Here is a 182,680-nt window from a genome sequence, read left to right on the forward strand (position 1 = left end):
GTGCTCCAGTGTTTTTCGTCCACGCCCAGGTAGGCGGTACTGGGCACGGTCTGCGCGCCGTCGGCGGAATAGGCGGCGAGGATGGCCGCGCGCACCAGGGTGACGGCATTGCGCGAGGAGCAGCGCACCGACAGCGCCCCGAAGGAGGTGCTGATCTCCACCGGCTTGGACGGCGGATCGGCGAGCGCCCCGGCGGCCAGGGGTTTCAGGCCGACCAGCGCGAGCTGCCAGTTGACCTCCTCGATGGTGGCCAGGTCACCGGAGGTCTGATACAGGATCTGCTGCTGGGTCAGATATCCCGCGCGCTCGAGCGTGGTGCAGTCCAGTTTGAGCAGCGCGGTGCTGGTCTTACTGGTGAAACCGATGTCCTCGATCCGGATTTCGCGCAGGCGCTGGGTCATGGCCGGGGAGGTGACGGCGGCGTAGGTGTCGCGGTACATCGACAGCGCCTGCTTGCGCTGCCGCCCCACCATGAGCGTGCGCAACAGGGTGTTGAGGCTCGACAGGTAGCGGTTGGCCTGTTCCGGATCGGCGGCGAACAGTGCGGCGCGGATGCGCACGGCATCCTCGCAGGCGGCCACCGCGGAGTTGGGGTCCAGCCGGCACAACCACACGCCGCATTTGGACAGCGCGTCCGCGCACACCGCCGCCGCGTTCGGATACTGCTGCGCCACTTGCCGATACGCGTGACAGGCATTGCGGATGGTGTGGGTGGCCAGCTCGCGATGCCCGATGGTGCGCGCCGCCAGTTCGAACAGCCGCAGCGCCTCCTGCACCTCGTTGGCGAAGACGGCCGTCACATGACCGGCGGTGAGCCAGCGCAACCGGATGAGCGTGGCCTCCTGCGCGGGTTCCAGCGCGGAGGCCGAGCGGTCCCGGGAGCCATCGGTTTTGGTGGCGATGAGCGCCTTGGCGAATTCACACAGCGAGGCGGCCAATCGCAATTCGGCCTCGGCCGAACGATCCCTCGCGGATGCCCGATCCGCTGCCACCTGGTGCTCGATGGCACTGAGATCCATTGCGACCTTCAAACTCCCCGTAGCGTGCGTTTGCGCTGAGTCTGCCACAAATGACCGCGGGATTCACCCCCGTGGCGGTATGCCCGAATTCCCCTGTCCCGGCGACGGACAACGGCGCGGAGCTAGTCCGAAGACCCGGCTCCGGGGCTGCCCACGATCAGATCCGCCAGCGCCGTGATCGCCGCAGCCACCGTGATGCGCCCCCGATTCAGCTCGGCGGCAAGGGCTTCGGCCGCACCGAGCAGACCGACGCAGCGGAGCCGGAGGTCGCGGCCGGTCCGGCCGGAATGTGGTCGCAGGGCGTCGGCCATCAGATCCGTATAGCTGTCGAGCATCTCGAGCTGGGCCGCGTCCATCGCCGGATCGCCCTTCAGCGCAGCGGAGATGGCCGTGAACTCGGGCATATCGGCGGCACAGCCGAAATACGCGGCGCTCATGACCCAGGCGATCTGTGTCGCGTCGGATCCGGCGGTATCCAGCGCCTCCGCGGTCGCGGCCCGATGCCGTTCGTAGAGCCGCCGGTACAGCGCGAGCAGCAGGGCGGGCCGAGTGTCGAAATGCGAGTACACGATCGGCCTGCTCACCCCGGCGGCCTCGGCGAGGGTGGGCAGCGTCAACGCGTCCGCACCCTGGGCGCGCACCATCGCCAGCGCGGTGTCGAGCAGTTGCTCCCGCCTGGCCTGCTTGCTCAGGCGAGTCGATGTCGTGGTCACGGGCCTCCCTTGCGCTCGGCTTCCACTCTAAGCTACAAAGTGTAGGTTACAAAATGTAGCTTAGTACGTGAGAGGAAGCTTCCAATGGAACAGTCGTCATCGGTACTGATCATGGGCGGTTCGGGACAGGCGGGCGCGGGCACGGCCGCCCTGCTGCGACAGTGGTATCCGACGCTGCCGCTCACCCTCGCGGGCCGCGATCTCGAGCGCGCCCGGCGGGTCGCCGACGAGCTCGGCACGGCCGACGCCGTGACCATCGATCTGACCCGCGCGGGCCTCGGACTGCCCGCCGACTACCAGCCCACGGCGGTGGTCGCGGCAGTATGGGACAACCACCTGCACGGACTGCGCTACGCGCTCGACCACGCGGTGCCCTACCTCGGCATTTCCAGCGGCATGGTGGACACCGCACCCGAGGTGGTCGCCTGGTCCCAGCGGCCGGGCACCGCGCCGATGCTGATTGCCAGCCATTATCTGGCGGGGCTCGTCGTGCTCGCGACCATGGACTCGGCCCGCGCGTTCGACCGCGTCGACACCATCCGGGTCAGCTCCGTACTCGATGAGAAGGACGCCGGCGGACCGGCGGCACAGGCGGATCTGCAACGCCTCATGGCAACGACCACCTCCGGATTCGTGCGCCGGGACGGCGTTTTCACCTGGATCGACGCCGCCGCGGCCCAGGCGGAGGTCACCAGTGGCGACGGCGTGACGCTGCCCGGCCAGAGCATCGCCACCCTCGACGTGCCGAGCATCGCCCTCGCCACCGGCGCACCGAACGTCCGATTCGATTTCGCGAACGGCGAATCCGCGGGCCGCCGCCGCGGCGCGCAGGGCGCCGTGGAGGTCCGGATCGAAATGCGGGGAACGGATCCGAACGGCAACTCCCGCAGCACAACCCGCTACTTCACGCATCCGGACGGTCAGCGGCCGCTGACCGCGCTCGGCGTCGCCCTGGGCGTCGAACGACTCCTCGGTCTGCGCGGCGCCCCCGCGACACCCGGCGTCCACCTGCCCGAATCGCTGCTCGACCCCACCCATGTGATCGCGCGCATGCGCGAGGTCGGCACGGTTTTCACCGACACCGAGTGAGACCCGAGCGCCGAACCGCAACGCGGCCCGAGCTCGGCCCCGCGACCGCTGCCCCGGCGCGGGCCGCACAGGCTAGTTCGGCGCGATGTGGCGCAGCTGCTGGGGTTTGTGGTCCTCGTAGTCGTCCCGGCCCGAGAGATGTTGCGGGACACCGACTTCCCACCATGCACCGGATTCGGTCCAGGCGGCCTGCTGGGTGCGGACCACCACCACGGCGGGACGGCGTTCAGCGACGGCGGCCTGACGGGCGTGGGCGTAGGCGTCACGGAACTCCGACAGTTCGGCGGCGGTGAAGACGACGCAGCCCAATGATCGCGCGTGCGCGGCGAAGTCGACGCGGGGCGGGCGGGGATGGTTGGTGCGGCAGTGGGCGTAGAAGTTGTTGTAGGGGACCCCGCCCTGGCCCTCCTGCAGGCGGGCGATGACGGCGTAGCCGTCGTTGTCACAGACCACGGCGACCAGGGGGTGACCGGCGAAGGCGGCGGAGAACAGCTCCGAATTGAGCATCAGGTAGGAGCCGTCGCCGAGCATGGTGGTGACCAGGCCGTGTGTGTGGGCCATCGCCGCGCCCCAGGCCCCGGCGAGCTCGTAACCCATACAGGAGAAGCCGTATTCGACATCCATGGTGGGTGCGCCGCCGGGGGCGCGCCAGCCGCCGATGAGTTCACCGGGCAGGCCGCCGGAGGCCGTCATGACGTAGTCGGCGGGGGTGCTGAGCTCGTTGACCACGCCGACGATCTGGGCGTAGCTGGGTGCGCCGATGGAGGGGGCGCGCAGTTTGTCGATGTGGGCGTCCCATTCGCCGCGCACCGTGGCGGCGTGTTTGGTCCAGTGCGGCTCGGCTGTCCAATCACCCAGTGCGGGAGCCAGTTCGGTGAGGGTCGCGTCCGCGTCGCCGACGACGGCGAGCGCACCGTGCTTGACCGCGTCGAAGCCCGCGGCATTGAGGTGGACGAGTTTGATATCGGGCGGGAAGACCGTCCAGGAGGCGGTGGTGAAGTCCTGCAAGCGGGTGCCGACCGCCAGCACCACATCCGCCTGGGCGGCCATCACATTGGCCGACGCCGAGCCGGTGACGCCGAGCGGGCCGGTGTAGAGCGGATGATCATGTGGGACCAGGGTGCGCCCGGCCGTCGTCTCGGTGACCGGAATGCCATGGCGCACAGCGATATCCAATGCCTGCTCGGCCGCACCCGAATAGCGCACGCCACCGCCGAGGACCATGAGCGGGCGCTGCGACCCGCGCAGCACCTCCGCCGCCTCGGCCACCGCGCGCAGATCGGGACGCAGCCGCGGCACCCGGTGCACGACCGGCTCGAACAGCGTCTCCGGGAAATCGAAGGTCTCGGCCTGCACATCCTGCGGCAGCGCGAGCACCACCGGCCCGCACTGCGCCGGATCGGTCAGCACCCGCGCCACCTGCGGCAACGTCGCGATCAGCTGTTCCGGCCGGGTGATCCGATCGAAATAGCGGCTCACCGGACGGAAGGCGTCGTTCACCGTGACGGTCGGATCACCGAAATGCTCAACCTGCTGCAGGACGGGATCGGGCGCGCGACTGACGAAGGTGTCACCGGGCAGCAGGAGCAGCGGCAGCCGATTCGCATGCGCCACACCGGCCGCCGTGACCATATTGAGCGCGCCGGGGCCGATCGACGAGGTGGCGACGCCGACCTGCCGGCGCTGGGTGGCCTTGGCCAGCCCCACGGCGGCCAGCGCCATCCCCTCCTCGGTGTGCCCGCGCCACACGGGCAGGATGTCGCGGCGCTCCTCCAGGGCGGTGCCGAGACCGAGCACGTTGCCGTGCCCGAAAATGGCGAAAACCGCTGGGAACAGCGGCACTTCACGGCCTTCGAGGGTTTCCGAATGCTGTGCGATGAGCCAGGCCACCAGGGCTTGCGCGGTCGTCAGTTCCATAGCCTTCGTCCTTCGTGCGTGGTGACCGGACAGCGCGGATCCACGGCCTCGCCGGCCCAGCGCGACCGCACCCAGGCGTGCGCGGGATCGTCACAGAAGGCCATGGATCGTTCGGGAGCGGGCCCGGCCAGGACATTCAGGTAGTACATGGGATAGCCGGGCGCGGCGACGCACGGACCGTGGTAACCGTGCGGCACCAGGAAGACGTCACCGTCGCGGACGGCGACGTTCTCGTCCAGCGCGCCGTCGGCGGTATAGGTACGATGCAGACCGAATCCGGTGCGGGACGGGGTGATTCCGTCGCCGCCCGCGATGCGGAAGTAGTAGATTTCCTCGTTGACCACTTCACACTCCCCCGCCTCGTCGTGCTTGTGGGGAGGATACGAGGACCAGTTGCCGTCCGGGGTGATCAACTCGCAGGCATTGAGTTTGTCGGCGTGATCCCAGACGCCGGGGACCCCGAAGTTGGTGACCTGCCGCGACGCCTGGCCAGCGCCCCGCACCTCTACCGGAACCTGTTCCGCCGGACCATATTTCGGATCGAGACGGCGTTCGCACCGCGCCATGGGCAGGGCCAGTTCGATACCGGCCGCGCTGGTGATCTCGACCATGGCGTCGCGGGGGACGTAGGCGAAGTCGGTCACCCGGGTGAAAACCGTGTCGCGACCGGCCAGGTCGAAGACCCGGCCGGCCACGCGCACCCGGCACGATCCGGACAGCGGCAGCACGAACGCCTCGAAATCACCGGTGTTCAGCACCCGGGTCTCCCCCGCCGCCAGGTGCAGCACGCGCAGGCCGGTGTAGGTCCAGCCCGCGTCCTCCGGTGTCAGGGCAATGGGATCCGGGCCATCGCGCAGGGTGCCGTCGGGCCGGTGCAGGTCTTTCATCGGGCCGCCTCCAATACGCGGGCCGCCGCGTCGACCGCGCCCGCCACATCGCCATCGGGTGGATAGAGCAGGCTGCGCCCGACCACGAGACCCCTTGCCACATCATGACGCAACGCCTGGCCCCATGACCGCAGATCGGTCTGCGGATCACCCGACGGCGCGCCGCCCAGCACGAGGACCGGCAGCGTGGTGGCATCCAGCGCCGAAACATCCTCGGGTGCGGGGATTTTCAGCCACGTGTAGGCGGAGGTGACCCCGAGACCCGACGCGACGGTGATCGCGCGCTGCAGCGACGCCGAATCCTTCTGCATCACCAGCGCACCGGAATCGTCGCGGCGATACGGCAGCGGCTCCACCATCGCCAGCAGCCCGTGCTCGGCCAGCTCCGACACCGCACGCGCACACGCCTCCAGCGTGGGCACCGTGCCCGGATCCGAATCCACCAGGCGCAGCAGCATTTTCCCGCCGTCGAGCCGATACTTCACCAGCGACTCCGCGTCGTACCCGGTGAACCGGTCGTCGATCTCCCAGTCCGCCCCCGCCAGCCCGCCCCGGTTCATGGATCCGATGACGATCTTATCGTGCACCGCGTCCAGCAGCAGCAGCTCCTCGACGATATCGGGCGACCCGAGCACACCGTCCACCGCCGGATTGTCCAGCGCGATGAGCAGGCGTTCCAGCAGGGTGCGCCGATCCGCCATGGCGGTGCGGTCCGGGCCGACGCCGAGTGCGCCCCGGGCCGGGTGATCGGCGGCCACCAGGAACAGGGTTCCCCGCTCCGACAGCAGGTTCGGGCGGCGGCGACGGTCGGCGTACGCCTGCCGGACCGCCTCGGGCTCCACCGCCCGCAGCCGGAGCAGTTCGTGCCAGCGCTCGTCGGTCAGATGCACAGCAGCTCCTCGATCTCCGCATTCGTCGGCATGGCGTCGGCGCAGGCCAGCCGGGAGGCGACCAGTGCGCCCGCGGCATTCGCGTAGGCGGCGATGCGGTGCGCGTCCCAGCCCGAGAGCAGTCCGTGCGCGAGCGCGCCGCCGAAACCGTCGCCCGCGCCCAGACCGCACACCACGTCCACGGGGCAGGGCGGCACCGTCCAGCGTTCCGCGTCGGTGGCGATGAGCACGCCCTCGGCGCCGCGTTTGACCACGGCCACCCGCACGCCACGGGCCAGCAGGCGGTCGGCGGCCTCGTCGGGGTCGGCGGTGCCGACGGCCACCTGCACCTCGGTTCTGTTGCCCACCACCACATTCACGTGATCGAGCATCCAGCCGATCTCGGCGCGAGCGGTGTCCATATCGGGCCAGAACATGGGGCGGTAGTCCAGGTCGAGCACGGTGTGACCGCGGCGGGCGCGGCGCTCGAGCACCGCGCGCTGGGTGCCGCGGCCGGGTTCGGCGCTCACCCCCGTACCGGTGACCCACAGCAGCGGCACGGATTCGACGGCAGCCCAGGGGATCTCGTCGGCGGTGAGGGTCAGGTCCGGGGCGATGGGCGCGCGGTAGAACAGCAGGGGCGGATCGGCGGGCGGGTTCAGCTCGCAGAACACCACCGGCGTGGCCAGATCCGGCGCGGTCGAGACGAACTCCGCTCCGACCCCGAACTCCCGCAGTGCTTTTCGTACGAAGTCGCCGAAGCCGTCCGGGCCGACCTTGGTGAGCACCGCCGACCGGCGGCCCAGCCGGGCCGCCGCCACCGCCACATTCGTGGCCGTACCGCCGAGGAATTTGGCGAAGCTCGTCACCTCGGCGAGCGGGACGCCGCTCTGCTGCGGGTAGAGGTCCACCCCCACCCGGCCGACGGTGAGGACTTCGAGATCCGTCACGGCTGCACCACCCGTTCCAATTCATGCTGCAGCGCTTCGAGTTCCGCACCGCCTGCCATCTGCCGGGTGAGCTCGGGCAGGTCGATCTCGGACTTCTCGTAGCTGCCCAGCATCGCGCCACGTTTGAGCAGCAGGAACCGATCGCCCACCGGGTAGGCGTGATGCGGGTTGTGGGTGATGAGCACGACGCCCAGGCCACGATCGCGGGCCTGCACGACATAGCGCAGCACCACCCCCGCCTGTTTGACACCCAGTGCGGCCGTGGGCTCGTCGAGGATCAGCACCTTGGCCCCGTAGTGCACGGCCCGCGCGATGGCGACGCATTGGCGCTGCCCGCCGGACAGCGTGCCCACCGGCTGTTCCAGATCACGGATCTCGATGCCCATGTCCGTCAGCGCTTTCCGGGTGATGTCGCGGGCGGCGGCCCGATCCAGCAGCGGCAGCGGGCCGAGTGTGCGGACCGGTTCGGAGCCGAGCACGAAATTGCGCCACACGCTCATGAGCGGCACCACGGCCAGATCCTGATACACGGTGGCGATGCCCCGGTCCAAAGCCTCACGCGGCGAGGACAATCGGACCGGCTCGCCCTCGATCCGCAATTCCCCGGCATCGTGCTGGTGCACCCCGGCCAGAATCTTGATCAGCGTGGACTTGCCCGCGCCGTTGTCGCCGAGCACGCAGGTGACCTCGCCCGGATTCACCACCGTGGACACGCCCTCCAGGGCCACCACGCCGCCGTAACGCTTTCCGATGTCGACGGTTTCGATGAGTGGGACGTTCATCGCCGTACCCTTTCCGCCCGCTTCTTGAACTCATTGTTGACCAGCACGGCGGCCATCAGCAGGATGCCGAGGAACAGCATGAACCAGTCGCTGTTCCAGCCGGCCGCGACAATGCCCTGCCGTGCCATGCCGAAGATGAGCGCGCCCAGGGCCGCGCCCACCACCGAACCGAACCCGCCGGTGAGCAGACAGCCGCCGATCACCGCGGCGATGATGTACTGGAACTCCAGTCCCACACCCTGATTCGCCTGCACGGTGGCGAAACGCATGAGGTTGCACGCGCCCACCACCCAGCCCGCGAAGGCGGAGGTCATGAACAGCAGGATCTTGGTGCGGGTGGCCGGGACGCCCACCGCCCGCGCACTGGGCAGCGAACCGCCGACGGCGAAGACCCAGTTGCCGAATCTGGTGCGCACCAGCACGATCGCCGCGATGGCGGTGAGCACGATCCACCACACCACCGACGCCTGGATGCGCGCGTCGCCGATATTGGTGGTGGAGGCGAACACCCAGCCCGCCGACTCGTAGCCGTCGGCACCGCGCACGCCCGACACCTGCACCTCGTTCGTGATCAGCCGGGTCACACCGAGATTCAGTCCCTGCAGGGCCAGGAAGGTGCCGAGGGTGACGATGAAGCTGGGCAGGCCGGTGCGCATCACCAGCCAGCCGTTCATCGCACCCACCGCGAGCGCGAAGAGGAGCGAAACCAGCAGTGCGAACCACAGATTCCAGCCCGCCTCGACCGCCAGGATCGCGGTGACCAGTGCGGTGGACGCCGTCATCACACCGGCGGAGAGATCGAACTCCCCGCCGATCATGAGCATGGCGACCGCCACCGCCATGATGCCCAGGGTGGCCGAATCATCCAGCCAGCCAGCGATTCCGGAGGCGGACAGGAAGTTGTCGGCCACCAGGGAGAAGAAGATCAGCACCACCAGCGCGCCCAGCAGCGCGCCGATCTCGGGGCGCTGGATGAGCCGGTTGAGAATCGGAATCCGATCCTCCTGCGGCACTGTCACGTCGGATGTCTTTGTCGCAGTAGTCATTTCATTCACTCCCGACCGCGCTCACCGGGTGCCCTGGCCGACGAGCTCGGCAACGGCATCGACATTGTCCTTGTCCACGAAGGCCGGTCCGGTCTGCACCGGGCGACCGCCGCCGACGGTATTGAGGTTCGTCTTGTACAGCTGCAACATGACCACCGGCAGATAGCCCTGCTCGTACTGCTGCTGATCGACCGCGAACAGCAGCGTGCCCGCCCGGATCGCGTCCACCACATCGGTATTCAGATCGAAGGTGGCGACCGCGGCGCGGGAGCGCGCATCCTGCGCACCACCCACCGCACGGGCGGCCACCTGCGAATTCAACGCCAGCACGGCATCGATCGCGGGATCGGACTCCAGCGCGCCCTTGATGCGGGCCTGGATGTCGACCGGGTTGTTGATGTCGACCTGGATGGTGGTCGCATTGCCGCCGAAACCCTGGGTCGCGCCCGCGCAGCGATCGCTCGCCCCGACATTGCCCGCCTCGTGAATCACACAGAGCAGCTTGCGTTTTCCGGCATCGGCCAGCCGCTTCCCGGCGGCCTCACCGGCCAGCTTCTCGCTCTGCCCGACGTGTCCGATGGCCCCGGCTCCCGCGCTCTGCGACTCACCGGAGTTGATGGTCACCACCGGAATTCCGGCCGCGACGGCCTTGCGAAGGGAGGGCAGCAGCGCATCCGGATTCGCCATGGACACCACCAGTCCGTCCACGCGCTGGCTGACGGCATTGTCGATGAGCCGCGCCTGCTGCCCGGGATCACCGGAGGAGTTGTATTCGATCCGGACGCCCAGATCCTTGCCCGCGGCCTGCGCGCCGTTCTTGACCACATTCCAGAAGGCGTCGCCCGGCGACCCGTGCGTCACCACGGCCACCGACTTCAGCTCGCCGACCTCGGCGGGCGCCTGCGTGGTACCGGCCACGTCCGCGCCCGGTCCGCTGCACGCGGCCAGCACGGCCGCGGCGGCGACCCACGGGGTCAGCCGGCGCCAACGGCGGAATCGATTCGATTCAGACATCTTTGTCACCCCTCCACTACATCCGAGCGGAGGCGATATCGGCCCCAATTTCGGACAGGTGTCGCACACTTCGTTCCGCGTGCCCGGTCGGACCGTCGGCGGTATCGCCCGGGTTCAGGGCGGTGTCCTGCTCGATCACGTACCAGCCGCGATATCCGGCCGCGTCGACCGCGCCGACCAGGGCCGCGATATCGACATCGCCGTCACCGAGCGGCACGTACAGCCCGCGCCGGACGGCCTCGCTGTAGTCGACGCGGCCGCCGCGGACCTCCTCGGCCAGGGACCGCCGGACATCCTTGAGGTGGATGTGGCCGATGCGGTCGGCGTACTTCCGGGCCAGCAGCACGGGGTCGGTACCGCCGATGAGCAGGTGCCCGGTGTCCAGGCACAGCGGAACGTCGGAGTCGGCGAGGAAGCGCTCGACCTCGGCCTCGGCCTCGATATGGGTGCCGACATGCGGGTGCACGGTGACGCGCAGGCCGTACTCCCGGCCGACGCGGTCGAGCGCGGCCACAGTGTCGATCAGCGTGCGCCATTCGTCGTCGCCGAGTTCCGGGCGGGTGTCGTAGCCGTCCAGCCCGGTGGCGGCGGCCAGCACGACCACCTCCGCACCCGCCGCACGGAAGCGCTCGAAGGTCTTGCGCGCCGAATCCACGACGGCGGTCTGGTCGCGATGCAGCGGCAGTGCGAGGAATCCGCCGACGGGTGCGATGCCGTGGGCGGTGAGCAGCGTGCGTAGCTCATCGGCGTCCTCAGGTAGATACCCGGGCGGCCCGAACTCCGTCGCGGCGATCCCGAGTGCGGCCATCGCGGAAAGCACTGTCCCAGAATCGAGGACGTGCCCCCATCCCGGAACTTCGCAAACTCCCCAGGAGATCGGCGCGGCAGCGATACGCAGCTGTGGAAATGATTGAGGCATAAAGCTATTCATTGCATGGCTACCCATCGCTAGCGAGAAGGAGGCGAGTACACCTGCTACAGGCTCACGCTACAAGCAATCACCAGCGCCTTACATGCTAATTGGCTATCATGTGAGCCGTGACTGTGCCTGTGAAGCGGGCGTTCAGGTACCGCTTCTACCCGACACCCGCGCAAACCGCTGAGCTCGAGCGCACATTCGGTTGCGTGCGCAAGGTCTACAACCTCGCGTTGGACGCGCGCTCGCGCGCTTGGCAGCAGGGTCGTCGAGTCAACTACGTCGAGACCTCGGCACTGCTGACCGAATGGAAAAGGTCTGAGGAACTGGCCTACCTGACAGAGGTGTCGTCGGTTCCCCTGCAACAGGCACTTCGACATCTGCAAACGGCATTCGCCAACTTCTGGAACAAACAGGCTCGGTATCCTCGACTCAAGTCGAGGAAGAAGTCCCGCGCATCGGCTGAATACACCCGTTCCGCGTTCCGTTACTGCGACAGCAGGTTGATCCTGGCTAAGATGAGCGAACCACTCGACATCGTATGGTCACGGCCTCTACCAGAAGGCGTTGCGCCATCGACCATTACGGTCACCAGAGACTCTGCCAACCGCTGGTTCGTATCCATTTTGTGCGAAGACGCCCGCGTGCAGCCACTGGCGCAGGCAAACTCGGCAGTCGGCATCGATGCGGGTCTAGACCATCTGGTCACGCTATCCACTGGGGAGAAGGTCGCCAACCCACGTCACGAACGCAAAGACCGCAGGCGCCTGGCGAACGCTCAGCGCAAACTGGCACGGAAGCAAAAAGGTTCAGCCAACCGCCATAAGGCGCGCACGAAAGTGGCGCGCATTCATGCCCGTATCGCCGATCGTCGACTCGATCATCTCCACAAACTCACAACTCGACTCGTGCGTGAGAACCAAACGCTCGTGATCGAAGATCTGTGTGTGCGCAACATGATCAAGAATCCGAGCCTGGCTCGTGCGATCAGCGATGCAGCATGGACAAGGCTACGAAACATGTTGGAATACAAGGCAGCCTGGTACGGACGCGAAGTCATCGCGATCGACAGGTGGTACCCGTCGTCGAAGCTTTGTTCCTCGTGTGGCGCCCTGCAAGAGAGGTTGCCGCTCGAAATGCGCGTTTGGACGTGCTGCTGCGGAGTGGTTCATGACCGCGATGTCAACGCGGCACGCAATATTCTGGCCGCTGGACGAGCGGTGTCCGTCTGTGGAGACGGTGTAAGACCTCAACGGAGCACTCCGGGCGGGCAATCGTCTGCGAAGCAGAAAACCCTGATCGCGATGTCAGGAACCTCCGGCTTGCCCGGAGCAACGTCAACGGCACTTCCCAGACCCAACGCCGAACATGCCGCCCGAATCGGTTGGGCGACAGCATGAACGCGATCCGAGTGGGCCTGGCCGGCACCGGCCGCATCGGCGGCTTCCACGCCGAAACCCTGAAATCCCTGCCCTGGGTGGACGCGGTGGTCGTCACCGACGCCGATGCCGCCCGCGCCCGCGCCACCGCCGACAAACTCGACGTGGAATTCGCCCCGGATCTGGCGGCGCTGTTCGCCGCCGACATCAGCGGGCTGGTGATCACCACGGCCACCGATTCGCATCCCGAACTCATCACCGCCGCCGTGGATCGCGGCATCCCGGTGTTCTGTGAGAAGCCCATCGCGGCCGATATCGCGGGCACCCTGGACGTGGTCCGGCATGTCATGAATTCGACTGTGCCCGTACAGATCGGCTTCCAGCGCCGCTTCGACGCCGGTTACCGCGCCGCACGCCGGGCCGTCGCCTCGGGCGAACTCGGCTGGGTGCACACGCTGCGCGCCACCACCCTCGACCCGGCTCCCCCACCGGCGGAATACATTCCGCGTTCCGGCGGCCTGTTCCGCGATTGCGGCGTGCACGATTTCGACATCATCCGCTGGGTCACCGGCCGCGAGGTCACCGAGGTGTACGCGACCGGGGCCAATCGCGGCGAGCAGTTCTTCGCCGAGGCCGGCGACGTGGACACCGCGGCGGTGATCCTGCGCCTGGATGACGGCGCGCTGGCCACGGTTTCGCTCACCCGCTACAACGGCGCGGGCTACGACGTCCGCCTCGAAGTGCTCGGCTCCCTGGGCAATGCCGTTGTGGGACTGGATGATCGGGCTCCGCTGCACTCCGTGGAGCCCGAGCACCCGGCGTCACCCCTGCCCGCGTACCCGGGCTTCCTCGACCGCTTCCACGGCGCGTATGTCGAAGAACTGGCCACCTTCGTGGGTGTGGCGAGCGGCGGCATGGTGAACCCCTGTCCGCCCGGCGAGGCCCTCGAGGCGTTCTACATCGCCGAAGCCTGCGAACTGTCCCGCCGCGAGGGCCGTCCGGTCAAGGTGTCCGACGTCCGGCGCTGACGGCTTCAGCTCACCAGCAGACCGATGGCGAGAGCGGTCATCACCAGCGCGATGATCGAATCCAGGACGCGCCAGGCCACCGGCCGGGCGAACCACGGAGCCAGCAGGCGCGCGCCGAAACCCAGTGCCACGAACCAGAGAATGCTGCCCACCATGGCCCCCGCGGCCAGGAACCAGCGGTCCGGCGCGGCGTAGGTGCTGGCGAAGGAGCCGAGCAGGACCATGGTGTCGAGGTAGGCGTGCGGGTTGAGCCAGGTGACGGCGAGGCAGGTCGCGATGGCCGCGCCCAGCGCGATCGGGGTGCCGCCGCCCGCGGTCAGCGCCGAGGCGGAGAAGGCGCGTTTCGCGGCGAGGAAGGCGTAGCCGAGGAGGAAGGCGACGCCCGCGTACTTGGCGACCGTCATGACCATGGGGGCCGCCCGCGTGATCGCCCCGAATCCGGCGACGCCGATGGCGATGAGCGCGATATCGGACACCGCGCAGACCGCCACCACCGGCAGGACATGCTCGCGTCGGATGCCCTGCCGTAGGACGAAGGCGTTTTGCGCGCCGATCGCCACGATGAGAGAGAGTCCGAAGCCGAGTCCTGAAATGGCCGCCAGGGCCGCCGATGATGCGTTCACTCCTAGAACGCTAGGTCGGTCGACCAGAACCAGACAAGCTAAACATTTTGACGCACCCTTAACATCTCTAATCATGGACATTCAGCTGGATCAGCTGCGCGCGCTCGACGCCGCCGTCACCGAGGGCACCTTCGAGGCCGCCGCGCGGCGGTTGAACGTCACGCCCTCGGCGGTGAGCCAGCGCATCAAAGCGCTCGAGGACTCGGCCGGGCGGATTCTGGTGCAGCGCACCAAACCGGTGCAGCCGACCGAATCCGGGCTGGCGGTGCTGCGGCTGGCCCGGCAGGTCGCGCTGCTCACCAGCGACACCGCCCGCGAACTCGGCGACGCGCACGATCCCACCGACCAACCGGTGCGCATCCCCATCGCCGTCAACGCCGACTCCCTGCAGACCTGGGTCATGCCCGCGCTGGGCCGGGCCGCCGCGGGCGTGAACTTCGAAATCCATCGCGAGGACGAGGAGCACACCACCCAGCTGCTGCGCGACGGCACCGTCATGGCGGCCATCACCTCGACCGCCGCGCCCGTCCAGGGCTGTTCGGTCCGCCGCCTCGGCGCGATGCGCTATCGCCCCATGGCCGCACCGGAATTCGCGCGCACCTGGTTCCCGGACGGGCCCACGGCCGCGGCGTTCGCGGTCGCCCCGGTCATCCTGTTCGACCGCAAGGACGACCTCCAGTTCCACCTCATGCGGCAGTTCACCCGCAACACCCTCGACCAGCCCCGCCACTACATCCCGTCCTCCTTCGGCTTCGTCGAGGCCATCCGGCTGGGCCTGGGCTGGGGCATGGTGCCCGACCTCCAGCGGCGACCCGACGACACCCTGGTCCCGCTCGACGACAAGACCGTCGTCGACGTGCCCCTCTACTGGCAGCAGTGGAAACTCGACTCCCCCACCCTGAGCCGCGTCGCCGCCACCATCGCCGAAGCCGCCGCCGCGGCCCTGCGCTGAATTCCGGATCGACGGGATTGCCTCGCGACCGGACCGGGTCGGGTGCCATAGTCGAGGGACCGAGAGTCGAGGAAGGAACCACGTTGTCCCAGATTGTGCGCGGCGTCATCGCACGCTCCAAGAACGCTCCCGTCGAGGTCACCGAGATCGTCATCCCGGATCCGGGGCCGGGCGAGGCCGTGGTCGCGGTGCAGGCGTGCGGGGTGTGCCACACCGATCTGCACTACCGCGAGGGCGGCATCAACGACGAGTTCCCGTTCCTGCTCGGCCATGAGGCCGCGGGCATCGTGGAGGCGGTCGGCGAGGGCGTCACCGATGTCGAGCCCGGCGATTTCGTCATCCTGAACTGGCGGGCCGTCTGCGGTTCCTGTCGCGCCTGCCGCAAGGGCAAGCCGTGGTACTGCTTCTCGACTTTCAATGCGTCGCAACCGATGACGCTCACCGACGGCACCCCGCTCACGCCCGCGCTGGGCATCGGAGCGTTCGCGGAGAAGACGCTCGTGCACGCCGGGCAGTGCACCAAGGTGGATCCGACCGCCTCCCCCGCCGCGGCGGGCCTGCTGGGCTGCGGCATCATGGCCGGCCTCGGCGCGGCCGTGAACACCGGCGGCGTGAGCCGGGGTGACAGCGTGGCCGTGATCGGTTGCGGCGGTGTCGGAAACGCGGCCATCGCGGGCGCGAAGCTGGCGGGCGCGACCACCATCATCGCGGTCGACATCGACGAGCGGAAGCTGGAGTGGGCCACCGGATTCGGCGCCACCCACACCGTCAACTCGGCCAAAGACGATGCGGTGGAGCGGATTCAGGATCTCACCGACGGTTTCGGCGCGGACGTGGTGATCGACGCGGTGGGCCGCCCGGAGACCTGGAAGCAGGCCTTCTACGGCCGTGACCTGGCGGGCACCGTGGTGCTGGTCGGCGTCCCGACCCCGGATATGACGCTCGAGATGCCGCTCATCGACTTCTTCTCGCGCGGTGGATCGCTGAAGTCCTCGTGGTACGGCGACTGCCTGCCCTCGCGCGACTTCCCCTACCTCATCGAGCTCTACAAGCAGGGCCGCTTCGACCTGGATGCCTTTGTCACCGAGACCATTTCGCTGACCGACGTGGAGGCCGCCTTCACCAAGATGCATCACGGCGAGGTGCTGCGCTCGGTGGTGGTGCTCTAGTGGCGCGCATCGACCACACGGTCACCTCCGGCACCTTCAGCCTGGACGGGCAGACCTTCGAGGTCGACAACAATGTGTGGGTGGTCGGCGACGAGCGCGAATGCGTGATCATCGACGCCCCGCACGATGTCGAGCGGATTCTCGCGGTGGTCGGCGACCGCCGGGTCCGGGCGATCCTGGCCACCCACGCGCACGACGACCACATTCGCGTCGCGCCGCAATTGGCAAGCGCCACAGGGGCTCCCGTGCTGCTGCATCCCGACGATCTGGTGGTCTGGCGGCTCACGCATCCCGAGGTGGATCCCGACGGCGAGCTCGCCGACAAGCAGATCATCGAGATCGCGGGCACCGCGCTGCGGGTGCTGCACACGCCGGGCCACGCACCGGGCGCGTGCTGCTTCCACGCGCCCGACCTGGACACGGTCTTCACCGGAGACACGCTGTTCCAGGGCGGTCCCGGCGCCACCGGTCGCTCCTACTCCGACTTCGGCACCATCGTCGGCTCGATCGCGGATCGCCTGCTCACACTGCCCGCCGACACCAGAGTGCTCACCGGGCACGGTGATTCGACGACCATCGGGGCCGAGGCCCCGCACCTGGACGAATGGCGTCGGCGCGGCCACTGAGTAACACAGACGCTTGGTTCGGAGACATACCCGCTGGCAAGATCACTCCGAACGATGACGGGGCCATGGGGGCCCGAGGAAATGGAACCGGCTGATCGATGAAGTTCTCTGCAATTCGTAATGTCGCCGCCCTGCGGGGCGCGGCCATTGCGCTCACCACCGTGCTGTCGGTGTCCCTGTTCGGCAGTGCCGCCTCGGCCGCTCCGGAGAAAGCCTCCCAGATCACCGATGTCACCAAAGAGGGCCGCACCTGGCATCTGAAGGTGTACTCGGCGGCGATGCACCAGGAGATCACCGTCGACGTGCAGCGTCCGGTCGACGAGTCGCAGCCCGCGCCGAACCTGTGGATGCTCAACGGCCTCGACGGCGGTCTGGGCACGGCCAGCTGGAAGGTCCAGACCAACGCGCTGGAGTTCCTTTCCACCAAGCAGGTCAATGTCATTCAGCCGGTGGGCGGTTTCGCCTCCTACTACACCGACTGGCAGAAGACCGATCCCAAGCTCGGCGTCAACAAGTGGAAGACCTTCTTCACCGAGGAGCTGCCGCCGCTGCTCGACGAGAAGCTCGGCTCCACCGGGCTCAACGCACTGGCCGGCACCTCCATGGCCGGCACCTCGGTGCTGCAGCTGGCCGAGGCCAAGCCCGGTCTGTGGAAGTCCGTGGCCGCCTACAGCGGCTGCGCGCAGATCGCCGATCCGGCGGGCAAGCAGTTCGTCAAGTTCTCCGTCGAGATGTGGGGCGGCGGCAAGGTCGAGAACATGTACGGCCCCGACAACGACCCGGCCTGGGCCGCGAACGATCCGGTCATCAATGCCGAGAAACTGCGCGGCACCAACCTCTACGTGTTCAGCGGCAGCGGTATCCCGATGATGCAGGACGTGCAGTGGTACCTGAACAACGCGCCCGGCGTCACCGGCGCGTTGAATCTGACCCTCGGCATGCTCATCGAGGCGGCGGTCAACGCCTGCACCGCCAATCTGAAGAACAAGCTCGACACGCTGGGCATCCCCGCAACCTACAACTTCAACCCGGTCGGCACGCACTACTGGCCGTACTGGGAGCAGTCGCTGCAGGAGTCCTGGCCGATCCTGGCCGCGGGTATGGAGATCCCCGCCTGAGGTTCCCCGGCTGAGCGGAACCCCGCCCGCCACGGCCCGACGGCTGTGGCGGGCTCTTTTTTGCCGACACATCGTCAGCGGCAGGTCGACACGGTGGCTTCGGCGAGTTCGCCTACCACATCGGATAATTCGTTCCGGGCGCGAAAAGCGTTGAGCTGTCGGCGCGCTCCGTTGCCGCGAGCGAGCAGCGCGGTGATGGCGTCGGTGACGAAGCCGAAGTCGCCGAGTTCCTCCAGGGCCGGTTCGATGCGATCCACGAGCCGGGAGAGCAGATCGGGGACGGGAATCATGCCGCCGCGCAAGGGATCCACCGCTTCCCCGTCGATGCCCTCGTGGGCGGCCTTCCAATACGCCGCGCGCAGTGTGTCTTCCGCGATGACCGGGATATCGGCGCCGTCGGCGGTGGCCCGGCGGGCGGTCATGACCGCGGCCCGCACCAGGGTGGCGAGCAGCGCGGTCTCCTCGACCGTGGCGGGGACGTCGCTGACCCGGATCTCGACCGTAGGGAACGTAATCGACGGGCGCACATCCCAATACACCATCTTGCGGTCGAGGATGACGCCGTGCGAGAGCATGGATTCGACGCGGGCATCGTACTGCTGCACCGAGTCGAAATGCGGGGGCGGCCCGGCACTGGGCCAGCGCCGCCAGAGGATGTTTCGCCAACTGGCATAACCGGTTTCGTCCCCGCGATAGATGGCGGAGTTGGCGGTCAGCGCCAGCAGCAGCGGCAGCCAGGGGCGCAGGAAATTGCTGACCTGAAGCGCCACTTCACGATCCGGGACGGCGACGTGCACATGGCAGCCGCACAGGCCCTGTTCGTGGGCCAGCCGGCCGAAGCGGTCGGCGATGCGGGCGTAGCGCGGTGTGCCGGTGATCGGCAGTTGGGCATGCGCTGTCGGCGGCACCGCGACGGCCAGCAGCAACGCATCGTTCTTCTCGGCGGAGGCGGCCGCGCCACGGCGGAGTTCCCGCAGTTCGCGCAGCAGATCGGCCGTATTCGTGTGCACACGGGTGCAGGTTTCGACCTGGCACCGCGTGATCTCCAACTGCATGTCCATGCCGAAATCCGCCGCCGTGCGGGCGACGTCGGCATTTCTGCCGACGGGCGCGCCGGTGCGCGGGTCCACGAGGAGGAACTCCTCTTCGACACCTACCGTCGGTGGGGCGTCCACTGTTCCTGTGTACCTCAGATCGGCGCATCCGACACCTGCCGGAATGGTTTGTTTGGCTTGGCAGTGACCGATTTCTGTCGGTGACCGGGCGCACAATGACGGCTATGGCATATGACGAGAAGCTGGCCGAGCGGATCCGGGACGCCCTCGGGCCCGCCGTGGCCGAGGTGGTCGAAAAGAAGATGTTCGGTGGCCTGGCCTTCCTGGTCGGCGGCAATATGGCCGTCGCGGCCAGCGGCAAGGGCGGCCTGCTGGTCCGCACGGATCCGGAGAATCACGCGCACCTGCTGCACCCGCCGGCCGTGGAGACCATGGTCATGGGCGGCCGCGAGGCACGCGGCTGGCTGCGCGTCACCGCCGACGCGGTGGCCGACGACGCGGCGCTGGACGAGTGGGTGGAACGCGGCGTGGCCTACGCCCGCACCCTCCCACCCAAATGAGCCATACCGTTCGGCAAATGCTGCGCACTGCCGTCCGCAGCTGTGCCTGCGCCCACTGAAAGTGCCGGTGCCGCAAGCATTTCGCGTACCAGCTTCACCGACCCGTCTTCCCCGTCGAACTCGCCCTGCACGCCCTCGTCATCCATCCGGAGTGGCCGTACCTGCCGACGGTCGCGGCCCTGACCCTGGTGGACGGTCAGACCAGGGCGCTGGGCCCGGCCGCCCGCCGGCTCGCCGCCCGGCAGGCCTGATACACATGCACAAACGCGCCGCCGAATATTTGTGCCTACACCGGAAATCCGGCCAGGTCCGCCACCTTCCTACGATCGCGTAACCAACCGGTACGGCTGTGGCATGCTTGATCGGGCGCAACAGGTGTGGGTCGCGCCGAAGGGGATGATCGATGAGCATTCGGCGCGCGCGCTGGAAGACCGGTGACACCGGGGGAAATCCTCCTGCCCGCACACTGGTTCGCAATGCCAAACTCGCCGCGCTGCCGGTCGCCTTCGCGGGCCGCCAGATGGCCGGAGCCGGTAAACGCGCCCTGGGCCGTCCGGCCGCCGAGATCGATCGCGAGATCCAACTGCGCACCGCCCAGCACATTTTCGAAGTGCTCGGCGAATTGAAGGGCTGCGCCGCCAAACTCGGGCAGGTACTGGCCGTCTACGAGCTGGCGCTGCCACCGGATCTGGCCGAACCGTATCGAATCGCGTTGAGCCGCTTGCAGAATGCCATGCCGCCCATGCTGCCCGGCACCGTGCACCAGGTGCTCACCGGCGCGTTCGGCACCAACTGGCGTCACCATTTCCGGGAGTTCGACGACCGGCGGCACGCGTCGGCCACCATCGGTCAGGTGCATCGCGCGGTCTGGCACGACGGCCGGCCGGTGGCGGTGAAGGTCATGTACCCGGGCGCGCGGGCGGCGGTGCTCAGTGATCTGGAGCAACTGCGCCGGATCGCGCCGCTGGCTTCGGTTTTCATGCCGTGCTCGGATGCGCGGGCCCTGGTCGACGAGCTGGCGCGGGCGGTGCGCGCCGAACTCGACTACGCGGCCGAGGCGCACAATCAGCACGCCTACGCCATCGCCTACGCCGACGACCCGGACTTCCGGGTGCCGCGGGTACTGGCCCAGCACGGCGATGTGATCGTGAGCGAATGGCTCGACGGCATTCCGCTGACCCGGGTGATCACCTCGGGCGCCGAGATCGAGCGCGACCGGGTGGGCCTGCTGGCGCTGCGGTTCGTCTGGGGCTCGCCCACCCGCACCGGAACCCTCTACGGCGACCCGCATCCCGGCAATTTCCTGGTGCAGCCGGACGGCCGGCTGGGCGTCGTGGACTTCGGCGCGTGCCTGCCCTGGCCGCCGCCGCATTTCGGCCCGATGCTCTACGACGGGGCCGATGCCCTGCTCAACGGCGACCGGGAAGATTTCGACGCCGCGGTGCGCCGCTACGGATTCGTGGGCCGCGACCGGACTTTCGACGTCGATGCCCTCATGGCCGTGATCGACCCGTATCTGGAGATCCTGCGGCACGACATCTATCGGGTGGACAGCGCCTGGCTGCGCCGGATGGTGCTCATGAGCGTGAATCCGAGTCTGAACAATGTCGGCAGGCAGCTCACCATGCCCGACGGCTACGTACCCATCTGGCGCAGTCTGATCGGCCTGGTCGGGATGTGCGCGCAACTGGGCGTGACGGGTCCGATCCGCGATGAAATCCTGCGCTGGTCACCGGAATTGACGGCGGTGATGGCCCGCTACCGGGAGCGCACCGGCGGCCCGGCCGATCTGCACGCCGCACGGCTGCGCCGGGCCGGGCGCATCGGCCGGGATTTCGCGGCGGGTTGATTCATGCGAGCCGAGGGTTTGTCCACCATGATCGATGCCGTGTCCGGTTCCGTCATGGCGCATCCCGCGGTGACGCGTCATCGTGTCCGGACGCGCTGTTCTGCCCGTCTACCTCCGGTGAGGAGTTGAATCACCGTGCGCCCCTGGACCATTCCGGTACTCACCACCAGCTTCGTGCTGAGCTGCACGGCGGTGCTGATCATCATCGCCCCGCACACCTCCTCTTGATTGCTGTCCCAGACAAACCTAGGCTGAGGGTGCTCTCGGAAACCAGCCGGCCGCTTCGCCGCTCGCACGGCTCGATCGATCGCAGGCATCATGTCGCAGCACGCACCGGGCACACCGGTTCGCCCACCGCTCTACCAATCCGGCAAATCGCTGATCTGGCACGGCGCCAATCTGCTCAATGTGGTGACCTTCCCGCTGTTCCATCTGACCCGGGGCAGACTGCGATTCCTGCACATCCACATGCTCGAACTGGTGACCACCGGGCGGCGCACCGGCCTGCGGCGCACGGTGCTGATGCCGTCGCTGCTCAAACGCGGTGACAGCTATGCCATTGTCGGCACGTACGGCGGCGGCACGGCGAATCCGGCCTGGTACCACAATATTCTGGCCGATCCCCGGGTCGAGGTGACGGTGGGCGGGGCCACGGTGCCGATGACGGCCCGGGTCGCCGCCGGTGCGGAACGCGCGAAACTGCTGCGGCAGATCACCTTCCGCTCCGGCGGGGTGTATCCGACGGGCTACCGGTTACTCACCTCGCGCGAGATACCGGTGGTGGTGCTCGACCCGCGCTGAGCGGTCGTCAGCCGGCCGCCTCGGTGCGGTCGCCGAAGCCCGGCAGCCATGTCGCGACCAGATCCAGGAACGGCCCCTCGGCGTCGAGCTGGGCACAGATTCCGACGATGCCGCCGAAAACCCGCCCCAGCATGGCGTATTCGGGCCGATCCTCCGGCGCCCGCATACCGCGCGCGTTGGTGAGCGAGATGTTCGCCGGATCCAGTGCGCGGGCCACATCCTCCTGCAGCAGGGCGCGGCTGAAATGGAAACGGCTGCCGTCGATCTGGGCCACCACGGGGGCGACGCGGCGCTGGATGGGCCCCAGCTCGATGGGTGCGCCGGGTTTCACGAAGCCCTCCTCGCGCAGCACCTGTTCCAGTCGCGGGTAGTCCTCGGCGAGTACCGCGTGCGCCATTCGCCCCACGGCGGTGGGGATTCCGTGCGGCATATCGGTGCACGCGCCGAAATCGATGACGCCCAAACGATTGTCGGGTCGCAGCTGGAAGTTCCCGGGATGCGGGTCGCTGTGCAGGCAGCCCACCCGCGCCGGGGAGGACAGCGCGAATTCGGCGAGCAGCAGTCCGGCGCGATTGCGGTCGGCGCGGCTGCCGGAGGCGATGACCCGCGAAAGCGGTACGCCCTCCATCCATTCGGTGACCATGACCTTGGGCGCGGCGGCCACCACGCGCGGGACGAAGAACCGGGCGTCACCGGCGAGGGCCTTGGCGAAGCGCCGCTGATAGGCGGCCTCGAGGCGATAGTCGAGTTCGTCCTCGGTGCGGGCCAGGAATTCCTCGATGAGCTGGCGGGCATTGGTCCCCGCGAGCAGTGTGTCGAACGCGCCCGAGAACATCTGCAGCATGGTGAGATCCGCGCGCAGGGATTCCTCGGCCTCGGGATACTGCACCTTGACCGCGACCTCGCGCCCGTCGTGCCAGACGGCCTTGTGCACCTGCCCGATGCTCGCGGCCGCGATCGGGTTGTCGTCGAATTGCTGGAAACGCCCGCGCCATTGGGTGCCGAGCTGCCGGTCCAGCATGCGGTGGGTGTCGGCGGCGGGCATGGGCGGGGCTTCCTGCTGCAATCGCACCAGGGCATCGCGGAAGTGGTCGGCGAAGCGCGGCGGCACCGCGGCCTCGGCGACGCTGAGGGCCTGTCCGAGTTTCATGGCGCCGCCCTTGAGTTCGCCGAGGACGGCGAAGACCTGGTCGGCGGCATGGTCGAGCATCTCGTCGGTGATGGTGCCGCGCTCGGCGCCGGAGAGGAGTCCGCGGCCGGTGGCGACCACCCGCTGCGCCATCAGGGTCGCGGGGATACTGGCCACCTTGGCCATGCGGGTGATGCCTTTTCGTCTGAGTCCGGCCACGTTGCCGTTCCTTTCACTGGCGCGCGAATCCGCTGATCTCGCCCGACACCCCCGTCTCAGACAGAATAGGCGAGTTTTCCGGCGGGGTCGATCACGCGCAGGTCAAGGCTGGTTCAGTGGGTCTTGGCGAGCCGATCCTCATCCTCGAGGCTGATCTCGCCGAGTCCGATGCGGCGCTGCACGCGGGTCATCCACCGCGGGGCCCACCAGCACCATTCGCCGAGCAGTTTCATGGTGGCGGGCACCAGCACCATGCGCAGGATGGTGGCGTCGATGATCAGCGCGGCGATCATGCCGTAGGCGATGTACTGCATCATCACCAGGTCGGAGAAGGCGAATGCGCCGGTCACCACCAGCAGGATGAGTGCGGCGGCGGTGATGATGCGCCCGGTCTGCACGGTGCCGACGCGGATGGCCTCCTCGGTGGTCGCGCCGCGCGCCCGCGCTTCGACCATGCGCGACACCAGGAATACCTCGTAGTCGATGGACAATCCGTACACCACGGCGATGATGACCACGAGGATGAGCACCTGCCCCGGCTGCGGGGTGAAGTTCAGCAGGTCGGCGCCGTGGCCCTCGATGAAGATCCAGGTGACGATGCCCATGGTCGACCCCAGCCCCAGCCCGCTCATGAGCGCGGCCTTGATGGGCAGGATCAGCGATCCGAAGGTCAGGAACATGAGCAGCGTGCTCACCAGCAGCACGAACGCGATCATGAACGGCATACGCACCAGCAGTGCGTCGATACTGTCCTTCTGCAGTGCGGGCACCCCGCCGACCAGCACCCTGGTCCCCTCGGGGATCTCCAGTGAGCGCAGGTACTCGATGGTGGCCCCGGCGTCGTTGATGTCCTCGACGGGTGCGGTCATGCGGCGCACATCCGGGTCGACGGATGAGCGCGCCGGCACCCCGAACGCCCCGGCCAGCCCCGGCGCGGCATTGGCCTGCTGCCAGATCGATCCGACGGTCGCCGAATTCTCGGTGATGATCATGACTTCGATCGGGTCGGATTTGCGCAGCGGGAAGTACTCGTCGATCTGCTGCTGGGCCACCCGGGTCGGATTGTCCGGCGGCAGGTACTTCTCGCTGTAGGCGCCGAACACCAGATTCCGGATGGGCAGGATGAGCAGCAGCAGCCCGAGCACCACCGGCACGGCCACGCGCACCGGATTGCGCATGACGAATCGCACTGTGCGGCCCAGGAATCCGTTGTCGAGCTGTTCCGGGGTCTTGGTGCGACGGAAGCGGCGCAGGCCCAGCAGGTCCACGCGCGGGCCGAGAATCGCCAGGACCGCGGGCAGCACGGTGATGGAGGTGAGCGCCGCCATGGTGACGGTGGCGATCCCGCCGTAGGCGATGGACTTCAGGAAGCCCTGCGGAAACAGCAGCAGCCCACCGAGACTCACCGCGATCATGGTGGCGGAGAAGACGACGGTGCGCCCGGCTGTCATCACCGATCGCCGGACCGCCGTGCGGGTGTCGTATCCGGCGGCGAGTTCCTCGCGGAAGCGGCTCACGATGAACAGCCCGTAGTCGATGGCGAGGCCCAGCCCGATCATCGAAACCACCGGCGAGACGAAGGAATTCACCTCGGTGAAGTTGGTGACGAAGCGGACGATGCCGAATGCGCCGAAGATGGTGAGCAGTCCGATGAGCAGCGGCAGCGCCGCGGCGACCACGCCGCCGAAGATGAAGAACAGCAGGATGCCCACCACCGGCACGGCCAGCAGTTCCATCCGGTGCAGGTCGTCGGCGACGGTGTCGTTGAGCGCGCCCGCGACCGGCTGCATCCCGCCGACCTTGACGTCCACGCCCGGAATCGCGAAGGCGTCCTTGACTTCGGTGTAGCTGCGCTGCATGTCGCCATCGCCCTCACCGCGGAGGGCGATGGTCGCGACGGCGCGTTTCTTGTCCTCGGTGGCCGCGAGTTTGACGGGCTGCTGGCCGTCCTCGAGCGGCCAGTAGCTGATATTGATGCCGCGGATGGCATTCGGATGGTCGTCGCGCACGGATTTCAGGCTGTCGACGACCGCGGCGCTGAACGCCGGATCGTCGACGGTCTTGCCCTCGGGTGCGGTGTAGAGCACCACCACGTCGACCTCGTGGCCGCGGCCGAACGCCACGCCGGCGATCTCGCCGACCTCCATGGATTCGGAGTTGGGGTCGAACATGCCGCTGCTGCTCACATGGCTGTTCAGGCCGAGGCCGTAGCCGCCCAGGGCGAGCATGGCCGCGACGACCACGCCGATGACCGCGAATCGCAAGCGGCAGACCAGGTTCCCCCACCAGGCGAACATCTACCGACCTCCCGATCACTCCGCACGAACTTCCCAACCAACGTACCGACGAGTAATGGATTACGCTCCTGCGGCAGCGATCACATCTTTTGTGAAACACACATGATTCTTTTCTCTCAGCGGTCGAATTCCACGGTGGCGGTGACGGCGCGGTGATCGGTGCCGGGCACGCGCAGCACGCCGGCCCGGGTTGCGGTGAGCCCGTGGGTCAGCACGTGGTCGAGGCGGACGATCGGGGCGGCGGCGGGCCAGGTGAAGCCGGGTCCGCTGCCGGACTGCCGCTGGGCGTCGCGATAGCCCGGGGCGAAGGAGAGCCAGTGCCGATCGGTGCTCGCGGTGTTGAAATCGCCTGCCACCACGATGTGTTCGGCGGGATCGGCCGCCAGCGCCTGGGACAGGACCGCCAGGCCGTGCGTGCGGGTGCCGGTGTCCGCGGGGCGGATCGACGGCAGATGCACCACGTAGACGACCAGGTCGCCCGCCGGGGTGGCGACGTGGGTGCGCAGTCCGCGTTTCCACGCCAGCCCGACATCGACGGCGGTGGCGCCCGAGGTGGGATAGCGGCTCCACAGGGCCACGGTGCCGATCTGCTCCCGATAGGGGTAGGTGGCGTCGAGGGCGCGCTGCACCGGTACGCGATCGGCGGCGGCGAACTCCTGGACGGCCACCAGGTCGGCGTCGGCGGCCAGCACCGCTCGGGCGGTGGCGGCCGGGGAGGTGTTGTCCGCGAACAGGTTCTGTGAGACGACGGTGATACCGCCGCCCGATGACGGTGCCCGCGATTCCAGCGCGGGTGCCCACCAGCCCCCGAAGGCGTTGGCCCACACCAGCAGTGGCAGCAGGGTGGTCACCGCGCCCAGCGGGCTGCGGCACAGGACGGCGAGCACGGGGATGAGCAGCCCGAGCCACGGGGCGGCGGTATCGACCGCCACACCGAGTCCGAGAACATCGGGTACCAGGTCGTGACGGAGCAGCAGCAGTGTCAGAACCAGTGCGGCGGCGGCGAATACCCAGGCCGTGCGCGATCGTGCGCGCGGCCTGGTGGCGGAATCGTTCACTGCGCCGGGCACAGTCGCCGCGGTGTGGGTTCGCCCTGCAGCCGGGCGTCGACGCAGCCGCCGGGCAATCCGTCGTAGTCGCGTGTGCCGAAGTTGGCGGTCACGACGAGGGCCCCGTCGCCGAAGACGCTGCGCTGCACCAGATGATCGTCGGTGAGCCGGCGGAAGTCGGTCATGGCCCGAGTGCCGACGGCCTGGTGCAGGGGTGCGAAGAACTGTTGCAGGCGGGCCATTTCGGCGCCGTGGGCGTCCAGGGTCGCGCGATCCAGGACGAAATTCAGCGGGGTGTTGTAGAGGATCGCGGTGAGCGCCCGCATGGTCCGCTGTTGCGGGAGTTTGTAGTACGAGAGTTCCCAGCGGTCCAGATTGATGATCGAGTCGTGCAGCGCGGTCTCGTAGAGCGGCACCCGGTAGGCCGGATCGAACATGGCCGTCACGGCGGCGGCGGGCAGGTCGACGGGCTTGAAGTACACGCCCGGCGCGCGGGCCGGGGCGTAGCCGCCCCAGGTCTCCCGGTCGCGCTGCAGTGTCCAGAGCAGGTCCGAAACCGGTGTCTGCGCACCGTGATCGAAGGCGAGGGCGGGTGCGGCCCAGGCGCCGGCGGATTCCGAACCGAGGACCTGTTTCCGGTCGTCGGCGAGCCAGCGCAGGCGGGCCAGCCGATTCTCGCGGTCCTGTCGCTGATTCATCGGATGGCCGGTGCCGAAGTCGTCGAAGAATTCACCGGCGGCGTCCACGTCGAGGAAGTAGGTGTCGGCGCCGTTGCCGGTCATCCGGGTGTAGCGGTCCCGGTACAGCTGCGGATTCTGTTCCAGCACTTCCGAACTCAGGTAGCAGCCGCGCCCGCCGAAGCCGGTCTCGGGCGTACCGTCGGACCGGCGCACGCAGCCGTCCGGGTACAGGCCCGGCCAGACCGAGGAGGGATTGTCGGCGGTGGCGGGGTCCTGGGCGTTGGCCCACGAATCATAGGGTCCGGCAAGGTATCCCGAGTCCTTGGCGGCCTGCACGGCGGCCGCGGAGAGCGGGTGCTCGTCCGCGTCGTAGCCCAGCCACATCCGGGACAGGCCGAGTTCCAGCATGTGGCGCACGGTGTCGGGGTCGCGGCCGTCACCCCACAGGTAGGCGTGGAAGGCGCCGAGCAGTCTGGTGATGGCGGGGTTCTCGTCGATTTTGTCCTGGAGCGAACGGAATTCGCCGTGCCGCTGCAGCCAGTCGCGGTAGTCCTTCGCGGCGGCGACCGGTGAATCGTCGGTGAGGGCGAAGGTGACGGTGTAGCGGCGGGTATCCGCGCGGGCGTCGAAATCGTGTGCGGCGCTTGCCAGCAGCCTGCCGTTGTCGGAGTGCACGGTGAGGCTGCTGCCGATATCGGTGGGCACCAGGTAACTGACCCCGCGTCCGGCCAGGCGATATCCCCAGAACGGCATGGTGAGTCCGGAGGTCATGGCGATGGGTTCGCCGACCAGGCCGGTGCCGGGGCCGTTCCAGAACGGGTCGCGCACCGGCAGCGACAGCCCTTCGCCGCGTGGCAGCTGGAGTGCTTCGCTGGTCGGGTCGCCGCCGGTGACGGGCCAGGCGAGCTGCTGGTCACGGTCGCTGTGCACGGTCATCCGGAGGCGTCCGTCGCGCGCGGTGGCGGTGACGGTGAGCCCTCGATCCGGGTAGCGCCATTGCGCGGCGTCGTCGTCGACGGTGACGGTTCCGGCGCTGCCGAGGTCGCCCACAGCGGGCGCGGACAGGTCGAGCCGGTGTCCGGCCGCGATCGCGGAAACCGCCAGCGTGGTGGTGTCGATCTCCGCGGTACCGCCGCCGATGTCGATAACCACCTGATTGCCATTGACGCGCGGTGCGCTCTTTCCGCGGTTCTCACCGCAGGCCGTGAGTCCGGTCGCGGTCAGGCTCGCGATGATGATCACAGCGGACAATCGGTACAGTCTCCGGCCTCTCATAGCCGCTACGCTCGCGGCCGCAGATGAGAGTTCGATGAGAAGGTGCTGGTGGCGGCGATACGTATGATCCGTGGGATGCGGGTACTGGTGGTCGATGACGAAGCCGCGGTGCGGGACGCCCTGGTCCGGGCGCTCGACAGCGAGGGCTACGAAACCCGTCCGGCGACGGATGGGGCGACCGCGCTCACCGAGATTGCTGCCTGGCAGCCGGAGGTGGTCGTGCTGGATGTGCTCATGCCGTTCATGGACGGGCTCACCATGTGCCGGACGCTGCGCGGTCGCGGTGATCGCACCCCGATTCTCATGCTCACCGCCCGGGACGCGGTGGCCGATCGCATCGAGGGTCTGGATGCCGGGGCGGACGACTATCTGGTGAAGCCGTTCGATCTCGACGAGTTGCTGGCGCGGGTGCGGGCGCTGGTGCGGCGGACCCAGCCCGACGACGGCGCGGTGCTGTCGTGCGGCGATCTGGTCCTGGACACCACCGCGCACACCGTACGGCGTGCCGGGCGCGAGATCGAGCTCAGCAGAACGGAATTCGCGCTGCTGGAGGTGTTGCTGCGCAATGCCGGGCAGTCACTGCCCCGCGAGACGCTGGTGGACCGGGTGTGGGGGCACCATTCGTCGAATTCGCTGGAGGTCTACATCCGCTATCTGCGCCGCAAGATCGAATCCGACGGGGAGCCCGCGCTCATCCATACGGTGCGCGGGGTGGGCTATCGGCTGGGGGTCTCGTGACCGGCACCGCCGTAGGCATGACCAGCACCGCCGTAGGCATGACCGGCACCGCCGGAGGCGATACAGGCACCGCCGTGGACTCAATCCGCACGGCCCGTCGAGGACTGTCGTGAACCGGCTGGGGCTGCCCGGCCGGATCGCCGTATTCTTCGTGGTCGCAATGACTCTGGCGCTGGCGGGCATGGCGGCCGGGGCCTACGTGGTGGTCGGCCACGAGTTGAAGGCGGCCCAGGATCTCAACCTGCGCCGCCAGGCCACCCGCGTCGCCCGTCAGTTCCCCACCGATCCGGGCGTGGCGGCGATATCCGGCCCCTGTGAATACCTCGCGGCCCCGAGCTGCGTGCAGGTGGTGTCCGCCGACGGCGCGATCGCATCCGAGCGACTGCCCGGCCACACCCTCCCGGTCACCGACGAAACACGCGCCGTCGCAGCGGGTTCCGCCCAACCGTTCTTCAGCGATATCGATCTCGGCGGCTACTCGATGCGCATGTACACCGCGCCGCTGAGCCGGGGCAGCGCCGTTCAGGTGGCGCAGCGCTCCGACACCGTCACCACGAGTCTGCGCCGCGTGGGACTCGCGCTCCTGGTGACCGCGGCGGCGGGGACGCTCGCCGCGGCGGCCATCGGCACGGCGCTGGCCCGTCGTGCGATGGCTCCGGTCGTCACACTCACCCGGGCCGCCGAGCGGGTGGCGCGCACCCGGGATCCGCGCGCGCACATCACCGTCACCGGAACCGACGAGGTGGCGCGCCTGGCGACCAGCGTCAACACCATGCTCTTCGAATTGGATGCCGCGCTCACCGCGGAACGGGATTCCCGTGCGGCACAACAGCGTCTGGTGGCCGACGCGTCGCACGAGCTGCGCACGCCACTCACGGCGCTGCGCACCGATATCGATCTCCTGCGCCGGGCCGACCGGCTCCCGCCCGGCCGGTTGGCCGAGATCGCGGCGGCACTGCGGGTGCAGGCGGAGGAATTACAGGGCCTGGTCACCGATCTCATCGATCTCGCCCGCGCCGACGATCCGGACGCGCCACGCGAGGCGCTGGAGGATCTGCGCCTGGACAGTCTGGTGGCCGCGCAGGTGGAGGTCGCGCGAAGGCATTGGCCCGCAATCGTCTTCGACACGACCCTGGATCCGGTGACGGTCGCGGGCGTACCCGCCCGGCTGGCCCGCGCCGTCACCAACCTGCTCGACAACGCGGCGAAATTCAGCCCGCCCGGTGCGACTGTCCGAGTGCGCGTGAGTGATCGGACCCTGACGGTGTCCGACGCCGGTCCGGGCATCGCCGCCGACGAACTCCCCTTCGTCTTCGACCGGTTCTACCGATCAGCGACCGCACGCACCACCCCCGGCCACGGCCTCGGGCTGGCGATCGTGGCTCAGGTAGCCGAATTGCACAGTGCGCGAACCACTGTCGAATCACAGCCCGGGAAGGGCGCGGTCTTCACGCTGACCTTCTAGTCGCTGAAACGGACCTCGGCGGTGGCGAGCCCGAAGATCTTGCGCCCCGCGGATTTTGCGACGATGACGATGACGGCGGTCCTGGTGTCCGGGTCGATGGATTTGACGCGACCGGTGAACTCGACGGCGCCGGCTGTGGAGGCTTCGATGACCGTGTAGTTCGAGAGGCGGACGCTGTATCGGAGGACCGCGCCGGGATCGCCCAGCCATTCGGTGACGAAGCCCGCGCCGAGGCCCATGGTGAGCATGCCGTGCGCGATCACGTCGGGGAGACCGGCGAGGGCTGCTACGCCCTCGTGCCAGTGGATGGGGTTCGCGTCACCCGAGACTCCGGCGTAGTTCACCAGATCGCCGCGGGTCAGGCGGACGTTTCGGATGGGGAGTTCGGTGCCCGCGGTGAGGTCGGCGAATCGGACGGTGGTGTGCGGGACTCGGGTGCGCGAGACGAGGGAGACGGCTGCGGTGTGCTCCGGGTCCGCCGCGGGTGGGTTGTCGGCCGGGGCCGCGGCGGCCCGCGTGGAGGTGTCGAGTCCGCTCATGATCACGCGGTCGATCGCGTCGCTGACGTCGGCGGTGATGTCCTCGCTGTTGATGCCGACGATGGTGGTGTGCATGACCTGCACGACCTCACCGTGCTGGTCGATGAAGGTGTTGGTCACGGTGAGCAGGTCGCGGCCCGCGATTGTGCGCACCGCGGAGAGTTCGACGTCACTGGTCAGCCGGTCGCCGGAAAGGATCGGCCTGTGCATTTCGAAGACCTGATCCGTCTGCACGACCACGTCGTAGCCGGTCATGACGGTCTCGAAGAGCTTGCGGTTGGCCAGCATCGCGACGGTCGACAGAAATGTGGTCGGCGCGACCAACCCGGTGTAGCCGAGTTCGCGGGCGGCGGCATCGCTCCAGTGCGCGGGCGTGAAATCCTGCACCGCACGGGCGTATTCGCGGATCTTCTCCCGCCCCACCTCGTAGTAGTCGTCCACACGGTAGCGGTAACCCACCATGCCGGCCACATCGAACGCTGAATCCACCAAGCCACGCCTCCATCAGAAACTTCTCCGGCACTCGGAAACGGCATCCACGGAACCGAATTCACGAGTGAAACCCCACCCTCTCACATGGGGTCGGTGCCCCATGCCGAGACCACCGCCGACGTCCCGCCCGGAGTGATGTCAGTAACGAACTGGCTAATCCTGGTGTTGTGCGAGTGCCGATGCAGGAGTCCACGCATAGTGTCTGCCGCAGTCGAGGGAAGGACCGGCATGTTCGAGAAGGTGTTGCAGAAGTCCGTCGAGGTCGTGCTGCGGGGCGGGACGAGCGTGCAGGTGCCGCTCGCGGCCAAATATGTGGGCCGGTTGCGGCGGTTGCATCCGGATCGCACACCTGCCGATATCGCCGGCGGATTGGAGACGCGGTACCTCACCGTGGTGACGGTCAGCGGCGCGCTCGCCGGTCTGAGTGCGGCGGTACCCGGCGTCGGAACCCTGATCGGCCTCGCGGTCAGCGGCGTCGAGTCGGTGTTCTTCCTCGAGGCGTCAGCACTGTACGCGGTCTCCGCGGGCGCGGTGCACGGCATCGAGAACCTGCCACCCAAACAGCGCCGCGCCCTGGTCGTAACCGTCGTACTGGGCGAGAGCGGGGCCGAGATGCTGGGCAAGAACGCCAGTCAGTCCGCCCGCGACTGGGCCAATGTGGTCGCCGACCGCCTGCCGATCATCCGCAATATCGACAACGCGATGGCCCGCAGGTTCATCGTCTCCTTCCTCGCCAAACGCGCGGTACTGCTGTTCGGCAAAACCCTGCCCGCCGGCATCGGCGCGGTAATCGGCGCCGTCGGCAACCGCGCCATGGCCAAAGCCGTTGTCACCAACGCCCGCAACAGCTTCGGCCCCACCCCAGCCCACTGGCCGAACGCCGGCCAACCCGCAGCCACCCTGACAACCGCGACGTCAAGTCAGCAGTAACAACACCACAGTCAGCCGCCCAAACACCGACGACCAGCTACAGCTCCGCGGATCCAGAGTTGGACCGCCCATCGTCCGTCAGATCCTCGGCGAGGGTGAAGGGATCCTGACCAGATTTGTAGACGCACCATTCCTGCCAGACATAGTCCGGGTCGATGTCGCGATAGCCACGTGACCGGGCCAACGCACGCTGGTCCGACAGCGGCATCATCATGCAGAGGGCCTTATTACGTACGTCGAGGACCTCGTCCTCGGTCAAAGCCGCACCCTTGTCGTCTTCCCGCCGAATCAGCAAGGCAATGAGCGCAGGAATCGGAATGGGAACCAAAGGATCATCGTCGTGCGCCGTCCGGCCCGGCTCGGGCTGATTAGTGTTCACGGCAAATCCATTCCCCTACAACAGACATGACAGCACTCGAAAGCACCGCCGAAACTGTACAACAAACCTCGACGCCCGACACGGCCGGCGGAGAGGCTGGCTACACGAATGCCCTGCCCTGCAATCGAACTCGGCCTCGCACATGCCACGAGACGTGCTGCTGGAGGACGCCGAGCATCCCCCTCTGCCTTCCCACCCGGTCAGCCCAGCTTCGCCAACCGAAGCCGAGTGTTCCGAAGAGAACGTCGAGGGCGAGTGCGGCCAGTGCCATGATCGTGCTTCTGTGACGTGTCGGCGGAAGATCAACCGCCGTGCCGAACTGAGCCGTCCCGGACGTCCGCTACTGCCGAGTGCGGGCCGCTGGATCACGCCTCCCGGAAGCGTGAGGGGTCCATCGTGTTCAACCAATTCGATCGCCTCTACACCGAGGACGAGTTCGAGCTCGACTATTTCGACTCCGAACCCGGCCAATGCGTGAGGGTCAAAGATCAGCCGGCCGTTGCCATCCGGGGCCGGTCCGATCGCACCACCATGCCGATGGGTGAATCATCGCGGTCAGTTTGCAGGAAGCCTGGATTGGATCCTCGGTGGTCATGTGGGTGGGGCTCACCCTATCGTGTGGCGATGGATTTCCGCATGCCCATGCAGCTGTACCGGGGACAGGAGCATGTCGGCCTGGTGACCAGCTACAGCTCCGACCAGCCGTGGGCGATGGGGAGAGTCGAAGATTTCGATACTGCCCGGGGAGAGCGTTCGAAGCGGGCCGCGCTTTTCAATCGGTGGCTGAACGAACACGAGGACGATCCGCCCGAGGACGATGCCGTTTACTACGAACTGCTCGAACAGGAAATGGCGCGTCGCGACGTGGATCAGGTCGACCTTGACTGGTGTGAACGCGGCGTTTGGACGATCAGGACCCAGGATGGCATCAACCACCCGGTCTACTCGCTGGATTTCCTCGGCGATCGTTTCATTCAATGGCGATGGTGAGATAGTGCATCCCGTGCACGTTCCACTCCGATCAAGTGGCGATCAGACCGGCCTGCCGACCACGGGAGTTCTCTGTGATCCGGACCCGATCGCAAGGTCGAGAGCAACGCCCACTGCTAGCCGCATATCGGGCTGACCCAATCGGCCAGCGCGATGCTCGCGAAGATCAATCGGGCATGGCGATCTAAGGCCGCGGAACGTCCGACACTGCCGAGTTTCGTACATATTCGATGACGAGGAAGGAAGGCTGCCGCAGAGGTCACCTCACCCCGGTGTACAAAGATCGTTGTGCACTCATCGATCTCGGATGACCTCCAACGGCGATTGACGAGCAACATCCAATCGGCAGTACTGGACACGATGGAAGAGTCCGAGCAATCGGCCGAGGTGGCAATATCGCTCCGGCGCGGAATTGCTGTCAAGTTCAGCACCGACCAGCGGGCCGACGTTGCACCGAACGACGAGCTGCGACGTGCCGCACACCAGTTTGCTGACGCTCACCGCAAGAGTCGGACAGGCCTGGCCGACGCAGAGTTCCACTTCCATCGGAGTGCTGGCTATGTGGCGTCCGATGGTTTCTACACCTACCGCTGGTACCGAACAGCGGGACTTCTGCTGAGAAACGCGGTTCCCTTGACACGGGCGATCATTCGCAGTCAGTTGGCACGCAGGAATGGGCGAGGTTCGCCGACATCCTGAAATGCCGCGACCCGGGCGTTCGGAGTCGGCCGCGGGCTCGGCTGACAGGTGTACACATATTCCGACGACAGAGCATGAAATCTCCTGGCGTGGACCATCTAGGGCTGTAACAATCCGGCCAGTGGGCAACTCTTTCGCGTTTCCAGCGTTCCGGACATTCGAGACCGCCGAAGCGCTGCATGTGGTCGATCAGCTACTGGAATTGGGCCAAGCCCAGCGAGGTCGAGGTCGATCTCGACATCCGGGTCACCTCAGCCGACGCCCTTGGCCGGTTGACGGCAATGCTGCCACAGGCCGACTGGTGGGCTCACCGACCCGATCAGGAACCCTATGCCCCGGTCCCGTCGTCGGATAATGGCGACGATCCATACGAAAGCCTGCCGATACACCTCCGACACTGGTGTGTAGAACCGGAATCGGTCGAAGCTGCACTGGAGGCTGCCGGTGGCGAGATGGTGGCTGCCCGATGGGATTTCAGCTCTTGGCCACCTGTACCCGAACTCGGGCTGGGCAACACGTGCCGGTGCGCCTTCATCACGGTGAGTTTCAACGCACGCAGCATCGATCCGGACGTGCCGAGCGCCGACCACACCCTCTACATCCACACCGAGCAGTTCCATCCCGAACGAGCCACCTGGCTGGCCTCGCAGGTCGGACTGAAGATACTCGGCGAACCACAGATGTCAGCGCTCTGATCCTCTGCCGACTATCCGCTCTTAGCCGCTGATCGCTCGGTTCGGCTGTCGGTTCCCGGTGGAGGAGCTACGGTACTGCGGGTTCTGGTGGGCCGAGGAGGTCCCATCGGTTTCCCGAGATGTCTTCGAAGACCGCGACTCGGCCGTAGGGTTCGTTGCGCGGTTCGGTCATGAACTTCACTCCGGCTTCGTTCATCCGCCGGTGGGCCGCAGCGAAGCCGGCGACTCGCAGAAAGAACCCGACCCGTCCGGCCGCCTGGTCGCCGATGGCGTGGTGCTGCCGTTCTCCGTCTGCTTGTGCGAGCAGGATTCCCGTCATCGCGCCCGGTGGGCGAACGACGACCCAGCGTTTCGGGCGTCCGTCGTCGGTCAGTGAGGGCGAGTCTTCGATGAGGTCGAAACCGAGTGTGCCGACGAAGAATTCGATGGCCGCGTCGTACTCCTCGACGAGGATCGCGATGAGTTCCAGATACATCGAGCGAGCCTATGACTTGGGCACACCGAATATCCGCATATCTATGCCGTTGGTCGGGCTGACCGACCCGGGCGGCGCGACGCGGTGGAATCTCCTCGGTCTGGGCAGAGTTTCGAGGCGGGTCAGTGGGTGAACGTCGGGACTGAGGGCGGGCCGGGGTCAGACGTCGTCACCGTCCCAGATGTCGCCGGGGCCCTTGCGGCCGCTGCCGCCGTCGTCGAGGTGCCAGGGGTCGTCGGTGCCGGTGCCGGTGTTGTTTCCGCCGGGGTCGGAGTGGGGTTGGGGGTGGTCGTCGGGCCAGAAGCCGGGGCCTTCGGGGAGGGGAAGGGCGAAGGGGGACGGGAAGACGCCTTCGAGGGCTAGCGCGCCGGTTTCGGAGGCCGCGGCTACGGCTTTGATGGAGCCGGATTCGCTCATGATGAAGGCGACCAGGGGGAGGGAAATTATTGCCAGTTCGGGGATTTCGACGACTACGTCGCGGAGGGAGCTGCTGATCGCGTCGGCGGCCGTGGTGAACATTTCCACGGCGAGGGGGCTGAGGTGGACTGTGTAGCGCAGGTGCAGGAAGCCGTGGGTGTCGGCTCGGACCAGTTGGTCGTCGTCGGGGTCCTGGGAGGTTTGCAGGGCGCGGCGGGCGGTGGCGTCCAGGTCGAAGACTCGGGGCAGGTCCAGGCCGTCGACGCGGTGGGCGGCGAGGGTGGATTCGAATTCCGAGATCTTTTGCCGGACTTGCTGTTCGGTGGTCATGGTCAGATACCTCGGCCCTTGTTCTTGCGATCCCAGGGGTGCTTGGGGTTTTCTCCCCAGCCGTCGTCACCGGATTGGTCCCGGTATTCCTTCTCGAGTTCGTCGTCCTCGGCCTGCTGCTGGGCGCGGGCGCGCGCGGCCTCGTCCTCCGCGCGACCGCGTTCCACCTCCCAGAAGGTGGGCGTCTCGGCGACGGGGATGGGGAACGGCGAGGGGATCGTTCCGTCGAGCCGGATGGGGCCGCCCTCGGCCTGGGTGGCGATCTCGCCGGAATGGCGGGCGATGAACGACGACAGCGGCTCCACAATGGCCGCGAGATCCGGTATGTCGGCCACGGCGGCCCCCAGCACCGGCCCGAAATCCGTTCCACTGGAACGGGAAACGGCGGTCGGGCTCAGGTGAATCGCGTAGGTGAACTCGCCGGTCAGCTCGGCGATGACCAGCCGGGTCCCGTCGGTGTCCAGCTGGGGTTCGAGGCCGGTTGTCAGCCGCAAGGGCTGCGCCGCCGATCCGGATTCCCTGGCACGGAATGTCATCGAACGAAAAGACCCGCGCGGCCGATACCTACCGGGGACAGGTTCGCCGGTATTCGATAGCGAGGTCCTCATGGACAGCATTTCTCTGACCGCGGCGGAGGCCGCACGGGCTCTGGCCATTCGGTCGGTGCAGATCATGGGCGATGGTGAGCGCGGCGATTTCGACGCCGTGATCCATCCGGAGGCGACCAATCGGGAGAGCAGGACCGAGCCGCCCGACACCCGGGGCCGGGGCCCGGCCGCGTATTGGGCCACCGCGATCTGGCTGCGCACCGCCTATTCGGACCTGCGCCACACCATCGACACCGCGGTCGTGGACGGGGATCTGGTGGTGCTGCACACGACCATGCACGGACGGCACACCGGTCCGTTCGTCGTGTACCGCGAGGATGGGCTGGTGGACCAGGTCTTTCCGCCCACCGGGCGGACTTTCGCCGTGACGCAGACGCATTGGTTGCGGATCGCGGAGGGCAGGGTGATCGAGCACTGGGCCAACCGCGACGATCTCGGGCAGGCGGTTCAGCTGGGCTGGGTGCCGCCGACCCCCGGGTATCTGCTGCGGATGGCGCGCGCGACGCGTAAGGCGCAGCGGGAGAACGGGAACTGAGCCGTTCCCCCGCTGCGGGCGCGCAGGGCCGGTCAGCCCGCGGATCGGGAGGCCGCCTCCGAGTAGGCGGCCACGACGAAACGCAGTTCACTGCGCCGGGCCACGGCGAGCTTGCGGTACACCTTGGTGAGGTGCTGTTCCACCGTGCTGGTGGTGATGGCGAGTTCGGCGGCGATCTCGCGGTTGCGTTTGCCGTGTGCGGCCAGTTCGGCGACCCGGCGTTCGGCGGGGCTGAGCGAGTCCAAACCGTTGGGCACCAGGCGAACTCGTGGTGTCGCGTCGGTGACGGGGGCGGTCCGGTCGACGCGCAGACGGCGCAGCAGCTGTTCGGCGCCACAGGCTTCGGCCAGCCGGGTCGCCTCGCGCAGGAGTGGACGCGCCTTGTCCGCGTCACCGATGGAGCGGTAGGCGCGCCCCAGATCGGTGAGCGCGGTGGCCAATTCGAGGTCGCTGCTGCCCGCGCGGGCGATGGCGGTGGCCCGCCGCAGCAGCATGACGCGACGGTGCGGGTCGCTGGTGGCGGCGAGCAGTCGCAGCGAAACACTGCCGCTGTGATGGCGATCCGCCCCGCCGATGGCATCCAGGTGCATGGTGGCGAACTCTTGGGCCTGCCGCTGCTGTCCGGCCGCGAGGTGGGCCGCGGCGACGTCGTTGCGCCAGGGCACCAGCCAGGCGAAGTCCATGTTCCACTGGCGCATGAGGTTTCCGCACTGCCGGAAGTGCCGCAGGGCCTCCTCGGGGCGGCCGGTGGCCAGGCAGTGTTCGCCGTGCGCGCTCAGATAGGTGAGCGCGAAGCGTGATTCGAACATGGCGCGCGGCACCGGCCGCCGCAGCTGGGCGGCCGCTTCGGTGTGTTTGCCCTGGGCGGTGAGCGCCCGCACCAGGACCGCGATCGGCCGTCCGGCCCACACTCCGAGGTTGTCGGCCGGTATGAGATTCAGTGCGAGCACGGCATTCTCGGCCGCGCCGGTGAGATTTCCCTTGCGCAGCAGCGTTTCCGCCCGCGCCGCCGCGAAAATCGACTGCCAGGTGGGCGCACTGCGCGCTTCGGCTTCCGCGAGCAGTGAAGCGCACCACGCGTCCGCGGTGTCGAGCCGGTCGGTGTGAATGAGACCGTCCACCGCCGCCACCAGGGTTTCGGAGGTGCCGAAGGTCAGCCGGTTGCCCGCCAGAATGCGCTGCGCCACGGCCGCGACACCGGCCTCCGGATGCTGCGTGGTGAGCGCGTCGAGCAGCTCTCCGGCCATGCGGTAGGGCGAATTCCGGTCCGACGGCACGTATTCCGGATCGGGTGCGGCGAACAGTCGCCGATGCCGTTCGGCGTGCGCCGGATGCGTGTAGCGCAGCCAGGCGCACAGGAAGTCGATCCGCGCCCCGGCCGGATGCGGCAGGTCACGCCCGCGATCCAGGCGTCCGAGCGCGTGATCGGCGTGCAGCGCGTACCCGTGCCAGAGCATGTGCAGCGCGGTCGAGGGCAGTTCCGAGTACGGCACCCGCCCGGTCCGCAGCGCCGCCTTCAGCCGCCCGAAGTTCCGGGTTCGCGTGGACGGGTTGATCCGCCATTCCACCGACACCAGCCGGGTGGCGATGGCGGCCCGCTCCCCCACCCGCCGGCTGGCCCGGTAGGCGAGTTCCAGACACTGTGCCGCCCTGTCGAGTTCGTCCTCACCGAGCGCCGATTCCGCGGCCTCGACCAGCACGAGCGACGCCCAGGACCCGCGCACGTCACCCGCCGCGAGCAGCTGATCCGCGACTGTCACACAGGGAAAGCCGGTGCGGTGCAACAGCTCCGCGGCCCGGCCGCGCAGCTCCCGATAGTCCTCGACGGGTAGTTCGCGCAGGATCCGCGCGGCTATCCCCGGATAGGTGAACCGCTGCTGTTCGACCAGGCCCGCGTCCGCCAATGCGGCCACGGAGTCGTGTATTTCGTCGAGTTCCACCTCGAGCAGTCCGGCGGCGAGCTCCACGCTGGCGGCATCCCCCAATACCGCCAGCGCGCGAGCCGTGCGCAGGAGCGTGGCGTCGCCCCCGCGCAACACCTCCACCCGCACATCCGGATCCACCTGTCGCGGGGGCGCCCCACGCAGTGGACGCGCTCCACCCACGATCGTCATATGTTTTCGGTCCCGAGCGACCGGCCGCTGCATTCTCCCAGTCCCTTTCATCGAACGGCGGAGCCCGACTGAAGGGAGGGCACGGAGAACTCGTTGTGCTGGGCGGCATCATTGCAGCGGTGGACGCCCGTCGGCGTCCGGATCAGCCGGGTCACAGGGTCTTCCAGCGGCCGCCGGCGTCCGCCCACACCAGCCGACGGCGACCGTCCGGTTGAATTACCTTACACTCCAATATGTTTGACGCGCAGCGCGGAAGCGGCCGCGGAGCGCTCCAACGCACGCGGGCGATAGACCACGCACGCGGCCGAACCGTCGTCCGCGCCCACGAACACCACGGCCCCGGCCTGCGCCAACTGTCCCTCGGCGGCCGCGTTCACGTACGCGTGCACCGGGGCCGCCGTATAGGGGTCTCCCACCGCGGGATCGACCCCGGCCACCGAGATGGACGGCACGCCGAGCCGGTAGGCGAGCCGCTCCCGGAATCCGGGCACCGGCGCGGGGGCGAGCAGTACGGCCCGGCCGGTGGCGAAATCGGTGCCGTCGATCCTCTCCTCGTCGAGAGCGGACCGCACCACGGTCTCGGCCGCCGCGAGCGGATCCCCCTCGCCGCCGCGCACGGTGAGGGCGTTGCGCCCGTCGGTACCCGCCCCGATGAGGTCCGCCCATCCGGTCGGCCGCGCGGTGTCGGCGGTGCCGAGCGTGTGCAGACCACCGAATCCGCCTGCCTCGGTGTCGGATCGCAGCAGTAGCGCCGCACCGGTCGGCGTGTAGGGGAAGTCCGCACGATCACGCTGAGTGGAGGGATGCGCGTCCCCCGCGAGCACCAGCACGTACTCCAGATCCCGTGCGGCGATGAAGGATTGCGCGACGGTGAGTGCCTGCAGCACGCCCGTCCCACCGTTCAGCAGGTCGAAGGAGAAGGCCGGCACCCGCCCGGTCTCGTATTCCAGCCCCACTTCCAGTCGCTTCTGCAGCAGTGCCGCGACGGCCGGTTCGGCGATATTGCTGTCCCGGTACACCCCGGCGTTGATCACCAGCCCGACCCGTTCGGGCGCGACCTCGGCCTGCTCCAGTGCCGCCCGCCCGGCCCGCGTGGCCAGTTCGAAGTAGCTGCCGGTGTCGGCGTCGGTGGTGACGGCCGCGGAAACGATTGCGGTGCTCATACTTTCAGGCCTCCAATCGGGAAACGGTCGCGGCGAGATGTCCGGAGACGACCCCGGACGCCTCGGGCACCAGCAGCACCTTGGAGCCCTTGGGAATTCGCTGCTGAGCCAGGCTCTCGTGCAGGACCAGGAAGTGCGAGGTGGAGGCGGTGTTGCCGTACTCGTCGTAGGCGTTGAGCTGCTGCGGCATCGGGGTGTTGAAGTGCCGCTCGGTGAGCTGGCTGATGTAGTCGATGGCCGGGCCGCTGAACTGGTGGTGCACCCAGTAGTCGTACTTCTCGCTCTCCCAGCTGCGCCCGTGCTCCGACAGATAGTCGGACATGCGCGAAATCCCCTGCAGGAAGCGCGCTTCGGAGGCCAGCGCCCGGTTGTCGGTGTACATGGCGATGCCGGTGGTCTTCTCACTCGGCATGCCGATGCAGTGTTCCGCGCCGGCGGAGGTGGTCATGAGTTCGATGTAGTGGATCTCGTCGTTGTCGTCGCCCTGATCGTCGACGACGACGGCCACCGCGGCGTCTCCGACGGTGAGCGCGGCGAACTGCGGGTCGTAGGGCTGGCTGATCTCCCGTGCGGCGGTTTCGGCGATGGGCGTGATCTGCTCACCGCTGACCACCAGTCCGCGCCGCACCACTCCGGCCTTGATCAGCCGGTCCAGCACCAGCACACCGGTGATCATTCCGGCGCAGGCGTTGGACAGGTCGAAGTGCAGCGCCTTGTCCGCGCCGAGGGCGTTGCGCAGGGTGAGTGCGAAGGACGGCGCGTAGCTGTACTGCCCGGCGCCGTGGAACCGGGTGATGGACACCGAGATCACCGCGTCCAGATCCTCTGCGCGGTAATCGGAATGCTCCAGGCAGTCGTCGATCGCTTTGCGGGCTAGCTCGAACGACGATTCATAATGATCCGGATCGGAATTGTAGACGCGCCGATTCTTGATTCCGGTGATGCGTTCGAGATCCAATGCTCTCGGCACGGAAAGACTGCCGATCACATCCTCGGTGGAGCGGACTGTGCTGGGTGTGTACGCACCAATCGATTCGAAGCGTGTACGCATGGCCCCCTACTCTCTGGACTTATTGCCGAGTTCGGTCGAATTCTGGTGCGGCGAATGGCAATCGGAGATTTCACGATGCCGGCGCCGTCGTTACCCAGTAGCACCGATGCCGATTCGAACGTTAGCAGTACTCATTGGTAGCCGGAGGCCACACATGCCCCACCATCCACTGTGGTAACACGGACATTTCACAGTTCACCGGACTGAACTCCCAGGTAGACAGTAATATTCGCAGACCGGTTGCGGATTGCATCCTAGGGGTGTCGTTAGGGGTGGCGGCGAAACACGTTGCGGTACCGCGAGACACACCAAACCGATTGCCTGACAACGTATTACCGTCACGCTCTCGCGGTAGCGAACGTGCGAAGCGTGCGGTAACCTCGCCGTACTGCGTATCGAATTCCGCCACAATTCCGTTAATCGCAGTCCGAATTCCCATGCGCTCGAATTCATCGAGGTGATGTCTTGACCACCGCAATCTACTGGCGCGCGCTAGACCGATTCAGCGCCGTCGTCGCCGACCATCCCGATCGGGAGGCGGTGATCTATCCGGCCGGCCGGACCGCCGCGGGCCTGCCGGAGTACCGGCAGCTCAGCTACGCCGAACTCGACGAATGGTCGGACGCCATCGCGGAGAAGGCGCTCGAATCCGGAATCACCCCGGGATTGCGCACGATCGTGCTGGTGCGGCCGGGGCCGGAGCTGTACGCGGTGCTGTACGGGCTGTTCAAGATCGGCGCGGTGCCGGTGGTGATCGATCCCGGCATGGGGTTGTTCAAGATGCTGCGGTGCCTGCAGGCCGCCGACGCCGGCGCGTTCATCGGAGTGCCGGAGGCCCAGGGCGTTCGGATCGTGTTCCGCGCCTACTTCCGCAAGGTCAAGGTGGCGATCACGGTGGGCGGGCCGTCGTTCTGGCCCGGCCCTACCCTGGAGGGCTGGGGCCGCAAACCCGTTGCGCCCCTGCCGGATCGAACCCCCGCGCCGGATACCGATCCGCTGCTCATCGCCTACACCACCGGCAGCACCGGCCCGGCCAAGGCGGTCGTGCTCACACACGGCAATCTGGCCGCCATGATCGATCAGGTGGACGCGGCGCGCGAACACGTCCCGCCGGGCACCTCGCTGATCACCGCCGCGGTGGCCGGGATTCTGGAGCTGCTGCTCGGATCCCGCTGTGTCCTACCGCCGTTGATCCCCTCCAAGGTCGGCGCGACCGATCCCGCGCATGTGGTGGACGCCGTCGCGCGGTTCGGCGTGCGCACCATGTTCGCCTCCCCCGCCGTGCTGATTCCGCTGCTGCGGCACGTGGAAGAGCATGGGGCGCAGCTGGAGACACTGCAGAGCATCTACTCCGGCGGTGCGCCCGTCCCGGATTGGTGCATCGAGCAATTGCGCAAGGTGCTGCCCGAGGATGCCAAGGTGTATTCGGGCTACGGGGCCACCGAGGCGCTGCCCATGGCCACCATCGAATCGCGGGAACTGCTGAGCGGTCTGGTGGCCGAGGCGCATCGCGGGCACGGCGTCTGTGTGGGCAGGCCCGCCAAGGATGTGCGGGCGCGCATTGTCGCCATCACCGAGGACGCCCTGCCCACCTGGGCCGATGCCGAAGCGCGGGCCGCCGAACTGGCGAAGTCGCGCGGTATCGGGGAGCTGGTGGTGGCGGGCCCGAATGTGAGCACCCGCTACTTCTGGCCGGAGCAGGCCAACCGCTCCGGCAAGATCGTGGACGGCGAGACGGTCTGGCATCGCACCGGCGATCTCGCCTGGATAGACGACGAGGGCCGAATCCGCTTCTGCGGCCGCAAGAGTCAGCATGTGGTCACCGCCGACGGCCCGATGTTCACGGTGCAGGTCGAGCAGGTGTTCAATACCGTCCCGGGGGTCGCGCGCACCGCCCTGGTCGGCATCGGCGAACGTGGCGGGCAGCGTCCGGTGCTGTGCGTCGAACTCGAATCCGGCGCCGATCGCGGCGCCGTCGAGACCCGATTGCGGGAGCGCCGTGCGGAATTCGAGGTCAGCGAGCCGGTGACCGGATTCCTGTTCCACCCCGGATTCCCGGTCGACATCCGGCACAACGCCAAGATCGGCCGCGAGAAGCTGGCGGTCTGGGCGGCCAAGCAACTGCAGGAGGCACAGTGAGGGCATTGGTGACGGGGGCCTCCGGCTTCCTGGGCGGCGCGCTGACGCGGCGGCTCGTGCGCGACGGCGAGTACGACGTCTCGATCCTGGTGCGCGGCAGCAGCAATCTGCGTGACCTGCTCCCGGTGATCGACGACATCCAGCTGGTCACCGGCGATCTCGCCGACGGCGCATCCCTGGAGAAGGCCGTCGCGGGCGTGGACGTCGTATTCCACAGTGCCGCACGGGTGGACGAGCGCGGTTCGCGCGAGCAGTTCTGGCAGGAGAACGTGAACGCCACCGCCCGCCTGCTGGCCGCGGCGCGGGCCGGGGGCGCGAGCCGGTTCGTGTTCATCTCCAGCCCGAGCGCGCTCATGGACCGCGACGGCGGCGATCAACTGGATATCGACGAGTCGGTGCCGTATCCGCGCCGCTACCTCAACCACTACTGCGAGACCAAGGCCGCGGCCGAACGCCTTGTGCTCCAGGCGAATGCGATCGGTTTCACCACCACCGCGCTGCGCCCGCGCGCGATCTGGGGCGCGGGTGACCGCTCCGGCCCGATCGTGCGGCTGCTCGACCGCGCCGCGGCGGGCACGCTGCCGGATCTGTCGGCGGGCCGGGACGTGTACGCGTCGCTGTGTCATGTGGAGAACATCGTCGAGGCCTGCGTCAAGGCCGCTGCCTCCGAGAATGTCGGCGGCAGGCCGTATTTCATCGCCGATGCCGAGCGCACGAACGTCTGGCCGTTCCTGTCCCGGGTGGCCGCCGATCTCGGCTATGCGCCGCCGCGCCGCAAGGTCGATCCGCGGTTGGTCGGGTTGCTCGTCGAGATCATCGAAACACTCAGGCGCGCACCGTATATCGCCGCCCGCTGGACGCCGCCGCTGTCGCGCTACTCGGTGGCGGTCATGACACGGTCGGGCACCTACGACACCGCCGCGGCCGCGCGCGACTTCGGTTACGCGCCGGTCGTCGACCGCGACACCGGGATGGCCGAATTGAAGACCTGGCTGAAATCCGGGGCGGTGAGTTCCGGAATAGCCCACTGACCAGCCATCGGGCGCTCCCACCGTAACTTGTGTTACGCCGGGTACCGGCTAGTATGGGTTGCAGTACCGTGCGCAGGGTATGTCGTCATCGACTCCCCTACCACGGAAGATGCAGCGCAGCACCGCTACTCAATGAGGAGAGCGCCCGATGCCGGTGTTCGATTTTCACGGCGTATCAGTCACCTACGACCACGCCGGCTCCGGGGACCCCGTCGTCTTCCTGCACAATATCGGCGGCGACCGCCGCATCTGGCGCAACCAGTTCACCGCTCTCGCGGCCACGAACAGCGTGTATGCCCTGGATCTGTTCGGTTACGGCGACTCCGACACCCCGAATTCCGGCTACACCGTCGACAACTACGTCGGCCTGGTCTCGGAGTTCCTGGAAGCGCACAATCTGACCGATGTCACCCTGGTCGGCAACTGCTTCGGCAGTGCGCTCTCGCTGCTCTACACCCGGCGCAAGGCCCAGCGCGTCCGCGCCCTGGTGCTGTGCAGCCCGCTGACGGCCGCCACCGTGCGCCCCACGCCCACCGGCTGGACCCAGCGCGCCGCCCGTCACCTGCAGGTCGACGGCGTTCTCGGCCGCACCCGCATCCCCCGGCTGGCCGCCGACTGGGTCGTCAACGAACAGCTCGGCCCGCGCGGTCGCGCGCTGTCCCCGGAGACGTTCGACATCTTCCGCACCCGCTGGGCCGAACCCCGCCGCCTGCTCCCCCCGGCCGCCATCGCCCGCGATCTGCACCGCCTCGGCGAACTCGACACCTTCCAGCCCGATCCCGGCTTCCCGCCCGTCACGGTCATCTGGGGCGCGAAGAACCGCATCCTGTCGGCCGCCGCGGGCGCGCGCCTCAACACCACGCTGCGCCCGGCGCGTTCGATCCTGCTGCCCGACTGCGGCCATCTGCTCATGCTGGAGGATCCGGACACCGTCACCTCCGCGATCCGGTCCGCCACGAGAACCGCTCTCGCCAGCTGAGCGCGCAGGTCGGCCCGCCGCGCGGCGAGTTCGGGAACGGTGGCTACACCAGTTCCGGCGTGCGCGCCCGTCTCGAGCGGTATTCCTGTGGCGGACAACCCTTCCAGCGCCGGAAGGCCCGGATGAACGAGGCCGCCTCGGCGTATCCGAGGCGGGACGCCACCTGTTCGGTGGTCATGGCGGTGTGGTCGAGCAGTTCCTCCGACAGCAACTGCCTGACCTCGTCCAGCAGTGCGCGGAAGGAGGTGCCCTCCTCGTGCAGGCGGCGCGACAGCGTGCGCGGACTCATGAACAGCTCCGCCGCCACCGCCGCCTGATCCGGGATCTCGGCCGGATTGCGGACCAGCAGATCTCGCACGGTGCCCGAAACCCCGGTGCGCGCATGGCGTTTCGCGAGCAGATCGCGGCACAGCTGTTCGCAGGTGCTGCGCGCCCATTCGTTGGCCTGCGGCAGCGGGAGGTCGAGGTAGGCGGCGTCGAAGACGATTTCGTTGGCGGGGGCGTCGAATTCGGGTTCCACCCCGAACATGGCGCGGTGCCGGGCGGTGTCGGCGGGACGTGGATGCCGGAATCGGATGTGCAGCACCGGAACCCCCGCGGAGAACAGTTCCCGGCCGATCATCTGGGTGCCGGTCATGACCCGCTCGGCGAGGAAGGCGCGCGCGTCGCGGGGCACCTCGCGATCCTCGTAGCGCAGGCGCGCGTGCCCGCCGGATTCGTCGAAGCTCAGCTGCCCGAACACGAACGCGAGTTCGACGTAGCGCAGCGCCACCCCGACGGCGTCGCGCAGCGTGCGACTGCTGAGCAGCGCCAAACCCAGTGGCCCGTAGAGCGAGACGTGATAGCGGCTGCCCGCCTCCACCCCCAGTCCGGGTTCGGTCCCGAATGCGGCGAGCAGTGTGCGGATGACCGTCAGCTCCTGGCGCGCGGTGGTCTCCGTGCTCGGCGAGATGACGGATTCCGGATGCAGCCCTGTCCCAGCCAGACAGGCCGAAGCACTCATTCCGCGCTCCTCGGCCAACTGCGTCAAGATGTGCACGCTGGAGGTGTTCCTCAGCAGATCCCAGTCGAACATGTACCCATGACCCTTACAAACGCCTGTCCGATGCCCCCGTGGTCTGGCGAAACATATCAACTCCGGGACCGTTTCGGGGCCGAAAATCCCGTCTGGGTCAGATAAGTCGACCGCGCCTCGACACTACCGCGAAACTCCGAGAAAACGCGACACGAATCGTCACGTAACGAAAGCTGTAGCAAGACACGATGGATCACACACCCGTGCCGCCCGGGTCGGGTTCGAGTGATCGAGGATTTCAGCACCATGAGCACACCGGTTGTTCTGCTCGCGATCGTCCTGGCCGCGGCGGCATTCGGTCTAGGGGTGTGGCTCGGCGTGCGGTCGGTCACCGATCAGCCGCCGCTGCCCGGTGAGTATCCGGAGGCGCAGATCACCGAGCGCAAGCGGCAGGGCTCCTGGTGGCATCCGGTGCGCGCCCGCTAGCGTTGGCCGCATGAGCAGCACTTCGACCCGGACCGTGGTGGTCACCGGCGCATCGTCGGGTATCGGCAGGGCCGCCGCGGCGGCGTTCGCGGCACGCGGCCACAAGGTGATCGGCACCAGCCGCAATCCCGAGACGATCCCCGACGCCGACCGGCTGCCCGGTATCGAGTACCGAGCCCTGGACCTCACCGACCGCGAGTCGGTCACCCGCTTCGTGAACGAACTCGGCGCGGTCGACGTGCTCGTCAACAATGCCGGCGAGAGTCAGGCCGGGCCGCTGGCCGAACTGCCGGGCGACGCCATCGAAAGACTGTTCCAGCTCAATGTTTTCGGAGCCGTGGCACTCACGCAGGCGGTGCTGCCGGGTATGCGCGAGCGCGGGTACGGGCGCGTGATCATGATCGGATCCATGCTGGGCAGCTTCCCCATGCCGTACCGGTCCTCCTACGTGGCGACCAAGGCGGCGCTGCGCGAGTTCGCGACCGCTGCCCGATTCGAGGAGTCGCCGTTCGGCGTCTGGCTGACCACGGTCGAACCGGGCCAGATCGACACCGGATTGCGCGAGCGGCGCACCAAGTACCTGGACGAGGGTTCGCCGCACACAACGGATTTCACCAAGTTCATGGAGGTTCTGGACGACAAGCAGGCCAAAGGCATTACGCCGGAACGGGTTGCGGAAACCATCGTGGCGGCCGCGGCGGCGGGTCGCCCCAAGCCGCTGTACGCGGTGGGCAGCAACGCGCCGGTGCTGTTCGCGGTGCGACGGCTGTTGCCGCGCTCGGTGATGGAGCGAATCATCGCCGCCGCGTACGGACTTCGCCGCTAGAACGCCTCGGGGGCGTCGCTCAGCAGGGGCATGATCAGGGCGAGGACACGCTCGGAGTCGTAGCGCTCCGGGTCGTCCAGCACCAGCCGGGCCAGGGTCTGGATCACGCCCTGCAGCAGTTGCACCAGGACATCCGGATCCACCTGCGCGGCATCGGCGGGCCGGTCGGCCAGCCAGTCGGAGAACAGGCGGCGCATGGGGGTACGCAGTTCGTCGCGGGCCCGGCCGACCCGCTCGCGTAGTAGCGGCGGCACCCCGTCGATCGGGAAGTAGACCAGCCGCCAGGTGGCGGGCATGGCGCGCACCTCGGCCAGGAACCGACCCAGCCCGACCGAAACCGCCTGCACCACAGTGGTTTCAGCGGTGATCGCGGCGACCGAGCGGGCGACGGCGGCGTGCATGCGCGTCGTCTCCCGGTCGATCAGCTCACGCAGCACATCGTCGCGACTGCCGAACAGGTCGTAGACCACCGGCCGGGTGACATCGCTGCGTTCGGCGACGGCGGCGATGGACACGGCGGTGAAACCGCTCTCGGCCACGATGCCCAGGGCCGCGTCCAGGAGTTGCTCCCGGCGTTCGACGGGTGAAAGCCGTTTGGCATAGCGCCTTTTGGGGGCGCCGCTGCGCACGATCCTAGGCACCGGCGGGCCCTTCCGCGATGCCGAAATGCGCGGCGGTGCGCCGCACCATCCAGCGCAGCGTGCTCGACACCTGGGCGCGATCCACACTCGGATCGTGCACCAGCAGCCGCGCCGCGGTCTCGCTGACGCTGATCACGCCGTGGCTGAGCAGTTCGGTGTCGATGCGCTGTTCGCCACGCACGGAAAGCATTCCGAGCAGCAGATGGGTCTGCTGCCGGATGCCCTCGCGACCGCGTTCGATGCGCTCGTAGGTGGCCGGTGGCATGCCGTCGCCGCGCATGAACACCAGCCGCCAGGTCTCCGGCGCGGAGGCCACCAGATCGAGGAAGACGTCCACCGCGCGTTCCGCGACGGCCACGGGATCGTCGTCGGGCGTGAGTTCGGGTGTGGCGTCGACCGACATGGCCAGCACCCGCTCCGCCTCGCGCTCGAGCAGGGCCTCGAACAGTTCGTCGCGATCGGCGAATTCGGCGTACAGCGCCGGGCGGGTGATCCCGGCCGCGCGGGCGATGGCGTGCATGCTCGCACCGGCGTACCCGTCGCGCACGATGAGGCCCCGCGCGGCGTCGAGAATCCGCTCCCGTCGCTCGGACACCGCACTCCTTCTCCGATTCCAGCCGGGCCGCCGTCGGCGTCCGGTGCGGCCAGTGTACGCAGTGGCCTACGGCCGGTCGCGGCCCGCTCCGGGAATCGAATTGTGCTATATCCCAATCCGGTTCACCTCCGACCGCGGTCCGCTCGCAGTATTGCGTTCTCATTCTTACCCGTTGAATTCCTGTCGCCCGAACAGATTGCGAAATACGGCAATATGTCTGGGACGGTTCGGATAACCTCGATCATGTGCACCCCGCCCGGCGCATCCAATCCGGCCCACATGGCTCCGTTTCAAATTTACAGCGATGTTTTCACTATCCACCCGGGCCGGCTTCCGGTCCGATGTGCGCCGCGGCCAAGGGGTGAGCAAGGGAGGGAACAGCGATGCCCCAGTCGCCGCCCCCGCGGGGCGACACGGCCCTGCACATAGTCCGGAAGAACTTCTCCGACACCGCCCTGTCGAGCCTGCGCACCTTCGGGCGCACCGTCGAACTGGCGGTCGAATCCCTGCGCGGCACCGTCACCGATATCGCCTCCGGCCGCTTCCCCTGGCGCGAAATGCTGCACCAGGCCTGGTATCTCATCACCGTCACCGCCCTGCCCGCCATTCTCATGGCCGTGCCGTTCGGCGTCGTGGTCTCGGTGCAGGTGGGCAATCTGATCCATCAGATCGGCGCGGACTCGCTCATCGGCGCGGCCGGCGGACTGGGCGTCATCCAGCAGGGCGCGCCCATCGCCACCGGGCTGCTGCTAGGCGGCGCGGGAGCCTCGGCCATCGCCTCGGATCTCGGCGCGCGCACCGTGCGCGACGAGATCGACGCCCTGCGCGTCATGGGCATTTCGCCGGTGCACCGCCTGGTGATACCGCGCGTGGTCGCCATGGTGTTCGTCGCGCCGCTGCTGAATGTGCTCATCATCTTCGTCGGCATTGTCGCCGGATATGTGGTGGCCATCAGCGCGCAGAATGTGACGCCGGGAAGTTACTGGGCGACTTTCGGCGCGTTCACCGTCCTCGCGGATGTGTGGATTTCCCTCGCGAAAGCAATTCTTTTCGGATTCATCGTGGTGATCGTCGCCTGTCAGCGTGGACTGGAGGCGCGCGGCGGCCCGCGCGGCGTGGCCGACGGAGTGAACGCCGCGGTGGTGCTGTCGGTGGCGGCCATCATCGTGGTCAATCTGGTGATCACCCAGGTGGTCACCATGTTCCTGCCGATGCGGGTGGCGTGATGACGGCGACTCCCCACACGCCCCGGGGCCTCGGCTGGGCGGGCAAGCTGTATCGGCGCCGGGAAAAAGCACTCACACCGCTGGAGAACGCCGGATTCATGCTCGGCTTCACGGCGCTCGCACTGGGCGGAATTCCATTGGCGCTGCGCCGGTACCGCAATCAGACCATGCGCACCATCACCGATATGACCTGGGGGCGCGGGTCTTTCATCGTCGGCGGCGGCACCGTGCCCATGCTGGTGGTGCTGGGCGTCTCCATCGGCGCGGGGGTCGGAATCCAGTCCTACGCGGCGCTGGATCTGCTCGGGCTCGGCTCGGTGTCGGGGGTGGTGTCGGCCTTCGCCAACACGCGGGAACTCGCGCCCATCGCCGCGGCCGTCGGCTTCGCCGCGCAGGCCGGCTGCCGGATGACCGCGGAGATCGGCTCCATGCGCATCGCCGAGGAGATCGACGCCATCGAATCCTTCGGGCTGCGGTCGATCCCGTTCGTGGTCAGTACCCGGGTGATCGCCGGGGCCATCGCCATCGTGCCGACCTTCCTCATCGCCCTGATCCTGTCGTACCTGTCCTGCTCGGCGGTGATCGTGCTGCTGCACGGGCAGGCGGGCGGGGTCTACGACCACTACTTCTTCCAATTCACCAGCGGCTATGACGTTTTCGCGGCGGTGGTGAAGATCCTGGTGTTCGGCGTGGCGGTGATCCTGATCCACTGCTACTACGGGTTCTTCGCCTCCGGCGGGCCCGAGGGCGTGGGCATCGCCTCGGGGCGTGCGGTGCGGGCCAGTTTCGTCGCCATCGTCGGATTGGACATGGTGCTGACGCTGCTGCTGTGGGGCGTCAACTCCGCCATCGAGTTCCCGGGGTAGCCGATGCCGAACTATTCGATTCCCGGGGTGAATCTCAGCAGGCGCATCGCACTGGCGCTGGGGGTGGTCGCTGTGGTGCTGGCGGTGGTCGCGACCTGCTCGTGGACGGCGTTCACGGGCCGGGAACCGCCCGACCGCATCGGCATTCAGCTGCACACCGACCAGACCGGCGAGGGCATCGTGGCCGGAACCTCGGTGCGCTACGACGGGGTCGCCGTCGGGAAGATCACCGCGGTGGAGGCTGTCGGACAGGGGCGTCAGCTGCTCACCCTGGACCTCGACCGGTCCCAAACCGCCGGTCTCACCGACACTTTCACCGTCGACTACGCACCGGAGAACCTGTTCGGCATCAGCACCGTGGCGCTGCGCTCGTCCACCGGCGGCATGCCGCTGCGCGACGGGCAGGTGATCGACCTGGCGGGCCGCACCGAGGACGTCACCATGGGCGCGCTGCTGCGCACCCTCACCCAGGCCGCCACCGAGGTGCTCACGCCCAAACTGTCCGAGCTCATCACCCAGATCAATACCGATCTGCGGGCCTTCACGCCCATGCTGCAGGCGGTGATCAGCGTGAGTCGCGCCATCGCCGACACCCAGCGGTACCCGTCGTCGTTCCTGATCGCCGAATACGCCTCGTTCCTGGAGGGATTCGGCGAATTCACCTCCGCCACCTTCAAACTCTCGGCGGCGCTGCTGGATATCGAGATCTTCCAGACCGAACGCGAGCGGTACAACGTCTCGGTCGGCGTGATCCGCAACGGCGTCCTGCTGGGGGCGGCGGATCTGTTCAACATGCTCGACAAGCACCTGCACGGGCTGATTCCCGCACTCACGCCGACCGTGCAGGCCATCACCGGCACCCTGCCCGACCCCGCCCGCTCGCACGCCGAACTCACCGAGCTGCTCCAGCGGCTGGACCGGATCTTCGCCGACACTCCCGACGGACCGACGGTGAATGTCGAAGTGGCACTGCGGGGTATGCCCGGACTGGCGGTGCCGCTGCTCGGGCAGCAGGCGGTCACCGCACTCACCGGGGGGATGCCATGAAACAGGGATCGACCCGCGGCGTGATCGTGCGGCTGGTGCTGTTCACCGCGGCCATGGTGGCGCTGCTGCTCGTGGTGATCAGTGCCATCCTGCGGCCGGTGCGCGGTGAAACACGGGACTACCGGGCGGAATTCAGCGATGTGAGCGGACTGAAGAAGGGCGATGACGTCCGCATGTACGGGGTGCAGGTGGGCAAGGTCACCGGTATCGAACTCGACGGCTCCCGCGCGATCGTGACCTTCAGCCTGCAGCGGGACCGGCCGCTGTACGCCAGCAGCGGGCTGGCCATCCGCTACCAAACCCTCACCGGCCAGCGGTATGTCGATGTGCGCCAACCCGAGGAGCCCGGTGCGCCACTGCAGCCGGGATCAACGATTCCGGCCGAGAAGACCGTGCCGTCGTTCGACATCACGCAGTTGTTCAACGGATTACAGCCCGTGCTGCGGGAATTCTCGCCCGGTGCGCTCAACCAGTTCGCGGAGAGCGTGCTCGCCGTCATCGAGGGCAACGGCAGCGGAATCGGGCCCGCCCTGGACGCTTTCGAGAATCTGAGCCGCTACGTGTCCGACCGGCAGACCGTGCTGTCGGTGATCGTGGCGAACCTGCAGAACATCTCGGCACAGATCGGCGGCAAGTCACCACATCTGATCACGCTGCTGCGCGGGCTCGCCGATGTCTTCACCGCCTTCAGCATCGAACTGGATGGGCTGCTGGAGTTCTCCGATTCCGCGCCGACCGCACTGGGACCGCTCAACAGCCTGCTGAAAACCCTGGGCTTCACCGAGAAGACGAATCCGAATCTGGAAGAGGATCTGCGACTGCTGTTCCCGGATCAGCAGCAGGCGCTGGAGGTGCTGGACCGGCTACCGGGACTGCTGCAGGCGATGGCCAACCTGCTGCCGCCCGCCGATTCCACCAGCAATGCCATCGATCTCAGCTGTTCCAAGGGCGCCGCCGAGGTTCCGACCCCGATCGCTGTGCTCATCGCCGGTCAGAGGGTCTCGATATGCAAGAACTGAACGTATCCGCCCGCCGCGAACTGGGTTTCGGGCTCTTCGGCGCGATCGCGCTGACGGTGGTGCTGGTCGCGGCCGGGCTCATCTATGTGCTGCCGATCGGAAAGTCCACCTACACCGCCGATCTCAGCGAGGCACGGTCGGTGGATGTCGGCGACGAGGTGCGGATCGCGGGCATCGGTGTGGGCACCGTGAAATCGCTGACGCTGCTGCCCGATCGGGTGCGCATGACCTTCACGGTGCGCGACAATGTCACGCTGGGCGATCTCACCACCCTCGAGGTGCGGATGCTCACCGTGGTGGGCGGGCACTACGTCGCCGCCTTCCCGGCCGGAGACCGGCCACTGGGCGAGCAGATCATTCCCGCCGAGCGAGTACGCCTGCCCTACAGCCTGATTCGCACCCTGCAGGACGCCGCCGCGCCGATCGCGGAGGTGGACGGGGATAGGCTGCGCGCCAATTTCGCCGCGCTGCAGGAATCCCTGAGCGGGAGTCCGGACGCCCTGCGGCGCATGGGCAATGCGGTGGAAACGCTGGTCGGCATTCTCGACAGGCAGAACGCCGACATCTCGCGGGCGCTCACCGTCACCAATGAATATCTCACCGCGATCGACACCAATGTGTCGCTGCTCGGCGTCTTCGTGCGGAAGATCGGTGAGCTCGAAACCCGGGGCCTGGCCAAGAAAGCCGAGATCGCGGAGGCGCTGCTGGTGACCGCGCAGCTGCTGTCCCGCATCGCCGCCGTCGAACCGGCTTGGAAGGAGTCCCTCGAACCGCTCGCGGACAAGCTCGCCGAGGCGGTGCCGCAATTGGAGGACCTGGGACGGCGACTCGATCAGAGCCTCACCTGGCTGGGGGAACTGGCGACCCGGCTGCGGGCCGCGGTGACGCCGGAGGGCGGGGTGACCGTCGACCAGTCCGCGGTCACGCTCAGCGCCACGCAGGTATGCATCCCGCTCCCGGGAAGGGCGTGCTGAGATGAAACGCTTTCTGGGATCACAGGGATTCATCACCGCGGCCGGGGTGGCGGTGGTGGCACTGGTCACCGTCGCCGCGTACCTGATCGCCTTCGACCCGATGAAGAAGACGCTCGGCTACTGCGCGGTCATGCCCGATTCCATCGGCCTGTATCCCGGCAACGATGTCACCATGCTCGGACTGCCGGTCGGCACCGTCACAACCGTCACACCCGAGAACGGCAGGGTGCGTGTGGCTTTCGATGTCGACGCCGATCATCCGCTGCGCGGGCGGGTCATCGCCACCACGGTCTCGGACACCATTCTCGCCGACCGTGATCTGGAGGTGCTGGGCGACAACACATCCGACGTGCCGTGGGACCGGAACACCTGTATCACCGAGACATTCACGCCCAAGAGCATCAGCCAGACCCTGGAGGCCTTCTCCACCCTCGCCGACGAGCTCACCGGGCACGGCGATCCCGCCGAACAGGAGCGGCTGCGCACCAGCGTGGTGGTGTTCGACCAGGCCACCGTGGGCACCGGGCAGCGGCTCAACCAGCTCGTCAAGGATCTGGCCGAGGCCCTGAAGCAGCCCGACGCCGCCATCGGGAATCTGGGCTCGCTCATCGACGCGTTCGGTTCGATCGCGCAGAGCGTGGCCTACAACTGGGGCGATATCAAAACCGCGCTGACCCAGGCCCCGGAGGGCTTCGCCTTCGTGAATCAGATGTGGGACAGGGCCATTCAGATCGTGGACGCCCTGCTGGTGATCCTGCCCTGGTTCAACACCCTGTCGCACAAGTACGGCCGGCAGCTCCTCAACGGGCTCGACGCGCTCGTGCCGAAGCTGAAGCTGCTCTCCGCGCACATCGGCACGCTGAAGCAGGTGATCGAGATGATTCCGCCGATCGTCACCGCCTTCGAGGAATTCCTCGATCCGGCGACCGGGCAGGCGCGAATCACCTATGCGGCACCGCGAGTCGCGCTACCGCAGGACATCGCCGACCAGGTGTGCACGGTGGTGAACGCCGCGGCGCCGGGCCGGTGCCGGACCGCGGCGGACGGGCTGGCCACGGTGGACCTGATACCGCTGGTTCTCGGATTGGCAGGTGCGCAATGAGGTTTCGCGACAGCCGCGGGCGCGCGGGCACGGCGGCGGCCCTGGCGGCGGCCGCCCTGCTCCACACCGCGTGCGGATTCGATCCGGCGTCGATTCCGGTCCCGGGCGCGACCGTCGCCGGGCCGACCTACGAGATCCACGTCGAATTCGCCAACGCGCTCAATCTGCCCGCGCAGGCGAAGGTCATCGCCAATGGCGCGAAGGTCGGCAGCCTGAAGTCGGTGCGGGTGGTGGATCCGTCCGCGGCCGGTCCCGGGCGCATCGACGCGGTCCTGGAGATCTCCGACTCGGTGCGCCTGCCCGCCGCCACCACCGCCCAGCTGCGGCAGAACACGCTGCTCGGAGATGTGTTCATCGGGCTCAGCACACCGTCCGGGAATGTCTCCGACACCATCGCGCCCGGTGGGACCATCCCGCTGGCGCAGACCAAACCCGCACTGCAGGTGGAGGATCTGCTGGCCGGACTGTCCACCTTCATCGGAGGCGGTGCGCCACAGCGGATTCAGGACATCATCGACCAGGCCAACGCGGTCCTGCCGGCGCAACCCACCGAGACCGCGCGCATCGTGAACCAGCTCGGCGTGAATGTGGAGGATCTGGCGGCCAACCTCGCCACGGTGGACCGTTTCCTGGACGCCTTCCAGACCGATATGCAGGCCGTGCTGAACAATCCGAACGAGCTCGCGGCCCTGCTGAGTGAGCAGGGGGCACGCGATATTCCGGCCGATGTGCAATCGCTGGTGTACACGCTCGGCATCGTCGGCTCACTCGGGAAGATCGCGCGCTCGGTCGAATGGGCCGCGCCGCTGCTGGCGGCCACCGACGGGGCGGCGAAAGCGTTCGTGCCGTTGCTGTTCGCGCAGAATCCCCTGGACCTGGACGCGCCCTCCAACCTGAATCGGCTCGTCGCGCTGTTGCGGGACAAGATAATTCCGTTCGCGGAGCGCGGCATGAAGGTGAACATCACCGCTGTGACCGTCGGCGAGACCGGGACGGTGTCGCGGGACGAGCAGATCGACGCCGTCGTGCGCGCCCTGCGGATGATCGGAGTGGTCCGGTGAAGCCGAATACCCTGCTGTCACTGGCGAGTATCGTCACCATCCTCGTGGTCGGAAGCGCCTATCTCGCCTTCGGCATCGTGCGGGTGAACTGGTTCCGCGACGAGATCACCGCCACCATGCTGGTGCCGGAATCCGGTGGGCTGCTGCCCCGTTCGAAGGTCCTGCTCTCGGGGGTGGAGGTCGGGCAGATCACCGCGGTCGAGCATGTGCCCGCCGGGGTGCAGGTGCGGTTCCGGGTGCGCGAGGAGTATCCGATCCCCACCGCCAGCGCCGTGCGCATCGAGGGGCTGTCGGGGCTCGGTGAGGCCTATCTGGAATTCGAGCCGCCGTCGGGCGACGGGCCGTACCTGCGCGACGGGCAGGTGGTGCAGGCGGCGAGAATCAGTGCGCCGGTGTCGATTCCGGATATCGCGCGGACCACCACCGAGCTGTTGAAACAGCTCGATCCGGAGGCGCTGGCCTCCATCGTCGACACTTTCAGCACCGCCGTAGCCGGGACCGAGACGATCATTCCGCAGCTGTCGCGATCCACCGATCTGCTCGCCGCCACCCTGCTGGCCCGCACCGACGTGATCCGGCAGATGCTGATCGCATTGCAGGCCAATGCCACCGATATGGCCTGGTCCGGACCGGCGCTGACCGAGGCCTCCGCACCGTGGGCCACCTTCGGGCCGCGCGTCGTCGATGTGGCGGCCTCCATCGCGCGCGTCATTCGCGCGGGCAATGTGCCCGACTCGTTCGTCGAGGACACTCCCGGCGGGGAACTCGGGCTCGCGCCGATGCTGGTGGAGCTCACCCGGCGCGTCGATGCCATGGGACCCGAACTGTCGCCGCTCATCCCGGTGCTGCAACCCCTGCTCGACCTGGTGCCGCCGCTGGTGGGGCGGCTGGATCTGAGCAGCCTCCTCACCCAGGCCCTGCACGCCACCTCACCCGACGGCACGCTGCGGCTGCAGATCAACGTCAAATAGCCACCACGGACGGGAGCCATCATGAAGGTCGACCTCGACAAGACCGACGACGCTGCCGAGAACGACAGCGCGGGAAGCGAATCCGAGCCGAAGACCGAGCACCGCAAGCCCGGCGCCGCCCCGGCGGCCACCCGCACCATCGCGGTGTCGGTGTCCACGCTCGCCTGGTCGGCGGCGCTGGCCGTGGTGACCACACTCGCGATCGTGCTGGGCGTGCTGCTCATCCTGGCGCGCGGCGACCTGTCCGACCGGGACCGGACGGCCGCCGATATCGACCGCGCCGAACAGGTGGCCGGTGACTACGCCGTCGGCGCGGCCACCGTCAACTACGCCGACTTCGCCTCGTGGGTGGGACGTTTGAAGGCCAATACCGCCCCCGCGCTGGCCAACAAGTTCGACTCCACCGCGCCCAGCCTGCAGCAGATCCTGGACCCGCTGAAGTGGACCTCCACCGCCAGCCCCATCTCGGCCAAGGTCGAATCGGAGACCAACGGCGTTTACCAGGTGAATGTGTTCGTCAATGTCACCTCCACCAATGCGCAGAATCCGGAGGGCGGGCAGACCACGGTCACCTACCGTGTGACCGTGGACCGCAATGCCGACTGGAAGATCACCGATGTCGGCGGCATGGACGGTGCGCTGCCGCTCAAATGAGCGGACCGTTCACGTGAGTTTCAGGTCCCTGCCGATGATTTCGCGCATGATCTCCGAGGTGCCGCCGTAAACCCGGGTGACGCGGGCGTCGGCGGCGGCGCGGGCGATCGGGTACTCCCGCATGTAGCCGTTACCGCCGAACAGCTGCTGGCAGCGGTCCAGACAGCGGAATTCCATTTCCGAGGCCCACAGTTTCGCCTTCGCGGCGTCGGCGGCGGTAAGCCGACCGGCATTCAGCTCGAGGACGCACTTGTCGATGAACGCCTCGGCCACCGACACTTCGGTCGCCACATCGGCGAGGGTGAACCTGGTGTTCTGGAAGCCGCCGATGGGCTGGCCGAAAGCCTCACGGCCACCGGCGTATTCGATGGTCCAGCGCAAACCGGCCCGCGCCCGCGCCAGGCACGCCACCGCGATCTGCATCCGCTCCTGCGGCAGGTTCCGCATCAGGTATTCGAAGCCCCGCCCCACCTCACCGAGCACATTGTCCTTGGGCACAACGACATCCGTGAAGCTCAGCTCCGCCGTGTCCTGGGAGTGCAGCCCCAGCTTGTCGAGATTGCGGCCACGGTCGAAGCCGGGCATCCCGCGCTCGATCACCAGCAGGGTGAGCCCCCGATGCCGCTCCGGCGAGGTCCGCACCGCCGTGATGACCAGATCGGCGTTGATGCCGTTGGTGATGAACGTCTTCGCGCCGTTCACCACGAAGTGATCACCCATATCCACTGCGGCCGTGCGCAATCCGGCGACATCGGATCCGGCGCCCGGTTCGGTCATCCCGATCGCCGCGATGGCGGTGCCCGCCACGAACCCCGGCAGCCAGCGCTCGCGCTGCTCCGCGGTGGTCAGCCGCACCAGGTACGGCGTGCAGATATCGTTGTGCAGCGCGAAATTCAGGCCGACCCCCGCGCAGTCCGCCTCCATGAACTCCTCGATGAGCGCCTGGTTGAACCGGAAGTCGGCCGTCCCCAGCCCGCCGTACTGCTGCGGTACCGCGAATCCGAGCAGACCCAGCTCCCCCGCCCGCGCGAACACCTGGCGCGGCACGATCCCCGCGGCCTCCCAGTCGAGGTAGTGCGGGGCGACCTCCTTGCGCACGAACCCGCGCGCGAGCTCCGCGAAAGCCAGGTGATCGTCGTCGTAATGGCTGCGTTCCATGGGTTCATGGTCCGGGACCGGCGTGGCCCGGACCAGAGAACAACGGCCAAGTCAGCGCTCGGGCGGGTTCTTCAGCAGATCCATGGCGACCTCGCGGCCGAGGGTGTACTGATTGTCGAGCGCCAGTTGGAAACCCGCCGTGGAGTGATCGAGATGATCGAGCACGGACTGCCCCGGCCACGGCTGGTCGAAATTGCTGAGGGTGCGCAGCGACAGGTAGCGGTGCAGGTAGCCGTGCGCGTTCAGGGCGGCGGCGGTGGCGTTGTCCTCCATCTGGGTGGAGCAGTAGACGCCCTGGCCCTTGGTGCGCACCTCCATGATGTAGCGGGCGGTGTCCGAGAGGTTCTTGCCGGAGAAGAAGTCGTCGCCGGTCATGGTGTCGCACTTGGCGACTCCCGGGGTGCGGCCCTGCTGGCCCGGGTACATGGCGCGCTCGGCGGCGGCCTCGGGGCTGTCGGCCAGCTTCACCTCGCGGGTGAGGTTGTAGGCGCGGTCCACCAGGCCCTCGTCGAGGTGGTAGGCGGCGGTGTTGTAGTCCTCGACCGGGCGGAAGCCGAAGGGGACGCCGGGGGCTTCGGCGGGGTCGAGGTGATTGCCGAGATCGAAGTCGACCACCCAGCGCGCCCAGGCCGCACCGCCGAGGGTGCCCTGGTCCGGGGGCGTGCCCGCGATGCCCGCGGTGAGGAACCACGAGTGCGAGAAGTCGAGTTTGTCGCTGCCGAGCACGGCCATCATGGTGGTGGCCGCATTGGCTTTGCCCTGCCCGGTTTCGGCCACGCACAACCGGTCGGCATTGCAGTGCACCGGCGCGAACGCGCCCGGGACCTCCACCGTGGTGGTGAACCGCTCGTTCTTCAGCCACACCTCGTGCTCGGGATCGAACATGGTGATGACCAGCACCCCCACCTCGATACGGTCCGCATCGCCCGAGGAATCGGCGCAGCCGGCCAGGGCCAGAGCGGTGACGCCCAGGGCGACAGCTAACTTTCAGCAACGGGTGGTCATGCGGTCACCATATGCGACCACCAGGGTGATTCCGGCGCTATAGGGCGCTCATCAGGGCGCGTCGCAACTCGGCGGCGCTGGTGATCCGGATGCGCGGATTGTCGACCAGGGCCTCGTCGATGACCGCCGCCAGCGCCGCCGGAACGGCCGGCTCGCGATGCCGGACGGGAACGGCGTTGTCGCGCAGGACGATTGTGATCGGGTCGACGCCATGCGGGAACTCGCGCGGCGGGACGCCGGTGAGCATGAAGTACAGCGTGGCGGCCGTCGCCCACACATCCACCTCCGGGCGGACGAACTTGTAGTCGACCAGTTGCACCCGCGACATGAACGCCACCGAACCGGCGACCGAGCCGGTCATGGTCAGGCCGGACAGACCGGCGCGGTCGAAAGCCTTGGCCAGTCCGAAGTCGGCGAGCTTGGCGATCCGGTGCGAATCCGGGCCGGACAGCAGGATATTCGCGGGTTTGACGTCGCGATGCACCACGCCGACGGCGGCGGCGTCACCGGTCTGGGCATCCAGGGTCGCGTGATGCGCGTAGTCGAGGGCGTCCAGGGCCTGCGCGGTCAGGCGTACGGCCTGCTCGGCATCGAGGGGTCCGCGCTCGCGCACCAGCCGCTCCAGACTGCCGCCGGCACAGTATTCGCAGGCGAGATAGAACAGGGCGCCCGCCGCGCCGCCCTCGTGGAAGCCGACGATATTCGGATGCCGCAGGGCGCGCAGGGCATCCATCTCGCGCAGAAAACCCTGCGCCGCACGGGGTTCCACGGCCACCTGGGCGGAGAGCACCTTCAGCGCCGCGAGCTCGCCCGAATCATGGGTGCGCACCAGGTAGACCACGCCCTGCGCGCCGCGGCCGAGCTCACGGATCGGCTCGTAGCGGCTCAGCCAGCCCAGGTCGGCGGCGGGCCGGACGAGGGGATCGGTCGGCTCGGAACCGGATTCGGGTCGCACGCCGACGCGCAGCACCACCTCGCCGAGCCGGACCTCGTCACCGTCCACCAGGTCGCGTTCCCGGAACTCCAGGCGCGCACCCTGTTCCGGCGTCTGGCCGGGAAAGCGGCGGCCGATCTCCACGCCGTTGACGTGAGTGCCGTTGAGGCTGCCGAAATCTCGCACCCGCACGGCGGGCGGGTTGATGTCGAACAGGCAGTGGTGGCGCGACACCCACGGTGTATGCCCGCTCTCCACCAGACGTGGCGAGCAATCCTCGGCCCGGCCGACCACACAGTGCGCCCGTTCGGCGTAGACGTACTCCACACCGGCGGCCGGTCCTGTCGTCACCGTCAGGATCACCGTGCCGGGCATGGTTCACGCCTCGGCGAGCAGTTCCAGGTGCTGTTCGCCGACTATCCCGAACCACAGCGCGCGATTGATCAGAGCCGCGCGCCGATCCTCCAGCCCCTCGTAGCCGCGCAATCCCAAACGGTCGATGAGGTATTCGATGTGGAAGTTCACCGCCGAGGTGGTTTCCAGATCCCGGCCCGCCGCCGTCCGCCGCACCCGCCGCAGCAATTCCGGAATCGTCGGAATGGCGGCGGAGCCGTACACCAGCCGGGGTTCACACAGGGCCACCAGGATCAGGAAGTGCTTGGCGTCCTGCGACAGCGGGCGGATCGGCTCCACCGTCTGGGTGGTCGTCTGCAGTGCGGGCATCGCGGCCACACCGCGCCGCATGGCGAACACCTTGAACTCCAGCACTTTCGAATCCCCGCCCAGCAGCTGCACGCGGGATGCGGTGAACGGCACCGGAAGTCGCTCCCCCGGGCGGATCGTGAAATGCTCACCCCGGCCCTCGTCATTGTGCACCACGTACGAGGAGTTCGGCCGGGTGCTCAAATTGCTGAGCAGCCAATAGAAGTCGACCGCCTCGATCCGGCCCGCCAGCCGCGACACCGCCGGTCGATCCAGCCGGATGTCCACCCGCAGATCCGGCGCGCCGCGTCCGAAGGTGACCGTCTCCCCCGGCCACAGATTCAAACTCGGTTGCCGCGCACCGGAACCGGTGGTGTCGGCCGGCACATGCACGAGAATCGACCACGTATCGTTCGCATTGTTCACGCGGCAACCCCCGCCTGCTCCGAATCCGCCAAACCAGCCCGCAACCGCTGCTTGGCCGAACTCACGTAACCCTTCACGGTCCCCGTCGCCAGCCCCATGGCGGCCGCCGTCTCAGCGTAGGTGAATCCGTGAATGTATTGCAGGCCGATCGCTTCCCGCTCGCGGGCGGGCAGGGTTCCCAGCACCTGCCGCACCGCGACCCGGGCCGCCACCTGCTCGTCGAAACCCGCCGTCCCCGGGTCCGCGATCCGCGCGATCGCCTCGTCGCCGTCCCAGGCGAAGACGGCCAGCTCGCGCGACCTGCGCTTGCCCGCGCTGAGCACGAGATTGCCCGCCGTGCGCCACATGTACCGGCGCAGCGCCTCCGCGTCATCGATATCGGGTCCCGTCGCCAGCACGCGCACGAATACCGTCTGCGCCAGATCCTCCGCGTCGCAGCGGTTTCCGACCCTGTTCCACAGTGACCGCACCAGCGCGGGCCCGATCTCCCCGCACACCCGCCCGAACAGTTCGTGATCGACGCTCATCGCTGTACCGGCCTCCGGCTCCCATCGCAGTGTCCCGACCTACACCACGATCACCCCGCCCCGCCGAATCCGTAACCTGACGACCGTCAGGGTCCGCCGCGACCCGCAGGGGTCAGTCCAGGCAGAACTCGTTGCCCTCGGGGTCGGCCATGACGATGTGGCCGAAGCTCAGGGGCGGCTCGGGATCGGCGCGGTGGACGCGCTTCGCGCCCAGGGCCACCAGGCGGTCGCATTCCGATTCCAGTGCGGCCATGCGCTCCTCGCCCTGCAGGCCGGGGGCCGCGCGGATATCGAGGTGCACGCGGTTCTTGGCGATCTTGTCCTCGGGGACCTGCTGGAAGAACAGGCGGGGGCCGTCACCGTCGGGGTCCTCGATGGCGGAGCGGGTGTTGCGCTGGTCGGGCGGAACGCCGATGCGGGCGAGGAATTCGTCCCAGGCCGCGAGCGGATCGGCTCCGGCGGGAAGCTCCACGCCGGGCGGGCCGGGGTGGACGTAGCCGAGCACCTCACGCCAGAAGGTCGACAGGGCCTTGGGATCGTGGGCATCGAAGGTGATCTGGAGATGGCGGCTCATCGGGTGGCTCCGTTCGCGAGATGGGTGTGCAGGTAGAGGTCGCGCAGCAGGCTGACTGCGGACAGATGGTGGATGAGTTCACGGTGGATGTGCAGCACCAGGACCGCCATCGGCGCGTCGGGATAGGGCTCGGACGGGCCCGCCGGTTCGCGCAGACCGTCCGCGCCGAGGCCGCGGACCCCGGACATCCACGTGGCGAGCTGGGTTTCGAGCTGCTCGAGGGCCTGCTTCGCGGTGCCCGCGTACTCCCAGTCGTCATAGGAGGCCGCGGGAGCGCCGAAATGCGCGGCATTGCGGGCCGCGAGCACACCGACGATGACATGCCCGAGCTGCCAGGCGATCGTGGTGAACGGCGCCGGATCCGGTTGCGGGAAGGCGAAATCGATGGTGAAGTCGCCGCTGCCCGCCTGAATGGGTGCGGTCGAGGCGCCGCGCGGCGACACCGACCAGGCATTCGGCACCGGCGACCAGAAGTACTCGTCGTCGGTGAGGCCCTCGAGTCGTTGCCGGACCTGGTGATTCCAGTGGAACTCCCACTGGTCGCACAGGGCGGCGTTCCAGTTCAGTTCGTCTGCGTCCATGCGGCTACTCTGACAGCAATAGCGGACAGGATCGGTCCGCTATCTCGAAGAAACTCGGCGAGGTGGAGATGGCGGGCGCTGACGACCGGGGCACGACCGAACGGGTCCTCACCCTGCTCGGACTGCTGCAGCAGCGGCAGGTGTGGACCGGACCCGAACTGGCCGACCGGCTCGGGGTCACCGTGCGGACAGTGCGCCGGGATATCGAAAGACTGCGCACGCTGGGGTATCCGGTGCATGCCAGCCAGGGCGTGGGCGGGGGCTATCAGCTCGGTTCGGGGCAGGATCTGCCGCCGCTGCTGCTCGACGACGAGGAGGCCATCGCCACCGCCGTATCGCTGCTCGTCGGCGCGGGCGGCGCGCTCACCGGTGCGGGCGACGCGGCGCTGCGGGCACTGACCAAACTCGACCGGGTGCTGCCCGCCCGGCTGCGGCACGAAGTCCGGGCGCTGACCGAGGCGATCGAATCCTTCGACCGCAGGCACACTCCGGTCGATCCCGATTCACTCATGACACTGGCGCGAGCCTGCCACGACCAGCTCGAGGCGGGATTCGACTATCCCGCCGGGAACGGGGCGGCCCGCCGACGGGTCGAGCCCTACCGGCTGGTGGCCTCGGATCGGCGCTGGTATCTGCTCGCATACGATCTGGACCGGGACGACTGGCGCACCTTCCGGGTCGATCGAATGCGCGAAGTCGCCACCCGCACATGGCATTTCCGGCCCCGGCCCGCACCGGACGCGACGAGTTTCGTCCAGGAGAGCGTCGCCGCCCGCGTCTATCCGCGGCAGGCGCGCTTCCTCGTGCACGCACCCGCCGAGACCGTCCGCGCGCAGGTCCCTCCGGCAGCGGCCGTCGTCCGGCCGCGCGACGCCTCGTGCTGCGAAATCCTCAGTGGCGCGGCCAATCTCGACGGCGTGCTCCTGCACGTCCTACTGCTGGGCCATCCGTTCGAAGTACTCGAGCCACCCGAACTCGCCACCCGCTCCAGAACTTTGGCGCAGCTGCTGCACGCCGCGGGCGCTGACGCGTCTAGCGGGTTCCCGCCGGGCTCGTGAACGCCTCCAGGCCGGGCCCCTCGAGCTCCTCCAGCGCGACCCGGCGACCCGAGACCGCCAGCAGCAGCGCCAGGGCGGGCCCGGTCACCGTCGGCCCGGAACCGATGGTCAGATCGGAATCCGTTGCGACCAGCCGGATCCCGGACGCCAGCTCCCTGGCGCCGCCGAAGGAGGCCGAGGTGCGGGTCTGCAGGCGCAACGCCCTGGCGATGCCCTCCTCCGAATACGCGTGGGTCACGCCCAGCGGCCTGCGGATGTCCTCGCCGTGCACGATCTCCTCGACCAGCCGGGTGTCCAGCGGCGCGGGCGGAGTGGAGGTGCGGGTGGCGACGGCCCGCAGGCGTTCCAGCGTCTCCCGGGGCGTCGCGCCGCGGGACCGCTCGATACCGCGCTCGTTCTGCCGGTCGAAGTCGAACCGCGCCCGGACGAGCCCGGCCACGAAACCCAGCCGGGTCGTCAGCGCGGTATGCACCAGATGGGCCGCCACATCGTGCACCGTCCACCCGCCGCACAGCGAGGGCTGCTCCCACCGGTCGTCGTCGAGGCGGGCGAGATCCTCGATCAGCGCGGCCCGCTCGGCGTGCACCAGCGCCCAGACGTCGTCTTTCACCGTGTCTCCTTTGTTCGGACACAGCTTGGGACGGAGTTCGGCGGGCGAATTAATCGCTACCAGTAGGGGTGGCGCTTCCCGTCGGTGTCGGCGAGGAACAGGACCGCGTCCGCACCGGGCAGATCCCGCGGCCGCAGCGGGATGTGGCCGGGGAGCATGGGCGTCGAGGTTCCGGCCGATGCGGGCAGGGCGGCACACAGGGCCGGTGCGGGGAACAGGGCGCGGCGGCCGGTGGCCTCGGCGAGCAGGCGCTGCAGGGTCTCCGGATCACTCGACGGGCTGGCGTCGGTCGCCACGAACAGATAGCGGTCACCGAGTTCGAGTGCAGCGAATGCTCCTGCGGCGCACCAGTTCACAGCGTCATCGGCAATCGGCATGGTTGACTGCGTGCGCAGCAGATGCACATTGTGCGCGAAGACCAGGCTCGGTCCGCGCGACCGCTCGTGCGCGAGGACCGCGAACAGGTTGTCGGCCATCATCTCGGCGCGCACGCCGAGCAGGTTCGCCATGCGGTCGGGGCCGGGCGTCGCCATGGCCGCGTGATAGCGCAGCAGGCCGAGGGCGGTGCGGGCCTGCGCCAGTGCGTGGTCGTAGCCGATCGGGTCGGCGGGACGCAGGAACGGGGCCGCGCGCCGCAGTGCGCTCGCGAGATCGTCGGCGATGACTCGCAGTGCGCGGGCGCGGGCGGAGTTGCCGAGGGAGGCCGCGGCGTCGTACATGGCCGCCGCGTTCGACCACTCCGACTCCTCGCCCAGCAATGCGTCGAGGTCGCTGCCTGATTCCGGCCGCAGTGGCGCGGGCAGATAGGCGGTGACCTCGGTCATCGCGTGCCGGGGGCTCGGCGCGCCCGCGTACTCGACCGGAGCCTCCATGCCGTAGAACCGAACACGATCCGCCGGCTCGTGCACCGCGTTGTACGCCCGCAGCCATGCGACCAGTTCACGGTTGCCGGGCACGTTGCCGAAGCCATGACTGAAGCCCGCGGCGAGCACGGTATCGAGATCTCCCGCGCCCCCGCTCACGTAGTCGTCGACGATCCGGGCGGCGAAGACATCCATCTCCAGCACGATCGAGCGGAATCCCCGTTCGACGAGATGGGCGAGAATCTCGTTGCGCAGCAACGGGAATGCCGCGATCCCGTGCGTCGGCTCTCCGAGCGCGAACAGGGCGGGCCCGCGCGCCAGTAGCTCGTCGAGGGCGCGGGCGAGACCGTCGGCGTCGTCCAGACCGCGGGCGATTCCGTGCAGTGTGATGGTGGTGGACATGGGTGGGCACCCCTTTCGGAAGGAACTGCCCTCGACGCTATCGTTGAAGAATCGTGTGAAACCTGGGTCGCAACTGCCCTGGTGGCAGTCACGAAACTCTCAAAGGAGGTGCGCTCTGCGCCCGATCGATCTGGCCCGCGAACACGGTCTGTCCGCGCAGGCGATCCGCAATTACGACGAGGCGGGCATCCTCCCGCCCACCGAGCGCACCGCCTCCGGCTACCGCCGCTACACGCCCCTGCACGCGCAGGCCCTGCGCACCTTCCTCACACTGCGCCGCGGTCACGGGCATCAGCATGCCACCGCCATCATGCGCGCGATCAACACCGGCGACACCGAAGCCGCCTACCGCCGCGTCGACGCCACGCACGCCGATCTGCTCACCGAACGCGATACCCGCGGCCAGGTCGCGAAAGCCCTTGCCGCGCTGGCCGATCCGCCGGAGATCCAGGGGCCGCCGCTGACGGTCGGTGAGCTGGCCCGGCGTCTCGACCTGCACCCGGCGACCCTGCGGGCGTGGGAATCCGAGGGCATCCTGCGACCGGAACGCGAACGGGGCACCGGCTACCGGCACTACTCCCCGGCCGGTGTTCGCGACGCAGAGATCGCCCGCCAGCTCCGCCGCGGCGGATACCCGCTGCACCGCATCACCGAATTCCTCGACGCGCTCCGCGAGGCAGGCGGCACAGCGGAATTGAGCGTATTCCTCACCGCCTGGCAGCACCGCCTGACCACGCGCAGCCGCGACCTGCTAGCCGGTGCGGCCTGCCTCGACACCTATCTGAGCCTGCTCGAGCAGGCCGGTCAGCCGATCCCAATGCCGCTGTAGCCCAGCGGAATCGAAGGCATCGGTATCGGACATGGTGAATCCGTGGATGGTTCCCGGATACACCTCCACGGTGTGGTCCACGCCCGCGGCGTCGAAAGCCCGCTCGAGCACCGCGATCTGCTCGACTGTCATATCCGTCTCGGCCAGGCCGAGGTGCACCCGCGCGGTCAGCGTGGGCACCTGCAGATGTGGGCTGTCGGGTGCGTCGCTCACCAGCGTGAACGGATGGAATCCGGCGACGGCGTCCACTCGTTCGGGATAGGCCGCCGCGGTCCGCAGCGCGAGCACGCTGCCGATGCAATACCCCACCACCCCAACGGTTCCGGTGCGAACCTCGGGCTGCTGGGCGAGGAATTCGAGATAGGCCCCGGCATCCCGCAGGATGCGCTCGACGCTGTGCTCCCGGACGAACGGCATCAGCGTGCCGATGAGGGTGCCGCGAATATCCTCGCCGACATGCTCGGGAATCTCGACCACGGGCGCTTCCCCGTGCCGGTAGTAGATATTGGGCACCAGCACGTAGTAGCCGTGCCGGGCCAGTTCGCGGGCCATGGTCTTCAGCACCGGCCGTGGGCCGAAGGCGTCGCTGTACAGCAATACGCCGGGAAAGTGGCCTCCCCCATCGGGATAGGCGACGAAAGCATCGGCGTCACCGCCCGGGGTGGAAATGCGCACCATCTCGGAATTCATGAATTCTCCTGCCGTAGTTGATAATTCAGAGCTGAAATCAATACGACAGCGGCGGGCTCCGCGCTCGAGCGCGGGCCGGTGCGGCGCTCAGGCGAGCACCGGGTCACCAATCCGTGTGTGGCACAGGGCCGTCCCGGTAGACATCACCGCACAGCCTAGCTCATCGGGCGCGCTGGAAGCGAAGACAGGTGATGCGGGAGTTCAACGCGCGAGACTCCACCAGACGGAGGTCGAGCGGTTCGGGGAGCGGCGGGAAGTAGGGGGTGCCCGCGCCGAGGATGATCGGATAGACGAACAGGCGGTATTCGTCGATCAGGTCGTGTGCCATGGCAGTGGCGGACAGGCCCGCGCCGCCGACCTCGATGGGACCCTCGCCCACCTGCTCGCGCAGCCGCGCCAGTTCGGTGGGGAAGTCGTCGGTGGCCAGCCGGGCATTGCCGGTGACGGAGGTCAGGGTCCGGGAGAAGACCACCTTGGGAACGGGGTTCCAGAGTTCGGCGAATTCCAGGGCGTCCTTGTCGTCGGCCATGGTTTGCTCGGCGGTTTCCCACACCAGCATGGTTTCGTACAGGGATCTGCCGATGAGACATCCGGCCAGCTCGCGGGTCTGGTCGATGTGGAAGCGGAAGATCTCCGGCTCGGGGGCGGACCAGCCGATGTCACCGCCCGGGCCGGCGATGTAGCCGTCGGCGGAGACAGCCATCGAGTAGATCAGGGGTTGCATGGGGACTCCTCGGTTGTCCGGTATCGAAAGGTAGACGCCCCGGCGGCGGAAAACTCATCGATTCGACGGCAGTGTGTCGTGTGCGTGTCGGTCGGTATGGGTAGCGTCGGGTCCTGTGGAAACTGGGGAACATATCCAAGAGCTCGCGGATCGTATTGTGGCGCTGCGGGATGCCTACTATCAGGGATCGCCGCTGGTCGCCGATGCCGAGTACGACGCGGTCGAGGACGAGCTGCGGTCGCTGATCGCGACGCATCCCGAGCTCGCGCCCGACCCGAATCCGCTGGAGCAGGTCGGCGCGCCCGCCGTGCTGCACGCCCCGATCCGGCATGCCCGGCCCATGCTGTCGCTGGAGAAGTCGACCACGCCCGAGCAGGTCGCGGCCTTCTTCAACCGGTTTCCGGGCCAGTCCGTGGTGGTGATGCCCAAGCTCGACGGGCTGTCGCTGTCGCTGGTCTTCGAGGACGGGCGGCTGGCACGCGCGGTGACCCGCGGTGACGGCACCACCGGTGACGATGTGACCATGCTGGTCCGCGCGCTGGTCGACGGTGTGCCCGAGCAGATCGACGCGCCGGGCCGGGTGGAGGTGCGCGGTGAGGCGGTCATGCTGCGGTCCACCTTCACCGCCTACAACACGGCACATCCGGACAAGCCGCTGATCAACCCGCGCAATGCCGCCGCGGGCACACTGCGCGCCAAGGATCCGGCCACGGTGGCCGAACGTCGCCTGCAGTTCTTCGGCTTCGATCTGGACGCCGCCGCGGGCGGCACGGCCGTCGACCTCGAAGAGGGCCTGGCGGCCCTGGGCATCGCGGGCGCGCAGATGCGGCACTGCGACGACGCCGAGCAGGCGCAGGCCGCCATCACCGCGATCGAAGCGGGCCGCAACGCACTCGACTACGACCTCGACGGCGCGGTGTTGCGCCTGGCCGATCGAGACGCCTACGCGGCGGCCGGAACCCGCTCGAACTCCCCGCGCGGCGCGCTGGCGTACAAGTTCGCCGCCGAAGAGAAGACCACCCTGCTGCGCGAGGTCATCTGGGATGTCGGCAAGACCGGCAAGATCGTCCCGGTCGCCTGGCTGGAGCCGGTGTTCGTGGGCGGCACCACCGTCACCAAGGCCACCCTGGCCAACCAGGAGGTGATCAAGGCCCGCGATATCAAGGTCGGCGATACGGTGCTGGTGCGCCGCGCCGGCGATGTGATCCCGTTCGTGGCGGGCGTACTCGACGCCTCCCAGCGCACGGGGGCCGAACAGGAGATCGTCCCGCCCACGGTCTGCCCGTCCTGCGGGCAGCCGGTGACCGAGCAGGGCAACAGCCGGGAACTGTTCTGCACCAACGTGTCCTGCCCCGCGCAGACGGTGCGCAGGCTCATCCACTGGGCCTCGCGGGCGGCGGCGGATATCGACGCCATCGGGCAGGTGTGGATCGAACGCCTCGCCGAGGCGGGCATCCTCGAGAACCCGTCCGACTTCTACACGCTGACCAAGGAGCGCCTGCTCGAATTCGATCGCATCGGCGAGATCTCCGCCCAGCGCATGATCGACTCGATCGATGCGAGTCGCGCGGTGGGCCTGCGCCGGGCACTCATCGGCCTGGCGATTCCGATGGCCTCCGACGGCACCGCCGCGCGTCTGGCACGCGCCGGATTCGGCACCCTCGAGGAGGTCGCCGACGCGGGCGAGGAACGTCTCGTCGCGGTGGACGATATCGGCCCGAAGGTGGCGGCCTCGCTGACCGCACACCTGACCCGCCTGCGCCCGGAACTGGAACGCCTGCGCGCCAACGGCGTCTCCCTGGACGTCCGCGACGAGGATCTACCCCCGGTCGTCGCGGCCGGCGCACCCCTGGCCGGTAAGACGGTGGTGATCACCGGCGCGATCAGCGACCCCCGTTCCGGTGAGAAGGTGGCCCGCCCCACCTTCCAGCGCCTGTGCGAAAAGGCGGGCGCCACCGCCGCGTCGTCCGTGTCCGCGACCACCGACATGCTCATCGCCGGTGCGGGCGTCGGCGCGAGCAAGCTCACCAAGGCGGAGAAACTCGGCGTCGAGGTGGTCGACCAGGGCGAGATCTGGAACCTGCTGATCGAGGCCCAGGTCGTCTGAGCGGTCGGACGCCCTGCCCGCGGGTACCGGCGCAGCTCGTCATCCTGGCGCGCGGTATCGCTAGCGCTGGGGCGAGCCGTCCGGGCGGGGCGAATCGGGGTCGGTGCCCTGCACTCCGGCTGAGCCCTCACCGCTGCCGGAGTTGATTCTGCGTGGCCTGGGAGCGCGTCGGGGACCGTTCGCTCGGTTCTGTCGCATGGCCGCGAGATCGACGACGCCGGCGTCGCGCTCGGGCCGGGCCGGTTCGTCGTCCGCGGCGGTGTGCCGTGGCAGTGCGCGGTCGGCGTCCGGTTCGGGAGGGGGATGGTGTGCCCGCCCGCGATCCTCCGGAAACCAGCCGGTCTCCTGTTCCAGTTCCGATCGCAACACCGGCCGGGTCGGTGCGGGATCGTAGGCGGACTGCGCCTCCGGATCCCAGGTTCGGCGCGGGCGCTCGGCTGTTCCCTCCGACATGCGGCGCGGGCGGCGCGGTAGGCGCGTCACATTGGATTTCGGGTCTCCCGGTTCCGGTGTTCCGGCTTCGGCGGCGCGTAAGCCCTCCAGTTTGCGCCGCAACCGTTCCACCACGTCGAATCTGTCTCCGCCGGATCCCGGCCCTTCTCTGTCCGACATAGAACTAGCCGCCGGCAGGCGCCACGGCACCCGCCGGATCCACGATTACCGCCACCCCGGTTCGACCCCCGAACTTCGTACTGCTTGTGTCGCTCACCCCCGCATTCTCCCCCAAAAAAACGCTACCGATCGGTTAGGGGCTATAACGGGGGCGAAGTTTCCCGGACCCGGGTCGGTGCCCGGGTCCGGGAAACGGGGTGGTGTGGCTAGTCGGCCACCGTGAGGACGGTGCCCGCGGCCACGGTGCGACCGCCCTCGCGGACGGCGAAACCGAGGCCCGGCTCGAGCGGGAACGGGCTGCCGAGGGTGACCGTCATCTCGACGGTTTCGCCCGGGACGGCCCGGCCCTGCGGCAGCACCACGTCGCCGACGACGTCACCGGTCCGCAGATAGAACTGCGGCCGGTAGCCGGTGGTGATCGGCGTGCGCCGACCGCCCTGCGCCGCGGACAGCAGATGGACGCGGGCGGTGAAGGCGGTGCGGACCGCGATACTGCCCACGGCCGCGACCACCTGACCGCGCCGCACCTGACCGCGCTGGACGCCGCGCAGCAGCAGCGCCACATTGTCCCCCGCCTCAGCGGATTCCATTGTGCGGCCGAAGGTTTCGACACCGGTCACCACCGATTCGACGGCGTCGCCGAAGCCGAGCACCGTCACCCTGTCGCCCATGCGGACCCGGCCCCGCTCCACCGCGCCGGTGACGACCGTGCCGCGACCGGTGATGGTGAGAACGTTCTCCACCGGCATGAGGAACGGCGCGTCGGTGTAGCGCACGGGCAGCGGGATGTACTCGTCGACCGCGTCCAGCAGTGCCAGCGCCTGTTGCGACCAGTGCGCGTCGCCCTCCAGCGCACGCAGCCCGGAGACCGGTATCACCGGCACCCCGGAGCCGTCGTATCCGTTGGCGGACAACAGCTCTCGCACCTCGAGCTCGACCAGCTCGAGCAGGTCGGCATCGGCGGCGTCGGCCTTGTTCAAGGCGACGACGATGTGCTCGACACCCACCTGCCGGGCCAGCAGCACATGCTCGGAGGTCTGCGGCATGACGCCGTCGAGCGCCGAGATCACCAGGATCGCCCCGTCGAGCTGGGCCGCGCCGGTGATCATGTTCTTCACGAAGTCGGCGTGCCCCGGCATGTCGACGTGCGCGTAATGCCTGGTGGCGGTTTCGTATTCGACGTGCGCGATATTGATGGTGATGCCGCGGGCGATCTCCTCCGGAGCCCGGTCGATGCGATCGAACGGCACGAAGGCGCTCCCGCCGCGCTCGGCCAGCACCTTGGTGATGGCGGCGGTCAGCGTGGTCTTGCCGTGGTCGACATGCCCCATGGTGCCGATGTTGAGGTGCGGCTTGGTGCGGACATAGGCCTGCTTGGCCATGATGAATTCTCCGTCTGGGAGTCGTGATTCGAGGAGACCTCAGCGCCGAGCCGACCTTCCCCGTCTGAGGTCCCGGGACGTCCCGGAGAAGGTCAGCGTCGTGCGCCGTCGAATGCGGAGACCACCAGGGCAGCGGCCATCGCACCCGCGACTGCGGGCTGTGCGGCGATGGGCTGCGAGAACATGGCTGTCATGGTGCACGGTGAAGTGATCACCGCGCCAGTCATTTTCGACAGGTCAGGCGGGCACGCGCGAGGTGGCCGCGGCCGGTTTGAGGGTCAGGCACAGCGGGACCGCCACCAGCAGCACCAGCGCCTCCACCCGGTAGAGCTGGTGCACGGCGTCCAGCAACCGCTGATCGTGCGCGGAGATGATGGCGGCCAGAATCGCGATACCCAGCGCACCGCCCACCTGACGCACGGTGAAGTTCATCCCGAGCCCGGCGGCGAACTTCTCCTCGGGAATGGCCGCGGACGCGCAGATCCCCAGCGACGCGAAGGCCAGTCCGATGCCGAAGCCGATCACCAGGGCGGCGGGCGCCCACACCGTCCAGAGCCGTTCGGTGGCGCTGAGCGCCTCGGTGCCCAGTACCGCCGCGCCGGCCGCGAAAAGCAGTGCGCCGAGCGCGGACAGCCGCCCGGCATTGTCCGGCGTCCCGATCTTCCCGACCACGACCGAGGTGATCATGGCACCCACCGCCGCGATGGTCAGCACCAGCGACGCCTTGATCACCGAGTAGTGCCAGACGCCCGCCAGGAAGATCGGCCCCATGAGCATGTGCGCGAACAGCGCCAGCCCGATGATCGCCGAGGCCAGGCTGGTGCGGGCGAACAATCCGGCCCGCCACAGGTCCAGATCCACCGCCGGACTGCGATGCCCGTGCGCGCGCAGCAGCGACAGCATCAGCAGAATGAATCCGCCCAGCAGCAGCGTCATCGTGAGCGGCGCGGTCCAGCCCCAGTCCTGACCGCGGGTCACGGCGGCCACGATGGCCCCGGTGGCGGCGGCGAAGGTGATGGCCCCCAACGCATCCGGCAGCGGCCCGCGCACCTGCGGCCGGTCCAGCGGAAGCAGCCGGAACGCGAGCGCCACCAGCACGATGCCGATCGGGATGTTGATGGCGAAGATGGCCCGCCACCCGAACTGATCCACCAGCAGTCCGCCCAGGACCGGTCCGAGCACCGCGCCGAGCCCGTTGGTGGCCGTCCAGGTGCCGATGGCTCCCGCGCGTTTGCCCGGTTCCACCACGCCGAGCAGCAGGCCGATCGAGGCGGGCACCACCACGGCCGCGGCGACGCCCTGGAGCAGGCGCGCCCCGATGAGCAGTTCCGCCGTGGGCGCGATCGCGCAGGCCAGGGAAGTCGCTACGAATGCGGCGAGCCCCAGCAGGAAAAGGCGGCCGCGGCCGATAACATCGGCCAGCCGTCCCGCGGGAGCGAGCCCGGCCGCGAATGTGACGCCGTAACCGCTGACGACCCAGGTGAGTACGGATTCGGCTGTGCCCGAAAAGGATTTGGCGATACTCGGAAAAGCGATATTCACGACCGAGACATCGAGGAAAGTAAGAAATGACGCCGCACACACTATGAGCAGTATCGGTCCCGCGCCCCTGCGCGCCCCATCATCGGATGCACGATGAACCATGTCCACTCCCCGGGAATGTTGCGACGGCCCGGGCTCGGGCCGATATTCCACGGTGGAGGGCGCGGATCGGTGGTGAATAGTCGCTGGATCAATACGTCGAGTGCCCCTCTACACTGCCGAACGGGGAGGTCGGTTTGTTGAAGTTCTCGGTACTCGGTGAGGTGCGCGCCTGGCGTGCGGAGGCGCCGCTCGATCTGGGCCCGCCGCAACGACGCGCGGTGCTCGCCGCGCTGCTGCTGCGCGAGGGCAAGGCGGTGACCGCGGCCGAACTCGTCGAGGGCATCTGGGGCGACGACCCGGTGCTGCGCGCCGTCCCCGCCCTGCGCACCCATGTCGCCAAACTGCGCCGCGAACTCGAACCCGAACGCACCATGCGCGGCCCCTCCAGCCTGCTGGTATCGGTGGGCGACGGCTACGCGCTGCGGGTCCCGCAGGGCTGCACCGATATCGACGCGGTGGTCGACCGGGTGGCCCAGGCGGCCCGGCTGCGCGAGGACGATCCGGTCAAAGCCCGCGACACCCTGGTCACGGCACTCGGGCACTGGCAGGGCGCGGCCCTGGGCGGTCTGCCCGGCCCCTACGCCGAACGCCAGCGCGCCCGCCTGGAACAGTGGCGGCTGGCCATTCTGGAGGACCGCCTGGCCCTCGATATCGAAACCGGCCGCACCGCCGAGGCGGTCGCCGAACTCGGACCGCTCATCGAGGAACATCCCCTGCGCGAACGCTTCCGCGCCCTGCTCATGACCGCGCTCTACCACTGCGGACGGCAGGCCGACGCGCTCGAGGAATACGCGCGCGCCCGCAGCGCCCTGGTCGACGGTATCGGCGTGGAACCCGGGCCCGAACTCGCGGCCGTGCACACCCGCATCCTGCGCGCGGATCTGCCGCCGGTGCTGCGGCCCGCTCGCGCGGTGCACACCCCGGCCCAATTGCCGCCCGACATCGCCGATTTCACCGGGCGCACCCAGGTCGTGAACGACCTGGCCGCACAGCTCACCGGGGACGGTTCGACGGTGGTCATCTCCGCGGTCGGCGGGATGGGCGGCATCGGCAAGACCACCCTCGCCCTGCATGTCGCGCACCGGGTGCGCGACCGTTTCCCGGACGGGCAGCTGTATGTGAATCTGCGCGGCGTGGACGCGGAACCGGTCTCCCCCGGCGACGCGCTCGGCGGATTCCTGCGCGGGCTGGGCGTCGCCGAGGGCGATATTCCGGCGGCCGTGCACGATCGGGCGGCGCAGGTGCGAACCCTGGTGTCCGGCAAGCGAATTCTGCTACTGCTCGACAATGCCCGCGACAGCGCGCACATCGGCGAACTGCTGCCCGGCACGCCCGGCACCGCGGTGCTGATCACCAGCCGGTCCACGCTCACCGAACTGCCCGCCGTGCGCCGCACCCGCCTCGACGTCCTCGAAACCGATGAGGCGTTGACCCTGCTCACCCGCATTCTCGGCGCGGAACGGGTACTGGCCGAACGCGATTCGGCGCTCGCGGTGATCACCCAGTGCGCCCGGCTACCGCTCGCCGTGCGCATCGTCGGCGCGCGACTGGCGGTGCGCCCGCAGTGGAGCATCGCCTCGCTGGTGGACCGGCTCGCCGACGAGACCCAGCGCCTGGACGTGCTGCAAACCGGGGAGCTGACCGTCGAGGCCGCCTTCCGGCTCGGCTACGGACATCTGAATCCCGAGCAGGCCAGGGCCTTTCGCACACTGGCGCGCGCGGACGTCCCGGACTTCCCCGCCGATGCGGCCGCCGCCGTGCTGGGTACGACGGCCACGCAGGCGGAGTACCTCTGCGAATCCCTGGTGGATCTGAGCCTGCTGGAAACCACCGCGGCCGGCCGCTACCGCTTCCACGACCTGCTGCGCCTGTTCGCCCGCCGCCTGCCCGGCGAGGACGAATCCGATGTGCTGGTGCGCATGCTCGACTACTACCTGGCCAGCACCAAGAACCTGCTCAGCGCAATAGATTTCAGCAATACCACCCGTCTGCTGATCCCCACCTCGGTGCCCGGCCACCTGTTCTCCGGCGGCGCGGACGGCCAGAGCTGGAACGATATCGAGCGTCCGGTGGTGATCGCCCTGCACCGGCAGGCCGCGCGCCTGGGCGGTCCGGCCATCGCGGTGGCGGCGGATCTGGCCTGGGTGATGGGCGAGCTCACCGACGCGGGTATGCGCGCCCGCGAACTCGCCGATGCGCTGAAAGCGCTGCTGCACACCGCGATTCGAGAGAACGACGCGCCCAGCGTGCGGCGGCTGCGGGTCGCACTCGGGGCCATCCTGCAGGTCGGCCTGGGCGAAGTGGCGGCCAGCCTGGAGTATCTGCGCAGCGTCTCGCAGCCCACCAGCGACGCGGACCGCCGGCTCCAGGTGCTGGCGGAGGTGCTGCTCGGGGTGGCCGATCGCCGGATGGGCAATATCAAGGATTCCCACCGGCACTACGTCAATGCCACGGCGCTGGCGCGGGCGCTCGGGGATCAGTCCATGGAGGCCTGGATTCTGGCCCTGGCCACCCGAACCCTGTGCGAGTCGGGGCAGTACGCGGAGGCCGAGGCGGTGGCGGATCGGGCCATCGCGCTGGCGCACGAGGCGTCCAATCCGGTCGCGCTGGGCTGGGCCACACACGAACTGGCCGCGACCTGTTCGCTACTCGGTGATCATGCCCGCGCCCGGACGCTGGGCGAGGAGGCGGTGCGGATCGCACAGCGCAACGGGGTGCGGCTGTGGGAGGGCTGGGCGCGCACCCGGCTGGCGCAAATCCATCTGCGCGCGGATCGGAGCTGCGAGGCCGAAGCCGAAGCGGCGCAGGCCCTGCACCTGCTCGCCAAGGCGGCCGACCCGCTGGATCGCGCCCGCGCGATCGTGCTGCACGCCTCGGCCCGCGCGGCACGCGGCGACACCGCCACCGCGGATCGCGAGTTCCGGGAATCCGCCGAGATCTTCCGCCGCGCCGGGCTGCCGCCGCCTACACTCGGCACCCTGTTCAGCCCCTCGCCGGAATCCCCGTAGCGGGCGCTGTCCCGGGCGCGCACGAACCCACCTGAAAGCGAACGACAATTCGCTTTTTATTCGGGCGTGGCACGGTGTGTCGGTCAACGCAGCACCCGCGAAAGGGAGGTCAACGGTGCCCGCGATCGACCAGGTCATGTCCGCGTTCGTCCGAGGGGTGCGTGCGCGGTACATGCACGCCCGCATCCACTCGGGCCAGGTCACCGAGACCGCCGCCGAGCAGGTGGCCGCCGTCTCCGACCACTTCATCCTGCTCCGTGCGCGCACCGCCTGGTGGGCCCGGCTGGCCGCCGACGAAGTGACGCGCCCGCGCGCGGCTCCGATCGCCGCGGCGGCCGAGTATCGGCGTCCGGCCGCCGATCAGCGACCGGCCCCGGGTACGCACCCGGCCGAGTCTCGGCCTCAGGTCGAGCCCCACCGCGTCGGCCCGCCACACCGGATCGCCGAGTACCGGATCCCGCTGCGCGCGGGCTGAACCGGCCCGGATCGGCACGCCGCCACCGTCGTTCGCCACACGGCGGGACCGTGGCGGCAACCCCGTTCGCCGCCCGGCCGTCGGCACCTGGCTAGGATGTCCCGCAGTTTCGCCGTGAGTTTGCTGTTCACCTAATGCTTTTCCGTTATCGGCGGTGGAGGCGGGTCTGTGAGCTTTGTGCGGGAACACAAGATGCTGTTGTCGAATCTCAGCCTTGTGGCGTTGATGGCGGTGGGTTCCGCCTATTTGCTGATCGATATCGCGCGGGTGAAGTTGCCGGGCTCGACGTATACCGTGACGGTGCAGTACGACCGCTCCGGTGGGCTGCAGGCGGGCAATGACGTGACCTGGCGCGGCTATCGAGTCGGGTCGGTCGAATCCGTCGAAATCATCGACGGCGGTTCGGGAATCGCCGCGGTGACCGAGATCGAGGAGAAGTACCGGATTCCCTCGGATACCGAGATCAAGATCGCGGCGCTGTCCGGCGCGGGCGAGCAGTACATCGATTTCCGGCCCAATACCGACAGCGGGCCGTACCTGGCCGACGGCGATGTGATCCGGTTCGATCCGCAGCACATGAGCTCGCCGACGCCCATCTGGGAGGCGCTGGCGAATTCGGATGACCTTTTCGCCCAGATCGATCCGGCCAAGTTCGAGGTGATCCTCAATGAGCTGGATATCGCGCTCAGCGGTGGCCAGGATCAGCTGCGGGCGCTGATCGACGGCGCCAGCCTGGCCATGGCCGGCCTCGACGACCGGCTGCCGCAGACGGTCAATCTCCTCGAGAATCTGCAAGTCATCAGCGATACCACCACGATGGCGCAACCGGATCTGGGGACGCTGACCCGCAATTCGCGAATCCTCATGGATCAGCTGAACGCCGCCAATGCCGAGCTGCGGGAGCTGCTCGACCGCGCGCCCGGACAGCTCGCCCTCGCCGATCAGGTGCTGGAGCGGAATATGGATCCGATCCAATTGCTGCTGAACAACTTCGCCGCCATCGTGAAGGCCGCGCAATTGCGCACGCCCGCCATTCGCGCGCTGTTCCCCTCCCTCGTACCGGGCACCTATGCGATGGGTGTTCCGGCGCACGACAACGAGTTCTACACCGTGGTCGATATCTGGCCGCGCCCGTTCTGCCGGTATTCGACCATGCCGTCGGCCTGGTTCGTGGTGCAGGACGGCACTTTCGGGCGCTGGAACTACTGTACGAATCCCCCGGCGGATCAGCAGATTCGCGGATCCTCGAACGCGCCGCGCCCGAATGTGCCCGACAACGGCGCGCAGATGCCTACCGGCGTCGATCCGAACGAGCGCACATTGCCACCCGTGCGCTGAGTGAGCGGCCCTGCGGCACGCCGACATTCGCAAACCTGTCGGCCTGTCGCGGGTTTATGCCGCAAATCTCCGTATGCACAGGTCACAATGTTCGCTGGTACCTCCAGGTGGTCCCATGCTTTGCCAACGAGATGTCCTTTCGCCCTGACAGGCGGCATTAACAGGGTGGCGGGCTCAGGCTAGAGAGGTCAGAAACTCGATGATGAGCAAGCGTTCACTGGGTTTTGCGGCCCGCTCCGCGGTGTTCGTCGGTGTCGCCACCGCCGGACTCGTGGCGGTCCCGGCCCAGGCCGAACCACTGTGGCCGGGAGGCCCGGATATTCCGGGCGTTCCGGCACTCGTCCCCGGGGCTCCGGCCCCGATCACAGCCCCCTGCGGTGAGTCGGCACGCGCATGCCTGCGCCTGTCGACCAACGAGGGCTGGCTGATGGACGGCGGCAAGGTCGTGTTCGGCCCCACTCCCATCTCCCACGGCATGCCCGGATACGAAACCCCTCCGGGCGTGTTCAAGGTGGCGTTCAAGAAGCCGTTCCATTGGAGCACCATGCACAACGCCCCGATGGAGTACGCCATCTTCTTCAACGGGGATATCGCCTTCCACATCGGTCCGATCGAGAAGCAGTCGCACGGCTGCATCCGGATGACCCCGGACGGCGCACGGGAGTTCTTCAACTACCTCAACCCCGGTGACGTGGTCGAGGTAGTCACGTAATTCGGCAGTGCGCGAACCCCCTCCCGGCCTGTGCGGGAGGGGGTTTTGCGTATCTCAGGCCGGAATGAGCCGGACAGTGGCCTTCACAAGTGCGCCAAGGCTCGTAATTGCTTGGTAACCAGTGGTTTTCATCCCGTTGGCCGGGACTCGGCTTGCGCTGGTGTAATGCGTTCTTGCTCTGCGGCGTGACCGCCACTACAGTGGCCAATCAATAGGAACGCTCGAGTTCCCATAAAACTAACGCTTGTGGAGTCGACAATGATCACACCCGATCCGGAAACGGCCATGGACGACACCACAGCGGCGAACGCCGGTGCGGTGGCGGCGCTCTCCTCACCGCTGCAGGATGTGCGGGCGCTATCGCGGCGGCTGGTCACCCATTTCGCCGAACATGTCGCGCCCTGCGGGACACTGCCCGGCGACGCGCTACGCGGCGACATCACCACCGTCACGCGCACCTGCCTGGAGCTCACCGGTGCGGTGCTCGAGGGCCGCGATGTGAGCGGGAAGATCGAGCGACTACAACGCGCGGGCGAGGATTGGGCGCGCGAGGGCATTCCGATCGGGACCATCCACCGGGCGGTGCACGACGGATTCACCCTCGGACTCGACCTGATCCTCGACTCCGCGACCCCGGAGGATTTCGAGCGACTGGCCGTCACCGCACGGCGACTGCTGGAGGTGCAGGCCGTGGTGAACTCGGCCTTCGCCGTCGCGTACGTGCGCGAGCACCGGGCCGTGGTGGCCGAACACCACACCGCCGTGCACACGGTGGTGTCGGCGCTACTGGCCGGGCATCCCGCCTCCACGATGGCGCGCGCGGGCGGCGTCGAGATCGACGAATCGTATTACGTGCTGCCCGTGAGCATCCCGCCGCATCCGGGCGAGTCCGACGCCAGCACCGACAGCGAGGTGGTGGCCCGTCGCAAGCTGCGGCGGGTGCAGTCGGCGCTCGCGGATTACTGTGGCGGGCACGCGCTTTCACTGCTCGGCGCGAACGGCGGCACCATTCTGCTGCCCGCGAGCAGTATGCCCGCCGATCCCCTCGACGGACTCGTCACCGCATTGGCCGCCGCCGCACAGGTTTCCATCACCGCCACCATCATTCACGCTGAGACGGAACGGATTCCGGAGGCCGCCGACCGCGCGCACGAGCTGCTGGACATGGTGCACCGCCTGCAGTGCGCGCCCGGCCTCTACCGGTTCGACGATCTGGCCATGGAATACCAGCTCACCCGCCCCGGCCCCGGCCGCGAATACCTTGGGGCGCTGCTGGATCCGCTGGACGAGTACCCCGAGCTGCTGGAGACCCTGCGCCGCCACATCGGCAACGACCTGAGCCGGCAGCGGACGGCACGGCTGCTGGGAGTGCACACCAATACCGTCGACTACCGGCTCAAGCGCATCGGTCAGCTCACCGGATTCGATCCCTCGCAATCCTCGGGGCTGTGGTACCTGCGTTCCGCGCTGGTGGCCCGCAGCTACCGCAGTACCGAGCGGGCGCGGATCGGGCGGCCGGACACCATCTTCGCGAGAAGCACCGCGAAGGCCGGATACTCCGACAGCGCCTTCGGCGAGAGGGCCACCGACCACACGGTGCCGACCCCGGCGGGCTCGAGCGCACGGCCGGCGAAACGATCCGCCAGCCAATCGACCATGACCGGGACGCCGATGAACTGCAAGGGCAGGTGAGCGCTGAGGCGGTCGCGGACATAGCGGACGTGGACCCCCTGCGCGCGATAGCGATCCACGTGGGCGTCCACATCCGCGACGGCGATCACCTCGTCGTTCACGCCCTGCAGCACGAACATCGGCATGGCGGGAGCCTTGGCGCCGGGGCGGATCTCGTCCAGCACGGTGCGCATATCGGGATGGGTCAGCAGGGCGCCGATACCGCCGCGAACATGGCGGTGCGCGTTGCGCCCGGCGAAACGCGCCAGCAGCGGCAGGGTCGCGCTGTGCTCGGCGCGCGCCAGCAGCGCCAGGTAGTCGGCGGACACCTTGGCGCGCAACACCTTGTCGATCTTCGGGTAGGCGCGGCCCAGACCCGCGGTGAACACCATGGCGAAACCCGCGAAGGGCGAACCGTTCAATCGCACGAAGGCCATGGCCGGATCACCGACGGGCGAGCCCGCGACCGCGCCGACGATATCGAGTTCGGGGGCGTACTCGGCGGCCTCCTCGGCGGCCCACGCGGTGGCCAGGCCGCCACCGGAGTAGCCCCACAGGCCGATTCGGGTCCGCTCGCTCAACCCGAGCGGCGCGAATCGCAGAGCCGCGCGGACGCCGTCCAGGGCCCGGTAGCCGGGTTCGCGCGCCGCGCCGAAATGCCCGCCCAGGCCCTCGTGGTCGGGTACGGAGACCGCCCATCCGCGTTCCAGCGCGGCGACGATCAGCGGTAGCTCCAGCTGCGGAATGGAGCCGAGCGCTCGGGCGCCGTGCTGTAAAGCGTAGGAGGGGAAGCATTTCGGCGCGACGGCGTCGATCGCGCACTGGAAGGAGACCAGCGGGCGCGACCGCGCCGGGTCGGCGCCCCAGGGCAGCAGGACGGTGGTGACCGCCGCCTCGGGGGCGCCGTGCATATCGCTGGTGCGGTACAGCAACTGCCAGGCATGCACCCGCTGCGGGATCCTCCCGAACAATGCGGTGCGCACCCGGCGCGAGTGCAGGATCGTGCCCGGGGCGACACGGGTGAGATCGATCGACGAGTGATAGAACGGGTCCGCGTCCGGCAGCAGCGGGCATGCGGGCGGTGGACCGAAATCGTGTGCGGGGCCGATAATCTCGAATGCGTCGCCGACGGTCATCGCGATCCTTTCTTGGGGCGAACGGCTAGAGTTTGCCGCCGCCGCCGATCATCCAGGGATTGAAGGTGCATTCCAGATTCGGATTCGCCGCCGGGTCCAGGGCGCGCAGGGCAATGGATGCCGCGCGCGGCGAATACATGATGGTGAGATGGTCGGAGATGTCCTGGTCGCAATCCTGCTGCAGGGTGATATTGGTGACCGTGGCATCGGGGCCCGCGGTCAGGAAGGTCCATTCGTACGGGTTCGAGACTTCGTCGTGACGGGTGCCGACTGCCGTGTATTCGACGCCGGGAACGGTGTCACCGTGTTCGTTCAGCCTGGCGTAGAAGGGTGAACCGACCGCCTGCTGAATATTGGCGATACCGATGATGGGTTCGTAGAATCCGAGAATATTGATTCCGAGATTGGTGATTATCCGGCCGAGGGTCGCCATTCCCATGAGCGAGGTGCCGTGGTTGGTGGCGCCGAAGGAAATGAGCTTTCCGACTTTCCCTTGGCCGCCTTCGAATTTCAGGTACTGGCTCGTCACGGGGCCGCCCTGGGAGTGCGCGACCACGTCGACGGCGGGCGCTCCGGTGGCGGTGAGCACCCGGTCCACGAAGGAGGCCAGCTGTTTCGCCGAATCCTCCATGGCGCCGACGCCGTTGCGGCCGGGCAGGATCGGACCGAATCCGCCGCCCTGCAGGACCCCGAGTTTGCCGTAGTTGAAGGCGAATACGCAGTATCCGGCGCGGGCGATGCGCGGGCCCATATAGGCGAAACTGTCGTAGGTGTTCAGCCAGGTGCCGTGCACCAGCACCACCGGGCGCGGATGCTCCGCGCTGGGTTTGCAATTCCAATTATTGGATCCGGCCGGCGCGGCGTCCGGATGCGTGAGGCCGTAGGCGAATGCGGCCAGATACGCCGACACCTCCGGGCCTTCTCCGAGGGCATCGGAGGCGGTGCTGGTGATTCCCGCCGATCCGGTTCCGCTGCCGGTGTTCACAATGGATTTCGGGGTGCGGCCGTCGGCGGCCGGGACCAATCCCGCGTCGATGAGATTCGCCAATCCTTCGGCGGTCACCGGCTTTTCGGGTTCGGCGCTCGCCGCGCCACTGGAAAGAACCACTGCCATGGCGGTCGCACTCGCAATCGCGGCACCACCGAGCGCCCGAATCATCGGCCTCATGAAAACCTCTCCTACTGCCCGACGCGAACCGAACTCTGCGTCGAATTCGCTTGTGACCGTAGGACTGTGGGCGCGCCGCTGTCACCGCCTCTGTGTCAGATGACAAACACCCCGACCATGGCGAGAACCCGCATTGTGGTGATCGACAGCACATTCACTCCACGGGCAGCGACGCCAGCGCAATCGCCGTCCGTGTGAACAGCGGCCCGAGTTCGGGCAGTGCCGCCGCCCCCTTCTGATGCAGGCAGGCCCGCACCCGATCGTCGATGCCCCCCAGCAGCATGTCGATCAGCTTCCGATCCGGATCCGCGCGCAGATCCCCCTCCCGCACCCCGATGGCGGCCACCGCCATGATGTAGTCGGCGAACCGCTCGTGCACCCGCGCCCGATGCGCCACCAGCGCCTGCCCCGCCGCCATGGTCTCCACATACAGCGCCCGTGCCGCCCCCGGCTGCATGGCGAGGAACCCCAGATAGATCTCGAACGAAATCCGCACCCGGTCCTCGAAATTCACCCCCTCCATCCCGGTCACGGTCTCCTGCAACTGATCCAGCGCACTCCCCACCGCCAGGTCATAGGCCGCCGCGAAGCACTCGTCCTTACTCCCGAACACGGCGTAGAACGTTCTGCGAGCCACCTGCGCCCGAGTGACGATGTCCGCGACGGTCGTCCCCGCGTACCCCAACTCCCCCACGGCCTCCAGCACAGCGGTGCACAGCCGCCGATACTGCGACGTCACCACCTGCTCCCGGCTCAACCCATGCCGTCCCCGCGGCAATGGCCCCGCATCTCCAACACTCACCCGTCCAGACTATTGCCCCGTGTCTGAGCCACTCGCATCGGAGCGCCCTTTGGGCGACGCCCGACTCGGCGGTGCGGCGGGGCCGCGCGGGTGCCACAATCCGCTGATGCGCACCCCCGTGCTCCGCACCGCGTCGGGCAGCGATATCGGCACCCGCTACACCGCGAACTTCGATGTCGCCTATCTCCGCGACGACCCGCTGCTCGCGGTGGTGGCCGACGGGATGGGGTCGGGGCGAGGGAGCGCGGCCGCGGGCCGCACCGCGGTCGACCTGTTCACCCGCCACCTCACGAAATCCGCCGCCATCGGCCCCGGCGAGATCCGGGAGGCGGTGGCCGCGGCGCAATCCGAGGTCGGCCGAATCGGCAGGGAGCTACGCGAATTGGCGGGCTGCACGCTGACCGCACTGCTCGCCACCGAGCAGGGCCACTGGCTCGTCCAGGTCGGGGATTCCCGCGTCTACCGGCTCCGCGACAACCTCCTGGAGCTCCTCACCACCGACCACACCATGGCCTGGCTCGGAGCCGTCCACGGCTGGTTCCCCTTCGATTCCCCGGAAGCCGCCGCGGCCCGCTACCGCCTCACCCGCTACATCGGCCACCCCGCCGCCCCCGAACCCGACATCCTCGCCATCACCCTCCACCCCGGCGACACCTACCTCCTCTGCACCGACGGCGTGGCCGAGCAGGTCCCCTACGACCGCCTCCACGCCCTCCTCGCCCTCCCCGATCCCCGGTCCGCGATCGACGGCCTCCTGGCCGCCTGCGCAGCCGCGGGCGGCAACGACAATGCCACCGCGATCGTCCTGCGGGTGGACTGAACAGGCTGCGGCACAGGGGGTTTGCTCAGAGAGAGCGGATCACCCGGCAGGGGTTGCCGGCGGCGAAGACCTTGTCGGGGAGATCTCGGGTCACGACGGAGCCGGCGCCCACGACGGTGTCGGAGCCGATGGTGACGCCGGGGCAGACGATGACGCCCGCACCGAGCCAGACATTGTCCCCGATGGTGATGGGGGCGGCGGTTTCGTAGCGTCGGCGGCGCAGGTCGTGGTCTTCCATGGGGTGCAGGGCGGTGAGGAGTTGGGTGCGAGGGGCGATGGAGACGTCGTTGCCGATGGTGATGGGGGCGCAGTCCATGAGAATGGTGTCGTAGTTGAGGAAGGTGTTGTGGCCCAGGCGGATCAGGTAGCCGTAGTCGCATTGGAAGCGGGGCATGATCCACGAGTCTTCGCCGATACCGCCGAGGAGGTCTTCGAGGATTCGACGTCGTTCGGCGTCGTCGCCGGAGCGGGTGGCGTTGAAACGGTCGAGCAGTTGCTGGCAGTGGCGGCGTTCGGCGAGGAGTTCGGGGTCGTTGTCGCGGTAGAGCCGGCCGGAGAGCATGAGGTCCTTGTTGCTTGCCATGAAAACGATCTTGCCCGAGGCGCGGGCATCGTCGCGGCGGCCGATATTCGCCGAATTCGAATTTCGCTACCGCGCAGGACTTCTGACGTAAGGTGACCCCAGGAATTCGGGGAACGCGTGGTCGAATCATGAGGTCTGCCAATAAATTCCAACCAGTCGGAATGGCGTCGACACGACGGGGCAACTCCCGTACGATCGCCCTGCGGGGAGTAGGGCCGGTGGAACGGGGGAAGGGCGTGAGAAGTCGGCTACCGGCGGCCATCCACGATGCCACGGTATGGGTGCGGCGATTCGCCCGCACAGCACCGGGAGCAATCGGCGCGATGGGCGTCGCACTCATGGCCCTGTGCCTTGTTTCGGGACTCGTCTGCGCGAATCAGCTCAGCGACAAACTGACTCGCCGCGATACCGTCCTCGCGCACACCGAACCACTCGCCTACGCCGCGCAACGGCTCTACGGGGCGCTCTCGGCGGCCGATGCCGCGGCCACCACCGCATTCCTGTCCGGCGGTATCGAATCCACCGAGGTGCGCACCCGCTACCTGGACTCGCTCACCGAGGCCGCCGCCGCCCTGGCCGAGGCCACCAGCGGCGCGTCCGACACCACGACCCGCGAGTTGCTGGCCGAGATCGCCGCCGAACTGCCCCGCTACACCGGCCTGGTCGAGTCGGCGCGCGCCAACAACCGGCAGAACCTCCCGGTCGGCGCGGCGTACCTGCGGCAGGCCTCGGCGCTCATGCAGGACACCGTGCTGCCCAATGCCCGAGAGCTGCACACGATCCGGATGGATCAGCTGCGCGCCGAACAGCGCGCCATCGAATCCCTGCCCTGGTTCACCGTGATCCTGCTGCTGCTCACCCTGGCGGCCTGCGGCTACGGATCCTATGAACTGCTGCGCCGCACCAACCGCCGGTTCAATCTCGGCATCGGCGTGGCGGCGGGCGCGACGGTGCTCGCGCTGCTGTGGATCGCCGCCGCCACCCTGGCCGCCGCCACCTCGATCGATACCGGTCCCGGCGGCACCACCGCCCGCTTCGACGCGCTCGCGCAGGCCCGGATCCTGGCGCAGCAGGCCCGCACCGAGGAAACGCTGCAGCTGGTCACCCGCAGCAATCTCACCGACAGCGACACCCGATTCGCCGACCACACCGGCAAGCTGAGCGACACACTGGAGAGCGTGGTCGGATCGGATTCGACAGCGGCGCGGGCCTTCTCCAGCTGGACCGATGGCCATCGCAAACAGGTCAGCGCCTATCAGGGCAACGACTACCGCGCGGCCGTGCAGCAGTCGATCGGCACCGGCGCGGGCGCTTCCGCGGCGGCCTTCGACACCCTCGACGACGCCGTCACCGCCGAACTCGAGGACGTGCGCACCCGGCTGCGCGACAGCGTGGACGCCGCGGGCGACGCGCTCACCCTGAGCCCGTTCGGCACGCTGGTACTGCTGTTCGGCGCGGCGGCCGCGACGGGAATCGGGCTGTGGCCGCGGTTGAAGGAGTTCCTGTGAACACACGGCAGAGGGTGCTGCTCACCACGGGCGCGGCCGCGCTGGCCGCCGCGCTGACCGCGTGTGGTTCGGCCCCGGGCACCGATCCGCTGGCCATCCCCTCGGTGAACCGCCTGCCGCCGGGCGCGGAAGTGGTCACCACGAACGAGCGCCAGCGCGATCCGGCCTGCGACGCGACGGCCAGTCTGCGGCCGGGCGCTCAGCCGTCCCCCGGCAATATGCCGGCCGGGTCGACCATGGCGACCATCGTGGCGAGCGGCAAGGTCCGCATCGGCGTGGATCAGAATCTCTACCCGATGGGCTACCGCGATCCGGCCACCGGTCAGATCGCGGGCTTCGACATCGATATCGCCCGCGAGATCGCGCGCGACCTGTTCGGCGATCCGAACAAGATCGAGATGCATCCCATCGAATCCGCGCAGCGGATTCCGGCGCTCACCAGCGGCCAGGTCGACCTGGTCGTGCAGACCCTGTCGGCCACCTGTGAGCGTGCCCGCGAGATCAGCTTCTCGACCACGTATTTCGCCGCGACACAGCGCATTCTGGCGGTCAAGGGCTCGGGGATCGCCTCGTCCGCCGACCTGGCCGGCAAGACGGTGTGCGAACTGCCGCGCACCACCACCCTGGACACCGTCCTGCAGCTGCCCAGCCGCCCCACGATCATCACCATGAACAACTGGCTGGACTGCCTCACCGCCCTGCAGCAGGGTCAGGTCGACGCCGTCAGCACCGACACCCCGATCCTGGCGGGCCTGATCGCGCAGGACCCGAATCTGGAATTGGTCGGCGAAACCCTGGCCGTGGACGACTTCGCCGTCGGAATCCCCAAGCAGGCAACGGATCTGGTGCGTTTCGTGAACGGCGTCCTGGACCGGATCCGCAGCGACGGCACCTGGCAGCGGCTCTACAATGCCCGGCTGAACATTCTCGGCCCCGCCAGTCCCCCGGCACCGAAATATGTCGAGTGAGCCGCCGTGCACGGGAATTCGGGGCATGTTCTCACCGTCGCCGAGATCGATCGCGAACTCGGCGACCGGCAACGCGAAATCGACGCCATCGCAGCGACTCTGGTGGAGGTGGACAAACATCCGGGCCTGCAGCTGTTGCGCCGCTATGCACCCACCGGCGTGACCGCGCAACGCTGGACATCGGTGCAGGAGTCCCTGGACCTGCTGTGGGAGGAGTTCGGCAGGTTGCGCACCATCCTGGATCGGGCCCGCGCGGCCCGCACCCGCTGGCGGCTCGACGCCCTCGACCGTGAGGAACTCACCGCGCTGCTGCGCGGACGGCCACTCGAGGTGTCGCGCACCACGATTCCGCTCGCACAGCGCAGTCTCACCGGCCCGCGCGAGCAGGTGGTGCACGTCGGCCTGGCCGATACGGTGGAGCGGATGAAGGCGGTCTTCCCGGGCGTCACCGAGCTGCTCGACGCGGTGGAGGCGGTGAACAGCCGGGTCATGTCGGCCCTGGCTCCGCTGCAGACCGAGATCGAGCGCGCGGGCCCCACCCACCCCGAATTGCGTCCTCTCGCAGAGGATATCGCCGCACTCACCACGCAGGCCGCGATCGACCCGCTGTCGCTGACCCCCGCGGAGATCGACCGGCGGGCGGGCGAATTGTCCACGCGCATGGCCGCGGCCGCGACACTGCTCGCGGAACTGGCCGCGATGGCCGCGGATTGGGGCGGCGCCACCGCCCAGCTGCGCCAGCGGGTGGAGACCCTGCGCAAGACCTATGAGCGCGCCCTGCACGCCCGCACCGAGGTGGAGCGCACCATCCTGGCCGGCGCACTCCCCGACCGCCCCGACGACAGCGCCGTCTTCAGTGCCGAAGTGACCGCGCTGGAGGCGAATCCGCCCGCGCCCGCCGCGCTGTGGGAACTGCGCCGCCGGCTCGACGCCGCCCAGTCGGCCGCCGCGCGCTCCGAGGAGCTGGCCCAGGGCCTGCTGGATCGGCGTGGCGAACTGAGCGGCCGGCTGTCCGCCTATCGCGCCAAGGCCGCGCGGCTGGGCGTCGCCGAGGATCGAGATGTGCTGGCGGCCGGTCGAATCGCCGCCGGACTGCTCGCCCGCAAGCCCTGCGATCTCGCCGCCGTCACCCGGGCTGTCACGGACTACCGCCAGCTCATCGCGCAGAAATCGGGAAGGCGACCATGAAATGCACCGCGACCCCGGACTGCCCGGGCACCATCGACGCCGACGGCTACTGCGACATCTGCGGTTTCCCACCGCGCCCCGCCACCCCCGAACCGACCGTCTGCCCGCAGCCCGGCTGCACCGGCGCGCTCATCGACGGCCGGTGCACCCGCTGCGGCGCCACGGTCGGCCCGCAACCCGCTGCCACCCCGGCGACGGGTTCCGTTGTCTCGCAGGGCAGTGCGGCCTCCCGCGGCTCGGCGCGCTCGGTGCGCACCGGCAGCAGCACCTCGGGCTCCACCCGGGGCCGGTTGGGCGCGGGCATGGTGAACGTGCCGCGCGTCCCGCGCATCGACCCCTCGGAGGCGGTGCTGCAGGATCCCAAAGTCCCCGAGCACCAGCGTTTCTGCGGTAACGGCCGATGCGGCCGCCCGGTGGGACGCGGCCGGGACGGCCAGCCGGGACGCGCGGAGGGTTTCTGCACGCACTGCGGCGCGAAGTACTCCTTCACGCCCAAACTGCGGGCGGGCGATCTGCTGGGCGGCCAGTACGAGGTGCTCGGGCCACTGGCACACGGTGGGCTCGGCTGGCTGTACCTGGCCGTCGACCACCGCCTGGAACGGCGTCCGGTGGTGCTCAAGGGCCTGCTCAACGAGGGCGACGCCAGCGCCATGCAGGCGGCGGTGGCCGAGCGCCGGTTCCTGGCCCTGGTCGACCACCCGAATATCGTCCGGATCCAGAACTTCACCGAACATCCTGGGGCGGACGGTGTTCCGGTCGGCTACATCGTCATGGAATATGTCGGCGGCACCTCGCTCAAACAGCTGCTGCGCCGTCATCGCGATATCGAGGGCAGTTATCTGCCGCCGGATCACGCCATCGCCTACATTCTGGAAATGCTTCCGGCCCTCGGCTATCTGCATTCGCGCGGTCTCGCGTACTGCGATTTCAAGCCGGACAACGTGATGCAGACCGACGAGCAGCTCAAGCTCATCGACATGGGCGCGGTCATCGCCATGGACGATCAGAAGAGCGATGTCTTCGGCACACCCGGCTACCAGGCGCCGGAGATCGCCGAGACCGGGCCGACCGTGGCCTCGGAGGTCTACACGGTGGGCCGCACCCTCGCCGTCCTCATGATGCGGGTGCCCGCCGAGCACGGCCGCCTCGGCCCGCTGCCCGGCGCCGACACCGAACCACTACTGGCCCAGCATGATTCGCTGTACCGGCTGCTGCTGCGCGCGACAGATCCCGATCCGGATGCGCGCTTCTCCTCCATGGAGGAGATGGCCGATCAGCTCACCGGCGTCCTGCGCGAGGTGCTCTCGCTGCAGGAGGGCCGTCCGCATCCGGGCCTGTCGAGCCGATTCGGGCCGCCGCGCAAGACCTTCGGCGTCGGCGACGCCGTCCCCGACGATCCCGGCGCGCTCATCGCGGCCCTGCCGGTGCCGCTGGTCGACCCGTACGACTCCGCCGCCACCCTGCTGGCCAGCACCAGCGCCGTCACCCCGGCCGATCTGGAACGCGAGCTCACCGCGGGCCTGCAGTCGGTGGTGACGGCACGCACCGAATCGGTCGAGCTGCCGCTCCGATTGATCCGCGCCGCACTGGAATTCGGCGACGCCGCCGACGCCCTGCGCCGGCTCGAGGAGGCCGAGCTCAACGATCTGCTCACCGACGACTGGCGGCTCACCTGGTATCGCGGTCAGGCACGACTGCTCGAACGCGACTGGGCTTCCGCGGCAGCCGAATTCGACACCCTCTACACGGCGCTGCCCGGCGAGCCCGCACCCAAGCTCGCACTGGCCGTCACCGCCGAACTCATGGCGCACCACGCCGACGGCTCCGATCCCGCACCGGCCCGCGGGCGCGCGGCCGCCTACTACGACATGGTGTGGCGCACCGACCGCACCTACACCAGCGCCGCCTTCGGCGCGGCCCGGCTGCGCCGCGCGGCCGGTGACCGCAGGGGTGCGGTGGAGGTCCTCGATCAGGTCGATCCGGCGTCGGCGGTCTATACCGAGGCCCGGGTCGCGGCCGTGGACACGCTGCTGGCCGTGGACCGGCAGGGCGAACTCACCGAACCGCTGCTGCGCGACGCGGGAGCCCGCATCTCCGCCCTCGTCATCGATTCGAACCGGCGGCGGGCGCAGGCCCGGCTGCGAGTACTCGACGCCGCCCTGCAATGGCTACGCCTGGGCCGGGTACCCGTGGAGCACGCACCCCTGCTCGACGTACCGCTGGACCAGAACGGGGTGCGCACCGGCCTGGAGCGCTGCTACCGCGACCTGGCCCACGAGACCGACGACCTATGGGAACGGATCGCCCTGGTCGAACAGGCCAACGCCGTGCGACCGAGGACGACCCTGTGACCGCCCGCTGCGTGGGCTGCGGAACCGCCGCCGCCCCGACCGACCGCTTCTGTGAGGCCTGTGGAATGAAACTGATCACCAAGCGCATCGCGCTGCCGCCCAGGAACACCGACGACGCCGAGGACGCCGACCCGCCCCTGGGTACCAGCCGCAACACGACCCTGCGCCCGCCCTACACCGGCACCACGCTCTCCTATGATCCGCAGGCGCCCGCCGCCTGTGAGTCCTGTGCCGGAACGCATTTCGACACCGACGGGTACTGCGTCGGCTGCGGGCAGCTGGGCCGCGAACACGACCGCTTCGACGCCGTACTGGGACCGGTCTGCCTGGTGACCGATCGCGGAATCGCGCACGCCCGCAACGAGGACGCGGTGGCCGCGGCGATTCTGGACGGCGATCGGCCCGGCGCCCCGGCGGCTCTCGTGATCGCGGTATGCGACGGCGTCTCCACCTCCGAGGACCCGCAGGCCGCCTCCGGCGCGGCCGTGCGCGCCGGGGTGGACGCCGCCCTCACCGCACTCGGAGCCGGGGAATCCGCCGAGGATTCGGTGATGGCCGGGCTGGCCGCCGCCGCACAGGCCGTCCGCGATGTCGGCACCCCGGACGGCCGCTCACCCTCCTGCACCTATGTCTCGGCCGTGGTGCGCTACGACGAGTTCGGCGGAGCCCGAATCACCGTCGCGAATGTCGGCGACAGCCGGGCATATTGGCTGCAGCCGGGCCCGGACGATTCCCGTCGGCTCACCCTCGACGACTCCCTCGCCCAAGCCCTGGTCGAGACCGGAGTCATGAACGAGGAGGCCGCCATGGACGCACCGCACGCCCATGTGCTGACCCGCTGGCTGGGCGCGGACGGCGAGAATCCGCCGTGGGGCGCGGACTGTGTGCGCCGCTTCGACGCCACCGAACCCGGCGTGCTGCTGCTGTGCACCGACGGGCTGTGGAACTACCTGCCCGACGCGCCCGGACTGGCCCGCATCGCCACCGGCAACGCACCGCTGTCGGCGGCCCGCGCGCTGGCCGACTACGCGCTGCTGGCCGGCGGCAAGGACAACATCACGGTCGCGCTGGTCCCGGTTCCCGTCGCCGATCCACAAGGAGAATCGCAGTGAGTTCAGTTGCCGATACCGGGATCTCGGTCGCCGTCGATCAGAACGAATACCTCGCCGAGGGGGCGCGCACGGTCGACGCCATCGTGACCGTGGAGATCACCGAGGCGCTCACCGTGGCGGTGCCGCAGCAGGAGCGGGTCGAGATCCTCATCATCGACTGTTCCGGATCCATGGGAAGCGGCGACAAATTCGCCGGTGCGCGCCGTGCCACCCTGGCCGCGCTGGATGTGCTGCCCGACGGCACCCGCTTCGCCATCGTGGAGGGCACCGACAAGGCCAAGGTGGTGTTCCCCGAGAACGGCGCGACCGTCGCGGCCGACGCGCGCTCGCGGGCCGCGGCCCGCCGCACCCTCGACACCCTGCACCCGCACGGCGGCACCGCCATCGGCACCTGGCTGGGTTTGTCGCGCAAGATCGCCGAGCAGTATCCGAACGCGATGGTGCACGCCATCCTGCTCACCGACGGACGCAACGAACACGAGAAGCCCGAACGGCTCGCCCGCGAGATCCGTTCCTCCGAAGGCGTTTTCACCTGTGACTGCCGCGGCGTGGGCGGGGCCGGGAACGATTGGGAGGCCGAGGATCTGCGCTCCATCGCCTCGGCGCTGCACGGCACCGCCGACCTGGTGCGCACCCCCGACCTGCTGGCCGACGACTTCGCCGCCATGATGAAAGTGTCCATGTCCAAGGCGATTCCGGAACTCACCATGCGGGTGTGGACGCCGCAGAGCGACCGGGTCGCCTTCGTCAAGCAGGTCGCGCCCACCATCGAGGATCTCACCGGCCGCCGCACCGAGGTCTCCGCACAGGTCGGTGAATATCCGCTCGGCTCCTGGGGCGCGGAGGACCGCGACTACCACGTGCAGATCCAGGTGCAGCCCGCACCGGCCGGCAGCGAAAAGCTCGCGGCCCGAATCAGTGTCGTGGCGGGCACCGAACTCATCGGGCAGGGCTTGGTCAAAGCCGTCTGGACCACCGACACCGATAAATCCGCCCAGATCAGCCGCCGCGTCGCCCATTACACCGGGCAGGCCGAACTGGCACAGGCCGTCCAGGAGGGCCTGGCGGCGCGCAAACAGGGCGACAATGCCACCGCCACCGCCAAACTCCAGCGCGCCCTGCAACTGGCCAACGAATCCGGCAACCAGGCCACCGCCAAACTGCTCGGCGCGGTCGTCGAAGTGGACGCACGCACCGGTACCGTCCGCCTGCGCGCCAGCATCGATCTCGACGACGAACGCGCCCTGGACCTACGCTCGGGCACCACCGCGCGCGTCCGCAAGGGCGAAGCGACGGCCCGCGTACGCAAGGAGGAGGGTGCCTGATGGCCGCCTGTCCCAAGGGCCATGAGTCGGACGCCACCGACTACTGCGATATCTGCGGGTGGCCCATGGAACAGTCGGCCGCACCCGGCGGCCCGCAAACCGTCGCCTGCCCCGAATGCGGTGTGCCCGTCGACGGTCGCTTCTGCGAGAACTGCGGATACGACATCGTGCTCGGCGGCCCACAACCCCGCCCCGGCACGTCCGCTCCGGCACCGCCCTCGTCCACTCCGGCCCCGTCCTCGGGCACTCCACCTGCTCCCGGATCGGCGATGAGATACCCTGTGCCGCAGCCGGTTTCGGTCGAGTCCGATCCGCACGAGATCGAGGGACGCACCATCGGCCCGCCGCCGCCGGGCCTGACATGGGTCGCGACCATCACCTCCGATCGCGCCCACTTTGACCGCATGCGGGCGCAGAACGGGCCGGATCTGGCGCGGGTGGAGTTTCCGGACTACTACCCGGAACGGCGAATCCTGTTGAACGGCACCGATATCCTGATCGGCAAGAGCAGCGGCTCCCAGGGCCTGCACCCGGAGATCGATCTCTCCATTCCGCCGTCGGATATCGCCGTGTCGCGCTCACACGCGGTGCTACACACCACCGGCGATGCGTTGACCGTCACCGATCTGGGGTCCACCAACGGCACCTGCCTCAATGGCAGCGCCCGGCCGATTCCCGCGAAAACGCCTGTGCCGCTGCGTCATGGCGACCGCATCCACCTGGGCGGCTGGACCACCATCACGGTTACGCTGGAATCGCGCTGAGGTTCATCGCACCGAGCGAATGGGAGCGACCGCGAGCGCGCCCAGCACCACGAGCACCCCACCGACCAGGAACAGCGGGGTGTAGCCGCCCAGGCTCACCACCGCCGAGGCCACGAACGGGCCGAGAATCTGCGGACCCGCATTGGCCACATTGAGAACGCCCATATCGCGGGCGGCGTCCTCGGCGCTGGGCAGCACCATGGTGACCAGTGCGGTGTCCACGGCGCGACGAAGATCTTGCGCCGGTTCAGGCGATCCGACAACACCCCGCCTGCCACGGTGGACACCGCCATGGTGATCGCGCCGATCGGGGTCAGGATGGCCACGGCGTCTTCGGGTTCCAGCCCTTCAGGCAGCCGGATGCGGTCCTGCAGAATGTAGAGCTGGTATCCGGTCACCGCGAAGTATCCGAGCACCAGCAGCGCCCGCCCGATGAACGCCCACCGGAAGTCGTGCTCTCGCAACGCACTCAGAAACGCCGCCGATCGATGCGCTCGATCTGCAACGGCAACAACACCATCGGGACACCCACGTAGACCGCGTACATCGCGGCGTTCCCGGTGAACAGCAGTGGAAGCAGGCCCCGGGTGGATGCGGGTGCGCCGGAGGAATCCTTGCCCGAGACGAGACCGGCTTCAGGATGAGCCACGATGAAATCCAGTGTGTCGCAGGGAGATAGGACCGAAGGAGAATGATCGCACGGAGTTGGGACCCGCCGCTGGTGCCCGTGGGCGGGGTACGAAGCGGCGGGCGTTGCGGCAGGGCCCGGACCGGTCAGGCGAGGTCGGCGGTGAGTGGCAGGGCCGTCACCGAAGTACCGATGTGGAGGGTGAAGACACCCGGTTCGACCACCCAGCCCGCGTCGGTCCAGTGTTCGAACGAACGCTGCGGCAGTTCGATGGTGACAGTGCGGGTTTCGCCCGGATCGACATCGACCGTGGCGAAGGCGGACAGCCAGCGCACCGGCCGGTCGACCGTGCTGTCGTCTCGGGAGAGGTAGGCCTGAACCACCTGGCGGCCCGGCCGGGTGCCGGTATTGGTGACGGCGACGGTGGCGGTACGGCCGGAGACGGTCAGGTCCGCCAGTTCCCAGGTCGTGTAGCCGAGCCCGTGGCCGAACGGATAGGCCGGCGCCACACCGGATTTCAGCCACGCCCGGTAGCCGATGTGAATGCCCTCGGCGTAGGGCAGGGAGTTGTCGGCGGCGGGTTGGGTGTTGTGCACCGGCACCTCGCTCATGAGCTTCGGCCAGGTGGTGGGCAGTCGCCCGCCGGGTTCGGCCGCACCGGTGAGCACATCGGCGAGGGCCGCCCCGAACTCCTGCCCGGGGAACCAGGTGAGCAGAACGGCGGCCACGTCGTCGCGCCACGGCATCTCCACGGGCGCACCGGAATTCACCACCACGACGGTGCGCGGGTTCACCGCGGCCACGGCGGCGACCAGGTCGTCCTGACGGCCTGGCAGGCGCAGCGTCTTGCGGTCGAAGCCCTCGGATTCGATCTGCTCGGTGGTGCCGACCACGACCACCGCCACCTCGCAGGTGCGCGCCAATTCCACTGCGGCGGCGAACTCCTCGTCGTCGGCGCGGCGCGGGCGGCCCACCGCGTAGGTGATGCCGAGGGCGGGCAGACCCGGCGCGGGGATCAGTTCGATGCGCACGTCGAGCTCGTCGCCCGCGGCCAGGGTGCGAGTCACGAAGCGCTGCGGCGGATTCAGCAGCATCTCGACCGGATCGGTGCCCTCGGGCAGCACGGTGTCCGACAGCACCGTCTCACCGTCGACCTCGAGGCGCAGCGTGCCGACGGCGGCGAAGCCGATCCGCCATTCGCCCGCCACATCCGCGCGCAGCGTGCCACGCAGCTCGATGGCCTTGGCGCGCATGGCATTCGGATTCCCGAACAGCATGAGGCTGCCCGCTTCGCGATGCTCGGTGGCGAGGACGTCGTCCCCGTCCAGGTAGCGCAGCGTCAGGCCCGGCGTCCCGGTCTCCGGATCGGTGACCAGACTCATGGGCACCGGAATCATGTGATCGGTGAGGTGCACGCCCGGCGTGTACACCACCGGCAGCACCTCGGACAGCCCTTCCACGGGCGAAGTCGTATGCGCGGGAATCACAGTCGCGCTGCCGCCGCCCATGAATCGCGGCTCCGCGGCCGCCGCGCCGAGCAGCGCCACCCGCGACGGTTCGCGCAGCGGCAGCGTTCCGTCATTGGCCACCAGCACCATGGCCTTGGCGGCGGCCTCGCGCACCAGCCGCGCGGCGGCCTCGTCACCGAAAGCCGGTACCTGCTGCGGCGTTCCGTCCAGCGCCCCGACGCGGAGGGCGAATCGCAGTATGCGCCGGACCTTGTCGTCGATGGCGGATTCGGGCACCTCGCCCTTGCGTACGGCCTCCTCCAGCGCCGCACCCCACAGCTCCCACGGACCCGGCATGGCGATGTCGTTGCCGTGCGCCGCGCCGGTGGTCGACCGCACGGCCGTCCAGTCCGACACCACGACGCCGTCGAATCCCCACTCGCCCTTCAACGGCTCGTCCAGCAGCGGATGCTCGGTCATGGTGGTGCCGTTGACGGAGTTGTAGGCGGCCATGACCATCCACGCCCCGGCTTGCACCGACCGCTCGAACGGGTACAGGTACAGCTCCCGCAGCGTGCGATCGTCGGCGATCACGTCGGCGGTGAAGCGCTCGGTCTCGGAGTCGTTGGCCACGTAGTGCTTCGGGCACGCGCTCACCCCGTGCGCCTGCACCGCCCGCACATAGGCCGCGGCCATCTCGCCGGTCAGCATGGGATCCTCGGAGAAGCATTCGAAATGCCTTCCGCCGAGCGGGGTTCGGTGCAGGTTGATGGTCGGCCCGAGCACCGCGTACACATCCTTGCGCCGGGCCTCGGCGGCGATGAGCCCACCGATCTCGCCGAGCAGTTCGCGATCCCAGGTGGCGGCCAGCGCGGTGCCCGACGGCAGGCTCACCGACGGGTCGCGCTCGTCCCACATCTCGCCGCGGACGCCGGACGGTCCGTCGGAGACCGGCATCTCGGCCAGCCCGATGCTCGGGTCTCCGGCGAAGCGGAAGACGCCGGACCCGGAGATCAGCTTGATCTTGGCCGATAGATCCAGCTTGCCGAGTAGGTCGTCGATGCGGTCGTTCATGCCAGCTCCCTCCAGAACGTGACGAGATCAGCGGATACCTGTTCGGGGACTTCCTCATTGGGCAGGTGGCCACTGCCCGGGTACTCCGCGGTCGCAGCGTGCAGCTGGGCCGCGAATGTCCGGTGCACCTGCGGGGCCCACAGGTCGTTCGTGTCGCCGAAGGCCACCAGAATCGGCACCCCGGCATCGCGCAGCACCGCCGGATCGGCGACCGGCGGAACCTCCATCACCTTCAGGATGCCCAGGATATTCGCCTGCTTCGTGGCCAGGATGCGCTTGTGCAGGAACTCCACCTTCGCGGCGGGCAGCGGGTGCCCGGCGGCCTGCATGGCGGCGCTCATCTGCTGCCAGATCGATTCGGTCCCACCGGCTTCCACCATCTGGGCGACCAGCTGCGGCGGCGGGAAGTTGATGTCCTCCACCGAGGACGGGCCCGACGCCAGCAGGGTCAGGCTGCGGAACCGTTCCGGCTCGGCGATGACCGCGACCCGGGAGACGTAGCCGCCGAAGGAGTGTCCGACGAGGTGGACCGGCCCGCCCGGCGATACCTGATCGACCACGCGCAGCAGGTCACCGCTGAAGCCGTCCATGGTGTAGCCGGATATGTCGTCCGGCCCCTCGGACTGCCACTGCCCGCGCTGGTCGTAGGCGAAGGCGCGGTAACCCGCCGCGGCCAGCAGCGGCAGCAGGGTTTCGAAGTCTTCCTTGGAGCCCGTGAAACCCGGCACCAGCAGGACCGTTCCGAGCACCTCGGCGTCGGCGGGCGGGTTCACCTCCCAGGCGGCGAGTGTTCCGGCGGATCCTCTCAGCGTGATCGGCGTGATCGCGGGAGTGGCCTGGCTCATCGGGGGTCCTTCCTCGTACGGCCCGGTACGGCTGGCACGAGTGTGCCAGCGCATTGCCAGTCTACCGAGCGGTCACTCGGTACTGTTACCATTCTGTTATGCGCGATGATTTCCGCAGGTCGCCTCGGCCGGACTACCGTCACTGCTCATGAGCCCGCACCCCCAGCGCCGCATGCGGGCCGACGCACGCCGCGAGCAGATCATCGACGAGGCCCTGAAGACCTTCGCCGACAACGGGTATCGCAATGCCTCGATCGCCGAGATCGCCGAGCGCTGCGGCCTGTCGCAGCCCGGCCTGCTGCACTACTTCCCCACCAAGGCGGCACTGCTGGCGGCCGTGCTCGAGTACCGGGACCGGCTCGATTACGACCGCCTGAACTTCGGTCAGCAACTTCGCGGCAAAGAAGCGCTGATCCGGCTCGCGCAACTGGTCGAGCACAATACGCATGTTCCGGGCCTGGTCCGGCTGTTCACGGTGGTCACCGGCGAGGCGGTCACGACCGATCATCCGGCGCACGACTGGGCTCGGAACCGCTATCGAATCATGCAGAGCTACCTGCGAAACGGCCTCGACGCGGGCATTGCCGACGGCACCATTCGCGCCGGCATCGACACCGCCGCGGTCGCCGCGCAGATCTTCGCCATGATGGACGGCCTGCAACTGCAGTGGCTGCTCGATCCGGAACGGGTGGACATGGCCGCGCTCTTCCGCGCCTATATCGACGACCTCCTCGCCGATATCTCCTGATCGCCGCGCCGCGGCTTCGAGCACGGACGGCTCGAGGCGGGCATCGCCGATACCCATGTGCTGGTGTGGCGAGCCCTGACCGCACTGCAGGGGGCGATGGGTTAACGACGCCGAGCCGCGTACCAGGCCAGCAACTCCGGTTCGTCCACCGCGGCCGGATCCACCACACCAGCCGGATCCGCGCCCTGAAGCAGCCGTTTGAGCGGAACCTCCAGCTTCTTGCCGGTGCGGGTGTGCGGAATGCCCGGGGCCGCGATGATCTCGTCGGGCACATGCCGTGGCGACAACTCGGTGCGGATGGTCGCGCGGATGCGGGCGACGACCGCGTCGGTGAGGTCCACGCCGGGCGCGGACACCACGAACAGCGGCATCCAGTAACCGCCGTCGGACTCCTCGATCCCGAGCACGAGCGCCTCGGCCACTTCGGGCATGGCCTCGACCACCTGGTAGATGTCGGCGCTTCCCATACGAATACCGTTGCGGTTCAACGTCGAATCGGAGCGGCCGTGCACGATGACGCTGCCGTGCGCGGTGCGGGTGATCCAATCGCCGTGCCGCCAGACGCCGGGGAACATGTCGAAGTAGGCGGCACGATAGCGCGTGCCGTCCGGATCGTTCCAGAACCCCACCGGCATGGACGGCATCGGCCGGGTGATCACCAGTTCACCCACCGCACCGCGCACCGCCCGCCCGTGCCCGTCCCAAGCCTCCAGCGCCACACCGAGATACGGGGCCGACAGCTCACCCGGCCAGACCGGCACCGTCCGCACGCCACCGAGGAAAGCCGAGACCACATCGGTGCCGCCGCTGATGGAGGCGACCGGGATATGCGCACCGACCTTGTCGCGCAACCACAGTGAGGAGGACGGGGGCAGCGCCGACCCGGTGATACCGATCAGGCGCAGCGCGGCCAGATCATGATCCTCGGCCGGTACCGCTCCCACCTTCTCACAACCGAGCACATAGCCGGGACTGGTGCCGAGCACCGTCGCCCGGGTCCGAGAGGCCAACTCCCACAGCCCGTCCGGGCCCGGATGCGCCGGGCTGCCGTCGTAGCAGACGATGGTGGCGCCGACCAGCAGCCCCGCGACCTGGAAGTTCCACATCATCCAGCTCGGGCTGGTGTACCAGAAGAAGGTGTCCTCGGATCCGATATCGGATTGCAGGGCAACAGCTTTCAGATGCTCCAGCAGGACGCCGCCGTGGCCGTGCACGATGCCCTTGGGTTTACCGGTGGTACCGGAGGAGAACAGCACCCACAGGGGATGCTCGAAATCCACCGGCACCGTTACGGGTTCGACCGGATCAACGCTGGTGGTGCACTCGTCCCACGCCCGGACGGGATCGTCCGCGCCGGCGCCCCGCGGCGACGGGGCAGTCGCCGCGGCGGCCCCGAGCACCGGCACCACCACCGTGGCGCGCAGGCCCGGCAAACCCGCGCGCAGCGTGGCGATCTCGTCGCGCCGATCGTGTTCCCTCCCGCCGTAGCGGTATCCGTCGGCGGCGATCAGCACGACCGGGTCGAGCTGTCCGAGCCGATCCAGCGCCGCCTTGGCGGTGTAGTCCTGCCCGCAGGCGCTCCACACCGCGCCGATACTCGCGGTGGCGAGGAAGGCGATGACCGCCTCCGGGATATTCGGCAGATACCCCACCACCCGATCGCCGGGCCGCACCCCGAGGTCGGACAGCGAGCGCGCCAATACGGCGGTGCGGGAAAGCATTTCCCGCCAGGACAGCTCGCGCATCGGCCGGCCCTCGCTGAGGGCGAGGATGGCGGGGCGGTCGGGCTGGGCTTGGCTGATGACGCGGTCGACGTAGTTCAGGCGGACACCGGGGAACCAGCGTGCGCCGGGCATGGTCGCGTCGGTGAGGACCTCGCCGGTGTGGTCGCCCAGGTCGAAGTACTCCCAGACCGACCGCCAGAATCCGGCGATATCCGCGACCGACCATTCCCACAGCTGGTGGTAGCCGTCGGTGTGCACCCCGCGGCTGAGCGCGACGTACCGCGCGAAATCCGTGACCCGGGCTTCGGCGATCTCCTCCGGGGTCGGAATCCACTGGGGCACAGCGATTTCCTCGATGCTCGTGGTGGTCTCGACCGGGCTCACCGGGCGCTCCATCCGCCATCCATGGTGTAGGTCGCGCCGGTCACCATGCGGGCCGAATCCGAGGCCAGCCAGGCCACCAGCGCGGCGACCTCCGCCGGCTCCACCAGATGCTTGATGGCGTTCTCGGTCAACATGATCCGCTCCACCACATCCTGTTCGGCGATGCCGTGTGCGACGGCCTGATCGGCGATCTGCTTGTCCACCAGCGGGGTTCGCACATAGCCGGGACTGACGCAGTTGCTGGTCACGCCGTGCGGGCCGCCCTCCAGGGCCGTCACCTTGGACAGGCCCTCCAGTGCGTGCTTGGCGGTGACGTAGGCGGATTTGTAGGCCGAGGCCCGGATCCCGTGCACCGACGAGATATTGACGATCCGCCCGCGCCCCCGCTCGTACATGTGCGGCAGGGCCGCGCGGGTGAGCAGGAATGGTGCTTCCACCATGAGCGCCAGCATCATCCGGAAGCGGTCGGGCGGGAAGTCGACGATGGGGCTGACATTCTGCACGCCCGCGTTGTTCACCAGGATGTCGACGTCGAGCCGCAGCTCCTCGAGGGCGGCGACGTCGAGAAGGTCCACCTCCCAGGCGTTTCCGCCGATTTCGGTGGCGATCTCCTTGGCGCCCGCGCCGTCGATGTCGGCCACGGTGACCGTCACGCCGTGGGCGGCGAGTTCGCGGGCGCAGGCCGCGCCGATCCCGCTCGCGCCGCCCGTGACCAGCGCGGTGCGTCCTGCCAGGCCGTCCGTCATGCGGTCACCGCTTTCTTCAGTGCGACAGCCGAATCAGCCTGCGCGGCCAGCGCTTCGGCATCGGCGCGGTCGATATCGGCCAGATCCGCGCCCTTGGTCTCCCGGGCGAACCACACCGCGACCACCGTGACCGCGCACGCCGCGGCGAGGTAGATGGCGATCGGCACCGAGGATCCGAAGCTGTCCAGCAGCTTGACCGCGATGATCGGCGCGAGCGACCCGGCCACGATCGAGGTCACCTGATAGCCCAGGGACACACCGGAATACCGCATCCGGGTCGGGAACATCTCGGCCATGATCGCCGGTTGCGCCGAGTACATGAAGGCGTGGAACACCAGCCCGAGAACGATGGCGGACAGGATGACCGCATTGTGCTTGGAATCCATCATGGGGAAGGCGAAGAAACCCCAGGTACCCGCGGTGAGCGCACCCACCAGATAGACGGGCCGCCTGCCGAACCGGTCGCTGAGCAGGCCCGCCAGCGGAATCACCGCGAAGTGCACCGCGTGCGCGGCCAGCAGCCACCACAGGATCACCTTGGTGTTCGCGCCGACATGCACCTTCAGGTACGTGATACTGAACGTGACCACCAGGTAGTAGAAGATGTTCTCGCCCAGCCGCAGGCCCATGGCGGTGAAAACCCCACGCGGATAACGCTTCAGCACCTCCACGGCGCTGAACGACGCCGCCTTCTCCTGCTCGGCCACCTGCTGCGCGGCCACGAAGATGGGCGCGTCGGTGATCTTGGTGCGGACGTAGTAGCCGATCAGCACGACCACCGCCGACAGCCAGAAGGCCACCCGCCAGCCCCAGGACAGGAACGCGGCATCCGACAGCGTGGAGGTCAGCGCCAGCAGCACGACGGTGGCGAGCATATTGCCCACCGGCACCGCCGCCTGCGGCCACGACGCCCAGAACGCGCGACTGCGGCTCGGACTGTGTTCGGCCACCAGCAGCACCGCGCCGCCCCATTCACCGCCGACCGCGAAGCCCTGGATGAAGCGCAGCGCCACCAGCAGCGCCGGAGCCCAATACCCGACCTGCGCGAAGGTCGGCAGACAGCCCATCAGGAAGGTCGCCGCACCCACCAGCAGCAGGCTCAGCTGCAGCAGCTTCTTGCGACCGTACTTGTCGCCGAAGTGGCCGAAGACGAGACCGCCGAGCGGACGGGCCGCGAAACCCACGGCATAGGTGACGAATGCCGCCAGGATGGCATCCAGATCACTGGTCCCCTGGGCGAAGAACACCTTGTTGAACACCAGCGTCGCCGCGGTGCCGTAGAGGAAGAATTCGTACCATTCGACCACGGTCCCGGCCATGGACGCGGCCACCACCCGCCGCAAACCGGCCAGTGACGTCCCCGCCTGGGGTTCCGTCTCGCGCACGCTCATCGCGCCACTCCTTCACGATCAGTCGCGTCACCCCTCATCTGTGACGCGGCCCACAAATCCGATCGCAAACGAGTATTCGTGCACATCGGTTCGCCCACAATGCCCAAAAGCGCAAGTGCAATCTGCAAAGATGCAGAAATGCCCGTGACCTCCGCCACTGCCCGGCCGAACCCGGATGACCTGCTGGTCCTCCTCGCCGTCGGACGCACCGGGCGGTACGTGTCCGCGGCCGAGGAGCTGGGCATCAACCACACCACCATCTCCCGGCGGATCGCGGCGCTGGAACACGCGCTGGGCGGGCGGGTGCTCACCCGAGGGGCAGGCGGATGGGAACTCACCGACCTCGGCCGTGAAGCGCTGGCCGCGGCCGAGGCCATCGAATCCGCCGTGCGCTCCTTGACTTCCACCACCACATCCCTCGAGGGCGTGGTGCGCATGTCGGCCACCGACGGGTTCAGCGCCTACCTGGCCGCGCCCGCGGTGGCGGCGGTGCAGCGCACCCACCCCAAACTCGCCGTCGAGATCATCACCGCCACCCGGCGGGCGTCACTGCAGCGGTCGAGCATGGATCTCGAAGTGGTGGTGGGCAAACCGCAGGTCCGCCGCGCCGAAGCCATTCCGCTCGGCGACTACACCCTGGGCCTGTACGCCTCGCACGAATACGCCGCCGCGCGCGGACTGCCGCACTCCATCGAGGATTTGACCGCCCACCCGCTCGTCTACTTCATCGATTCCATCCTCCAGGTGGACGATCTCGACCTGGCCCCCTCCTTCGCCCCGACCATGCGCGAATCCATCACCTCCACCAATGTTTTCGTCCACGTGGAGGCCACCCGCGCCGCCGCGGGCCTGGGCCTGCTCCCCTGCTTCATGGCCGACCGGCATTCCGACCTGATCCGTGTCCTCCCCGAACTGGTCGCCGTCCGCCTCACCTACTGGCTCGTCTCCCGCGCCGAAACCCTGCGCCGCCCGGAGGTCACCGCGATCGTCGACTCGCTCCGCAGGGAGGTGCGGTCCCGCCGCACCATGCTGCTCGGCACTCCCGCGCCCAACAGCGGGTGAGTGGTGTTGCGGCTCAGCCGGTTCGGCGAATTCCGAGTGCGCCGCCGAGCGCGGCTTCCGCCGCAGCGGCGATCTCACCGACGAGTTCGCCCGCCGGTCGCATTTCGCCGATCAAATCTATTGCCTCGCTGGCCCATACGGGGCTGGGCGGGAGGTCGCCGTTGGCCACGCTCCGGCGGTAGTCGCGTTTGGCGGCGTCATCGCGGGCGAGTTCGTCTTCGCGGTCGCGCCAGCGGTCGATGGTCGGGTGGGTCAGCGTGCGGGCGGTGTACTTGGCGGGCCAGGGAATGTCGCGCACGATGTCGAGAATCGGGCTGCGCTCGGTGTCTTCCCCGCGCCCGTCGAGGATGGCCGCGCTCGTCACCGGATCGACCAGGGCTTCGGGTGTGGCCTGGAATCGGGTGCCGATCAGCGCACCGGCCGCGCCCAGCGCCAAGGCTGCCGCCAGCCCGCGCCCGTCGGCGATGCCGCCCGCCGCGAGCACCGGGGTCGGTCCGGCCAGATCCGCGACGACCGGCACGAAGGTCAGGGTGGAACGCCCGCGCCGAGCGCCGTGGCCGCCGCATTCGGTGCCCTGCGCGATGATCACGTCCGCGCCGACCTCGACAGCCTGCTCGGCCTCCCGCATATCGGTGACCTGGAGGATCAGCGCCGCACCGGCCGCGCGGATCGCGTCGATGTGGGGCCGGGGGTCGCCGAAGGCCAGCATGACCGCGCGCGGCCGCTGTTCCAGGGCGAACCGCAGGGTCTCCGGCGCGGTCGCCCAGGATTGGAACCCGATCCCCCACGGCTTGCCGGTGCGCTCACCGAGGATCGCGCACTCCTTCTCGACCCAGTCGAGGCCGTTGCGCCCGCCGCCCAGCAGACCCAGCCCGCCGGCATCGGACACCGCGGCCGCCAGCTCGCCGCCCGCCGACCCGCCCATCGGAGCCAGCGCTACGGGATGGCGCAGGTCGAACAGTTCGGTGAATGCGGTACGTAATGCCATGCCTGCCATCCGATCCCACACGCCTCGGCGTGTATTCCCTTGCTAAACCTGCCGATCCACCCACTGTTCGATGAATTCGCAGTTGTGCCCGAACCCTTCGGTCACCGCCTTCTCGAGGCCCGCCTCCACGGCTTTCCCGACCATCGGGAGCCGGCACACCACGGTCCCCGTCAACGACAGGACACAGCCGTCGGCGCCGTTCGCCCGCAGCCCGAACACCCCGTCGGTCTGCACCCGCGCGGCCGTGACCCGCCCACGCATCACCCCGCGTGCGGCGTCGCCGACGAGCGCGTGCCACTCCTCCTGGATCTGCACCGTGATGTCGCCGTACTTCGCGGCGGCACGCGGCAGCAGATGCGGTGCGACGACATTGGTGACCTCGACCGTCGTGATGCCGTTCGCCGCGCTGAACCCGGTGAGCGTGGCCCGCTGCTCGCCCAGCTCGGCGACCCGCTGCTCCCAGTGCACCCGACTGCTCAGCGCCCCGTGCACCGCCTCGACCGGATGCCGGAACGTGTACTCCCCGGAAAACGTCCTGCTCATGCGCACCCCTGCCCAATCCTGGTGCCATCGAGCGTATCTCGCCTCCGCACCGGCCGAGGCCCACCCGCGATGCCGCGCACGTCCGGCGAGTCCAGCAAAATAACAGCAATCCTGTGTTGTACTCGACCGGTGACCGGCTCTCAGGCGGACGGCCCCAACCGTCGACGACCCCACCCGGACTCCACCGCGATGCCCGGCGACATAGCCCCCCACGTCATCTTCGTGGCCGCGGCAGCCGCCCTGGGTGGTTTCCTCTTCGGCTACGACTCCGCCGTCATCAACGGCGCGGTCACCGGCATCCGCGACGACTTCGGCGTCTCGACCGGCACCACCGGCTTCATCGTCGCCGCCGCCCTGCCCGGCGCGGCCGTCGGCGCGCTGATCGCCGGCTGGCTCGCCGACCGGCTGGGCCGCGTCCGCGTCATGCAGATCGGCGCCTTCCTCTTCGCCGCCAGCGGCATCGGCAGCATGTTCGCCTTCAGCGACGTCGACCTCACCATCTGGCGTTTCGTCGGTGGCGTGGCCATCGGCATCGCCTCCGTCGTCGCCCCCGCCTACATCGCCGAGATCTCCCCGCCCAGCTACCGCGGCCGCCTGGCCTCCTTCCAACAGCTGGCCATCGTCCTCGGCATCGCCTGCTCAGCCGTCATCAACTACCTCATCGCCCAGGCCGCGGGCGGGTCCAACAGCGCCGAACTGGCCGGCCTCTCCGCCTGGCGCTGGATGCTCGGCGCCGAGGTGGTCCCCGCCCTCGTCTACGGCGCGATGGCCTTCCTCATCCCCGAATCCCCCCGCCACCTCATCGCCACCGGCCGCGAAGCCGAAGCGCGAAAAGTGTTGGCCGAGGTGGAGAACGACCCCGCTCACCTGGACGAGCGCGTAGCCGAAATCCACGCCGCCATGGCGGGCGAAGTCCGTTCCCACGCAAGCGATCTCCTGTCCCACTCCCGCAGCGTCCTGCTTCCCATAGTCTGGATCGGCATAGCCCTCTCCGCCTTCCAGCAACTGGTCGGCATCAACGTGATCTTCTACTACTCCTCTCTCCTCTGGCAGCAGGTAGGCATCGACACCTCCAATTCCCTTCTGGTGTCGATGATCTCCTCGGTCATCAACATCCTCGGCACAGTCATCGCCATGGCCCTGGTGGACCGCATAGGCCGCAAACCCCTGCTCCTGATCGGCTCCACCGGCATGTTCCTCACCCTCGCCCTCTGCGCCTGGATGTTCACCTACGTAGGCGGCACCGACGACTCCCCCACCATGCCCCAACCCCAAGGCACCATCGCCCTCATCTCCGCCAACCTCTACGTCCTCTTCTTCGCCCTCTCCTGGGGCGTAGTCGTCTGGGTCCTCCTCGGCGAAATGTTCCCCTCCCACATCCGAGCCATCGCCCTCTCCGTAGCCGCCAGCGCCCAATGGCTCACCAACTGGCTCATCACAGTCACCTTCCCCTCCCTCTCCTCCTGGAGCCTCGCCGGCGCCTACGCCCTCTACGCCCTGGCCGCCCTCCTCTCCATCCCCTTCGTCAAATACCTCATCCGAGAAACCAAGGGCCGCACCCTCGAATCCATGGGCTGACCCCACCCCCACCGCCCCAAACATGCCCGAAATCCAGCCGATTTGGAGCAACAGGGGGGTCCTGGGGTAATCTCATCGAGCACAAGCGAGAGCGAGTGCAACGGGCTGTGGCGCAGCTTGGTAGCGCACTTGACTGGGGGTCAAGTGGTCGCAGGTTCAAATCCTGTCAGCCCGACAGAAGAAACCCTCTCCGACCTGGTCGGAGAGGGTTTCTTGATTATTTGATCAATCGGAGATGGTGGCCGTTTGGGGTGCCGCCAGGTGTAGCGGCAGCAGGTTCCCGGCTTGTTGGAATGCGGCCGCTCCCGGATGAAGGTAGCGCATGAACCACCCCTGACCGTGCGTTTGAATACGACAGTGCCCCAACCGGACCCATCCGATTGGGGCGCTTCAGCTCATCTCAGCGACGGGTATCCGCTTCGAGGGCCTGCCATCGCTTCAGGGCGAGGATTGTTCCGAGTTCTGTCCTGGCTGATGGGTTCTCGGCGTAGAAGGCGAGAAACTCGCAGAGTACGTTCCGGTCAACAGGGCAGCGAGGGCACTCCACCACGATCCGGCCCGCGACGCGTAGCGGGTCCAGATTCCAGATCCGCACAGGCTTGGCGCCGAGGCGCACGCCCGGTGGGAGGTCGTATGAACTCCAGTGCGTGGTGTCCGGACCAGCTATTTCGATTACCGGCACCCGCTCGAATGCGGGCCGCACCAGGGCAACGTCCTCCCAGCGCATGGATGTGCGCGAACTCCAGCCCTCATAGATGATCTCACCAGGGGTGAGAGCGATCCGGCCTGGGCGCAGCCGTCCGGCAAGCGCCAGTGCCGGTGCGGATGCGGCGAATACCCCCAGACCTATCAGCACCAGCACCAGAACGAAATGTGTTTGCCAGGCGGCGGCCGCGGTCTCGGCCGCCGCGCCGAGAAACAGCAGCGCGAACGACACCCACAAGGCTTGGAAGAGCCCGAAGCGCAGTGTCGAGCCGGGCACGATCGTTGTCGGCGCCTCACCTTCGTGACCGGAGTCAGGTTTTGCACGACGTGCGATCCGCGGATCGGCCGAGACACCGAGTGCCAGCACGATCAACAGCGTGACCCCGAACAGGGCGACGTACTTCGATGCGACCTGCGCAGTGCTATCACCGCTGCGCCACATCGCAGTGGCAAGGACCGCGCACAACACCACCAGCGCGCCGACGAACACTATCGACACGACGAGCTTCCTCGCCTGGCCCGGTGGTTCCGGCCACCGGCGTTGATGCTCGCATTCGTCAGAAGATCGCATTCCACGCCTTCGAAACGCCGCCACCGATCGCGGCACCTGTCCCTTCGACCGCATTCCAGCCTGCTTTGCCTGCAGCACCCAAGTTGAAGCCCTCCGTATACAGGGAATCGACCGCACCCGATGTGAAAATGCCGACCGCGCCACCCACCACCGTTCCGGCGATGGCGCCAGCGACGGTTCCTGCGCCCGGCACGATCGAGCCGACCGCCGCGCCGACACCGGCGCCGGTGGCCATGCCCGCAGCCAGAGACGCACCGAACCCGGCGGCGCCGGAGACGATGGCCTGCTCGGGATCTTTACCGTTGTAGATGTCGTAGGCGATGCCGGCCACTGCCAGTGCCCCACCGACCCTCAGTCCGATTCGCGCGCCTTTAGCCTTGGCGTTCTCCGCAGCTTCGAGTGCCTCGCCGGCTTTGAGCATCTGTGTCCGTTGCCAGTCCACATCCCGGTACAACGTTGCTCGTGGTGTTCCCGCCGGAGCGTTCTTGGCTTCGATCAAGGTCTTCAGTGCGTCACTGGAGAGCAAGGCCGCGTTGGCCAGCAGTAGGGAGGAGTTCTTCAGGATCAACGCGCCGACCGCGCCGTTGACGAAGTCGCCGATGACAATGAACCACTTGTCCTTGACATCGTTTTGCATGTTCGTCCAGGTGTTACCCCAGAAGCTCTCCTGCTGCCGGACCTGATTCGCATCCGTCACAGCCGTGTTGTAGGCGGTGACCTTGTCCTGGTCGGCGTCAGCCGCCGGTGCCTCGATAACCTGTTCCTTGACGACCAGCCCCGCCGTGGTGGCGTTCGTGCGGATGGTCGCCATTTCCGTCTGAGCCTGTTGCACCTGGCCGGCGAGGGCGTCGAGCTGCGTAGCGCACCCCTGGACCTCGATGACGAAATCGTCCACCTTGAGACACGTGTTGCGTGCCATGGTGGTGAACGCATCGCCAGTCTCGCCATCCCAACCCGACTCGGCCAGGTTTCTCACCTTGGCGAGATCGTCTGCAGAGGTTGTCAGCTGGGACCCTAGCGTGTCGCGCAGCCACCCGGCCACCGCACGAATACTGGCGGGATCGCCGTCGATCTTCGTATCGATCGACATGGTTACCCCTGTACCCAGGTCCGGCGTAGGAGGGCATCCGCAGTGGTGTCGTCCTGCTCTTTGTATTTCGCGGCGGCCTCGGTGACAGCAGCAGAGCTTGCCGCCATCCCCACCACAGCCTGTCCGGCGCTGTCGAGCAGCACCGATAAAACAGCCAGCACCGATGGTGTGACGATGCCGGCGTCCACGGTTTCGGGAGTCTTGCTGCTCGTTCCGTCGAGCTCCGTACTGGAGGTGCTGAGCGTCGTCGCGATGGTCGCGAGGGCGTTCTGATCGATATACAACTCAGCCATGTACAGACGCTCCTCCAAGGAACACCGACGCCACGATATCCCCGTAATCCGGTGCTCTGCCCTGCCTGTGGAAATTGCCCCCGAAATCACTCATTTGGCGGACGCTACCAGGTAACCAGCGAAGCCACATCAGCTGGTCAAGCCCTGGACCTGCAGGTCCAGAATTACGGCCATGTTGCCAGGAACAACACTGCAAAGCCCTCACCGGTGTCATCGAAGGGCCGCCCAGGCAGGTGATCGGGCCCTCGGCTGGCCGACCTCATTGAGATGCTCGCCTGGTAGGCATTACGCACAATGGCACAAGGTCCGCAAAGAGAATGGCCTGCGCGAACTCGGCCACATCACAGTCACCTCACCAGGCCGCAGTACTGAAATACCCTTCCTCTCTTGACCATTGGCCGCTTGCGCCGGGCCAAGGGAACTCGACGCCTCGGGCCGCTGGGCCTTCCACCTCGTCAAGGAGCATCCGCGAATTCACCCCCGCGCCTCACCATCACGCCGCGTGATCGGCTGCGGCACCGCAACAGCGCCGATCGGTTTAGGCTCGATCGGTGTTTCACGCCCTGCTGTCATTCGCCGTCGTGGCGGGCCTGCTCACAATCGTCCCGGGCTTGGACACCGCGCTGGTCCTGCGCGCTGCGGTCACCCGAAGTCGTCGGCACGCCTTCGCGACAGCTCTCGGCATCGGATCAGGCACGCTGATCTGGGGTGCGGCCGCGGCGGCCGGGATCTCGGCAGTGCTGACCGCCTCGAACCTGGCCTACATGCTGCTGCGCATCGTCGGCGCGATCTACCTGATCTGGATGGGCGCCAGTATGCTGCGCGCCGCGCTCCGTCGTTCGCCAGCGACGATCCGATCGCCGGAAAACGACTCGGCGCGAACAGTTCTCGGCGCATGGGCCTGCGGCTTGGGAACCAACCTCCTCAACCCGAAGGTCGGCGTCTTCTACATGGCGATGATCCCTCAATTCATCCCACCCGACACGCCACAACTCCCGATGGGCATCGCACTGGCCGCCCTGCACAATCTCGAAGGCATGCTCTGGTTCACTGCCATCATCCTCGCGGCCGGATCCGCCAAGTCCTGGTTTGATCGCGAGGAAGTGCGCCGGATCCTCGACGGTCTCACCGGAACCGTGCTCATCGCCTTCGGAGTGAAGCTCGCGTCCGACCGACGCTGATCATCCCTTCGCGGATGTGGTGCCGGAGCGTCCGCAGGGATTTATGGCGGCACCGGTCAGGCGCACCATCCGAGCCACGCGCCCTACAGTGGCGGGCACGACCTGGATCACAGCGCCACGATCGCGGTACCGAGTCGGTTTCGCCGACCACCGCACCTTCCCGGTGCTGCCCGCGACCGCGCCGTAACCGGCCGACGTGTTCTGCTGGCCGGTTCGAAACCCAGAAGCGACGCTCCCGTGCCTAATGGCCACATCGGTTCACCCGATTTACCGGGTAACTGATGACTCTCTGCCGAAGGCTGGTGCGCGACATGCGTCGCATATTCTCGATCCTGGTCGCCCTCTCCGCACTCGTGCTCACCTTGCTGATACCGGTCGGCCAGGCGAGCGCGACGCCCTATTGCGGGATCGTGTGGGGTTCGCTCGAAAGGTCGAATCCGACCCACGGCACTTCCCCGCTGACGAACATCCGATCCGGCCGCCACGACTGCTTCGACCGCATGGTCCTCGACATCGCGGGCCCGGCTACCGGATACCTCGCCACCTATGTCGATCAGGTCCACATGGACGCGTCCGGAGCGCCGGTTCCCTTGCGCGGCAGCGCTTTCCTCCAGGTGGTCGTGCACGCCCCCGCCTACGACACCAACGGCAACTCCACCTACACCCCCGCCAATTTCAACGAGCTGACCAATGTCACCGGCTACGACACCTTCCGCCAGATCGCCTGGGCAGGTTCCTTCGAGGGCCAGACCACCATCGGCCTCGGTGTCCGCGCCCGCCTTCCCTTCCGGGTCTTCACCCTCGACGGCCCGAACAACGGCTCCCGCGTAGTCGTCGACGTCGCCCACCGCTGGTAGGCAGTCAGAGGCTGGGATGTGCGGCACCACCTTCGACAAGTCCGGTGGACCACCGTGCGTAGGTGACTTCCGGGATCATGGTGATCACGTCGACCTGTTGGACGAGATCACGGGGAACCAATCCGGGCGGTAGGTTGAGGGCATGCACGATAGCGTGACGGTCCGGATGGCGGCTCCTGCCGAGCAGATCTGGGAACTGGTCAGTGACATCACCAATACCGGGAAGTTCAGCCCGGAGACCTTCGCCGCCGAATGGGTCGGGGGTGCGACCGGTCCGGCGGTGGGGGCCAAGTTCCGGGGGCATGTGAATCGGAACGGGTGGGGGCTGAAGTATTGGACGGTGTGCCGGGTCATCGCGTGTGAGCCGGGGCGGGAGTTCGCGTTCACGGTGCTGGGGCCGGGCGGGATCGCGGTGAATACGTGGCGTTATCGCTTCGAGCCGGTCGAGGGCGGGACCGAGGTGACCGAGTCGTTCCAGTTGGCGGCGTTGTTGCGGCCGTACTGGCTGATCGCGGGGCATTGGCGCGGGCGGACCAATCGCGAGGGTATGCGGGAGACGTTGAACCGCATCAAGGCTGTCGTCGAATAGCGCTGCGGGGCGGCCGGATTCGCGTCAGGAGGGACGCGGGTAGGGGGCGATGTCGCGCAGGCGCTGACGGTGGATGCGCTGTAGTTCGCCTGCGCGGTGCAGGAAGCTCGCGATCATTTCGAGGTCGGCGGGGTCGTACCAGGTGTGCATCATCTTGTGGCCCTCGTCGTAGAGGGATGAGGTGAGTTCCTGTACGCGGCGGACAGCGAGGTCGGTGGCGACGACGATGACGCGGCGGCGGTCGGTGGGGTGCAGGGAGCGGGTGATGTAGCCCTGTTTCTCGAGGCGGTTGAGCATGATGGTGGCGCCGGCCGCGGTGAGGCCGAGTCGTTCGGCCAGCACTCCGGGTGTGGCGGATTTTCCGTCGCCGAGCAGGACTATTTCGAGCGCACGTCGATCGGTTTCGTTGACGCCGAGCAATCGGATCACTTCGCGGGTCAGGTCCTCGAGGGTGCCGTGGTAGAACTCCAGGGCCTTTCTGAGCTCGACGGCGATCCAATCGGGTTCGGTTGACATCGGATGCACGGGCTCCCAACCTCGGACACTTGAAACATGAAACCTCGCAACGGATCTCGCCTACCGTGGCTACGATTCGATGGCCGATAGGATAGCGTGCACCACATCCTCCGGGAGGTGGACCGGGCTGCTGTGAACAGCCCGGTCCGGCCGGGTGATCAGACGACGGATGTGGTGGTGAGGGTCGGGGAGGGGTTCGGGTAGCAGGCGGTGGCGACATTGCCGACGATCGCGACCTTGGTCGTCATCGTCATACCGGGGCTGGCGTAGCTGGTGCCCGCGTACTTGCTGGTGATGGGCGTTCCGGCGGCGCCGGCCGTGACGTTGATGGTCACCGCGGGCGGCGTGAAGGTGGTACCGCCCGCGATCGGCCCGGGCACGGTGAGCACGATGTTCCCGCCCGCGGTGCTGACGGTTCCGGCCACGGTGCCGCCGGAGACGGTGGCCGACACCAGCGTCGAGTTCGCCGGTACGGGCCAGGTCATCTTGAGGTTGCTGATGTTGGTCACGGTGAATCCGGAGGCCGAACTCGGCACCGAGGACGCGCCGGGTGTGAGCGTGATGGCCACCGCGGATCCGGAGGCCACCGAACTCGGCGCGGTGCCGTCGACCGAGGTGCTCATGCTCGACGTCTGGCCGATGCCGAAGATCGTGCCCTGGCAACTCCAGTTCATGCTGATTGCGGCCGCATTTGCCGGAGTCGCCGAACAGAAGACCGCGGCGAGTGCCATCGGAGCGACGATGCTGGTGCGCAGCAGCGCGGATGCGATCGATCTCATTACTATCTCCAATTACGTGAAGCATCGGTACGATCCGGAATGTCGAGCCGTACCGCAAGGAACTAAAATGTAACCTGTTCACTTTGTGGGCGGGGCGGAAATCGGAGATAACGTTTCAGCAACGACAACTCCGCCACTAGGCGTTTCGGTAGGTATTTATCCGGCGTTAAATATTCACCCTGGAAAGTTAATTTCACAAAGACTTCGCAGCGATACACCCGACGACGAAATTCACCCGGAGAATCTGTTCCGGCTAATGCGAATGGGAAATCGCCACGACTAGCGCTGCGTCCGGGAGATGTGGGCGCGGTCGGCGGCGGCACGGCCCGCATCCCAGCCGTCGGCGCTGCGGATGGTGATGCCGCGGTTACGGGATTGCGGGAACAGGGTCTCGAACGCGGCGTCGACGGCCAGCTGATGGGAGGCCAGGACCGGTAGCAGGCGTTCCGGGTCGGCGCTGTCGGCGATGGTCGCGGCGGTCGCCGCTTCGAGGCGTTCGCCGATGCGCGTGGCGTAGGCGACCAGGAACGACTTTCGGAAGGTTCGGGTGCGGGCTTCGTCGGCCCCCGCCTGCATGTTGCCCGCCGCGATCATGGCGCGGGTGGCCTGGACCAGCAGGGAGGTGGCGAGCAGTTCCACCGCGTCCAGGTCGGTGTCGTCGCCGACGATGGTGACGAAACCCCAGGCGGAGGCGAAGATTGCTCGGCTGCGGTTGGCTGTGGCGACCACGTCGATCAGCAGGGCCTTGGCGTCGGTGTAGGGGGTGTCGAGCCAGATGCGGCGGGCGCCGGGCAGATCGGGGGCGAGGGTATCGGCTTCCAGTAGCACTCGGTCGAGCGCGTACTTGGTCATGAGTTCCTGGGCTTTGGCCGAAAGTGCTTCCGCCTCTTCGGGGAAGGAGGTGGACTCCGCCTTGGCCAGCAGGCCGCGGACTCGGCCCAGGACCTTCTCGTCGATGGGGTGATGGGCGTCGGAATGCGGGCGGGCGGTGCCGGGCAGGGGTCGGATGAGCTCCAGCTTCGGCAGCAGGAGCAGCAGGGCCAGGGATTCGATGACGGTGGTGAGGGCTTCGGCGGTCGTCAGCATGTGCTCGGCCGCCCACTGAGCGAGGTGCGGGGTCGCGTCCGTCCACCAGGCGGTGGCGGACAGTGCCCGGATCTGCTCGTGCCGGGTCTCGTCGACGGTGGCGGGTGGATACGGATGGATGTACGCGGCCATCGCGTCGGTCAGATACGACTGGGCGAAGGTATCGGCTCGGCGCAGCGATAGCTGGTGGATGTCCTCGGGCAGCCAGCCGTTGCGGAAAGCGGCCTGGATGATGCGCTGGGATGCCGTGTGCGCGGCGTACTGCACATCGTCGAGCGGTAGGTCGCTGCCAGCCAGTTGCGTCGCGAAGCGTTGTGCGACACCGGAATCGCCTCGCGGGGTTTTGGCCCGCGCACCACGCTGGGCGGACTCGAGGGCGGCTGTCGCGATCGCTGCGGCGATATCTTCCTGGCTCGGCTGCGAGGTTGACCCCAGTTTCTCCCAGAAATCCGAGCCGCCCTGCCGAGCCCGCTGTTTGGCCGCTCAATGCTTGCGGTTCGGCTCAGCCATCGAGTTCACCGGGCGTCGAGTCGCCGTTGCCTGCCACTCGTCGACCCTATTTCACCTGGACGGCCCAACCGCGCAGAGGGTACTGCTGGGGGAATTCTCGGGGTTCGTGTAGGACCTGCGGGTGATGCGCGGCGGATGATGGCCGTGTGAATGTGCAGATATGACTTCGATGTTGCGGATTCGGCTGATGGTGGCGGGCGGAACGGCGATCGCATGCGCGCTCACCGCCTGTACCTCGGAAACGGATTCGACCGCGCCCCAGCCTGTTTCCGATGCCGGGCGGAGCGAGGTGCGAACGGCGCTGGACGCGGCGGTGGCGGCCGGTTATGCGGGCGTGCAGGTGGTGGTGAGCGAGCAGGGCGGGCAGTGGGCCGCGTCCGCGGGCAAGGGGAATATCGAAACCGGCGCGGAATTCCCCGCCGACGCCCGGGTTCGGATCGGCAGCAATACCAAGACCTTCGTCGCCACCGTGGTGATGCAGTTGGTCGCCGAGGGCAAGGTGGAATTGGACGCTCCGATCGAGCGGTATCTTCCCGGGGTGGTCCAGGGCGAGGGCGTCGACGGAAACCGCATCACGGTGCGAAACATCCTGCAGCACACCAGCGGTCTCCCCGAGTACCTCGAACTGCCGGAATTGAACAGCGGCGACGAGAGCCTGGTGTATAAGCATTTCGATGCCGCCGACATGGTCCGCAGCGCCCTCACCACCATGTCCGCTCATTTCCCGCCCGGCGCGAAGGCCGAATACAGCAATACCAACTATCTGCTGGTCGGCATGCTGATCGAGAAGGTCACCGGCAACCCCTACGCCGACGAGGTCACCCGCCGCATCACCGAACCGCTGGGCCTGCAAGCCACCTACGTCCCCGCCTGGGACGACTTGGGCATCCGAACACCCCACCCCCAGGGCTACGAGGTGGTCGACGGCCAGCGCATCGACATGACCCAATTCCCCACCTCGGTCGCCGGCGCCGCGGGCGCGATGGTTTCCACCGGCGCCGAGCTGAACCGCTTCTTCACCGCCCTCCTCTCCGGAAAGCTCCTCCCCCCAGCGCAATTGGCGGAGATGCGGCGCGACCCCAAACCCCTCACCAACCGGGCCGCCGGCATCGACTACGCGCTGGGCCTGGCTAAACTCACGGTCCCCTGCGGCAAAGAGGTGTGGGGCCACGGCGGCTCCATCCCCGGCTTCAAGACCTTCGACGGCGTCACCGCCGAAGGCCGCGCCGTAGCCGTCCTCGCCAACGAACGCACCGCCGACGCCACCCCCGCCCAGCACGTCTTCGACACCGCGATCTGCGCAATCCCCTGATCCACTCGAGTATTTCCCCCGTTCCACCACCCCGCCCCATCGCCAACGATTCACCTATGCCCGAGCACACCGTCCCCTGGCGTCGAATCACCCTCTGGACAGCAACCCTCGCCGCCGTCACCGCCTGGACAGCCCTGGCCGCCTACTCCGTAATCCTCGGCACCTTCCTGGCCACCGACACCCGCTGCGGCTCCACAACCCCAGAGGTCGACATGGAAGGCGGCTGGTGGGTGATCGTCACCCTCCTCCTCTGGTCAGCCCCCTTCGCCGCCTACGCAATCCGCCGCCGCACTCCCCTGTCCATCACCGCCGCCACCCTCACCCTCACCGTCTCCACCCTCATCATCCTCCGAACACTCACCACCCCAACCACTTTCTGCTGGTGATTCGCGGCAATTCCGGGTCCGGAAAATCCACCACCGCCTGCGCCGTGCAACAGGGGTTTCCCCGCACCAGTTGCCTTGTGGTCCAGTAGGATACGGTTCGCCGCGAGATGTTGCGCGAGCACGATGTGCCGGAGGGGGCGAATATCGACCTGATCGAGCACATTGCCCGTTTCGGGCTGGAGCGTGGGCTGGTAGTGATCGTGGAGGGCATTCTCCATGCGGTCCACTTCAGCGAAATGCTCGAACGGCTCGGCGGTGTCGCACAGCACGCACTGCGCTACGGCTTCGACGTCGGCTGGTCCTTGGCGGATGCGGTGGAGCGGATCCATCGCGATATTCGCGCGGTGACCGGGAGGACTGTTGACGAGTAGCCAAACGAGCCCCCGGAACCGGTCTGCGTTCGGTTCGGGGGCCCGCTCGGTGTATCGAGCATGCCGACTGCGTCAGCATGTTGACGGCGTTGACTGTATCCGCGAATACCCTCTCCGCGGTGGGGTCAATGATTCACGACACGCGCCCCGTACAGTGACAGGTCGGTGGCGGTGAAGTCGGCTAAAATGCCTCGGCTTGCGCGGCGTCGCCGTCAGAGGGGTGGGGTGTCGGTGGGGTCGCCTGGTGCCGGGTCGGGTTGCTTCGGCGCGGCGGGGACCCAGCCGCGCAGGGGCTGTACGACTGATCCGTAGAAGGCATCGGTGGCTGCGGTGACGCTCGAGATGAAGCTCGCGGCTGTGCCGGCGCGACGGTTGCCCATGGGGAAGGTTTGTTCCAGGGTGAACGACACGATATCGCCGGAACGGCCCTCGGTCAGTGATTTGGGGTTGTCGCGTACGGTCGCCAGGTGCTCGCAGGCCTCGTTGCCGGGGTCGGAGAACACGGCTTCGACCTGGACATCGCCGGGCGCATCCTGGAGTTGTTTGAGCAACCAGGTGAGTCGTCGCCCGGCTGTTCCTTCGTTCGGTGCGTCGAGCGTGGTGCGGCAGCGGATCCTGTTGCTGCGCAGTTCGGCGACGACGAACAGATCGCCTGCCGTGTCGGGGATCCGCAGGACGGCTTCCAAGCAGCCCTCGGCTGCCAGGCGCTCTGCGACGGCCGCGTTTCGGGCGACCGGATCGGTTCGATAGCGGCGCGGCAGGACGTGCTTGACAGCTACGCCGAGGTCGGCGGTGAGGCGCAGTGCCAGATGCCGGGACAGTGACACCCAGGTGTCGGCGACCTGCTGTGATTTCTGGTCGCCGGCACGCGCGGTGCCGGCGATCACCGCGTCTCGAACGGCGACCCAGTGCCGGCCCATATCGACGAAGTCGGTGGCGCCGGATCGCGGGTGAAGCAGGTATCGCAAGAACTCGCTCAGCATCCACGCTTGCAGATCGTCCTCGATACCGCCGTGCGACAGGAGCATTCGTGCTTCGTGGGTGACCTCGGCCCAGGACAGGTGCCGGAGGGCGACCTTGGCGAGCTTGCGGCGATCGACCTCGACGGGGAGCTCCCCCGGCCCGGCCGGGATGTCGTTGGACAGGCTGACCACCACGTCGTACTTCTTCTTACGCGCGACATCGAGGTAGTTTTCGAGTTGCTCGCGTTTGAGTTTGCCGTTTCCGGTCTTGACCTCGAGCAGTCCGGTCCACAGGCGGCTGCCACGGGAAACCCTGAGGACCGCGTCGGGGATGACCTTCGCCTCCCCTCGTTCGTAGGGCACCTCGACGAAACCTTCGAAAGTGCCTGCCGGAGCGCCGATTCTGGCGCACAGCGCCCGCGCGAAAGGACGGACCGCCTGCATGGTGGCGATCAGGGCCGAGGTGGCGCGGCGTTCCTGTTCCTCCCCCGCGCCGACTCCGATAACCGAGAACAGGCGGGCCGGCTGCCAGGTATCGTTCTCGGCCAGCGTGAATTCGAGCGGCTTTGCTCTTTTCGCGACTGTTCTGCTGGTTCGCACACCCCGACTGCGCGCGGTTCGCGGCTTCGCCGTATCACGCTGTGCCGCAGCAGGATCCGCCACCGGAGTAGTTGGTTCCGCTTCGCCGGACGCAACGGGTTCGGGAGCGGCTATGGGCTCCGAACCGTCGGTCGCCTCCTCGGCCTCGTCGTCGATGTGGACACCGAAATCCGTTGCCAGACCGGCCAACCCGGAATCCCAGCCCTGGCCGACAGCGCGCACCTTCCATACACCGGCACGGCGGTAGACCTCTCCGAAGAGGAACGCCGACTCGGTGGTGGCGTCAGCCGTCACGTATTCGGCCAGAGTCTTCCCCGCACCGTCGACGACATGCAGGGCGATCTTGCCGAGCCGGCCGAAGGATCCCGCCCCGATACTGCCGGCCAGCGCAACCGCGTGCACCTCCTCCGGAAGCGCGGTCAGGTCGATGGAGATCCGGGTCTGTGCGCCCTCCTCGGTGGCTCCCGCACCCAGAAATCGCACCGAACCATCGGCTGATTCCGGTTGGTTGTAGAACACGAAATCATTGTCGGAGTGAACTTTCCGGTTCTCCCCCAACAGGAGTGCGGACGCATCGACTTCGAACTCCGACTCCGTCCAGCCGATCACCACGTCGATTCGCTCGACGTCCTCCGGCAATGGCATGTTCTGACCTTTGGACAGTATCGAAGACGTCACACCCTCGCCCCTTCTTTGTTCGGCACCGCACAACTACGGTGCCGCAGACGAATTCGGATGTGACCGGCGACACGTTACAACCCTCCGACACACATCGGACTAATCCGACAATCAGTGCAGGCCTTGCCTTTTGGCTGAAACGAGCGCCAGTCAGACCATGGCTGGTCGGGATTGGGCGTAGGTGTGGATTTCTTCGGCGAGGGTGGGGGGTTCGGGGGTGAGGTCGGTGAGGTGGGTCAGGGCGTTGTCGAGGTCGGGGGTGGGGCCTTGGGCGGCGAGGAGGATGGCTATGGCTTCCCATGTGGCGCGGGTTTTTTCGGGGAGGGCGAGGAGTTCTTCGAGGTGGTGGTCGGGGTTGAGGAGGCGTAGGGAGCGGCGGGCGTAGGTGTGGACTCGGCGGGGTAGGTCGGTGCGGATTCGGTCTATGTCGGAGGGGGCGATGTGGCCGGGGGTGGTGGGGTCGGCGTGCATGGTCCAGAGGGTGGTCATGGGGGCGGGGAGGGCGGAGTCGGTGAGTTGGGCGGGGCCGGTGGCCTTTTCGAGGGGGATGGCGGGGAGGCCGAGGCGGGTGTTGCGCCAGTTGCAGAAGGTCCACCAGGGGGCGGGGGTGGCAGAGAGGGTGAGGCCGAAGCGGAGGACCTGTTCGCCGGCGGTCCAGGTGCGCAGGAGGCGGGTGCGGCCGACCGTGGCTATGCCGGAGTCCTGGATGCGGGTCCAGGTGGGGTCGGCGCCTTCGAAGCCGTAGGGCTCCAGGAGCTTTCCTGTTTCACGCATCAGGCGGCGCAGCGCGGACTCCGGTTTGACCATGCCGGGGAGAGTAGCGGGGTGGGGGGACAGAATCGGGGAGCCGCGCGCACCGTGGAGGGCGTGTTCGGTGGTGGGTTCGGGTCGTGGGCGGTCAGCGGGAGTCGCCGATGGCTCCGACGAAGGAATAGGGGAGCCAGGGGCCGGTGGGGTCCACGTCTATGTGCGGGTTGGTGTCGAATTCGCTGACGGCGGTTTGGAATTGGTCGGCGTGGTCGTCTTCGACCAGGAAGGCGGCGTTGAGGAGCATGGGGGTGCCGCGACCGGCCAGGGAGGAGTCGGTGAGGGGGCGGTGGCGGGTGGCTACCGCGTGCGGGCTGAGGGTTCGGAAGAGCTCGTCGGCGGCTCGGGCGGCGGCGGGCTCGTCGGCGTCGACGTCGGATGCAGCGTGGACGAAGACTTTGACACCCCATTCGGCGCGGCCTTCGACCAGGTCGAGAGCCTCGGCGAATTCGGCGCGGCGGTCGGTGAGCATGGCGCGGACTTCGTCGTCGTCGCGGCACAGCACGGCCAGGCGGACAGGGACGACGGTGCGCCCGGCGGCGACGGATTCGATGACGGCATTGTGCGCCTGCGCGGCGGCGGCCAGCCAGTCCAGGTCGTTCATGTTGTGCTGCAGGGCATCCGGGCCGAAGTCGCGCACCGGTACCGAGCCCACCACGGCGGCCAGACCGGCTGCCTCGACCACGCGCGCGTATTCGCCGCTGACGCCGGCGACGGCACGGTTGTCGCGGATGCCGGTGCGGTTCTCACCGAGGCCGATGGGGCCCGTATCGGCGCCGGCGTGCACGGCGTACACCCAGACGGCGGTCGGTCCCTCCGTGTCGGGAGCACCGGGCCGGTGCGGCGGCAGGTCCCCGGGCGCGGGCCCGGTCTGCATACCCTCGGGTGAGGGCAGCGGGGGCGGTGTCCCGTCCTGCTGGGGTAGCCGCGGCTGGGATCCGTCCGGTTCGGTACGCGGCCCGAGCGTGCCCGGCAGGTGCCGGGGGTCGACGGTGCCCGGCGTACCGGCCGGTGCGGGGGTCGTGGGCGCGAGGCTCGGGTCGGCGGTCTCGCCCTTCCAGGTGTCATCCATCGTTTCGGCCCTCCGGTTCGCTGTCGCGGCGCGGCCTGTGCAGCGCGCTATGGGCGGCCTACCCGGTTCGGGACCGAACATGCGCGCCGCGGAGCAGCGAAGTCGATATCTGAAACGTTAGTGATCACCAGTGTGCCGATGACCATCCGTCGCACGGCGGCGCAGGTGCTGCCCGGCGCGTGCTCATCCGATCCGCAGGTGCGCGCCGTCGACCCGAATCTCGCGGCGCGACAGCGGATCTCGTGCGGGACCGCGTCGCACCGAACCATCCGAGAGCTGGAAACCGCTGCCGTGGCAGGGGCAGACGATCACGTCCGCGCGAATCTCGTTGACCGCACAGCCCTGGTGCGGGCACACGGTGGAGAACGCCTGGAATTCACCGGGATTCGGCTGGGTGATCACGGTCTGCCGGTCGGCGTAGACGATGCCGCCGCCCACCGGGATATCGGCGGCCGGGACGGTGAAGGCGACCGGATCCTCGGCGCGGCTGGAACTGCATCCCGCCGCCGCGGCCACCGCGCAGGCGGCACAGCCGAGGAAGGTGCGGCGACGCAGTTCAGGACGTTGCGACATGAGCGTTCCCGTTCTCAGGCGCTCACCAGCAGCCCGGTGACGTACATGACCAGAATTCCGGCGATCACCCCGCCCAGGACGGTGGCGTCGGCACGATCCCGGCCGTCCGCGCGCAGGGCGGGCGCGATCTGCACGATCACCTGCGCGATGGCCCCGACACCGATGCCGAGCAGCAGCGCCGAGAGTTCGGCATTGTTGACACTCGCCCCGACGACCGCGCCGATGATCGCGGGCGCACCGGCGATCAGCCCCAGCAGCAACAGCGTCGGAATCGATGCCCGCTGCCGGACCAGTGGTGCGACGATGGCCACGCCCTCGGTCGTGTTGTGGACGGCGAAGCCCAGCACCAGGAACGCGCCCAGCGCCAATTCGCCTACCGCGTAGGCGGATCCGATGGCCAGCCCCTCTCCCAGATTGTGCAGGCCGATGCCGATGGCGATCATCAGCGCCAGGCGCGGACCGGTGCCCGGCTCCCCCTGCTCCCGGCGGCCCCGCAGGAACCGGTCGACGGCGGTGAGCGCGAGAAACGCTGCGACAGCACCGAATACGACCAACTGCGCGCCGCCGAACGCGCCGTCTGCCTCCTGCGCCAGCTCCCATCCCTCCATCGTGCCGTCCACGGCCAGGAAGGCCAGCAGGCCGACGGTCAATGCGAGCAGCAGCCGTAGCGCGCCGAATCCGCTGCGCCGCAATACCGGAAGCAGCAGCATGCCCAGCAGCACCGGGATGACGCCGACATAGATCCCCAGCAGCGCCATCAAGCCGTAGAACGACGCCCCGGGCCGCGGCGTGGTCACCGCGACCGGAATCTCGTGCTCGATGACCAGCCCCGTGGAGGTGAGCATGGAGATCAGATACGGCTGCCCGTCCTGCCACGGGTAGTCGAGATCCAGGGTGGCGGAACGCATTCGGCCGATGGCCTCTTCGCCGCCGCGTACGTCCACATACGCGTCGTTGACGAACACCTGCGCGATGGTCACCGGATCCGGCCCGGTATTGCGCACCGTCAGCGCGATCCGCCCTTCGGTGAGCACCGCGTGCTCGACCGCCACCTCCTCGACGGGCGGACCGACCCGATCCGGTAGCGCCCGCCCGCCGAGCAACCCCAATGTGGTGAGCACGATCGCGATGACCGCCACCACCCCGACCCAGGACAGCCAGGCCGGAAGGCGGGAATCCGAGTGTGCTTCAGTGTGTTCGGCCATCATTCCACCACCTCGAAGAAGCCCATCCAGCCCAGTTCGGCGAATTCGGTCTTGTGGGCGTGGAACATGAAGCTGCCGGGGTAGGGGAATCGCAGTTCGCAGATGCCGCGCTGACCTTGGGCCTGCATGATCGTGTCGGTGAATTCGGCGGGCTCGAGCCGGGTTCCGGTCGGGTAGTACTCGAAGAAGTTGCCGTGGATGTGAAAACTGTTGATGGGGTCGTATTCCAGGACGTTGACCAGGTAGATGCGCACCAGCTCATTGCGTTTCACGCGAACCGGCTCGTGCACGTAGTGGAAGGGGATGCCGTTCACGGCGTAGAGCTGGTTGCCCTCGCCGTCGAAGGTGGTGTTGAAACCGTGCATCACCATGACCAATTCGTCCGCCGGCGCACGGGGTGTCGGCGGGTCGATGATGAAGGTGCCGTAGAGCCCGCGCGCGATGTGCTCGGCCAGCGGGCTGACGTGGCAGTGGTAGAGGTGCAGGCCGAACGGGCGGGCGTCGAAGGCGTAGGTGAAGCTCTCGCCCGGATCGATCACGCCGGGGCCCGCGCCGGGTACACCGTCCATATCGGCGGGGTGCAGGCCGTGGAAGTGGATGGTGTGCGGGTGATCGGAGCCGTTGGTGAACTTGAACCGCAGTTCGTCGCCCTCGGTGCAGCGCAGGGTCGGACCGGGGATGCGGCCGTTGAAGGTCCAGGCCGGAAAGCGTACTCCCGGAGCGACTTCCAGCTCCTCGTCGCTGCTGGCGATCTCGTAGGTGCGCAGGGTGCGGCCGTCGGGGAGGGTGGAGACCACGCCGTAGTCGAAATCGCGCAGCACGTCGGTGGGATTGAAGCCGTTGAACCTGTGGTCGACGGTGGCGCCGAGGCGGAAGGTCGGACCCTCTACTCCCCCACCGTGACTCATGCCCGTGGTCTGGCTGTGGCCGGGCCCGTGTCCCTGTCCGGAGGCGACGATCGCCGGAACCGCCGCGGCCCCCGCCGCGCCGAGCAGTGCCCCACCTGCGAGAAATTGCCGCCGCGATGCCGCAACCATTGTACCGCCTAACCAAACTACAAAGTTTGAGTCACCTAACTTTATTTCTCCCGGGTCGGTCGGGGCAAGAGTGCTCAGGGGATGGGGACGGTGCCCTCGACGGCCTCCAGGATCGGCCCGGCGAGCAGGCCGGTCAGCAGGACGCCCGCCGCGGCCAGGTAGGCGAGGGCGCGTGGCAGCACAGAGAACGGCTCGCGGGGCAGGTCGAGTGGCACGCCGCGCAGGGTGGGGAGGATCCACCGCAGGTAGTAGAAGAGGCTCGCGACCGTATTGAGGATCGCGAGCACGACCAGCCAGCCGAGCCGGGCATCGATGGCGGCGGTGAACACAGTCAGTTTGGCGACGAAAATGCCGGTGGGCGGGGTGCCCACCAGACCGAGCAGACAGATGATCAAGGCGACGACCAGCGCCGGGCGGCGGCGGAACAGACCGGCGTAGTCGGTGAGCGCGCGCAGGGCGGGGAGTGCGCAGACCACCGCGAAGGCACCGAGGTTCGTGAGCGCGTACGCGGTGAGATAGAGCAGAACACCGGGCAGCGCGAGGGAGCTGTGACTCACCGCGGCGACCCCGAGCAGCAGGTAGCCGACCTGGCTGATGGTCGAGTAGCCGAGCAGGCGGCGGACATCGGTTTGGAAGAACGCGGCGAAGTTGCCGAGCGTCATGGTGAGGGCGGCGATGACGGCGAGCAGCAGCCGCCAGTCGATATCGGCCGGTTGCACCAGCGGGCTCACCCGGTAGATCGCCACTACCGCACCGAGTTTCGGAATGGTGGTGACCAGCGCGGCCACGTCGGGCCGGGTGCCCTGGACGACGTCGGGCACCCAGAAGTGCAGGGGGACCGCACCGGCTTTGAAGAGCAGACCCGTGAGGACGGCGACGGCGCCGAGGGCGAGTGCGGTGCGCGGGGCGGCGGCGGCCGCATCCTCGAGCATCGGATAGGCAGTGGCGCGGCCCGCACCGAAAAGCAGTGCGGCACCGAACAACATGACCGCTCCGGAGAGTGCGCCGAAGAGGTAGTACTTGAGCGCGGCCTCGGTGCCCGGGGCATCCTTGGCGAAGGCGACCAGGGCGTAGAGCGGGATACTGGCGAGCAGGTACGCGACGATCAGGACCAGGAGGTCGTTCGCGCCCGCGAGCAGAATGGCACCCAGACCGGCCGACACCAGCAGGACGATGTACTCGGATTCTCGTGCGTTCCTGCGAGTTTCGGGTAGCGAGAGGACGAGCAGCAGCAGAATGCCGCAGGCGACGACCACGCGCACCGTATCGGTCGCGGTATCCACGGCATAGCTGCCGTCGAAGAGCGTGGACTCGTCGTTCCAGGCCGGGATGGTGGCGGCCACGGTGGTGATCGCGCCGACGGCCGCGAGCAGTCGCACCACCCACTGGCGGTGACGGGGAAGGAACGATCCGAGGAGGAGGCCGAGTACGGCGACGACTGCGAGTGCGCCCTCCGGGAGCAGAGCCAGGAGGTCCTGGCCCATCATGTCGTCGGTCGTCTCCCCCATGTCAGCGCACCACCAGCAGGCCGAGCGTGCGGGCCGCGGGTTCGATGACATCGAGCAGGAAGCGCGGGAGGATGCCGATCAGGAGGGCGGCCAGCAGCAGCGGAATGATCGAAACCAGCTCGCGCGGTGCGAGATCCGGGAATTCGGTGGTCTGTTGCGGACCCAGGAACATTTTCTGATAGGCGCGCAGGAACAGCCCGGCGGTGAGCAGGATGCCGGGGAACGCCAGCGCCGTCAGCACCGGTGCGGGTGCGAAAGCGCCCAGGAAGATCTGGAATTCGGCGATGAAGCCGGAGAAGCCGGGCAGTCCCAGGGATGCGAAGGCGGCGACCGCCGTCAGTGCGGCGAAGACCGGAGCCTGGCCCGCCAATCCTCCGAAGGCGTTGATGTCGTAGGTGTTCCGGCGTTCGTACAGTACTCCGGCGAGCAGGAACAGTGCGCCGGTGATCAACCCGTGGCTGACCATCTGGGTGACCGCACCGGAGACGGCCAGCGTGCGCGCCTCCTCGGTATTGCGGGACGCCAGTCCGGCCGCGCCGACCGCCAGCACGATGTAGCCCATGTGGTTGACCGAGGTGTAGGCGATCATGCGCTTGAAGTTGTGCTGCGCCAACGCGACCAGCGCACCGTACAGCACGCTGATCACTCCCACGATCACGATGATCAGGGCGTAGCGCCGCCACGCCTCCGGCAGCAGCGGCATGGCGATCCGCACGAAACCATAGGTGCCGAGTTTGAGCAGCACACCGGCGAGGATGGCCGAACCGGCGGCGGGAGCTTCGGTGTGCGCCAACGGCAACCAGGTGTGGAACGGCACCGTCGGCGTCTTGATGGCCAGCCCCACCAGAATGGCGGCCAGCGCGATCGCGCCGCGAATACCATTGCCCGCCAGGGGATCGGCTCGGGTCAGCTCGACCATGTCGAAGGTGTGCGGCTCGGTCGCCAGGTACAGGATGATGAAGCCGAGCAGCAGTGCCAGCGAGCCCAGGAAGGTGTAGAGGAAGAACTGCAGCGCCGCCCGCCGCGCCCGCGCATGGCCCCAGCCGTTGATCACGAAGTACATGCCGACGATCGACAGATCGAAGAAGACGAAGAACAGCACCAGATCCAGTGCGACGAACACGCCCAGGCACATCGACTCCAGGAACAGGAACAGCGCCGCGAACATTCGCACCCGCCGGGTTTCGCGCAGCGAGTACACCGCGCACGCCAGAAACAGCACGGTGGTCAACGCGACCAGCGGCAGGCTGAACCCGTCCAGCCCGACGTGATACCCGGAGCCCAGGCTCGGAATCCAGGTGAGCCGCTGCTCGAACGCGAATTCCCCTGCCGCGGGCGGGCTCTCGCGATATCGCAGCCACAGCAGGACGGTCAGCGCCACTTCGACGGCGCTGACTGTCACCCACACCCAGCGCACCGCGCGATCACCGAGGCGGGCCAGCGCGGGCAGTACGATCGCCGCCACCAGCGGGAGGAACACCAGCACGCCGAGCACGCTCACCTCACCTCTCCTCGGCGCGGATCACCGTGCCGCACAGTCCGTTTCATCGCAACACCAGCAGGACGACGGCCAGCACGACGATGCCGACCACCGCCTGGGCGAAGTACTGGTGCACCAGCCCCGTCTCCGGCCGACGCGCCAACCGGCCCACACCGCCTGCCGCTCGGCCGATTCCACGCACCGCACGGTCGATGCTGTGTTCGGCGTCGCGATCCAGCCCGTCGGCCGCGGCCAGCGCACCGCGCGCGGCAGCGCGCACACCACGATCGAGCACCTGATCATCGAAGCGCGCCAGCCCGCGCGCGAGCGTGAACACCGGCGCGACCACGAGCCGGTCGACCGCTGACTCCAGCCCGAGCCAGCTCGTCAGGAACGGGACGGCGGAAAGCTCGCCGCGGCGACGGATCAGCGTCGCGACCGTGGCCACGGCAAGCACGGCGACGAGGCCGGATATCACTGGTTCCCACCATCCGATCGTCGGCGCGGAATCCCCGAGCACGCGCGCGAATCCGTTGTGCACCACCGGAAGCACGGCAGCTCCGGCGGCTACGGCACACAGCGCCAGCACCGACAGCGGCAGGGCCTGTGCGGTGTTCACCCGCCGCGTGCCGACCTCCTCCTCATCCCAGTGATTCCGTATCTCGTTAGTGGCGGCGGTGACCTCGCCGCGTGCGGTGATCCCATCGGACAGGGCGGGGTCGACGGGTCGCGCGACGGTGGTGCGCCTGCCGACCGTCCACACCAGGGTCAGCGCCCGCCCGGCGTACACCGTGCCGAGCGCGGCTGCCGCCCAGGCCGCGAGGTACAGCGCGGTGGACGATTCCCTGGCGGCGGACAGTATCGCGTCCTTGGTCGGCCACAGCGCCAGCGGCGGAACTCCCGCCAGGCTCAGGGCTCCGATGGTGAAGGTCACGCCCACAACGGGGTATGCGCGGGCGGAGCCGCGCAGGCCGGTGAGGTTCCTGGTGCCGAGGGCGGTGAGCCAGGCGCCCGCGCACAGGAACAGCAGGCTCTTGGTGATGGCGTGGGCGACCAGGTGGCCGGTGCCCGCCACGACGCCGCCCGCACCGGCAGCCATGACCATCAGGCCGACCTGGGCGCAGGTGGAGGCGGCGAGGAGTTGTTTGAGGTCGGATTGGCAGACGGCTACCGCACCCAGCGCCAGGGCGGTCAGGACGCCGATCCAGGCGGTGGCCGGTCCGGCCCAGCCGGTGGAGTGCAGCAGGGGTTCCAGGCGCAGCAGCAGGTAGGCGCCGGCCGCGACCATGGTTGCCGAATGCAGCAGCGCGGAAACGGGACTCGGGCCCGCCATTGCTCGTGAGAGCCAGAAGCTGAAGGGGAGTTGAGCGGATTTGCCCAGGGCTGCCACCAGGATTCCCGCCGCGACGACGTCGCGCCAGGGTTCGGCGAGGGTGGGGAGGGTGTCCAGGGTGAGTGCGAGCGAGCCGCCTGCGACGGCTGCACCGGCGGCGAGGTACATGCCGAGATCGGCTGTGCGCGTGGTCAGGAAGGCCACGGTGCCTGATGCGGCGCGCTGTTCGTCGCGCCAGCGGAAGCCGATCAGCGCGTAGGAGGCCGCGCCCATGAGTTCCCACGCGAACAGGAGGGTGAGCAGGTTCTGTGCGGTGACGGTGACCAGCATGGCGGCAGAGAACATGAGCATGAGGCCGTGAAAGCGGGCCTCGGGCTCATCCGGGCGCAGGTCGCCCGCGGCGAAGATCAGCACCGCTGTGACGATCGCGGTCACGGTGACGATCATGACCGCGGAGAGGCCGTCGACGCCCAGCGACAGCGGGATGCCGGTCAGGAACGGAGCCGAAACTTCCGGCCGATCAAGGGCATTCAGGATCGCCAGCGCGGTGGCCGCGACCGCGACGGTGACGGAGGTCGACGGTGCGACGCGGTCGGCGCGGCGGCCGCAGACCAGCAGCGCCGTACCCGCGATGGCGGGGAGCGCGATCATCCACCACAGCACGGCGTCAGCCCTTCAGATCCGCGGCGGAGTCGACCATGTCGACGTCGCGGGACCGGAAAATGGCTGTGGTGACGGCGAATCCGGCCGCCATCTCCACGGCCATGGCGGTGACGGCCACCAGCACCAGCACCTGGGCGTCGTCGGAGGGGCGGACGAAATACCAGAACGCGGCGGCGGCCACGATCACGCCGTTGATCATGAGCTCCAGGCCCATCATGACCATGACGATGGACTGCTGGGAGAGGACGCCGAACAGGCCGATGCTGAACAGGGCCGCCGCCAAGACGAGGAACTCGGGCAGATTCATTGCCCTGCACCACCTTCCACCGGGTCGTCGGCTCGGGCGCGGTCGAGGCGGTCGCCGTATCGGTCGTAGCGGCCGCGGTGGGTGGCCAGCACCACGGTGGCCACGATGGTGGCGAACAGCACCAGGCCGACGATGATCATCACCAGCATTTTCGAACCCATGAGGGCCGCGCCGAGGGAGGCGGTCGGGTCGGCGGGCGGTTGCACGTCGCGCGCGGGCCAATCCACCAGCAGCGCAACCGAGGACAGCGCCAGGAACACCGCCGTCGAGATGCCGGCGGCAGCTTTCGTGTTGTGCACCATGGTCATCGGCATGAGGCCGGCCGGATTCATCATGTACATGATCATGAACACCGCCATGACCACCATTTCCATGATCATCATGAGCACCACCAGCACGCCGAGATAGGCCAGCTCGACCAGGAATACGGTGCCCGCCGCACACAGGAACGACACCAGCAGCGCGAAGGTGGCGCGCGCCATGGAGTCGACCCGGAACACCGCGATCCCGGACGCGACCGCGCACACCGCGCACACCCAGAACAGCACCTGCGTCACCACGGCACCTCCTCAGCGAATCATCACGATCGAAACCACCAGCGCCTGAACCAGAATCAGCGGCAGCAGCACCACCCAGGCCACCTCCATGTATCGCGACATCCGAATCGCGGGCCATCGCCGCCCCCACCACACCAGCACCGCCAGCACGCCCGCCGTCTTCACCACCGACCACAGCCACCCGGGTAGCCACGGTCCCGCGCCACCGCCCAGGAACAATGGCACCGCCATGGCCGCGGCCGCCACGAACAGTGCGCGCCTGGCGAATTCGAGCACCAGCCGATCCACCCCGGACAACTCGGCGAACACGCCCCCGCTGATCTCCGGCCCCGCCGCCGTCGCGAACGGCGGCAGGAACGACATGGCGGGCACCGACAGCAGATACACCACGAACGCGACCGGCATGATCACCACGAACCACCGATCCTGCTGCGCGGCAACGATATCGGCGACGCTCAGCGACCCGGACCCCACGGCGGCGCAGATCAGCGCGAACATGTGCGGCAACTCGTAGGCCAGCCCCTGCGCCACGAACCGATACCCGCCCACCAGCGAGAACACCGAATTCGCACCCCACCCCGCCAGCCACACCGCCGCCCACGCCACCACCTCGAGCGCATTGAACCAGGCCAGCGTGACACCGCCATCGAGCACCACCGTGCCCGCGACCGGCACCAGCGCGGCCGCGCACACGGCAGCGACCAACAGCACCGATCCCGCTGCCCGCCAGAGCAATACGTCAGCGCCGACAATGCCGCGCCGCTGCTGCACCAGCGCCAGCGCGACGGTCCGCATCGGTGCGGCCACCGCCGCCGACGCCGAAGCGCCCGCCGCCCGCGCCCGCAACACAGCCTCCGCCGCGGACACCGCGTACACCATCAGACCCACCACCAACGGCACCAGCAGCGCCGCCCACCACGGCGCGATGCCGGAAACCCTCTGCCCCGGCATCTCATCCATGGACAGCCTCCGATCGCGCCGGGGCGAAGGTCTCCAGATCCGGATCGAGGCTGGCAACGAGCAGCCGAGCCTCCGCCAACTCGCTGCCCGCAAGCAATCCGGGTAGCGCATCGAGGATCCACCGGGTCCGCCACACCTGCTCGGCCACGAATTCTCCCGGCTCCAAGGCGGATTCACCGGTCCGGTCGATGTCCTCGATCCCCGTGAGCATCGCCACCAGCCGATCGTGCGCATCCCCGGCCAAGCCGCCGGGCGGCAGCGCGACCGGACCGGTCTTTCCCTCCGGAGTCAACCGGGCGTCACCCTCGAGGCGCCGAGCGGATCCTCCGGTCGGCTGAGCGGACACGCCAGGCGGCAGCGTGTCGATGCGGCCCACACCGCGAAGGGACCAGCGCAGCACCCGCGACATCGATACGCGGCGGACGAACCGGCGCAGCCGAATATCGACATCCGACCCCGGCGAATCACTCCGCCGCCGGTGGATGGCCTCGTTCAGCACGTCATCCCGCAGCCGTGCGGCAGCAACCGCCATGACATCCCACCCCGCGACACCCAGCAGGCTCGCGACCGAATCCAGCCGCCGCGCCACCTGCCACGATCCGCCTTCGCCGACCGTGACCGGCTCCCCCGCGGCCGCTCGCAGCCAGGGCCCCAGCCAGAACGACTCCCCACCCGCCCCTTCGATCACCGAAACCGTTGCCGCGGAGACGATGTCACCGTGTAGCTGCGCGGAGACCACCAGCCCGGCAGGCCACCACCTCAGCACCGGCCCCAACGGCACCGTGAGCACATCCAGCCGCAACCCATCTCGATCCTCGGCCCGATCCGCCATGGCCAACCCGCCCGGCAGGTCCATCGACATGGCATGCCCGGCGTGCCCGTGCATGCCATCCCCATGCCCGCCGTGATCGTGCATCCCGTCCCCGCCCAGGTGCGTTTCGTGCTCGTCTCCGGCATGCCCCTGTTCGCCGGTCACAGGGTCGACGTGCGCGTGCAGTGCTGTGGAGGAAGGACCTGACATTCCGTCCGAATGATCGGTGTGGTGGTGCGGGCCGGAGGGCGGATGGGTCGTGTCCGGGGTGTGCTCGAGCGGGTCATCCATTGCCCGGCCCGACCGTAGGTTTTCGGCGGCTTCGGCCAGTGCTGTTGCGGCGGTGGCGGGTTCGGGGAGGTCCAGGCGGGTTCGGGGCAGGGGCATGGAGTCGTGGATGCGGGTGGCGGCGTCGGCGAATGCGCCGTGCGGGGTACCCGCGACGATCAACAGGTTTGCGGCGGCGGGACTTTCGGCGGGCTGCCAGCCCGCTGCGCGGACGGCGGCCTCGACTGCCAGGCGGGTCGCGGTGCCGCCGGGGGCTGTCGCCAGGAACGGGACGATGGCCGTTCGGCGGCGGAGCCAGGGGATCAGGTCCATCGGAGTGCGCCTTCGCGCCAGGCGTAGAGCACGGCGATCATGAGGACTGCCAGGAAGGCGAACATCTCGATGACGGCGGTGCGGCCGATGTCGGCGACGACGACGGCCCAGGGGTACATGAAGGCCATCTCCATGTCGAAGGCCAGGAAGATCATGGTGATCGTGTACCAGCGGACGTGGTAGCGGGAGACCGCGTGCTCGGTGGCCTGCGCGCCGGAGAGGTACGGAAGCATCGGGTCCGCGGGGGCGGGGCGGACGGCTCTGGCGGCGGCGTAGAGCACGGTCAGGGAGGCCGCGAGGGCGGCGAGGATCACGAGCAGGTTGGTCACGGTGGAACACCTCCGGTGCGCGCTGGCCCGAGACTACTAGGGAGGTACGTAGTTCCGGGGTGCGAATCGCCGAAGGTGCTACCGCGTGTCGTGCTCAGCGTGGGGTGATGTGGACCCGGTTGTCGTGGAAGACGGCGCCGCCGGCGTAGTCGGAATCGCGTTCGGCGATGGTGGCGTTGACGGTGGCCCCGCTGTTGTGTTTGGCCCAGCGGCCCTTGGTGGTGGCGGCCACGCCGGGGCGGACGATGTCGGAGACCTCGGCCCTCGCCTCGAAGGAGCCGCGCGAGTTGGCCACCAGAATCGGTGCGCCGTCGGCGATTCCCAGGGCGGCGGCGTCGTCGGGGTGCAGGGTGACGCGGGATTCGCCTGCGCGCCGGAGCAATTCGGGATTCGAACCGAAGGTGCTGTTCAGGAAGTAGTGGGAGGCAGCGGATATCAGGACCAGGCCGTCCCCGGGGTCGCCGGGCGGGGTGTAGCCGGGCAGGGGGCCGTGACCGTCCTGCGCGGCGCGTTCGGAGACGAATTGCAGGGCGCCCGCCGGAACCGGTGGTTTGTCGACCTTCAGGAAGCCGTCGGCGCGCAGCCGTTCCATGTCGTGGTCTTTGAGCAGTTGGCGGGCCAGATCTTCGTCGGAGTCGTACAGCGCGGGTTCGGTCATGCCCATGCGCTGGGCGAGGCGGCGGAAGGTCTCTGTGGTGGACAGGCATTCGCCGGGCGGCTCGACGGCGGGCTCGTTCCAGACCAGGTACAGGTGACCGTATCCGGCGAGCACATCCAGATGTTCGGGCTGCATGGTGGCGGGCAGCACGATATCGGCGTAGTCGACGGTGTCGGTCGAGAAGTGTTCCAGCACAACGGTGAACAGGTCGTCCCGTTTCAGGCCCTCGATCACCCGGCGCTGGTCCGGATTCGAGCCGACCGGGTTGGCGGCGATCACGAACAGCGCTTTCACCGGCGGATCGTCGGTGTCCAGCAGCGCTTCACCCATCCGTGTCATGGACAGGGTGCGCACCGGATGCGGCAGCAGATCCATCCGCAGCAGGTCGTCGGTCCGGAGCCGGAAGTGTCCGCTGGTCGAATAGTGCAGTCCCCCACCGGGAATCGCCCAGTCACCGGTGACGCCGGGCAGGCAGGCCAGCACCCGCAGGGCCATGCCGCCGCCGTCGTGGCGCTGCATCCCCTGCGAGGCGCGGATGGCGGTGGGCCGTGTGGTGGCGATGCGCTCCCCCAGCGCGATGATCCGCTCCACCGGCAGCCCGGTGATCGCGGCCACCCGTTCCGGCGGGTATTCCGCTATGCGCGTGCGGAATTCATCCCAGCCGACGGTGTTGTCGGCGATGTAGCGCTCGTCCTGCGCATCGAGCGACACGATCACGTGCAGCAGCCCCAGCGCCAGCGCGGCATCGGTGCCCGGCAAGGGTGCGAGGTGTTCGTCGCAGCGTTCGGCGGTCTTGGTGCGCACCGGGTCGATGGCGACGGTGTAGGCCCCGCTGTCCTGGATGAACTTCCACAGGTGGTGTCCGGAGCTCATCGGATTGGTGCCCCACAGCAGGATCAGCCGGGACTGCGCGAAATCCTCCGGATCCATGCCGCCGGAGGTGCCGAGCGTGTACTTCAGCCCGGTGGTGCCCGCGATCGAGCAGATGGTCATATCGTGCCGGCTCGCGCCCAGCACATTGAAGAACCGCCGCCCGGCGAATCCCTCCGCGCCCTGGATGTAGCCGAGGCTGCCGGTCCCGTGGAACGGCCAGACGGCCTCGCCGCCGTATTCCTCGACGATGCCGCCGAGGCGTTCGGCGATCTCGCCCAGCGCCTCGTCCCAGCTGATCCGTTCGAAGCGTCCCTGCCCCTTGGCCCCGACGCGCCGCATCGGAAACCGGATCCGTCCGGGCGATCCGACCTGCTCGAGGTACCGGTTCACCTTCACGCAGAGTGCGCCCCGGGTCACCGGATGCGCCTTGTTCCCGCGCAGTCCTACCGCGACGCCGTCCTCGACGGTCACCTCCCACGAGCATGCGTCGGGGCAATCCAGGGGGCATGCACCGAGAACCTTCATACACACGATCGTATGACCGATTCGGCCATATCGATGCGCGGGTGGGTTGCCGCCAGGCACGGCACGGCGGTGCCGTCGAGGGTTCCGGGTCCGAAGGTGACGGCCATATTCGCGCCGCCCTGATTGCGAGCGCGCACGAGCGCGCCCTGGACGGCCGAGATGCCGGTGCGTTCGATGGTGCCGCGCACGGCGGCGGTGTCGCCGATATTGATGATGTTCACACCGTTGGCCGCGGCTCCGCTGATGGTGGTGTCGCGGATGTCGAAGATCAGTTCGGCGGTGGCGGGCCCGGAGCCCGACGGCGTGTAGCCGATCAGGCCGATGCCGTCGGCGCTGCAGTCGCCGAAGGAGGAGTCGGTGACGGTCAGGTCGGTGTGCCCGGTGCGGCCGAAATTCGTTGTCACCAGGCAGGTTCCGAGGTTGGCGGGAATGAGCGGGTTGAGGGCCGCCGCCGGGAAGGTGGAGCGGTGGGCCTGCACCCGGTGCAGGGTGAGCGATTGGCGCGCGCCCTCGCTGCTGAGGTTGTAGTTCTCGATGATGTCGCCGCGCACGGTGTCGAAGGTGCTGTCGGTGACGGTCACACGGCTGTCGGGCGTGCCGTTGGTGGTGACGTACTCCAGGCCGTTGGCGGAGAAATTGCCGTGGCCGTCGCGGAATTCGTTGCGGTCGATGGTGACGTCCATGCGGGCGCGGCCCATGGCGTTGACGAAGATGCCCTCACTGTCGGCGAGGTGGTTGAGCGGTGAGGTGTCCAGGGGCGCGATGTCGAGCTGTGCGTTGCCGGTGAGGGTGGCGTCGAGCTGGGCGGTGTCCCCGGCTTGCAGTCCGACCGCCAGCACGGACAGCTTCGCCAGCCCGAGGTTGATATCGCGGGTGGTATTGCCGGTGAGCTGGGCGGTGACGCGGCTGGCGCCGTGCGCGCGGACGTCGATGCCGTCGCCGCAGGCGGTGTTGTGCACGAGATTGTCGGCGATCAGGACATTTCCGGCAGCCGACGAGAAGTCGGTCATGATGGCCGCCCACCCGTTGTTGAGGGTGATGAAATTGGGCAGCGGCGGCGCGCTCACGCCGAGCGGAATGGTCGGCGGCAGCGTGAACGGCCCGATCATGAAGCCGTCGACGCAGTTCTGATTGGTCCCGGTCACCACATTGCCGGTGATCGCGACATCCGCCGCGTCGGAGCCGTAGATGCCGCCGCGGCGTGCGCCGTCGATCACCAGATTGCGCACCTGCGCACCGGGTGCGAGCCGCACCGCGTCACCGTCGTGCGCGCCACCGGTATTCGTAATCCGGGGCAGGACAGCGCCATTGGCCGCGCCAACCACCGAATCGCCGTCACCGACAAGTTGCTGGCCGGCCTCGAGCGCGATCCCGCCGTCCAGCACGGCGGCCGACGGCAGCACCACGATGGTGTCCCCCGGCCCGGAGGCCGCTTCGACCCGGGCCAGCGAATCGAACGGCGCGGCCGCATCGCCGGATCCACCCGGCGCGGCCCCGGCCCGCACATACCAGGTACGCGAATCCGGTTCCGCCGCAGCGATTCCGGTGGATGCGACACCGGACAGCAGGGCGAGCAGCGAGACCGCCGCGCGGGCGGCGGCGCGACGGGCGGGGGGCCTGGTATTCATGTGACTCCGGGGTGTGGACGCGCCGAGAATGAGAAGCAATCTGCCACTCATTCACCCGGCGCGACCCCGGCAGAATCCCAGGAAATCCCCTGTCCGCCTGATCACTTGCACAAACTCACTCGGCGAAGGCCGCGCGCAACTGCGCCTCCTGCTCGTGCGAGAGGTTGGTCGAGATCAGTTCGGCCTGCTGGCCCGCGAACCGCTCGTGCACCCGATCCATGGTGGCGTCGGAGGTGAGCACGAACAGTGCCGAGGTGCCGGGGGTGATCTTCGCCTTCACCCGCGCGATGAACTTGTCGTCGATGCCCACATCGGTGAGCGATCCGGTCAGCGCGCCCAGGCCCGCGCCCAGTGCCGCGCCGATGAGCGGGATGAAGAACAGGATGCCGAACAGCAGACCCCAGAACGCGCCGGTCAGCGCGCCGGGACCGGCAAGGTTGTTGAGCTGCTTGGTCTTCGGCTTCGGTGCGCCTTCCGGCCAGCTCACCACCGCGCCGTCGTGGATGACGATCAGGTTTTCGGACTGCAGTTCGCGCAGGGTGTCGATCGCGGTGTCCGCGCCGGTGGCGGTCGGGAACTTCCACACGGTCAGCGTGCCTGCCATATGACTCTCCTTGTCGTCTGGACCTGGCGTTCGAGTGCGCCGAGCGCGAAGGTATGGCGGCGCGGCCGGGGCCGCCTCATTCGTTTCGAATGAAATCCATCCGGCGATTCGGGGCCCGATGTGCACGCCTGCGCAAATTTCGGGCATACGCTGCGAATACGGGGCAGAGGCCGTTCCCGTGTGTTGCCGGTTCGATGAAGGTGTGGTTCGTGGAGGTGCTGTGATTCACTCGTCCGCTGTCCCAGCGGTGCCGTCGGCGGCGTTCGTGCGCGATCACGGACCGCGAATGGTGTTCGACGGCAACGGCCGCACGCTCTTCACCCGCCTCACCGAGGTCCGCGATCTGGCCGACGATCCGTTCGTCATGCTGCTGCGCGTGGTCGACGCGATCGACCGGGCCGATGTCTCCCGCACGCGCACCCTGCTGGCACTCGCGCACACCCGGACGCCCACGGCGTCGTCGGTGGTGCCCGCGCGGTGGCTCGAACCCTTCACCGCCGCGGTGGACGTCGATGCCGCACTGGCCTCGGGCGAGCCGCCCGCGACCGTTACGATGACCGAAACAGCCTCGCCGACAGGGCATCTGGATATCGACGCCTATATCGCTCTGCAGGCCGCCGAGCCGTCGCCGGCCACGGGCGAGGGTGAGCCGCATCAGGCCCTGGTACTCGCCGACATCGCCGGACTGGGCAGGCTCGCGGCCCGCTCCGCCACCCGGCTCGCCCCGACCGACCGTTATGCGGCGGCGGAAACCCTGCGCCTGGACATGTATCGCAGGCTCGACGCCGCACCGCCGGATCCGAGCACGGGAATCGCTCTGGCACAGGCGATGTGGCCGCTGGTGCGGGCGCACAATCCGCGGGCCGCACGACGGCTGGCCGACCACGCGGTGTCGGTCCTCGGTCACACGCCGGAGACGACGGTCGCGTCCGCCGTGCTGGCCGAGCACGGTGAACGTTCGGCGACCACCCTGGAGCTGCTCGAGCCGCTGCTGCGGGCGGAGAAGGGGATGTCCGCGGTCACCGCGGTGTACGCGCGGCTGCTGCACGCCTCGGCCTGCCGGCGCCGGCATCGGCCGGGCCAGGCGTACGAATCACTGTGCCGGGCGCTCGAGGACGGCTTCGCCGAACGGATCGTGCGCCCGTTCCTGGAGGTGCCGGGTGCGGTGACGCTGCTCGACCAATTCATCGGAAGATTCGGGCATTTCAATGAATTCGCCGACGAGATCAGAAAACACCCGGCCGCCGACCGGTCGGCGGCGGCGCCGCGGCTGACCGGGAAGGAAATGAGCGTATTGCAGCAGCTGCCTTCGGGTTTGACGGCCGACCGCATTGCCGCCGATATGGGCGTATCGGTGAATACCGTCAAAACCCATCTGCGCGGCATTTATCACAAGCTCGGTGTGGGGGCGCGCGCCGATGCCATCACCCGCGCGCGGACGCACGGCCTGATCTAGGGGTGGGGCGGCTCAGCCGCCGGAGATGGGGCAAAAGGGCTGGCAGTTGCCGGGAGCGCTCGGCGTCACCTGCTGCCCGTCGTCGAAATCGACATTGCTGACCAGGACCATCAGGCCGATGGCGACCGACAGCACGAAGGCGCACGCGAGGGTGATCATCACGCAGTCGATATCGCGGATGATGACGGCGTCGGAGCCGTCGGCATTGACGATCAGAGTTCCCGCGGGAGCGCCGGGCAGCTGATTTTGCACGGAACTGTCCCAGCAATAACCGGAATTGGATGGCACCAGCCTGATCCTTCTGAATTCGGACACTCGAATGGATGACGACCGGAGAACACACTACGCCCGCACCGGCTCGATAGCGAGAGGCTATTTCCGCGAAATATCGCAATAAATAGTGTGTTTCACGCAATTTGGACAAAGCCCCCACGCCGATCGCTGTCGGCGCCATGTTCTAGCGTGGACGACCATGGCGCGCGAACTGGCAGACCTCCCCTACGCCCGGCACCTCGAGCGATCCGAAGCCCTCCCCCGCACCGGCGGCGAGTACGACTGCGCCCACTTCGACGGCCAGCACCTCGACGAGGAGATCGTGCAGCAGGCCCGCTTCACCGAAACGGCCTTCACCTCCCTCACCGTGGACCGGGGCAGCCTGCGCCACAGTCACTTCAACGACGTCTGGCTGCACAACGTCCGCTGGATCGGCACCGACGCGGGCGACACCTCCTGGCGCGACGCGGAATTCGCCGACGGCGCCATGTCCGGACTCGACCTCGGCGGCTCCGATCTGCGCCGGGTCCGGTTCGAGGGCTGCAAACTCGATTCGGTGAACTTCCGCACCGCCACACTGCAGCAGGTCAGCTTCGTCGATTGCGTACTGCGCCATGTGGATTTCGGTGACGCCAAGCTGACCGAGGTCAGCTTCGACGGCAGTACCATCGACCGCCTGATCCTCAATCGGGCCCGGCTCACCAAGGTCGATTTCCGGGGCGCGCTCGAGATCGATATCGCCGAGGGCGTCGAGGGCATGAAGGGGGCGACGGTAAACCCTCGCCAATTGCTCTCGCTGGCACCGACTTTCGCGGCCGCGCTGGGGATCACCGTCAAGAACTGACGGGCGGTCGGGTCCGCGCCCCGCTCAGCCGCCGCTCGATGACCGCCAGCGCCAACTCGGCCCAGCGAATGTTCTCCTGTTCGAAGGCGATTCCACGCAGCAGCGTCAGGTACGGGCCGACGTGCTCGGCCTCGAGCAGGTACGCCTGTTCGGAACGCTCGCCGAGCAGACGTGTCCGAAGTCGTTCGTAGCGGGCGAGTTTCGCCTCCGCCCACCGTCTGCGCTCGGCGATGGCGGCCCGCACGGCCGCGCCGTCGCCGACATCCACCGCCTGCACCTTCACCATGAGCTCGTCCCGGATGGCGGTGGGCTTGGGCTCCGCGGCGGTGAAGGCGCGCAACGCTTCCCAGCCCGCCGGGGTCAGCGAGTGCAGCCGCTTGGTCGGCCGGCGCTGCTGGCGCACCTCCCGGGTTTCGATGAGCCCCTCCTCGGCCATGCGGTCGAGTTCGCGATAGAGCTGCTGCGGGGTCGCCATCCAGAAGTTGGCCACCGAGGCGTCGAAGCCCTTGGCCAGGTCGTAGCCGGAGGCCTCCCCCTCGATGAGTGCGGCCAGGACCGCGTCACGCAACGCCATGCGGGCCACCCTAACATTCAGCGCAGTACTCAACTATTTGATTAGTCAACCCTGGACAGACCCGCCTGCACCTGTCTACCGTTCGATCTGGATAGTCAACAAATTGACCATGAAAGGTGGATGTCCATGCACCCCTTCCGCAAGGCCGTGGAAGCCCGCGACACCGCCGCCGTCGAGGCGCTGCTGGCCGAGAACGTGGTGTTCACCAGCCCCGTCGCCTTCAAGCCGTACCCGGGCAAGGAGCTCACCGCGGCGATCCTGCGCGGCGTGCTGCGGGTGTTCGAGGACTTCCGCTACGTGCGCGAGATCGCCGATCCGGGCGGCCGCGACCACGCGCTGATCTTCGAGGCGACCGTGGCGGGCAAGGCCATCACCGGCTGCGACTTCCTGCACTTCGACGACGCGGGCAAGATCGACGATTTCATGGTGATGGTGCGCCCGCTGTCGGCGGCCACCGCACTGGCCGAGGCCATGGGCGCGCAGTTCGAACGGATCCAGGCCGAGGCGACCGCCGCCCTGGTCGCCAAAAGCGAAGGTGCGTGAGCCTTTTCGAAACCCCCGTGACCGGCGCGGGCACTGCCGGCCCCGCGCGCGGGGCCGGTACAGTGGGCGGCGATGGAACCCGAGCAGGCCACCGGGCGCGCGGCGGCCCGTATCGCGACCGCCCGCAGCGATCCGGCGCAGCGGCTGCAGCTCGCGGCGGAGTTCTATCCGGCGCGGCTCGACGCCTACGGGCGCGCCGAATCCACCTTCCTGCGCTGGGTGATCCACCGCGGCGTCCTGCATCCCGACAGCGGCAGCGCGTGGTGGCGCGCGGTCAACGACCGGCTGCTCCAGGACAAACTGGAGGCCCGGCTGCTGTGGGACGCCGGAATCGCCGACGCGCACGGCCCCGGCACCCGGGCCTGGCTCGACTTCCTGCACCGGCCCGGCGCCGCCACCTGGTACCGGGCGCACAACCGCAGCGTGGTCACCGGCTATCTGGACAACCCCGGGCTGGCCGAATCCGAGTCCGCCCCCGAGCGATTCATGATGAACGTGACGCTGGCCCGGGTTCTGTTCACCCAGGCGCTCATCGAACGGCCGCCCCTGGCGCTGGGCCGGCTGGCCTGGCTGGGGCGGCGCATCGCCGACCCGCGCGGCTACGCCGTCGGCATGTTCCTGGACCTGCGTGATGTGTTCCCGCCGCGATATCCGCTGCGCGACACCCAGATTCGGCAGCTACTCGACGGCGAGGGCCCGGTCGCGCGGATCATCGACTACGGCCTGATCCTGCCGAAACTCGGCGCGCTCTACGACTTCGCCGCCGAACGGCTGGACGAGCCGCGCCTGCCGGACCTGGTGGCCGACGGAACGTTCAACTACGGGAACCCCAGCGTCGGGCGGGACGAACTCACTCCGAATGCGTTGAGCCGCATGGTCGCCGCGCTCACCGCACCCCGACGCTGAGGTTCCCGGGCGGATCAGGCCAGGTTGAAGGTCTCCGGATCCGGGCCGATCCGGCCGGCCGGATTGTCGAGGGCGGCGATCAGCGTCAGATCGTTGTCGCTGAGCTCGAAGTCGAAGACGTCGAAGTTCTCCGCGATACGGGACGGGGTCACCGATTTCGGGATGACGATATTGCCGGTCTGCAGATGCCAGCGCAGCACGACCTGGGCGGGCGACTTGCCGTACTGCTCGGCGATACCGGCCAGCGACGGTTCCGCCAGCAGCGCGCCGCCCTGTCCCAGCGGGCTCCACGCCTCGATGGCGACCTCCAGATCCTTGGCGACCGAACGCATCTCGCGCTGCTGGAAGTACGGGTGCAACTCGATCTGATTGAGCACGGGGACGATATCGGTCTCGTCCACCAGCCGCCGCAGTGTGGCCTCGGTGAAGTTGGAGACGCCGATGGCGCGGGCGCGACCGTCCGCGTTGATCTTCTCCAGCGCCCGCCAGGTGTCGAGGTAGCGGTCGCGGGCCGGGGTCGGCCAGTGGATCAGGTAGAGGTCGACGTAGTCGGTGCCCAGGCGTTCCAGACCGGCGTCGAACGCGCGCAGCGTCTCGTCGTAGCCCTGATCGCTGTTCCACAGTTTCGTGGTGAGGAACACCTCGCCGCGCGGCAGGCCCGAGTCCCGGATGGCACGGCCGACACCGGTCTCGTTCTCGTAGATGCGGGCGGTGTCGATATGCCGGTAGCCGACCTCGAATGCCGTGGTCACAGCGGTGTACGCCTGGTCGTCCTCGACCTGCCACACGCCGAATCCGAGCTGCGGAATCGTGGTGCCGTTGTTGAGGGTGATCTCCTGCAAGGCCATACCTCTCGGGGTAGGGGGTGAGGTTCGGTTTTCCGAATCCTCAGCAGTGCTGCCCTCTACGGTATTCCCGAACCACAGCAAATTCCCAGTAACAATGGTGATGGTCGCCGGTAGCATCGCGAGGAGAGGTAGGCCGCCCGTCCCCGACGTGAAAGGCACACCGTGTCCATCAGCAGCGCGAGGTCGTCCAGCAGCGCGAGCTCAGTGAATCCGGGTGTCTCGGCCCGCGCGGCCGACACCGAGGGTGACAACGAGACCTCCGGCACCGGCGAGACCGTCGCACCTGTCCCCTATCGCCTGACCCGCCGGCCCGGCCCGCTGGAGACGGCCGAACTCGAAGCGCTCGACGCCTGGTGGCGGGCCGCCAACTATCTGTCCGTCGGGCAGATCTACCTCATGCGGAACGAACTCGTGCGCGAACCGCTGCGCCCCGAGCACATCAAACCGCGACTGCTCGGGCACTTCGGCACCGTGCCGGGCCTGAATCTGGTGTGGGTGCACGCCAATCGCGCCATCCGCGCCCGCGATCTCGACGCCGTCTTCGTCGCCGGGCCGGGGCACGGCGGCCCCGGGCCCAATGCCTGCGCCTGGCTGGAGGGCACGTATTCCGAGCTGTACAGCCATATTCCACGCGACGCGGAGGGGATGCGCGAGCTGTTCGCGCAGTTCTCCTACCCGGGCGGGGTGCCCAGCCACTGCGCGCCGAACACTCCCGGCTCCTTCCACGAGGGCGGCGAACTGGGGTATTCGCTACTGCACGCCTACGGTGCGGCACTGGACAATCCGGATCTCACGGTCTTCTGCGTGATCGGTGACGGCGAGGCCGAAACCGGGCCGCTGGCGGGTAGCTGGCATGCCAACAAATTCCTCAATGCCGCACGCGACGGGGCGGTGCTGCCGATCCTCGCGCTCAATGAGTACAAGATCGCCAATCCGACCATCCTGGCGCGGATTCCGGAATCGGAACTGCTGAGCCTGCTACGCGGATACGGATACGACCCGATTCCGGTGACCGGCAACGACCCCGGGGCCGTGCACCAGCAGATGGCTCGGGCCGTCGACGAGTGTCTGGACCGCATCGCCGCGATCCAGCGCGCCGCCCGGGACGACGGTGCCACGGCCCGGCCCGCCTGGCCCATGATCATTCTGCGCACCCCGAAGGGCTGGACCTGCCCGCCCATCGTGGACGGCGATCCGGTGGAGGGCACCTTCCGCGCACACCAGGTGCCGCTGTCCTCGGCGCGCGACGACGACCGGCATCGGGTGGTGCTCGAGCAGTGGCTGCGGTCGTATCGGCCCGAGGAACTCTTCGACGCGAACGGGCAGCCGAAACCCGAACTGCTGGAACTGAATCCGACCGGCGCGCGGCGCATGAGCGCGAACCCGGCGGCCAATGGCGGTGCGCTGCTGCGGGATCTGCGCCTGCCCGACTGGCGCGACTCCGGCGTCGAGGTCAGCGCACCCGGCGCGGTCAAGCACGAGGCGACGCGGGTGCTGGGCGGATGGCTGCGCGAGGTCACCCGGCTCAACCCGGACAACTTCCTCACCTTCGCCCCGGACGAGCTGGCCAGCAACCGGCTCCAGGACATCCTCGAGGTCACCGGACGCGACTGGCAGGCCGAGATCGGCGAGTACGACGTGAAACTCGATCGCAGCGGCCGCGTCATCGAGGTGCTGTCCGAGCATATGTGCCAGGGTCTGCTGGAGGGCTATCTGCTCACCGGGCGGCACGGCGTCTTCACCTGCTACGAGGCGTTCATCCACATTGTCGACGCCATGTTCAACCAGCACGCCAAATGGCTCGACGCCAGCGCGGAGATACCGTGGCGGCAGCCCATCGCCAGCCTCAACTACCTTCTCTCATCCCATGTTTGGCGACAGGACCACAACGGGTTCACGCATCAGGATCCCGGATTCCTGGATGTGGTGCTCAACAAGAGCCCGCGGATCGTGCGGGTGTATCTGCCACCGGACGCCAATACGCTGCTGTCCACCTACGATCACTGCCTGCGATCCCGCCACTACGTGAATGTCGTTGTGGCGGGCAAACAACCGCAGGAGAGCTGGCTGACCGTCGAGCAGGCCGCCGTGCACTGCGCCCGCGGCATCGGCATCTGGACCTGGGCCGGCAACGGGGACGCGGAGGGCGAGTCACCCGATGTCGTGCTCGCCTGCGCGGGTGACGTACCGACCCTGGAAACCCTTGCGGCGGCGGCGATTCTCCGGGAGCGCCTGCCCGATCTGCGGGTGCGCGTGGTGAACGTGATCGACCTCATGCGGCTGCTGCCGCAGGACGAGCATCCGCACGGGCTGCCCGATCGCGAGTTCGACACCCTGTTCACCCGGGATCGGCCGGTCGTGTTCGCCTTCCACGGATATCCGTGGCTGGTGCACCGGCTCACCTACCGGCGCACCAACCACGACGGGCTGCATGTCCGCGGATACAAGGAGAAGGGCACCACCACAACGCCTTTCGACATGGTGATGCTCAACGATCTGGACCGGTACCACCTGGTCATGGATGTCATCGACCGGGTGCCCGCGCTGCGCGAGAAGGCCGCCGGACTGCGTCAGGAAATGGTGGACGCCCGCTGGCAGGCCCGCGCCTGGACCCGTGAACACGGCGAGGACATTCCGGTGGTCGCCGACTGGAAATGGACCTGACCGCGCGCGGTCGGCCCGACCCGCACCGCGAATACCGTTGCGCCGCTATGCGGGAACGCTGGCCGGGCTGCGCGCGATCCGGCCGCCCAGCCGCTCGTTGACCGCGAAACCGTGCCGTCGGCACCATTCGGCCAGGCGCGGCACCGCCGAATCGTCGTCGCGGTAGGTCGGCACCAGCTGGCCGACGATGTAGAGGTGGTGCGCGTCCGCCGAACGGCACAGGTGCTGCAAAACGGCGCTGCCCAAACCTGTCCCGCGCAGTTCGGGATTCACCGTGATGTTGTCGAGTTTGACGGTGTCGGCGTAGATGTCGAAGACGACCTCGACCAGGGTGTCGCCGCGGCGCAGGGTGGTGATGTCGGCGGGGATCGGGCGCAGCGCGCCGGGCAGGTGATCGATCAGCCGCAGGCGCGCGGCCTCGTCGGGGGCGATCCGCAGGGCCGCCGTCACCTGTTCGATGAGGTCGGTGACCACCGCCCGATCGCCCAGGGCGGCCAGCGGGCGGATCTCCTCGGTGTGCAGCGCGATGCGCTGGAGCAGCCGGGCCCAGTGCTGATCCACGGATTCGTACTCCTGCGCCAGGTCGCCGAGCGTCACCTCCAGGCAGACCGAGTGGCCCAGGCTGCGCACCCGCCCGCCGGACAGCACGCCCCACACGCGGTCCTCCGCGCCCACCCCGTACTGCCCGAGCTCCCGGCGCAGGGCGTCACGGCGCGCGGTGGCCTTGTCGATCGAGGCCCCCGGCAGGTGGTGCAGCCAGCGTTTCCAGCCGGTGAGGTTGGCCTGGATCCGGCTGTCGGCGATGCCCGCGCTTGCCTTCAGATAGTTGCTCCAGGCTTGCAGTCGCTGTTCCTCGAGCGGATGCACGGGCTCGGCGGCGCGTGCGTCCGGGAACGGATTGCCCTCACTCATGTAGAACAACGCTAGCGTCCAACCAGCAGACCGCAGGTGAGCGGCGCGCGCGTGGTTCTCACATCCGGGGAGCGACTCCCGGGCCCACTGCTCCCGAGAGTCGCTCCGCGTCCATCATGCGCGATTACAGCAGATTCGCCAGACCCGACAGCGGACCGGGCAATCCGGCCACGTGCTTCTTGATTCCGGTGGCCACCGGATTCGGATCCTCGGCGCGCAGCCGGTCCAGCTCGGCCTGCATGGTCGTCACGGTCTGGTCGTAGAGCGAGTCCACCAGGTCACTGTCGTCCGGATCGCCGACCTGCGTCGACCACTCCAGCGCCGGCAGGAAACTCACGTGCACCGAGGCGGGCAGCGGGATCTGCGGCAGGATCGGGGCCACGCCGAAGGGCAGGCCCACCGTGTACGGAAACACCTTGGCGCGGAACAGCTTGTCCAGCTGCAGCAGGCGCGCGGTGCGCTCGCCGCGGCTGACGATGAAGATGGAGTCGTGGCCGCCGTTGGCGACGGCCGGGATCACCGGCACACCCAGTTTGAGCGCCAACCGGATGAAGCCCTTGCGGCCCGCGAAGTCGATCTTGTCGCGGTCGGTCCAGGGGCGGCAGGCCTCCCAGTCGCCGCCGGGGTACACCATCACCGCGCCGCCGTCCTTCAAGCCCGCGCTCGCCGCCTCCTGCGAGGCCGCGATCACGCCGAACTGGCGCAGACTGTCACCGAGAAGCGGTGCGCGCAAAAGGATTTCGTGCGCGACACCGAAGGTGGGTTCGTCCGGGCGGCGCTCCAGCATGGCCATGAAGGTGATCCACACCTCCGGCGCCCAGTAGATCGACGAGTGATTGCCGATGACCAGTGCGGGCCCCGAAGCCGGAAGATTGTGCAGGCCACTGACTTCCGGAGTGAAGTAGTTCGTGTACGCCCGCGCCAGTGGCAGCAGCGGGTGGTTCGGGTCTGGGGTACGCATCGTTTCAGTCATGAGCCGTCCTGTGTTCATTGCTTTGCCGGTGACGGGCGCGGCAAACACATACAGCTGCCGAATCACGCTCGGCAGAACCGAATAGCCCCAGGCCGAATCCCCATTGATAGCCCCGATAATCGCGTGACACCGCGATCCCTGTAGTGCGTGCGAGCGTTTCTCGATCCTCGACGACCGATGCCCGTCACCGTCCTCCTGCCCTTTCGACGTTAGCAACCCAAGCACTTGCTTGGCAGCGAGTGTGGGCTAGCCAACAATGGCATTGCGGCCCCGGCGAATTCGCCGGGGCCGACCTAGGATGGCTCGCTATTTCACGACATACCGGACAAACATGCCTAGATGCGCATATCGGCGTAGCGCGATGTCAATGGAGGCCGCGACGCCGGTAGAGCTCGCCCGCCACCAGGTAACCCGCCAATCCGATTCCCGCACACCAGGTCAGGGCGATGACGGCATTGTTGCCGATGGGCTGCTCCGTGAGCAGGCCGCGCACACTCTCCGCAATCGGCGTCGAGGGCTGATGCTCGGCGAAACCGCGCAACCAGCCGGGCAGGGTGTGCAGCGGGACGAACGCGCTGCTCACATACGGCAGGAACATGAAGAAGAAGGTGAAACCATTGGCGGCCTCCGGGTTTCGCACCAGCAGACCGATGGCGGCGGCCAGCCAGGACAGCGCCAGGATGAACGCCGAGAGGACGCCGACCACGCCCAGCCAGCGAATCGGGTCGGCCGTCGGGCGGAAGCCCAGGGCGACCGCGATCAGAATGACCAGGCCGGTGGTGAGCAGATTGCGCAGCAGGCTCTCCAGCACATGTCCGGCAAGCACCGAGGTGCGCGAGACCGACATGGTGCGGAAGCGGTCGATGATGCCGTTGTGCATATCCGTCGCCACGCTCACCGCGGCGCCGGCCGAGCCGAATCCCGCGCACAGCAGGATGATTCCGGGCACCACGTAGTCGAGGAAGTCGCCGCCGACATTCATCGCGCCGCCGAAGACGTAGGTGAACATGAGCAGGATCATCACCGGCACCACGATCGACAGGACCATGATGTCCGGGCTGCGCAGACTGTGCCGGAGGCTGCGGCCCACCATGGCGGCCGAATCCTGGGCACCGCGAACCAGAGTGCTCACAGCTGTACACCTTTCGGGGCGTTACCGGTCAGGGCGAAGAAGACGTCGTCGAGATCCGGTGTGTGGATGTCCAATTGGTCGATGGTGATATCCCGGTCGTCGAGGCGGTCCAGGAGTTTGCGGATGTCACCGACACTGCCGTCCGAAGGGACGTGCAGGACAAGCTGTTCGGGGTCGGCATCGGCCACCGTGACGGCCTGCACGGCGGCGGCGAAACCCCGCTGATCGGCGAAACGCAGCTGGATGTGGCCGCCGGGGACCAGACGTTTGAGCTCCTCGGCCGTACCCTCGGCGACGATGCGCCCGCCGTCGAGGACGGCGATGCGGTCGGCGAGCTGATCGGCCTCCTCCAGGTACTGGGTGGTGAGGAAGACGGTGACACCGCCGGCGACCAAAGTCCTGATCACCGCCCACAATTCGCGGCGGCTGCGCGGGTCGAGGCCGGTGGTCGGCTCGTCCAGGAAGACGATGCGCGGATTGCCCATGAGGCTCATGGCCAGGTCCAGGCGGCGGCGCATACCGCCGGAATAGGCGTCGACGCGCTTGCGGGCGGCGTCGACCAGGTCGAACTGTTCGAGCAATTCCGCTGTGCGCCTGTCGGTTTCGGCCTCGCCCAGATGAAGCAGACGGCCTACCAGGCGCAGGTTCTCCGCGCCGGTGAGGATGCCGTCCACGGCGGAATTCTGGCCTGTCACACCGATGACGGCGCGTACGGCGTCCGGTTCACGCACCGGGTCGAGGCCGCCGACGCGGACTTCTCCCCCATCCGGGCGGCCCAGCGTGGACAGGATGCGGACCATGGTGGTCTTGCCCGCGCCGTTCGGGCCCAGCAGCGCGAAGACGGTTCCGGCGGGCACGGTCGCGTCGATGCCGCGCAATACCTGCTGGTCTCCGAAGGATTTGGTCAGCCCGGTCACTTCGATGGCGGGCCGGAGTCGAGTCGTCATGGGAACCCCGATCGAGAAACTGTGTATGAGATACACTTACCGTTTATAGGCTACACAGTTTCAGGGATGGCGCAAGATGTCAGGAGAAACCGACGACAGGAGGCCACATGCACACGCCCGACCGGGCCCCACTCCCCAAAACGGTGGAACTGCTGTGGGACCGCACCGGCACGGGCACCCGCGGTCCCAAACGCGGCCTGTCCCTCGACCAGATCCTCGACGCCGCCACCGCCATCGGCGACACCGAGGGCTACACCGCGCTGTCCATGGCCCGCGTCGCCAAACACCTGGGCTTCACCACCATGTCGCTCTACCGGTACGTCGACAGCAAGGACACCCTCGTGGAACTGCTGCTCGACCGCGTCATCGGCGGACCCCCGGAACTGCCCGCCGACGCCGGATGGCGCACCGCCCTGGAAGCCTGGGCCTGGGGCGAATACCACGCCATCCGCGCCCACGAATGGTGGCTCGACATCCCCATGACCTCACCCCCGCTGGGCCCCAACAATATGGCCTGGCTGGAAACCGGCATGTCCGCCTTCGCCGGCATCCCCATCCCCGAACCGGTGAAACTCCAACTGATCGTGAACGTTTCGCTCTCCGTCATCGGCCGCATGCGTTTCCGCCGCGACACCGCCAAACAATCCGAGGAAGTCGACTACCAGGCCATCCTGCTGCAGGTCGTCGACCCCGAACGCTTCCCCGCCGTGCACAGCGCCATGGCCCACCGCGCCTTCGAGAGCGAGGACATCGACTGGGAGAAGGCCGATTTCGGCTTCTTCCTCGACCGGCTACTGGACGGATACGAAGTCTTCATCGCCCGATTCAGCCGCGAATAGCGGTGTGCCGCTACGGGATACGGTAGATCCAGTAGCGCTGATCGGCGAGTTCGCCGGTGGCCGTCCAGTGGTAGGTGCGAGCCAGGCCGTCACCGGTATAGGACTGCAACTGCGTCACCAGATCGGCCCGCGTGATCGGTCCGGATGCGATGGCGCGCAACACGATGGCGGTCAGGTCGTAGCCTTCGACCGAGTACGCGCCGACCTCGGAGCCGGTGAGCGTTTGATAGTCGGAGCGGAACTGCGCGGGGGCGGGGCCGCACATGCACGATACCGTCACGCCCGACGCCGTGGAGTCGGAGACGAAATCGGTATGGGTGCCGCCCTCGCCGGTGTAGAGCGGCACGCTCACACCGGCGTCGTGCAACTGCCGGAGCAGGGCGGCGGCTTCGGTGTACACGCCGGTGTAGACGATCGCGTCCGGCCGCACCCCGGCCACGGTGGACGCCGCCGCGGTCGCATTCTGCTCGCCGACACCGGACATCGCGCAGTCCTGCAGCACGGCCGCACCCAGGCCGGTGGTGACCTCACCGGCCAGCCGGACGCCGTACTCCGAGGCATCGGATATCACGCACACCCGGGTACGGCCCTCGGCGGTGCCCACGAAACGGCCCAGCGCGACGCCCTGCCCGTCACCGTTCGCCACGCCCTGGAAGTAGGTGCGCCAGCCGCTGCGCGCGAGATCACCGCCCGTCGCGGACGGCGTCAGAAATGGCAGCCCGGCATCGCTGAGCACCTGCCCGACGGCCTGCGTCTCCGCCGTGAACACCGGGCCGATCAGCGCCACCACCGAGGGATCGACCACCAGTGCCGGGATCACCTGTGCGGCCACCGCCGGATCACCCTGGGTGTCGAATTCCCGCACGGTGATCTGACATTCGGGATTGCGTTCGTTGAATTGGCCGACCGCCAGATTCGCGCCATTGAGCACATTGCTGCCCAGCGTCGCGTCCGCACCCGACATCGGCCCCGCCACCGCGATGGTCAGCGGGGCACACGCGGCGCCCGAGGTCATCGGCGGATACACACCGGACGGCCAGGAGTAATTGATCCTCCCCTGCCCATCGATCTGCCGCAGCGCCTGCATGCCCAGCATCGTCAATGCCGCACTGCCGCCCGCGGCACCGGAATCACCGGCCCGATCGGAGGAAGCGGAATCCCTTATCGCCCAGACGATCCCGACAGTCACGGCGAGCACCACCACCAGACCCACGGCGAGCGCGATGAGCCGGCCGCGCCGACGCCCCGCAGCCCCCGGAATCTGCGTGCCTTCGGCGCTGTCGGCCGGGACCGAATTCCGCTGCGGCAGTGGGTTTTCAGCGCTGGTCGGTACCAGATCCCCCAGCGGCGGCGCATTCTCGGCACGCGGTGGTGGTGAGGTCCGCTGTGTCGGGGCATCCTCTGCCGGGGATGGTCCGGGGGTGACCAAGGTGGGGGCGTCTTCGGGCCGGTGCGGCGAAACAGGGTGCGGCGGAGCTGGTTCGGGAGGGGCGAGCGATCCTCGTACGGCATCGACGAACTCCGTGCACGAGGTGAATCTGTCGGCGGGGAGTTTGGCCAGGGCGCGGGCCAGCACCGCGTCCATGGCGTGCGGCAGACCGGGGCGGCGCGCGCTCACCGGCGGGGGTGGGCGGTAGAGGTGGCCGGCGATGACCGCTGCGGCGTCGCCGGATTCGAAGGGGCTGGAACCGCAGAGCAGCCAGAACAGGGTGCAGGCCAGGGAGTACTGGTCGGAGCGGTGGTCCAGCGGAGCTGCCGAGAGTTGCTCCGGGGAGGCGTAGGCCAGGGTGACGGTGAGGGAGCCGGTTCTGGTGAGCTGGTTGGTGTCGCCGCGCATGCGGCCGATGCCGAAGTCCGCCAGCAGGATTCGCTCACCGTAGCCGGGGGCGGGGCGGGCGAGCATGATGTTGGCGGGTTTGACGTCGCGGTGCAGGACGCCCATCGCATGGGCGTAGTCGAGGGCTTTCGCCACCTCGGCGATGACCCATACCGCGCGCTCCGGGGGCAGGGCGGCGCGCGCCAGGGTGGAGGCGTCCGCGCCGTCGATGTACTGCATCGAAATCCACAGGCGGTCGTCGTCGACACCGCGGTCGAAGACCGACACGATATTCGGATGATCCAACCGGGCGACGAGTTCGGCCTCGCGTTCGAAGCGGGCACGGACCTCATTGTCGGCCAGGAAATCGCGGCCCAGCAATTTCACCGCGACCAAGCGGGGCAGGCGGGGATGACGGGCCAGATAGACCTCGCCCATCCCGCCGCCACCGAGTCGCCGTTCGATGACATAACCGGCGAAGACATCACCCGGACGCAGCATCGAGCCCCCTCGGGATTCCGCAACGTCTCGAACGGTACACCGCGCCGTACCCACCGGCAGGGGATCGACGGCCCGAACCGGACCCGGGCGCGACGCGCCGGGTCATCCGACGCGATACAGCCAGATTCGGGGATCGGTGAGCTCACCGGTCTCGGTCCAGGAGTAGGGGCGCGCCAAGCCCTCACCTCGATAGCGCTGGAGATAGGCGAGCAGGTCCGGGCGGGTGGCATGGCCGGACGCGATGCCGCTCAGCACGATGGTGGCCAGGTCGTAGGCCTCGACCGAGTAGACGCCGGGGGGACGGGCGAGCAGGGCTTCGTAGTCGCCGCGGAACGCGGACGGGATCGGGGCGCAGGGGCAGGAGAGGATCGAATCGCGGCCCGCCGCGCCGACGGCGGTGGCGAAGGCCGGGTCGTGCGCGCCGTCACCGGAGAAGAAGGGGGCCGTGACACCCGCTCGGCGCAGGGCCAGCAACAGCGGAGCAGCCTCGGTGTAGGAGCCGCTGTAGTAGACCGCGTCGGGCGCGGAGGCCGAGATGTTCGCTATCGCGGTGGCAGAGTCCGCGCCGAGCGGGATGGTGGCCGAGCAGGAAACGTCTGCGGCCGAGGCCAATCCGGCTGTCACCGCGGAGGCGAGCGAGAGACCGTACTCGGTGTCGTCGGACAGTACGCAGACGCGGTGGTAGCCGACGGTTCCGGTCAGATAGCCGCTCACGGCCGGGGCCTGGGCGTTGTATCCCGCCAGGCCGCGGAAGAATCCCCGCCAACCCGATTGGGACAGCGCCGGATTGCTCGCCGACGGGGTCAGGAACGGCAAGCCCGCCTCGGAGAGATACGCGCCGGCGGACGCCGTCTCCGCCGAGAAGACCGGGCCGATCAGCGCCACGATCGACGTGTCCTGAATGATCTGCGGGACAAGCTGTGCCGCGACCTCCGCCGAACCGGTGGTGTCGAACTCCCGGATCGTCACGGGGCAGGCCGGATTCGCCTTCGCGAAATGTTCTACGGCGAGACGCAGGCCACCGAATACGTTGCGGCCCAGGGCTTCATCCGTGCCGGACAGCGCACCGGCCATGGCGATCGTCGCGGGTGCGCAGGTCGCGCCGGAGACGAGTGGCGGATACGGGCCGGGAGTAGCCCCGGTGATCACATTGCCCTGCCCGTCGAGCTGCGCGAGCGGCTGGAAACCGCCGTATGCCGCCGCCACCTCGGTCGCGGGGGCGGAGGTGGCGCTGTTCGACGGCGCGGTGGACGTGCGCGGGGCCGCCGTATCCGGTGACTCGGAACCCCTTGTCAGCCAGACGATTCCGAGGACAGCGGTGAGTGTCACCACCACCCCGATCACCCCGGCCTTGCGCCGGTCCCACCGCCCCTGCCGTGCCGAGGACCGGGCGGCGCTCCCTCGCGCTCTCGGCTTGCGCGCGGAATTCGACTGCGGCACACCTTTCTTCACGCCGTCGGCTCCCGGACGCGGAGGCGCGGTGAAACCGGCCGACAGCAATGCCCGCGTCGCCGTATCAGCGAATTCCGCACAGGAGGTGAATCTCTCGTCCGGATTCTTGGCCATGGCGCGCGCCAGCACCGCGTCGAGCGCCCGCGGCACTGTCGCCCGCCGCTCATGCGCGGACGGGGGCGGCAGCCGCAGATGCCCGGCGACGATCTCGGCCGCGTTCTCCGACTCGAACGGGGTCGACCCGCACAGCAGCCAGAACAGCGTGCACGCCAGCGAATACTGATCCGACCGCCGATCGGCCCGCCCACTCGACAACTGCTCCGGCGACGCGAACGCCACACTCACCGTGGGCGCACCGGCGCGGGTCAGATCCTCGGTACCGCCGCGCAATCGCCCGATACCGAAGTCGGCCACCATGATTCGCGCCCCGTACCCGGGCGAGGGCCGGGCCAGCATGATGTTGGCCGGCTTCACATCCCAGTGCAGCACCCCCATCGAATGCGCGTAATCGAGCGCCTTCGCCGCCTCACTGACAATATGCACCGCCCCGGCGGGCGGCAGCACCGTGCAATCCACCGTCGACGCATCCACCCCCTCGATGAACTGCGCCGCAATCCACAGCCGATCCCCCTCCACCCCCCGATCCACCACCGGCACGATATTCGGATGATCCAGCGGCGCGACCCGATCGGCCTCCTGCTCGAACCAGGACCGCACCCCCGCATCCGCCCCGAACTCCCGGCTCAGCACCTTCACCGCAACAACCCGCGCCAACCGCGGATGCCGCGCCAGATACACCTCCCCCATCCCCCCACTGCCCAACCACCGCTCGATGACGTACTCAGCGAATACTTCACCAGCGCACAGCATTGCGCCCCCTAGGATCGGCGGATTCCAGAAAACGGTACGCCGATCCCCCCGCCCACAACCGCTATTCGATGGCTATTCGGTGGTCAGCGGGCTCGACGACCGAACGGAACACCGCAAATCTCCCGAGGATCGGTCACCCTCAGATCCCCGAGAAACCCCCGCGCACTCTCGACCACGAAATCGGCGGGCCCGCCCGCCTGAACACCCAGCCCCATCCCGAGCCCGGCCCCCTGCGGCTCGCTGTCATCGACGAAATCGATATACATCGTCTTCCAGTCACTGCCCTTGCGGCGCGTGCGCGTAGGAGCCGATACCGCCGCCCGCATAGTCACTGTGAACCAGGCACAGCAGCACCTTCAGCGCCTGATCGCGAACCTGATCGTCACAATCGGCGGCAGCCAATGCCGCAGCGAGCCTGGTGATCTCGGTAAGACGAAGAGCGAATCCGCTGCGGTGCTCACTGTCGGAAAAGGAATCCGGGTGCTCGAGCGCACTGCGCTCGTCGAATGCACTCACCGGGCGAGGGAAGACTCGATTCTCTTGATCACCCCGCGGGTTCGGGAGCCATTGCAGCGGTCCGGAAGCCAGCGGGCCCGAGCCGACCGTGTCGGCTCGGGCCTTTGTGGTGACCGATTTACTTCTTGCGGTCCCGCTTCTCGCGGACGCGCACGTTGACGCGGACCGGGGAGCCGTCGAAGTTGAACTCCTCGCGCAGCTTTCGCTCGATGAAGCGGCGGTAGCCTGCCTCGAGGAAGCCGGTGGTGAAGAGGACGAACGTCGGCGGGCGGGTGGACGCCTGGGTGGCGAACAGGACTCGGGGGAGGCGGCCGCCGCGCATGGGGGGCGGGGTGGCGGCGATGACCTCTTTGAGCCAGTTGTTCAGGCGGCCGGTGGAGATGCGCTTGTCCCAGGATTCCAGGGCGGTTTCCATTGCGGGGACGAGCTTTTGGACGGCGCGGCCGGTGTGGGCGGAGATGTTGACGCGCTGTGCCCAGCGGACCTGGACCATTTCGCGGTCGATCTCGCGCTCCAGCATTTCGCGGCGGTCCTCGTCGACCAGATCCCACTTGTTGTAGGCGATCACGAGGGCGCGGCCGGTTTCGGCGACCATGCTGATCACGCGCAGGTCCTGCTCGGTGATCGGCTCGGAGGCGTCGATGAGCATGACCGCCACCTCGGCGGCCTCGATGGCCGACTTGGTGCGCAGCGAGGCGTAGAACTCGTGGCCGCTGGCATTGCCGACCTTGCGGCGCAGACCGGCGGTATCGACGAACTTCCAAGGCTTGCCGCCCAATTCGACCAGCGAGTCGACCGGGTCGACAGTCGTGCCCGCCACATTGTGGACGACCGAGCGCTCCTCACCCGACAGCTTGTTGATCAGGCTGGACTTGCCGACATTCGGCTTGCCGACCAGCGCCACCCGGCGCGGGCCGCCGTGCAGGCCCGAATCCTCACGCGGGGTTTCGGGCAGCACCGCGAGCACATCGTCGAGCAGGTCACCGGTACCACGGCCGTGCGCGGCCGACACCAGGCGCGGCTCGCCGAGACCCAGCGACCACAGCTCGGCGGCATCGGCCTCGAGCTTCTGGTTGTCGACCTTGTTGGCGACCAGGATCACCGGAGTCTTGGAGCGGCGCAACACCTTTGCCACCGCTTCATCGGTGGAGGTCGCGCCGACGGTCGCGTCCACGACCACCAGAATGGCGTCCGCGGTGCGCATGGCGACCTCGGCCTGCCGGGCCACCGACTGCTGCAGCCCCTTGGCGTCGGGCTCCCAGCCGCCGGTGTCCTGCACCAGGAAGCGGCGACCGGCCCAGGTGGCCTCATAGGAGATGCGGTCGCGGGTCACGCCCGGGATGTCCTCGACCACCGCTTCGCGGCGGCCCAGAATCCGGTTCACCAGAGTGGATTTGCCGACATTCGGGCGGCCGACGATGGCCAGCGTGGGCATCGCCACATGCTCGGCATCCTGCTCACCCTCGAATTCGGCGATCTCCCAATCGGTTTCGTCGCTCCAGATGCCGTCACCTGCGAAGGTGTCCGTCACTGCCCGCCTCCTGCCGAAATCTGCTGTGCCACAACCCGGTACAGCTCGTCGATGACCTCGTCCTTGTTCAGGTCGCTGGTGTCCACCAGGATCGCGTCCTCGGCGGGACGCAGCGGGGACACCTTGCGCGTGGAATCGAGGTTGTCGCGGCGCTGCACATCGGCCAGCACCGCCTGATAGTCGTCGCCCCGGCCCTCGGCGATGTTCTGGGCATTGCGACGCGCAGCGCGCGCCTCCGCGGACGCGGTCAGGTAGATCTTCACATCGGCGTCGGTCAACACCACCGTGCCGATATCCCGGCCCTCCACCACGATCCGGCCCGAGGTCGCGGCGATATCACGCTGCAGCGCGACCAACTGGTCACGCACCTCCGGCACGGCCGACACCGCGGACACCGCCTTGGTGACCTCGTTGCCGCGGATCTCCGAGGACACATCCTCACCGTCGAGCAGGATGACCTCCCGGCTCGGATCGGTGCCGATGGTCAACGGCAGCTCCTTCACCGCCACCACGATCGCGGCCGCGTCGTCCAGGTCCACGCCGCTGCGCAGCACACGCAGCGTCGCCACCCGGTACATCGCGCCGGTATCGAGATAGCGGGCCTCGAGACGGGTCGCCAACAGGCGCGACACACTCGACTTGCCGGTGCCCGACGGGCCGTCCATGGCGACGACCAGCGACGCACTGCCGGTCAGCGCGCCGGTCGCGTCGATCAGACTTCCCACACCGTTCACAACGACACCGCCTCGTAAAGCTTCCCGATTTCGTCACGGCCCAGCGCACGCAGCGTGCCCGGCCGCTGATCGCCCAGTGCGATCGAGCCGATATGAGTCCGAACCAGCGCGGTCACCGGGTGACCGACACCCGCCAGCAGGCGGCGCACGATGTGCTTGCGGCCCTCGTGCAGGACCACCTTCACCAGCGACTTGCCATTGCCGACCTCGAGCACCACGAACTTGTCGACCTTCGCGGGGCCGTCCTCCAGCTCGATGCCGTCGCGCAGCTGCTTGCCGACGACGCGGTAGTCGACCTCGCCGTTGACGGTGGCCAGGTAGGTCTTGGAGACCTCGTAGGAGGGGTGCATGAGGCGGTGCGCCAGCTCGCCGTCATTGGTGAGCAGCAGCAGGCCCTCGGTGTCGGCGTCCAGACGGCCGACGTGGAACAGACGCTGACCGGCGGTGACCCGTTCCGCGACGATATCGCCCACGCAGGGGCGGCCCATCTCGTCGGACATGGTGGACTGCCAGCCCTTGGGCTTGTTCAGCGCCAGGTAGACCTGCTCGTCGCGGACGACGACACGCACGCCGTCGACGCGGATGACCGCGGTCTCCGGGTCGATGCGCAGGCCCTGCTCACGCACGATCACGCCGTCGACCTCGATGCGGCCGGAATCGATCATCTCCTCGGCCGCGCGGCGCGACGCCACACCGGCCTTGGCGAGCACCTTCTGCAAGCGCTCACCCTCGCCCCAGGGGAGCTTCTTCAGCTCCTTGTTCTCGGGGACCTCGACGTTCTGGCGACGCGCGGGCTTGGCATTGCTCAGCAGCACCGACGCGGGGGCACTGCGATCCGGCTTCGGCTGCTGCTTCTTGGCCTTGGGCGACGTGGTCGCCGCGAACGGACGGCCACCGCCGATCCGGCCGCGATCGGCATTGCGGTCGTGCCCGAAACCGGCGCGATCGGGACCATATCCGGTGCGGCCCTGCGTGTTTCGCGAATCACCGGTACGGCCACCGGCCGCACCGCGACCCTGTCCACGCGAGTCGGAACCACCGCGCGAGCCGCCACGCGAACCGTACGAATCCGAACCACCGCGCGAGCCGAAATCTCCACCGCGCGAACCGAAATCGGAGCCGCCACGCGAGCCGCTGCCACCGCGGGACGGCGCCCCGCCGCGACCGCCCGCGTTGCCACGCGAACCGCCGAAGGAGCCCGACCCGCCGCGCGAACCGCCGAAGGAGCCCGACCCGCCGCGCGAGCCCGCGCCACCGCGCGAACCGCCGTAGGAATCAGAGCCGCCGCGCGAATCCGAGCCGCGCGAACCGCCGTACGATCCCGAGCCGCCCCGGGAGCCGCCCCGGGAGCCGCCGCCGCGCCCGCCGTCACGGGAATCCGAGCCGCGCGAACCGTACGAGCCGGAGTTGCCGCGCGAACCATACGAATCGGAGCCGCCGCGCGAGCTTCCACCGCGCGAGCCGCCGTAATTGTCGGAGCCGCGCGAGCCGCCGTAGGCTCCAGCGCCGCCGCGCGAGCCGTACGAATCGGCGTTGTCGCGCGATCCCCCATACGAGTTGCCGCCGCGGGCTCGATCGGACCTGTCGGTCCGGCCGCGGGCGGGGCGCGAACCGCTGGACGGTTCGCCTCCACGTTGTCTACGTTCCGGTGTGCCATCTCGGCGAGCGGGTGTATTCACGTTGTCCTAGTTTCAATCCTCGGTGCCGAGGTCGATTGTGGCCTCGGCCGGCTTTTTCAGCCTGGTGTACCTGGGGTCCGTGTCCAGGCTCTCGTTGATCTCGTCGATCAGGTCGACGCCCGGGAGCAGCGGCGCCAACGCCGGTAGATCCGACAGTGACGCAAGACCGATCCGTTCCAGGAACAGTTCGGTCGTGGAGTACAAAGTGCCGTTGGTCTCCGGGTCCGTTCCGGCCTCCGCGATCAGCCCCCGCGCCAGCAGGGTTCTGATCACGCCATCCACATTCACTCCGCGCACCGCACTCACACGTGCTCGGGTAACCGGTTGACGATAGGCGATCACCGCCAGGGTTTCCAAAGCGGCGCGAGTGAGCTTCGAACGTGCGCCATCCAAAAGCATACGTTCCACATAGGGCGCGTATTCCGTGCGCGTGTAATACCGCCACCCGTCCCCCACGAACCGCAGATCCATCCCGCTGCGCCGCGCGGTCAACTCCGCCGATATCTCCCGCAGCGCCGTCTCCACCTGGATCGGATGCGAATTCAACGCCGACGCCAGCATCTCCGCCGGCGCGGGGGCGTCCACCACGAGCAGCATCGCCTCGAGCGCCGAGCGGAATTCCTCCTCGCTCAGCTCCTCGAGCTCGTCCTCCTCGGTGAGCGAACTCTCATCGTCGGCGGCGTCACCCGAGCCCGCTGCCTCCGCACCTTCGGTGACCAAGCTCTCATCCCCCGCGACCACATCGGCGAGGGAGTTCTCCGGGAGGGCCGCGACCTCTTCCACCACCACAGCTCCCGCACCGGCGAGGTCGGGGGTGGCAGGGTCGACGGAGGCGGGCGTGGGGTCGGCGGGACCCTGCGCATCGTCGTGCACGTCGTGGTCCGCCTCACTCACCGTAATCCTCCTCGATGGTTATCGGCGCGTCGGCCGGTTGGTCCGCCAGCTCCCCGATCCAGCTCACCGACAGCGGGCCCAGGGGGTCGGGCTGATCGAATTCGATCGTCTTGCCGCGATACAGCTCGAGCAGGGCCAGGAAGCGGGCGACGATCTGAACCGGGGTTTCGCAGTCGGCGATCAGTTCTTTGAAGGTCGTCCAGCCACCGGCGCCGCGACTCTTCAGCATCTCCAGGACCAGGGCGGCCTGTTCGGCCACCGAAATGGCGTGCTGGTGAATGTGATCCAGCCCGACCCGGGGTGTGGGACGGGGCCGGAAGGCAGCGGCGGCGACCTGGGCGAAGCCTGCTGCATCAACTCCCAGCGTAACCTCGGGCAACAGTTCCAGGTAGCGATCTTCCAGGGAAACCGCGCGCGGATAGCGCTGCAGGGCGGCGGCTTCGAGTTCGCCGAGGAGTTCGGCGACCTGTTTGAAGGCGCGATACTGGAGCAGGCGCGCGAACAGCAGGTCGCGGGCCTCGAGGAGTTCCAGATCCTCCTCGTCGGTGACCTCGCCGGAGGGGAGCAGCCGTGCGGCCTTCAAGTCCAGCAGAGTGGCTGCGACGACCAGGAATTCGGTGGTCTGGTCGAGGATCTTGTCGGCGCGCAGGCCCTGTTCGTCGGACAGGCTCGCTGTCAAAGCCTTGGTGTAGGCGATGAATTCGTCGGTCACCTTGTGCAGGGCGATCTCGGTGACATCGAGGCGGCGCGAACTGATCAGCTGCAGCAGCAGGTCGAAAGGACCCTCGAAATTCGCCAGCCGCAAATGAAACTTGCCCGCTTTGTCGGAATCATCCGCCGCCGCAGCCGCACTCGGCGCAGCCCCAGCGGCCACCATGTCCGCCACCACCGAATTCGGCGCGGCGCTGTCCTGCGAATCGGCCGCGTCGCCCAGCGATTCGTCAGCGTCGAGGACCTCGTCGCCATCGATGATGCTCGTCCGGGGAGCCGCGGGGTACGCGGCGCCCGCGATGTCGCCGATGATGCCGCTCCACGGCGGAGGGGTGGCGCGGCCTCCCGGCGCGCCGGAATTCGCGCCCGCCGGGTCGTGCTCGGGCGCCTGCTCGGGGGAATCGCTCAACGGCCCGACCGGTGGATGACTTCCCGCGCCATGGCCCGATAGGCTTCCGCGCCACCGGATTTCGGCGCCCAGGTGGTGATGGGCTCACCCGCGACGGAGGCGTCCGGGAAGCGGACGGTTCGCGCGATGACGGTGTCGTACACGAGGTCGCCGAACACCTCGACCACGCGCGTCATGACCTGACGCGAATGCAGCAGACGGGCATCGAACATGGTGACAACGATGCCGTACAGGGTGAGAGCGGGGTTCAGGCGGTCCCGCACCTTCTCGACGGTGTCGTTGAGCAGGGCCAGGCCGCGCAGTGAAAAGTATTCGCACTCCATGGGAATGATGACACCGTCCGCACAGGCGAGCGCGTTCACGGTGAGCAGGCCCAGCGACGGCTGGCAGTCGATGAGGATGTAGTCGTAGCGGCTGCGTAGGGGCGCTAGCGCACGGCCCAGGGTCTGCTCCCGGCCGACCTCGTTGACCAGCTGGATCTCCGCCGCCGACAGGTCGATATTGCTGGGCAGCAGGTCCATTCCGTCGACCTTGGTGTTGATCAGCACATCGTCGACGCCGACCTTGCCATTGCTGGTGAGCAGGTTGTGCACGGTCATATCGAGATCGTGGTGCGCCACACCGAGACCCGCCGACAGCGCGCCCTGCGGATCCAGATCCACCAGCAGCACCCTGCGCCCGTATTCCGCCAGCGCCGCACCGAGATTGATGGTCGAGGTGGTCTTGCCCACCCCGCCCTTCTGATTGCACATGGCCACGATCAGCGCGTCACCCGTGCGATCGGGCTGCGGCGGCTCCGGAATATCCCGCAGCGGTCGCCCGGTCGGACCGAGTTCCGCGCTGTCGGTCGCCACATCGGGCGCTTCCCACAATGTTTGCGCGGCGGTTTCGATCCGCTGGCCCGCACCACCGGCTGTCGTCACGTCCGCTGCTCCTTCGACGTTCCTGCCCTTGATCGTCCACCGGTGGTGCCGGCGAACGACGCGCCCGGCCGCGCGTGCGGCCCGGTCCCATTAGACGCTACCGTCTGCCAGCGCAAGACCAACGCTCGGACACGCACTGTAAACCTGCACTTCAGACCTAGAAATCGCGCCGCCGACCGGTTGCGTCACTGATCGGAGGCGCTTTCTCCTCGTAGTCCTACGGGATTGCCCCATTCTGCTGCCACGCCCCGCCGTCGGCGGGAATACGCCGGAATCCACCTCGATCCGCCTGGTGAACGCCTCGCCCTGCGATTCGCGGAACTGGCTGTGCGACAACAGATCCTGTTGCCCGCCGACACCTGCGACAGTCGATCACCGGGCGCGCGGATGCGCGGTGGCCCAGACCTCGTGCAGCGTGCCGACCGTCACCAGCGTGTAGATCTGGGTGGTGGTGACCGAGGCGTGGCCCAGCAGTTCCTGGACCACACGGACGTCCGCGCCACCGTCGAGCAGGTGGGTGGCGAAGGAGTGACGCAGGGTGTGCGGGGAGACCTGGGCGGCGATTCCGGCGCGGTCCGCGGCGGATTGCAGGGTCTGCCAGGCGGACTGGCGGGATAGTCGGCCGCCGCGGTGGTTCAGAAACAGGGCGGGGTTGCCTTTGCCGCGCGCGGCCAGGGCGGGCCTGCCCCGGACCAGGTAGGCATCGAGTTCGGCCAGGGCGGGGCGGCCGATGGGGACCATGCGCTGCTTACCGCCCTTGCCGTGCAGGACAACCGCGCGCTCGGCGGTGTCGATATCGTCCACATCGAGCCCGACCAGCTCCGAGATCCGAGCGCCCGTGGAGTACAGCAGCTCCAGCAGCGCCCTGTCCCGCAGGCCCCGGGGGCCGTCCGCGGCATCGCCGCCCGCTGCCTCCAACAGGCGCGAAACCTGCTCGTACGGGAGCGCTTTCGGCAATCGCCGGGCCGGGGTGGGCGGCTTCACCGGGTGCGCCACATCGGCCTCGGCGATACCTTCGGCGGCCGCGAAGCGATGCAGGCCGCGCACGGCGACCAAGGCCCGTGCCGCCGAACTGGCCGCCAGCGCCGGATGATCCGCATCCCCCGCGCGCAGCGCCACCATGAAATCCCCGATATCGGTTTCGGCGACCTTCGCCAGCGTCTCGACGCCCCGCTCCCCCAAGAACTTCCGATACCGCGCCAGATCCCGCCGATAGGCGGCAAGGGTATTGCGCGCGGCGCCGCGCTCGACCGTCAAATGGTCGAGATAGGCGTCGATCTGCCGCTTCAGCACCACGCGTTCCCATGCACGCGTGCCATCATGGCAGCCCCCACCGACAACCCCGCCTCCCGAAACACCGCAGGCCACATCACGATCCCGGTTCTGTCGGTGCCCTCTGGCACCCTGACGTCATGGCAACGTGGCAGGAGTTCACGACCGAGGCACCCGAGTTGGCCGCCCAGGTGCGACAGCGCTTCGAGGCCCACAAAACCCACGTCCTGGCGACACTGCGCCGCGACGGCTCCCCCAGGGTGAGCGGTTCGGAGGTCACCTTCATCGGCGTGGACCTGATGTTCGGTTCCATGCCCGCCGCCCGCAAAGCCCATGACCTACTACGCGACGGCCGCTGCGCGATCCACGCCCACCCGGCTGACGGTGACGCCAAAGTGACAGGTGTCGCGAAGGAGATCACCGGGCCGGAAAAGGCCGAACTGGGTTCACCCGTGGGCGTCCACGACTTCCGCCTCGACCTCACCGGCGCGACCCTCACCACCGTCGACGAAGCCGGCGAACTCCTGATCATCCAGCACTGGCGTCCAGGCTTGGGCATAAAGGTCACCCAACGCCGCTGAGGTGCGGCGGAACGGTCTGCCGCCGACGGTGATTCGAGTGCGCTCGGGGCCCAGCGGCTACCGCCGAGCTGCTTTGCGGTCGAGGAAGGCCGTGGGCATGCCCGGCCAGGGTGCGTCCGCTGGACGGAGCTTCGCCCCGGTGGACCGTGCCGTGCTGAGGGCCAGGATGCCCGCGACGGCGGTGGCGTTGGTGATCTCACCGGCCAGAGCCGCCTGTACCGCGTCGTCGAGCGGCATGCGCACGATTTGGATATCCGCCTCTTCCAATTCGGGGTCGGGGCGGTCGGTTTCGTAGAGATCGGAGGCCAGGTACACGCGCAGGGCCTCGTCGGTGAAGCCCGGGGACAGCGCCACATCGACCAGCACCGCCCATTCGCGGGCCGCGAGACCGGTTTCCTCGGCGAGTTCGCGCTCGGCCGCCTCGAGCGGATCCTCGCCCTGCTGGTCGAGCAGGCCGGCGGGCAGCTCCAGCAGGCGACGCCCGATCGGATGCCGGTACTGGTTGATCAGCACCAGATTGCCGTCCGCGTCCACCGCGACCACCGCGACAGCGGCATGGTGCTCGATCACCTCGCGCTCGGCGACCCGGCCGCCGGGCATGACCACCTGATCCAGCCGCAGGGCCAGAATCGCACCGGAGTAGACCGTGCGGCTGGACACGGTATCGAACACGTGCGTACCGGGCGCTGATTCGTTCACGTCGGAAGATGCCACCGGGAAACCGTAGCGCGCGGGAGTTCGCCGCCTCGGGTACGGGCAAACGAGTTCCGGTTCCGGCGCTCTCGACACACGGAAGGCCCGGACGCTGGGAGCGTCCGGGCCTTCCGGCAGATGCGGTCAGCTCTTGGCTGCCTCGGCGACGGGGATCTCGTTCGGGATCTCCACCGGAAGCTGTTCGGCGGCCTTGTATTTCAGCGACGCGCCGACCAGGGCCGCGAACAGCGGGTGGGGGCGGGTCGGGCGGGACTTCAACTCCGGGTGGGCCTGGGTGGCCACCAGGAAGGGGTGCTTGTCCTGCGGGTACTCCACGAATTCGACCAGGTGGCCGTCCGGGGAGGTGCCGGAGAACTTCAGGCCGCTCTTGGCGATCTTGTCGCGGTAGGTGTTGTTCACCTCGAAGCGGTGGCGGTGCCGTTCGGAGACCTCGGTCTCGCCGTAGGCCTGGGCCACGACGGAACCCTTCTCGAGGACCGCCGGGTACGCGCCCAGGCGCATGGTGCCGCCGAGATCGGCTTCACCGGCCACGGCCTGCTCCTGATCGGCCATGGTGGAGATGACCGGGTACTTGACGTCGGGCTCGAACTCGGTCGAGTTGGCGTCCTTGAGACCGGCCGAGCGGGCCGCCTCGATCACCACGCACTGCAGGCCCAGGCACAGGCCGAGCAGCGGGATGCCGCGCTTGCGGGCGTAGCGAATGGCGCCGACCTTGCCCTCGATACCGCGGATGCCGAAGCCGCCGGGGATCAGGATGCCGTCGACGTCCGAAAGATGCTGCTGCGCACCGGCGTCGGTCTCGCACTCGTCGGACTGCACCCAGCGGATGTTGACCTTGGCGCGGGCCGCGAAACCACCCGCGCGCAGGGCCTCGGTAACCGATAGGTAGGCGTCCGGCAGGTCGACGTACTTGCCGACCAGCGCGATGGTGACCTGCTCGCGCGGGTTGTGCACGCGGTCCAGCAGATCGCCCCACACGGTCCAGTCCACGTCCCGGAAGGGCAGGCCGAGGCGGCGCACGACGTAGGCGTCGAGGCCCTCGCGGTGCAGCACCTTCGGAATGTCGTAGATGGACGGCGCGTCCGGCGTCGAGATGCAGGCGTCCACATCCACGTCGCACATGAGCGCGATCTTGTTCTTGAGCGGCTGCGGCACCTCACGGTCGCAACGCAGGATCAACGCGTCGGGCTGGATGCCGATATTGCGCAGCGCCGCCACCGAGTGCTGGGTCGGCTTGGTCTTGAGCTCGCCCGACGGGCCGAGGAACGGCACCAGCGTGACGTGCAGGAAGAAGCAATTGTCGCGACCCACCTCGTGGCGGATCTGCCGCGCCGCCTCCAGGAACGGCTGCGACTCGATATCGCCCACGGTGCCACCGATTTCGGTGATCACCACGTCGGGGGTCTGCCCGTGCAGATCGGGCGCCGCCATGGCGAGAATCCGGTACTTGATCTCATCGGTGATGTGCGGAATCACCTGCACCGTGTCGCCGAGGTATTCGCCGCGCCGCTCCTTGGCGATCACCTTCGAATACACCTGGCCGGTGGTCACATTCGCGTCGCCCGACAGATCGCGGTCGAGGAAGCGTTCGTAGTGACCCACATCGAGGTCCGTCTCCGCGCCGTCCTCGGTCACGAACACCTCACCGTGCTGGAAAGGATTCATGGTGCCGGGATCGACGTTCAGGTACGGATCCAGCTTCTGCATCGTGACGCGCAACCCGCGCGACGTAAGCAGCTGACCGAGGCTGGAGGCGGTCAGGCCCTTACCGAGTGAAGAGGCGACGCCGCCGCTGACGAAGATGTGTTTCGTGGCCGCGCGCGCCGGAATCCGTGAATTACCCACGGGTCTTCACAGTAACACGGATTTCCGGGGCCTCGGAGTGCCACGCGCACCGGTTGCGGATGAATGGCTGGTTCTGTCAGCGCGGCATGGCCGCGACTGTGAGCGAGGTCGCCCGATCGCCCGTCCCGTATCGCCCGGTGCCGCCGTTCAGCTGCTCGGTGAGCCCGAGCACAGTGGTGATCCGCCCGATCTCGTGATCCACATTGTCGACGGTGGTGACCGTTGCCAGCGGTGCTTCCGAGCGCGCGACCGCGATCGGCCCGTCGCCTTCGGCCGCCCCGTAGCGACCCGCCAGCACCACACCCGCACTGTGCGCCCGCAGCCCGCCGGCGAATCGGGCGATGATGGTGCCGCGGTTGTTCTCGCCGGCGCGGGCACCGTCGCCGGCGACCACGACGGCCAGCTGCGCGGGCTTGACGTCACCGAAGGTGAGGAAGCCGCCGCCGCGCAAGGTCTCCAGCGCCAGACCGCGTTCCTGGTCGCTCCCGCGCTGCTGCCCGCTCACCGGATCGGCCAGCAGCGCCTGCCCGAGCAGATCCCCGGCCAGCGAACCCTGGTCCGCCGCATCGACTTTCAACTGCGCGCCCGCCGGGACGACATTGACCAGCGTGGTCCGCAGCCGGTCCGCCTCGGAGGAATCGGTGAATGCGCCCGTCAGTCCGACCCGCCCGGTCACCGTCGCCCCGGCGGTGGTGAGCGCGGCGCTGACCGCGTCCGCGTCGGCGGTGTCCACCTCGGGCGTGGTGAACACCAGGACGGTGCGATTGGCGAGACTGCCGGTCAGCAGCTTGCCCGCCGCACCGGCCAGGAAGGTGTCGGCAGCCTTGACCTGCTCTGCGAGCCTGGCGTTTTCGGCCGTCAGCGCATCCAGCCGCTGCGTCTCCCCCGCCCCGGCGAAGAGCCCGTCACCGTGCGTGCGCGCACCCAGCACCACGCCGACCGCGAGCGCCAGAAAGACCGCCGCAAGCGAAATGGCGTGCTGGCGAATGGAAATCATGCGTCCCTACCTGTGCTGGTCGAAGAATCCCGAAACCCATGCGGAGAAACGATCCCAGGTGTCGGCCGCCGAGGCCACCAGTTCCCCGCCCATGTGCGTGGCCAGCAGCGCGACGATCAGCGCCACCAGCGCGGCCAGCACCACGAGTGCGATGGCCCACCCGTTGCCGCGGTGCCGGTACAGCGACGCAACGGCTTTCGCGTCCATGAGCTTGGTGCCCATCTTCAACCGGGTGAGGAAGGTGGCCGGATTCGAGTCGCGCCGACCGCGATCGAAGAAATCGTCGAGGGAGGCGGCCGCGCCGACGGTCACGATGAGCGAGGCCCCGTGGTGATCGGCAAGCAGCAGAGCGAGATCCGCGGGCGCGCCCGAGGACGGGAAGGTGGTGGCCCCGATGCCCAGATCCTGGATGCGTTCCAAACCCTTTGCGTGCCCGTCGGTATCGGCGGGCAGGATCACCTCGGCACCGCACTTGAGCGTGGTGGCGGTGATCTCCTCCGGATCGCCGACGATCAGATCGGGGCGATATCCATTGCGCATCAAGGTATCCGCGCCCCGGCCGACGCCGATGAGGACCGGCGCGTACTCCTTGATGAACGGCTTGATCCGCTTCAGATCCTCGGCGTGATCGGGTGCGTCGGCCACGATCACCACATGCCGCTTCTTCATCTCCAGCACGACGTCCGGCACACCGATTCCGTCTATCAGCAGCGAACTTTCGGTGCGGATGAACTCGATGGTGTTGCCCGCGAAGGCTTCCAGATGATCGGCCAGCCCGTTGCGGGCCTCGATCATGCGCTCGGCGATGCCGGCCTCGGTGAGCTCGATGCCCTCGACCAGGGCCTCGGGTTCCTTCTTGGAGAGCTTGTCGGCGTAGACGATGCCCTCGTCCACCCGGACCTTGGCGCCATCCTTGATCTTGGTGAAGACGTCGGAGCTGACCGCGTCCAGCAGCAGGATCCCATTGGCCACCAGAACTTCCGGCCCGAGATTCGGGTATCGCCCGGAGATCGAGGGCGAGGCGTTGACCACGACGGCGACCCCGGCCTCGACGAGCCGGTCGGCGGTGAGCCGGTCCAGGTCCATCTCGTCCAGCACCACCACGTCACCGGGTCCGACGCGCTGCAGCAGACGCCTGGTGTTGCGGTCGACCCGGGCCATCCCGGTGATTCCGGGCAGCGTTTCGGTGGTACGCGACAGCAGGGCCAGCATCTTCATAACGATCGATGATTACCGCAAACTCTCAACCAATGGTGGAGGCGCGCCGCAACATGCTCCCCATTCGTCACAGTGATGCCAGATTTCACCGGGGATGTCCATTTCGGGCCATGAGATAAATCGGCACCGGCTCTATCTCCTTACCGGCCGGTAAGGATATGCTCACGACATGGTCAGCACCACGGTCGATACGGTCCTTCCCGCCCCGCGCGAGGTCGTCTACAAGCTCTTCAGCGAGCGCGACAGCCTCAACGGCAACCTGCCCATCCAGGTCAAGCTGAAGAAGCCCGGTGCGGGCATCCCGTCCGGCGTCGGCGCCCAGTACGTGCTCGGCGTGGCCGGACTCGGCATCACCGAGGAGACCACCGAACTGGTTCCCAACGAGCGCATGGTCTACCGCGTCATCGCGGGCGCGCCGGTCAAGCGGCACGTCGGCACCATCGTGTTCAGCGACGCGCCCGGCGGCACCCGCGTGGTCTACACCATGGAGTCCGAGCCGAGCCTGCCCGTACCGGGCAAGGTGCTCGAGATCGGACTGCAGGGCCTGATCAAGACCCTCATCGGCGGCGTGCGCAAGGCCGCCAAATAGGCTCCCCCGCTACCTGATCCGGGCCGGTCGCGTCTGTCGCGACCGGCCCGGACCCGTGTCGGGGACCTACTTCGGCACCACGGTCCAGTTACCCGGGCCGCCGACGCAGTCGTAGTCGTTCCACTCACCGGCGTCGATACCGCGATTGCCGCGGCTGAGGCATTCGCTCTCCTGCGTGAAAGGGCCGCGATCGCCCTGCTGGGCGAAGGCCGCGCTTCCGGTGTTCGGGACCGCCGCCGCGGTTCCGGCGAAACCGGCGGCAAGGCCACCGGCGAAGACCACGGCAGCCACCAGTCTCGTACGCATCATGTTCAAAGGCTCTCTTTCGGTTACTGTGCGGGGGCGAGCTGCTGCATGATGGCGGCCATATCGAGCCAGACCTGCTCGCGGCTCATGCGGCCGTCTTTCAGATCGCAGACGTGCAGGATCCGGAAGTCGACGGGGCGGTTGCCGCCGGGGATGCCCAGGAACATGCCGGTTGCCCGGCCGTACCAATGGGATTCGTCGACGAAGAAATCCGCACCGTAGTAACGGCGGGTGGTCTCCAGCTTCTCCTCGGTGAGGCCGTCGAAGAGCTCGAGGTAGCGCTGCACGATGGCCTCGCGGTCGGTGAGCACCCCCCGCGGGTCACCGACCACCTCGTGCTCGACGCCCTCGGCGAGGGTATCCATGATGGCTTTCACATCCTTGTCGTGCTCGGCGGCTGCGTGCCGGGCGAACAAGGCGTCTATCTCGTCCCTAGTCATGATGACTTCCTCCTTTTCACGAGACAGTGCTATCTTCGTGAGATGAGTGTCTCACGTCAAGAGAAATTTCTCACGAGTGGTCGTCAGAATCAGAAGCAGAGAACCCGTGAGGCACTCCTGGACGCGGCGGTGAACCTGGCCCGCGACGGGCGCTCCCCCTCCATCGCCGAGGTCGCCGACGCGGCGCGCGTGTCACCGGCCACCGCGTATCGGTACTTCCCCAACACCGGTTCGCTGTGGGCCGATGTGGCCAGCAGGCAGATCACCCACTCCCGCGAATACCCGGACCTGCTCGAATCCCTGTCCGGCACAGCCGAAGAACGCATGGACACCGTCGTCCGGACCACCGCCGACATGCAGCTCGCGGACGAAACCGTCTGGCGCACACTGCTGCGCGCCGCACTCGACCAATGGTTCGATCAGCTGGAGGTTCCCGAAGCCGACCGAGTACCGGTGCGGGGGAACACCCGGCTGGAGATGGCGCGAATCGCCGTCTCCCCCTTGGCCGATCGACTATCCCCCGAACAGCTGGACCGGCTGACCCACGCGCTCACCATGGTGTACGGGATGGAGGCCATCGTCACCGCACGCGATACCTGCGGCCTGGACGCCGAAACCACCACCGAGACCATGAGCTGGGCGGCGCGGGCACTCATTCGCGCGGCACTCGCCGAGGCCGACCAGCTCTGACCACCATTCCCGCCGCCAGCAGGGTATAGGCGGTGATGATCAGGATCCGCACCCAGTTGGTGTCCATATAGCGGACATAGGATTCGTGCGGGCTGCCGTCCGCACGCCACACCGATCCGGCGGCGCGAACCTCCTCGGCCCAGCTGCCCCACAACCAGATTCGCGATACGAACACCGAAAGCTGCAGCAGCAGAGTGGTTCCGATCAGCCACGGCGCAACGCCGCGCGGGCGCAGCCAGAGCAGCAGCATCGAGCCGACGACCCCCAGCACACCGGCGGGGATGACGGTCAGATCCGACAGGCGCTCATAGCCGGAGTCGAAGTCGGCCATCCGCGCGGGATCGACGAAACGCAGTGCGCGATGGTGCATATGCGTCATCCACGCCAGACCCGCGGCGAACGCGCCCGCGGTCGCCGTCAGCACCAGTACGGGAAAAGCCCAGCGGTCCTTCATGGATACCTCACCGAGTCGTCGAGCCACTGCCCGCAACTCTGGCAGCGCCGACCGGATGAGACATCCCGCCGCAGCACGAATCGGGCGTACTCCCGTGGGAGTACGCCCCGATTCGTGCGAGCGGCGGATCAGCTTGCGGCCGAAACCTTCTCGGCGTGCGCGGTGGTGAGCAGCTCCCAGGCGTGCGCGCGACCGGTCTCGGTATCGCCCATACCCGCGAGCATGCGGGCCAGCTCGATGATGCGCTCGTCCTGGGTGAGAGCGCGGACACCGGAGTTGACGCCCTTGCCGTCGTCCACCTTGTCCACCACCAGATGCGTATCGGCGAAGGCGGCCACCTGCGGCAGGTGCGTCACCACGATCACCTGGTGGGTGCGCGCCAAACGGGCCAGGCGGCGGCCGATCTCGACGGCGGCGCGACCGCCGACACCGGCGTCCACCTCGTCGAAGACCATGGTGGTGCCGTGCTCGGAGCTCGCCAGCACGACCTCGAGGGCGAGCATGATGCGGGAGAGCTCACCACCGGAAGCGCTCTTGCTCAACGGCAGCGGCTGCGCGCCGGAATGCGCGGCCAGGCGGAATTCCACATCGTCCACGCCGGTGGACCCCGCGTGCAGTTCCTTGCCGTCGATGGTGAGCGGCGCGGAATCCTGGACGCCCGCGAGCATCGGACCCACCACGACCTCGAGCCGCGCCCGGCCCATGGCCAGACCGCCGAGTTCGGCGCTCACCGCCGCGGCGAGCTTGCCGGCGGCCTTGGTGCGGGCCGCCGTCAGCTTGCGGGCGGTTTCACGGACCTTCTCCGCGCTCGTCTCGACCTCGGCGGACAGCGCGGCCAGCGCCTCCTCGGAGACGTCGAGGGAGGCCAGGCGGGTGCGGGCCTCGTCGGCCCACTTGATGACGCCGTCGATATCGGGTGCGTACTTGCGGGTGAGCGTCTTCAGCTCGGCCTGGCGGGTGAGCATGGACTCCAGCGCGCCCGGATCGGACGGCAGATCCGAAAGGTAGGAGCTGAGCTCGGTGGTCAGGTCGACCACGACCGAGATGGCATCGCCCAGGCGCGGGCCGAGGGCGGTCAGCGCGGGGTCGTCGGAGGCTTCGATGCGGGCGCGGGCGGTGCCGAGCAGATCCAGCGCGCCGGAATTCTCACCCGGGTTGTCCGCGGGGCCGGCCAGTGCGTCATGGGCCGTCGACGCGGCCTCACGCAGCGAATCCAGATCGGACAACCGGCGCACTTCGGCGACGAGGTGTTCGTCCTCACCGGGTTCCGGTGCGACGGCGTCGATCTCGTTGAGCGACTGGGTGAGATGGTCGGCTTCCAGCGCCAGCTCCCGGCTGCGGGCGGTGCGCTCGAGCAGCTGATTGCGGGCATCGAGCCAGGTCTTGCGCGCCTTCTGATATTTGCGCAGCAGCGAATCGACACTGTCCGAAGCGAATTGGTCCAGCGCGTGCAGCTGCTGGTCCGGGCGCTGCAGGCGCAGCTGATCGTTCTGACCGTGCACGGTGAGCAGCGGGGTCGTGAAATCGCCCAGGACCGAGGCGGGCACGCTGCGACCGCCCAGATGCGCGCGGGAACGACCGTCGCTGCCGACGGTGCGCACGGCGATGATGCTGCCGTCGTCATCGGGTTCGCCGCCGGTGGATTCGAGCACCCCTTCGGCCTCGTTGCGGGCGCTGTCGTGCACCTCGGCGGTGGTGAAGCGGCCCTCCACCACCGCACGCTGCGCCCCGAGCCGCACCCGGCCCGGATCGGCGCGGGCGCCACTGAGCAGGTGCAGGCTCGTCACCACCATGGTCTTGCCCGCACCGGTCTCACCGGTCAACACAGTCAAACCTTCATGGAATTGCGCGGTGGCGGTGGAAATTACGCCCAGCCCGTCAATCCTGATCTCTGTCAGCACTCGTGCTCTCCATCCGCCGTCGGCCTCGCCAGCCTGTCACGGGTAACTGGAATTTGCGCACCATCCGATCGGCGAACGGTGCGGAGTCTAGTCGTACCCAGCGCACCGGTTCGGTCCCGCGGACCGCTTCGACCCGGCCGCCCCGCGGCAGTGCGAGGGTGCGTCGGCCGTCGAGGAAAACTATCGCATCGTGGCCCGTGGCAACGGTTTCCACCGCGATCAGCGAATCAGGGCTGGTCACGAGGGGTCGTGCGAACAGGGCATGGGCATTGCTCGGAATCACCAGCAGGGCTTCGAGTTCCGGCCACACCACCGGGCCGCCCGCCGAGAAGGCATAGGCGGTGGAGCCGGTGGGAGTGGCGATCAACACGCCGTCACAGCCGAAGGAGGAGACCGGACGGCCGTCGACCTCCAGCACCACCTCCAGAACGCCCATGCGCGTGGCGTTCTCGATACTGGCCTCGTTGAGCGCCCAGCCGCGTTCCACCACCACATCGTCGACCTGCACGCAGACATCGATGGTCATACGCTCTTCCAGGGTGTAGTCGCGGCGGACCACCTGGGACAGCGCGTCATCGAGATGCTCCACCTCGGCCTCGGTGAGAAAACCGATGCGGCCCAGGTTGATTCCCAGCACCGGCACGGACGCGTCGCGGGCCAGTTCGGCCGCGCGCAGGAAGGTGCCGTCACCGCCGAGGGCGAGGACCATCTCACAGCCCACCGCCGCACCGGGACCGTGCTCCATCACCCGCACCGGGTATCCGTCGGCCTCGCCGGCGTCATCCAGATCGAAACGGGTGCTGTACGCCTCGTCCTCGAGGACGCGCAGCCCGATACCGGCCTCGTCGAAGATCTTGGCCACCCGATGCGCGGTCTCGGTGATCTCCGACCGACCCGGATGCGCGACCAGCAGAATCTCGCGGGCCCGCCGTTCGGCCTGCCCGCCGCCGAGCGCAGTCCACTCGCTCTCAGGCGCGTTCACTGCGGACCCTCCTCCACCGCGCGTTCGATCAGCGCCGCAACCCGCGCTTGTTCATTCGCATCGTAGGCGTACTCGGTGACAGGTTCACCGCCCACCGCCTCGAGCACCACCCCGGCGGGCGACGCGGGCGCGCCACCGTCGGCGGTGTGCGGCTCCGCACCGGCCGCCGGATTCGCGACTTTCCGCAGCCACAGGAAGAATTCGACATTCCCCGACGGACCGGGCAGCGGACTGGCGACCGCGCCGAGCGTGCGCAGCCCCTGCCGGGCCGCGGCCGCCGCGACATCGCGCACCGCCTCGGCCCGCAGCGCCGGATCCCGCACCACGCCACCGGATCCCAGCCGCTCCTTGCCGACCTCGAATTGCGGCTTCACCATCGGCAGCAGATCGGCGCCCGGCAGACAGCAGGACGCGAGCGCGGGCAGCACCAGGCCCAGGCCGATGAAGGACAGGTCCGCGACCACCAATTCGACTGGGCCGTCGATGAGTTCGGGCGTCAGCGCGCGGACGTTCGTCCGATCGAGCACGTGGACGCGCTCATCGTTCTGTAGTCGCCAGATCAACTGCCCGTAGCCGACATCCGCGGCCACGACCTCCTTCGCGCCCCTGGACAGCAGCACATCGGTGAAACCGCCGGTCGACGCGCCCGCATCCAGGCAGCGCCTGCCCGCGACGGTCACCCCCTGCGGCTCGAACGCCTCGAGCGCGCCCAACAGCTTGTGCGCTCCCCGCGAGGCCCACTGCACCTCGTCGGGTTCATCCCGCACCAGCAGCGGCGTACCCGTCTCGACCCCCGTGGCCGGTTTGGTGGCCACAGCTCCATTGATGAGGACACGGCCCGCGGAGATCAGCTCGACCGCATGCTCCCGCGATCGCGCCAACCCGCGGCGAACCAGTTCCGCGTCCACCCGTGCGCGCCTGGCCACCTCAGATCTTGTCCACCGTTGCCAGGCCCTGCACCAGCACATCGTGCGCCTGCTCCAGGATCCGGGCCCGCCGCACGATATCCGTGCCATCGGACACCGAATCCCGCGCGCCCGCCGCCAATTCGGCCAGCAACGCATCGACATCCGCCCTGATCCGCTCCGGATCGGCGAACTCCTGATTCGCACCCGCGAAATGCTGCCCCGGCATCGGAACCCCGGGACGGGGTCCCGGTACAGGTCCCTGTGCGGGCATAGGCGGGCGAGGCGTCGGCATATTCATCGTGGCGACAACGCTACCCGAACTCGCATTCGAACACACGTACCGTCCCGCCCACGAATACGGCCATCGGTCACCCGGTCAGCGCGCCGTGTTGCCGGAAAAGAACTTGCCCCGGTGTGCCAGCATCGAGCAAATGGACCGCAACTTCGAGGACCTGGTGGCCGAAGCGGCCGCGGCAGCAGTGGACGGATGGGATTTCAGCTGGCTGGACGGCCGCGCCAGCGAAGAACGACCCTCCTGGGGCTACCAGCGGCAGCAGGCGCGACGGCTCGCGACGGCACAGGCCGCGCTCGACATCCAGACCGGGGGCGGCGAAGTACTGGCCGAAGCCGAGGTGCTGCCGCCGACCATGGTCGCCACCGAGTCATGGCCGCCGAATATCGCCAAGGCGACGCGACTGCTGCATCCGCGCGGGGCAGTCGTGGTGGCCGATCCGGACGAACCGCCGCTGCCGTTCGGGGACTCAGCCTTCGATCTCGTCACGAGCCGGCATCCCGTCACCATCTGGTGGGACGAGATCGCCCGCGTACTGCGGCCCGGCGGCACCTACTTCGCCCAGCATGTCGGACCCGCCAGCGTTTTCGAGCTCGTCGAATACTTCCTCGGACCGCAACCGGAGGCACGCAGGGGACGCGATCCCGAGGTCGAGGCGGCCGGGGCGCGCGCGGCCGGACTCGAACTCGTGCAGGTGCTGCCCGAACGGCTGCGGATGGAATTCCACGACATCGGCGCGGTCGTGTACTTCCTGCGCAAGGTCATCTGGATGGTGCCCGGCTTCACCGTCGAGGGATACCGGGACCGGCTGTTCGACCTGCACTGTGAGATCGCCCGGAGCGGATCGTTCGTAGCGCATTCCAGCCGTACGCTTTTCGAAGCGCGAAAACCGTAACCTGCCTTCGGCACGACGAGACCACGACCGACGGACTGGCCGCGGCGCTCACCTCGAATCTGTCCGCTGCCTGCGGACATGTTCGCGGCCGGGCTGATCCTGCTGGTTCGATACCAGGCGCGGCACGAGTGTGGGACCGAGCGAACCCGCACCGGCCCAGACGATCTAGTCGTCGGCGGCCGGCGGGGCCGAGACGGGGATCGCGCGGCCGGGATGCTCGCGCAGGCGGGCGGCGATCTCGGCGGCGATGTCCTGTGCGTCCGCGGGGATCGGAGCCGTGTCGGCGACCGGATGATTCAGGGCGTCAAGGGAATCCGAGACATAGGTGGGGAGGCGGTCCGCGGGCTGGGTGCGGAGATCCTCCAGGGTGCTCACGCCGGTGAGAACCATGAGCGACTCCAGGCCCACCGTGTGCGCGCCGTCGATATCGGTGTTCAGGCGATCGCCGACGACCAGGGCGGAACGGGTCTTCGCGCGGGTCAGGGCATCTTCCATCAACGGGGCGAACGGCTTTCCCGCCACAATGGGCTCACGGTCCGACGCGGTGCGCAGGGCGGCCACCATGGAACCGTTGCCGGGCGCGAGACCGCGCTCGTTGGGCAGGGTCGCATCGGTATTGGCCGCCACCCACACCGCGCCCGCACGCAGGGCGTAGGCGGCCTCCGCCAGATCCGCCCAGGCGGTATTCGGGTTGTGGCCCTGGACGACACCCGCCGGGGCGATGCCGTTGAAGCGGCGGATGGCCTGCAGGCCAACGCATTCGATCTCGGCGACGAGGTCGTCGGTGCCGACCACCAGGACCGCCGAGCCCGGCGAGAGCTCGGCCGCGAGCAGGTGCGCGGCAGCCTGTGCGCTGGTCACCACCTCGTCCTCGGTGGCGGCGAAACCGAGATCCCGGAGATGGCCGGCGACGCCGAGCGCCGAACGGCTCGCATTGTTGGTGACGTACACCAGCCGCTGCGCATCCTCGGGAGCACCCGAAAGCGCCTCCGGCGCACCGGGAATCACCTCGTGGCCACGGAACAGGGTGCCATCGAGATCCAGCAGCAGTGCGTCGAACCGACTCCTCAGCCGCATGAGCACGCCCCTCTCACAACTCGTCGAATCCGCCGATGATCTCGCACCGACGAGTCCGAAAGGTGTCGGACCGATACCGGCCCGACACCGATTGACTCCGATTACCCTGCCTCGCAGCCGAATCCACGGCCACTCGCAGTCTTACGCGTCCTTGGCGGAGGTGGTGTCGGCGTCGGTCGCCGGGCTGTCGCCGGCCGCCGCGGCGTCGGCGGTCGCGTCGGAATCGGCGCTCACGTCGGCGTCGGCCGGATTGTCCTCGGCTTCGTCGTCCTCGTCACTGCCGTCGAACCAGTCGTCGGGATCGTCGGAATCCTCTTCGCCGTCATGGCTTTCCGGGGCGCCGCCCTCGGCCAGCTCGGCGGCACGGTCCTCGGCGTCGGTCTCGCCGTCATGGTCGGCGGAGGCCGCGTTCATGAACCAGGTGAGCGCCTCCTCGCCACGATCGGCGGCCAGGAGCGCCTCGGCGTAGGCGTAGAACAGGCGCGCGGAGGCCGAGCCGGTGCGGGACGGATCCAGTTCGGCGGTCTGCAGGGTCACCACGGCCTGGTCGTACTGGCCGAGATCCATGCGCGCGCCCGCCACCACAATGCGCAGTTCGGTGGCCTCGTCACCGGTCAGGGCGCGGGCCTCGTCACTGCGGCCGAGTTCGATGGCGCGCTCCGGACGGCCGAGACCACGCTCGCAGTCGGCCATGACGGCCAGCAGGCCGGAACCGCCGGACATGCGGCGCGCGGTGCGCAGCTCGGACAGCGCCTCGGCCCACTCACCGGCGTGGTAGGCGGCGACACCGGCGGTCTCCCGCACGACGGCGATACGGCCGGCGCGCTGACGGGCCGCGCGGGCATGCGCGAGGGCCGCCTCGGGATCCTCGTCGAGCAGCTGGGCCACCATCACCAGGTGACGGGCGACGGCCTCGGCATTGCTCTTGTCCAGGCTCAGCAGGTCGCGACGGACAGCCGGTTCGAGATCGGAGGCCTGCACGTCGTCCGGCAGGGCCGGCTCGTCCGGACGGCCCGAACGACGCTCGCCGCCACCGGTGCCCCGAGCGCCCTCGCCGCCCCGGCGGCGATCGTCACCGGAGAAGGAACGCTGCGGACGATCCGAGCCGGAACGATCCCGCTCGGGGCGATCGGAACGCTCGGACCGGTCGCGGTCGAAACCGCCCGCATTGTCGCGCTTGTCGCCGAAACCGCTGCGGCCGAAGCTCTTCCGGTCGTCACGGTCGCCACGGTCGCGGTTGAAGTCGCGGCCGCTCTCGCGGTCATCGCGGTTGCGGTTGGAACCACCCCGGTCATCACGACCACCGGAACGATCGAAGCCACCCCGGCCGCCCGCGCGATCATCGCGCGAACGGTAACCACCGCGGTCCTCGCGACCCTCACCGGAACGGTTGAAACCGCCGCGGTTGCTGTCACGGTCGTCGCGGTTGCGGTTGAAACCACCACGATCATCACGACCGCCGGAACGGTTGAAGCCACCACCGCGATTGCCCTCACGGTCATCACGAGAACGGTTGAAGCCACCATGATCGTCGCGGTTGCCGCTGTCACGGTTGAATCCGCCGCGATCCTCGCGGTTGCCGCCGTCACGGTTGAAACCACCACGACCACCGTCGCGGTCATCCCGGTTGCGATTGAAACCACCACGATCATCACGACCACCGGAACGGTTGAAGCCACCACCGCGATTGCCTTCACGGTCATCACGAGAACGGTTGAAGCCACCACGATCGTCGCGGCCTTCGCCGGAGCGGTTGAAACCGCCGCCACGGTTGCCGTCGCGATCGTCACGGGAACGGTTGAAGCCGCCGCGGTTGCCGTCGCGGCCTTCGCCGGAGCGGTTGAAACCGCCACCGCGGTTGCCCTCGCGATCATCACGCGAGCGGTTGAAACCGCCGCCGCGATTGCCCTCGCGGTCATCGCGGGAACGGTTGAAGCCGCCACGATCGTCGCGGTTGCCGCCGTCACGGTTGAATCCGCCGCGGCCGCCTTCGCGGTGGCCGCCGTCGCGGGAGAAACCACCGCGGCCGGCATTGTCGCGGTTGTAGCCGCCGCGATCGCGGCCGCCTTCGCCGCGGTTCCCGTTGTTGTCGCGATCACCGCGTCCGCCTTCGGCGCGCTCGCGATTGCCGAAACCGCCCTGGCCCGATCCGCTGCTACGGCGGAACGGTTTGCGACCGTCGTTGTGCTCCGACACGGTGATCCCTCTCTGTAAGTAGCTCTGCTGCCGTACCCGGCCGCGGCGCTGGCGCGCGTGAGGGTCGACGAGACGTTCCCGTCGACTCAAATTCAATCACGCGCGAACCGTGGAGCGTCCACGCGGTACCAGGTGGTGAAACGCGAAAAGGGGACCCAGATCTGGGTCCCCTTTTGCGAAG

At 68.2% G+C, this 182,680-nt stretch carries 171 protein-coding genes, 1 tRNA gene and 2 pseudogenes (1 of these 174 only partly in view); 67 read left to right on the top strand and 107 right to left on the bottom strand.

Translation table 11 applies throughout. The features are described from left to right. Together JK358_RS07270 and JK358_RS07275 are read right to left on the bottom strand one after the other, a co-directional pair. Positions 1–1,019: the 5' portion of a hypothetical protein gene (locus JK358_RS07270; RefSeq protein WP_201945014.1), read on the bottom strand. It extends 481 nt beyond the left edge of the window; 1,019 of the gene's 1,500 nt are visible here — the first part of the coding sequence; the start codon lies at positions 1,017–1,019; the stop codon falls past the left edge of the window. A 122-nt stretch (positions 1,020–1,141) separates the two neighbouring features. Further along, positions 1,142–1,732, bottom strand: coding sequence for a TetR/AcrR family transcriptional regulator (locus JK358_RS07275; RefSeq protein ID WP_307817356.1), 591 nt, complete (start codon positions 1,730–1,732; stop codon positions 1,142–1,144). 84 nt (positions 1,733–1,816) lie between these two features. Between JK358_RS07275 and JK358_RS07280 the strand changes: the two genes are divergently transcribed. Beyond that, positions 1,817–2,821 (top strand): saccharopine dehydrogenase family protein, encoded by a 1,005-nt coding sequence (locus tag JK358_RS07280; protein ID WP_201945015.1) that lies wholly within the window; start codon positions 1,817–1,819, stop codon positions 2,819–2,821. 72 nt (positions 2,822–2,893) lie between these two features. Here the strand turns inward: JK358_RS07280 and iolD are convergent, their stop codons facing one another. Genes iolD through JK358_RS07320 form a run of 8 tightly spaced genes read right to left on the bottom strand, consistent with a single transcriptional unit; the run spans position 2,894 to position 11,205 of the window. Next, a complete protein-coding gene (iolD, locus tag JK358_RS07285; RefSeq protein WP_201945016.1) occupies positions 2,894–4,738 on the bottom strand; it encodes a 3D-(3,5/4)-trihydroxycyclohexane-1,2-dione acylhydrolase (decyclizing) in 1,845 nt (614 codons plus the stop codon). Continuing rightward, complete coding sequence (gene iolB / locus JK358_RS07290; protein WP_201945017.1) at positions 4,729–5,625, bottom strand: 5-deoxy-glucuronate isomerase; 897 nt, start codon at positions 5,623–5,625, stop codon at positions 4,729–4,731. Before iolB ends, iolD begins: the two co-directional genes overlap by 10 nt. Beyond that, positions 5,622–6,515: a Cgl0159 family (beta/alpha)8-fold protein gene (locus tag JK358_RS07295; RefSeq protein WP_201945018.1), complete on the bottom strand. Its 894-nt coding sequence runs from the start codon at positions 6,513–6,515 to the stop codon at positions 5,622–5,624. The genes iolB and JK358_RS07295 overlap by 4 nt, the downstream gene beginning before the upstream one ends. Next, the gene (iolC, locus tag JK358_RS07300) at positions 6,506–7,444 is read right to left on the bottom strand and encodes a 5-dehydro-2-deoxygluconokinase (RefSeq protein ID WP_201945019.1); all 939 of its coding nucleotides are present in this window, start codon (positions 7,442–7,444) and stop codon (positions 6,506–6,508) included. The genes JK358_RS07295 and iolC overlap by 10 nt, the downstream gene beginning before the upstream one ends. Beyond that, a complete protein-coding gene (locus tag JK358_RS07305) occupies positions 7,441–8,226 on the bottom strand; it encodes an ATP-binding cassette domain-containing protein (protein ID WP_201945020.1) in 786 nt (261 codons plus the stop codon). The genes iolC and JK358_RS07305 overlap by 4 nt, the downstream gene beginning before the upstream one ends. Beyond that, positions 8,223–9,272 carry an ABC transporter permease gene (locus tag JK358_RS07310; protein ID WP_201945021.1) on the bottom strand — a complete coding sequence of 350 codons (1,050 nt, stop codon included), beginning with the start codon at positions 9,270–9,272 and terminating at the stop codon, positions 8,223–8,225. The genes JK358_RS07305 and JK358_RS07310 overlap by 4 nt, the downstream gene beginning before the upstream one ends. Before the next feature lie 21 nt (positions 9,273–9,293). Further along, positions 9,294–10,286: a sugar ABC transporter substrate-binding protein gene (locus JK358_RS07315; RefSeq protein ID WP_201945022.1), complete on the bottom strand. Its 993-nt coding sequence runs from the start codon at positions 10,284–10,286 to the stop codon at positions 9,294–9,296. Between the two features lie 16 nt (positions 10,287–10,302). Continuing rightward, the gene (locus JK358_RS07320) at positions 10,303–11,205 is read right to left on the bottom strand and encodes a TIM barrel protein (protein ID WP_201945023.1); all 903 of its coding nucleotides are present in this window, start codon (positions 11,203–11,205) and stop codon (positions 10,303–10,305) included. Between the two features lie 119 nt (positions 11,206–11,324). On the opposite strand from JK358_RS07320, the gene JK358_RS07325 reads away from it, so the two are divergent. After that, positions 11,325–12,602, top strand: a complete 1,278-nt coding sequence (locus tag JK358_RS07325; protein ID WP_504739703.1) for an RNA-guided endonuclease InsQ/TnpB family protein — start codon at positions 11,325–11,327, stop codon at positions 12,600–12,602. Further along, positions 12,599–13,609: a Gfo/Idh/MocA family protein gene (locus JK358_RS07330; RefSeq protein ID WP_201945024.1), complete on the top strand. Its 1,011-nt coding sequence runs from the start codon at positions 12,599–12,601 to the stop codon at positions 13,607–13,609. Before JK358_RS07325 ends, JK358_RS07330 begins: the two co-directional genes overlap by 4 nt. 5 nt (positions 13,610–13,614) lie before the next feature. On the opposite strand, the gene JK358_RS07335 is transcribed toward JK358_RS07330, so the two are convergent. After that, entirely contained in the window at positions 13,615–14,232 is a 618-nt protein-coding gene (locus JK358_RS07335; RefSeq protein WP_307817358.1) for a LysE/ArgO family amino acid transporter, read from the bottom strand. A gap of 73 nt (positions 14,233–14,305) precedes the next feature. On the opposite strand from JK358_RS07335, the gene JK358_RS07340 reads away from it, so the two are divergent. The 4 genes from JK358_RS07340 to JK358_RS07355 all read left to right on the top strand — a co-directional run bounded on the left by JK358_RS07340 (position 14,306) and on the right by JK358_RS07355 (position 18,097). Then, entirely contained in the window at positions 14,306–15,184 is an 879-nt protein-coding gene (locus JK358_RS07340) for a LysR family transcriptional regulator ArgP (protein WP_201945026.1), read from the top strand. A gap of 83 nt (positions 15,185–15,267) precedes the next feature. Continuing rightward, positions 15,268–16,353 carry an S-(hydroxymethyl)mycothiol dehydrogenase gene (locus tag JK358_RS07345; protein WP_201945027.1) on the top strand — a complete coding sequence of 362 codons (1,086 nt, stop codon included), beginning with the start codon at positions 15,268–15,270 and terminating at the stop codon, positions 16,351–16,353. Continuing rightward, complete coding sequence (locus tag JK358_RS07350) at positions 16,353–16,979, top strand: MBL fold metallo-hydrolase (protein ID WP_201945028.1); 627 nt, start codon at positions 16,353–16,355, stop codon at positions 16,977–16,979. Before JK358_RS07345 ends, JK358_RS07350 begins: the two co-directional genes overlap by 1 nt. Before the next feature lie 98 nt (positions 16,980–17,077). Further along, on the top strand, positions 17,078–18,097 hold the full coding sequence (locus JK358_RS07355) for an alpha/beta hydrolase (protein WP_201945029.1): 1,020 nt from the start codon (positions 17,078–17,080) through the stop codon (positions 18,095–18,097). A gap of 74 nt (positions 18,098–18,171) precedes the next feature. Here JK358_RS07355 and JK358_RS07360 read toward each other — a convergent pair whose 3' ends face one another. Further along, complete coding sequence (locus JK358_RS07360) at positions 18,172–19,272, bottom strand: glutamate--cysteine ligase 2 (RefSeq protein WP_201945030.1); 1,101 nt, start codon at positions 19,270–19,272, stop codon at positions 18,172–18,174. A gap of 104 nt (positions 19,273–19,376) precedes the next feature. Here JK358_RS07360 and JK358_RS07365 point away from each other — a divergent pair, with 104 nt between their 5' ends. The 3 genes from JK358_RS07365 to JK358_RS07375 all read left to right on the top strand — a co-directional run bounded on the left by JK358_RS07365 (position 19,377) and on the right by JK358_RS07375 (position 22,362). Further along, positions 19,377–19,712, top strand: a complete 336-nt coding sequence (locus tag JK358_RS07365; RefSeq protein ID WP_201945031.1) for a TfoX/Sxy family protein — start codon at positions 19,377–19,379, stop codon at positions 19,710–19,712. Positions 19,713–20,115: 403 nt separating this feature from the next. Further along, positions 20,116–21,561: an ABC1 kinase family protein gene (locus JK358_RS07370; protein ID WP_201945032.1), complete on the top strand. Its 1,446-nt coding sequence runs from the start codon at positions 20,116–20,118 to the stop codon at positions 21,559–21,561. A 318-nt stretch (positions 21,562–21,879) separates the two neighbouring features. Next, positions 21,880–22,362 (top strand): nitroreductase/quinone reductase family protein, encoded by a 483-nt coding sequence (locus JK358_RS07375; RefSeq protein WP_201945033.1) that lies wholly within the window; start codon positions 21,880–21,882, stop codon positions 22,360–22,362. Positions 22,363–22,369: 7 nt separating this feature from the next. Here the strand turns inward: JK358_RS07375 and JK358_RS07380 are convergent, their stop codons facing one another. The 4 genes from JK358_RS07380 to JK358_RS07395 all read right to left on the bottom strand — a co-directional run bounded on the left by JK358_RS07380 (position 22,370) and on the right by JK358_RS07395 (position 28,978). Then, entirely contained in the window at positions 22,370–23,710 is a 1,341-nt protein-coding gene (locus JK358_RS07380) for an ABC1 kinase family protein (RefSeq protein ID WP_307817359.1), read from the bottom strand. Between the two features lie 113 nt (positions 23,711–23,823). Beyond that, entirely contained in the window at positions 23,824–26,007 is a 2,184-nt protein-coding gene (locus JK358_RS07385; protein ID WP_201945034.1) for an MMPL family transporter, read from the bottom strand. A 116-nt stretch (positions 26,008–26,123) separates the two neighbouring features. Then, entirely contained in the window at positions 26,124–27,065 is a 942-nt protein-coding gene (locus tag JK358_RS39040) for an endonuclease/exonuclease/phosphatase family protein (RefSeq protein ID WP_201945035.1), read from the bottom strand. Then, positions 27,062–28,978 carry a glycoside hydrolase gene (locus JK358_RS07395; protein ID WP_307817385.1) on the bottom strand — a complete coding sequence of 639 codons (1,917 nt, stop codon included), beginning with the start codon at positions 28,976–28,978 and terminating at the stop codon, positions 27,062–27,064. The genes JK358_RS39040 and JK358_RS07395 overlap by 4 nt, the downstream gene beginning before the upstream one ends. 108 nt (positions 28,979–29,086) lie before the next feature. On the opposite strand from JK358_RS07395, the gene JK358_RS07400 reads away from it, so the two are divergent. Both JK358_RS07400 and JK358_RS07405 read left to right on the top strand, forming a co-directional pair. Next, positions 29,087–29,749 carry a response regulator transcription factor gene (locus JK358_RS07400; protein WP_201945037.1) on the top strand — a complete coding sequence of 221 codons (663 nt, stop codon included), beginning with the start codon at positions 29,087–29,089 and terminating at the stop codon, positions 29,747–29,749. A 109-nt stretch (positions 29,750–29,858) separates the two neighbouring features. Then, complete coding sequence (locus JK358_RS07405; RefSeq protein WP_307817360.1) at positions 29,859–31,214, top strand: HAMP domain-containing sensor histidine kinase; 1,356 nt, start codon at positions 29,859–29,861, stop codon at positions 31,212–31,214. Here JK358_RS07405 and JK358_RS07410 read toward each other — a convergent pair. Beyond that, positions 31,211–32,215, bottom strand: coding sequence for a fused (3R)-hydroxyacyl-ACP dehydratase subunits HadA/HadB (locus JK358_RS07410; RefSeq protein WP_201945235.1), 1,005 nt, complete (start codon positions 32,213–32,215; stop codon positions 31,211–31,213). The genes JK358_RS07405 and JK358_RS07410 overlap by 4 nt on opposite strands. Positions 32,216–32,473: 258 nt before the next feature. Between JK358_RS07410 and JK358_RS07415 the strand changes: the two genes are divergently transcribed. Continuing rightward, positions 32,474–33,175 carry a hypothetical protein gene (locus JK358_RS07415; RefSeq protein ID WP_201945038.1) on the top strand — a complete coding sequence of 234 codons (702 nt, stop codon included), beginning with the start codon at positions 32,474–32,476 and terminating at the stop codon, positions 33,173–33,175. Positions 33,176–33,212: 37 nt separating this feature from the next. Here JK358_RS07415 and JK358_RS07420 read toward each other — a convergent pair whose 3' ends face one another. Next, positions 33,213–33,554 (bottom strand): hypothetical protein, encoded by a 342-nt coding sequence (locus JK358_RS07420; RefSeq protein WP_201945039.1) that lies wholly within the window; start codon positions 33,552–33,554, stop codon positions 33,213–33,215. 624 nt (positions 33,555–34,178) lie between these two features. Here JK358_RS07420 and JK358_RS07425 point away from each other — a divergent pair. Beyond that, positions 34,179–34,544: a hypothetical protein gene (locus JK358_RS07425; RefSeq protein WP_201945040.1), complete on the top strand. Its 366-nt coding sequence runs from the start codon at positions 34,179–34,181 to the stop codon at positions 34,542–34,544. Positions 34,545–35,422: 878 nt separating this feature from the next. Then, complete coding sequence (locus JK358_RS07430) at positions 35,423–35,938, top strand: hypothetical protein (protein WP_201945041.1); 516 nt, start codon at positions 35,423–35,425, stop codon at positions 35,936–35,938. Between the two features lie 67 nt (positions 35,939–36,005). On the opposite strand, the gene JK358_RS07435 is transcribed toward JK358_RS07430, so the two are convergent. From JK358_RS07435 to JK358_RS07445, 3 genes are all read right to left on the bottom strand, one after another. Continuing rightward, positions 36,006–36,413 (bottom strand): VOC family protein, encoded by a 408-nt coding sequence (locus JK358_RS07435; protein WP_201945042.1) that lies wholly within the window; start codon positions 36,411–36,413, stop codon positions 36,006–36,008. A gap of 159 nt (positions 36,414–36,572) precedes the next feature. Next, positions 36,573–37,160 (bottom strand): hypothetical protein, encoded by a 588-nt coding sequence (locus tag JK358_RS07440; RefSeq protein WP_201945043.1) that lies wholly within the window; start codon positions 37,158–37,160, stop codon positions 36,573–36,575. Positions 37,161–37,162: 2 nt separating this feature from the next. Further along, the gene (locus tag JK358_RS07445; RefSeq protein ID WP_201945044.1) at positions 37,163–37,696 is read right to left on the bottom strand and encodes a hypothetical protein; all 534 of its coding nucleotides are present in this window, start codon (positions 37,694–37,696) and stop codon (positions 37,163–37,165) included. A gap of 70 nt (positions 37,697–37,766) precedes the next feature. On the opposite strand from JK358_RS07445, the gene JK358_RS07450 reads away from it, so the two are divergent. Beyond that, positions 37,767–38,303, top strand: a complete 537-nt coding sequence (locus JK358_RS07450; protein WP_201945045.1) for an ester cyclase — start codon at positions 37,767–37,769, stop codon at positions 38,301–38,303. Positions 38,304–38,335: 32 nt separating this feature from the next. Here the strand turns inward: JK358_RS07450 and JK358_RS07455 are convergent, their stop codons facing one another. From JK358_RS07455 to JK358_RS07465, 3 genes are all read right to left on the bottom strand, one after another. Beyond that, complete coding sequence (locus JK358_RS07455) at positions 38,336–40,417, bottom strand: LuxR family transcriptional regulator (RefSeq protein ID WP_201945046.1); 2,082 nt, start codon at positions 40,415–40,417, stop codon at positions 38,336–38,338. Between the two features lie 221 nt (positions 40,418–40,638). Next, positions 40,639–41,580, bottom strand: coding sequence for a beta-ketoacyl-[acyl-carrier-protein] synthase family protein (locus tag JK358_RS07460; RefSeq protein WP_201945047.1), 942 nt, complete (start codon positions 41,578–41,580; stop codon positions 40,639–40,641). 4 nt (positions 41,581–41,584) lie between these two features. After that, entirely contained in the window at positions 41,585–42,631 is a 1,047-nt protein-coding gene (locus tag JK358_RS07465) for a 3-oxoacyl-ACP synthase III family protein (RefSeq protein WP_201945048.1), read from the bottom strand. Between the two features lie 465 nt (positions 42,632–43,096). On the opposite strand from JK358_RS07465, the gene JK358_RS07470 reads away from it, so the two are divergent. The 3 genes from JK358_RS07470 to JK358_RS07480 all read left to right on the top strand — a co-directional run bounded on the left by JK358_RS07470 (position 43,097) and on the right by JK358_RS07480 (position 46,780). Further along, on the top strand, positions 43,097–44,770 hold the full coding sequence (locus JK358_RS07470; RefSeq protein ID WP_201945049.1) for a fatty acid CoA ligase family protein: 1,674 nt from the start codon (positions 43,097–43,099) through the stop codon (positions 44,768–44,770). Further along, complete coding sequence (locus JK358_RS07475; RefSeq protein WP_201945050.1) at positions 44,767–45,801, top strand: NAD-dependent epimerase/dehydratase family protein; 1,035 nt, start codon at positions 44,767–44,769, stop codon at positions 45,799–45,801. The genes JK358_RS07470 and JK358_RS07475 overlap by 4 nt, the downstream gene beginning before the upstream one ends. 148 nt (positions 45,802–45,949) lie before the next feature. Further along, positions 45,950–46,780 carry an alpha/beta fold hydrolase gene (locus tag JK358_RS07480; RefSeq protein ID WP_201945051.1) on the top strand — a complete coding sequence of 277 codons (831 nt, stop codon included), beginning with the start codon at positions 45,950–45,952 and terminating at the stop codon, positions 46,778–46,780. Between the two features lie 43 nt (positions 46,781–46,823). Here the strand turns inward: JK358_RS07480 and JK358_RS07485 are convergent, their stop codons facing one another. Then, complete coding sequence (locus JK358_RS07485) at positions 46,824–47,783, bottom strand: AraC family transcriptional regulator (protein WP_201945052.1); 960 nt, start codon at positions 47,781–47,783, stop codon at positions 46,824–46,826. A gap of 318 nt (positions 47,784–48,101) precedes the next feature. On the opposite strand from JK358_RS07485, the gene JK358_RS07490 reads away from it, so the two are divergent. Both JK358_RS07490 and JK358_RS07495 read left to right on the top strand, forming a co-directional pair. Further along, positions 48,102–48,281 (top strand): hypothetical protein, encoded by a 180-nt coding sequence (locus JK358_RS07490; protein WP_201945053.1) that lies wholly within the window; start codon positions 48,102–48,104, stop codon positions 48,279–48,281. A 10-nt stretch (positions 48,282–48,291) separates the two neighbouring features. After that, positions 48,292–49,107 (top strand): SDR family oxidoreductase, encoded by an 816-nt coding sequence (locus tag JK358_RS07495; protein ID WP_201945054.1) that lies wholly within the window; start codon positions 48,292–48,294, stop codon positions 49,105–49,107. On the opposite strand, the gene JK358_RS07500 is transcribed toward JK358_RS07495, so the two are convergent. Beyond that, positions 49,104–49,748 (bottom strand): TetR/AcrR family transcriptional regulator, encoded by a 645-nt coding sequence (locus JK358_RS07500; protein WP_201945055.1) that lies wholly within the window; start codon positions 49,746–49,748, stop codon positions 49,104–49,106. The genes JK358_RS07495 and JK358_RS07500 overlap by 4 nt on opposite strands. Then, positions 49,741–50,343, bottom strand: coding sequence for a TetR/AcrR family transcriptional regulator (locus JK358_RS07505; protein ID WP_201945056.1), 603 nt, complete (start codon positions 50,341–50,343; stop codon positions 49,741–49,743). Before JK358_RS07505 ends, JK358_RS07500 begins: the two co-directional genes overlap by 8 nt. Positions 50,344–50,726: 383 nt before the next feature. Here JK358_RS07505 and JK358_RS07510 point away from each other — a divergent pair, with 383 nt between their 5' ends. From JK358_RS07510 to JK358_RS07550, 9 genes are read left to right on the top strand one after another with little or no spacing between them, the layout of a single operon-like run. Next, entirely contained in the window at positions 50,727–51,569 is an 843-nt protein-coding gene (locus JK358_RS07510) for an MlaE family ABC transporter permease (RefSeq protein ID WP_201945057.1), read from the top strand. Next, on the top strand, positions 51,569–52,435 hold the full coding sequence (locus tag JK358_RS07515; protein WP_201945058.1) for an ABC transporter permease: 867 nt from the start codon (positions 51,569–51,571) through the stop codon (positions 52,433–52,435). Before JK358_RS07510 ends, JK358_RS07515 begins: the two co-directional genes overlap by 1 nt. A gap of 27 nt (positions 52,436–52,462) precedes the next feature. Beyond that, a complete protein-coding gene (locus JK358_RS07520) occupies positions 52,463–53,482 on the top strand; it encodes an MlaD family protein (protein WP_201945059.1) in 1,020 nt (339 codons plus the stop codon). Next, complete coding sequence (locus JK358_RS07525) at positions 53,479–54,501, top strand: MlaD family protein (RefSeq protein ID WP_201945060.1); 1,023 nt, start codon at positions 53,479–53,481, stop codon at positions 54,499–54,501. Before JK358_RS07520 ends, JK358_RS07525 begins: the two co-directional genes overlap by 4 nt. Continuing rightward, complete coding sequence (locus JK358_RS07530) at positions 54,489–55,475, top strand: MlaD family protein (protein WP_201945061.1); 987 nt, start codon at positions 54,489–54,491, stop codon at positions 55,473–55,475. Before JK358_RS07525 ends, JK358_RS07530 begins: the two co-directional genes overlap by 13 nt. A gap of 1 nt (position 55,476) precedes the next feature. Next, positions 55,477–56,577: an MlaD family protein gene (locus tag JK358_RS07535; RefSeq protein WP_201945062.1), complete on the top strand. Its 1,101-nt coding sequence runs from the start codon at positions 55,477–55,479 to the stop codon at positions 56,575–56,577. After that, positions 56,574–57,638 carry an MlaD family protein gene (locus JK358_RS07540; protein ID WP_201945063.1) on the top strand — a complete coding sequence of 355 codons (1,065 nt, stop codon included), beginning with the start codon at positions 56,574–56,576 and terminating at the stop codon, positions 57,636–57,638. The genes JK358_RS07535 and JK358_RS07540 overlap by 4 nt, the downstream gene beginning before the upstream one ends. Further along, entirely contained in the window at positions 57,635–58,609 is a 975-nt protein-coding gene (locus JK358_RS07545) for an MlaD family protein (protein WP_201945064.1), read from the top strand. The genes JK358_RS07540 and JK358_RS07545 overlap by 4 nt, the downstream gene beginning before the upstream one ends. A 21-nt stretch (positions 58,610–58,630) precedes the next feature. Beyond that, the gene (locus JK358_RS07550) at positions 58,631–59,263 is read left to right on the top strand and encodes a hypothetical protein (RefSeq protein ID WP_201945065.1); all 633 of its coding nucleotides are present in this window, start codon (positions 58,631–58,633) and stop codon (positions 59,261–59,263) included. Positions 59,264–59,272: 9 nt separating this feature from the next. Here JK358_RS07550 and JK358_RS07555 read toward each other — a convergent pair whose 3' ends face one another. From JK358_RS07555 to JK358_RS07585, 7 genes are all read right to left on the bottom strand, one after another. Next, complete coding sequence (locus JK358_RS07555) at positions 59,273–60,421, bottom strand: acyl-CoA dehydrogenase family protein (RefSeq protein ID WP_201945066.1); 1,149 nt, start codon at positions 60,419–60,421, stop codon at positions 59,273–59,275. 51 nt (positions 60,422–60,472) lie between these two features. Further along, positions 60,473–61,327 (bottom strand): purine-nucleoside phosphorylase, encoded by an 855-nt coding sequence (locus JK358_RS07560; RefSeq protein ID WP_307817361.1) that lies wholly within the window; start codon positions 61,325–61,327, stop codon positions 60,473–60,475. A gap of 136 nt (positions 61,328–61,463) precedes the next feature. After that, positions 61,464–62,735, bottom strand: a complete 1,272-nt coding sequence (locus tag JK358_RS07565) for a protein kinase domain-containing protein (RefSeq protein WP_201945067.1) — start codon at positions 62,733–62,735, stop codon at positions 61,464–61,466. 3 nt (positions 62,736–62,738) lie between these two features. After that, entirely contained in the window at positions 62,739–63,488 is a 750-nt protein-coding gene (locus JK358_RS07570; protein ID WP_201945068.1) for an FHA domain-containing protein, read from the bottom strand. Next, positions 63,485–64,015, bottom strand: coding sequence for an RNA polymerase sigma factor (locus JK358_RS07575; RefSeq protein ID WP_201945069.1), 531 nt, complete (start codon positions 64,013–64,015; stop codon positions 63,485–63,487). The genes JK358_RS07570 and JK358_RS07575 overlap by 4 nt, the downstream gene beginning before the upstream one ends. Before the next feature lie 112 nt (positions 64,016–64,127). After that, on the bottom strand, positions 64,128–64,589 hold the full coding sequence (locus JK358_RS07580; protein WP_201945070.1) for a VOC family protein: 462 nt from the start codon (positions 64,587–64,589) through the stop codon (positions 64,128–64,130). Beyond that, the gene (locus tag JK358_RS07585) at positions 64,586–65,170 is read right to left on the bottom strand and encodes a DinB family protein (protein WP_201945071.1); all 585 of its coding nucleotides are present in this window, start codon (positions 65,168–65,170) and stop codon (positions 64,586–64,588) included. Before JK358_RS07585 ends, JK358_RS07580 begins: the two co-directional genes overlap by 4 nt. A gap of 68 nt (positions 65,171–65,238) precedes the next feature. On the opposite strand from JK358_RS07585, the gene JK358_RS07590 reads away from it, so the two are divergent. After that, positions 65,239–66,228, top strand: coding sequence for a helix-turn-helix transcriptional regulator (locus JK358_RS07590; protein WP_201945072.1), 990 nt, complete (start codon positions 65,239–65,241; stop codon positions 66,226–66,228). Here JK358_RS07590 and JK358_RS07595 read toward each other — a convergent pair. Further along, entirely contained in the window at positions 66,203–66,838 is a 636-nt protein-coding gene (locus tag JK358_RS07595; protein WP_201945073.1) for a maleylpyruvate isomerase family mycothiol-dependent enzyme, read from the bottom strand. The genes JK358_RS07590 and JK358_RS07595 overlap by 26 nt on opposite strands. A gap of 56 nt (positions 66,839–66,894) precedes the next feature. Further along, the gene (locus JK358_RS07600) at positions 66,895–68,103 is read right to left on the bottom strand and encodes an erythromycin esterase family protein (protein ID WP_201945074.1); all 1,209 of its coding nucleotides are present in this window, start codon (positions 68,101–68,103) and stop codon (positions 66,895–66,897) included. A 115-nt stretch (positions 68,104–68,218) separates the two neighbouring features. Here JK358_RS07600 and JK358_RS07605 point away from each other — a divergent pair, with 115 nt between their 5' ends. Further along, the gene (locus tag JK358_RS07605) at positions 68,219–68,932 is read left to right on the top strand and encodes a MerR family transcriptional regulator (protein WP_201945237.1); all 714 of its coding nucleotides are present in this window, start codon (positions 68,219–68,221) and stop codon (positions 68,930–68,932) included. On the opposite strand, the gene JK358_RS07610 is transcribed toward JK358_RS07605, so the two are convergent. Further along, positions 68,855–69,622 (bottom strand): dienelactone hydrolase family protein, encoded by a 768-nt coding sequence (locus JK358_RS07610; RefSeq protein WP_201945075.1) that lies wholly within the window; start codon positions 69,620–69,622, stop codon positions 68,855–68,857. The two genes, JK358_RS07605 and JK358_RS07610, sit on opposite strands and share 78 nt — an antisense overlap. A 160-nt stretch (positions 69,623–69,782) precedes the next feature. Further along, a complete protein-coding gene (locus tag JK358_RS07615) occupies positions 69,783–70,346 on the bottom strand; it encodes a dihydrofolate reductase family protein (protein ID WP_201945076.1) in 564 nt (187 codons plus the stop codon). 115 nt (positions 70,347–70,461) lie between these two features. Here JK358_RS07615 and ligA point away from each other — a divergent pair, with 115 nt between their 5' ends. Next, positions 70,462–72,453, top strand: a complete 1,992-nt coding sequence (gene ligA, locus JK358_RS07620; protein ID WP_201945077.1) for an NAD-dependent DNA ligase LigA — start codon at positions 70,462–70,464, stop codon at positions 72,451–72,453. Positions 72,454–72,513: 60 nt separating this feature from the next. Here the strand turns inward: ligA and JK358_RS07625 are convergent, their stop codons facing one another. The 3 genes from JK358_RS07625 to JK358_RS07635 form a co-directional block, all read right to left on the bottom strand. Continuing rightward, positions 72,514–73,065 (bottom strand): hypothetical protein, encoded by a 552-nt coding sequence (locus tag JK358_RS07625; RefSeq protein WP_201945078.1) that lies wholly within the window; start codon positions 73,063–73,065, stop codon positions 72,514–72,516. Positions 73,066–73,271: 206 nt separating this feature from the next. Further along, positions 73,272–74,447: an elongation factor Tu gene (gene tuf, locus JK358_RS07630; protein WP_201945079.1), complete on the bottom strand. Its 1,176-nt coding sequence runs from the start codon at positions 74,445–74,447 to the stop codon at positions 73,272–73,274. Positions 74,448–74,684: 237 nt separating this feature from the next. Continuing rightward, positions 74,685–76,091: an MFS transporter gene (locus tag JK358_RS07635; RefSeq protein ID WP_232850842.1), complete on the bottom strand. Its 1,407-nt coding sequence runs from the start codon at positions 76,089–76,091 to the stop codon at positions 74,685–74,687. 137 nt (positions 76,092–76,228) lie between these two features. Here JK358_RS07635 and JK358_RS07640 point away from each other — a divergent pair, with 137 nt between their 5' ends. From JK358_RS07640 to JK358_RS07660, 5 genes are all read left to right on the top strand, one after another. Continuing rightward, complete coding sequence (locus tag JK358_RS07640) at positions 76,229–79,099, top strand: AfsR/SARP family transcriptional regulator (RefSeq protein WP_201945081.1); 2,871 nt, start codon at positions 76,229–76,231, stop codon at positions 79,097–79,099. A 115-nt stretch (positions 79,100–79,214) separates the two neighbouring features. Continuing rightward, the gene (locus JK358_RS07645; protein WP_201945082.1) at positions 79,215–79,574 is read left to right on the top strand and encodes a hypothetical protein; all 360 of its coding nucleotides are present in this window, start codon (positions 79,215–79,217) and stop codon (positions 79,572–79,574) included. Between the two features lie 168 nt (positions 79,575–79,742). Further along, positions 79,743–80,912: an MlaD family protein gene (locus JK358_RS07650; RefSeq protein ID WP_307817363.1), complete on the top strand. Its 1,170-nt coding sequence runs from the start codon at positions 79,743–79,745 to the stop codon at positions 80,910–80,912. Between the two features lie 202 nt (positions 80,913–81,114). Beyond that, positions 81,115–81,624, top strand: coding sequence for a L,D-transpeptidase (locus tag JK358_RS07655; RefSeq protein WP_232850843.1), 510 nt, complete (start codon positions 81,115–81,117; stop codon positions 81,622–81,624). Between the two features lie 258 nt (positions 81,625–81,882). After that, on the top strand, positions 81,883–83,316 hold the full coding sequence (locus JK358_RS07660) for a PucR family transcriptional regulator (protein WP_232850844.1): 1,434 nt from the start codon (positions 81,883–81,885) through the stop codon (positions 83,314–83,316). On the opposite strand, the pseudogene JK358_RS39045 reads toward JK358_RS07660, so the two are convergent. The 3 genes and pseudogenes from JK358_RS39045 to JK358_RS07670 all read right to left on the bottom strand — a co-directional run. Further along, positions 83,304–84,431, bottom strand: a pseudogene (locus tag JK358_RS39045) (lipase family protein); the annotation flags it as partial. The gene JK358_RS07660 and the pseudogene JK358_RS39045 overlap by 13 nt on opposite strands. Positions 84,432–84,456: 25 nt before the next feature. Then, positions 84,457–85,599, bottom strand: coding sequence for an esterase/lipase family protein (locus JK358_RS07665; RefSeq protein ID WP_232850845.1), 1,143 nt, complete (start codon positions 85,597–85,599; stop codon positions 84,457–84,459). Positions 85,600–85,753: 154 nt separating this feature from the next. Beyond that, the gene (locus tag JK358_RS07670) at positions 85,754–86,338 is read right to left on the bottom strand and encodes a TetR/AcrR family transcriptional regulator (protein ID WP_307817366.1); all 585 of its coding nucleotides are present in this window, start codon (positions 86,336–86,338) and stop codon (positions 85,754–85,756) included. A gap of 169 nt (positions 86,339–86,507) precedes the next feature. Between JK358_RS07670 and JK358_RS07675 the strand changes: the two genes are divergently transcribed. Continuing rightward, positions 86,508–87,221 (top strand): PP2C family protein-serine/threonine phosphatase, encoded by a 714-nt coding sequence (locus JK358_RS07675; RefSeq protein WP_201945085.1) that lies wholly within the window; start codon positions 86,508–86,510, stop codon positions 87,219–87,221. Positions 87,222–87,246: 25 nt separating this feature from the next. Here JK358_RS07675 and JK358_RS07680 read toward each other — a convergent pair whose 3' ends face one another. Next, a complete protein-coding gene (locus tag JK358_RS07680; protein WP_201945086.1) occupies positions 87,247–87,804 on the bottom strand; it encodes a sugar O-acetyltransferase in 558 nt (185 codons plus the stop codon). 236 nt (positions 87,805–88,040) lie between these two features. Here JK358_RS07680 and JK358_RS07685 point away from each other — a divergent pair, with 236 nt between their 5' ends. From JK358_RS07685 to JK358_RS07715, 7 genes are all read left to right on the top strand, one after another. After that, positions 88,041–89,312 carry a GlnX family signal transduction membrane protein gene (locus tag JK358_RS07685; RefSeq protein WP_307817369.1) on the top strand — a complete coding sequence of 424 codons (1,272 nt, stop codon included), beginning with the start codon at positions 88,041–88,043 and terminating at the stop codon, positions 89,310–89,312. Then, positions 89,309–90,280 (top strand): glutamate ABC transporter substrate-binding protein, encoded by a 972-nt coding sequence (locus JK358_RS07690; protein ID WP_201945087.1) that lies wholly within the window; start codon positions 89,309–89,311, stop codon positions 90,278–90,280. The genes JK358_RS07685 and JK358_RS07690 overlap by 4 nt, the downstream gene beginning before the upstream one ends. A 6-nt stretch (positions 90,281–90,286) precedes the next feature. After that, positions 90,287–91,468, top strand: coding sequence for a hypothetical protein (locus JK358_RS07695; protein ID WP_201945088.1), 1,182 nt, complete (start codon positions 90,287–90,289; stop codon positions 91,466–91,468). After that, entirely contained in the window at positions 91,465–93,819 is a 2,355-nt protein-coding gene (locus JK358_RS07700; RefSeq protein WP_201945089.1) for a serine/threonine-protein kinase, read from the top strand. The genes JK358_RS07695 and JK358_RS07700 overlap by 4 nt, the downstream gene beginning before the upstream one ends. 65 nt (positions 93,820–93,884) lie before the next feature. Further along, positions 93,885–94,931 carry a PP2C family protein-serine/threonine phosphatase gene (locus JK358_RS07705; RefSeq protein ID WP_201945090.1) on the top strand — a complete coding sequence of 349 codons (1,047 nt, stop codon included), beginning with the start codon at positions 93,885–93,887 and terminating at the stop codon, positions 94,929–94,931. Beyond that, the gene (locus tag JK358_RS40285; RefSeq protein WP_201945091.1) at positions 94,928–96,256 is read left to right on the top strand and encodes a VWA domain-containing protein; all 1,329 of its coding nucleotides are present in this window, start codon (positions 94,928–94,930) and stop codon (positions 96,254–96,256) included. The genes JK358_RS07705 and JK358_RS40285 overlap by 4 nt, the downstream gene beginning before the upstream one ends. Continuing rightward, entirely contained in the window at positions 96,256–97,020 is a 765-nt protein-coding gene (locus JK358_RS07715) for a double zinc ribbon and FHA domain-containing protein (protein WP_201945092.1), read from the top strand. The genes JK358_RS40285 and JK358_RS07715 overlap by 1 nt, the downstream gene beginning before the upstream one ends. A gap of 3 nt (positions 97,021–97,023) precedes the next feature. Here the strand turns inward: JK358_RS07715 and JK358_RS07720 are convergent, their stop codons facing one another. The 4 genes from JK358_RS07720 to JK358_RS07735 form a co-directional block, all read right to left on the bottom strand. After that, the gene (locus JK358_RS07720) at positions 97,024–97,242 is read right to left on the bottom strand and encodes a hypothetical protein (RefSeq protein ID WP_201945093.1); all 219 of its coding nucleotides are present in this window, start codon (positions 97,240–97,242) and stop codon (positions 97,024–97,026) included. Positions 97,243–97,489: 247 nt separating this feature from the next. Beyond that, positions 97,490–97,669 (bottom strand): hypothetical protein, encoded by a 180-nt coding sequence (locus JK358_RS07725; RefSeq protein WP_201945094.1) that lies wholly within the window; start codon positions 97,667–97,669, stop codon positions 97,490–97,492. Between the two features lie 125 nt (positions 97,670–97,794). Then, positions 97,795–100,170, bottom strand: coding sequence for a beta-glucosidase (locus tag JK358_RS07730; RefSeq protein ID WP_201945095.1), 2,376 nt, complete (start codon positions 100,168–100,170; stop codon positions 97,795–97,797). Beyond that, complete coding sequence (locus JK358_RS07735; protein ID WP_201945096.1) at positions 100,167–101,015, bottom strand: alpha/beta fold hydrolase; 849 nt, start codon at positions 101,013–101,015, stop codon at positions 100,167–100,169. Before JK358_RS07735 ends, JK358_RS07730 begins: the two co-directional genes overlap by 4 nt. 148 nt (positions 101,016–101,163) lie before the next feature. Between JK358_RS07735 and JK358_RS07740 the strand changes: the two genes are divergently transcribed. After that, entirely contained in the window at positions 101,164–101,763 is a 600-nt protein-coding gene (locus JK358_RS07740) for a TetR/AcrR family transcriptional regulator (protein WP_201945097.1), read from the top strand. Between the two features lie 101 nt (positions 101,764–101,864). Here the strand turns inward: JK358_RS07740 and JK358_RS07745 are convergent, their stop codons facing one another. From JK358_RS07745 to JK358_RS07755, 3 genes are read right to left on the bottom strand one after another with little or no spacing between them, the layout of a single operon-like run. After that, entirely contained in the window at positions 101,865–103,883 is a 2,019-nt protein-coding gene (locus JK358_RS07745) for an acetoacetate--CoA ligase (RefSeq protein WP_201945098.1), read from the bottom strand. After that, positions 103,868–104,617, bottom strand: coding sequence for a 3-hydroxybutyrate dehydrogenase (locus tag JK358_RS07750; RefSeq protein ID WP_201945099.1), 750 nt, complete (start codon positions 104,615–104,617; stop codon positions 103,868–103,870). Before JK358_RS07750 ends, JK358_RS07745 begins: the two co-directional genes overlap by 16 nt. Then, on the bottom strand, positions 104,614–106,008 hold the full coding sequence (locus JK358_RS07755) for an MFS transporter (RefSeq protein WP_201945100.1): 1,395 nt from the start codon (positions 106,006–106,008) through the stop codon (positions 104,614–104,616). The genes JK358_RS07750 and JK358_RS07755 overlap by 4 nt, the downstream gene beginning before the upstream one ends. Positions 106,009–106,146: 138 nt before the next feature. Here JK358_RS07755 and JK358_RS07760 point away from each other — a divergent pair, with 138 nt between their 5' ends. Then, on the top strand, positions 106,147–107,070 hold the full coding sequence (locus JK358_RS07760; protein ID WP_232850846.1) for a LysR family transcriptional regulator: 924 nt from the start codon (positions 106,147–106,149) through the stop codon (positions 107,068–107,070). A gap of 13 nt (positions 107,071–107,083) precedes the next feature. Here the strand turns inward: JK358_RS07760 and JK358_RS07765 are convergent, their stop codons facing one another. Together JK358_RS07765 and JK358_RS07770 are read right to left on the bottom strand one after the other, a co-directional pair. After that, on the bottom strand, positions 107,084–108,058 hold the full coding sequence (locus tag JK358_RS07765; protein ID WP_201945102.1) for an NAD(P)H-dependent flavin oxidoreductase: 975 nt from the start codon (positions 108,056–108,058) through the stop codon (positions 107,084–107,086). 42 nt (positions 108,059–108,100) lie between these two features. Continuing rightward, a complete protein-coding gene (locus JK358_RS07770) occupies positions 108,101–108,601 on the bottom strand; it encodes a DUF2505 domain-containing protein (protein ID WP_201945103.1) in 501 nt (166 codons plus the stop codon). 129 nt (positions 108,602–108,730) lie between these two features. Here JK358_RS07770 and JK358_RS07775 point away from each other — a divergent pair, with 129 nt between their 5' ends. Next, positions 108,731–110,179: a sugar porter family MFS transporter gene (locus tag JK358_RS07775; RefSeq protein ID WP_307817370.1), complete on the top strand. Its 1,449-nt coding sequence runs from the start codon at positions 108,731–108,733 to the stop codon at positions 110,177–110,179. Between the two features lie 101 nt (positions 110,180–110,280). Then, positions 110,281–110,354, top strand: a tRNA-Pro gene (locus JK358_RS07780). A 225-nt stretch (positions 110,355–110,579) separates the two neighbouring features. Here JK358_RS07780 and JK358_RS07785 read toward each other — a convergent pair. The 3 genes from JK358_RS07785 to JK358_RS07795 are packed head-to-tail and all read right to left on the bottom strand — an operon-like array spanning position 110,580 to position 112,838. Further along, positions 110,580–111,383, bottom strand: a complete 804-nt coding sequence (locus tag JK358_RS07785) for a hypothetical protein (RefSeq protein ID WP_201945104.1) — start codon at positions 111,381–111,383, stop codon at positions 110,580–110,582. Between the two features lie 58 nt (positions 111,384–111,441). Beyond that, a complete protein-coding gene (locus tag JK358_RS07790; RefSeq protein WP_201945105.1) occupies positions 111,442–112,545 on the bottom strand; it encodes a hypothetical protein in 1,104 nt (367 codons plus the stop codon). A gap of 2 nt (positions 112,546–112,547) precedes the next feature. After that, positions 112,548–112,838: a hypothetical protein gene (locus JK358_RS07795; protein WP_201945106.1), complete on the bottom strand. Its 291-nt coding sequence runs from the start codon at positions 112,836–112,838 to the stop codon at positions 112,548–112,550. A gap of 551 nt (positions 112,839–113,389) precedes the next feature. On the opposite strand from JK358_RS07795, the gene JK358_RS07800 reads away from it, so the two are divergent. The 3 genes from JK358_RS07800 to JK358_RS07810 all read left to right on the top strand — a co-directional run bounded on the left by JK358_RS07800 (position 113,390) and on the right by JK358_RS07810 (position 115,465). Then, entirely contained in the window at positions 113,390–114,019 is a 630-nt protein-coding gene (locus tag JK358_RS07800) for a LysE family translocator (RefSeq protein WP_201945107.1), read from the top strand. Positions 114,020–114,330: 311 nt separating this feature from the next. Next, positions 114,331–114,876, top strand: a complete 546-nt coding sequence (locus JK358_RS07805; protein WP_232850847.1) for an AMIN-like domain-containing (lipo)protein — start codon at positions 114,331–114,333, stop codon at positions 114,874–114,876. A gap of 142 nt (positions 114,877–115,018) precedes the next feature. Next, positions 115,019–115,465 (top strand): SRPBCC family protein, encoded by a 447-nt coding sequence (locus JK358_RS07810; protein WP_201945108.1) that lies wholly within the window; start codon positions 115,019–115,021, stop codon positions 115,463–115,465. A 24-nt stretch (positions 115,466–115,489) separates the two neighbouring features. On the opposite strand, the gene JK358_RS07815 is transcribed toward JK358_RS07810, so the two are convergent. Both JK358_RS07815 and JK358_RS07820 read right to left on the bottom strand, forming a co-directional pair. Continuing rightward, positions 115,490–115,981 carry a MarR family winged helix-turn-helix transcriptional regulator gene (locus JK358_RS07815; protein WP_232850848.1) on the bottom strand — a complete coding sequence of 164 codons (492 nt, stop codon included), beginning with the start codon at positions 115,979–115,981 and terminating at the stop codon, positions 115,490–115,492. A gap of 158 nt (positions 115,982–116,139) precedes the next feature. Next, positions 116,140–116,490 carry a hypothetical protein gene (locus JK358_RS07820; RefSeq protein ID WP_232850849.1) on the bottom strand — a complete coding sequence of 117 codons (351 nt, stop codon included), beginning with the start codon at positions 116,488–116,490 and terminating at the stop codon, positions 116,140–116,142. Between JK358_RS07820 and JK358_RS07825 the strand changes: the two genes are divergently transcribed. Then, positions 116,480–116,833: a hypothetical protein gene (locus JK358_RS07825; protein ID WP_201945110.1), complete on the top strand. Its 354-nt coding sequence runs from the start codon at positions 116,480–116,482 to the stop codon at positions 116,831–116,833. The genes JK358_RS07820 and JK358_RS07825 overlap by 11 nt on opposite strands. 206 nt (positions 116,834–117,039) lie before the next feature. On the opposite strand, the gene JK358_RS39050 is transcribed toward JK358_RS07825, so the two are convergent. Beyond that, complete coding sequence (locus tag JK358_RS39050; RefSeq protein ID WP_307817371.1) at positions 117,040–118,113, bottom strand: DUF2786 domain-containing protein; 1,074 nt, start codon at positions 118,111–118,113, stop codon at positions 117,040–117,042. 403 nt (positions 118,114–118,516) lie between these two features. On the opposite strand from JK358_RS39050, the gene JK358_RS07835 reads away from it, so the two are divergent. The 3 genes from JK358_RS07835 (at position 118,517) to JK358_RS07845 (ending at position 120,425) form a co-directional block, all read left to right on the top strand. Further along, a complete protein-coding gene (locus JK358_RS07835) occupies positions 118,517–119,668 on the top strand; it encodes a serine hydrolase domain-containing protein (protein ID WP_201945111.1) in 1,152 nt (383 codons plus the stop codon). A gap of 56 nt (positions 119,669–119,724) precedes the next feature. Further along, complete coding sequence (locus JK358_RS07840; protein ID WP_201945112.1) at positions 119,725–120,054, top strand: hypothetical protein; 330 nt, start codon at positions 119,725–119,727, stop codon at positions 120,052–120,054. Between the two features lie 107 nt (positions 120,055–120,161). Next, entirely contained in the window at positions 120,162–120,425 is a 264-nt protein-coding gene (locus JK358_RS07845) for a P-loop NTPase family protein (RefSeq protein WP_201945113.1), read from the top strand. A 212-nt stretch (positions 120,426–120,637) separates the two neighbouring features. Here JK358_RS07845 and JK358_RS07850 read toward each other — a convergent pair whose 3' ends face one another. The 17 genes from JK358_RS07850 to JK358_RS07930 form a co-directional block, all read right to left on the bottom strand. After that, positions 120,638–122,632 carry a TerD family protein gene (locus JK358_RS07850; RefSeq protein ID WP_232850850.1) on the bottom strand — a complete coding sequence of 665 codons (1,995 nt, stop codon included), beginning with the start codon at positions 122,630–122,632 and terminating at the stop codon, positions 120,638–120,640. Between the two features lie 183 nt (positions 122,633–122,815). Next, on the bottom strand, positions 122,816–123,472 hold the full coding sequence (locus tag JK358_RS07855) for a hypothetical protein (RefSeq protein WP_201945115.1): 657 nt from the start codon (positions 123,470–123,472) through the stop codon (positions 122,816–122,818). A gap of 91 nt (positions 123,473–123,563) precedes the next feature. Further along, a complete protein-coding gene (locus JK358_RS07860) occupies positions 123,564–124,544 on the bottom strand; it encodes a GvpL/GvpF family gas vesicle protein (protein ID WP_201945116.1) in 981 nt (326 codons plus the stop codon). 183 nt (positions 124,545–124,727) lie between these two features. Next, positions 124,728–125,117, bottom strand: coding sequence for a Rieske (2Fe-2S) protein (locus JK358_RS07865; protein WP_201945117.1), 390 nt, complete (start codon positions 125,115–125,117; stop codon positions 124,728–124,730). Between the two features lie 14 nt (positions 125,118–125,131). Next, positions 125,132–126,322 carry a ZIP family metal transporter gene (locus tag JK358_RS07870; protein WP_201945118.1) on the bottom strand — a complete coding sequence of 397 codons (1,191 nt, stop codon included), beginning with the start codon at positions 126,320–126,322 and terminating at the stop codon, positions 125,132–125,134. Continuing rightward, the gene (locus JK358_RS07875) at positions 126,322–127,359 is read right to left on the bottom strand and encodes a multicopper oxidase domain-containing protein (protein WP_201945119.1); all 1,038 of its coding nucleotides are present in this window, start codon (positions 127,357–127,359) and stop codon (positions 126,322–126,324) included. The genes JK358_RS07870 and JK358_RS07875 overlap by 1 nt, the downstream gene beginning before the upstream one ends. Positions 127,360–127,433: 74 nt before the next feature. Continuing rightward, positions 127,434–128,867 (bottom strand): NADH-quinone oxidoreductase subunit N, encoded by a 1,434-nt coding sequence (locus JK358_RS07880; protein ID WP_201945120.1) that lies wholly within the window; start codon positions 128,865–128,867, stop codon positions 127,434–127,436. A 1-nt stretch (position 128,868) separates the two neighbouring features. Continuing rightward, on the bottom strand, positions 128,869–130,362 hold the full coding sequence (locus tag JK358_RS07885) for a complex I subunit 4 family protein (RefSeq protein WP_201945246.1): 1,494 nt from the start codon (positions 130,360–130,362) through the stop codon (positions 128,869–128,871). A gap of 49 nt (positions 130,363–130,411) precedes the next feature. Continuing rightward, a complete protein-coding gene (locus JK358_RS07890) occupies positions 130,412–132,343 on the bottom strand; it encodes an NADH-quinone oxidoreductase subunit 5 family protein (RefSeq protein ID WP_307817372.1) in 1,932 nt (643 codons plus the stop codon). 4 nt (positions 132,344–132,347) lie between these two features. Then, positions 132,348–132,650, bottom strand: coding sequence for an NADH-quinone oxidoreductase subunit NuoK (gene nuoK / locus JK358_RS07895; RefSeq protein ID WP_201945121.1), 303 nt, complete (start codon positions 132,648–132,650; stop codon positions 132,348–132,350). Then, positions 132,647–133,210 carry an NADH-quinone oxidoreductase subunit J gene (locus tag JK358_RS07900; protein WP_201945122.1) on the bottom strand — a complete coding sequence of 188 codons (564 nt, stop codon included), beginning with the start codon at positions 133,208–133,210 and terminating at the stop codon, positions 132,647–132,649. The genes nuoK and JK358_RS07900 overlap by 4 nt, the downstream gene beginning before the upstream one ends. Positions 133,211–133,219: 9 nt before the next feature. Next, entirely contained in the window at positions 133,220–134,167 is a 948-nt protein-coding gene (locus JK358_RS07905; RefSeq protein ID WP_232850851.1) for an NADH-quinone oxidoreductase subunit H, read from the bottom strand. Next, entirely contained in the window at positions 134,160–135,578 is a 1,419-nt protein-coding gene (locus tag JK358_RS07910; protein WP_201945123.1) for a hypothetical protein, read from the bottom strand. The genes JK358_RS07905 and JK358_RS07910 overlap by 8 nt, the downstream gene beginning before the upstream one ends. Beyond that, a complete protein-coding gene (locus tag JK358_RS07915; protein ID WP_372440634.1) occupies positions 135,569–135,907 on the bottom strand; it encodes an NADH-quinone oxidoreductase subunit A in 339 nt (112 codons plus the stop codon). Before JK358_RS07915 ends, JK358_RS07910 begins: the two co-directional genes overlap by 10 nt. Positions 135,908–136,001: 94 nt before the next feature. Beyond that, on the bottom strand, positions 136,002–137,963 hold the full coding sequence (locus tag JK358_RS07920) for a molybdopterin-containing oxidoreductase family protein (protein ID WP_201945124.1): 1,962 nt from the start codon (positions 137,961–137,963) through the stop codon (positions 136,002–136,004). After that, a complete protein-coding gene (locus JK358_RS07925) occupies positions 137,960–139,591 on the bottom strand; it encodes a right-handed parallel beta-helix repeat-containing protein (protein ID WP_201945125.1) in 1,632 nt (543 codons plus the stop codon). Before JK358_RS07925 ends, JK358_RS07920 begins: the two co-directional genes overlap by 4 nt. Before the next feature lie 115 nt (positions 139,592–139,706). After that, positions 139,707–140,195 carry a DUF1269 domain-containing protein gene (locus tag JK358_RS07930; RefSeq protein ID WP_201945126.1) on the bottom strand — a complete coding sequence of 163 codons (489 nt, stop codon included), beginning with the start codon at positions 140,193–140,195 and terminating at the stop codon, positions 139,707–139,709. Positions 140,196–140,415: 220 nt separating this feature from the next. Between JK358_RS07930 and JK358_RS40290 the strand changes: the two genes are divergently transcribed. Continuing rightward, on the top strand, positions 140,416–141,651 hold the full coding sequence (locus JK358_RS40290) for a helix-turn-helix transcriptional regulator (protein WP_307817373.1): 1,236 nt from the start codon (positions 140,416–140,418) through the stop codon (positions 141,649–141,651). 12 nt (positions 141,652–141,663) lie between these two features. Here JK358_RS40290 and JK358_RS07940 read toward each other — a convergent pair whose 3' ends face one another. After that, positions 141,664–141,903 (bottom strand): hypothetical protein, encoded by a 240-nt coding sequence (locus JK358_RS07940; RefSeq protein ID WP_201945127.1) that lies wholly within the window; start codon positions 141,901–141,903, stop codon positions 141,664–141,666. A 220-nt stretch (positions 141,904–142,123) separates the two neighbouring features. Here JK358_RS07940 and JK358_RS07945 point away from each other — a divergent pair, with 220 nt between their 5' ends. Next, complete coding sequence (locus tag JK358_RS07945; RefSeq protein WP_201945128.1) at positions 142,124–142,768, top strand: pentapeptide repeat-containing protein; 645 nt, start codon at positions 142,124–142,126, stop codon at positions 142,766–142,768. Here JK358_RS07945 and JK358_RS07950 read toward each other — a convergent pair. Then, entirely contained in the window at positions 142,758–143,342 is a 585-nt protein-coding gene (locus JK358_RS07950; RefSeq protein ID WP_201945129.1) for a PadR family transcriptional regulator, read from the bottom strand. The two genes, JK358_RS07945 and JK358_RS07950, sit on opposite strands and share 11 nt — an antisense overlap. Positions 143,343–143,468: 126 nt before the next feature. On the opposite strand from JK358_RS07950, the gene JK358_RS07955 reads away from it, so the two are divergent. After that, positions 143,469–143,885, top strand: coding sequence for a nuclear transport factor 2 family protein (locus tag JK358_RS07955; RefSeq protein ID WP_201945130.1), 417 nt, complete (start codon positions 143,469–143,471; stop codon positions 143,883–143,885). A gap of 72 nt (positions 143,886–143,957) precedes the next feature. After that, complete coding sequence (locus JK358_RS07960) at positions 143,958–144,791, top strand: hypothetical protein (protein WP_201945131.1); 834 nt, start codon at positions 143,958–143,960, stop codon at positions 144,789–144,791. A gap of 14 nt (positions 144,792–144,805) precedes the next feature. Here the strand turns inward: JK358_RS07960 and JK358_RS07965 are convergent, their stop codons facing one another. Further along, the gene (locus JK358_RS07965; RefSeq protein ID WP_307817386.1) at positions 144,806–145,624 is read right to left on the bottom strand and encodes an aldo/keto reductase; all 819 of its coding nucleotides are present in this window, start codon (positions 145,622–145,624) and stop codon (positions 144,806–144,808) included. A 312-nt stretch (positions 145,625–145,936) separates the two neighbouring features. Between JK358_RS07965 and JK358_RS07970 the strand changes: the two genes are divergently transcribed. Then, complete coding sequence (locus JK358_RS07970) at positions 145,937–148,303, top strand: phosphoketolase family protein (protein WP_232850998.1); 2,367 nt, start codon at positions 145,937–145,939, stop codon at positions 148,301–148,303. Positions 148,304–148,348: 45 nt separating this feature from the next. Here the strand turns inward: JK358_RS07970 and JK358_RS07975 are convergent, their stop codons facing one another. From JK358_RS07975 to JK358_RS07990, 4 genes are all read right to left on the bottom strand, one after another. Beyond that, positions 148,349–149,215 (bottom strand): GNAT family N-acetyltransferase, encoded by an 867-nt coding sequence (locus JK358_RS07975; RefSeq protein ID WP_201945134.1) that lies wholly within the window; start codon positions 149,213–149,215, stop codon positions 148,349–148,351. Between the two features lie 124 nt (positions 149,216–149,339). Further along, entirely contained in the window at positions 149,340–150,188 is an 849-nt protein-coding gene (locus JK358_RS07980) for a lysophospholipid acyltransferase family protein (protein WP_201945135.1), read from the bottom strand. 364 nt (positions 150,189–150,552) lie between these two features. Continuing rightward, a complete protein-coding gene (locus JK358_RS07985; protein ID WP_201945251.1) occupies positions 150,553–151,281 on the bottom strand; it encodes an ABC transporter permease in 729 nt (242 codons plus the stop codon). 35 nt (positions 151,282–151,316) lie between these two features. Then, the gene (locus JK358_RS07990; protein ID WP_201945136.1) at positions 151,317–152,267 is read right to left on the bottom strand and encodes an ATP-binding cassette domain-containing protein; all 951 of its coding nucleotides are present in this window, start codon (positions 152,265–152,267) and stop codon (positions 151,317–151,319) included. Between the two features lie 107 nt (positions 152,268–152,374). Here JK358_RS07990 and JK358_RS07995 point away from each other — a divergent pair, with 107 nt between their 5' ends. Continuing rightward, positions 152,375–153,106 (top strand): TetR/AcrR family transcriptional regulator, encoded by a 732-nt coding sequence (locus JK358_RS07995; RefSeq protein ID WP_201945137.1) that lies wholly within the window; start codon positions 152,375–152,377, stop codon positions 153,104–153,106. Positions 153,107–153,116: 10 nt separating this feature from the next. Here JK358_RS07995 and JK358_RS39910 read toward each other — a convergent pair whose 3' ends face one another. From JK358_RS39910 to xerD, 10 genes are all read right to left on the bottom strand, one after another. Beyond that, positions 153,117–155,423 (bottom strand): bifunctional serine/threonine-protein kinase/ABC transporter substrate-binding protein, encoded by a 2,307-nt coding sequence (locus JK358_RS39910; protein WP_201945138.1) that lies wholly within the window; start codon positions 155,421–155,423, stop codon positions 153,117–153,119. A gap of 102 nt (positions 155,424–155,525) precedes the next feature. Further along, positions 155,526–157,745 (bottom strand): bifunctional serine/threonine-protein kinase/ABC transporter substrate-binding protein, encoded by a 2,220-nt coding sequence (locus tag JK358_RS08005; protein ID WP_201945139.1) that lies wholly within the window; start codon positions 157,743–157,745, stop codon positions 155,526–155,528. Between the two features lie 276 nt (positions 157,746–158,021). Further along, positions 158,022–158,261 carry a hypothetical protein gene (locus JK358_RS08010; protein WP_201945140.1) on the bottom strand — a complete coding sequence of 80 codons (240 nt, stop codon included), beginning with the start codon at positions 158,259–158,261 and terminating at the stop codon, positions 158,022–158,024. 118 nt (positions 158,262–158,379) lie between these two features. Then, positions 158,380–159,792, bottom strand: coding sequence for a ribosome biogenesis GTPase Der (gene der / locus JK358_RS08015; protein ID WP_201945141.1), 1,413 nt, complete (start codon positions 159,790–159,792; stop codon positions 158,380–158,382). Next, the gene (gene cmk, locus JK358_RS08020) at positions 159,789–160,457 is read right to left on the bottom strand and encodes a (d)CMP kinase (protein ID WP_201945252.1); all 669 of its coding nucleotides are present in this window, start codon (positions 160,455–160,457) and stop codon (positions 159,789–159,791) included. The genes der and cmk overlap by 4 nt, the downstream gene beginning before the upstream one ends. Positions 160,458–160,522: 65 nt before the next feature. Continuing rightward, positions 160,523–162,205: a pseudouridine synthase gene (locus JK358_RS40595; RefSeq protein ID WP_372440635.1), complete on the bottom strand. Its 1,683-nt coding sequence runs from the start codon at positions 162,203–162,205 to the stop codon at positions 160,523–160,525. Between the two features lie 12 nt (positions 162,206–162,217). Continuing rightward, a complete protein-coding gene (gene scpB / locus JK358_RS08030) occupies positions 162,218–162,925 on the bottom strand; it encodes an SMC-Scp complex subunit ScpB (RefSeq protein WP_372440642.1) in 708 nt (235 codons plus the stop codon). Positions 162,926–163,091: 166 nt separating this feature from the next. After that, positions 163,092–163,976: a segregation and condensation protein A gene (locus JK358_RS08035; RefSeq protein ID WP_201945255.1), complete on the bottom strand. Its 885-nt coding sequence runs from the start codon at positions 163,974–163,976 to the stop codon at positions 163,092–163,094. Positions 163,977–164,215: 239 nt separating this feature from the next. Further along, positions 164,216–165,112, bottom strand: coding sequence for a ParA family protein (locus JK358_RS08040; protein ID WP_307817387.1), 897 nt, complete (start codon positions 165,110–165,112; stop codon positions 164,216–164,218). A 402-nt stretch (positions 165,113–165,514) separates the two neighbouring features. Continuing rightward, complete coding sequence (xerD, locus tag JK358_RS08045) at positions 165,515–166,438, bottom strand: site-specific tyrosine recombinase XerD (protein WP_201945143.1); 924 nt, start codon at positions 166,436–166,438, stop codon at positions 165,515–165,517. 116 nt (positions 166,439–166,554) lie between these two features. On the opposite strand from xerD, the gene JK358_RS08050 reads away from it, so the two are divergent. Then, positions 166,555–166,995 (top strand): pyridoxamine 5'-phosphate oxidase family protein, encoded by a 441-nt coding sequence (locus JK358_RS08050; protein ID WP_201945144.1) that lies wholly within the window; start codon positions 166,555–166,557, stop codon positions 166,993–166,995. A 57-nt stretch (positions 166,996–167,052) separates the two neighbouring features. Here JK358_RS08050 and JK358_RS08055 read toward each other — a convergent pair whose 3' ends face one another. The 4 genes from JK358_RS08055 to steA form a co-directional block, all read right to left on the bottom strand. Continuing rightward, the gene (locus JK358_RS08055) at positions 167,053–167,709 is read right to left on the bottom strand and encodes an NUDIX domain-containing protein (RefSeq protein WP_307817374.1); all 657 of its coding nucleotides are present in this window, start codon (positions 167,707–167,709) and stop codon (positions 167,053–167,055) included. A gap of 123 nt (positions 167,710–167,832) precedes the next feature. Further along, positions 167,833–169,554 (bottom strand): CTP synthase, encoded by a 1,722-nt coding sequence (gene pyrG / locus JK358_RS08060; protein ID WP_201945145.1) that lies wholly within the window; start codon positions 169,552–169,554, stop codon positions 167,833–167,835. Between the two features lie 76 nt (positions 169,555–169,630). Further along, the gene (locus JK358_RS08065) at positions 169,631–170,551 is read right to left on the bottom strand and encodes a copper transporter (protein WP_201945146.1); all 921 of its coding nucleotides are present in this window, start codon (positions 170,549–170,551) and stop codon (positions 169,631–169,633) included. A 6-nt stretch (positions 170,552–170,557) separates the two neighbouring features. Continuing rightward, positions 170,558–171,769 (bottom strand): putative cytokinetic ring protein SteA, encoded by a 1,212-nt coding sequence (gene steA, locus JK358_RS08070; protein WP_201945147.1) that lies wholly within the window; start codon positions 171,767–171,769, stop codon positions 170,558–170,560. 169 nt (positions 171,770–171,938) lie between these two features. On the opposite strand from steA, the gene JK358_RS08075 reads away from it, so the two are divergent. Further along, positions 171,939–172,358: an SRPBCC family protein gene (locus tag JK358_RS08075; protein ID WP_201945148.1), complete on the top strand. Its 420-nt coding sequence runs from the start codon at positions 171,939–171,941 to the stop codon at positions 172,356–172,358. Positions 172,359–172,424: 66 nt separating this feature from the next. Here JK358_RS08075 and JK358_RS08080 read toward each other — a convergent pair whose 3' ends face one another. Together JK358_RS08080 and JK358_RS08085 are read right to left on the bottom strand one after the other, a co-directional pair. Continuing rightward, positions 172,425–172,667, bottom strand: a complete 243-nt coding sequence (locus tag JK358_RS08080) for a hypothetical protein (protein WP_201945149.1) — start codon at positions 172,665–172,667, stop codon at positions 172,425–172,427. Between the two features lie 20 nt (positions 172,668–172,687). Then, complete coding sequence (locus JK358_RS08085; RefSeq protein ID WP_201945150.1) at positions 172,688–173,104, bottom strand: ester cyclase; 417 nt, start codon at positions 173,102–173,104, stop codon at positions 172,688–172,690. Between the two features lie 42 nt (positions 173,105–173,146). On the opposite strand from JK358_RS08085, the gene JK358_RS08090 reads away from it, so the two are divergent. Then, entirely contained in the window at positions 173,147–173,794 is a 648-nt protein-coding gene (locus tag JK358_RS08090; protein WP_201945151.1) for a TetR/AcrR family transcriptional regulator, read from the top strand. Here JK358_RS08090 and JK358_RS08095 read toward each other — a convergent pair. The 5 genes from JK358_RS08095 to JK358_RS08115 form a co-directional block, all read right to left on the bottom strand. After that, complete coding sequence (locus JK358_RS08095) at positions 173,757–174,275, bottom strand: hypothetical protein (RefSeq protein ID WP_201945152.1); 519 nt, start codon at positions 174,273–174,275, stop codon at positions 173,757–173,759. The two genes, JK358_RS08090 and JK358_RS08095, sit on opposite strands and share 38 nt — an antisense overlap. Before the next feature lie 101 nt (positions 174,276–174,376). After that, positions 174,377–176,149, bottom strand: a complete 1,773-nt coding sequence (recN, locus tag JK358_RS08100) for a DNA repair protein RecN (RefSeq protein ID WP_201945153.1) — start codon at positions 176,147–176,149, stop codon at positions 174,377–174,379. Continuing rightward, positions 176,127–177,131, bottom strand: coding sequence for an NAD kinase (locus JK358_RS08105; protein ID WP_201945154.1), 1,005 nt, complete (start codon positions 177,129–177,131; stop codon positions 176,127–176,129). Before JK358_RS08105 ends, recN begins: the two co-directional genes overlap by 23 nt. After that, positions 177,128–178,057 (bottom strand): TlyA family RNA methyltransferase, encoded by a 930-nt coding sequence (locus tag JK358_RS08110; RefSeq protein WP_201945155.1) that lies wholly within the window; start codon positions 178,055–178,057, stop codon positions 177,128–177,130. Before JK358_RS08110 ends, JK358_RS08105 begins: the two co-directional genes overlap by 4 nt. Before the next feature lies 1 nt (position 178,058). Further along, positions 178,059–178,265 carry a hypothetical protein gene (locus JK358_RS08115; RefSeq protein ID WP_232850854.1) on the bottom strand — a complete coding sequence of 69 codons (207 nt, stop codon included), beginning with the start codon at positions 178,263–178,265 and terminating at the stop codon, positions 178,059–178,061. A 205-nt stretch (positions 178,266–178,470) separates the two neighbouring features. Here JK358_RS08115 and JK358_RS08120 point away from each other — a divergent pair, with 205 nt between their 5' ends. Continuing rightward, entirely contained in the window at positions 178,471–179,226 is a 756-nt protein-coding gene (locus JK358_RS08120) for a class I SAM-dependent methyltransferase (RefSeq protein ID WP_201945157.1), read from the top strand. 165 nt (positions 179,227–179,391) lie between these two features. Here the strand turns inward: JK358_RS08120 and JK358_RS08125 are convergent, their stop codons facing one another. Together JK358_RS08125 and JK358_RS08130 are read right to left on the bottom strand one after the other, a co-directional pair. After that, positions 179,392–180,303: an HAD-IIA family hydrolase gene (locus tag JK358_RS08125; RefSeq protein WP_201945158.1), complete on the bottom strand. Its 912-nt coding sequence runs from the start codon at positions 180,301–180,303 to the stop codon at positions 179,392–179,394. 351 nt (positions 180,304–180,654) lie between these two features. Beyond that, positions 180,655–181,527, bottom strand: a pseudogene (locus JK358_RS08130) (hypothetical protein); the annotation flags it as partial. Between the last annotated feature and the right edge of the window lie 1,153 nt (positions 181,528–182,680).

It is taken from the genome of Nocardia acididurans (assembly GCF_016741815.1).
GTDB lineage: Bacteria > Actinomycetota > Actinomycetes > Mycobacteriales > Mycobacteriaceae > Nocardia > Nocardia acididurans.

Coding starts and splice junctions, on each gene's coding strand:
- JK358_RS07280 (WP_201945015.1), top strand. CDS start 1,817: ATGGAACAGTCGTCATCGGTACTGATCATGGGCGGTTCGGGACAGGCG.
- iolD (WP_201945016.1), bottom strand. CDS start 4,738: ATGGAACTGACGACCGCGCAAGCCCTGGTGGCCTGGCTCATCGCACAG.
- iolB (WP_201945017.1), bottom strand. CDS start 5,625: ATGAAAGACCTGCACCGGCCCGACGGCACCCTGCGCGATGGCCCGGAT.
- JK358_RS07305 (WP_201945020.1), bottom strand. CDS start 8,226: ATGAACGTCCCACTCATCGAAACCGTCGACATCGGAAAGCGTTACGGC.
- JK358_RS07310 (WP_201945021.1), bottom strand. CDS start 9,272: ATGACTACTGCGACAAAGACATCCGACGTGACAGTGCCGCAGGAGGAT.
- JK358_RS07315 (WP_201945022.1), bottom strand. CDS start 10,286: ATGTCTGAATCGAATCGATTCCGCCGTTGGCGCCGGCTGACCCCGTGG.
- JK358_RS07320 (WP_201945023.1), bottom strand. CDS start 11,205: ATGCCTCAATCATTTCCACAGCTGCGTATCGCTGCCGCGCCGATCTCC.
- JK358_RS07330 (WP_201945024.1), top strand. CDS start 12,599: ATGAACGCGATCCGAGTGGGCCTGGCCGGCACCGGCCGCATCGGCGGC.
- JK358_RS07340 (WP_201945026.1), top strand. CDS start 14,306: ATGGACATTCAGCTGGATCAGCTGCGCGCGCTCGACGCCGCCGTCACC.
- JK358_RS07355 (WP_201945029.1), top strand. CDS start 17,078: ATGAAGTTCTCTGCAATTCGTAATGTCGCCGCCCTGCGGGGCGCGGCC.
- JK358_RS07365 (WP_201945031.1), top strand. CDS start 19,377: ATGGCATATGACGAGAAGCTGGCCGAGCGGATCCGGGACGCCCTCGGG.
- JK358_RS07370 (WP_201945032.1), top strand. CDS start 20,116: ATGAGCATTCGGCGCGCGCGCTGGAAGACCGGTGACACCGGGGGAAAT.
- JK358_RS07375 (WP_201945033.1), top strand. CDS start 21,880: ATGTCGCAGCACGCACCGGGCACACCGGTTCGCCCACCGCTCTACCAA.
- JK358_RS07385 (WP_201945034.1), bottom strand. CDS start 26,007: ATGTTCGCCTGGTGGGGGAACCTGGTCTGCCGCTTGCGATTCGCGGTC.
- JK358_RS07400 (WP_201945037.1), top strand. CDS start 29,087: ATGCGGGTACTGGTGGTCGATGACGAAGCCGCGGTGCGGGACGCCCTG.
- JK358_RS07410 (WP_201945235.1), bottom strand. CDS start 32,215: ATGGTGGGTTACCGCTACCGTGTGGACGACTACTACGAGGTGGGGCGG.
- JK358_RS07415 (WP_201945038.1), top strand. CDS start 32,474: ATGTTCGAGAAGGTGTTGCAGAAGTCCGTCGAGGTCGTGCTGCGGGGC.
- JK358_RS07425 (WP_201945040.1), top strand. CDS start 34,179: ATGGATTTCCGCATGCCCATGCAGCTGTACCGGGGACAGGAGCATGTC.
- JK358_RS07430 (WP_201945041.1), top strand. CDS start 35,423: ATGTGGTCGATCAGCTACTGGAATTGGGCCAAGCCCAGCGAGGTCGAG.
- JK358_RS07435 (WP_201945042.1), bottom strand. CDS start 36,413: ATGTATCTGGAACTCATCGCGATCCTCGTCGAGGAGTACGACGCGGCC.
- JK358_RS07440 (WP_201945043.1), bottom strand. CDS start 37,160: ATGACCACCGAACAGCAAGTCCGGCAAAAGATCTCGGAATTCGAATCC.
- JK358_RS07445 (WP_201945044.1), bottom strand. CDS start 37,696: ATGACATTCCGTGCCAGGGAATCCGGATCGGCGGCGCAGCCCTTGCGG.
- JK358_RS07450 (WP_201945045.1), top strand. CDS start 37,767: ATGGACAGCATTTCTCTGACCGCGGCGGAGGCCGCACGGGCTCTGGCC.
- JK358_RS07455 (WP_201945046.1), bottom strand. CDS start 40,417: ATGACGATCGTGGGTGGAGCGCGTCCACTGCGTGGGGCGCCCCCGCGA.
- JK358_RS07460 (WP_201945047.1), bottom strand. CDS start 41,580: ATGAGCACCGCAATCGTTTCCGCGGCCGTCACCACCGACGCCGACACC.
- JK358_RS07465 (WP_201945048.1), bottom strand. CDS start 42,631: ATGCGTACACGCTTCGAATCGATTGGTGCGTACACACCCAGCACAGTC.
- JK358_RS07480 (WP_201945051.1), top strand. CDS start 45,950: ATGCCGGTGTTCGATTTTCACGGCGTATCAGTCACCTACGACCACGCC.
- JK358_RS07485 (WP_201945052.1), bottom strand. CDS start 47,783: ATGAGTGCTTCGGCCTGTCTGGCTGGGACAGGGCTGCATCCGGAATCC.
- JK358_RS07490 (WP_201945053.1), top strand. CDS start 48,102: ATGAGCACACCGGTTGTTCTGCTCGCGATCGTCCTGGCCGCGGCGGCA.
- JK358_RS07495 (WP_201945054.1), top strand. CDS start 48,292: ATGAGCAGCACTTCGACCCGGACCGTGGTGGTCACCGGCGCATCGTCG.
- JK358_RS07510 (WP_201945057.1), top strand. CDS start 50,727: ATGCCCCAGTCGCCGCCCCCGCGGGGCGACACGGCCCTGCACATAGTC.
- JK358_RS07515 (WP_201945058.1), top strand. CDS start 51,569: ATGACGGCGACTCCCCACACGCCCCGGGGCCTCGGCTGGGCGGGCAAG.
- JK358_RS07525 (WP_201945060.1), top strand. CDS start 53,479: ATGAAACAGGGATCGACCCGCGGCGTGATCGTGCGGCTGGTGCTGTTC.
- JK358_RS07530 (WP_201945061.1), top strand. CDS start 54,489: ATGCAAGAACTGAACGTATCCGCCCGCCGCGAACTGGGTTTCGGGCTC.
- JK358_RS07535 (WP_201945062.1), top strand. CDS start 55,477: ATGAAACGCTTTCTGGGATCACAGGGATTCATCACCGCGGCCGGGGTG.
- JK358_RS07540 (WP_201945063.1), top strand. CDS start 56,574: ATGAGGTTTCGCGACAGCCGCGGGCGCGCGGGCACGGCGGCGGCCCTG.
- JK358_RS07550 (WP_201945065.1), top strand. CDS start 58,631: ATGAAGGTCGACCTCGACAAGACCGACGACGCTGCCGAGAACGACAGC.
- JK358_RS07555 (WP_201945066.1), bottom strand. CDS start 60,421: ATGGAACGCAGCCATTACGACGACGATCACCTGGCTTTCGCGGAGCTC.
- JK358_RS07565 (WP_201945067.1), bottom strand. CDS start 62,735: ATGCCCGGCACGGTGATCCTGACGGTGACGACAGGACCGGCCGCCGGT.
- JK358_RS07575 (WP_201945069.1), bottom strand. CDS start 64,015: ATGAGCGTCGATCACGAACTGTTCGGGCGGGTGTGCGGGGAGATCGGG.
- JK358_RS07580 (WP_201945070.1), bottom strand. CDS start 64,589: ATGAGCCGCCATCTCCAGATCACCTTCGATGCCCACGATCCCAAGGCC.
- JK358_RS07585 (WP_201945071.1), bottom strand. CDS start 65,170: ATGGACGCAGACGAACTGAACTGGAACGCCGCCCTGTGCGACCAGTGG.
- JK358_RS07590 (WP_201945072.1), top strand. CDS start 65,239: ATGGCGGGCGCTGACGACCGGGGCACGACCGAACGGGTCCTCACCCTG.
- JK358_RS07600 (WP_201945074.1), bottom strand. CDS start 68,103: ATGTCCACCACCATCACACTGCACGGAATCGCCCGCGGTCTGGACGAC.
- JK358_RS07610 (WP_201945075.1), bottom strand. CDS start 69,622: ATGAATTCCGAGATGGTGCGCATTTCCACCCCGGGCGGTGACGCCGAT.
- JK358_RS07615 (WP_201945076.1), bottom strand. CDS start 70,346: ATGCAACCCCTGATCTACTCGATGGCTGTCTCCGCCGACGGCTACATC.
- JK358_RS07625 (WP_201945078.1), bottom strand. CDS start 73,065: ATGTCGGACAGAGAAGGGCCGGGATCCGGCGGAGACAGATTCGACGTG.
- tuf (WP_201945079.1), bottom strand. CDS start 74,447: ATGGCCAAGCAGGCCTATGTCCGCACCAAGCCGCACCTCAACATCGGC.
- JK358_RS07635 (WP_232850842.1), bottom strand. CDS start 76,091: ATGGTTCATCGTGCATCCGATGATGGGGCGCGCAGGGGCGCGGGACCG.
- JK358_RS07655 (WP_232850843.1), top strand. CDS start 81,115: ATGAGCAAGCGTTCACTGGGTTTTGCGGCCCGCTCCGCGGTGTTCGTC.
- JK358_RS07660 (WP_232850844.1), top strand. CDS start 81,883: ATGATCACACCCGATCCGGAAACGGCCATGGACGACACCACAGCGGCG.
- JK358_RS07665 (WP_232850845.1), bottom strand. CDS start 85,599: ATGAGGCCGATGATTCGGGCGCTCGGTGGTGCCGCGATTGCGAGTGCG.
- JK358_RS07675 (WP_201945085.1), top strand. CDS start 86,508: ATGCGCACCCCCGTGCTCCGCACCGCGTCGGGCAGCGATATCGGCACC.
- JK358_RS07680 (WP_201945086.1), bottom strand. CDS start 87,804: ATGGCAAGCAACAAGGACCTCATGCTCTCCGGCCGGCTCTACCGCGAC.
- JK358_RS07700 (WP_201945089.1), top strand. CDS start 91,465: ATGAAATGCACCGCGACCCCGGACTGCCCGGGCACCATCGACGCCGAC.
- JK358_RS07705 (WP_201945090.1), top strand. CDS start 93,885: ATGAAACTGATCACCAAGCGCATCGCGCTGCCGCCCAGGAACACCGAC.
- JK358_RS07715 (WP_201945092.1), top strand. CDS start 96,256: ATGGCCGCCTGTCCCAAGGGCCATGAGTCGGACGCCACCGACTACTGC.
- JK358_RS07730 (WP_201945095.1), bottom strand. CDS start 100,170: ATGAACGACCGCATCGACGACCTACTCGGCAAGCTGGATCTATCGGCC.
- JK358_RS07735 (WP_201945096.1), bottom strand. CDS start 101,015: ATGAGCCAGGCCACTCCCGCGATCACGCCGATCACGCTGAGAGGATCC.
- JK358_RS07740 (WP_201945097.1), top strand. CDS start 101,164: ATGAGCCCGCACCCCCAGCGCCGCATGCGGGCCGACGCACGCCGCGAG.
- JK358_RS07745 (WP_201945098.1), bottom strand. CDS start 103,883: ATGGAGCGCCCGGTGAGCCCGGTCGAGACCACCACGAGCATCGAGGAA.
- JK358_RS07750 (WP_201945099.1), bottom strand. CDS start 104,617: ATGACGGACGGCCTGGCAGGACGCACCGCGCTGGTCACGGGCGGCGCG.
- JK358_RS07755 (WP_201945100.1), bottom strand. CDS start 106,008: ATGAGCGTGCGCGAGACGGAACCCCAGGCGGGGACGTCACTGGCCGGT.
- JK358_RS07760 (WP_232850846.1), top strand. CDS start 106,147: ATGCCCGTGACCTCCGCCACTGCCCGGCCGAACCCGGATGACCTGCTG.
- JK358_RS07765 (WP_201945102.1), bottom strand. CDS start 108,058: ATGGCATTACGTACCGCATTCACCGAACTGTTCGACCTGCGCCATCCC.
- JK358_RS07770 (WP_201945103.1), bottom strand. CDS start 108,601: ATGAGCAGGACGTTTTCCGGGGAGTACACGTTCCGGCATCCGGTCGAG.
- JK358_RS07790 (WP_201945105.1), bottom strand. CDS start 112,545: ATGTCGATCGATACGAAGATCGACGGCGATCCCGCCAGTATTCGTGCG.
- JK358_RS07795 (WP_201945106.1), bottom strand. CDS start 112,838: ATGGCTGAGTTGTATATCGATCAGAACGCCCTCGCGACCATCGCGACG.
- JK358_RS07805 (WP_232850847.1), top strand. CDS start 114,331: ATGCGTCGCATATTCTCGATCCTGGTCGCCCTCTCCGCACTCGTGCTC.
- JK358_RS07810 (WP_201945108.1), top strand. CDS start 115,019: ATGCACGATAGCGTGACGGTCCGGATGGCGGCTCCTGCCGAGCAGATC.
- JK358_RS07815 (WP_232850848.1), bottom strand. CDS start 115,981: ATGTCAACCGAACCCGATTGGATCGCCGTCGAGCTCAGAAAGGCCCTG.
- JK358_RS07825 (WP_201945110.1), top strand. CDS start 116,480: ATGTTGGTCACGGTGAATCCGGAGGCCGAACTCGGCACCGAGGACGCG.
- JK358_RS07835 (WP_201945111.1), top strand. CDS start 118,517: ATGACTTCGATGTTGCGGATTCGGCTGATGGTGGCGGGCGGAACGGCG.
- JK358_RS07840 (WP_201945112.1), top strand. CDS start 119,725: ATGCCCGAGCACACCGTCCCCTGGCGTCGAATCACCCTCTGGACAGCA.
- JK358_RS07845 (WP_201945113.1), top strand. CDS start 120,162: ATGTTGCGCGAGCACGATGTGCCGGAGGGGGCGAATATCGACCTGATC.
- JK358_RS07850 (WP_232850850.1), bottom strand. CDS start 122,632: ATGCCATTGCCGGAGGACGTCGAGCGAATCGACGTGGTGATCGGCTGG.
- JK358_RS07855 (WP_201945115.1), bottom strand. CDS start 123,472: ATGGTCAAACCGGAGTCCGCGCTGCGCCGCCTGATGCGTGAAACAGGA.
- JK358_RS07860 (WP_201945116.1), bottom strand. CDS start 124,544: ATGGATGACACCTGGAAGGGCGAGACCGCCGACCCGAGCCTCGCGCCC.
- JK358_RS07865 (WP_201945117.1), bottom strand. CDS start 125,117: ATGTCGCAACGTCCTGAACTGCGTCGCCGCACCTTCCTCGGCTGTGCC.
- JK358_RS07870 (WP_201945118.1), bottom strand. CDS start 126,322: ATGGCCGAACACACTGAAGCACACTCGGATTCCCGCCTTCCGGCCTGG.
- JK358_RS07875 (WP_201945119.1), bottom strand. CDS start 127,359: ATGGTTGCGGCATCGCGGCGGCAATTTCTCGCAGGTGGGGCACTGCTC.
- JK358_RS07880 (WP_201945120.1), bottom strand. CDS start 128,867: ATGGGGGAGACGACCGACGACATGATGGGCCAGGACCTCCTGGCTCTG.
- nuoK (WP_201945121.1), bottom strand. CDS start 132,650: ATGAATCTGCCCGAGTTCCTCGTCTTGGCGGCGGCCCTGTTCAGCATC.
- JK358_RS07905 (WP_232850851.1), bottom strand. CDS start 134,167: ATGGATGAGATGCCGGGGCAGAGGGTTTCCGGCATCGCGCCGTGGTGG.
- JK358_RS07910 (WP_201945123.1), bottom strand. CDS start 135,578: ATGGACCTGATCCCCTGGCTCCGCCGCCGAACGGCCATCGTCCCGTTC.
- JK358_RS07920 (WP_201945124.1), bottom strand. CDS start 137,963: ATGAAGGTTCTCGGTGCATGCCCCCTGGATTGCCCCGACGCATGCTCG.
- JK358_RS07925 (WP_201945125.1), bottom strand. CDS start 139,591: ATGAATACCAGGCCCCCCGCCCGTCGCGCCGCCGCCCGCGCGGCGGTC.
- JK358_RS07930 (WP_201945126.1), bottom strand. CDS start 140,195: ATGGCAGGCACGCTGACCGTGTGGAAGTTCCCGACCGCCACCGGCGCG.
- JK358_RS07945 (WP_201945128.1), top strand. CDS start 142,124: ATGGCGCGCGAACTGGCAGACCTCCCCTACGCCCGGCACCTCGAGCGA.
- JK358_RS07950 (WP_201945129.1), bottom strand. CDS start 143,342: ATGGCGTTGCGTGACGCGGTCCTGGCCGCACTCATCGAGGGGGAGGCC.
- JK358_RS07955 (WP_201945130.1), top strand. CDS start 143,469: ATGCACCCCTTCCGCAAGGCCGTGGAAGCCCGCGACACCGCCGCCGTC.
- JK358_RS07960 (WP_201945131.1), top strand. CDS start 143,958: ATGGAACCCGAGCAGGCCACCGGGCGCGCGGCGGCCCGTATCGCGACC.
- JK358_RS07975 (WP_201945134.1), bottom strand. CDS start 149,215: ATGAGTGAGGGCAATCCGTTCCCGGACGCACGCGCCGCCGAGCCCGTG.
- JK358_RS07980 (WP_201945135.1), bottom strand. CDS start 150,188: ATGACTGAAACGATGCGTACCCCAGACCCGAACCACCCGCTGCTGCCA.
- JK358_RS07985 (WP_201945251.1), bottom strand. CDS start 151,281: ATGGTGGGCCGCAGCCTCCGGCACAGTCTGCGCAGCCCGGACATCATG.
- JK358_RS07990 (WP_201945136.1), bottom strand. CDS start 152,267: ATGACGACTCGACTCCGGCCCGCCATCGAAGTGACCGGGCTGACCAAA.
- JK358_RS07995 (WP_201945137.1), top strand. CDS start 152,375: ATGCACACGCCCGACCGGGCCCCACTCCCCAAAACGGTGGAACTGCTG.
- JK358_RS39910 (WP_201945138.1), bottom strand. CDS start 155,423: ATGCTGCGTCCGGGTGATGTCTTCGCCGGTTATGTCATCGAACGGCGA.
- JK358_RS08005 (WP_201945139.1), bottom strand. CDS start 157,745: ATGCTGTGCGCTGGTGAAGTATTCGCTGAGTACGTCATCGAGCGGTGG.
- cmk (WP_201945252.1), bottom strand. CDS start 160,457: ATGGACGGCCCGTCGGGCACCGGCAAGTCGAGTGTGTCGCGCCTGTTG.
- JK358_RS08035 (WP_201945255.1), bottom strand. CDS start 163,976: ATGGTGGCCGCTGGGGCTGCGCCGAGTGCGGCTGCGGCGGCGGATGAT.
- JK358_RS08050 (WP_201945144.1), top strand. CDS start 166,555: ATGGCAACGTGGCAGGAGTTCACGACCGAGGCACCCGAGTTGGCCGCC.
- JK358_RS08065 (WP_201945146.1), bottom strand. CDS start 170,551: ATGATTTCCATTCGCCAGCACGCCATTTCGCTTGCGGCGGTCTTTCTG.
- steA (WP_201945147.1), bottom strand. CDS start 171,769: ATGAAGATGCTGGCCCTGCTGTCGCGTACCACCGAAACGCTGCCCGGA.
- JK358_RS08075 (WP_201945148.1), top strand. CDS start 171,939: ATGGTCAGCACCACGGTCGATACGGTCCTTCCCGCCCCGCGCGAGGTC.
- JK358_RS08080 (WP_201945149.1), bottom strand. CDS start 172,667: ATGATGCGTACGAGACTGGTGGCTGCCGTGGTCTTCGCCGGTGGCCTT.
- JK358_RS08085 (WP_201945150.1), bottom strand. CDS start 173,104: ATGACTAGGGACGAGATAGACGCCTTGTTCGCCCGGCACGCAGCCGCC.
- JK358_RS08090 (WP_201945151.1), top strand. CDS start 173,147: ATGAGTGTCTCACGTCAAGAGAAATTTCTCACGAGTGGTCGTCAGAAT.
- JK358_RS08115 (WP_232850854.1), bottom strand. CDS start 178,265: ATGCCGGGGCAGCATTTCGCGGGTGCGAATCAGGAGTTCGCCGATCCG.
- JK358_RS08120 (WP_201945157.1), top strand. CDS start 178,471: ATGGACCGCAACTTCGAGGACCTGGTGGCCGAAGCGGCCGCGGCAGCA.
- JK358_RS08125 (WP_201945158.1), bottom strand. CDS start 180,303: ATGCGGCTGAGGAGTCGGTTCGACGCACTGCTGCTGGATCTCGATGGC.